This window comes from Xanthomonas arboricola (genome assembly GCF_003353015.1).
Taxonomy (GTDB): domain Bacteria; phylum Pseudomonadota; class Gammaproteobacteria; order Xanthomonadales; family Xanthomonadaceae; genus Xanthomonas; species Xanthomonas arboricola_E.
Genome location: NZ_QREM01000001.1, coordinates 428,095 through 658,780 on the forward strand (window position 1 = coordinate 428,095; position 230,686 = coordinate 658,780).

The 230,686-nt window shown below is 67.4% G+C and carries 186 protein-coding genes, 2 other RNA genes and 1 riboswitch (2 of these 189 running past the window's edge); of the genes, 126 read left to right on the forward strand and 62 right to left on the reverse strand.

All coding sequences use genetic code 11. The features are described from left to right. Positions 1-438 carry the final stretch of a hypothetical protein gene (locus C0541_RS01955; protein ID WP_161959833.1) on the forward strand. The gene continues 573 nt to the left of window position 1, outside the view, so only the last 438 of its 1,011 coding nucleotides appear in the window; its start codon lies off the left edge, out of view; it ends in the stop codon at positions 436-438. Positions 439-952: 514 nt separating this feature from the next. Here the strand turns inward: C0541_RS01955 and C0541_RS01965 are convergent. Together C0541_RS01965 and C0541_RS01970 are read right to left on the reverse strand one after the other, a co-directional pair. Beyond that, positions 953-1,882: a GAF domain-containing protein gene (locus tag C0541_RS01965; protein WP_161959834.1), complete on the reverse strand. Its 930-nt coding sequence runs from the start codon at positions 1,880-1,882 to the stop codon at positions 953-955. 404 nt (positions 1,883-2,286) lie between these two features. Beyond that, entirely contained in the window at positions 2,287-5,166 is a 2,880-nt protein-coding gene (locus C0541_RS01970) for a M16 family metallopeptidase (RefSeq protein ID WP_115045448.1), read from the reverse strand. A gap of 381 nt (positions 5,167-5,547) precedes the next feature. Between C0541_RS01970 and C0541_RS01975 the strand changes: the two genes are divergently transcribed. Continuing rightward, the gene (locus C0541_RS01975) at positions 5,548-8,211 is read left to right on the forward strand and encodes a PAS domain S-box protein (RefSeq protein ID WP_161959835.1); all 2,664 of its coding nucleotides are present in this window, start codon (positions 5,548-5,550) and stop codon (positions 8,209-8,211) included. Between the two features lie 597 nt (positions 8,212-8,808). Here C0541_RS01975 and C0541_RS01985 read toward each other — a convergent pair. Beyond that, on the reverse strand, positions 8,809-10,941 hold the full coding sequence (locus tag C0541_RS01985) for a methyl-accepting chemotaxis protein (protein WP_193725845.1): 2,133 nt from the start codon (positions 10,939-10,941) through the stop codon (positions 8,809-8,811). 271 nt (positions 10,942-11,212) lie between these two features. Then, entirely contained in the window at positions 11,213-12,703 is a 1,491-nt protein-coding gene (locus tag C0541_RS01990; protein WP_115045450.1) for a glycoside hydrolase family 5 protein, read from the reverse strand. 210 nt (positions 12,704-12,913) lie between these two features. Between C0541_RS01990 and C0541_RS01995 the strand changes: the two genes are divergently transcribed. The 8 genes from C0541_RS01995 (at position 12,914) to hemC (ending at position 24,588) form a co-directional block, all read left to right on the forward strand. Further along, positions 12,914-14,401, forward strand: coding sequence for a SulP family inorganic anion transporter (locus C0541_RS01995; protein ID WP_115045451.1), 1,488 nt, complete (start codon positions 12,914-12,916; stop codon positions 14,399-14,401). A 229-nt stretch (positions 14,402-14,630) separates the two neighbouring features. Continuing rightward, positions 14,631-15,611, forward strand: a complete 981-nt coding sequence (locus tag C0541_RS02000) for a GGDEF domain-containing protein (protein WP_161959836.1) — start codon at positions 14,631-14,633, stop codon at positions 15,609-15,611. A gap of 301 nt (positions 15,612-15,912) precedes the next feature. After that, positions 15,913-17,547: a M28 family metallopeptidase gene (locus tag C0541_RS02010; RefSeq protein WP_429001327.1), complete on the forward strand. Its 1,635-nt coding sequence runs from the start codon at positions 15,913-15,915 to the stop codon at positions 17,545-17,547. Between the two features lie 1,406 nt (positions 17,548-18,953). Then, the gene (gene mdoH, locus C0541_RS02025) at positions 18,954-20,891 is read left to right on the forward strand and encodes a glucans biosynthesis glucosyltransferase MdoH (RefSeq protein ID WP_115045455.1); all 1,938 of its coding nucleotides are present in this window, start codon (positions 18,954-18,956) and stop codon (positions 20,889-20,891) included. A 185-nt stretch (positions 20,892-21,076) separates the two neighbouring features. Continuing rightward, the gene (locus C0541_RS02030) at positions 21,077-21,745 is read left to right on the forward strand and encodes an alpha/beta hydrolase (protein ID WP_115045456.1); all 669 of its coding nucleotides are present in this window, start codon (positions 21,077-21,079) and stop codon (positions 21,743-21,745) included. Positions 21,746-21,749: 4 nt separating this feature from the next. Beyond that, on the forward strand, positions 21,750-22,802 hold the full coding sequence (locus tag C0541_RS02035) for a sensor histidine kinase (protein WP_115045457.1): 1,053 nt from the start codon (positions 21,750-21,752) through the stop codon (positions 22,800-22,802). Between the two features lie 31 nt (positions 22,803-22,833). Further along, positions 22,834-23,565: a LytR/AlgR family response regulator transcription factor gene (locus C0541_RS02040; RefSeq protein ID WP_161959837.1), complete on the forward strand. Its 732-nt coding sequence runs from the start codon at positions 22,834-22,836 to the stop codon at positions 23,563-23,565. 108 nt (positions 23,566-23,673) lie between these two features. Continuing rightward, complete coding sequence (hemC, locus tag C0541_RS02045; RefSeq protein ID WP_115045459.1) at positions 23,674-24,588, forward strand: hydroxymethylbilane synthase; 915 nt, start codon at positions 23,674-23,676, stop codon at positions 24,586-24,588. A gap of 788 nt (positions 24,589-25,376) precedes the next feature. On the opposite strand, the gene C0541_RS02050 is transcribed toward hemC, so the two are convergent. After that, a complete protein-coding gene (locus C0541_RS02050) occupies positions 25,377-26,177 on the reverse strand; it encodes a DUF481 domain-containing protein (RefSeq protein WP_115045460.1) in 801 nt (266 codons plus the stop codon). A gap of 293 nt (positions 26,178-26,470) precedes the next feature. Here C0541_RS02050 and C0541_RS02055 point away from each other — a divergent pair, with 293 nt between their 5' ends. Next, positions 26,471-27,436, forward strand: a complete 966-nt coding sequence (locus C0541_RS02055) for a helix-turn-helix transcriptional regulator (protein ID WP_024940221.1) — start codon at positions 26,471-26,473, stop codon at positions 27,434-27,436. A 7-nt stretch (positions 27,437-27,443) separates the two neighbouring features. Here C0541_RS02055 and C0541_RS02060 read toward each other — a convergent pair whose 3' ends face one another. Beyond that, positions 27,444-28,013, reverse strand: a complete 570-nt coding sequence (locus C0541_RS02060; RefSeq protein WP_115045461.1) for a lipocalin family protein — start codon at positions 28,011-28,013, stop codon at positions 27,444-27,446. A 306-nt stretch (positions 28,014-28,319) separates the two neighbouring features. Here C0541_RS02060 and C0541_RS02065 point away from each other — a divergent pair, with 306 nt between their 5' ends. Together C0541_RS02065 and C0541_RS02070 are read left to right on the forward strand one after the other, a co-directional pair. Then, entirely contained in the window at positions 28,320-28,631 is a 312-nt protein-coding gene (locus C0541_RS02065; protein ID WP_115045668.1) for a hypothetical protein, read from the forward strand. 68 nt (positions 28,632-28,699) lie between these two features. After that, the gene (locus C0541_RS02070) at positions 28,700-30,793 is read left to right on the forward strand and encodes a prolyl oligopeptidase family serine peptidase (protein ID WP_115045462.1); all 2,094 of its coding nucleotides are present in this window, start codon (positions 28,700-28,702) and stop codon (positions 30,791-30,793) included. 350 nt (positions 30,794-31,143) lie between these two features. Here C0541_RS02070 and C0541_RS02075 read toward each other — a convergent pair whose 3' ends face one another. Then, entirely contained in the window at positions 31,144-32,328 is a 1,185-nt protein-coding gene (locus C0541_RS02075) for a pyridoxal phosphate-dependent aminotransferase (RefSeq protein ID WP_115045463.1), read from the reverse strand. A gap of 197 nt (positions 32,329-32,525) precedes the next feature. Between C0541_RS02075 and C0541_RS02080 the strand changes: the two genes are divergently transcribed. From C0541_RS02080 to hslU, 9 genes are all read left to right on the forward strand, one after another. Next, complete coding sequence (locus tag C0541_RS02080) at positions 32,526-34,640, forward strand: S9 family peptidase (protein ID WP_161959838.1); 2,115 nt, start codon at positions 32,526-32,528, stop codon at positions 34,638-34,640. 109 nt (positions 34,641-34,749) lie between these two features. Further along, positions 34,750-35,148: a YbaN family protein gene (locus tag C0541_RS02085; RefSeq protein ID WP_104583749.1), complete on the forward strand. Its 399-nt coding sequence runs from the start codon at positions 34,750-34,752 to the stop codon at positions 35,146-35,148. A gap of 39 nt (positions 35,149-35,187) precedes the next feature. Beyond that, positions 35,188-35,442, forward strand: coding sequence for an LPS translocon maturation chaperone LptM (gene lptM, locus C0541_RS02090; RefSeq protein ID WP_115045464.1), 255 nt, complete (start codon positions 35,188-35,190; stop codon positions 35,440-35,442). Further along, positions 35,432-36,283, forward strand: coding sequence for a diaminopimelate epimerase (gene dapF, locus C0541_RS02095; RefSeq protein WP_115045465.1), 852 nt, complete (start codon positions 35,432-35,434; stop codon positions 36,281-36,283). The genes lptM and dapF overlap by 11 nt, the downstream gene beginning before the upstream one ends. Further along, positions 36,283-36,954, forward strand: coding sequence for a DUF484 family protein (locus C0541_RS02100; protein WP_161959839.1), 672 nt, complete (start codon positions 36,283-36,285; stop codon positions 36,952-36,954). The genes dapF and C0541_RS02100 overlap by 1 nt, the downstream gene beginning before the upstream one ends. A 78-nt stretch (positions 36,955-37,032) precedes the next feature. Then, positions 37,033-37,920: a tyrosine recombinase XerC gene (gene xerC, locus C0541_RS02105; protein ID WP_115045467.1), complete on the forward strand. Its 888-nt coding sequence runs from the start codon at positions 37,033-37,035 to the stop codon at positions 37,918-37,920. 243 nt (positions 37,921-38,163) lie between these two features. Then, complete coding sequence (locus C0541_RS02110; RefSeq protein WP_115045670.1) at positions 38,164-38,670, forward strand: DUF1203 domain-containing protein; 507 nt, start codon at positions 38,164-38,166, stop codon at positions 38,668-38,670. 255 nt (positions 38,671-38,925) lie between these two features. Continuing rightward, the gene (gene hslV / locus C0541_RS02115; protein WP_005997221.1) at positions 38,926-39,477 is read left to right on the forward strand and encodes an ATP-dependent protease subunit HslV; all 552 of its coding nucleotides are present in this window, start codon (positions 38,926-38,928) and stop codon (positions 39,475-39,477) included. A gap of 100 nt (positions 39,478-39,577) precedes the next feature. Next, entirely contained in the window at positions 39,578-40,945 is a 1,368-nt protein-coding gene (hslU, locus tag C0541_RS02120) for an ATP-dependent protease ATPase subunit HslU (protein ID WP_115045468.1), read from the forward strand. Between the two features lie 1,080 nt (positions 40,946-42,025). On the opposite strand, the gene C0541_RS02130 is transcribed toward hslU, so the two are convergent. Genes C0541_RS02130 through C0541_RS02145 form a run of 4 tightly spaced genes read right to left on the reverse strand, consistent with a single transcriptional unit; the run spans position 42,026 to position 45,739 of the window. Continuing rightward, a complete protein-coding gene (locus C0541_RS02130; protein WP_047126085.1) occupies positions 42,026-42,481 on the reverse strand; it encodes a nucleoside deaminase in 456 nt (151 codons plus the stop codon). Next, positions 42,478-42,978 carry a GNAT family N-acetyltransferase gene (locus C0541_RS02135; RefSeq protein ID WP_115045469.1) on the reverse strand — a complete coding sequence of 167 codons (501 nt, stop codon included), beginning with the start codon at positions 42,976-42,978 and terminating at the stop codon, positions 42,478-42,480. The genes C0541_RS02130 and C0541_RS02135 overlap by 4 nt, the downstream gene beginning before the upstream one ends. 26 nt (positions 42,979-43,004) lie before the next feature. Further along, positions 43,005-44,093, reverse strand: coding sequence for an HlyD family secretion protein (locus C0541_RS02140; protein WP_115045470.1), 1,089 nt, complete (start codon positions 44,091-44,093; stop codon positions 43,005-43,007). Continuing rightward, positions 44,090-45,739, reverse strand: coding sequence for an MFS transporter (locus C0541_RS02145; protein ID WP_115045471.1), 1,650 nt, complete (start codon positions 45,737-45,739; stop codon positions 44,090-44,092). The genes C0541_RS02140 and C0541_RS02145 overlap by 4 nt, the downstream gene beginning before the upstream one ends. An 86-nt stretch (positions 45,740-45,825) precedes the next feature. On the opposite strand from C0541_RS02145, the gene ubiE reads away from it, so the two are divergent. The 11 genes from ubiE to C0541_RS02200 all read left to right on the forward strand — a co-directional run bounded on the left by ubiE (position 45,826) and on the right by C0541_RS02200 (position 61,940). Further along, positions 45,826-46,587, forward strand: coding sequence for a bifunctional demethylmenaquinone methyltransferase/2-methoxy-6-polyprenyl-1,4-benzoquinol methylase UbiE (gene ubiE / locus C0541_RS02150; RefSeq protein ID WP_016903622.1), 762 nt, complete (start codon positions 45,826-45,828; stop codon positions 46,585-46,587). Between the two features lie 203 nt (positions 46,588-46,790). Beyond that, complete coding sequence (locus C0541_RS02155) at positions 46,791-47,681, forward strand: GGDEF domain-containing protein (protein ID WP_161959840.1); 891 nt, start codon at positions 46,791-46,793, stop codon at positions 47,679-47,681. 239 nt (positions 47,682-47,920) lie between these two features. Next, positions 47,921-49,870, forward strand: a complete 1,950-nt coding sequence (locus tag C0541_RS02160) for a M1 family metallopeptidase (RefSeq protein ID WP_193725846.1) — start codon at positions 47,921-47,923, stop codon at positions 49,868-49,870. Positions 49,871-50,709: 839 nt separating this feature from the next. After that, positions 50,710-51,429 (forward strand): hypothetical protein, encoded by a 720-nt coding sequence (locus tag C0541_RS02165; protein ID WP_115045474.1) that lies wholly within the window; start codon positions 50,710-50,712, stop codon positions 51,427-51,429. Positions 51,430-51,575: 146 nt separating this feature from the next. Further along, positions 51,576-52,199: an HAD family hydrolase gene (locus C0541_RS02170; protein ID WP_161959841.1), complete on the forward strand. Its 624-nt coding sequence runs from the start codon at positions 51,576-51,578 to the stop codon at positions 52,197-52,199. Positions 52,200-52,847: 648 nt separating this feature from the next. After that, positions 52,848-54,863: a methanol/ethanol family PQQ-dependent dehydrogenase gene (locus C0541_RS02175; RefSeq protein ID WP_338016116.1), complete on the forward strand. Its 2,016-nt coding sequence runs from the start codon at positions 52,848-52,850 to the stop codon at positions 54,861-54,863. Further along, positions 54,860-56,647 carry a quinoprotein dehydrogenase-associated putative ABC transporter substrate-binding protein gene (locus tag C0541_RS02180; RefSeq protein ID WP_115045475.1) on the forward strand — a complete coding sequence of 596 codons (1,788 nt, stop codon included), beginning with the start codon at positions 54,860-54,862 and terminating at the stop codon, positions 56,645-56,647. Before C0541_RS02175 ends, C0541_RS02180 begins: the two co-directional genes overlap by 4 nt. Positions 56,648-56,672: 25 nt before the next feature. Further along, on the forward strand, positions 56,673-57,335 hold the full coding sequence (locus C0541_RS02185; RefSeq protein ID WP_193725840.1) for a c-type cytochrome: 663 nt from the start codon (positions 56,673-56,675) through the stop codon (positions 57,333-57,335). Continuing rightward, positions 57,332-58,396: a beta-propeller fold lactonase family protein gene (locus tag C0541_RS02190; RefSeq protein WP_115045477.1), complete on the forward strand. Its 1,065-nt coding sequence runs from the start codon at positions 57,332-57,334 to the stop codon at positions 58,394-58,396. Before C0541_RS02185 ends, C0541_RS02190 begins: the two co-directional genes overlap by 4 nt. 35 nt (positions 58,397-58,431) lie before the next feature. Beyond that, complete coding sequence (locus C0541_RS02195) at positions 58,432-59,538, forward strand: S-(hydroxymethyl)glutathione dehydrogenase/class III alcohol dehydrogenase (RefSeq protein WP_115045673.1); 1,107 nt, start codon at positions 58,432-58,434, stop codon at positions 59,536-59,538. Positions 59,539-59,549: 11 nt separating this feature from the next. Beyond that, positions 59,550-61,940 (forward strand): TonB-dependent receptor, encoded by a 2,391-nt coding sequence (locus C0541_RS02200; protein WP_115045478.1) that lies wholly within the window; start codon positions 59,550-59,552, stop codon positions 61,938-61,940. Between the two features lie 187 nt (positions 61,941-62,127). Here the strand turns inward: C0541_RS02200 and C0541_RS02205 are convergent, their stop codons facing one another. Further along, entirely contained in the window at positions 62,128-64,101 is a 1,974-nt protein-coding gene (locus C0541_RS02205; protein WP_115045479.1) for a sigma-54-dependent Fis family transcriptional regulator, read from the reverse strand. A 647-nt stretch (positions 64,102-64,748) separates the two neighbouring features. Then, positions 64,749-65,681, reverse strand: a complete 933-nt coding sequence (locus C0541_RS02210; RefSeq protein ID WP_115045480.1) for a carbohydrate kinase family protein — start codon at positions 65,679-65,681, stop codon at positions 64,749-64,751. Positions 65,682-65,968: 287 nt separating this feature from the next. Here C0541_RS02210 and C0541_RS02215 point away from each other — a divergent pair, with 287 nt between their 5' ends. From C0541_RS02215 to C0541_RS02255, 9 genes are all read left to right on the forward strand, one after another. Beyond that, complete coding sequence (locus tag C0541_RS02215; RefSeq protein ID WP_006452025.1) at positions 65,969-67,015, forward strand: rod shape-determining protein; 1,047 nt, start codon at positions 65,969-65,971, stop codon at positions 67,013-67,015. Positions 67,016-67,187: 172 nt separating this feature from the next. Next, positions 67,188-68,426, forward strand: coding sequence for a rod shape-determining protein MreC (mreC, locus tag C0541_RS02220; RefSeq protein ID WP_115045481.1), 1,239 nt, complete (start codon positions 67,188-67,190; stop codon positions 68,424-68,426). Next, positions 68,423-68,908 (forward strand): rod shape-determining protein MreD, encoded by a 486-nt coding sequence (gene mreD, locus C0541_RS02225; RefSeq protein ID WP_016900812.1) that lies wholly within the window; start codon positions 68,423-68,425, stop codon positions 68,906-68,908. The genes mreC and mreD overlap by 4 nt, the downstream gene beginning before the upstream one ends. A 3-nt stretch (positions 68,909-68,911) precedes the next feature. Continuing rightward, positions 68,912-70,972 carry a penicillin-binding protein 2 gene (mrdA, locus tag C0541_RS02230; RefSeq protein WP_115045482.1) on the forward strand — a complete coding sequence of 687 codons (2,061 nt, stop codon included), beginning with the start codon at positions 68,912-68,914 and terminating at the stop codon, positions 70,970-70,972. Continuing rightward, on the forward strand, positions 70,969-72,087 hold the full coding sequence (gene rodA / locus C0541_RS02235; protein WP_115045483.1) for a rod shape-determining protein RodA: 1,119 nt from the start codon (positions 70,969-70,971) through the stop codon (positions 72,085-72,087). Before mrdA ends, rodA begins: the two co-directional genes overlap by 4 nt. A 321-nt stretch (positions 72,088-72,408) precedes the next feature. After that, positions 72,409-73,809: a glycoside hydrolase family 28 protein gene (locus tag C0541_RS02240; protein WP_115045484.1), complete on the forward strand. Its 1,401-nt coding sequence runs from the start codon at positions 72,409-72,411 to the stop codon at positions 73,807-73,809. A gap of 327 nt (positions 73,810-74,136) precedes the next feature. Then, a complete protein-coding gene (mltB, locus tag C0541_RS02245; RefSeq protein WP_115045485.1) occupies positions 74,137-75,276 on the forward strand; it encodes a lytic murein transglycosylase B in 1,140 nt (379 codons plus the stop codon). Further along, entirely contained in the window at positions 75,273-76,697 is a 1,425-nt protein-coding gene (locus tag C0541_RS02250; protein ID WP_115045486.1) for a septal ring lytic transglycosylase RlpA family protein, read from the forward strand. Before mltB ends, C0541_RS02250 begins: the two co-directional genes overlap by 4 nt. A gap of 254 nt (positions 76,698-76,951) precedes the next feature. Next, a complete protein-coding gene (locus C0541_RS02255) occupies positions 76,952-78,157 on the forward strand; it encodes a D-alanyl-D-alanine carboxypeptidase family protein (RefSeq protein ID WP_115045487.1) in 1,206 nt (401 codons plus the stop codon). Positions 78,158-78,309: 152 nt separating this feature from the next. On the opposite strand, the gene C0541_RS02260 is transcribed toward C0541_RS02255, so the two are convergent. Next, the gene (locus C0541_RS02260; protein WP_115045488.1) at positions 78,310-79,371 is read right to left on the reverse strand and encodes a lipid A deacylase LpxR family protein; all 1,062 of its coding nucleotides are present in this window, start codon (positions 79,369-79,371) and stop codon (positions 78,310-78,312) included. A gap of 286 nt (positions 79,372-79,657) precedes the next feature. Between C0541_RS02260 and C0541_RS02265 the strand changes: the two genes are divergently transcribed. The 5 genes from C0541_RS02265 (at position 79,658) to C0541_RS02285 (ending at position 85,308) form a co-directional block, all read left to right on the forward strand. Continuing rightward, a complete protein-coding gene (locus C0541_RS02265) occupies positions 79,658-80,641 on the forward strand; it encodes a CsgG/HfaB family protein (RefSeq protein ID WP_115045489.1) in 984 nt (327 codons plus the stop codon). A 127-nt stretch (positions 80,642-80,768) separates the two neighbouring features. Beyond that, positions 80,769-81,047, forward strand: coding sequence for a YbeD family protein (locus tag C0541_RS02270; protein ID WP_104583778.1), 279 nt, complete (start codon positions 80,769-80,771; stop codon positions 81,045-81,047). Next, entirely contained in the window at positions 81,035-81,733 is a 699-nt protein-coding gene (gene lipB / locus C0541_RS02275; RefSeq protein ID WP_115045490.1) for a lipoyl(octanoyl) transferase LipB, read from the forward strand. Before C0541_RS02270 ends, lipB begins: the two co-directional genes overlap by 13 nt. A gap of 15 nt (positions 81,734-81,748) precedes the next feature. Continuing rightward, positions 81,749-82,759 (forward strand): lipoyl synthase, encoded by a 1,011-nt coding sequence (gene lipA / locus C0541_RS02280; protein ID WP_115045491.1) that lies wholly within the window; start codon positions 81,749-81,751, stop codon positions 82,757-82,759. Between the two features lie 389 nt (positions 82,760-83,148). After that, entirely contained in the window at positions 83,149-85,308 is a 2,160-nt protein-coding gene (locus tag C0541_RS02285; protein ID WP_193725847.1) for a carboxy terminal-processing peptidase, read from the forward strand. 181 nt (positions 85,309-85,489) lie between these two features. On the opposite strand, the gene C0541_RS02290 is transcribed toward C0541_RS02285, so the two are convergent. Beyond that, complete coding sequence (locus C0541_RS02290) at positions 85,490-86,233, reverse strand: sulfite exporter TauE/SafE family protein (protein ID WP_115045493.1); 744 nt, start codon at positions 86,231-86,233, stop codon at positions 85,490-85,492. 202 nt (positions 86,234-86,435) lie between these two features. On the opposite strand from C0541_RS02290, the gene C0541_RS02295 reads away from it, so the two are divergent. Beyond that, positions 86,436-87,320: a LysR substrate-binding domain-containing protein gene (locus C0541_RS02295; protein ID WP_115045494.1), complete on the forward strand. Its 885-nt coding sequence runs from the start codon at positions 86,436-86,438 to the stop codon at positions 87,318-87,320. 53 nt (positions 87,321-87,373) lie between these two features. Here C0541_RS02295 and C0541_RS02300 read toward each other — a convergent pair whose 3' ends face one another. Next, positions 87,374-88,240 (reverse strand): endonuclease/exonuclease/phosphatase family protein, encoded by an 867-nt coding sequence (locus C0541_RS02300; RefSeq protein ID WP_115045495.1) that lies wholly within the window; start codon positions 88,238-88,240, stop codon positions 87,374-87,376. Between the two features lie 162 nt (positions 88,241-88,402). Here C0541_RS02300 and C0541_RS02305 point away from each other — a divergent pair, with 162 nt between their 5' ends. From C0541_RS02305 to gnd, 8 genes are all read left to right on the forward strand, one after another. Continuing rightward, a complete protein-coding gene (locus C0541_RS02305; protein ID WP_115045496.1) occupies positions 88,403-89,458 on the forward strand; it encodes a bifunctional nicotinamide-nucleotide adenylyltransferase/Nudix hydroxylase in 1,056 nt (351 codons plus the stop codon). Positions 89,459-89,583: 125 nt separating this feature from the next. After that, positions 89,584-90,987 carry a nicotinate phosphoribosyltransferase gene (locus tag C0541_RS02310; protein WP_115045497.1) on the forward strand — a complete coding sequence of 468 codons (1,404 nt, stop codon included), beginning with the start codon at positions 89,584-89,586 and terminating at the stop codon, positions 90,985-90,987. A 46-nt stretch (positions 90,988-91,033) separates the two neighbouring features. After that, on the forward strand, positions 91,034-92,107 hold the full coding sequence (locus C0541_RS02315) for a hypothetical protein (protein ID WP_115045674.1): 1,074 nt from the start codon (positions 91,034-91,036) through the stop codon (positions 92,105-92,107). Next, positions 92,100-93,164, forward strand: a complete 1,065-nt coding sequence (locus tag C0541_RS02320; RefSeq protein WP_115045498.1) for a DNA methyltransferase — start codon at positions 92,100-92,102, stop codon at positions 93,162-93,164. Before C0541_RS02315 ends, C0541_RS02320 begins: the two co-directional genes overlap by 8 nt. A gap of 74 nt (positions 93,165-93,238) precedes the next feature. After that, entirely contained in the window at positions 93,239-94,030 is a 792-nt protein-coding gene (locus C0541_RS02325; protein ID WP_161959842.1) for a DUF2242 domain-containing protein, read from the forward strand. Between the two features lie 45 nt (positions 94,031-94,075). Next, positions 94,076-94,456, forward strand: a complete 381-nt coding sequence (locus C0541_RS02330; protein ID WP_115045500.1) for a glycine zipper 2TM domain-containing protein — start codon at positions 94,076-94,078, stop codon at positions 94,454-94,456. Between the two features lie 141 nt (positions 94,457-94,597). Then, positions 94,598-95,968, forward strand: coding sequence for a hypothetical protein (locus tag C0541_RS02335; protein WP_115045501.1), 1,371 nt, complete (start codon positions 94,598-94,600; stop codon positions 95,966-95,968). Positions 95,969-95,988: 20 nt separating this feature from the next. After that, on the forward strand, positions 95,989-96,930 hold the full coding sequence (gene gnd, locus C0541_RS02340) for a phosphogluconate dehydrogenase (NAD(+)-dependent, decarboxylating) (protein WP_115045502.1): 942 nt from the start codon (positions 95,989-95,991) through the stop codon (positions 96,928-96,930). A 208-nt stretch (positions 96,931-97,138) separates the two neighbouring features. Here the strand turns inward: gnd and C0541_RS02345 are convergent, their stop codons facing one another. Beyond that, positions 97,139-98,206: an oxidoreductase gene (locus tag C0541_RS02345; protein ID WP_115045503.1), complete on the reverse strand. Its 1,068-nt coding sequence runs from the start codon at positions 98,204-98,206 to the stop codon at positions 97,139-97,141. A gap of 151 nt (positions 98,207-98,357) precedes the next feature. Between C0541_RS02345 and C0541_RS02350 the strand changes: the two genes are divergently transcribed. From C0541_RS02350 to folK, 5 genes are all read left to right on the forward strand, one after another. Continuing rightward, on the forward strand, positions 98,358-98,729 hold the full coding sequence (locus C0541_RS02350; protein WP_161959843.1) for a BON domain-containing protein: 372 nt from the start codon (positions 98,358-98,360) through the stop codon (positions 98,727-98,729). Positions 98,730-99,013: 284 nt separating this feature from the next. Continuing rightward, on the forward strand, positions 99,014-100,825 hold the full coding sequence (locus C0541_RS02355; protein WP_115045504.1) for a sensor histidine kinase: 1,812 nt from the start codon (positions 99,014-99,016) through the stop codon (positions 100,823-100,825). Beyond that, on the forward strand, positions 100,822-101,262 hold the full coding sequence (locus tag C0541_RS02360; protein WP_115045505.1) for a response regulator: 441 nt from the start codon (positions 100,822-100,824) through the stop codon (positions 101,260-101,262). Before C0541_RS02355 ends, C0541_RS02360 begins: the two co-directional genes overlap by 4 nt. Positions 101,263-101,265: 3 nt before the next feature. Then, complete coding sequence (locus C0541_RS02365; RefSeq protein ID WP_115045506.1) at positions 101,266-102,768, forward strand: hybrid sensor histidine kinase/response regulator; 1,503 nt, start codon at positions 101,266-101,268, stop codon at positions 102,766-102,768. A 91-nt stretch (positions 102,769-102,859) separates the two neighbouring features. Beyond that, positions 102,860-103,372, forward strand: a complete 513-nt coding sequence (folK, locus tag C0541_RS02370; protein WP_115045507.1) for a 2-amino-4-hydroxy-6-hydroxymethyldihydropteridine diphosphokinase — start codon at positions 102,860-102,862, stop codon at positions 103,370-103,372. A 12-nt stretch (positions 103,373-103,384) separates the two neighbouring features. Here the strand turns inward: folK and C0541_RS02375 are convergent, their stop codons facing one another. Further along, entirely contained in the window at positions 103,385-104,122 is a 738-nt protein-coding gene (locus tag C0541_RS02375) for a pteridine reductase (RefSeq protein WP_115045508.1), read from the reverse strand. Between C0541_RS02375 and C0541_RS02380 the strand changes: the two genes are divergently transcribed. The 8 genes from C0541_RS02380 (at position 104,121) to C0541_RS02420 (ending at position 114,887) form a co-directional block, all read left to right on the forward strand. Further along, complete coding sequence (locus C0541_RS02380; RefSeq protein WP_024939666.1) at positions 104,121-105,374, forward strand: class I SAM-dependent methyltransferase; 1,254 nt, start codon at positions 104,121-104,123, stop codon at positions 105,372-105,374. The two genes, C0541_RS02375 and C0541_RS02380, sit on opposite strands and share 2 nt — an antisense overlap. Beyond that, positions 105,362-105,778 (forward strand): VanZ family protein, encoded by a 417-nt coding sequence (locus C0541_RS02385; RefSeq protein ID WP_115045509.1) that lies wholly within the window; start codon positions 105,362-105,364, stop codon positions 105,776-105,778. Before C0541_RS02380 ends, C0541_RS02385 begins: the two co-directional genes overlap by 13 nt. Positions 105,779-106,819: 1,041 nt before the next feature. Beyond that, positions 106,820-106,912 carry a potassium-transporting ATPase subunit F gene (locus tag C0541_RS02395; protein WP_006452907.1) on the forward strand — a complete coding sequence of 31 codons (93 nt, stop codon included), beginning with the start codon at positions 106,820-106,822 and terminating at the stop codon, positions 106,910-106,912. Positions 106,913-106,927: 15 nt separating this feature from the next. Then, entirely contained in the window at positions 106,928-108,742 is a 1,815-nt protein-coding gene (gene kdpA / locus C0541_RS02400) for a potassium-transporting ATPase subunit KdpA (protein WP_115045511.1), read from the forward strand. Positions 108,743-108,753: 11 nt separating this feature from the next. Then, a complete protein-coding gene (gene kdpB / locus C0541_RS02405) occupies positions 108,754-110,802 on the forward strand; it encodes a potassium-transporting ATPase subunit KdpB (protein WP_115045512.1) in 2,049 nt (682 codons plus the stop codon). A 27-nt stretch (positions 110,803-110,829) separates the two neighbouring features. Then, positions 110,830-111,459 (forward strand): potassium-transporting ATPase subunit KdpC, encoded by a 630-nt coding sequence (gene kdpC, locus C0541_RS02410; protein WP_115045513.1) that lies wholly within the window; start codon positions 110,830-110,832, stop codon positions 111,457-111,459. A gap of 61 nt (positions 111,460-111,520) precedes the next feature. After that, entirely contained in the window at positions 111,521-114,181 is a 2,661-nt protein-coding gene (locus tag C0541_RS02415; protein ID WP_115045514.1) for a sensor histidine kinase, read from the forward strand. Beyond that, a complete protein-coding gene (locus C0541_RS02420; protein ID WP_115045515.1) occupies positions 114,171-114,887 on the forward strand; it encodes a response regulator in 717 nt (238 codons plus the stop codon). Before C0541_RS02415 ends, C0541_RS02420 begins: the two co-directional genes overlap by 11 nt. A 10-nt stretch (positions 114,888-114,897) precedes the next feature. On the opposite strand, the gene C0541_RS02425 is transcribed toward C0541_RS02420, so the two are convergent. From C0541_RS02425 to C0541_RS02440, 4 genes are read right to left on the reverse strand one after another with little or no spacing between them, the layout of a single operon-like run. Then, on the reverse strand, positions 114,898-116,286 hold the full coding sequence (locus C0541_RS02425) for an FAD-binding oxidoreductase (protein WP_115045516.1): 1,389 nt from the start codon (positions 116,284-116,286) through the stop codon (positions 114,898-114,900). Further along, positions 116,283-116,822 carry a metal-dependent hydrolase gene (locus C0541_RS02430; RefSeq protein ID WP_115045517.1) on the reverse strand — a complete coding sequence of 180 codons (540 nt, stop codon included), beginning with the start codon at positions 116,820-116,822 and terminating at the stop codon, positions 116,283-116,285. The genes C0541_RS02425 and C0541_RS02430 overlap by 4 nt, the downstream gene beginning before the upstream one ends. 16 nt (positions 116,823-116,838) lie before the next feature. Then, a complete protein-coding gene (locus tag C0541_RS02435) occupies positions 116,839-117,207 on the reverse strand; it encodes a YraN family protein (protein ID WP_115045518.1) in 369 nt (122 codons plus the stop codon). Between the two features lie 4 nt (positions 117,208-117,211). Continuing rightward, on the reverse strand, positions 117,212-118,942 hold the full coding sequence (locus tag C0541_RS02440; RefSeq protein WP_115045519.1) for a penicillin-binding protein activator: 1,731 nt from the start codon (positions 118,940-118,942) through the stop codon (positions 117,212-117,214). Positions 118,943-119,024: 82 nt separating this feature from the next. Here C0541_RS02440 and rsmI point away from each other — a divergent pair, with 82 nt between their 5' ends. Together rsmI and rnpB are read left to right on the forward strand one after the other, a co-directional pair. Beyond that, positions 119,025-119,846 carry a 16S rRNA (cytidine(1402)-2'-O)-methyltransferase gene (rsmI, locus tag C0541_RS02445; protein WP_115045520.1) on the forward strand — a complete coding sequence of 274 codons (822 nt, stop codon included), beginning with the start codon at positions 119,025-119,027 and terminating at the stop codon, positions 119,844-119,846. A 162-nt stretch (positions 119,847-120,008) separates the two neighbouring features. Next, an RNA gene (gene rnpB / locus C0541_RS02450) (RNase P RNA component class A) lies at positions 120,009-120,445 on the forward strand. Between the two features lie 296 nt (positions 120,446-120,741). Here the strand turns inward: rnpB and C0541_RS02455 are convergent. Genes C0541_RS02455 through C0541_RS02465 form a run of 3 tightly spaced genes read right to left on the reverse strand, consistent with a single transcriptional unit; the run spans position 120,742 to position 122,125 of the window. Beyond that, positions 120,742-121,059 carry a CcdB family protein gene (locus C0541_RS02455; RefSeq protein ID WP_115045521.1) on the reverse strand — a complete coding sequence of 106 codons (318 nt, stop codon included), beginning with the start codon at positions 121,057-121,059 and terminating at the stop codon, positions 120,742-120,744. Continuing rightward, on the reverse strand, positions 121,056-121,307 hold the full coding sequence (locus C0541_RS02460) for a type II toxin-antitoxin system CcdA family antitoxin (protein ID WP_104598393.1): 252 nt from the start codon (positions 121,305-121,307) through the stop codon (positions 121,056-121,058). The genes C0541_RS02455 and C0541_RS02460 overlap by 4 nt, the downstream gene beginning before the upstream one ends. 50 nt (positions 121,308-121,357) lie before the next feature. After that, positions 121,358-122,125, reverse strand: coding sequence for an NRDE family protein (locus tag C0541_RS02465; protein ID WP_115045523.1), 768 nt, complete (start codon positions 122,123-122,125; stop codon positions 121,358-121,360). Between the two features lie 314 nt (positions 122,126-122,439). On the opposite strand from C0541_RS02465, the gene mraZ reads away from it, so the two are divergent. The 15 genes from mraZ (at position 122,440) to lpxC (ending at position 140,176) form a co-directional block, all read left to right on the forward strand. Beyond that, the gene (gene mraZ, locus C0541_RS02470; RefSeq protein ID WP_016903087.1) at positions 122,440-122,895 is read left to right on the forward strand and encodes a division/cell wall cluster transcriptional repressor MraZ; all 456 of its coding nucleotides are present in this window, start codon (positions 122,440-122,442) and stop codon (positions 122,893-122,895) included. A gap of 14 nt (positions 122,896-122,909) precedes the next feature. Then, positions 122,910-123,953, forward strand: a complete 1,044-nt coding sequence (rsmH, locus tag C0541_RS02475; protein ID WP_161959844.1) for a 16S rRNA (cytosine(1402)-N(4))-methyltransferase RsmH — start codon at positions 122,910-122,912, stop codon at positions 123,951-123,953. Further along, entirely contained in the window at positions 123,950-124,213 is a 264-nt protein-coding gene (gene ftsL / locus C0541_RS02480) for a cell division protein FtsL (protein ID WP_005991913.1), read from the forward strand. The genes rsmH and ftsL overlap by 4 nt, the downstream gene beginning before the upstream one ends. Before the next feature lie 79 nt (positions 124,214-124,292). Further along, positions 124,293-126,155 carry a peptidoglycan D,D-transpeptidase FtsI family protein gene (locus C0541_RS02485; protein WP_115045524.1) on the forward strand — a complete coding sequence of 621 codons (1,863 nt, stop codon included), beginning with the start codon at positions 124,293-124,295 and terminating at the stop codon, positions 126,153-126,155. A gap of 8 nt (positions 126,156-126,163) precedes the next feature. Next, positions 126,164-127,639, forward strand: coding sequence for a UDP-N-acetylmuramoyl-L-alanyl-D-glutamate--2,6-diaminopimelate ligase (locus tag C0541_RS02490; protein ID WP_193725849.1), 1,476 nt, complete (start codon positions 126,164-126,166; stop codon positions 127,637-127,639). After that, positions 127,636-129,129 (forward strand): UDP-N-acetylmuramoyl-tripeptide--D-alanyl-D-alanine ligase, encoded by a 1,494-nt coding sequence (locus C0541_RS02495; protein WP_115045526.1) that lies wholly within the window; start codon positions 127,636-127,638, stop codon positions 129,127-129,129. The genes C0541_RS02490 and C0541_RS02495 overlap by 4 nt, the downstream gene beginning before the upstream one ends. Next, positions 129,119-130,204, forward strand: a complete 1,086-nt coding sequence (mraY, locus tag C0541_RS02500) for a phospho-N-acetylmuramoyl-pentapeptide-transferase (RefSeq protein WP_115045527.1) — start codon at positions 129,119-129,121, stop codon at positions 130,202-130,204. The genes C0541_RS02495 and mraY overlap by 11 nt, the downstream gene beginning before the upstream one ends. Further along, the gene (gene ftsW / locus C0541_RS02505; RefSeq protein ID WP_115045528.1) at positions 130,204-131,583 is read left to right on the forward strand and encodes a putative lipid II flippase FtsW; all 1,380 of its coding nucleotides are present in this window, start codon (positions 130,204-130,206) and stop codon (positions 131,581-131,583) included. The genes mraY and ftsW overlap by 1 nt, the downstream gene beginning before the upstream one ends. Beyond that, complete coding sequence (murG, locus tag C0541_RS02510) at positions 131,580-132,875, forward strand: undecaprenyldiphospho-muramoylpentapeptide beta-N-acetylglucosaminyltransferase (RefSeq protein WP_115045529.1); 1,296 nt, start codon at positions 131,580-131,582, stop codon at positions 132,873-132,875. Before ftsW ends, murG begins: the two co-directional genes overlap by 4 nt. Then, positions 132,872-134,305, forward strand: coding sequence for a UDP-N-acetylmuramate--L-alanine ligase (murC, locus tag C0541_RS02515; RefSeq protein ID WP_115045530.1), 1,434 nt, complete (start codon positions 132,872-132,874; stop codon positions 134,303-134,305). The genes murG and murC overlap by 4 nt, the downstream gene beginning before the upstream one ends. After that, positions 134,302-135,258, forward strand: a complete 957-nt coding sequence (locus C0541_RS02520; protein WP_115045531.1) for a D-alanine--D-alanine ligase — start codon at positions 134,302-134,304, stop codon at positions 135,256-135,258. Before murC ends, C0541_RS02520 begins: the two co-directional genes overlap by 4 nt. A 169-nt stretch (positions 135,259-135,427) precedes the next feature. Beyond that, the gene (locus tag C0541_RS02525; protein ID WP_115045532.1) at positions 135,428-136,264 is read left to right on the forward strand and encodes a cell division protein FtsQ/DivIB; all 837 of its coding nucleotides are present in this window, start codon (positions 135,428-135,430) and stop codon (positions 136,262-136,264) included. Then, positions 136,261-137,496, forward strand: coding sequence for a cell division protein FtsA (gene ftsA / locus C0541_RS02530; RefSeq protein ID WP_003485272.1), 1,236 nt, complete (start codon positions 136,261-136,263; stop codon positions 137,494-137,496). The genes C0541_RS02525 and ftsA overlap by 4 nt, the downstream gene beginning before the upstream one ends. Positions 137,497-137,788: 292 nt before the next feature. After that, positions 137,789-139,033, forward strand: coding sequence for a cell division protein FtsZ (gene ftsZ, locus C0541_RS02535; protein ID WP_115045533.1), 1,245 nt, complete (start codon positions 137,789-137,791; stop codon positions 139,031-139,033). Between the two features lie 231 nt (positions 139,034-139,264). Then, complete coding sequence (gene lpxC / locus C0541_RS02540) at positions 139,265-140,176, forward strand: UDP-3-O-acyl-N-acetylglucosamine deacetylase (protein ID WP_115045534.1); 912 nt, start codon at positions 139,265-139,267, stop codon at positions 140,174-140,176. A 187-nt stretch (positions 140,177-140,363) separates the two neighbouring features. Here lpxC and C0541_RS02545 read toward each other — a convergent pair whose 3' ends face one another. After that, entirely contained in the window at positions 140,364-140,810 is a 447-nt protein-coding gene (locus C0541_RS02545) for a DUF721 domain-containing protein (RefSeq protein ID WP_115045535.1), read from the reverse strand. Here C0541_RS02545 and C0541_RS02550 point away from each other — a divergent pair, their 5' ends adjacent. Next, entirely contained in the window at positions 140,811-141,755 is a 945-nt protein-coding gene (locus C0541_RS02550) for a M23 family metallopeptidase (protein ID WP_115045536.1), read from the forward strand. Between the two features lie 155 nt (positions 141,756-141,910). Continuing rightward, on the forward strand, positions 141,911-144,649 hold the full coding sequence (secA, locus tag C0541_RS02555; RefSeq protein WP_115045537.1) for a preprotein translocase subunit SecA: 2,739 nt from the start codon (positions 141,911-141,913) through the stop codon (positions 144,647-144,649). A gap of 175 nt (positions 144,650-144,824) precedes the next feature. On the opposite strand, the gene C0541_RS20980 is transcribed toward secA, so the two are convergent. Next, positions 144,825-145,004: a hypothetical protein gene (locus C0541_RS20980; protein ID WP_193725854.1), complete on the reverse strand. Its 180-nt coding sequence runs from the start codon at positions 145,002-145,004 to the stop codon at positions 144,825-144,827. Between C0541_RS20980 and C0541_RS02560 the strand changes: the two genes are divergently transcribed. From C0541_RS02560 to C0541_RS02575, 4 genes are all read left to right on the forward strand, one after another. Next, positions 145,003-148,719, forward strand: coding sequence for an autotransporter domain-containing protein (locus C0541_RS02560; RefSeq protein ID WP_238601239.1), 3,717 nt, complete (start codon positions 145,003-145,005; stop codon positions 148,717-148,719). The genes C0541_RS20980 and C0541_RS02560 overlap by 2 nt on opposite strands. 345 nt (positions 148,720-149,064) lie before the next feature. Next, on the forward strand, positions 149,065-149,433 hold the full coding sequence (locus C0541_RS02565) for a VOC family protein (RefSeq protein WP_115045538.1): 369 nt from the start codon (positions 149,065-149,067) through the stop codon (positions 149,431-149,433). Positions 149,434-149,681: 248 nt separating this feature from the next. Next, a complete protein-coding gene (locus C0541_RS02570) occupies positions 149,682-150,629 on the forward strand; it encodes a Nudix family hydrolase (protein WP_115045678.1) in 948 nt (315 codons plus the stop codon). Beyond that, positions 150,626-151,144 (forward strand): AAA family ATPase, encoded by a 519-nt coding sequence (locus tag C0541_RS02575; RefSeq protein ID WP_115045679.1) that lies wholly within the window; start codon positions 150,626-150,628, stop codon positions 151,142-151,144. Before C0541_RS02570 ends, C0541_RS02575 begins: the two co-directional genes overlap by 4 nt. A 119-nt stretch (positions 151,145-151,263) precedes the next feature. On the opposite strand, the gene C0541_RS02580 is transcribed toward C0541_RS02575, so the two are convergent. Continuing rightward, a complete protein-coding gene (locus C0541_RS02580) occupies positions 151,264-151,860 on the reverse strand; it encodes a hypothetical protein (protein WP_161959845.1) in 597 nt (198 codons plus the stop codon). Between the two features lie 151 nt (positions 151,861-152,011). Beyond that, positions 152,012-152,839 carry a methylenetetrahydrofolate reductase [NAD(P)H] gene (gene metF / locus C0541_RS02585; RefSeq protein WP_115045540.1) on the reverse strand — a complete coding sequence of 276 codons (828 nt, stop codon included), beginning with the start codon at positions 152,837-152,839 and terminating at the stop codon, positions 152,012-152,014. Positions 152,840-153,080: 241 nt separating this feature from the next. Between metF and C0541_RS02590 the strand changes: the two genes are divergently transcribed. Beyond that, positions 153,081-154,058 (forward strand): NAD(P)H-quinone oxidoreductase, encoded by a 978-nt coding sequence (locus C0541_RS02590; RefSeq protein WP_115045541.1) that lies wholly within the window; start codon positions 153,081-153,083, stop codon positions 154,056-154,058. Between the two features lie 141 nt (positions 154,059-154,199). Here C0541_RS02590 and C0541_RS02595 read toward each other — a convergent pair whose 3' ends face one another. Further along, positions 154,200-154,598, reverse strand: coding sequence for a VOC family protein (locus tag C0541_RS02595; RefSeq protein WP_115045542.1), 399 nt, complete (start codon positions 154,596-154,598; stop codon positions 154,200-154,202). A gap of 389 nt (positions 154,599-154,987) precedes the next feature. Here C0541_RS02595 and C0541_RS02600 point away from each other — a divergent pair, with 389 nt between their 5' ends. Beyond that, positions 154,988-155,923 carry a Gfo/Idh/MocA family protein gene (locus C0541_RS02600; protein ID WP_115045543.1) on the forward strand — a complete coding sequence of 312 codons (936 nt, stop codon included), beginning with the start codon at positions 154,988-154,990 and terminating at the stop codon, positions 155,921-155,923. 135 nt (positions 155,924-156,058) lie between these two features. Here the strand turns inward: C0541_RS02600 and C0541_RS21240 are convergent, their stop codons facing one another. After that, positions 156,059-157,729: a histidine phosphatase family protein gene (locus tag C0541_RS21240; RefSeq protein WP_238601240.1), complete on the reverse strand. Its 1,671-nt coding sequence runs from the start codon at positions 157,727-157,729 to the stop codon at positions 156,059-156,061. Positions 157,730-158,144: 415 nt separating this feature from the next. Beyond that, a complete protein-coding gene (locus C0541_RS02615) occupies positions 158,145-159,515 on the reverse strand; it encodes an alpha-amylase family protein (RefSeq protein ID WP_193725850.1) in 1,371 nt (456 codons plus the stop codon). 711 nt (positions 159,516-160,226) lie between these two features. On the opposite strand from C0541_RS02615, the gene C0541_RS02620 reads away from it, so the two are divergent. From C0541_RS02620 to C0541_RS02645, 5 genes are all read left to right on the forward strand, one after another. Continuing rightward, entirely contained in the window at positions 160,227-160,772 is a 546-nt protein-coding gene (locus C0541_RS02620) for a DUF2058 domain-containing protein (protein ID WP_115045545.1), read from the forward strand. 235 nt (positions 160,773-161,007) lie between these two features. Next, positions 161,008-161,565: a DUF3228 family protein gene (locus tag C0541_RS02625; RefSeq protein ID WP_115045546.1), complete on the forward strand. Its 558-nt coding sequence runs from the start codon at positions 161,008-161,010 to the stop codon at positions 161,563-161,565. A 150-nt stretch (positions 161,566-161,715) separates the two neighbouring features. Further along, a complete protein-coding gene (locus C0541_RS02630; RefSeq protein WP_115045547.1) occupies positions 161,716-162,402 on the forward strand; it encodes a sulfotransferase family protein in 687 nt (228 codons plus the stop codon). Positions 162,403-162,891: 489 nt separating this feature from the next. Beyond that, entirely contained in the window at positions 162,892-163,824 is a 933-nt protein-coding gene (locus C0541_RS02640) for a sulfotransferase domain-containing protein (protein WP_115045548.1), read from the forward strand. A 31-nt stretch (positions 163,825-163,855) separates the two neighbouring features. Next, positions 163,856-164,638, forward strand: a complete 783-nt coding sequence (locus C0541_RS02645; RefSeq protein ID WP_115045549.1) for a class I SAM-dependent DNA methyltransferase — start codon at positions 163,856-163,858, stop codon at positions 164,636-164,638. A 238-nt stretch (positions 164,639-164,876) separates the two neighbouring features. On the opposite strand, the gene ahcY is transcribed toward C0541_RS02645, so the two are convergent. Next, complete coding sequence (gene ahcY / locus C0541_RS02650; RefSeq protein WP_115045550.1) at positions 164,877-166,319, reverse strand: adenosylhomocysteinase; 1,443 nt, start codon at positions 166,317-166,319, stop codon at positions 164,877-164,879. Positions 166,320-166,350: 31 nt separating this feature from the next. Further along, positions 166,351-166,464: riboswitch (S-adenosyl-L-homocysteine riboswitch) on the reverse strand. 122 nt (positions 166,465-166,586) lie between these two features. On the opposite strand from ahcY, the gene C0541_RS02655 reads away from it, so the two are divergent. From C0541_RS02655 to C0541_RS02690, 8 genes are all read left to right on the forward strand, one after another. After that, positions 166,587-169,121, forward strand: a complete 2,535-nt coding sequence (locus C0541_RS02655; protein WP_115045551.1) for a S9 family peptidase — start codon at positions 166,587-166,589, stop codon at positions 169,119-169,121. Positions 169,122-169,935: 814 nt separating this feature from the next. Further along, positions 169,936-172,650 (forward strand): phosphoenolpyruvate carboxylase, encoded by a 2,715-nt coding sequence (ppc, locus tag C0541_RS02660; protein ID WP_115045552.1) that lies wholly within the window; start codon positions 169,936-169,938, stop codon positions 172,648-172,650. Between the two features lie 211 nt (positions 172,651-172,861). Continuing rightward, the gene (locus tag C0541_RS02665; RefSeq protein ID WP_161959846.1) at positions 172,862-173,434 is read left to right on the forward strand and encodes a TetR/AcrR family transcriptional regulator; all 573 of its coding nucleotides are present in this window, start codon (positions 172,862-172,864) and stop codon (positions 173,432-173,434) included. Next, positions 173,431-174,474, forward strand: a complete 1,044-nt coding sequence (locus C0541_RS02670; protein WP_115045553.1) for a DUF4105 domain-containing protein — start codon at positions 173,431-173,433, stop codon at positions 174,472-174,474. Before C0541_RS02665 ends, C0541_RS02670 begins: the two co-directional genes overlap by 4 nt. Then, the gene (locus C0541_RS02675; RefSeq protein WP_115045554.1) at positions 174,471-176,492 is read left to right on the forward strand and encodes an esterase/lipase family protein; all 2,022 of its coding nucleotides are present in this window, start codon (positions 174,471-174,473) and stop codon (positions 176,490-176,492) included. The genes C0541_RS02670 and C0541_RS02675 overlap by 4 nt, the downstream gene beginning before the upstream one ends. A gap of 321 nt (positions 176,493-176,813) precedes the next feature. Next, on the forward strand, positions 176,814-178,016 hold the full coding sequence (locus tag C0541_RS02680) for an OmpA family protein (RefSeq protein ID WP_115045555.1): 1,203 nt from the start codon (positions 176,814-176,816) through the stop codon (positions 178,014-178,016). A 294-nt stretch (positions 178,017-178,310) separates the two neighbouring features. Then, positions 178,311-178,388: non-coding RNA, sX9 sRNA (locus tag C0541_RS02685), on the forward strand. Positions 178,389-178,538: 150 nt separating this feature from the next. Beyond that, a complete protein-coding gene (locus C0541_RS02690) occupies positions 178,539-179,945 on the forward strand; it encodes a histidine-type phosphatase (protein WP_115045556.1) in 1,407 nt (468 codons plus the stop codon). Positions 179,946-180,429: 484 nt separating this feature from the next. Here C0541_RS02690 and metK read toward each other — a convergent pair whose 3' ends face one another. Further along, on the reverse strand, positions 180,430-181,641 hold the full coding sequence (gene metK, locus C0541_RS02695) for a methionine adenosyltransferase (RefSeq protein ID WP_115045557.1): 1,212 nt from the start codon (positions 181,639-181,641) through the stop codon (positions 180,430-180,432). A 415-nt stretch (positions 181,642-182,056) separates the two neighbouring features. Between metK and C0541_RS02700 the strand changes: the two genes are divergently transcribed. Beyond that, positions 182,057-183,145 (forward strand): metal-dependent hydrolase, encoded by a 1,089-nt coding sequence (locus C0541_RS02700; protein WP_115045558.1) that lies wholly within the window; start codon positions 182,057-182,059, stop codon positions 183,143-183,145. Between the two features lie 59 nt (positions 183,146-183,204). Here C0541_RS02700 and C0541_RS02705 read toward each other — a convergent pair whose 3' ends face one another. From C0541_RS02705 to C0541_RS02720, 4 genes are all read right to left on the reverse strand, one after another. Then, positions 183,205-184,050 (reverse strand): methyltransferase domain-containing protein, encoded by an 846-nt coding sequence (locus C0541_RS02705; protein ID WP_115045559.1) that lies wholly within the window; start codon positions 184,048-184,050, stop codon positions 183,205-183,207. Between the two features lie 28 nt (positions 184,051-184,078). Next, positions 184,079-185,077 (reverse strand): tRNA dihydrouridine synthase DusB, encoded by a 999-nt coding sequence (gene dusB / locus C0541_RS02710; protein ID WP_115045560.1) that lies wholly within the window; start codon positions 185,075-185,077, stop codon positions 184,079-184,081. A gap of 598 nt (positions 185,078-185,675) precedes the next feature. After that, positions 185,676-186,632: a ribokinase gene (locus C0541_RS02715; protein ID WP_115045561.1), complete on the reverse strand. Its 957-nt coding sequence runs from the start codon at positions 186,630-186,632 to the stop codon at positions 185,676-185,678. 78 nt (positions 186,633-186,710) lie between these two features. After that, positions 186,711-188,009: a NupC/NupG family nucleoside CNT transporter gene (locus C0541_RS02720; protein ID WP_115045562.1), complete on the reverse strand. Its 1,299-nt coding sequence runs from the start codon at positions 188,007-188,009 to the stop codon at positions 186,711-186,713. 409 nt (positions 188,010-188,418) lie between these two features. On the opposite strand from C0541_RS02720, the gene C0541_RS02725 reads away from it, so the two are divergent. The 5 genes from C0541_RS02725 (at position 188,419) to C0541_RS02745 (ending at position 193,928) form a co-directional block, all read left to right on the forward strand. After that, on the forward strand, positions 188,419-189,387 hold the full coding sequence (locus C0541_RS02725; protein ID WP_115045563.1) for a potassium channel beta subunit family protein: 969 nt from the start codon (positions 188,419-188,421) through the stop codon (positions 189,385-189,387). A gap of 328 nt (positions 189,388-189,715) precedes the next feature. Beyond that, positions 189,716-189,955 (forward strand): hemin uptake protein HemP, encoded by a 240-nt coding sequence (gene hemP, locus C0541_RS02730; protein ID WP_024938306.1) that lies wholly within the window; start codon positions 189,716-189,718, stop codon positions 189,953-189,955. 152 nt (positions 189,956-190,107) lie between these two features. Next, entirely contained in the window at positions 190,108-192,339 is a 2,232-nt protein-coding gene (locus C0541_RS02735; protein WP_115045564.1) for a TonB-dependent hemoglobin/transferrin/lactoferrin family receptor, read from the forward strand. Positions 192,340-192,344: 5 nt separating this feature from the next. After that, entirely contained in the window at positions 192,345-192,977 is a 633-nt protein-coding gene (locus C0541_RS02740) for a Hemin transport protein (protein ID WP_115045565.1), read from the forward strand. 27 nt (positions 192,978-193,004) lie between these two features. After that, positions 193,005-193,928 (forward strand): DUF6607 family protein, encoded by a 924-nt coding sequence (locus tag C0541_RS02745; RefSeq protein ID WP_115045566.1) that lies wholly within the window; start codon positions 193,005-193,007, stop codon positions 193,926-193,928. 690 nt (positions 193,929-194,618) lie between these two features. Here the strand turns inward: C0541_RS02745 and C0541_RS02750 are convergent. The 7 genes from C0541_RS02750 to C0541_RS02780 form a co-directional block, all read right to left on the reverse strand. Beyond that, a complete protein-coding gene (locus C0541_RS02750) occupies positions 194,619-194,972 on the reverse strand; it encodes a DMT family protein (protein WP_115045567.1) in 354 nt (117 codons plus the stop codon). A gap of 193 nt (positions 194,973-195,165) precedes the next feature. Continuing rightward, positions 195,166-196,050 carry an ABC transporter permease gene (locus tag C0541_RS02755; protein WP_115045568.1) on the reverse strand — a complete coding sequence of 295 codons (885 nt, stop codon included), beginning with the start codon at positions 196,048-196,050 and terminating at the stop codon, positions 195,166-195,168. Then, the gene (locus C0541_RS02760; RefSeq protein ID WP_115045569.1) at positions 196,047-196,886 is read right to left on the reverse strand and encodes an ABC transporter ATP-binding protein; all 840 of its coding nucleotides are present in this window, start codon (positions 196,884-196,886) and stop codon (positions 196,047-196,049) included. The genes C0541_RS02755 and C0541_RS02760 overlap by 4 nt, the downstream gene beginning before the upstream one ends. Positions 196,887-196,889: 3 nt before the next feature. Continuing rightward, complete coding sequence (locus C0541_RS02765) at positions 196,890-197,936, reverse strand: ABC transporter substrate-binding protein (RefSeq protein WP_115045570.1); 1,047 nt, start codon at positions 197,934-197,936, stop codon at positions 196,890-196,892. Between the two features lie 86 nt (positions 197,937-198,022). Further along, on the reverse strand, positions 198,023-198,940 hold the full coding sequence (locus tag C0541_RS02770) for a TauD/TfdA dioxygenase family protein (protein ID WP_115045571.1): 918 nt from the start codon (positions 198,938-198,940) through the stop codon (positions 198,023-198,025). Between the two features lie 193 nt (positions 198,941-199,133). Further along, positions 199,134-201,617 (reverse strand): ABC transporter permease, encoded by a 2,484-nt coding sequence (locus tag C0541_RS02775; RefSeq protein WP_115045572.1) that lies wholly within the window; start codon positions 201,615-201,617, stop codon positions 199,134-199,136. Next, the gene (locus C0541_RS02780) at positions 201,614-202,219 is read right to left on the reverse strand and encodes an ABC transporter ATP-binding protein (RefSeq protein WP_274519085.1); all 606 of its coding nucleotides are present in this window, start codon (positions 202,217-202,219) and stop codon (positions 201,614-201,616) included. Before C0541_RS02780 ends, C0541_RS02775 begins: the two co-directional genes overlap by 4 nt. Positions 202,220-202,322: 103 nt before the next feature. Between C0541_RS02780 and C0541_RS02785 the strand changes: the two genes are divergently transcribed. The 3 genes from C0541_RS02785 to C0541_RS02795 all read left to right on the forward strand — a co-directional run bounded on the left by C0541_RS02785 (position 202,323) and on the right by C0541_RS02795 (position 205,225). After that, positions 202,323-202,991, forward strand: coding sequence for an arylesterase (locus C0541_RS02785; protein WP_193725851.1), 669 nt, complete (start codon positions 202,323-202,325; stop codon positions 202,989-202,991). Positions 202,992-203,095: 104 nt separating this feature from the next. After that, positions 203,096-203,809, forward strand: coding sequence for a response regulator transcription factor (locus tag C0541_RS02790; RefSeq protein ID WP_002811889.1), 714 nt, complete (start codon positions 203,096-203,098; stop codon positions 203,807-203,809). 144 nt (positions 203,810-203,953) lie between these two features. Further along, positions 203,954-205,225 (forward strand): sensor histidine kinase, encoded by a 1,272-nt coding sequence (locus C0541_RS02795; RefSeq protein WP_115045574.1) that lies wholly within the window; start codon positions 203,954-203,956, stop codon positions 205,223-205,225. Positions 205,226-205,455: 230 nt separating this feature from the next. On the opposite strand, the gene C0541_RS02800 is transcribed toward C0541_RS02795, so the two are convergent. After that, positions 205,456-206,157, reverse strand: coding sequence for an SGNH/GDSL hydrolase family protein (locus C0541_RS02800; protein WP_115045575.1), 702 nt, complete (start codon positions 206,155-206,157; stop codon positions 205,456-205,458). Between the two features lie 319 nt (positions 206,158-206,476). On the opposite strand from C0541_RS02800, the gene C0541_RS02805 reads away from it, so the two are divergent. The 8 genes from C0541_RS02805 (at position 206,477) to C0541_RS02840 (ending at position 211,723) form a co-directional block, all read left to right on the forward strand. Next, the gene (locus C0541_RS02805) at positions 206,477-206,857 is read left to right on the forward strand and encodes a diacylglycerol kinase (protein ID WP_115045576.1); all 381 of its coding nucleotides are present in this window, start codon (positions 206,477-206,479) and stop codon (positions 206,855-206,857) included. Positions 206,858-207,119: 262 nt separating this feature from the next. Beyond that, complete coding sequence (locus tag C0541_RS02810; RefSeq protein WP_115045577.1) at positions 207,120-207,752, forward strand: LemA family protein; 633 nt, start codon at positions 207,120-207,122, stop codon at positions 207,750-207,752. A gap of 27 nt (positions 207,753-207,779) precedes the next feature. Then, positions 207,780-208,676, forward strand: a complete 897-nt coding sequence (locus C0541_RS02815; RefSeq protein ID WP_115045578.1) for a TPM domain-containing protein — start codon at positions 207,780-207,782, stop codon at positions 208,674-208,676. After that, complete coding sequence (locus tag C0541_RS02820; protein WP_115045579.1) at positions 208,676-209,167, forward strand: TPM domain-containing protein; 492 nt, start codon at positions 208,676-208,678, stop codon at positions 209,165-209,167. The genes C0541_RS02815 and C0541_RS02820 overlap by 1 nt, the downstream gene beginning before the upstream one ends. 54 nt (positions 209,168-209,221) lie before the next feature. Beyond that, positions 209,222-210,112, forward strand: a complete 891-nt coding sequence (gene lgt / locus C0541_RS02825) for a prolipoprotein diacylglyceryl transferase (RefSeq protein ID WP_115045580.1) — start codon at positions 209,222-209,224, stop codon at positions 210,110-210,112. Then, the gene (locus tag C0541_RS02830) at positions 210,109-210,903 is read left to right on the forward strand and encodes a thymidylate synthase (protein WP_115045581.1); all 795 of its coding nucleotides are present in this window, start codon (positions 210,109-210,111) and stop codon (positions 210,901-210,903) included. Before lgt ends, C0541_RS02830 begins: the two co-directional genes overlap by 4 nt. Positions 210,904-210,944: 41 nt before the next feature. Beyond that, complete coding sequence (locus tag C0541_RS02835) at positions 210,945-211,232, forward strand: hypothetical protein (protein ID WP_115045683.1); 288 nt, start codon at positions 210,945-210,947, stop codon at positions 211,230-211,232. Beyond that, positions 211,229-211,723 (forward strand): dihydrofolate reductase, encoded by a 495-nt coding sequence (locus C0541_RS02840; protein ID WP_115045582.1) that lies wholly within the window; start codon positions 211,229-211,231, stop codon positions 211,721-211,723. The genes C0541_RS02835 and C0541_RS02840 overlap by 4 nt, the downstream gene beginning before the upstream one ends. A gap of 113 nt (positions 211,724-211,836) precedes the next feature. Here the strand turns inward: C0541_RS02840 and C0541_RS02845 are convergent, their stop codons facing one another. The 7 genes from C0541_RS02845 to msuE all read right to left on the reverse strand — a co-directional run bounded on the left by C0541_RS02845 (position 211,837) and on the right by msuE (position 218,791). Beyond that, entirely contained in the window at positions 211,837-212,910 is a 1,074-nt protein-coding gene (locus C0541_RS02845) for a sigma-54 interaction domain-containing protein (protein ID WP_115045583.1), read from the reverse strand. Positions 212,911-213,013: 103 nt separating this feature from the next. Next, entirely contained in the window at positions 213,014-214,201 is a 1,188-nt protein-coding gene (locus C0541_RS02850; protein WP_115045584.1) for an acyl-CoA dehydrogenase family protein, read from the reverse strand. 126 nt (positions 214,202-214,327) lie between these two features. Continuing rightward, positions 214,328-215,086 carry an ABC transporter ATP-binding protein gene (locus tag C0541_RS02855; protein WP_115045585.1) on the reverse strand — a complete coding sequence of 253 codons (759 nt, stop codon included), beginning with the start codon at positions 215,084-215,086 and terminating at the stop codon, positions 214,328-214,330. Next, entirely contained in the window at positions 215,083-215,934 is an 852-nt protein-coding gene (locus C0541_RS02860; protein WP_115045586.1) for an ABC transporter permease, read from the reverse strand. Before C0541_RS02860 ends, C0541_RS02855 begins: the two co-directional genes overlap by 4 nt. An 8-nt stretch (positions 215,935-215,942) precedes the next feature. Beyond that, complete coding sequence (locus tag C0541_RS02865; protein WP_115045587.1) at positions 215,943-216,947, reverse strand: aliphatic sulfonate ABC transporter substrate-binding protein; 1,005 nt, start codon at positions 216,945-216,947, stop codon at positions 215,943-215,945. Between the two features lie 11 nt (positions 216,948-216,958). Then, positions 216,959-218,122 carry an FMNH2-dependent alkanesulfonate monooxygenase gene (ssuD, locus tag C0541_RS02870; RefSeq protein ID WP_115045588.1) on the reverse strand — a complete coding sequence of 388 codons (1,164 nt, stop codon included), beginning with the start codon at positions 218,120-218,122 and terminating at the stop codon, positions 216,959-216,961. Positions 218,123-218,227: 105 nt separating this feature from the next. Next, positions 218,228-218,791, reverse strand: coding sequence for an FMN reductase (gene msuE / locus C0541_RS02875; RefSeq protein ID WP_115045589.1), 564 nt, complete (start codon positions 218,789-218,791; stop codon positions 218,228-218,230). A gap of 618 nt (positions 218,792-219,409) precedes the next feature. Between msuE and sfnG the strand changes: the two genes are divergently transcribed. Then, the gene (gene sfnG, locus C0541_RS02880) at positions 219,410-220,513 is read left to right on the forward strand and encodes a dimethylsulfone monooxygenase SfnG (RefSeq protein ID WP_115045590.1); all 1,104 of its coding nucleotides are present in this window, start codon (positions 219,410-219,412) and stop codon (positions 220,511-220,513) included. Positions 220,514-220,583: 70 nt separating this feature from the next. On the opposite strand, the gene C0541_RS02885 is transcribed toward sfnG, so the two are convergent. The 9 genes from C0541_RS02885 to C0541_RS02925 all read right to left on the reverse strand — a co-directional run bounded on the left by C0541_RS02885 (position 220,584) and on the right by C0541_RS02925 (position 229,902). After that, positions 220,584-221,537 carry a symmetrical bis(5'-nucleosyl)-tetraphosphatase gene (locus C0541_RS02885; RefSeq protein ID WP_115045591.1) on the reverse strand — a complete coding sequence of 318 codons (954 nt, stop codon included), beginning with the start codon at positions 221,535-221,537 and terminating at the stop codon, positions 220,584-220,586. Positions 221,538-221,565: 28 nt separating this feature from the next. Then, the gene (gene apaG, locus C0541_RS02890; protein ID WP_039523655.1) at positions 221,566-221,949 is read right to left on the reverse strand and encodes a Co2+/Mg2+ efflux protein ApaG; all 384 of its coding nucleotides are present in this window, start codon (positions 221,947-221,949) and stop codon (positions 221,566-221,568) included. A 36-nt stretch (positions 221,950-221,985) separates the two neighbouring features. Next, positions 221,986-222,774, reverse strand: coding sequence for a 16S rRNA (adenine(1518)-N(6)/adenine(1519)-N(6))-dimethyltransferase RsmA (gene rsmA, locus C0541_RS02895; RefSeq protein ID WP_115045592.1), 789 nt, complete (start codon positions 222,772-222,774; stop codon positions 221,986-221,988). 115 nt (positions 222,775-222,889) lie between these two features. Next, positions 222,890-223,858 (reverse strand): 4-hydroxythreonine-4-phosphate dehydrogenase PdxA, encoded by a 969-nt coding sequence (gene pdxA / locus C0541_RS02900; RefSeq protein WP_115045593.1) that lies wholly within the window; start codon positions 223,856-223,858, stop codon positions 222,890-222,892. A gap of 4 nt (positions 223,859-223,862) precedes the next feature. Continuing rightward, complete coding sequence (locus tag C0541_RS02905) at positions 223,863-225,254, reverse strand: peptidylprolyl isomerase (protein WP_115045594.1); 1,392 nt, start codon at positions 225,252-225,254, stop codon at positions 223,863-223,865. Next, positions 225,251-227,692 carry an LPS-assembly protein LptD gene (gene lptD, locus C0541_RS02910; protein ID WP_115045595.1) on the reverse strand — a complete coding sequence of 814 codons (2,442 nt, stop codon included), beginning with the start codon at positions 227,690-227,692 and terminating at the stop codon, positions 225,251-225,253. The genes C0541_RS02905 and lptD overlap by 4 nt, the downstream gene beginning before the upstream one ends. A gap of 126 nt (positions 227,693-227,818) precedes the next feature. Beyond that, positions 227,819-228,727 (reverse strand): histone deacetylase family protein, encoded by a 909-nt coding sequence (locus C0541_RS02915; protein ID WP_115045596.1) that lies wholly within the window; start codon positions 228,725-228,727, stop codon positions 227,819-227,821. 37 nt (positions 228,728-228,764) lie between these two features. After that, complete coding sequence (locus C0541_RS02920) at positions 228,765-229,322, reverse strand: cob(I)yrinic acid a,c-diamide adenosyltransferase (protein ID WP_115045597.1); 558 nt, start codon at positions 229,320-229,322, stop codon at positions 228,765-228,767. A gap of 1 nt (position 229,323) precedes the next feature. Continuing rightward, entirely contained in the window at positions 229,324-229,902 is a 579-nt protein-coding gene (locus C0541_RS02925) for a hypothetical protein (RefSeq protein ID WP_115045598.1), read from the reverse strand. 286 nt (positions 229,903-230,188) lie between these two features. Between C0541_RS02925 and ubiH the strand changes: the two genes are divergently transcribed. Then, positions 230,189-230,686, forward strand: the 5' portion of a protein-coding gene (ubiH, locus tag C0541_RS02935) for a 2-octaprenyl-6-methoxyphenyl hydroxylase (protein ID WP_115045600.1). 711 nt of this gene lie beyond the right edge of the window; only the first 498 of its 1,209 coding nucleotides appear in the window; its start codon is at positions 230,189-230,191; the stop codon falls past the right edge of the window.

Consider the following 230,686-nt stretch of genomic DNA (forward strand, 5'->3'; position numbering starts at 1 on the left):
TTCAACAACATGCTCAACGGGCCGCAGACGCAGGTGGCCAAGGCGCGGCCACCGCCGGACGTGCGCTTCAACCCTGCGTTGGCCGGCAACCAGGCCGAGATGGGCAGCGAAGCGACCGGCGATGCCTACAAGGCCGCGCCGATCGCGCACGAGACGCCGCCGGACCTCAAGGGCGAAGCCAGCCGCCGTATCCGCGAGGCGCTGGCAGCGCTGGAACAACGCAGCGCGCGCTGCGATGCGTCCAAGCGCAAATCCCTGTTGTCGCCGGTGCGTACGCATCTGGGCGACCTGGAACGCGCCGAACACGCCTTGAACAACGGCGCCGACCCGGTAATGGCCGCGCAGATGCTGCCGCGCCAGGCCGACAGCGCCTACGACCTGGCCCGTCGCGCGCTGTGGTACGCCGATCGCCAGTTGAAGCAGTGTGCGATCGGGTGAGCCGAAACCCATAAAGCAGGCGAGACCTGGAGCGGTGGGATTGTCCGGTCGCGATCGGATGCGTGAATCAACAGCTCGGTGCGTCGAGGACGCAGCGCCCTCACCGCTTGCGGGACACGCCGTGAATCCGTCCCCGGAGGCTCGGCGGCGGCATCCATGCCGCCACCCGCTTGCAGCGTGTCCCGCGATGGTGGGCGGGCAAGGGCCCTGCAGCCAGGCAGCAGATCGACCGCTCCACCGCACGCAGATCCGCCGCGCCACGACCGATACGTCCGCACACCTTTCAAGGCGAGCGAGTCTCAAGCTTCCATGTCGTTTGAACGTCCCTAAACTGAGATCGTTCAGGACTTGGGCCTCTCCCGGCAGGAGAGGCAAAACCGTCCTTCCGCCACGCACCCAGGCACCAGGCGTTGTTGGTCGCGGTGAGTCGAATCACCAGCAACGCTGCCCCCGACGCAGTCCCAAGGCATCCCGGTCCCGATCCGGGCGCAACGTCAGGTGCTGACCGGAAGCGTCACGCCAGGCTCTGGCGGTAACGGTCCTTTTCCGCACTCAGCGCAGCCTCCGCACGCAGGAACACCTGGCCGATCGGCTCGTCGCCGCGGGTTGCCTGTGCCTGGCCGATCAGCACCGTCAGGCCGTGCGCATGCTGCTGGTGGGCGATGGCGCGCAGGCCCTGCAGTTTCTGTTCGGCATCGGGGCCGCGCAGCACGGCGATGAATTCGGCGCTGTCGGTCACGCGGTCCACGCTGTCGCCGTTGGCCTGCGCCTGCGCGGCCAAGGCCTGGTCGAGCTGTTGCAACGCGCGGCCCAGCAGCCGCTCGCTTTGTTTTTCGGCCAGCGCGGCCAGTTCCTGCACTTCCAGGATCACCAGGTGATAACCGGTATCGGCGGCGGCCTGGATGGCAACCGGCGCCACCGGCTGCAGGATCGCCTCGCGTTCGAGCTGCAACTCGCGCTTGCGCTCGTCCAGCAGGCGCATGGTGACCCGCGCCAGTGCCTGCAGCCCGGTACGTTGCATGTCGGTGAGCGTGCGCGGCTCGGTGTCGAGCACGCACACGGTGCCCAGTGCCACGCCGTCGGAGGTCACCAGCGGCATGCCGGCATAGAAGCGCGCACCGGTGTCGCCGGTGACGACCGAAACATCGGCAAAGCGGCTGTCACGGGTGAGGTCGGGCACTTCCATCAATTGCTCGGGGCTGCGGATGGCGTGATCGCACACCGCCTGGCTGCGGTCGGTCTGCTGCATGCCCAGGCCGAGCTGGGCCTTGAACCACTGGCGGTCGCGATCGACCAGCGACATCAGCGCGATCGGCGTGTCGCACAGCGAGGCCGCCACCTGCACGATGTCCTGGTAGGTGTCCTCGGGCAGGCTGTCGACGATGCGATAGCCGTCCAGGACCTGTTGGCGGGAGGCTTCGTCAGCCTTCGGCATCTCTTTCATCGGATCAGCCAAGCACCTGCAAGGGAGAGTGCCCAAGCTTAACCGGGCCGGCCGATAACGTAGCGTCGACAAGGATTTCCCCGCCGCTGAAACCGTTCGTGCCCGGCGGCGAGGCGCAGCGCGGCTCAGGCCGGCTGCTGTTTGCGGCCGGCGCGGTCGATGGCCCGCAGCCGTTCGCCCGCAGTCCTGGGGCTGGCGCGTTGCACGGCGCGGCTGCGGCGACCGGGTGGCAGTCACTGCCGGTGGACCAGGCCGACGCCGTGCCAGGTGCCGTCCGATTCCCGCCGGCAGGCTGCGCCCGCACCGGAAGGCATCGGCAGGGCCGGTCACAACGCCGGCATCGCGCGGTGCCGGTGGCCTGCACACCCCGCCTGCGCGACGCGGCAGGCGGGGCCTTGCTGCAGTCAGCGCTTGACCGGCTTGCCGTCCACGTCCAGCACCTGCACCTCGCCGAGCTTGAGCGCCCGCACCGGGGCCTCGATCTTCTTCAGGTCGCCCACGATCACCCAGGTCATTGCGTCGGGCTTGATGATCTGTGCGATGGCCTTCTGCGCGGCCGGCTGGTCGATCGCTTCCAGGCGCGGCTTGAGCGTCTGCACGTAGTCGTCAGGGCGGTCGAACTGCACGATGCCTTCGATCGCACCGAGCACGGCGGTGGTGGTTTCGTAGCTGCCGGGCAGGGCGCGGATGCTCTGGTTCTTGATCTTTTCGATCTCCTCGCCGGTCAGTGGCTTGTCGCCGACGACGGCGCGGGCCTCCTTGAGGATCTCGTTGGCCGACTCGGCGGTCTTGTCGGTCTGTACCGGCGCGGAGAACATGTACGGCCGCTGGCCCTGCGCATCCAGCATGCGGGTGCCGGCGCCGTAGGCCCAGCGCTTGTTCTCGCGCAGGTTCATGTTCAACCGCGAGGTGAAGGTGCCGCCGAAGGCATCGTCGGCCACGCCGATGGCCAGGTTGTCCTGCGTTTTGGTCGACGGTGCGAGCAGGCCCGCCAGGATCACCGACTGCGGCGCATCCGGCCGGTTGATCAGGTACACGCGCGGCTTGGGCTGGGCGGCCACATCGACCAGGTTCTTCTTCGGCAGCGGGCTGGCCGGGGCCTTCCAGTCGCCGAAGGCCGCATCCAGCTGCGGGATGATCTGCGACAGGGTGGTGTCGCCGGCGACCAGGATGCGCAGGTTGTCCGGGCGCAGCCACTGGCTGTGGAAGGCCTGCAGGTCCTTGGCATCGAGGCTCTTGATCGCCGCCTCGGTGCCGCTGCCGGTGAGCGGGATGCCGTACGGATGCTTGTCGCCGTACAGCAGCGGCGGCAGCGCACGCAGACCCAGGCTGGTGGGCTTGGTCTTTTCCTGCGCGATGCCGGCCAGCCACTGACCACGGATGCGTTCGATGTCCGACGCGTTGAACGCCGGGTTGCGCACGATGTCGGAGAACAAGTGCAGCGACGGCTGCAACTGGTCGTTGAGGGCATTGAGCGAGGCGCTGCAGCTATCCAGATCGCAGCCGACGCCGGTGATCGCCCCCAGGCGCTGCTTGCGCTGGGCCACCTCCACCGAATCCAGCGAGGCGGTGCTCTCGTTCATCAGTGCGGCGCTGAAGCTGGCGGTGCCGAGCTTCTTGCCCTGGTCGGCGGCGTAACCGGCGTCGAACAGCAGCTCGACCTGGGTGACCGGGATGGTGTGGCGCTCGGCCAGGATCACCTCGATGCCGTTCTTCAACTTGCCGCGCTGCAGTTTGGGGAAGCTCAGGTCGGGGAACTGGGTGGTCTTGGGCACGCCCTCGCTGCGGTCCACCTTGGAGGCGGCGACGGTGTACTTGCCGGCGGCCGGCAGCTTGGGTGCGGGCTTGCCGGGTTCGGCGGCGCGTGCGACCACCGCCTTGTCCTCGGCCGCCGGGTCGAAGTCCTTGCCGGCCGGCAGCACGGTGAGCAGGTAGTCGCCCTTGCCGAACCAGGTGGCGGCGGCGTGCCTGACGCTGTCCACGGTGGCGGCCTGGCCGCGCTGCAGGTCCTGCTGGTAGGCGCCCGGGTCGCCGCGATAGACCTGGCCCTCGGCCAGGATCACCGCCTTGCCACCGAAGCCGCCGACCTTTTCCAGCCCGCGCACGAAGCCGGCGCGGTAGGCCACCTGCGCGCGCTGCAGTTCGTCGGCGGTCGGGCCCTGGGCGATGAACTTCCTGAGTTCCTCGTCGATGATCGCCTCGACCCTGGCCGGGTCCACGCCGTCCTTCACGTCGGCCTGGATCTGCACCTGGCTGGACAGCGCGAACGGCTGGATCGCCGCCGACACGTCATCGACCAGCTTGTCCTGGTAGACCAGGCGCTGATACAGCCGCGAGGTCTTGCCGCCGCCCAGCACGGTGGTGGCCAGGTCCAGCTGCACCACGTCGTCGGTGCCCAGCTGCGGCGCGGCCCAGGTGCGGTAGATGCGCGGCTGCGACACGTGGTCGTGCTGCACGCCGCGCTTCTGCGCGGCCAGCGGGGTCACCCAGGGCTGCTGGCGCGCCACCGGCTTGCCGGACGGGATATCGCCGAAGTACTGCGCGGCCTTGGCACGCGCCTGCGCCACGGTGATGTCGCCGGCCAGCACCAGGGTGGTGTTGGCGGCGCCGTAGTTGTCGTTGAACCACTGTTTGACGTCGGCCAGCGAGGCCGCGTCCAGGTCTTCCATCGAGCCGATGGTGTCGTGCTGGTACGGATGGTTGGCCGGGAACAGGTTGGACAGGATGTTCTGGTCCACGCGGCCGTAGGGACGGTTCTCGCGCTGGCGCTTCTCGTTCTGCACCACGCCGCGCTGGGTGTCGAGTTCTTGCTGGCCGATCGCGCCGAGCAGGTGGCCCATGCGGTCCGATTCCAGCCACAGCGCGGTGTCCAGCGCAGTGGTCGGCACGGTCTCGAAGTAGTTGGTGCGGTCGAACCAGGTGGTGCCGTTCATGTCGGTGGTGCCGACCTGCTCCAGCGGCGCGAAGAAGCTGCCCTTGTTGTTTTCCGAGCCGGAGAACATCAGGTGCTCGAACAGGTGCGCAAAGCCGGTCTTGCCGGCCGGCTCGTCGCCGGACCCGATGTGGTACCAGATGCTCACCGCCACCACCGGCGCCTTGTGGTCTTCGTGCACCACCACGGTCAGGCCGTTGGGCAGGGTGAAGCGGGTGTAGCCGATCTCGGGAATGGCATTGCTGCCCGCGGGCTTGGACAGGCTGGCCGGCGCGGCCGCGACGGCGGGGGCAACGGGACCGGCAGCGACGCCGAGCACACCGGCGATCAACAGGGACAGCGGACGCAGCATGTGACACTCCAGAAGGCGAGACAATCGGCCGAGGGTAGTGGCTGGCTGGCGGCGTCGCAAATGCTGTCCGGCAGGGGGGCGTCATGTGCGGCTGCCGGAAGAAGCGCGCGTGGCGGGACGCCGGATCCGGCAGCGGCCGGGCGCGGCAACGGCACCACGCGCCTGGCGCCGCACCGCGTGCGTGAACCGTCCAGCCCCCGGCCTGACCGCAAGGCGGATGCAGGGGGACGGCGTCCTGCGGGCGTGGCGCCGGCGGGAGCGAACGATTGCGCTGGCGCGGCACGTCCGGCAGGTCGCCTCCCACTGCCAGCGGATCGGCCGGCGGACACCGCGGCCGCAGGCTGACCCTCCAGCAAGCAGGCCCGGCCGCACCGGCTCAAGTTGATCATCGCCTCGCCGTTACCTGGGGCGACCTACCTTGCCCAGACGCTACCCGCCGATCACCTCATGACCGTCCTGTTGCCGCCCGTGCCCATTCCCGCCGACGACGCCTTGCGCGTGGAGGCGGTGCGTCGTCTGGGGGTGCTGGATACCGAACCGGAGGCCGAATTCGACGATATCGCCTGGCTGGCCGCACACATCACCGGTGCACCGATGGCGCTGGTGTCGCTGCTGGACGCCGACCGCCAGTGGTTCAAGGCGCGTTGCGGCACCGATCTGGAAGGTACCCCGCGCAGCGCCTCGTTCTGTTCCTACACGGTGATGGGAACCGAGCTGCTGGAAGTGCCCGACGCCGAGGCCGATCCACGTTTCGCGCGCAACCCGCTGGTCACCGCCGCGCCCGGGGTTCGCTCATACGTGGGCGTGCCGTTGGTCGGCCGCGAAGGCTATGCCTACGGCACCCTGTGCACGCTCAGCACCCGATCGCGCCTGCTCGACGAAGACCAGAAGCAAGGTCTGATCCGTCTGGCGCGCCAGGCCGCCAGTCAACTGGAGGCACGCCGCGACCGGCTGGCCGCGCAAGCCCAGCGGCAGACCCTGAGCCGCCTGCTGGAAGCCATGCCCGACGGCGTGGTGTCCTGCGACAGCGACGGCCTGCTGCATGAATTCAACCACGCGGCCCGGCAATGGCACGGCACCGATCCGCGCCTGTTGCCGCCGGCGCAATGGGCCCAGCACTTCGATCTCTACAGTGCCGACGGCAGTACGCTGCTGCCCACCGAGGCCATACCGCTGGTACGCGCCTGGGCCGGCGAGCACGTGCGCAATGCCGAGATGGTGATCCGTGCCACCGGGCAGCCTGCACGCAGCGTGCTGTGCAATGCAGACCCGGTGGTCAGCGACCAGGGCGCCGCGCTGGGCGCGGTGTGCGTGATGCATGACATCACCCAGCTGCGCGATGCCTCGGCTGCGCTGGCGGGCGAGCGCGCCCGCCTGCAGTCGCTGGTGGATGCCTCGCAGGATGTGGCGATCATCGCGTTCGATCCGCACGGCCGCATCGACTTGTTCAATCCCGGTGCCGAGCGCCTGCTGGGCTACGCGGCCGACGAGGTACTGGGCCGTTGCCCGGCGCAGTTCCATCTGCCGGCCGAGCTGGAGCGGCACATGGCCACGCTGGCGTTGTCGCCGCCGTCGTACCTGAAGCTGGCCGCCGCTGCCGCAGGCGATCGGCTCGAGGAAGAAATCTGGACGCTGGTGCGCAAGGACGGCGGACTGCGGCGCGTGCGGCTGTGCTTCAACATCATCCACGACGCCCAGCAGGGGCTGTCCGGCTACCTGGCCATGGCCATCGACGTCACCGCCGAGCTGCAGGCGCAGGCCGCCGCGCAGCTGGCGGCGGAACACTTCAGGGGCGCGTTCGAAACCGCCCCGCAGGGCATGGCGATCGTCTCGCTGGACGGCGCCTGGCGCGACGTCAACCCGTCGCTGTGCAGCATCCTGGGATATCCGCGCGAGCAGTTGTTGCGCACCACCTTCCAGACCATCACGCATCCGGACGACCTGGATGTGGACCTGCGCCTGGTGGAAGAGCTGATCGACGGCAAACGCGACAACTACAGCCTGGCCAAGCGCTACATCAGCCAGCAGGGCGCGCTGATCTGGGCGCAACTGTCGGTGTCGCTGGTGCGCGACAGCAGCGGCGCGCCGGTGCATTTCGTCTCGCAGATCCAGGACGTCACCGAACGCCATGTCGCCGCCGAACGCCTGGCCGAAAGCGAAGCGCGGCTGCGTGCAATCAGCGATGCCACGCCCACCCTGGTAGGCCATTACGACGCCGCGCAGCGCTGCCTGTTCGCCAACCAGGCGCATCGCGACTGGCTCGGCGTGGAGCCGGCCAGCCTGGTCGGCTGCACGATCACCGATGTGCTGGGCGAGGACCTCGGTGCGGACGCGCGCGCTGCGCTGGCGCAGGTGCGCACCGGGCAACGGGCCAGCTTCGAACACGTCCTGCGTGGCGGTGCGACACCGCGCGATGTGGAAATCACCCTGGTGCCGGAAATGCAGGGCAGCGCGACGCAGGCGCAGGGATTCTTCCTGATGGCGCACGATGTCACCGCACACAAGACCCTGCACCGGCTGATGCACGAGCGCGCCACCCGCGATGCCCTGACCGGCCTGCCGAATCGCCACGCCTGGTCCGAAGCGCTGCAGACTGCGGTGAGCCGCGCGCAACGGCAGCAGTGCGCGGTCGCAGTGATGTTCCTGGACCTGGACGGCTTCAAACGCATCAACGACGTGCACGGCCACCGCGCCGGCGACGCGGTGCTGGTCGCCTTTGGCCGCTGCCTGCAGCAAGCCGCGGGCGGCCGCTATCTGGTGGCACGCCTGGCCGGCGACGAATTCGTGGTGCTGCTGGACGACCTGCAGGATCCGCAGGCCGAATGCGCCGCAGTGGCAGAACGGATTCGTGCCGCGGCCGCAGCGGGCGCCGTGTTCGGGGAGCAGCAGCTTCCGATCCACCCCAGCATCGGCGTCGCCTGGCAACACGGCGACCACGCCGACGCTGCCAGCCTGATGCATGCGGCAGACGAAGCGATGTACGCGGCCAAACGCGCCCGTTGCGGCAACGGCAGCGCCCCCACCGGACGCGACGCCTCGCGCTGACGCAATGCGTCCCGCAGCACTCCCTTCTCCCCCCCGGGAGAAGGTGCCCGCAGGGCGGATGAGGACAAGGCCGACTCGCAAAGCTGCATCAACCACGAACACTCCCTTCTCCCTCTGGGAGAAGGTGCCCGAAGGGCGGATGAGGGCATGCCCTGCCCATAAAGTCGCGTCAGCCAGAAGTGCGCGTTGCACGGATCGATGTGGCGCTGGCGATGCAATCGCATCGATCGATGGTCACTGTCCGCGGCGTTGAAGCTCTAGATCCCTGTCGTGTTTAGAGGCGATAACCGTATGGAAGCGTCGCTTGCAAGGCGGCTGATCTGCGGCCTGGCTGCAGGTCCCTTGCCCGCCCACCATCGGGGGACACGCTGCAAGTACGTCCCTGTAAGCGCTTACGCGGCATCCATGCCGCCTAAGGTCCTGCGACGGCGGGCAGGCAAGGACCAGTCACGAGGGTCGGTGGGCATGGGGACGGGCAGGACAGGGCGTGCGGTGTCCGATCACCGCACCCCCGACCCGCTGCTCCCAGGCAGGCGCACCCGCGGCGTGCCTGCCGTCTCTTCCCGCCGCGCAGGGACGCGGGCGATCACCTCATCGTCAAGCCGCCTGCACGACCGGGCGCCGTTGCGGCAGCGCCGCCTGCTGCGGCACCAGGCGGAACACCGCCACGGCACGCGTCAGATCCGCCGCCTGATCTTCCATGCTGCGTGCCGCGGCAGTGGCTTCTTCCACCAGCGCCGCGTTCTGCTGGGTCATTTCATCCAGCTGCATCACCGTGGTGCTGACCTGCTCGATGCCGGCGCTTTGCTCGGTGCTGGCGGCGGTGATCTCGGCCATGATGTCGGTCACCCGCTGCACCGAGCTGACCACCTCGGTCATCGTGCTGCCGGCCTGTTGCACCAGGTCCGAGCCCTGCGTCACCTTTTCCACCGAATCGGAAATCAGCTGCTTGATTTCCTTGGCGGCGCCGGCCGAGCGCTGCGCCAGCGCGCGCACTTCGGTGGCCACCACCGCAAATCCGCGGCCCTGTTCGCCAGCGCGTGCCGCTTCCACCGCGGCGTTCAAGGCCAGGATATTGGTCTGGAACGCGATGCCGTCGATCACCCCGATGATGTCGGAGATGCGCGCCGACGATTGGGTGATCGCCTGCATGGTGGTGACCACTTCCTGCACCACGCGTCCACCGCTTTCGGCCACCTCGCCGGTGCCCTTGACCAGCTGATTGGCCTGGCGCGCGTTGTCGGCGTTCTGGCGCACGGTGGAGGTGAGTTCTTCCATCGACGCGGCGGTTTCTTCCAGGTTCGCGGCCTGATGCTCGGTACGCGTGGACAGGTCGGCATTGCCGCTGGCGATCTCGCCGGCGGCGGTGTTGATCATCTCGGCCGAGTGCTGGATGCCCTGCACGATGGTGGTCAGCTGGATCGCGGTGCGGTTGGCCGCATTGGCCAGGCGGCCGAATGCGCCCTCGTAATGCGATTGCACCCGCTGCGACAGGTCGCCATCGGCAATCGCGGCCATGATGCGTCCGACATCGTCCAGGCCTGCATCGGCCTGCTGCATCAGCCGGTTCAAGGCCTGCACCATCTCGGCGAACGCGAACTGGTAGCGCGCCTGCTCGCCGCGTGCGGAGAAGTCGCCGCGCGCGGCCGCATCGGCCAGGCGGGCGATGTCGCTGTTGATCGCCGACAGGTTGCCCTTCACCGTATCCAGCGCCTCATGCAGCGCCGCGCGCTGGCCGGGCAGGCGGCGCATGTCGCGGCGCAGATCGCCACGGCCATACTCGCCCATCAGGTCCATCGCCTCGTTGATGGCATCCAGATGCTCGAACACCACCGTGTTCACGCCGTGCGCCAGGGTGCCGTAATCGCCGGGGAAATCCTCCGGGATGCGGTGCGCGATGTTCTCGCCCTGCTGCAGCCGGATCATGGTCTGCATCTCGCCGTTGAAGCGCTGCAACTGGGTCTGCATCTGCTGCATGCTGTGCATCAGCTGGCCGGTTTCGTCGCGCGACTCGACCCGGATGGCGTTGTCGAAGCGGCCCGAGGCAATCGCCTCTGCGGTGCGCGATGCGGCGCGCAGCGGCGCCGCCATCGCCGAGGCGATCAACCAGCACAGGCCGATCACCATCGCCACCAGCGCGCCGCCGATCAAGGTCAGGGTGCGGGTGAAGCCCCAGGCCTGCACCTGGATGTCTTCGGCGTACACGCCCATCACCAACACCCAGTTCCAGGCCGGGAAGGTCTTGGCATAGCTGATCTTGGGCAGCTGTTCCTGCTTGCCCGGCTTGGGCGCGTTGTAGTAGCTGAAGCCGTCGCCGTGCTCGATCGCGGTCTTGATGTCGCGATACACGTACTGCCCGGCATCGCTCTTGTAGTCGCTCATGTCGGTGCCGACGGCGCGCTTGGGATGCATCAGGATGCGCATCTGCGGGTCGACGATGAAGAAGTAATCCACGCCGTCGTTGGTACGCATGTCGGCAAGCGTCTTACTCGCCGCTGTCTTGGCCTGTTCGACAGTCAACTCGCCGGCGTTGACCTTGTCGGCGTAGTGCTGCATCACGGTCAGGCCCATCTCGACCTCGGTCTTGACGCTGAGCTTGCGCGCCTCGATCAGGTCCAGATACTGCAAGCGAGCTGCGGCCACTGCCAGCAGGATCACGCCCACCGTCAACAGGCTGCACAACAGGACGAACTTGCGGGTGAGCGGGAGATTGGCGACGTGACGACGCAACAGGGACACAACAGGCATGGCAACGACATCCAGAACGCGCGCAAGGCGCCATGTCATGGATAGCGGCTGATTCACAAGCGGGTTGAACATTAATTGCGGCAGCGTCCGCTTGGGCAACGCAGCAACGCGCCATCGCAATGTAGGCGCGCACCCGGGCGCGACGCGGGGTTATCGGTAACGCCCGGTCGCGCCCGGGTGCGCTCCTACGAGGTCATGGGCATTGATCCATCAATGCAATGGCGGACACGCATTGCGTGCCCGCCGCAGTGCATCAGCCTGCCGCGCAGAAGCCGAATTCGGCCGTCGCACCAGCCGCCAGGGTGCGATTGAAGTCCACGCCGCTGGCCTTGAGCGTGCTGCCGCTCTGCGACCAGGTGACGTTCCAGGCATTGTTGACGGTGCCGGTGACCGGCAGCGAGATCGACCAGGTGCCGCTGGCGGTGCCGGTGTTGGTGACCCGCACGCGATTGCAGTAGCCGCCGTTCCACTGGCTGTCCACGCTCACCTTGGTGCTGAAGCTGCCGCTGGGCGTCGGTGTCGGTGTCGGCGTGGGTGTCGGAGTCGGTGTCGGTGTCGGTGTCGGTGTGGGAGTCGGTGTGGGAGTCGGTGTGGGGGTCGGCGTCGGCGTCGGCGTCGGCGTGGTGGTGCCGACGCTGCCCCACAGGGTGCGCAGCAACGTCATCTTGTCCTGCCGCACCGTGGTCCAGTCATCGCGCAGGATGCCGCCGGTGTCGCCGCTGTTGGGATTCCACGACCAATAGAATCCCTCGTTGATGCCCTTGCTGCGCAGGTACTTCACCAGCGCATCCTGCCAGACCTTGTCGCGGGCATCGCCTTCGCCGTACTTGCCGCCGAATTCGCCCAGCAGCAACGCATGCGTGCCGGCGAACTGGCCGAAGTGACGGTCCCAGATCGCCGGCATGTTGTTGGGGAAATTGCTGTCGTTGAAGTACGACTGCACGAACACGTCCGGCCCATACACATGCGGCGCCAGCAGCAGCCGGTTGGCCGGGATGTTCAGCGGGGTGCAGGCCAGCGGCTGCAGGTTGCCGCCCCAGAAGATGCCGCCGTTGGTCGAGCAGACCGGATTGTCGGTGATGCCTTCCACCGCGATGATCCACTTCGGCGCCACCGCCAGCACCGCGGCCGAGCCGCGCTCGGCGGCCTTGTTCCAGTCGGTGGCGGCGTTGCCGGTGCCCCAGGTCGCGGCACCGTGCGGCTCGTTCTTCAGATCCAGGCCAAGCACGGACGGCACGTTCTTGTAGCGGTTGGCCACAAAGCGCAGATCGTCCAGCCACTGCGCTTCGGAATACGAGCCGGTGTACCAGAGCTCGGAGATGGCAGCGCAGTCCGGGGTGTGGTGATCCAGCAGCACGTACATGCCGCGCGCGTTGAACTCGTTGATCACCTTGTCCAGGATCTGCAGCGAGCTCAGGCCCTGCAGGTCGGCATTGAGGCTGTAGTTGATGCTGGTCGGCATCGTGCTGCTGCGCAGGGTGGCCGGGCAGAACGGCAGACGCACGGCATTGAAGCCCAGGCCCTGCATCTGGTTGATCATGTCCTTCCAGTTGCGTGCCCACAGACCGTGCATGACGTGGTTGCCGGTCTCGAAGCCGAACACGTTGACGCCCTTGAGCTGGACCGCCTTGCCGCTGTCGTCGACGATCTTGTTGTTGCTGATGGAGTAGCTGAAGGCCGGTGTGGCGGCGAGGGCCAGCGCCGTGGCCAGTGCGAGCGTGCTTGCGGTCCTGAAAATGGACATGGTGGTCTCCTAGCGTACCCGGCTCGACGCCCGAACCCGGTGAGGGGGGCATCTTGGTCTTCAGCTGCGTTGTTTGGCGTGATCCGGGCCACAGAAAGGCGCTTTGCCGTCTCGATCACGCGCTGGCTGCGGGCCGGTTCGCTTTCGCGCACACTATCGCCGCTGTGGCCTGTCCGCAGGCTGTCCTTTCTGTCCCCGGAGTGTCTTGCAATGTCTTTCCTGCGTGCCGAACTGGCGCAATGGCGCGCCTCGCCCGCGCGCGAACTGATGGCCGGTGCGGTCGCCACCTTTGCGCTGATTCCCGAAGTGATCGCCTTTGCGTTCGTGGCCGGCGTCGATCCGCAGGTGGGGCTGTTCGCGTCGTTCGTGATCGGGATCGTCATCGCGTTCTGCGGCGGCCGCCCGGCGATGATTTCCGCCGCGGCCGGGTCGGTGGCCCTGGTGGCCGCACCGCTGGTGGCCGCACATGGGTTGCCCTATCTGCTGGCAGCCGGGCTGCTGGCCGGTGCGGTGCAGATCCTGTTCGGCCTGTTGCGGCTGGGCGTGCTGATGCGTTTTGTCAGCAGCTCGGTGCGTACCGGCTTCGTCAATGCGCTGGCGGTGCTGATCTTCGCCGCGCAGCTGCCACACCTGCAGCATGCCAACCTGGCCACCTGGGGCATGCTGGCGTTGGGCCTGCTCATCATCTACGGCCTGCCGCGGCTGCCGCTGCCGGGCGTGTCGGCGATTCCTTCGCCGCTGCTGTGCATCCTGGTGCTGACGCTGCTGGGCTCGGCCCTGCACCTGCCGCTGGAAACGGTGGCCGACCTGGGCAAGCTGCCCGACGCGCTGCCTTTCCTGCAGTGGCCGGCGGTGCCGTTGACGCTGGAGACCTTGCGCATCATCGCCTTGCCGGCGCTGGCCATCGCGATGGTGGGGCTGCTCGAATCGCTGATGACCGCACGCGTGGTCGACGAACTCACCGACACCCCGAGCAACAAGAACCGCGAGTGCACCGGGCTGGGCCTGGCCAACACCGCTGCCAGCCTGTTCGGCGGCATCGCCGGCTGCGGCATGATCGGGCAGACCGTGGGCAACGTGAAGTACGGCGGGCGTGGCCGTCTTTCGACCCTGTTCGCCGGGGTGTTCCTGCTGATCCTGATGGTGCTGCTCAAGCCGTGGGTCTCGCAGGTACCGGTGATCGCCTTGGTGGCGATCATGGTGATGGTCTCGGCCGAGACCTTCGACTGGCGTTCGCTGCGCACCGTGGTCACCCATCCACGCACCTCCAGCGTGGTGATGCTGGCCACCGTGGCGGTGACCCTGCTCACCCGCAACCTGGCCGCCGGCGTGGCGGTGGGCGTGGTGCTGAGCGGTGTGTTCTTCACCTTCAAGGTGGCCGGGCTGCTGCAGATCACGCATGGCGACGGCGACGATGGCGTGCGCATCTACCAGGTGCGCGGGCAGGTGTTCTTCGCCTCGGCCGACGTGTTCATCGACGCCTTCGACGCGCGCCAGGTGCCCGGCCGCGCGGTGGTGATCGATGTCAGCCGCGCGCATTTCTGGGACATCACCGCGGTGGCGGCGCTGGACAAGGTGGTGCAGCGGCTGCGCCACCATGGGCTGGAGGTCCAGGTCAAAGGCCTGAATGCCGGCAGCCGGCGGCTGATGCAGGCACACGCGCTGGGCGACGATGCGCTGGAGTCCGCGCTGCCCTAAGCGCCGCAGGGACGCAGGCCTGTTGCGTGCCTGCACATCCGTGTACGCCGGCTGGCCGTGCGTGGCGCCGGCCGGCGGGCGGACTCAAGTTCGCGCGCGCAGCGCCGATGAACCGGCATCGAGATTGCCGGTAACCCGTCGTGATGCCAGTGCGTTCCAGCCCGAGAGGTGTGCCCGCGTGCCGTGACCGGCGCTGCGGGCCTGCGTCTGCCCACGGGATGGTGCGCCAATGACCACGGCACCGTTGCTGGAACGCATGGTGGACCTGACCGCCATCCGCGACGCCGATCTGCTCGATCTGAGCCTGTTGCGCACCATGCGCGAGGTCTGCGCGTCCGAGGAGCTGTCGTTGCTGCGCATCGCCGCGGATGGACGCACCATGGCCGAGACGCGGCTGCGCGAGGATGGCCGGCTGTCGCTGACGGTGGCCGACATCCACGACGCGCACCTGCGCACGCAACTGGCCGACCTGCACGGGCCGGGCGATGTGGTGCAGGTGCAGCAGGACGGCCGTGCGCTGCTGGTGTATCCGATGATGGAAGCGCGCGGGATCCGCACCTGCCTGCGGGTGGGCGGCACGCGCACGCCCGGCGCCGCCGAGCAGGTGATGCTGCAGGGCTTCGCACGCTTCTTCCAGAATTACCGCAGCCTGCTCGACGATGCCCAGCGCGATGCGTTGACCGGCCTGCGCAATCGCAAGACCTTCGACGATGTGATCCTGCGCCTGTTTGCCGGCGGCGCCGATGCTGCGGCCAGCGCGGGCGTGTGGCTGGGGATCGTGGACATCGATCACTTCAAGCGCGTCAACGACAGCTTCGGCCACCTGTATGGCGACGAGGTGCTGTTGCTGGTGGCCCAGTTGATGCAGCGTTGCTTCCGTCAGGATGATCTGCTGTTCCGCTTCGGTGGCGAAGAGTTCGTGATCGTGTTGCGCGGAGTGGATCGCGACACTGCGGTGGCGCTGTTCGAGCGCTTCCGCGTGGCGGTGGCCGAACATGCGTTTCCGCAGGTCGGCAAGGTCACGCTCAGCACCGGCATCGTCGAGCTGACCGACGGCCAGTTGATCAGCCAGCTGCTCGACGAGGCCGACAAGGCGCTGTACTGGGCAAAGCAGCACGGCCGCAATCGCACCGAGGTCTACGCCGAACTGGTGGCCAGCGGGCAGATGCGCCAGGTTGCCCAGCAGGTCGGCAGCGTCGACCTGTTCTGAGACGCATCGGCGTTCGCTGGCGGCAGCGCTGCAGTGTTGGCCGCCGCGGCATGCAGCGGGACGCCGTCGGGCGCCATGACGCGCGTGCACGGCGCAGGCGGCGCGCCGCGTGCTGCGCGCATCGCCTCCTGGCCATGTCGCTCAACGCTGCGTTGCTGCCGATGCATGTCGCGCCCGCGCGCCGGCTGGCGTCGCGCGCCGCCGTGCACACCCGATCGCACGCCGCAGTGGCTACACTCCAGGGCTGTTCGGACACTACCTGGGTGCTGCAGTGAAGCGAGTTGTTACCAAACGCGTTGCAATGGGAATGCTGGCGATGGCGGTCTCGACCGCACTGATGGCCGCGACGCCGAGCTTCGATGGCGCGCGCATCTCGCGCGACGTCAAGGAGCTGGCCTCCGATGCCTACGAAGGCCGCGGCCCGGCCACTGCCGGCGAAGAAAAGACCATCGCCTACCTGAGCAAGCAGTTCGCTGCTGCAGGTCTGCAGCCGGGCGGCGATCTGACCGACGGCAAGCGCGCCTGGACCCAGGCGGTGCCGCTGCGCCGCGCCGATATCGTCGGCACGCCGACCATCGCCCTGCAGCACGCCGGCAAGCCGCAGGCGCTGACCCAGGGCAAGCAGATCGCCATCCGCGCTGCGCTGGACGGCGCGTCCAAGGTCGACATCGCCAACGCACCGCTGGTGTTCGTCGGCTACGGCGTCAAGGCGCCGGAGCGCGACTGGGACGACTTCAAGGGCGTGGACCTGAAGGGCAAGATCGCGGTGGTGCTGATCAACGACCCGGATTTCGAAACCGGCAAGGGCGCCTTCGACGGCGCCGGCATGACCTACTACGGCCGCTGGACCTACAAGTACGAAGAAGGCGCGCGCCAGGGCGCGCTCGGCGTGCTGGCGGTGCACGAAACCGCACCGGCCTCCTACGGCTGGGACACCGTGGCCAGCTCCAACACCAACACCATGTTCGATGTGGTGCGCGACAACCCGCGCGCCGCGCATCCCACCCTGGAAGGCTGGATCCAGCGCGACCTGGCCGCCGACCTGTTCAAGCAGGCCGGGCTGGATTTCGATGCCTTGAAGAAGCAGGCGCAGACGCGCGGCTTCAAGCCGGTGGAACTCAAGGGCCAGGGGCTGAGCGCCAGCTACCAGGTCAAATCCGACGTGATCACCTCGCACAACGTGGTGGCGCGGCTGGACGGCAGCACGCATCCGGATGAAACGCTGATCTACAGCGCGCATTGGGACCACATCGGCGTGGGCAAGCCGGACGCACGCGGCGACACCATCTTCAACGGCGCGCTGGACAACGCCAGCGGCACGGCCGCGCTGCTGGAACTGGCACGCGGCTTTGCCGCCGGCCCCAAGCCACAGCGCTCGGTGGTGTTCCTGGCCGTCACCGCCGAAGAAAAGGGCCTGCTGGGCTCTGAGTTCTACGCCTCCAAGCCGCTGTACCCGCTGGACACCACGGTGGCGGTGATCAACATGGACGGCATGAACCCGTTCGTGCCGTCGCGCGACTTCGGCATCTACGGCACCGCAAAACTCCAGTTGCTCGATCAGCTCAAGACCGTCGCCGGCCAGTGGAAGCTGCGCTACACGCCCGATCCCAAGCCGCAGGCGGGGTACTTCTTCCGCTCGGATCATTTTTCCTTCGCCAAGCGTGGCGTGCCGGCGCTGTCGTATGCGGCCGGGCAGGATTGGGAAGTGGGCGGCGTGGCCGCGGGCAAGGCCGCCTCCGACGACTACACCGCCAAGCGCTATCACCAGCAGGGCGATGAGTGGAAGCCGGACTGGACCTTCGCCGGTGCGGCGCGCGATCTGGGCGTGCTGTACGCGCTGGGCCAGCAGCTGGTCGATTCGCGCCAGTGGCCGAACTGGAGCAACGATTCGGAGTTCCGCGCCACCCGCGACGCCAGCGAGGCGGCGCGCAAGTAGGACCGGCTGACACGGCGACGGCGCTTCCGTCAGCGGCGTTGCTGGTGCCCGATGCGGCATGTGCCCCGTGTGCATGCCGCCTCCGGCTCAGGCCACGTGCCCGGTGCTCGCCAGGTCTTGTCGGCTGCTTCAAGGCCGTGAGATCGCGGTTGTCCTGGCAGGCTCGGTGCCACGCATGCGTCGTTGCAGGGCGGTTGATGAGAGGCCCGGCTCTCAAGCCAATTCCAGCGCACCGGCGTGCTGCGAGGGCGCCAGATCGGCGGTTCGCGGGTTGGCTGCAGGGCCCTTGCCCGCCCACCATCGCGGGACACGCCGCAAGTACGTCCATGTAGGCTCTTACGCGGCATCCATGCCGCGTAAGGTCCCGCGACGGTGGGCGGGCAAGGACCCGTCGAGATGGCGGTGTGCGTGGTGCAAGCAGGGCATGGCGTGCCTTGTTCGAATCACGTTGCGTCCGATCGGTTCCTCGCGCAAGCCGAGCGGCAGACAGGCCTCCAACACGCAACCTGCAAACGTCTCGTCTGCGCACCGCACGCCGGGCAACACGCTTTCAAGAAAACAGCCGACCAAGTGCCTGGTGCGGTGCCCTTGCCGTTTGCGGGACCGTGTGGCGGCATGGATGCCGCCACCGAGCCCCCGGGATGGGTTCACGGCGTGTCCCGCGAGCGGTGAGGGCACCGCGCCCTCGACNTTGCGGGACCGTGTGGCGGCATGGATGCCGCCACCGAGCCCCCGGGATGGGTTCACGGCGTGTCCCGCGAGCGGTGAGGGCACCGCGCCCTCGACTCGCCAGGCGTTTGAGCTGAGCTTCTGACTGCCTCAAAGCGTGGCACCGACCCGAAAAGCCTGGTTATCGTGAAGCGATCAGTGAGTGCGGAACGCACCGCCCGTGGCCAGAACAAGGTCGGCGCGGGCCTAGAGCGCTGATTTCGAGACCCCATGGCGCGCGCCTGCCGTCGCAATCCGGTCAGCGACATGGCCGCGATCGCCAGCGCCGGCAGGCTGTCGCTACAACCGATTGCGTCTCTCCTGGCACATCAATTGCATTTGTCTGACACGACAGCGTGGTTTGGCGCCCGTGACAGCACGCGTGCCAGACTGCAATCTGTTGGGGTAGCGTTCGGTCGCTGCGGCGTAGTCTGCCGCGCGGTCCTCGTCGGGTGGGCGAAGACTGCGGCGTGGCCTTCGTTTCCTTTAACGGTCGATTCTTTAAGATGAGCCGCGATGTCATCGTCGCAGCCAGGAGAGCTTGTGCATCGGAGTCTGAGAGCTGCCAATTCTGCGACGTGGTCCCGCACTGACGGGCTCGCCCGCACCGCGGTGCATGCGGCGACGTCGCCACGCGTAGCGGGGAGGGATCTCCCGCTGCAGCCCACACTGCCGCGATCGTGCGGCGGGCAGCCTTGATGGACGGTACTGTGACTCTTCCCCCTGCACCAACCGATCTTCCCCCCGTCTCCGACCTCGACGCCGGTCAGCCCACGCTGCCGCCGGAAGCGCCGTTGGACATGCCCGAACAATCCTTGCGCGAAGGCCGTCTGCAGGTGCCGCATCAGCGCACCGCGCCGACCGGCATCGGCCTGCGGCGCTTCTATCTCATCGGCGGCACCTTCGCCACCACCGCGGTAGCGGTGTGGGTGATGCTCAGCGTGCTGTGGCCGGATGGCGTCAGCGTGCTGGAGGGCTGCCTGCTTGGCCTGTTCGTGCTGCTGTTCGCCTGGATCGCGATGTCCTTTGCCAGCGCGGTGGCCGGCTTCGTCACCGTGGTCGCGCGCGCCGGGCGCAAGCTGGGCATCGATCCGGAGGCTCCGCTGCCGGCCCTGCACACCCGCACCGCGCTGTTGATGCCCACCTATAACGAAGATCCGCGCCGGCTGCTGGCCGGCCTGCAGGCCATCTACGAATCGGTGGCCGAGACCGGCCAGCTGGAGCAGTTCGACTTCTTCGTGCTCAGCGACACCACCCGCGACCACATCGGCGCTGCCGAGGAACTGGTCTACAACGAGCTGTGCGATCGCGTCGACGGGCACGGGCGCATCTTCTACCGCCGCCGCGCCGACAATGCCGCGCGCAAGGCCGGCAATGTCGCCGACTGGGTGCGCCGTTTCGGCGGCAACTATCCGCAGATGCTGATCCTGGACGCCGACAGCGTGATGACCGGCGACACCATCGTGCGGCTGGTCGCCGGCATGGAAAACAACCCGGACGTGGGCCTGATCCAGACCCTGCCGGCGGTGGTCAACGGGCAGACCCTGTTTGCCCGCATGCAGCAGTTCGGCGGGCGCGTGTACGGGCCGATCATCGCCTTCGGCGTGGCCTGGTGGCACGGTGCCGAGAGCAATTACTGGGGCCACAACGCCATCATCCGCACCCAGGCCTTTGCCGATCACGCCGGCCTGCCGTCGCTGCGCGGGCGCAAGCCGTTCGGCGGCCACGTGCTCAGCCACGATTTCGTCGAAGCGGCGCTGATGCGGCGCGGCGGCTGGGCCATGCACATGGTGCCCTACCTGCAGGGCAGCTACGAGGAAGGCCCGCCCACGCTGACCGACCTGCTGATCCGCGACCGCCGCTGGTGCCAGGGCAACCTGCAGCACGCCAAGGTGGTCGGTGCCAAGGGCCTGCACTGGATCAGCCGCATGCACATGCTGATCGGCATCGGGCATTACTTCACCGCGCCGATGTGGGGCCTGCTGATGCTGATCGGCATCGGCATTCCGCTGGCCGGCGGCGGCATCGACCTTTCCGGCAACCTGCCGTTCTCGCCCGCCCGCTACTGGCATGGCAACAGCCAGGGCAATGCGATCTGGATCTTCGTCTGCACCATGTTCGTGCTGCTGGCGCCCAAGTTGCTCGGCTATATCGCCCTGCTGCTCAACCCGCGCGAACTGCGCGCCTGCGGTGGCGCGATCCGTGCGCTGCTGAGCATCCTGCTGGAAACCGTGCTGGCAGCCCTGATGGCGCCGGTGGTGATGTACCTGCAGTCGCGCGGCGTGTTCGAAGTGCTGGCCGGCAAGGATTCGGGCTGGGATGCGCAGGTGCGCGACGACGGCAAGCTGTCGTGGCCGGCGCTGTTGCGCAGCTACGGCGGATTGACCGTGTTCGGCCTGTTCATGGGCGCGGTGGCCTATACGGTGTCGCCGTCGCTGGCGGCCTGGATGGCGCCGGTGATCGTGGGCATGGCGGTATCGATCCCGGTGGTGGCGTTGACCTCGTTGCGCCGCACCGGCCTGGGCCTGCGCCGCGCCGGCATCTTCTGCATCCCCGAAGAGCTCGATCCGCCCAAGGTGCTGGTGCGAGCGGCCGAGCTGCGCCGCGCCGCCGCGCTGGAGCCGTCGCTGATCTAAGCGCCTGCCAGGCGCATGGCGGGTAGCGGCGCAGCAGGATCCCTGCGCCTGTCGCCCCAGGCGCTGCGCTCGCGCCGGGCGTACGGAGCCGGGCGCATGGACTGGTCGGCACCTGTAGCCCGCCGGTCCGTGAGCGGCCCGGCCGATGGCGCAAGGCATAATGCCCAGCCCGCAAGCGGAGCTGGATGATGCTGGAAGTGATCGAACGCGAGACCGGACCGAACCCGCAATGGACCGTGCTGTGGCTGCACGGCCTGGGCGCCGATGGCAGCGACTTCGCCCCGATGGTGCCGGAACTGGTGCGGCCGCAATGGCCGGCGCTGCGCTTCGTGTTCCCGCATGCGCCGATCCGCCCGATCACCATCAACAACGGCGTGCGCATGCGCGGCTGGTACGACATCGTCGGCATGGATTTCGCCACGCGTGCCGACCAGGCCGGCATCGCCGAATCGGTGGCCCAGGTCGAGGCGCTGATCGCCCATGAGCAGGGCCGCGGCATCGCGCCCGAGCGGATCCTGCTGGCCGGGTTCTCGCAGGGCGGCGCGGTGACCCTGGCGGTCGGCCTGCAGCGCAGCGTGCCGCTGGCCGGCTTGATTGCCCTGTCCACCTATCTGCCCGATCCGGCGGCAGCCGCCAGCCAGCTGCAGCCGGCTGCCTCCCGCCAACCGGTGTTCATGGCCCACGGCACGGCCGATCCGGTGGTGCCGTTCGGCGCCGGCCAGGCCAGCATGCAGACTTTGCGCACGCTCGGGTTCGACCTGGACTGGCACACCTACCCGATGGGCCACCAGGTCTGCCTGGAAGAGATCGAGGCCTTGCGCAACTGGATGCAGGCGCGCTTCACCGCCGCCTGAGGCCATGGCCCAGCACGCGCCCCAGCTCGCCTGGATGCCGGACCTGTGCCGGCTGCCACGGTTGGGCGCCATGCTGGGCCTGGCCGAACTGGTGGTGCTGGTGGTGACCCTGGTCCCCAACGCCGGCGCGGCGCGCGATATCACCGTGTCGCAGGTCGTCTCGGCCAGTGGCCTGGCGCTGTGGCTGGCGCTGGCGGTCAGCGTGCTGCTGTGCGTGCTGCGGCCGGCGTTGTCGCGGCTACCGCCACGCGTGGGCGGGCTGGCCGCGCTGTTGCTCGCCGCGGTGGTGGCCATGCTCGGCGCCGGCATCGTGCACGCCCTGTATGCGGCGCTCGACCAGGCCCCGCTCGGGCCGCTGGTCGGCTTCTGGCGTTTCACCCTGGGCAGTGCGGCGACGGTGGTGCTGATCACCGCGTTGGCGCTGCGCTACTTCTACGTCAGCGACCGCTGGGAAGCGCAGGTGCAGGCCAATGCGCGCGCCCAGGCCGATGCCTTGCAGGCGCGCATCCGTCCGCATTTCCTGTTCAACAGCATGAATCTCATCGCCAGCCTGTTGCGCCGTGATCCGGTGGTGGCCGAGCAGGCGGTGCTGGATCTGTCGGATCTGTTCCGCGCCGCGCTCGGCGCCGGCGAAGGCGTGTCCAGCTTGCGCGCCGAATGCGAACTGGCCGAGCGCTATCTGGCGATCGAATCGCTGCGCCTGGGCGAGCGCCTGCAGGTGCGCTGGCACCGGCAGGAGCCGTTGCCGTGGGACCTGCCGATGCCGCGCCTGGTGCTGCAGCCGCTGGTGGAAAACGCGGTGCTGCATGGCATTTCGCGCATGCCCGAGGGCGGCACGCTGTACCTGTCGCTGCGTCAGCGCGGCAACCAGTTGCAGATCCGCATCGTCAATCCCGCCCCGCAGCCTGGCACCCAGCTGCCGCTGGTGGCCGGGGCCGGGCATGCCCAGGCCAGCATCTCGCACCGGTTGGCATTCCAGTTCGGTGCCGGGGCACGGATGGCGGCCAGCTGGGCCGACGGCTACTATGCCTGTGAGATCACATTGCCGCTGCCGTGACGGGGGAGTCGCTGCAGCGAGGGGGATGTCCATGACGGCCACGCAAGTGCGGGTGCTGATCGCCGATGACGAGCCACTGGCGCGCGAGCGCCTGCGCATGCTGCTGGGCGAACATCCGCAGGTCGAGGTGATCGGCGAGGCCGAAAACGGCCAGCAGGTGCTGCAGCAGTGCCACCACCTGCATCCGGATCTGGTGCTGCTGGACATCGCCATGCCCGGCATCGACGGCCTGGAAACCGCGCGCCTGCTGCGCCAGAGCCAGCCGCAGCCGGCGGTGGTGTTCTGCACCGCCTACGACCAGCATGCGCTGTCGGCCTTCGATGCCGCCGCGCTGGACTACCTGATGAAACCGGTGCGCCCCGAACGCCTGGCCGCCGCGCTGGAAAAGGTGGTCACCTTCCTGGCCGGGCGCGCGCCCGGTGCCGCGCCGCCGCCGCTGCGCACCCACCTGTGCGCACGCCTGCGCGGCAGCCTGCGGCTGATCGCCATCGACGACATCCGCTACCTGCAGGCCGAGGAAAAATACGTCATCGTCCACCACAGCCGTGGCGAGGACCTGATCGAAGAGTCGCTCAAATCGCTGGAAGACGAGTTTGCCGACCGCCTGGTGCGCATCCACCGCAACTGCCTGGTCGCGCGCGCCGAGCTGGTGGAACTGCGCCGCAGCGGCGATGGCCAGGTGCATGCGGTGCTGCGCAACGTGCCGCACCCCCTGGAAGTGAGCCGCCGTTGCGTAGCCAGCCTGCGCGAGCAGTTGCGCTAGCGCGCGGCATGCCGGGTGCGGCGGGTTGGTCGGCGACGACGCGGGGTGCGGCGGGCGCGGGCACGCGCTCCGGTAGGCGTTACGCGCCGGCTCCGTGATAATGGCCTGATGACCACGCTCCGCATCGCTACCCGTAAGAGCCCGCTTGCCCTCTGGCAGAGCGAACACGTCGCCGCTGCGCTACGCCAGCACCACCCCGGGCTGGAGGTCGCGCTGGTGCCGATGAGCACCCGCGGCGACGAGGTGCTGGACCGCTCGCTGGCCGCGATCGGCGGCAAGGGCCTGTTCCTGAAGGAGCTGGAGCTGGCGATGCTGCGCGGCGAGGCCGATTGCGCGGTGCATTCGCTCAAGGACGTGCCGATGGAACTGGACGACCCGTTCGTGCTGCCGGCAATCATGGAGCGCGGCGATGCCGCCGATGCGCTGGTCTCCAACCTCTACGCCAGCCTGCAGGCGCTGCCGCTGGGCGCACGCGTGGGCACCTCTTCGTTGCGTCGCCAGGCGCAGCTGCGCGCCGCGCGCCCGGATCTGGAATTGATCGACCTGCGCGGCAACGTCAACACCCGCCTGGCCAAACTCGACAATGGTGGCTACGACGCCATCGTGCTGGCCTGCGCCGGCCTGCAGCGGCTGGGCCTGGATGCGCGCATCACCGCGCGCCTGGATGTGCCCGATTGGCTGCCGGCGCCGGCTCAGGGCGCGGTGGCGGTGGAATGCCGTGGCGACGATGCGCGCATCCACGGCCTGCTGGCGGTGCTGGATGCTGGCCGCACGCGCGCCTGCGTCGAAGCGGAGCGGGCGATGAATCGCGCGCTGCACGGCAGCTGCCATGTGCCGGTGGCGGCGTTCGCGCGTTGGGAAGGGCAGGGCCTGTTCCTGCAGGGCATGGTCGGCAGCGCCAGCGATGGGCGCCTGATCCACGCCGAGGCGCACGGCAGCGCCGACGACACCGAGGCACTCGGCCGCCTGGTCGCGCAAGGCCTGTTCGACAAGGGCGCCGCGCAGCTGCTGGCCGAGCTGTAACGCGCCACTGCGTCGCCCGTAACGCGCCCGGCATCGCCGCAGCGGCAAGTGCAGCCCAGCTCCTCGTAGGAGCGGCCTAGGCCGCGATGGGGCGTTANTAACGCGCCACTGCGTCGCCCGTAACGCGCCCGGCATCGCCGCAGCGGCAAGTGCAGCCCAGCTCCTCGTAGGAGCGGCCTAGGCCGCGATGGGGCGTTACCGGGAAAGCCCGTCGCGGCCAGGGCCGCTCCTACAGAGTGCGGTTGCGTGTTCGGGGGGGAGGGGCAATGGACCGCCGCGCGCATAGGCCCAATCCGCCAAAGACGCCGCCCTTCGTAGGAGCGGCCCTGGCCGCGATGGGGCGTTATCNGTCCGCTCCTACAGATTGCGGTTGCGTGTTCGGGGTAGGCGATGGACCGCCGCGCCGCATAGGCCCAATCCGCCAAAGACACCGCTCTTTGTAGGAGCGGCCTTGGCCGCGATGGGGCGCTACCGGGAAAGCCCGTCGCGGCCAGGTCCGCTCCTACAGAGCGCGGTTGCGTGTTCGGGGGGGGAGGGGCAATGGACCGCCGCGCGCATAGGCCCAATCCGCCAAAGACGCCGCCCTTCGTAGGAGCGGCCCTGGCCGCGATGGGGNAGGTCCGCTCCTACAGATTGCGGTTGCGTGTTCGGGGTAGGCGATGGACCGCCGCGCCGCATAGGCCCAATCCGCCAAAGACACCGCTCTTCGTAGGAGCGGCCCTGGCCGCGATGGGGCGTTCCCGGGAAAGCCCCTCGCGGCCAGGTCCGCTCCTACCGAGCGCGGTTGCTTACTTGAAGGTGTAGACCAGGTTGACCGTGGTCAGGGTGTCGGTCTTCTTGTCGCCGTCGCTGACCTCGCTGTTGTGGCGCATTTGCCAGGCGGCCTTCAGCGCGAAGTGCGAGTTCATGCTGACCTGCACGCCGAAATCGTTCTGCGCGTAGGTGTTGTACTCGCCCGATTCCACCAGCAGCGTGTTGATCAGGTCGGTGTTGTCGGTGACGGTGTACTTGAGGTCGAACAGCCCGCGCCCGATCAGGCCGGTCTCGTTGCGGTCCTCGTCGCTGTTGTGCGCACGCCGGACACCCGGGCCGATCTGCGCATCCAGGTAGAAACGCTCGGCGTCGATCAGGCGCGTGCCGTAACCGATACCGAAGGTGGCCAGGCGGTCGTAGGTGGCAAAGTCGTCGTGTTCGTAACGGCCGGTGGCGGTGAGCTGGCGATGCTCGCCCAACTGCAGTGCGCTGCCGACGCTGCCGGTATAGCGCTCGGCCGTGGTCTGGCGCTCGCGCGAGGTGCTGCCGTCGTCGTTGGTATTGGTGTATTCGGAGCTGGAACGCAGCGCGGTGGCATCCAGGCTGTGGATCCAGTCGCCGTCGGTGTAGCGCAAGCGAACCCGGCCATTGAGGCTGTCGGTGGTGCTGTTGCCATGGGCGGCGGCATAGCCGAGCTCGCCGCTGCTCCCGCCCCACGGCGAGGGCATCACGGCGGCAGCCGGGTCCACCGGGGCCGGTGCGACTGCCTGGGCCCAGACGGTGGGCGTGATCAACAACAGCGGCAGCAGGGCAGACAACGGGGCACGGCGGGACATGGGCAGCTCGCTTTGGAGGTCAGGGGCAAAGAAGATGGAAGCGATTTCATGATAACGGACTGAGCGGCTGCGTCATGGGCAAGTGAATGCTGCGCTTCAGAAGGGGTTCGGATGGCGGCTGCGCAACAGCGGCGACCGGCGCGGTCACGCACCGCAGGCAGGCACGGCCCACGTGCGTCGCGGGCCAGCGGCCGGGCCGGAGCTGCCCGGTCGCGGTGGCGCCGGTCCAGGCATCATTGCCGGTGTACGGTGACGCTCACCCTGCCACGCAAAGACTCGGACATAATCGACGCATGGACCGCTACGAACGCATCAATTCCCTGCATCGCTTGCTCAAGTCGGCACGCTACCCGGTCACGGTGGCGCGGCTGCAGGATGAGCTGAGCTGTTCCCGCGCAACCGTGTACCGCGATCTGGCATTTCTGCGCGATGCGCTGATGGCGCCGGTCGAAGGCGACGGCGAATCCGGGTTCCGCTATCTCTCCGGCGAGAGCGACCGCTTCGAACTGCCCGGCCTGTGGCTGAGTTCGGAAGAGCTGCACGCGCTGCTGGCCTCGCAGCAACTGCTCGCGCGTACCGGCGGCGGAGTGCTGTCCTCGATGCTGGCGCCGTTGCAGCAGCGCATCGAAGGACTGCTGGCCGCACAGGCCGGGGTGTCGCAATGGCCGGTGGACCGGGTGCGGGTGATTCCGCACCGCGGCCGCAAGCTGGACGAAGCCAGCTTCCGCACCGTGGCCTCCGGCGTGCTGGAGCGCAAGCAGCTGAGCTTCGACTACCGCGCCCGTTCCACCGACGAATCGACCAAGCGCACGGTGTCTCCGCAGCGCATTACCCACTACCGCGACAACTGGTACCTGGACGCCTGGGACCACGGCCGCGACGGCGTGCGCAGCTTTGCGGTGGACCGGATCAACCACGCGCGGCTGCTCGAGAGCGTGCCGCGCGATGTGCCCGACAGCGAGCTGGACGAGCAGCTGGCGGCCAGCTACGGCATCTTTTCCGGCGCGCCCAAGGGCTGGGCCACCATCGTGTTCAGTGCCAAGGCCGCGCGCTGGGTCGCCGACGAGCATTGGCACTCCAAGCAGCAGGGCCGCTTTCTGGCCGACGGCCGGTACGAGCTCAAGGTGCCGTACAGCAACTCGCGCGAGCTGCTGATGGACGTGCTGCATTACGGCTCGGATGCGGAGATCGTCGAGCCGGTCTCGCTGCGCGAGCAGGCCAAGGCGCTGCTGTCGCTGGCGTTGAGCAATTACGACTGAGCGTGCGTCAGCGCTTGTTGGGCACTTCAAAGCCCAGGCGGTCCACCTGCTCGCGCAACTGCGGCACGCGCTTGAGCTTGTCGGTGTAGATGGAATAGTCGTCGCGCATCTTGTCGACCAGCTTGCGGTACTGGTCGCGGCTCATGTCCGGCTTGCGCGCGAAGATCCAGGCCAGGTCGCGGCCGGGGTAGGAAATCAGCATCCACGAACCGTCCGGTGCGATCTCCAGGATGCGTTGCTTGGCAGGAATGATCTTGTAGAACCACACCCGCCAGTCGCGGTTGCCGCTCTCGGCGTCCACCGAGGCGCGCGCGTTGACCTCTTTCTCCGGCTCGCCGAAGCCGTCGCGGTACAGATAGCGCACCGCCACCTTGCCGTCTTCGACCAGGGTGTACTCGTCGCGGCTGGTGACATGGCCGCGCTCGACCGGATTGGGCATGCGTGCGATCACATACCAGGTGCCCATGATCTTGGACAGATCGACCGCCGGCTCGCTGGCAGGCGCGTCCTTGGCAGATGCCACGGGCAGGCCGAGGACGAACAGAAAAGCGAGGGCGATCGTAACGGTCAGGCGCATCGCAACATCACAAAGGGGCAGTTGGAGCAGCACACTACCGCATGCAGGGGGCAAGTTCGCGTCAACGGTCGGGTCTGGCGTACCGGACTGTTTCAGACCGGGCAACCGGGGGCCTGGGTCTTGGGTGCGGAAGCGCGCGCCCTCGGCGGCTGGCGGTGCTGGTCGCGTGACCGGGGGAGCGCCGCTGTTGCCGTGCCGTCTTGGCGCCGCAGCTTTTGCTGGCTTGGCCGCCAGGTCGCAGCCGGTGAGATGGGCGCGGGCAATCCTGCCGGCCTGTTCCGATCCATCCTGCCACGGAGTGCCGCCATGTCGATTCGTCCTTCCCGTCGTTCCGAACGTCCCGACCCGCGCGTGCTGCGCCCGGTCCGGCAGATCGCCCTGGCCGGCCTGGCGCTGGTGCTGGTGTGGCCGGCCGCGCGCGGCCACAGCCAATGGATCGGCTGGCTGCCGCTGTGGCTGGTCGGCATGCCGATGCTGGCCTGGTGGAGCCTGCACCGGTTCGCGTTGCCGACCCTGGCGCGGCCCGGTGCGCGACGCGGCGCGCCACGTCGGCGCGGGCCGCAGGCGCAACGCCGACGCAGCGCTTCGCGTGCGGCGACACCGGCGCGCGCGGCCTGACCTTCGGCAGGGTCGGGCGGGCGGAGGGCTATGCTACGTTCCCGGCGTTCGTTCTCCCGGAAACATTCATGTCCAAACTCGCCTCGATCTGCCTGGTTGCCGGTCTGATCACCGCTGGCGCCGTCTCTGCAGAGGAAACCGCCGTGTCCAACGATCCCTACGCCTGGCTGGAAGATGTCTCCGGTGCCAAGTCGCTGGACTGGGTCAAGGCCCAGAACGCCAGGACCGAGGCGCGCCTGGCCGCCACGCCGGCCTTCAAGCAGATGGAAACCAGCATCCGCGAGGTGCTGGATTCGGATGCCAAGATCCCGGGCGTGCAGAAGATCGGCGCGTACTACTACAACTTCTGGAAGGACAAGCAGCACGAGCGCGGCCTGTGGCGGCGCACCACGCTGGACGAATACCGCAAGCCGGCGCCCAAGTGGGAAACGGTGCTGGACCTGGATGCGCTCAACAAGGCTGAAGGCGAGAACTGGGTCTGGCACGGCGCCGACTGCCTGCGCCCGGACTACCAGCGCTGCCTGATCGCGCTGTCGCGCGGCGGCGCCGATGCCGATGTCACCCGCGAGTTCGACCTGGCCGGCAAGCAGTGGGTCAAGGACGGCTTCTTCCGTCCCGAATCCAAGGGCGGGCTGGGCTGGATCGACCAGGACACCGTCTACGTGTTCACCGATTTCGGTGCCGGCACGATGACCAGCTCCGGCTATCCGCGCATCGCCAAGCAATGGAAGCGCGGCACCCCGCTCAGTGCCGCAACGGTGGTGTACGAGGGCAAGCCCACCGACATGTACATCGCGGCGATGCACGACGACACGCCCGGCTTCGAGCGCGATTTCGTCAGCCGCACGCTGGCCTTCTACAACGAGGAGCTGTACCTCAAGGGTGCCGACGGCAAGCTGGTCAAGGTGGACGCACCCAACTCGGCCAGCAAGTCGGTCAAGCGGCAATGGCTGACCCTGGAACTGCGCGACCCGTGGACCGTGGGCGGCAAGACCTACAAGGCCGGCTCGTTGCTGGCGACGCGGTTTGACGACTTCATGGCCGGCAAGCGCAGCTTCGATGTGCTGTTCGAGCCCACCGACAGCACGTCGCTGGCCGGCACGGCGTGGACGAAGTCGCACCTGGTAGTGAACGTGCTGGAAGACGTCAAGAACCGCCTGAGCGTGATCACGCCCACGCAGGATGGCTGGAAGAAGAGTGCCTTCGTCGGTGCGCCGGCATTCGGTACCGTCGATGTCGGCGCGGTGGACAGCGACGACAGCGACGCGCTGTGGTTGACCGTCACCGACTACCTGACCCCGACCACCTTGTCGTGGGTGGAGGTGGGCAGCGCGCCGCAGCCGCTCAAGTCCATGCCGGCGTTCTTCGATGCCGGCAAGGACAGCATCGAGCAGCACTTTGCCACCAGCAAGGACGGCACCCGCGTGCCGTATTTCCTGGTGCGGCCCAAGGCATTGAAGCTCGATGGCAGCGCGCCGACCCTGCTGTACGGCTACGGCGGTTTCGAGATCTCGATGACGCCGAATTATTCCGGCGGACTGGGCCGCGCCTGGCTGGAAAAGGGCGGCGTCTACGTGGTGGCCAACATCCGCGGCGGCGGCGAATACGGTCCGCGCTGGCACCAGGCCGCGCTCAAGCAGAACCGCCACAAGGCCTATGAAGACATGGCCGCGGTGGCCAGGGACCTGGTCGCGCGCAAGATCACCTCGACCAGGCACCTGGGCGTGCAGGGTGGCAGCAATGGCGGCCTGATGACCGGCAACATGCTGACCCAGTATCCGGAGCTGTTCGGCGCGGTGGTGGTGCAGGTGCCGCTGCTGGACATGAAGCGCTACAGCCATCTGCTGGCCGGTGCCTCGTGGATGGCCGAATACGGCAACCCGGATACCGACGACTGGAAGTTCATCCAGACCTTCTCGCCGTATCACCTGTTCGATCCGAAGAAAACCTATCCGCCGGTGATCTTCCTCACCTCCACCCGCGACGACCGCGTGCATCCGGGCCACGCGCGCAAGATGGCCGCCAAGATGATCGAGGCAGGCAAGGACGTGACCTACTACGAAAACATCGAAGGCGGCCACGGCGGCGCGGCCAACAACGCGCAGGCAGCGCACATGGCGGCGCTGGCCTACAGCTTCCTGTGGGAGCGGTTGGCGGATTGACGAGGTATTGACCAACGCAATCGGTAACTCGATTGCGCTGGTCACGCGGTGGCTTGAAGAAGCCCTGGGTCAAATGGTCCAGGGCTTTTTGTTATCCCCTTCTCCCCTCGGGAGAAGGGGCCCGAAGGGCGGAGGAGGGTCCGTGGGCACGCCACTCGCTGCGCCCAGGCACGGCGCCTGTGCGGCCATGCGTGGCTGCGGTGCTCGGCCTGCTTCATGGCGAGGCAAGCCCACAAACAGTAGCGCGAAGGGAGCAGCAAACAGCAGTCATGGCTGCTGATGTGGATGCAGTGACCCTACGGCTATATGCAGCTCGAAGATATGAAATGTGCGAGCTGCCGGGCGTCTGCTCAAAAATGTCGCAACCCACGTGCAATCCGCGCCACCGCCTGTTCCAGCCGCGGCAGGCTCTGCGTATAGGCGATGCGCACGTGCTGGTTGGCGCGGTGGACGCCGAAGTCGATGCCGGGGGTGAAGGCGACATGCTCGGTTTCCAGGAAGTGCGCGCAGAAGGCCTGGGCATCGTCCGAAAATGCGCTGATGTCGGCGTAGAGGTAGAACGCGCCCTGCGGTGCGACGGCAATGTTGAAGCCGAGCTGGCGTAGCGCCGGCAGCAGATAGTCGCGGCGTTGCTGGAACTGCGCGCGGCGCGCTTCGAAGATGGCGATGCTCTCGGGCGTGAAGCAGGCAAGCGCGGCGTGCTGGGCGATGGTGGAGGCGCTGATGTAGAGGTTCTGCGCCAGTTTTTCCAGCTCGGGCACCGCCGCCGGAGGGGCGATCAACCAGCCCAGGCGCCAGCCGGTCATGCCGAAGTACTTGGAGAAACTGTTCAGCACGAAGGCGCTGTCGTCCACTTCCAGCACGCTGTGCGCGTCCATGCCATAGGTCAGGCCGTGGTAGATCTCGTCCACCACCAGATGCCCGCCGCGTGCATGCAGCGCCTGCGACAGGCCGGCCAGTTGCGCGCGCGAGAGCACGCTGCCGGTGGGATTTGCCGGCGAGGCGACCAGTGCGCCGACGCTGCCGGCGTTCCAGCACGCGCCCACCAGGGCCGGGGTGAGCTGGTAGTCGCTATCGGGCCCCACCGGCACCAGCTGCGCGGCGCCTTCGACCAGGCGCAGGAAGTGCCGGTTGCACGGATAGCCGGGGTCGGCGAGCAGCCAGTGTTTGCCCGGGTCGACCAGCAGGCTGCTGGCCAGCAGCAATGCACCGGAGCCGCCCGGCGTGACCAGGATCCGTTCCGGGTCGAGATCGCAGCCATAACGCTGCGCATAGAAGCCGGCGATGGCGGCACGCAGCGCGGGCAGGCCGCGTGCAGCGGTGTAGCGGGTGTGTCCCGCCGCCAGTGCGGCCTGCCCGGCCGCGACGATCGGGGCGGCGGTGGTGAAATCCGGCTCGCCGATCTCCAGGTGGATCACATCGTGGCCGGCCTGTTCCAGCGCATTGGCGCGCGCCAGCAGCGCCATTACATGAAACGGGGCGATGTCCTGGCTGCGGCGGCTGTAGCCGGAGGAGTGCGGAGGCGTGGTATCCATCGACACGATGGTAGACCAGCGGCGGCACGGGTTTTGTTATTGCCGCGGTGGCAAACACGATCATCTGCAGAGCGGGCCTCGGGACTTCGCGATCGCGCGCGCGACCAGCCCCCCCCTGGCACATGACGCTGCGCGCCGGTCTCTTCTACACTCGGGCGCTCGGATGGCATTGCGTTCATCCAACGGACCCCAATCTGATGAAGCCTGTCCTCTCTTTTCTGATCGCCAGCCTGATGACCACCTCTGTTCCTTCCGCCTTCGCAGCTCTGCCATCGCCGCCGGACGTGGCCAAGCGTCCGCATGTGGTCAAGGCCCCGTTCGGTGCCACCCGTGATGACGACTACTACTGGTTGCGCGACGACAAGCGTGAGGACAAGGCGATGCTGGCCTATCTCAATGCCGAGAACGCCTACACCGACACGGTGATGGCGCCGCTCAAGCCGCTGGAAGACACGCTTTACACCGAGATCGTCGGGCGCATCAAGCAGGACGACGCCAGCGTGCCGTATCGCGAGCGTGGCTACTGGTATTACACGCGCTTCGAGGCCGGCAAGGACTACCCGATCCAGGCGCGCCGCAAGGGCAGCATGGAGGCGCCGGAACAGATCCTGCTCGACGTCAACCAGATGGCGCAGGGCAAGGGCTACTTCAGCGTCGGCGATGCGGAAGTCAGCCAGGACAATCGCATCCTGGCCTGGGCCGACGATGCGGTGGGCCGCCGCCAGTACACGATCCGCTTCAAGAACCTGGACACCGGCGAGATCTATCCGGACACGGTGGAAGGCGTGTCGGCCAACGTGGTCTGGGCCGACGACAACAAGACCCTGTTCTACGTCGAAAACGACCCGGAAACGCTGCTCACCGTGCGCGTGAAGAAACACGTGCTCGGCACGCCCGCCAAGGACGACGTGCTGGTCTACGAGGAGAAGGACGACAGCTTCTACATGGGCATCGGCCGTACCCGCGACGACAAGTACATCACCATCGGCGTGGAAAGCACGGTGTCGTCGGAGACGCGTTATGCACCGGCCGACAATCCGGAGCAGTTCACGCTGCTGGCCAAGCGCCAGCGCGATGTCGAGTACCACCCCGAACATTTCGACGGTCGCTGGGTGATCCGCACCAACGCCGATGGCGCCAAGAACTTCAAGCTGGTGACCGCACCCACCGATGCGACCACGCGCAAGCAATGGACCGACTGGGTGGCGCACGATGACAAGGTCTACATCGAGAATTTCGAGCTGTTCGACGGCTTTACCGCGATCGAGGAGCGCTCCGGCGGCCTGGAACGCGTGCGCCTGCTCAAGCGCGACGGCAGCCAGGAGTACGTCAAGGCCGATGAGCCTGCGTATTCGATGGGGTTGTCGGTCAACCCCGAGCCGGACACCGCGTGGTTGCGCTACAGCTACACCTCGCTGACCACGCCGGTGACCACCTACGAGCTCAACACCCAGACGGGCGAGCGCAAGCAGCTCAAGCAGCAGCCGGTGATCGGCTACGACCCGAGCAAGTACGTGACCGAGCGCGTCTGGGTCACCGCGCGCGACGGTGTCAAGGTGCCGGTGTCGCTGGTCTACAAGCAGGGCTTCAAGAAGGACGGCACTGCGGCGTTGTTCCAGTACGCCTACGGCAGCTACGGCGCGTCGATGGACCCGGCATTCAACCTGCCGGCGATCAGCCTGCTGGACCGGGGCGTGGTGTATGCCATCGCGCACATCCGCGGCGGCCAGGAAATGGGTCGCCAGTGGTACGACGACGGCAAGCTGCTGCGCAAGAAGAACACCTTCACCGATTTCATCGACGTCACCCGCGGCCTGGTGGCACAGGGCTACGCCGCCAAGGAGCGCGTCGCCGCCTCCGGCGGCAGCGCCGGTGGATTGCTGATGGGCGCGGTGGCCAACATGGCCCCGCAGGACTACCGCGTGATGGTGGCGCAGGTGCCGTTCGTCGACGTGGTCACCACCATGCTCGATGCCAGCATCCCGTTGACCACCAACGAGTACGACGAGTGGGGTAACCCGGAAAAGAAGGCCTATTACGACTACATGCTGTCCTACTCCCCGTACGACAACGTGACCAGGCAGGCCTATCCGGCCCTGTTCGTCGGCACCGGCCTGTGGGATTCGCAGGTGCAGTACTGGGAGCCGGCCAAGTGGGTGGCCAAGCTGCGCGACGACAACACCGGCACCCAGCCGATCGTCTTCCGCACCAACATGGAAGCCGGCCACGGCGGCAAGTCCGGCCGTTTCCGCAGCTACCGCGAGCTCGCCGAGTCGTATGCATTTGTCCTGGAGCAGCTTGGGGTCAGGTAGCTGGGGGGGCGGGGATCGGGGAGTCGGGATTGGGGATTGGTAGGAGCAGGTGGCCGGGTCCAACGCCGACGCCAGTCACCTCAACGCCGGCTGGTCGTATCATTTACCCATGACGCGACCGACTCGATTCCGCTGGGCCTGGTGGTTGCTGGCCTACGCCAGCCTGGCGACCGGCATCGTCGGTATCTTCGTGCCCGGTCTGCCGACGACCGTGTTCATCCTGATTTCCGCCTGGGCCGCCTCGCATGGTTCCGAGCGGCTGCACACCTGGCTGCTCTCGCACCCGCGCTTCGGCCCGGCGATCGTCGAATGGCAGACCTATCGCGCAGTCAGCCGCAAGGCCAAGTGGATGGCCACGCTCACCATGAGCGTGTGCGCCGCCATCATGCTGTGGTGCGTGCCGGTGTTCTGGGTCAAGTGCGTGTCGATCGGGAGCATGGCGGTGGTGGCGATCTGGTTGTGGCTGCGCCCCGAGCCGCCGCCGCGTGCGATCTCCGCGCCGCGCTGAGCACACGTCAGTCAGCGTGTTCTGGCTATACTTCGGCGCATGAGCCTTCTGTCCCGACCATCCGTTCGCCTCGCACTGGTTGGTGCGACCTTTGTCCTGCTTGCCGCCTGCGGCAACAAGGGCCCGCTGGTGATGCCGCAGAAGCCGGTGCCGGTGGAAGCCCAGCCCGTGCCGCAGCCGCCGGACGCGCCGCAACCGCTGAATGAGTCCTCGCCTGCGCCTGCGCCGGTGAACACCGATCCGCAGCCCGCGCCCACCACCGACCAGCCCGCTAGCAGCGGCAATGAGCGCTGACGGTCGCAGCGGGCGCCTGCGTTTCACCAAGATGCATGGCGCCGGCAACGATTTCGTGGTGCTGGACCTGCGCGACGGCACGCCGCCGCCGGATGCCGCGCTGGCCGCACATCTGGCCGACCGCCATTTCGGCGTGGGCTGCGACCAGATCCTGACCATCGAACCTCCGCGCAGCAGCGAGGCGGTGGCCGCGTACGGCATCTGGAATTCCGACGGCACGGCCGCGCGCCAATGCGGCAACGGCGCGCGCTGTGTGGCGGCCTGGCTGGTGCGCGACGGCACCGCGCAGGGCGATGATTTCGTCATCGATAGCCCGTTCACCTCCCACCGCGTGCAACGTCTGGACGCCGGCACCTACGCGGTGGCGATGGGCGTGCCGCAGTTCGAGCCCACGCAGATCCCGCTGGCCGGCTTTGCGCGTGCGCGCGAGGAATATGCGCTGCCGGTGCATGGCGAAACCGTGCGCTTTGGCGCGGTGTCGATGGGCAACCCGCATGCGGTACTGGAAGTGGGGCGCGTGGATGCGGCGCCAGTGGAGCGCGTCGGCGCCTTGCTGCAGCAGAACGCCGCGTTCCCCGATTCGGTCAACGTCGGCTTCGTGCAGGTCGTCGACCCCACGCACGTGCGCCTGCGCGTGTTCGAGCGCGGCGTCGGCGAAACCCTGGCCTGCGGCAGCGGTGCCTGCGCGGCGGCGGTGGTGCTGATGCAGCGTGGCCGTGTCGAGCGCGACGTGCAGGTGTCCTTGCCCGGTGGCGAACTGCGCATCCGCTGGGATGGCGATCAACAGCAGGTGGTGATGTCCGGTCCGGCCGTGTTCGTCTTCGATGGAGAGTGGAACTGATGAGCGAGAGCACGGACAAATTCGGCGCGCACGACGTGGCAACCTGGTTGCGGCGCCATCCGACCTTCCTCAAGCAGTTCCCGGACCTGGCGGTGAGCCTGCTGGTGCCGCGCGACGACGGCCCGACTGCGTCGCTGGCCACCTACCAGCTGGAAGTGCTGCGCGACAAGAATCGCGAGCTGTCGCGGCGCCTGCACGAGCTTGGCCACAATGCGCAGGACAACGAGCGCCTGGCCGTGCGCACGCATCAACTGACCCTGGCGCTGATGCGCCAGACCAGCGCGGCCGACACGCTCAAGGCGATGGCCGCCTCGCTGGCGGAGGATTTCAACGGCGAACTGGTGCGGCTGGTGTTGCTCAGGCCGGTCGCCGGCCTGGAGGCCGACTGGCTGCAGGTCATTGCCGCCGATGATGCGCGGCTTGCGCCGTTCCGCGATTGCCTGGGCGACGGCGAGCCGATCTGCGGCCGCCTGCAGGCGGAAAAACATGCGCTGCTGTATGCCGGCCAGGTCGCCGACGTGCAATCCACCGCGCTGCTGCCGTTGCCCGGCATCGGCTTGATTGCGGTCGGCAGCAGCGACGCCAACCGCTTCTATCCCGGCATGGGCACCTTGTTCCTGCGCATGATGGGCGAGTCCTTGAGCGTGGCATTGCAGCGCTTCGATCCATGATGCGCAGCGCGGGCTGCACCGATGCGTGCCGCCTGCGCCAGATGGCCGCGCCGATGACGTGGCAACGAGGAGTCTGAGGTGGCGTCGGTCGACGATTTCCTGGCGTATCTGCAGGTCGAGCGGCAGGTGTCTGCGCATACGCTGGATGCCTATCGGCGCGATCTCGCCGCGTTGGTGGGGTGGGCCGGCGAACAGGCCATCGACGACGTTGCGCAGCTGGAAAGCGCGCAGTTGCGGCAATTCGTCGCGGCCGAGCACCGGCGCGGCCTGTCGCCCAAGAGCCTGCAGCGTCGCCTGTCGGCATGCCGCAGTTACTACGCCTGGTTGCTCAGGCATGGCCGCATCGCCGCCAGTCCGGCCGCGGCGATGCGTGCGCCCAAGGCGCCACGCAAGTTGCCGCAGGTGCTGGATGCCGACGAGGCGGTGCGTCTGGTCGAGGTGCCCACCGATGCACCGCTGGGCTTGCGCGATCGCGCCTTGCTGGAGCTGTTCTATTCGTCCGGGCTGCGCCTGAGCGAGCTGTGCGCGCTGCGCTGGCGCGATCTGGATCTGGACAGCGGGTTGGTGATGGTGCTCGGCAAGGGCGGCAAGCAGCGCCTGGTGCCGGTAGGCTCGCATGCGATCGGCGCCTTGCGTCACTGGCTGCGCGACAGCGGCGGGCGTGCCGACACGCATGTGTTCCCCGGCCGCGCCGGTGGAGCCATTTCGCAACGTGCAGTGCAGATCCGCATCAAGCAACTGGCGGTACGCCAGGGCATGTTCAAGGACGTGCATCCGCATATGCTGCGGCACAGTTTTGCCAGCCACATCCTCGAATCCTCCGGTGACCTGCGTGGCGTGCAGGAGTTGCTTGGGCATTCGGATATCGCCACCACGCAGATCTACACGCATCTGGATTTCCAGCATCTGGCCAAGGTCTACGACGCCGCGCATCCGCGGGCAAAGCGCAAGAAAGCCGCCGGGTAAGCGGGATGCAGCGCCTGACGCTGCGATGACTGGTGCGCAGCGCAAGGATCTGCCGATTGCGTGATGGACAGTCACAGGCAGCTGATGCACGTCGCCGACCGGCCACCGCAGCCATCGCCGCGCTCACGCCGCTCTGCCGGTGGGAGAGGGGCTTGATGGCACTCATGCGCTGCCATGTCCGAAGACGGCGAGCAGGGCCGGCACGCGTGCGTCACGCTGCGCTTCCGCCTCTGGAAGATCGTCATGACCTCGTTTCGTTTGACCGGACTCGATCCGGCCTTGTTCGCCCATCTGCACGGACTCGATGACGTTGCGTTGAGCAGTCGCCAAGCACTGCGCGTGATCGCCGATGTCGATCACGGATTTCCGTGTCGTGTCAGCCTGCAGGATGCGCGCGCGGGCGAGCAGTTGCTGCTGCTGCCGTATCTGCATCAGGCTGCCGATTCCCCGTACCGCGCGAGCGGGCCGATCTTTGTGCGTGCCGCAGCAGCGCTCGCACGGCTGGAGCCAGATGCAGTGCCGGCCGCGATCCGATCGCGGCTGATCTCGCTGCGGGCCTACGATCATCGCCATCATCTGGTGACCGCCGAGGTGTGCGCAGGCGAATACGTCGCAGCGTGGTTGCACGCATGCCTGGACGATGCGCAGATCGCCTACGTGCACCTGCATCACGCCCGTCAGGGCTGTTACGCGTGTCGCGCCGATCGCGCCGATCGCGCCGATCGCGCTGCAGGCGCTGAGCGTGATTGAACTTCCCACCTAGGGCCCAGGCGTGTGGCGTGAGCGCGGGCACGCGCGATGGCAGCGCCGATGCCATGCAGGAACCTGCGTCCATCGATTCAAGGCAAGCCTGCGAGCGCTGATGCGCCGCCAACGTGCCGGCAGCGGTCACGGGCGCACGCTGCCGCGCGTGGGCGCACTTGCCCCCTCGATGCGGCGCTTGGTCGCAGCGTGCTTGAACCCGGCAGGGGCGTCCCCACCTCATGGGAAACCCCCGGAGGACCCATGGACCCCAGCCAGAATCCCAACATCGTTCACGCCACCACCATCATCTCGGTTCGGCGTGGCGGGCATGTCGCCGTCGCCGGCGATGGCCAGGTCACCCTCGGCCACACCGTCATGAAGGGCAATGCGCGCAAGGTGCGCCGGCTCGGCCGCGAAGGGCAGGTGCTGGCCGGTTTTGCCGGTGCCGCCGCCGATGCGTTCACCTTGTTCGAGCTGTTCGAAGCCAAGCTCGACAAGCATGGGCAGCTGACCCGTGCCGCCGTGGAGCTGGCCAAGGACTGGCGCACCGAGCGCCGCCTGGGCAAGCTCGAAGCGCTGCTCGCGGTCGCCGATAAAGAAACCTCGTTGATCATCAGCGGCACCGGCGATGTGATCGAACCGGAAGACGGCATCATCGCCATCGGTTCGGGTGGCTCGTACGCCCTGTCGGCCGCCCGCGCGCTGCTGGCGCACACCGAGCTCGATGCCAAGACCATCGCCACCGAAGCGATCAATATCGCTGGCGATATCTGCATCTATACCAATCGCAACGTGGTGGTCGAGGAGCTGTGAGTCGGGATTTGGGATTGGGGATTCGCAAAAGCACTCCTTTCCCTGCGCCCGGACACGCATCGATCGTTCCTACTCCGCTTTTACGAATCCCCAATCCCCAATGCCAAATTCCGATACTTCAACCATGACTCCGCGCGAAATCGTGCAGGAGCTCGACCGTCATATCGTCGGCCAGCACGATGCCAAGCGTGCGGTTGCCATCGCGCTGCGTAATCGCTGGCGCCGCATGCAGCTGCCCGAAGAGCTGCGCAACGAGGTGATGCCCAAGAACATCCTGATGATCGGCCCGACCGGCGTCGGCAAGACCGAGATCGCACGCCGCCTGGCCACGTTGGCCAATGCGCCGTTCGTCAAGGTCGAAGCCACGCGCTTTACCGAGGTCGGTTATGTCGGCAAGGATGTGGAGCAGATCATCCGCGATCTGGCCGACACCTCGGTCAAGCTGTATCGCGAACAGGCCAAGGTGCGCGTGCGCAACCAGGCCGAAGAGCGCGCCGAAGATCGCATCCTGGATGCGCTGCTGCCGCGCCGCGCGGCCGGGATCGGCTTCGATCCGGAAGCGGCACGCAACGAGCCCTCGTCGCAGGACAACGACACCCGCATCAAGTTCCGCCGCATGCTGCGCAGTGGCGAACTGGACGAGCGCGAGATCGAGCTGGAAGTGGCGGTCAATGCCAGCATGGACATCATGACCCCGCCGGGCATGGAAGAAATGGGCCAGCAGCTGCGGCAGATGTTCTCCAACCTGGGCAGCGGCAAGTCGCAGAAGCGCAAGCTCACCATCAAGGCCGCGCGTCCGCTGCTGATCGAAGAGGAAGCCGGCAAGCTGGTCAACGAAGACGATGTGCGCACGGCGGCGATCGAGGCCTGCGAGCAGCACGGCATCGTGTTCATCGACGAGATCGACAAGGTGGCCAAGCGCGGCGAAGCCGGCTCCAACGGCGGCGACGTCAGCCGCGAAGGCGTGCAGCGCGATCTGCTGCCGCTGGTGGAAGGCTCCAACGTGTCGACCAAGTACGGCACGGTCAAGACCGACCATATCCTGTTCATCGCCTCCGGCGCGTTCCACCTGGCCAAGCCCAGCGATCTGATTCCCGAATTGCAGGGCCGGTTCCCGATCCGTGTCGAATTGACCGCGCTGACCAAGGCCGATTTCGTGCGCATCCTCACCGAGCCCAAGGCCGCGTTGATCAAGCAGTACGAAGCCTTGCTGCAGACCGAGGGCGTGCGCCTGAGCTTCGGCGCCGATGCGGTGGAGCGCCTGGCCGAGATCGCCGCACAGGTCAACGAGCGGCAGGAAAACATCGGCGCGCGCCGCCTGCACACGGTGCTGGAGCGTCTGCTCGATGTGCTGAGCTACGAGGCACCGGATCGCGATGGGCAGAGCGTCACCGTCGATGCGGCCTATGTCGATGCGCAGCTCGGCGAGCTGGTGCAGGATCCGGACCTGAGCCGCTACATCCTCTGATCGCAGCGCACCTGCGCGCAGATGCCGAATGCACTGCATGGATGGCACATGGCATCCATGCAGTGCAAGCACGGCACGACGCATCACAGGACGATGCAAGCGGTGGCTTTGTTAGCCGTATCTTGTCGGATGCAATCAAAGGCCGAGTCGGTCGAGGGCGCGGTGCCCTCACCGCTTGCGGGACATGCCGTGAACCCTCCCCGTGGGTTCGATGGCGGCATCCATGCCGCCACACGGTCCCGCAACCGTCGAGGACACCGCACCAGACAGTTGGTCGGCGCTTGTTTGAAAAGCTGTCTGTCGTGCGGTGTGCATCAGACGTGGAGCCGATGCTTCACGATCGAACAAGGTGCATCCAGCACTGCTCTTCCATGCACACCGACCAACTCGATAGGTCCTTGCCCGCTCACCGTCGCGGGACCTTACGCGGCATGGATGCCGCGTAAGAGCTTACAGGGACGTACTTGCAGCGTGTCCCGCGATGGTGGGCGGGCAAGGGCCCTGCAGCCAACGCGCAGCGTCGAGGGCGCGGTGCCCTCACCGCTTGCGGGACACGCCGTGAATCCATCCGTGGAGGCTCGGTGGCGGCATCCATGCCGCCACACGGTCCCGCAAGCGGCGAGGGCACCGCACCAGACAATTGGTCGGCGCTCATCTAAAAAAGCTGTCTGTCGTGTGGTGTGCATCAGACCTGTAGCCGATGCTTCAATGATCGAACAAGGCGCATCCAGCACCGCTCTACCATGCACACCGACCATCTCGACTGGCCCTTGCCCGCTCACCGTCGCGGGACCTTACGCGGCATGGATGCCACGCAAGCGCTTACAAGAACGTGCTTGCAGCGTGTCCCGCGCGGGTGGGTGGGCAANCGTCGCGGGACCTTACGCGGCATGGATGCCGCGTAAGAGCCTACAAGGACGTACTTGCGGCGTGTCCCGCGAGGGTGGGCGGGCAAGGCCCCTGCAGCCAGGTTGCAGATCACTCCCTGCAACGAAGGCGCAGATCATCGGCTCTGCAATGGACCTTCATCTTGGCAACCACCTGCACTGCACAGCCAACCTGCTAAATCCGGCAAACCGCTCAGTCCTCGCCGATATCCTCGTTCCATACGTCGGGGTTGGCGGCGATATAGCCGCCCAGCAGGTCGATGCATTCCTGGCTCTGCAGGTCGATGACAGTGACGCCATGCTCGCGCAGCCAGGACACACCGCCCTGGAAGGTGACCGACTCGCCGACCACCACGGTGCCGATGTTGAACTGGCGCACCAGGCCGCTGCAGTACCAGCACGGCGCCAGCGTGGTGACCATGATGGTGTCCTTGTAGCGGCGCTGACGGCCGGCCTTGCGGAAGGCATCGGTCTCGCCGTGCACGGAGGGATCGTTTTCCTGCACGCGGCGGTTGTGGCCGCAACCGAGCAGGCGTCCGTCGTTGTGATACAGCGCCGCGCCGATCGGGATGCCGCCCTCGGCAAGGCCCTGGCGGGCTTCGGCAATGGCGGTGTCGAGCAGGGCGCGGTAGTCCGGGGTGGTGATCATGCAGGCTCCTGGGTGGCGGCGTCGGCGCGACGCAGCATGTCGATGTGGGGAATGCCGTCTTCCAGATACGGTGCGGACGAGGGCGTGAAACCATGTGCGGCGTAGAACGCCTGCAGCTGCGCTTGCGCGCCGAGTTGCACGGCGCTGTCGGGCCAGTGTTGGTGCACCAGACGCAGCCCTTCCTGCAGCAAAGTGTGTGCGAACCCGTGGCCGCGCTGTGCTGCGGCGATCACCACCCGGCCGAGACTGGGCTCGGGATAACTCACGCCGGGCGGCAGGACGCGCAGATAGGCGGCCAACGCACCGTCGTCGGTGCTGCCGAGCAGATGCAGCACACCCGGCAGGCTGTCCCTGCCATCCAGCTCCGGATACGCGCACTGCTGCTCCACCACGAACACGTCCGAGCGCAGCCGCAGCAGCGCGTACAGCTGCGTGGTGCTCAGTTGGTCGAAGCGCAGGCACTGCCAGTGCAGCGAGGGTGGGGGCAGGGACGACATCAACGCATGATAGCGGCTGTGCCGCTTCAGTCGACCGCGCTGCCGGTATCGACCGCCACCACCACCGACATGCCCGGGCGCAGCCGCGGTGCCAGCGGTTGATTGGGATCGACGCCGATGCGCAGCGGAATGCGCTGGGCGATCTTGACGAAGTTACCGGTGGCGTTGTCGGCCGGCAGTACGCTGAATTCCGAGCCGGCGGCCGGGGAGATTTCCTGCACACGGCCGTGCAGACGCGCGTTGTCCAGCGCATCGACGGTGAAGCTGGCGCGCTGCCCGATGCGGATCTTGGCCATCTGGGTTTCCTTGAAATTGGCCACGATCCACAGCGTGTCCGGTACCAGCGCCATCAGCTGCGTGCCATTGGTGACGTAGGCGCCCTGGCGCACGCCGAGCTGGCCCAGCTGGCCATCGCGCGGGGCGAGGATGCGTGTGTTGTCCAGGTTGATCTGCGCCAGTTGCACGGCTGCCTGCGCGTTGGCCACCGCCGCTTCCAGGGCGGCGCGATTGACGGTGACGCTGCGTGCGTTTTCCTCGGCGGCCTGTACGGCGGCACGCGCCTGTGCCACGCCGGCATCGGCCTGCGCCCGTGCGGCGAAGGCGGTGTCGCGGTCCTGCTCGGACACCAGTTTTTGCTCGGCCAGCTGCTGCGCGCGCGCGTATGCCGAACGGGTGCGGTCGCGCTGGGCCTGGTTGCTGCTCAGTGCGGCGCGTTGTTCGGCGATGGTGGCAGCGGCGCTATGCCGCTGCTGGTCCCAGTTGGACAGGTTGGCCTGCGCGGTCTGCAGTTGCGCCCTGGCCTGTTCGAGCTGCTGGGCGTAGATGCGGTCGTCGATTCTGGCCAGCAACTGGCCGTGCTTGACGTGGGCGAAGTCCTGCACCGGCACCTCGGTGACGTAGCCGCTGACCTGCGGCGCGATCACCGTGATCTGGCCATGCACCATCGCGTTCTCGGTGCGCTCGACGGCGCTGACGAATGGCGGCAACCGCCATGCATACAGCACCAGTGCAACGCCGAGCAGGGCCAGCCCGCCAAAGCCGATCACGCCACCGATGCGACGACGTCTGCGACGTTGCCGATCGGCAGCAGGGGGTGAATCTGCAGGTGTATTCATGGGCGTGGACTGGAAGCAGGAGAGGGGGGCGAGGCGGGTGGGCGCAGATAGCGCCGCCACACCAGCACGGACAGGATCCACAGCCCGGTGGCGATGGCGATGCAGCCGATCAGCAAAAACACGTCGTTATAGGCGAGCACGTTGGCCTCGCGCGTGGCCACGCTGCCCAGGGCGCGCACACCCTGGGCCTGGCGCAGGGCCGGGTCGCCGATGCTGCGGCCATACAGGGCCGCATAGGCTTGCACGCGCGCGGCCACTTGCGGGTCGGTCAATGCCAGATGCTCGACCAGCTGGCTGGAATGGTACTTCTCGCGCACGACCTGCACGGTACCGAGCAGTGCGCTGCCGAGCAGGCCGCCCATGTTCTGCGCCATGCCGAACAGCACGATGAAGCTGATCAGATTGGCCGGCTGCGCAATGACCCGGCCCAGCCCGGCCACCATCGCCGGGCCGATGAAGAAGGTGCTGCCGAAGGCGAGCAGGAACTGGCTGAGATACATCTGTTCCGGGCGGGTGAGGCTGGTGGCATGGGCATCCATGAAGCAGCCGATGCAGATCGCCGCCACCGCGATGATCAGGTGCTCGGCCACGCGTGCCGGGTTGATCAGCCACGCGCTGGCGGCCACGCCGACCACCGCGCCCAGCAACATCAGCACAAACAGGGTCTGCAACTGGGTATTGGCCAGCCCGAGGGTCTGGAAGAAGCCGATCGCCCCGGTGCTCTGCTCGGACAGCACCAGCCGGATCAGCAGGATCGCCAGGCCCAGCCGCAGCATGTCGCCGCTGGCCAGCCAGCGCGTGTTGATCATCGGGTTGCGGCGGTTGTGCTCGATCCAGGCCGCCGTGCACAGCAGCACGATGGAGGCCGCCAGCACCACGCCCAGCCACGGCGTACTGGTCCACCACAGCAGCCGCCCCAGCGACAGCACCGTCGCCAGGCCGGCCGCACCGGCCGCGAACAGGCTGAAGGTGAGGAAGTCCAGCGGCTCGAAGACGCGATAGCGATCGCTCGGCGGCAGCTTGAGCGCCAGCACGCAGGCCAGCGCGAACACCGCCAGGCCCAGTTCGAACAGGTACAGGCCCTGCCACTGGGCAAATTCCAGCAGGTCGGTGGAGAACACCCGCGCCAATGGCAGCGCCAGCTGGGTCACCCCCAGCCCGGTCACCACGGCCTTGAGCCGGTACCGGGCCGGAAACGCCTGGATCACGTAGTACAGCCCCAGCGAGCTGAGCGCCGCGCCCACCAGCCCGTGCGCGGCACGCACGGTGATCGCCGAGCTCAGGCTGTGCACGAACAGGTGCGCGAAGGCGATGAGTGCATACAGCGCCAGGAAGATCTCGGTGAAGCGCCGCAGCCCGAACTGCTGGCGGAACTTCACCAGCAGCAGGTTGGCCGACATGTTGGTCATCACGTAGGCGGCCGGCAGCCAGGCCATTTCGGTGGCGTAGGCGCCCAGCGTGCCCTGCAGATAGGTCAGGTTGGCGGTGACCAGCGCATTGCTCAGCCCACCGGTCAGCGCCACCACCACGCCCACCAGCCCGTACTGGATGCGGCGCCGGGTGGAGTGCAGGGGGGTGGAGGCCGACCCGGGCAGGGTGGGCTTCTCGTGGGGCTGCCAGTCGCGCTGGACGTACTTGTCGTGCACGCAAGGCTCGCAGGGCCGGTCGCAGGGAGACGGCGATTGTGGTCCGGTTGCGGTCATGGCGGCGTCAGCAGTGCGATAATCCGCCCATGAGCGAATCCCCTTATACCTCCGGTACCACCCATTTCGGCTTCCGCGATGTCGCTGCCAAGGACAAGCAGAAGCTGGTCGGCGAAGTGTTCACCTCGGTCGCGCGCAATTACGACCTGATGAACGATCTGATGAGTCTGGGCGTGCATCGCGCATGGAAACGCTACTTCGTGGCGACCGCGCAGGTGAAGCCGGGCGACCGTGTGCTGGATCTGGCCGGCGGCACCGGCGACATCGCCGTGCTGCTCAAGGAGCGCGTCGGCAACGAAGGTGCGGTGGTGCTGGGCGACATCAACGCCGGCATGTTGTCGGTGGGCCGCGACCGCCTGACCAATCGCGGCCTGGTGGCCGGCTTCGATTACGTGCAATGCAATGCCGAGGCGCTGCCGTTCCCGGATCAGAGCTTCGATCTGGTGACCATCTCCTTCGGCCTGCGCAATGTCACCGACAAGGACGCCGCGCTGCGCGAGATGTACCGCGTGTTGAAGGTGGGCGGGCAGGCGCGCGTGCTGGAGTTTTCCGAAGTCACCGCCGACTGGTTCAAGCCGATCTACGACTTCCACTCGTTCAAGATCCTGCCCAGGCTGGGCCAGCTGTTCGCACGCGATGCCGACAGCTACCAGTACCTGGCCGAGAGCATCCGCAAGCATCCGCCGCAGGAATCGCTCAAGGGCATGATGGGCGAGGCCGGATTCGCACGCTGCCATTACAAGAATCTGACCGGCGGCATCGTGGCGATCCATTCCGGCTACAAGATCTGAACCGGATCGGACGCGTGGTTGTCTGAGCCTTCCGTCCGGCGCGCATGGCGCGCCGGACATCGCGCGAGCAGGCCATGCTCGTGTCCGCTTGCCGCACGCGTGCAGCCTGCACGTGTGCGTTTGCCGACAAACTTTTGAGACTCCCGTCGCGTCGGCTCCACCAACGGTCGGCGACACTAGGCGCTCTTTTGCCGGAGACGTGGATGCGCTTGTACGCAGGGCTGTCGCGCGTGTTTCCCCGCTCCTTCAGCGCCAAGCTGCTGGCGGTGACCTTTGTCGGCATCCACCTGCCGCTGCTGTTGTTGATCGCCTGGCTGGCGTCGCAGAGCGAGTTGAGCGGACACCCGCTGTGGTCGGTGGTGATCGTGGCGCTGCTGGCCACGCTGGCCGGCACCGCGGCGACCCTGTCGGCGCTGTATCGCCTGCTCGCACCGCTGCGCGTCGCTGCCGACGCCCTGGATGCGTATTACGCCGACCAACGCCTGCCCAGCCTGCCCGAACATGGCGACGACGAGTTGGGACGGTTGCTGCGCGGCATCAATCGCAGCCTGCGCGGCATCGACGCCGGCATGCGCGATCTCAAGAAGCATGCCTTGTTCGATCCGTTGACCGAAGCGCTGAACCGGCGCGGCTGCGAGCAGGCGATGCGCGATTCGGTCACCGCCGCGCAACGCGAAGGCTGGCCATTCGTGTTGTTCGTGCTGGACATGGACAACCTCAAGCCGATCAACGACCGTTTCGGCCACCTGGCCGGCGATCGCGTGCTGGTGCGGCTGGTGGAATCGGCCTATGGCTGGCTGGGCGCGCAGGACTGGATCGGGCGCTGGGGCGGCGATGAATTCCTGATCGGCGTGCATGCCAGCGAAGACGAGGCCACGCTCAAGCTCAATCAATGGCTGTCGATGCTCGAACGCGAGGATGCCGACGAAGCGCCGCTGCACGTGAGCGCCGGCAGCGCGATGTGCGAGCGTGGCCTGGATGCCACCGAGCTGTATCGCCGCGCCGATGCGGCGATGTACCGCGCCAAGTTCTCCGGCGGCCGGCGGCTGGTGCGCGACGGGCATGACAGCCCGCGCAGCCATCCGGTGGTCTAGGCGCGATCCGGCAATCACCTGGCGGCCGGGCCGCAGGCGAGTCCACGCTGCGCGCGGGTGGCATGCGTCACGCCAGCGCTGCGGTTGCTGCGCCAGGCCCGCGCCGATCCGGCCAGCGACATGCACGGTGTCCTCTGCCGGCGCGGGTTGACCGGCCCGCAAGTGCTCGCCATCAGCCGCACGGGCAGGCAGCGGCCCGGGGCGTTAAAATGCCCGATTCCCTCGCTGCGGTGCCGTCGATGCGCTTCCCGATCCTGTCGCTGTCCCTGGCCGTGTCCATCGCGCTGGCCGGCTGTTCCAATGAGTCCACGCCGCCGGCCGCCAGCACCGCCGCGCCGGCCACCACTGCCAAGGCCCCCGTGAAAGCAGACGCCCGCAACCACGACGAAAGCTCCTACGCCCAGCCGCAGCTGGTGGTCATCAAGGATCTGGCGCTGGACCTGAAGCTGGACTTCGACAGCAAGCAGATCGGCGGCACGGCCACCTATACGCTGCAGTGGAAGGACAAGGCCGCCAAGCAACTGGTGCTGGACACGCGCGAGCTGAGCATCGCGCAGGTGCAGGCCGACGATGGCAAGGGTGGCCTGTCGCCGCTGCAGTTCGCGCTGGCGCCGGCCGACAAGACCTTCGGCAGCAAGCTCACCATCGAGGCGCCGAACCAGCCGGCCAAGGTCGTGATCAGCTATCACACCGCACCGACTGCCTCGGGCCTGCAGTGGCTGGAGCCGTCGATGACCGAAGGCAAGCAACTGCCCTTCATGTTCAGCCAGTCGCAGGCGATCCATGCACGCAGCTGGGTGCCGTTGCAGGACACCCCGAGCGTGCGCTTCACCTATAGCGCGCATGTGACCTCGCGCCCGGACGTGATGGTGCTGATGAGCGCCGACAACGACCCCAAGGCCGCGCGCGACGGCGATTACAGCTTCAAGATGCCCGAGCCGATTCCGTCCTATCTGCTGGCGATCGCCGCCGGCGATGTGGTGTTCAAGCCGATTTCCGCACGCTCGGGCGTGTGGGCCGAGCCGGCCATGGCCGACAAGGCCGCCAAGGAATTCGAAGACACCGAAAAGATGATCGGTGCCGCCGAAAAGCTCTATGGCCCGTATCGCTGGGGCCGTTACGACATGCTGGTGCTGCCGCCGTCGTTCCCGTTCGGCGGCATGGAGAATCCGCGCCTGACCTTCGCCACGCCCACCGTGATCGTCGGCGACAAGTCGCTGGTGTCGCTGGTCGCGCACGAACTGGCGCATAGCTGGTCGGGCAACCTGGTGACCAATGCCAGCTGGAAGGACATCTGGCTCAACGAAGGCTTCACCACCTACGTGCAGGCACGCATCACCGAGGCGCTGTATGGCGCCGAGATGGCCGAAATGGAGCGCGAGATCGACCAGGGCGACCTGCTGGCCGAAGTGAAGGACATGGCGCCGGCCGACCAGGCGCTGGCCTTGCCGCCGCTGGCCGAGCGCGACCCCGACGAGGCCCTGAGCCAGGTGGCCTACGTCAAGGGTGCGTGGTTCCTGCAGTTCCTGGAGCAGCGTTTTGGCCGTGAGGTGTTCGACCCGTTCCTGCGCGGCTGGTTCGACGATCATGCGTTCCAGAGCGCCACCACCGACCAGTTCGTCGACTACCTCAGGAAGAACCTGCTGGACAAGCATCCCAACACGGTCAGCGCGGCCGAGGTGGATGCGTGGCTGCAGCAGCCGGGCATCCCGGCCTTCGCCACCAAGGCGCGCTCGCGCAGCTTCTCGATCGTGGACACCGCGCGCATTGCCTGGAGCGGCAGCGGCACGCTGCCGAGCAAGCAGGTCACCGGCGACTGGGGCACGCAGGAGTGGGTGCACTTCCTCAGCGGCATGGGCGCGACCTTGAAGCCGGAACAGCTCAAGCACCTGGATGACGCCTACCACTTCACCGGCACCCCGAACGGCGAAATCGCCATGCGCTGGTACCCGCTGGCGATCCGCAGCGGCTACACCGACGCGCGCCCCGCTGCAGGCGCCTTCATCGAACGTGTCGGTCGCCGCAAGCTGGTGCTGCCGATCTACGCCGAGTTGTTGAAGACCCCGGACGGCATCGCCTTCGCCGAGCAGGCCTTCGACAAGGCCAAGCCGAGCTACCACCCGATCACCACCGCATCGGTGGCCGAGATGATCGCCAAGGCCAAGGCGGCACCCCCAACGCAGCCGTAAAGGCAGCGGAGGGCAGTGCAGACGCCCTCCCGCCGCCTGCATCGCTGCAATCACCACCGTAGGAGCGCACCCGGGCGCGACGGGGCTTTCCCGGTAGAGCCCCATCGCGCCCAGGTGCGCTCCTACGGTGCGGCTGGCTGATTGCGGGTGTCGGGCAGGCCGGCATCGGCGCTGCCGTCCATGTCTTCGGAATCGACGACGCAGTCGCACCGGAATGCACGCCCTCGGCCGCCTGCATCGCCGCATCGTGCCCGCAATCACTGCCGTCGCCCTCCCGCTGCCTCCATCGCCGCAATCACCACCGTAGGAGCGCACCCGGGCGCGACGGGGCTTTCCCGGTAGAGCCCCGTCGCGCCCAGGTGCGCTCCTACGGTGTGCGGCTGGCTGATTGCGGGTGTCGGGCAGGCCGGCATCGGCGCTGCCGTCCATGTCTTCCGGAATCGACGATGCAGTCGCGCCGGAATGCACGCCCTCGGCCGCCTGCATCGCCGCAATCACCACCGTAGGAGCGCACCCGGGCGCGATGGGGCTTCACCTGGAAAGCCCCATCGCGCCCAGGTGCGCTCCTACGGTGCGGCTGGCTGATCGCGGGTGTCGGGCAGGCCGGCATCGGCGCTGCCGTCCATGTCTTCCGGAATCGACGATGCAGTCGCACCGGAATGCACGCCCTCCGCCGCCTGCATCGCCGCAATCACCACCGTAGGAGCGCACCCGGGCGCGACGGGGCTTCACCGGGAAAGCCCCGTCGCGCCCGGGTGCGCTCCTACGGTGTGTGGCTGGCTGATCGCGGGTGCGGGCAGGCTGGTATCGTTGGCAGTGAATTTGTCCCGGAGTCGACGATGAAGTATCTGCTGAGCGCGGCCTTGTGCGTCGCTGCAGTGAGTGGCTGTACTGATCGCGAGGCGCAACGCCAGGCGCAGGAAACCGCGCAGGCGCAAGCCAAGGAACACGAGGCCGATGCACTCGCCAAGCAATACGACGAGGCAGTGAAGGCCGGAAACTGGGACATGGCACGTGCGCATGGCGCGGCACTGCTGGAAGGCTACGCCGGCACCGCGGCGGCCACACGCATCGAACCCGGCTATGCCGACATCAAGGCCAAGGGCGAACAGGCGCGCGAACTGCGCCGCATGCAGGCGTTGTGGCAGTACTCGCAAGTGCCGGCCAAGGGCGGCACGCAGCGCTCGGCGATGATCGATGCCAAGAGCCGCGTGGATGTCGACGGCAGCGGTCCCAAGCCGGTGAGCCTGGTGTTCCGCGATCATCCGCAGTGGAAGCGGCACAGCTATCTCGTGCTCAAGGCCGGCGACTTCAACTGCTATGGCGGCTGCAAGGTGCAGGTCTCGGCCGATGGGGGCGCACCACGCGCGATGGCCGCGCACCGCCCCGACACCGATGAGGCGATCGCGATGTTCATCGACGACGACAAGGCGCTGTGGAAGCTGGTGCGCAATGCCAAGCGCATCAGCATCGCGTTCCCGGTGAAAGCCGGCGGCACGCGCACGGCCGAGTTCGACGTGGGTGGCCTGGACACCACCCAGATGCCGGGCTGGAAGTAGGCGCACCGCCGCGACGTGGCACGGAGCGCGCGCAGTGGACTGCAGCCGCAGGGCGTACCGGTCCATCCCGCTGGACGCGCCAGGTGTGCGTTCACCTGGCGAGGGCTTGCGGTATCGCGTCAACCATCTCTCGAGTGTTAGCACGTATGGACGGCATGACCACCCCACAGAGACCTCCCGCCCTGTCCGCCTACCGCCATTGGGTGTTCGACATGGACGGTACCTTGACCGAAGCCGTCCATGATTTCGGGTTGATCCGGCGCGCGCTGGAGATCCCGCCCGAGGCGGACATCCTGCATCACCTGGCAGCGCTGCCGGCCGAGCAGGCCGCAGCCAAGCACGCCTGGTTGCTCGCGCACGAGCGTGACCTCGCGCAGGCCGCACAGCCCGCTCCCGGTGCAGTGGCACTGGTGCGCGCGTTGCAGGCCGCCGGCTGCCGGTTGGGCATGCTGACCCGCAACGCGCGCGAACTGGCGCAGGTGACATTGCAGGCGATCGGGCTACACGATGCGTTCGCCTGGGACGACATCGTCGGCCGTGACGAAGCCGCCCCCAAGCCCGCGCCCGACGGCCTGCAGTACTTCGCACGGCGCTGGTCGGTGGAGGGAACGGCCCTGGTCATGGTCGGCGACCACCACAACGACCTGGCCTGCGGTCGGGCCGCCGGTGCCTGCACCGTGCTGGTCAACACGCCGGGTGATCCCTGGCCGGGCCTTGCCGACTGGCGGCTGCACGATTGCACCCAGCTGCTGGCGCAATGGAACCGCTAGCGTGAGGGTTGGCGAGTAGGCCGGGCGCGCGGAAGGATGGATCGCGACGTGTGACTGGCCGCGTGTCGCTGGAGGTTGCTGGCGATCAGGACATCGTCATCGCATTGGACCCCGTCATCGCATTGGAAGAGTGGCATGCGCCCGAGAGGCGTGGACGCTGCTGAATCCTGCAACGCGTCACCGGCAAGCCGGACATCACGCGGCTGTCTGCGCCGTCAACGCATCCACCCGTCGGGCAGCGTCTGCCGATGGGAGAAGGGAGTGCGGCGGCACCTTGGTCAACCCTGTCGTACGGTCTCTGGATGATCTGCGGCATCGAGTTGCACGAACCAGGGACAAGCATGCCGCCTCGCGCGAGCTGAGTTCATGGCACCGGCTGACCGGCCGTTCCACATCCGCTGCGCCACCACTGTCACAGCACGCCCGGCGCAAACTGTGCCAGAACCGTGACAGTGCGCCCGGCGCAAGCCACTGCCATCGCTGCAGATGCCTGCTGCTACGACATGGTGCGTCGCACCAGTACGCTGGCATGGCGTTTGCTCTTTCCCTCTCGACGTTTCCGACGTCCGCGACGCGACTGGCGGGTGCAACGCCGGCGCCGCGGATGTTTCAACCGACTGGTTGTTCAATCGAGAGGGGTAGACGCACATGCACCAATCTTCCTGTCGCAGCCTGCGCAGCAGTGCGCTGCTCCTGCTTGCGCTGAGCGCTGCGTTGGCCGGCTGCAAGAAAGACGCCGCCACCGAGACGACAACGCCTGCGCCGGCCGCCACGCCCGCCGCCGCACCGGCCGCCACCGTGGTCGATACCGATAGCGAGTTCACCACCAACGCCAGCAATCCGGACAACTGGGGCGGCATCGGGCGCGACTTCGCGCTCACCCGGCACAGCCCGCTGGCCGAGATCAATCGCGACAACGTCAAGAACCTGAAGATGTCGTGGGAAATGAAGACCGATGCCACGCGCGGCCACGAAGGCCAGCCGCTGGTGATCGGCAGCATCATGTACATGGTCAGCGCGTATCCGAACAATGTGTTCGCCATCGACCTGGCGGCGCAGGACGACGGCGGCAAGGTGCTGTGGAAGTACACCCCGCAGCAGGACGAGCGCTCGGTGGCGGTGGCGTGCTGCGATACGGTCAACCGTGGCGCCTCGTATGCCGATGGCAAGCTGGTGTTCGGCAGCCTGAGCGGCGATGTGATCGCACTCGATGCCAAGACCGGCAAGGAAGTGTGGAAGCAGAAACTCGCGCACCCGGACAAGGGCGAGACCATCACCATGGCGCCGATCATCGCCGACGGCAAGGTGATCGCCGGCATCAGCGGCAACGAGTTCGGCGTGCTCGGGCGCGTGGCCGCCTACAACCTGGCCGATGGCAAGCAGTCCTGGTCCTGCGATGCGGCCGGCACCGACAAGGCGATCTGCCTGGGTGCGGATTTCAACAAGGCCAATCCGCAGCACGGGCAGCTCGGCGACCTGGGCGTCAAGACCTTTCCCAACGACGAATGGAAGCGTGGCGGCGGTGCGGCCTGGGGCTGGTACAGCTACGACCCGAAATTGAAGCTGCTGTATTACGGCACCGGCAATCCCGGCCTGTGGAGCCCGTCGTATCGCTGCGGCAAGACCTCGCAGGAGGAATGCAACAACGGCGAGCACGACAACAAGTGGTCGATGACGCTGTTCGCGCGCAAGATCGATACCGGCGAAGCGGTGTGGGGCTATCAAAAGACGCCGTTCGACCAGTGGGATTACGACGGCATCAACGAGCCGATCCTGGTGGACCTGACCATCGACGGCAAGCAGGTGCCGTCGGTGGTGCAGTTCGATCGCAACGGCTTTGCCTACGTGCTCGATCGCCGCGATGGCACGCTGCTGCGCGCGCACAAGTTCGTGCCGGCCAACTGGGCCGAGCGCATCGACATGAAGACCGGCCGCCCGGTCAAGGTGGCCGCGCATTCGCCGCTGGAACGTGGCAGGAAGGTGCAGGCGTTTCCGTCGGCGATGGGCGGCAAGGACCAGCAGCCGTGCTCGGTGGATCCGGCCAACTCCGCGGTGTTCTTCTGCGGCACCAACAACTGGCATATGGAGCTGGAACCGCAGGAGCGCGGCAACACCATGATGGGCCTGCCCTATGTGTTCGCCAACGTGATGATGAAGCCCAACGAGCCGGGTGCGCTGGGCATCGTCAAGGCCTTCGATGTGGTGGAAGGCAAATCCAAGTGGGAGATCAAGGAGAAGTTCCCGGTGTGGAGCGGCACCCTGGTCACCGATGGCGGGCTGGTGTTCTACGGCACGCTGGACGGCTGGTTCCGTGCGGTGGACAAGGACACCGGCAAGAAGCTGTGGGAGATGAAACTGCCCTCCGGCATCATCGGCAACCCGATCGCCTACAAGGCCAACGGGCACCAGTACGTGGCGGTGTTCTCCGGCATCGGCGGCTGGATCGGCCTGCCGGTGGCCGCAGGTCTGGATCCGTCCGATCCGTATGGCGCGCTGGGGGCTGCGGGGCTGGCGTTCGGTGCCGGCTTCGACAAGATCCCGCTCGGCGGCATGGTGCACACCTTCCGGATCGATGGTGCGGGCAAGACCGTGACCGCCGGTACCACCGCCACCGCAGCGGCAGGCGGTGGCGCCGCCAATGCCGTCGCGAAGACCGCGCGATGAGATCCAGGCCTGCCGTTGCCGGCGCGCACCGGTGGTTCGCTGCCGGTGCGCGCGGCATGCCCCGGCAGCTGCGCAAGATGCTGGTGGTTTGCAGCCTCGGACTCGTCGCCGCAGGCTGCACGCGCGAGCCGTCCTCACCGACGGCTCGCGTTTCTGATTCTGCTGCGGCGCCCGCAGCGATGCCTGCATCCACGCCTGCATCCACTGCAAAGCCAGCTTCCGTGCAATCGCCGGCAAGCACGCCAGCGCCTGCGCCCGATCCCACGGTGCTGCGCGTGTGTGCCGATCCCGGCAACATGCCGTTGTCCAACAAGGCCGGCGACGGCTTCCAGAACAAGATCGCGCAGGTGCTGGCCGAGGCCATGGGCCGTCGCCTGGAATACGAGTGGCGCACCTATTACCAGCGCGGGTTGGCGCGCAGCACCATCACTGCCGGTCGCTGCGATGTGTTGATGGACCTCAACAGCGATTTCGAGCAGGGCCTGACCACGCGCCCGCTGTATCGCTCGGCCTACGTGCTGGTGACGCGCAAGGGCCTGGATCTGGTGCCAGCATCGCTGGACGATGCGGCGCTGAAAAAAGTGCGGTTGGGCGTGTTCCAGAGCTCGCCCGCACGCCAGGCCCTGTACGAGCACGGCATCAGCGGCCAGGTGCAGTACCTGTTCTACGACTCGGCCACCGCGCCGGAAGACCATCCGGGCAAGCTGGTCGAACGCGTCGCCGCCAATGAACTGGATGCAGCCGAATCCTGGGGCCCGGTGGCCGGCTACTACGCCCAGCGCAACGGCCTGGGCGTGGTGCCGCTCAATACCATCGACGATGCGGTACTGGAGTATTCGATGGCATGGGTGGTGTCGCGCAAGAACACGGACCTGCGCGATGCGTTGAACACGGCCATGCAACAGCGTTCAGCAAAGATCGCCGGGATCCTGCGCAGCTATCACGTGCCGCTGGTGCGCTGCAGCGACTGCGTGGTGGCCGGCGACCTGGCCTCGCACGGGCCGTACGCGACACCGACGCCGGCGTCGGCAGCGCCAAGCCCGGCTGCGTCTTCGCAGCAACTGGCGCAGCTGCAGCTGCGCATCGCCGACGGTGCCGACCCGAACCAGGAACTGGCGCATGCGCTGGATGCCGGCGATGGCGTGCGCGTGGCGTGGTTGTTGCGCCACGGCGCCGATGCCAATCGGCCCAACCTGCTCGGCGAGCCGCCGCTGCATCAGGCCATCCGCAATCAGGAACCGGACCTGGTGGGTCTGTTGCTCGATGCCGGCGCAGCCCTGGAGGCGCGCGATGCCGGTGGCTGGACCGCGCTGATGAAGGCGGCCTGGGCCAACGATGCCGACAGCGTGGGCAGGCTGCTGGCGCGGCGTGCGCCGGTGGACACCGTCTCCGGCGATGGCTGGAGTGCGCTGGAGCTGGCGGTGGCCTACGCCGATGTCGGCGTGGTGCAGGCAGTGCTGAAGGCGGGAGCGAACGTGCGGCGGGCCAACCCCGCCGGCTTCACCCCGGTGATGTTTGCGGTGGCGCGCGAGGACCCGGCGATTCTCGACGCGCTACTGGCGCGCGGCGCCGAGGTCGGTCATGCCAACCAGGCCGGCGTCACCGCCTTGATGCTGGCCGCAGCGGCCGGGCGCGAGGCGGTGGCCAGGCGCTTGCTGGCGGCCGGCGCCGACCCTTCCGCACGCAATCGCGACGGCAAGACTGCCGCCGCGTTGGCGCAGGCGCGCGGCGATGGCGCGCTGGCCACGCTGCTCACCCAGGCCAGGCGCCCGTCCCGGCAATGACTGCGTCACCCGCCGCGCGCACGGGGTGCGCGGTGTTCCCTCCGACCAGAAAGGTTCGTTCATGCGCAAGTCCACCGTGGGTCGTTTCGATCGTTCCGTGCGCGCACCGCTGTGCGCGGTGATGCTCAGCATGCTGCTGGCCGCCTGCGGCAAGGAGGCACCGCCACCAGCGCCCGCGTCCGGGTCCGGGTCCGCCGCTCCGCCGGTTGCCAGCATGCCTGCGCCGGCCACCGGCGGCGCCGCGCCGGCGCCCGCAGCGGCGACCGCCGGGGTGCCCAACCCGGCCGCCGGGCCTGCACCGGATCCGGCCACCCCGCCGGCAGCGCCTGCCACGGTCGTGCCGATCCCGAAGGGCCCGGAGGTCAAGGTCACTCCCGAACTGATCGCCGACGGCAAGAAGCTCTATTTCTCGGCCGGCTGCAATGCCTGCCATGGCGGCACCGGTGGCGGCGGCATGTGCCCGCCGTTGACCAACGAGATCTGGGTGTATGGCAGCGACGACGACACCTTGCGTGCGCTGATCAGCGAGGGCACCGCCGCGATGATCACCCACGGCAAGACCCGCATCGGGCACGAGAAAGTGGTCGGGCAGATGCCGCCGTTCGCGCCGGTGCTCAAGCCGGGCGACACCGAGAAACTGCTCGCCTTCATCCATTCGATCAACAAGACCGCGGGCAAGGCGCAATGAGGCCAGCGCCGATCCGCTGGCAGCGCGTCCTGGCGACCACCGCGCTAGGCGTACTGCTGAGCCTGGCCGGTTGCCGGCCCGATACCGAGCCGTCCGCGTCCAACGCCGCGCCCGCGACAACGACGACGGCGGCGGCTCCCGCAGCGACGCCAATACCGGCGACGTCGCCGGTATTGGCCTACGTGCCCAACCAACGCAGCGGCACGGTGTCGGTGATCGATACACACAGCGATACGGTGGTGCGCACGCTCGGCGCGCAGGGGCAGCTGGGCAAGCGCCTGCAGCAGGTGTTGCCCGGCCCGCACGGGCATCTGTATCTGATCGATGCCGAGCATCATCGCCTGATCGAGCTGGATACCGAAACAGACGCGGTGCTGCGCAGCGTGCAGATCGGCGAGAACGCCGAAGGCATCGCCTTGTCGCCGGATGGCAGGCAGTTCGCGGTGTGCGTGGAAGGGCAGAACCAGGTGATGTTGATCGATGCGGCGCAGTTCCGCGTGCAGCAGGTGATCGCCACGCGCGGGCAGGCGCCGGAGCATTGCGCCTACACGCCGGACGGACAGTGGTTGCTCACCAGCAACGAGGGCTCCAACGACATGGACATGATCGAGCTGGCCACCCATCGCTCGCGCGGCGTGGTCGCCACCAGCGGCCATCCGCGCGGCATGGCGTTCGCGCCGGACGGGCACAGCGTCTACATCGCGCAGGAAACCGCCAACGTGGTGGACGTGATCGACCTGCAGACCCGCACGCGCCGCGCCAGCCTGCCGGCCGGCGTGCGTACCGCCGGCGTGGCGTTGTCGGCCGATGGCACGCGGCTGTATGCGTCCAATGGCGGTGCCGGCACGGTCAGCGTGATCGATACCGGCACCGCGCGCAGCCTGGCCGAGATCGCGGTCGGATTACGGCCCTGGAATCCGGCGCTGACCCCGGCCGGCGACAAGCTGTACGTCGCCAACGGGCGCTCGAACACGGTGAGCGTGATCGACACCGTCGCGTTGCGCCAGATCAAACAGATCCCCGTCGGCGAGTTGCCGTGGGGCGTGGTCATCGCGCGCTGAGCGGCGGCCATGCCGATGCGCGCCAGGGAGGCCGGATGAAGACACGCGCCGCGGTGGCCTGGGGTCCGCACCAGCCGCTGACCATCGAAGAGGTGGACCTGCAGCCGCCGCGACCCGGCGAGGTGCTGGTACGCCTGGTGGCCACCGGTATCTGCCATGGCGATGCGCATGCGTTGGCGCACGGCCAGGCGGGCAGCTTTCCGGTGATCCTGGGGCAGGAGGGCGCGGGCATCGTCGAGGCGGTCGGCATCGGCGTCACCAGCGTGCGGGCCGGCGATCACGTGATCCCGCTGTACATGCCCGAATGCGGCGTGTGCAAGTTCTGCCGCTCCGGTCGCACCAACCTGTGCCAGGCGATCCGCAGCAGCCAGGAGCGCGGGCTGATGCCCGATGGCAGCAGCCGGTTCTCGTTGCACGGGCGGCCGATCCTGCACCACATGGGCACCAGCACGTTTTCCGAGTACACCGTGGTGCCGGAGATCGCGGTCGCGCGGATCCCGCAGGATGCCCCGCTGGCCCAGCTCTGCCTGCTCGGCTGCACGGTCACCACCGGCGTCGGTGCGGTGCTCAACAGCACCCATGTGCGGCCCGGCGACTGCGTGGCGGTGTTCGGCCTGGGCGGCATCGGCTTGTCGGTGGTGCAGGGCGCGGTGCTGGCGCAGGCCGGGCGCATCATCGCGGTGGATATCGATCCGGCCAAGTTCGCGCTGGCGCGTGCCCTGGGCGTCACCGACTGCCTGGATCCGCGCGACTACGGTGCGCCGATCCAGCAGGTGATCGTGGACCTCACCGATGGCGGCGCCGACCACAGTTTCGAATGCGTGGGCGATGTCGGCGCGATGCGCGCGGCGCTGGAGTGCTGCCACAAGGGCTGGGGCGAGAGCGTCATCCTCGGCGTGGCCGACGATGCGCAGGAAATCAGCACGCGCCCCTTCCAGCTGGTGACCGGGCGGGTGTGGCGCGGCAGCGCGTTCGGCGGAGTGAAAGGGCGCAGCGAGTTGCCCGGCTATGTGGAGCGTTACCTGCACGGCGACATCCAGCTGGCGCCGTTGATCACCCGCACGCTGGCGCTGGACGACATCAATCAGGCGCTGGCGGACCTGCGCGCGGCGCGCGGCATCAAATCGATCGTGCTCTATTGAGGGAGACGCACATGGCAGCAGGCACGCGCAGCACAGCGACGTTGCAGTCGCACCACCACGCACTGGCAGGCGCCATTGCCAGCGCCCTGCTCGCGGGCAGCGCGCTGGCAATGGCGGCCGAGGCGCCGCAGGTGACCTGGCTGGACCGCATCGAGGTCACCGCCACGCCGATTCCCGGCACCACCATCGACGCGGCGCAACTGCCGTACATGGTGCAGTCGTCCACTCGCGCCGCGTTGTCGCGCGGGCGCAGCAACAACCTCAGCGACCTGCTGCAGCGGCGCTTCGTCGGCGTGGATGGCAACGACGTGCAGGGCAGCGCGTTCCAGAACGATCTCACCTTCCACGGCTTTCGCGCCTCCGCCTTGCCGGGCGCCTCGCAAGGCGTGTCGGTGTATCTGGATGGGGTGCGTTTCAACGAACCGTTCGCCGACATCGTCAGCTGGGACATGCTGCCCGAGTCGGCCATCAATGCGGTGACCCTGATGCCCGGCTCCAATCCCTTGTTCGGGCCGAACACGCTCGGTGGCGCGGTGGTGCTGTCCACCGCATCGGGCCTCACCGCACCGGGATTGCAGGGCGAAGTGAGCATCGGCAGCGGTGCGCGCAAGCGCCTGGACGCCAGTTACGGCCTTGCCGGTCAGGACGGCTGGCATGGGCTTGTCGCGGTCACCGGTTTCGACGAGAACGGCTGGCGCGATGCCTCCGAGGGCCGCCTGGGAACGGTGTTCGGCAAGCTCGGCAAGCAAGGCGAACAGACCGACTGGAGCCTGTCGCTGCTGCACGGGCGCAGCCGCCTGATCGGCAATGGCCTGCTGCCGGAGACGCGTTACACCGACGATGGCCCCGAGCCCGGTCTGTATCGCGCCGACCGCCGCGCGGTGTACACCTCGCCCGATCTGACCCGCAATCGCACTACGCTGTTCACCGCGCAACTGGACCATCGTTTCGATGCGGACACCGCATTGCACGCAGTGGCTTACTCGCGCGTGGGCCGCCGCGACACCGTCAATGGCGATATCGGCGAGGACTACGAGGAATTCGTCGAGGAATGCGCCTCCGGTTACGCTGCCGGCGGCAGCGCGCTGGACGCCGAGTGCGATGTCGCACGCGCCGATGCCGATGCATTGCCCACCGGCGCGCTCAACACCACCCAGATGCGCCAGGACGCGCAAGGCCTGGCAGTCAACCTGAGCAGGCAATGGGGGGCGCATGCGCTCAGCACCGGCGTGACCTTCGATCGTGGCCACGTGCGCTATCGGCAATTCGCGCGCGATGGCTGGGTGCAGCCGGACCGCTCGGTCGCTGCCGATCCGGATGCCGGGCGTGCGTTCTTTTCCGGCGTGCGCGGCAGTACCAAGACGCTGGGCGTGTTCGTCGCCGACACCTGGGCGCTGGACGCTGCCACCCATCTCAGTGCTGCGGTGCGCTGGAATCGTGTGGTGGTGGACAACATTCTCTCCACTGCCGACGACGGCGACCGCCCACGCGAGCGCTTCGTCTACGCCAAGGCCAACCCGTCGTTGGGGCTGACCCACCGGCTCGCTTCGGGGCTGACGCTGTACGGCTCGGTCGCACAGAACAGCCGTGCGCCCACCGCGATCGAACTGGGCTGCGCAGATCCCACCCAGCCGTGCCGCCTGCCGACCGGCCTGCAGGCCGACCCGCGCCTGGAGCAGATCGTTTCGCGCACCTACGAACTGGGCGCGCGCTGGACACCGTCGACCGACAGCAGCGCGAGCGTGTCGGTGTACCGCGCCGACAATCGCGACGACATCCTGTTCCTGCGCGCACCGGACACGCAGCTGGGGTACTTCGACAATGTCGGCCGCACCCGCTACCAGGGCGCGGACCTGGCGCTGCAGCTGCGCAGCGGCGCCTGGCAGTGGTCGGCCGGCTACAGCTTTCTGGATGCGACCTACCGCAGCGACGGCGAGCTGCTGTCCGGCGAGCGCGTGATCGCCTTGCGGCCGGGCCTGCGCATCGCCGCGTTGCCGCGCCACAACCTCAAGCTCGGCGTGGAATGGCAGCGCGAGGCGCTGACGCTGGGCGCCGGGGTGCGTGCGGTGTCCGGGCGCGTGGCCAGCGGCAACGAGGATGGCCAGGTCGACAACGCCGAAGACGGCGAGCCCGCACCCGCGCGCATCGACATCGGCACCGCCGGCTATGCGCTGGTGGACCTGCAGGCGCGTTGGCAAGTCAGTGCGCGGCTGTCGCTGTTCGCCCGCGTGGACAACGTCTTCAACCGCCGCTATGCCACCTACGCGGCCGTGGCCGAGGACGTGTTTCCCGATGGCGAGCTGGCGCGCCCGCAGGATGCGCCGGTGGAAACCGGCCCGGCGCGGTTTCTCGCACCGGGCGTGCCGCGGCAGTATCTGATCGGGGTGCGCTGGGCGCTTTGAAGCCGGGATTGGGGAGTGGACGTTGGGGATTCGTAAACGCCAGCGTAGCGGCTGTGCGGGCATTTGATGTTGCCAATCCCCACTCCCCACTCCCCACTCCCCACTCCCCACTCCCCACTCCCCACTCCCTAATCCCCACTCCCTAATCCCTAATCCCTAATCCCTAATCCCTAATCCCCGCCTCCACTCATCCGGTATCCAGGCCGTGCTTGCGCAGCTTGCGATACAGCGTATTGCGGCTGATGCCCAGCGCGTCGGCGGTGCGGCTGACGTTCCAGCGGTGGCGTTCGAGTTGCTGCTGCAGCACCAGGCGTTCGGCCTGGTCGAGGGCGACGCGGCCGGGCATGTCGTCGGCGGCCACCGCGCGGCCATCGACCAGGCATGGGGCGCTGCCGGCATCGACGATTTCCTGCGGCAGATTCGGCAGGCGGATCACCCCGTCGCTGCACAACACCGCCGCGGTGCGCAGCACATTGCGCAACTGGCGCAGGTTGCCCGGCCAGGCGTAGCTCAGCAGCTTGTGCATCGCCTCTTCGCTGATGCGCACGCTGTGCTCGCTGTTTTCCTCGCGCAGCAGGGTGCGGATCAGCTCGGCCTTGTCGCTGCGCTCGCGCAGCGGTGGCAGATGCAGCACCACGCCATTGAGGCGGTAGTACAGGTCTTCGCGAAACTCGCCGGCCGCTACCCGTTGCCCCAGATCGCGATGGCTGGCGCTGATCACGTGCAGCTCCAGCGGCACCGCGCGTTCGCTGCCTAGCGGGGTGACGCATTGTTCTTCCAGGACGCGCAGCAGGCGGCTCTGCAACGGCAGCGGCATGTCGCCGATTTCGTCCAGGAACAGCGTGCCGCCGCTGGCCTGCAGCAACTTGCCGTGGCGGCCTTCGCGCGCGGCATCGGTGAATGCGCCGCGCGCATACCCGAACAACTCGCTCTCGATCAACGCCTCGGGAATCGCCGCGCAGTTGATCGCCACGAAGGCGCCGCCGGCCCATGGCGAGCCGCGGTGCACCGCCTTGGCAAATTCCTCCTTGCCGGTGCCGGTGTCGCCACGCAGCAGGATCGACACGCGATGCGCAGCCAGCTTCAGTGCATTGGCCAGGTTGTGGCGCATGCGCGGATCCGAGCCGACATGCTCGCCGGGTTGCAGCTCGGCATCCGGCGCCAGCTGCGCCGGCCCGCCCACTGCCGGCAGCGCGGGACGTGCACGCGGCGGGCGCACCAGCGCGTAGAAACGCCGCCCGTGGCAGGCGCAGCGGATCGACCACAAGGTGCCGGCATCGCTGCCGGCGCGGTGTTCGAGGGTGTCGAAATCCAGCTGCATCACCTGTGCGATGTTGCGGCCCACCAGCTGGCTGCGATCGAGCTTGCCCAGTTGCTCCAGCACCGCTTCGTTGACTGCCAGCACGCGACCGTCGGTATCGATCGCAATCAGTGCCTCGTGCAGCAGGCCGGCGAACTCGGGCCGGCTATGGAAGCGCAGGATGAAGGCATGGCCGAACTGGTTGAGGAAATGCGAGCGCGAGATCTGCGCCGCCGACATGCTCACCAGCGCCACGGTATGGCGCTGGGTCTGCTTGCCGTCCTGCGCATTGGGGGTGGAGGCATCCAGCACCGCCAGCAGGCCGCCGTGCGGGTCCAGGATCGGCGCGCCGCTGCACGACAGCGGCAGGTGGCGGGTCAGGTAATGTTCGCCGCGATGCACGCTCACCGCAGTGCGCTCGGCTGCGCAGGTGCCCAGGCCGTTGGTGCCCTGATGGCACTCGGCCCAGCTGGCGCCGCTGAACAGGCCGGCCTGGCGGAATTCGCGCAGCAGGGTCGGGTCGTGCACGCTGTGCAGCACGGTCGCCTCGGCGTCGGCGAAGATCACCGCATAGCCGCTGCCGGCGATCTGCTCGTAGAGGTTTTCCATCTCCACCTTGGCAATGCGCAGCACATCACCCAGGCGTTGCTGGCGTTCGCGCACGTGCAGCGCATCGTGCACCAGCGGTGCGGGGGCCGCCTCGGGCAGCAACGCGTAATCGTCCAGGCAGCGCCGCCACGAGCGCGACAGTGGGGCGGCAAGCGGCGCAATGTCGCGCAGCCGGCGGATCTGCCGGAGCGCATCCGGTTCGATCTCGGGCTGGGCGATGGACGTGGCGGCGACAACGCTTGGCTCTGACATGGGCCAGCGTTCCTCAGTGGGCGCGAAGCGTCAGTAGAGGCACAGATCGGGGCCATGCTCAAACTGCATTGCAGCAAATTGTGGTGCAGACGAGCCCCTCTCCTGCGGGAGAGGGGGTGGGGTGAGGGTACGGTGCGAAGCCCGGTGTTGTTCAACCTGCACGAGGCTTCGCTCGTACCCTCATCCGCCCCTGCGGGGCACCTTCTCCCGCGGGGAGAAGGGCAAAGCGCTGATCAGCGGCGGTGCCGCGTCAGAGCGCGTAGCNCGTACCCTCATCCGCCCCTGCGGGGCACCTTCTCCCGCGGGGAGAAGGGCAAAGCGCTGATCAGCGGCGGTGCCGCGTCAGAGCGCGTAGCCGAACTGCTGTGTGAGCTGATAGTTGAACTGCCGAGCCCCTCTCCTGCGGGAGAGGGGTTGGGGTGAGGGTACGGTGCGAAGCCCGGTGTTGTTCAACCTGCACGAGGCTTCGCCCGTACCCTCATCCGCCCCTGCGGGGCACCTTCTCCCGNTGGGGTGAGGGTACGGTGCGAAGCCCGGTGTTGTTCAACCTGCACGAGGCTTCGCCCGTACCCTCATCCGCCCCTGCGGGGCACCTTCTCCCGATGGGAGAAGGGTGTGTGAGCTCGACGCTGCGGATCAGGCCAGCGTCAGAGTGCGTAGCCGAACTGCTGCTTGAACTGGTCGTTGAACTCGCTGAAATCGAACCGCTGATTCTGCGTGCCCGGATGCTCCACCTTCAGCGCGCCCATCAGGTTGCCCATCCGCCCGATCGTCAGCCAGTCGTAGCCGCCCTGGATGCCGTAGATCAGCCCGGCGCGGAAGGCGTCGCCGCAGCCGGTCGGATCGACCACGCGGCGCTCGTGCGCCGGCGGGATGTCGTAGGTCTTTTCCGGCGTATGCACCAGCGCGCCCTTCGGGCCCTGCGTGGTGATGTAGGCCTGCACGCGCGAGACGATGTCCTTCTCGTTCCAGCCGGTGCGCTCCTGCAGCAGGTTGGACTCGTAGTCGTTGACCACCACGTAGTCGGCCTGTTCGATGAATTCGCGCAGTTCCGGGCCGTTGAACAACGGCATCGCCTGGCCGGGATCGAAGATGAAGGGGGTGCCGGCGGCAGCGAACTCTTCGGCGTTCTGGATCATGCCCTCGCGCCCGTCCGGGCCGACCAGGCCCAGGGTCACGCCCGGCACGTCCTTCACGTGGTTCTCGTAGCTGCGCATCATCGCGCCCGGATGGAACGCGGTGATCTGGTTGTTGTCGTGGTCGGTGGTGATGAACGCCTGCGGGGTGAACAGCTCGTCGATGATCTTCACCCGCGACAGGTCGATGCCCAGCGCCTCGAAGTGTTCGCGATACGGGCCGAAGTCCTGGCCCACGGTGCCCATCGGGATCGGCGCGCCGCCGAGCAGGTGCAGGTTGTAGGCGATGTTGCCGGCGCAACCGCCGAACTCGCGGCGCATGCGCGGGACCAGGAACGACACATTCAGGATGTGCACCTTGTCCGGCAGGATGTGGTTCTTGAACTGGTCCGGAAACACCATGATGGTGTCGTAGGCGAGGGAACCACAGATCAGTGCGGACATCGAGTCAGGCCTTTGCGTTGGGAAATACCCGCCAGTTGCCGGGCATGGCAGCGGGACGGCGCGCGCGCCGCGGCGCAAAGGGTAACGGCTGCGACCGATCAGGGCCACAACCGCATGCCATGCCCGGCGTGACCGGCACATGAAAACGACGCCGCAACGGCCGATTTTTCCTTGCCCGCACCTGGGGGGATTGCTAGGCTAGTGGACTTCGTTTTCTGCCCGCTTATCGACCAGTTGTTTCCGCATTGGCGACAGGGCAAGCGACTCTTTCAGGAACGGCTCCCTCGATGTTCAAGAAACTCCGCGGCATGTTCTCCAACGACCTGTCCATCGACCTGGGCACGGCCAATACGCTGATTTACGTGCGCGGGCAGGGCATCGTACTGAACGAACCTTCGGTGGTGGCGGTGCGCCAGGACCGCGCCATCGGCGGCACGCGCTCGGTGGCTGCCGTCGGCGCCGAGGCCAAGCAGATGCTCGGCCGCACCCCGGGCCACATCACCACGATCCGCCCGATGAAGGACGGCGTCATCGCCGATTTCACCTACACCGAGGCAATGCTGAAGCACTTCATCAAGAAGGTGCACAAGTCGCGCTTCCTGCGCCCGAGCCCGCGCGTGCTGGTGTGCGTGCCGGCCGGTTCCACCCAGGTCGAGCGCCGCGCCATCAAGGAATCGGCGGAAGAAGCCGGCGCGCGCGATGTGTACCTGATCGAGGAACCCATGGCCGCGGCGATCGGGGCCGGCATGCCGGTGACCGAGGCGCGCGGTTCGATGGTCATCGACATCGGCGGCGGCACCACCGAGGTGGCGGTGATCTCGCTCAACGGCATCGTCTACTCGCAGTCGGTGCGCGTGGGCGGCGACCGCTTCGACGAGTCGATCACCAACTACGTGCGCCGCAACCACGGCATGCTGATCGGTGAAGCCACCGCCGAGCGCATCAAGCTGCAGATCGGCTGCGCCTACCCGCAGGACGAGGTGCAGGAGATGGAAATCTCCGGCCGCAACCTGGCCGAAGGCGTGCCGAAGATGATCAAGATCAACTCCAACGAGGTGCTCGAGGCCTTGCACGAGCCGCTGTCGGGCATCATCTCGGCGGTCAAGCTGGCGCTGGAGCAGACCCCGCCGGAACTGTGTGCCGACGTGGCCGAGCGCGGCATCGTGCTCACCGGTGGCGGCGCGCTGCTGCGTGACCTGGACCGCCTGATCTCCGAGGAAACCGGCCTGCACGTGCAGGTCGCCGACGACCCGCTCACCTGCGTGGCCCGCGGCGGCGGCCGCGCGCTGGAGCTGGTGGACATGCATGGCAACGAGTTCTTCGCGCCGGAGTGAGGCGTTCGGGATTCGGGAGTCGGCATTGGGGATTCGCAACGGCGGTTCCTGCCTACGGCCCGGTGGGATTGCCGCGCAGTCCCGCTGATTCACGTGTTAGCCGCATCCGTCTCGGGGGCAGCCAAGCGCTCCTCGAATCCCCAATCCCGACTCCCCAATCCCGGCCCTGACAGTGCCCTCCTACGCCGGTCCTCCCGTCGCCTCCCGTCCGGGCGAAGTCACCTCCACGCTGCGGCTGCTGGTCTATCTGGTGCTGGCGATCGTGCTGATCGCGCTCGATAGCCGGGGTGGCTGGCTGAGCCAGGCACGCCGGCAGGCCAACCTGCTGATCCAGCCGATCTGGGCGGTGGCCGGGTTGCCGGGGCGGATCGGCTCGCAGGTGCGCGACAACGCCGCCACCCATGCGCAACTGGTGGAAGAGACCCGCGACCTGCGCAACCAGCTGCTGGTGGCCAATGCGCGCCTGACCCGCCTGCAGACCGCCGCGCTGGACAATGCGCAGCTGCGCGAACTGCTCAACGTGGCCGAGCGCCGCGGCCTGGACGTGCAGCTGGCGCCGATCCTGGATATCGACCTGGACCCGACCCGGCAGCGCCTGCTGCTGGATGCCGGCAGCCGCGATGGCGTGCTGATGGGCCAGGCGGTGATCGATGCCGGCGGGCTGATGGGCCAGGTGATCGAGGTGACCCCGCTGCATTCGACCGTGCTGCTGCTGACCGACCCCGACCACGCGGTACCGGTCAGCGTGGCGCGCAACGGCGTGCGCCTGATCGTCTACGGCCGCGGCGACCGGCTGGAACTGCGCGACATCCCGCTCAGTGCCGGCGTGCAGGTGGGCGACGAGATCGTCACCTCCGGCCTCGGTGGCCGCTTCCCGGCCGGCTTCCCGGTCGGCAAGGTGTCCGAACTGCACCCGGACGACACCCACGCCTTCCTGGTCGGCGAACTGACCCCGGCCGCCAAGCTCGATCGCGGCCGCGATGTGCTGCTGCTGCGCGCCGGCAAGCCGTTGCGGGTGGTGCCTGGGGCCGGGATTGGGGATTCGGGAGTTGGGATTGGTAACGGCAACAGCAACGGCGTCGCGGCGGCGGCCGGCGCGCCGGTGACTGCAACACCGCGCACGCCTGCGGGCGGTGTTTCCAACGCAGCGACTGATACCGCGCGCCCGACGGCCGCCGGTACCTCGGCGCCTGCACGGTCCGCAGCGACACCTGCCGCGCCCGGCGCGCAGCCGTCCAGCGCGCCAGCGTCCGGCCGCCCGGCCAGCACGCCCGCCCGCCGTCCCGCATCGAACGCATCCAACGTCCCCAATCCCGATTCCAGTCCGGCCCCGCCTCAGGGCGCAGCTTCCAACCAATCCCCAATCCCCAATCCCCAATCCCGTCCGTCTCCGCAGGAGACGGACCAATGACCCGCATGCGCAACACCTGGATCCTGCCGGCGAGCATCGTCATCGCGCTGGTGCTGGGCCTGCTGCCGCTGCCGGTGGTGGTGCAGCCGCTGCGTCCGTACTGGCTGGCGTTGGTGCTGGCGTACTGGGTGATCGAGGAGCCGGACCGGGTCGGGCTGGGCATCGCCTTCGTGGCCGGGGTGCTGGCCGACCTGCTGTATGGGGGGCTGCTCGGCGAACAGGCGCTGCGGCTGGTAATCATGACCTTCATCCTGCAGCGCTTTCGCGCGCGGATGCGCTTCTTCCCGGTCTCGCAGCAGGCGCTGGCGATCGGCGGGCTGCTGCTCAACGACCGCATCGTCTCTTCGGCCGTGCATCTGGCGGTGGGCGAGCCGACCCTGCCGTGGAGCTACTGGTGGGCCCCGCTGCTGGGCATGGCGCTGTGGCCGCCGCTGTTCGTGTTGCTGGATGCGGTGCGGCTGGGCAAGCGGAGCAAGAAGTAGGCCATGCACGGGCGTCGTCACCCCAAGAACCCGCATGCGGAGGCCGAGCAGTTCCGCCGGCGCGCGGTGCTGGGCTTTGTGATGGTGGTGGTCTGCCTGGTCGGCCTGGGCGGCTGGTACTTCAAGCTGCAGGTGCTCGACCACGAGGTCTACGCCACCCGCTCGGAAGCCAACCGCATCAAGCCCAAGCCGGTGGTGCCCGGGCGCGGCATGATCTACGACCGCACCGGCCGGCTGCTGGCCGAGAACGTGCCGGCCTTCCGCCTGGACGTGACCCCGGACAAGGTCGCCGACATGGACGCCATGCTGGCCGCGCTGGGCAAGGTGATCCCGATCGCGCCGGAGGACCTGGAGCGCTTCCATCGCGAACGGCGCGCACGCCGCAGCTTCCTGCCGGTCACGCTCAAGCTGCGCATGAGCGATGAGGAAATGGCGCGCTTTGCGGTGGAGCGCTGGCGCTTTCCCGGCGTGGAGCTGGAGCCGTACCTGACCCGGCGCTATCCGTACGGGCCGCTGTTCGCGCACATCATCGGCTACGTCGGCCGCATCGATGAAAAAGACCTGGCTGTGCTGGGCGAGGGCAATGCCGCGCTCACCCACATGGGCAAGTCCGGACTGGAGCGCTATTACGAGCAGGACCTGCGCGGCCAGGTGGGTTACGAGCAGGTCGAAACCAATGTGCAGGGGCGGGCGATCCGCACCGTCGGCCGGGTCGCGCCGCAGTCGGGTGCGGACCTGCGGCTGTCGGTGGATGCCGACCTGCAGCGCGCGATGGTGGCCGCGTTCGGCGAGCACGAAGGTGCGGCGATCGCGATGGACCCGCGCACCGGCGAGATCCTGGGCATGGTCAGCCTGCCCAGCTACGACCCCAACCTGTTCGTCAACGGCATCTCGCATGCCGATTTCCGCATGCTCAACGACAACCCGTCGCGGCCGCAGTTCAACCGGCTGGTGCTGGGCGGGGTGGCGCCGGGCTCCACGCTCAAGCCGCTGATCGCGCTGGCCGGCCTGGACAGCGGCCTGCGCCGGCCGGAAGACCGGGTGTTGTCCACCGGCATGTTCTACCTGCCCGGGGTCAGCCGCGGCTGGGGCGACTCGCACCGCGGCGGCCATGGCTGGACCGACCTGCGCAAGTCGATCGCCCAGTCGGTCAATACCTACTACTACCGCCTGGCGGTGGATATGGGCATCGACCGGTTCGACCACTACATGGGCGAGTACGGCTTCGGTCAACCGACCGGGGTGGACCTGCTCGGCGAGATCGGCGGCATCCTGCCGTCGCCGGCCTACAAGTACAAGACCCGCAAGGAGCGCTGGTATCCCGGCGACACCGTCAACATCGCCATCGGCCAGGGCGACTGGAAGGTGACTCCGTTGCAGCTGGTGCGCGGGGTGTCGGCGATCGCCGGCGGGCTGCTGCTGCGCCCCCACCTGGTGCTGGAGCAGCGCACCGGCTTCGACCACCCCTGGCAGCCGATGATCCAGCCGCCGGGCAAGCCGATCAGCCCGAGCGCGGCGCACCTGCAGGTGGTCCGCGAGGGCATGATGGACACCATGCGTCCGGGCGGCACCGGCTATGCGATCACGCCGGGCGCGCCGTACCAGATGGCCGGCAAGACCGGCACCGCGCAGGTTGTCAGCCGCAAGGGCGTGGCCGCGGTGGACCCGCGCAGCCTGCCGCTGCATCTGCGCCATCGCGGCCTGTTCGTCGGCTTCGCCCCGGCCGACAACCCGGTCATCGCGGTGGCGGTGGCGGTGGAGGGCGGCGGGTTCGGCACCAGCTCGGCCGCGCCGATCGCACGCAAGATCTTCGACGCCTGGCTGCTCGGCAAGCTGCCCGCCGGCCTGGAGCCGCTGGACAGCGAGCTCGGCACGACCGCGGTGGGCGTCAACCAGTTCGAAGCCGGCGCCACCGATGCGCGCCAGGCCGGCGATGCGGCCGCCGCCACGCTGGACGAGCTGCCGGTGGTGATCGGCCAGACCGCGGTGGCCCTGGACCCGAATACGCCGGCGCAGCCGGTGGTGCCGGATGTGCCCGATGCGGTGCAGGAGACCGACCATTGAGTGACATCCTGCGCTGGCTGGCGGACATGGTGGCGCGCTTCACGCGCAGCCTGGACTGGGTGCTGTGCCTGGCGCTGGGGGCGCTGATGGTGATCGGGCTGTCGGTGCTCAAGAGCGCCGGCGGCGCCGCCAACGGCGATCACCTGGTGATGGCGCAGGCCGTGCGCTTTGTCATCGGCCTGGCCGCGATGTGGGGAATTTCGCGCATGTCGGTGCTGCGCCTGCGCGCCTGGACGCCATGGGTGTACGGCCTGTCGATGCTGCCGCTGCTGGCGGTGTTCGCGCTGGGCACCGGCAAGTACGGCCGCCAGTGGCTGGACCTGAAACTGTTCTACCTGCAGCCGGCCGAACTGCTCAAGATCAGCCTGCCGATGATGGCGGCCTGGTATCTGCACCGCATGCCGTTGCCGCCGCGCATCTCCACCGTGCTGGTGACCGGCGTGATCATCGGCGTGCCGACTGCCTTGATCATGCTGCAGCCGGACTTCGGCACCGGCGTGCTGATCGCCGCCAGCGGCGTGTTCGTGCTGCTGCTGGCCGGCCTGCCGTGGTGGTGGGTGGCGGTGGGCGTGGGCGGGGTCTCGGCGGCCGCGCCGGTGGCCTGGTTCTGGCTGCTGCGGCCGTACCAGAAGGACCGCATCATGATGTTCCTCAACCCGGAAAACGATGCGCTGGGCGCCGGCTGGAACATCATCCAGTCCAAGATCGCGATCGGCTCGGGCGGCCTCGACGGCAAGGGCTGGGGACTGGGGTCGCAGTCGCACCTGAACTTCATTCCCGAACAGACCACCGACTTTGCGTTCTCGGTCCTCAGCGAGGAATTCGGCTGGATCGGCGTGGCCACCGTGCTGACCCTGTACCTGATCGTGATCGCGCGCTGCCTGTGGATCGCCTCGCAGGCGCGCGACACCTACTCGCGCCTGGTCGCCGGTGCCACCGGCCTGGCCTTCTTCGTCTACGTGCTGGTCAACGGCGGCATGATTTCCGGCCTGCTGCCGGTGGTGGGCGTGCCGATGCCGTTGATGAGTTACGGCGGCACCTCGGCGGTGTCGCTGCTGGCCGGGCTGGGCCTGGTGATGGCGGTCAAGGCGCACCGTCCGGTGCACGGGTACTGAGCCGGCACGTTCTGCAGCCGACGCTGACAGGCACTCACCCGTGTCGAAAGAACCAATCAAACCTGGCCAGGCGCAGCACGCCGCTGGCGACAGGCGCGTGACACGCAGCTGACGCTGCGCAAGGCGCGCGCGGTTCTGCGCGCTGCGTTGCAATGACGACATTCCGGCGCAGGGCCGCTTCGCGCATGCGGCACCGGGTTCGCTCGCCTTCTGTGAATGGGCGCGTCGCTCCGTAGAGTCCGATGCGCCGCCGTCCTGCGCGCGGCCGGGTCGCGTCGCAGCTGCAGGCACGCGCCATTCCTCTTCCAGGTGACCTCTTCCATGAAACTGCTAACCGCCGCGATCGGCGGTGTCTGTCTTACGCTCGCCGCACAAGCCGGCGCCATCAACCTTGCCACCGGCGATACGCGCGCTGTCTCCGAGCCGGCGATTCCCGCCACCTGCCAGCCGGTGAGCGCCAGCTACACGCCAAGCGGGCGGCTGTTCGACGCCGCGCTGGAAAGCGCGCCGCCCGATACCAAAACCATCCAGGCCGCGCTGACGGCCTGCACCGGCAAGAACGGCAGCGTGCTGCTCAAGGCCGGCACCGGCAACGCGTTTCTCAGCGGCCCGCTGACGATTCCCACCGGCGTCACCCTGGTCGTCGATCAGGGCGTGACCCTGTACGGCTCGCGCAATCCGGCCGACTACGGCAGCGGTTGCGGCACTGCCGGTGCCAAGAGCGGTGGGTGTCTGCCGTTGATCAGCGTCAAGGGCCTCAAGTCGGGCGTGATGGGTGTGCGTACCGGCGGGCGTCAGGGCACGATCGATGGGCGCGGCGACCTGACCATGCTCGGCAAGAGCACCACCTGGTGGGAGTTCGGCGAAAACGCCAAGAACGCAGGCCAGGTGCAGAACAGCCCGGACCTGATCAAGGTGCAGAACTCCAATACGTTCACCCTCTACAACGTCAACCTGATCAATGCGGCGTACTTCCATTTCTTCGCGCATATCGTCGATGGCCTGACCATCTGGGGCGTGCGGGTGAAGTCGCCGGCGACCAGCCCCAACACCGATGGCCTGGACCTGGACAGCGTGCTCAACGCCAGCCTGATCGACAACGATGTGATGGGGGGCGACGACTGCGTGGCGATCAAGACCATTGCGTCCAAGTCCGGCAACATCACCGTGCGCGACAACCGCTGCTACGGCACCCACGGCATCTCGATCGGCAGCGAGGTGATGTCCGGGGTCAACAACGTGCTGGTCGACAACAACGCCATCGCCGCCAGCGACGACGCCGGCAACCGCAGCACCGACAACACCGGGCTGCGCATCAAGACCAGCCTCGCCAAGGGCGGCCCGGTCAGCCTGGTCACCTACCGCGCTACCTGCCTGTACGGAGTGACCAGCCCGCTGGTGATCAACCCGTTCTATTCGACCGGCGGCAGCGGCACCAAGCCCAGCTTCAGCGACATCGTCGTCAACGGCCTGCGCACCACCGGCGATGCCGGCCTCAAGGGCAAGGGCTGGATCCTGAGAGGCTTCGATGCGCAGACGCCGCTGGACCTGACCCTGGCCAACGTGGCCACCGGCAACACCGCGGTCACCGCCAGCGACGCGCAGATCGGGCTCAGCAACAGCGCACTCACCCCGACCGGCAGCAACGTCACCACGCCTGCCGTGCAACTCGGCGGCAGCGTACCCACCTGTTCGACCGCACCGCGCTTCCCGGCCCTGTGATCGGACCGGGCGCGGCCACCCGGCCGCGCCCGACGGCTGGAGTGACAGCAAAGAAGCCAACGCCGGCCGATCAGGCCATCAGGTGAAGAAACCAGAGCAGGCACCCTGGTACGGCGCCGAACCCGACAAATCGCCAGCCCCAGCCTGCCGTAACAGACAACTCCGGGGCCGCGCATGCGCAGCACCCCGCATCCCATTCCCCATTCCCCATTCCGCGCGGCACCGACCGATCCCCCAATCCCGAATCCCAAATCCCCGCCACTCAAAGCTCTTTCCTTTCATGGTCTTATTGCCAGAAGTTCATCTGTTCTCTGTTACCCTCGGCCGATGATTCGACGCACCCTGACCTGCCTGCTCACCCTCGGCCTTGTCGCCTGCGCGACCCAGCCCAGCCCTCCGACCCCGCCGCCGGCCGCCAGCGCGCCCCCGGCCAAGCCGCCGAGCACCCCGGTCGCGCCCGTCAGTGCCGCCGCCGAAGCGCCCGCACTGCCGCCGGTGGACCTGACCCCGGTGCCGTTCGAGATCGCCCGTGCCAACTTCGTGCGCGACACCGCCGCCAGGTACGGCATCGATGCCGCACAGATCGAAGCGGTGCTGGCGCAGGCGCAGTTCAAGGACGCCATCGTCACCGCGATGTCGCGCCCGGCCGAGCGGGTCAAGCCGTGGAACGAATACCGCCCGATCTTCATCACCCAGGCGCGCATCGATGGCGGCCGCAAGTTCCTGGCCGAGCATCGTGCCGAGCTGAGCAAGGTCGAGGCGGCCACCGGCGTGCCGGCGCAGGTGATCGTGGCCATCATCGGGGTGGAAACCAGCTACGGCAGCAACGCCGGCAAGTACCGCGTGCTGGACGCGCTGTACACGCTGGCGTTCCGCTATCCGCGCAGCGGCGACCCGGCCAAGCTCGAACGCGAAGTACGCCGCGAGCTGTTCTTCCGCGATGAACTCGGCCAGCTGTTCGCGCTCGGCAAGGAAGAGCAGCTCGATGTCACCACGCTGATCGGCAGCTATGCCGGCGCGATGGGCATGGGCCAGTTCATGCCGTCCAGCTACCGTCAGTTCGCCGTCGATGGCGATGCCGACGGCAAGCGCAACCTGTTTACCGACCACAACGACGTGTTCGCCTCGGTCGCCAACTACTTCGTCAAGAAGGGCGGCTGGGTGCGCGGTGGCCAGGTCGCGGTGCCGGCCACGCTGGCCGCCGGCCACGAGGAATTCAATCCCACCGACTGGTCGCCGGTGCATACGCTGGCCGACCTGTCCGCGCGCGGCTATCACCCCGACGCGCCGGTGGTGGCCGGCAGCACCGCCACGCCGATCAGCCTGGACGATGCCAACGGCAAGCAGTACTGGCTGGGCTTCCAGAACTTCTACGCGATCACCCGTTACAACATTTCCAAGATGTACGCGATGGCCGTGTTCCAGCTGTCCGAGGCCATCGCCGGCAAGGAGTTACCCCCGGCATGAACAGCACGACAGGTCCCAAGTGGCTGATCCCGATGGCACTGATGCTCGGCCTGGCGGCCTGTAGCAGTGCACCGAAGAAAACCGCCGGCACCGGCGGCAGCGGCGCGATCAAGGGCGTCGAGGTCGACGGCAAGGGCCCGGCGTATGTCGCCACCGGCTGCCCGTCGACCTCGCCGTACGCGGCCGCCAAGGAAGACCCGTCCACGCGCGGCGACTACACCGCCGGCGGCCTGTACAAGCCCGGCGTCAAGGACACCACGCCGGACCACGTGCCCAACGTGGCCTGCATCCCCGAACCGCTGGTCACCGACGAGCCGCGCTCGGCGGTGGGCAATCGCTCGCCATACGAGGTGCTGGGCAAGCGCTACGTGGTGATGGACAGCCCCGGCGACTATGTCGAGCGCGGCACCGCCTCGTACTACGGCAGCAAGTTCCATGGCCGGCTGACCTCCAACAAGGAGGTCTACGACATGTACGCCTTCACCGCCGCGCACAAGACCTTGCCGCTGCCCAGCTTCGCCCTGGTGACCAATACCGACACCGGCGACTCGGTGGTGGTGCGGGTCAACGACCGCGGCCCGTTCCACGACGGGCGCGTGATCGACCTGAGCTACGCCGCCGCGGTCAAGCTGGGCATCACCGGCAAGGGCACCGGCAACGTCGAGGTGCGTGGCCTGACCGAGGCCGACAACGGCAACCTGCTGGCCAAGCGCCGCAGCGGCAGCGCACCGGTCGGCACTGCGGTGGCCGCCGCACGGCCGGCCGCGGGCGCCAGCCAGATCGATGGCCTGGTGCAGCGCCTGCCTGCCCGCACGCCGCCGGCGGCCACCCCGCGCGCCGTGGCCGCCGTTACCGCCACTCCGGCGGCCGCCACCGTGGCCAGCGGAGCAGGGGCCAGCGGAGCAGGGGCCACCACGGTTCCCGTCGGCGAGCGCTGGCGCTACCGCGTCGCCGACTCGCGTCAGCCCGGCAATGCCGACAACTTCGATGCCTGGATGAAGTCGCAAGGCGTGCGCGTGGCCACCGGCAAGCCGGCTGCCGCCGCGCCACGGCCGGCTTCGTCCGTCCCGGTCGCGGCCGCTGCGCCGGTCGCGGTTGCGGCAATCAAGCCTGCCGACAGCGTGCCGGCACGTCCGCCCAGGAGTGAACCGGCACCGGCCAGGGCGCCGAGCGTGGCCGAGGCCGCATTGGGCGACATCCTGCTGCAGGTGGCCAGTTTCGCCAGCCGCGAAAACGCCAACCGTGCGCTGTCCCAACTCGCTTCGGCCGGCATTGCCGGCGCCAGCGTCAGCGACATCGTCAGCGGCGGCCGTACCCTGTGGCGGCTGCGCGTGAACGCGCGCGACCACGCCAATGCCTCGGAAATCGCGCAGCGTATCGCCGGCCTGGGCTTCGGGCGTCCGCAGATCGTGGCCAACTAGGCCAGGCCGATCCGTCTGCCAAGGTCGGCGGATGGGTTGGCGCCTGGCATCGGAGGCTCGTCTGGCAGCGGTGAGCATCAGCAACCTTTACGAGCGCCTGGTTGCCCGGTCCGGTCAGCCGCGCTCGGCAAGCCGCTCGCCGCCATCGCTGAACTGCGCAGGCGTGCGCAGCCTCTGGCGCGTCGCCGCGATCGCCGTGGCGCCTTACAATTTCGCATTGCCCAGCCTTCGGGCCCGTCAGGAGTCGTTCTTCAATGAAATTCCGTTTCGCCGCCGCCGCGGTGGCCACGTTTGCCTTTGGCCTGGTCTGCGCCCAGACCCCGGCGCCGCAGCCGACGCCTGCCGTTGCCGCTGCGCCGGCCGCCATCCCGGTTCCGCCCGCGCCCGCACCGGCCGTGTCCAAGTCCTGGATCCTGATGGATTACGCCACCGGGCAGGTGCTGGCCGGCGAGAACATCCACCAGCAGCTGGCGCCGGCCAGCATCACCAAGGTGATGACGTCCTACGTGGTCGCCGCCGAAATCAAGAACGGCAAGGTCAAGCGCGACGACCAGGTCATGATGAGCGAGCGCGCCTGGCGCGAGGGCGGCGCCGGTACCGACGGCAGCTACAGCGGCTTCCCGGTCAACCAGACTGCGCGCCTGGAAGACATGGAAAAGGGCATGGCGATCCAGTCCGGCAACGATGCCGCGATCGCACTGGCCGAGCATGTGGCCGGCAGCGAAGAGGCCTTTGCCTCGCTGATGAACAGCTACGCCGCCAAGATCGGCATGAAGGACTCCTACTTCGTCAACGCGCACGGCCTGAGCGCCGAAGGCCACCATTCCACCGCCTACGACCTGGCCGTGCTGGGGCGCGCGATGGTGCGCGATTACCCGGAGACCTACGCCTACAACAAGATCAAGGAATTCCAGGTCGGCAGCATCAAGCAGAGCAACCGTAACCGGCTGCTGTGGCGCGACCCGGCGGTGGACGGCATCAAGACCGGCCACACCTCCGAAGCCGGCTACTGCCTGCTGAGCTCTGCCAAGCGCGGCGACCAGCGCCTGATCGCCGTGGTCATGGGCGACAGCTCCGAAGAGCAGCGCGCAACCGACAGCCTGGCCCTGCTCAACTGGGGCTTCCGCTTCTTCGAGACCCACAGCCTGTATGCGCCCGGCAAGGTCGTGACCAAGCAGAAGGTGTGGAAGGGTGAGCAGGACGAAGTGCAGCTCGGCGTCGCCCAGCCGCTGCTGGTCAGCCTGCAGCGCGGCCGCTACAACGACCTCAAGCCCAGCATGGACGTGGCCAAGAACCTGCAGGCCCCGATCAAGCAGGGCCAGCAGGTCGGCACGGTCAAGGTCAGCCTGGACGGCAAGCTCATCGCCCAGGCCCCGCTGGTGGCGATCAACGCGGTGGAAGAAGGCGGCTTCTTCAAGCGCCTCTGGGACGCGTTCTGGATGTGGTGGGAATCGGAGTGATCCAAAGAAAAAGCCGGCGAAAGCCGGCTTTTTCTTTGCGGGGATTGGGGATTGGGGATTCGGGATTGGCAGGAGCGAGAGCAGAAGTAAAGCAGCAGCAGCCCGCTGTTGCGAATCCCCAATCCCGAATCCCCAATCCCCAATCCCAACCCTCAAAGCATCCGACTGATCGTGAAACTTCCATACACCGGCGTTTCGCGCTGGGTGTCGAACTCGCGGGTGCGGTGGTAGCGGGCGATGGCGAACTTCCAGCGGCCGTACATCACCGCAAGGCCGTAGCCGACATCGCCCACGAACGGTCGCTTGTCCACGCTGTGGCTGTTGCGGAAGGTGTTGCCGTCCAGGGTGATGTCGCGCAGCACCCAGCGTGCATCGGTGGTCACGAACAGATGGCCCGACCAGCCGCTGGCGCGCCCGAGCCGGCTGGGCGCGGTGTTCTCGCCGGCCGGCCGGGTCGGGGTGCTGCCGAAGTCGTCCGGCAGCTTCCAGCCGAAGCGCGCCTCGCCGCCGGCATTCAGGTGCGTGGCCATGTTGCCGACCGCGCCGCCCCAGTGGGAAATGAAGTCCCAGCCAAAGCCGCCGGCGTTGCCGCTGGCATCGGATGGCCAGCGGTGCATGCGTTCGTGGACCAGGTTGATCACCGGTTCGTTGTGCAGCTGGTTGTCCCAGCCCTGAAATTTCTCGTCGCCCAGGATGTCGTGGATGGCGTCCTGCGCTTCCTGCGCAAAGGCCCACGGCCCGACCACGCCGAGCTGCAGTTGGGTGGTGCGCAGTTGCGCATCGTTGCGTGCGTTGTAGCCGAAGCTGGCCAGCAGGATGCCCGCGTACGGGCGATCGTCGGCGATCACGTCGCGACGGGTGTAGTCGGTCGGGGTGAAGATGCCCTGCCCGATCGAGAACACCATGTTCTGCTGGTCGAACTCGCCCGGGTGCAGGCGTTCCAGATAACTGTTGACCCAGCGCGCGCTGCGCGGCAGGCAGGGGTCGTCGGTGTAGTCGACCAGGTTGGGCGAAACCAGCGTCAGCACCGCGCCGTTGGAGTAGCCCTGATCCTGATCCTCGCCGCCGAACAGGTCGTTGTCGACCCGGAAGTTCACCGCCGGCGGGGTCCGGCTCATTCTGCTGGAGTCGCACTGGTCGGCGGCCAGTGCCGGCATCGACAGTCCGGAAAGGGAGAGCAGCAGGGCAGCGGACAACGCGCGCGGTCGAAGCATGGAGGGCCTGGGAAGGTAGGAAGGACGATGTCCGGCAAAATGCCTGCGGCCACTGCTGCGCCGCGTGAATGTGTGGGAGGGATCATGCCCGAGCTGCTGGATGCAGCGGCGGAGTCTGGAACACCAGTCCGTTCCATTTGCGATATGGCGGCCATGAAAAGCTCGCGCGGATAGCATATGATCCGCCCGCGGGGAAACCAGCCCCCAAGGAACGTCGGCCTTCTCGGGCCGTTTCATCACAACGGATCGCGTTTGCCGACGGCAGCGCAGGTGTCAGGGGAATAATATGAGCAAGATGATTTCTGTGAGCGCAGCGCTGTTGTCCGGCGTGGTGGGTATCGCACTGGCCAGCGTCAGCGCGCCGGCTTCGGCCGGACTGAAGGATGCCTTCAAGGGCTCTGCACAGGATCAGCGCAAGGATGCCGTCGCGCAGATCCCGGTGTGTGCCAAGCCGCTGGGCAGCCTGTCGGTGATCGAGCCGGAGGACGCAGTCAACTGGTGGTCGGGTCAGCAATTGCCGGCGCCATCCAAGTTGATCAAGGTCTTCGTCAACCGTTCGCGCTGCTTCACCCTGGTGGACCGTGGCGCGGGCATGGCGGCATCGCAGCGCGAGCGCGAAATGGCGGCAAACGGCGATCTGCGCGCCCGCTCCAACGTGGGCAAGGGGCAGATCCGCGCAGCCGATTATGTGATGACGCCGGATCTCATTTCGCAGAACCACAATGCCGGCGGCAGTGCCATTGCCGGCATGCTGGGTGGCCTTGTGGGCGGCAATGCCGGCAACCTGGTCGGCGGCCTGAACCTCAACAAGAAGACCGCTGACGTGGTGCTGACCATCACCGATGTGCGCTCCTCCGAGCAGGTCGCGATGGCCGAAGGCAACGCCAAGAAGACCGACCTGGGCTGGGGCGCGCGTGGCAACGTCTTCACCGGCGGCGACTACGGCGCGGCCGGTGCCGGCGGTTATGCCAACACCGAGATCGGCCAGGTGATCACCTTGGCCTACCTGCAGGCTTACACCGACGTCGTCACCCAGCTCGGTGGTCTGTCCGGTAACGCGGCTGCGTCCAATGTGCAGCAGGCTGTGACCGTGACCCGTGCGGGGCGTCTGTTGGGCAATGCCAAGGGCACCGGCGCGGCCGTGCGCACGCTGGAGCCTGGCATGATGCTGTACCCGACCGGCACCAAGGAAGGCGTCATGTGGGAGGTCGAAGACGAAATGGGCAATCGCGGCTGGGTCTCGTCGGCCATGCTGGAACTGTCCAAATAAGCAAGTAGCGAGATCCATGCTGGGCGTGACGCGTCTGGCGTGAAGCAACGGGGCCCCGGTGGCCCCGTTGTTCTTTCCCACGGACTGCGGGCTTGGGTTTGTCGGCCATCGTCCCGATAATGGGCGGATGGAAATCAGCACTGACAACCCCGATCACGGCTTCCAGTTTCCCGGCACCTTCGAGCTCAGCGCGATGGGCGCGGCCGAGCGCGGGCTGGAAAGCGAACTTCCGCGCCTGCTGGCTGCCACCGGCGTGGAGCTGCTGGAGGAAAGCATCAGCTGGAAGCATTCGTCCAGCGGCAAGTATGTCTCGGTCAAGATCGGCTTCCGCGCCGAAAGCCGCGCGCAGTTCGACGCTGCGCACCAGGCGCTGCGCGACCATCCGGAAGTGAAGTGGACGCTGTAGCGGTCCAGGCAGTGGCGAGTCCCGCTGCCGTCCCACCGGCCCAGTTGCGCGATCTCGGTCGGCAGGACTACGCGCCGGTATGGCGCGCGATGCAACGGTTCACCGATGCGCGAGATGAGGCCACGGCCGACGAGGTCTGGGCGGTCGAACATGCGCCGGTGTTTACGCTGGGCCAGGCCGGCAAGCCCGAGCACGTGCTGGCGCCGGGCGAGATTCCGGTGCTGCAGGTCGATCGTGGTGGCCAGGTGACCTACCACGGGCCGGGCCAGCTGGTGGTCTATCCGCTGCTGGACCTGCGCCGGCTCAGGATCGGCGTGCGCGATTACGTGTGCAGGATCGAGCAGGCACTGATCGACACGCTGGAAGAGTGGAACATCATCGCCGAGCGCCGCGAGGGCGCCCCGGGCGTGTATGTGGGCGGGGCGAAGATCGCCGCGCTCGGCATCCGGGTGCGGCGCGGCTGCAGCTTCCATGGCCTGTCGTTCAACGTGGCGATGGACCTGGAGCCGTTTCACCGTATCAACCCCTGCGGCTACCAGGGCCTGCAGGTGACCTCGGTGCTAGACTTGGGCGGCCCCTCCGGGATGGACGCCGTCAAGGCGGTGCTGCTCGATCAGCTGGCGCGCCAGTTCGGTCTCGTCCTGCAGCCTGTCTCCGCGTTGCCCGACCTTTCGCTTCCGGCCTGAGCGCCCGTTATTGCCATGACCCAGCCTATCGCCCGTTCCATTCCCTTGCAGGTCGTTTCCGACTCCGCCGCACCTGCGCCGCTGCAGACCGGCGTCAAGCAGATCGGTGGCGACAAAATCAATCGCTCGCCGGTGCAGTTCGTCGATGCGCCGGTGCTGCGCAAGCCGTCGTGGATCCGGGTGCGGATTCCGTCCGGCAATGCGGTGCAGACCCTCAAGGCCAAGCTGCGCGAGAACCGCCTGGTCACGGTCTGCGAGGAAGCCAGCTGCCCGAACATCCACGAGTGCTTCAGCCACGGCACTGCGACCTTCATGATCCTGGGCGAGGTGTGCACGCGGCGTTGCTCGTTCTGCGATGTGGCGCACGGTCGGCCCAAGCCGCCGGATGCGAACGAGCCGGCCAGCCTGGCCACCACCGTGGCCGACATGGGCCTGAAGTACGTGGTGGTGACCAGCGTGGACCGCGACGACCTGCGCGACGGCGGTGCCCAGCATTTCGTCGACTGCATTGCGGCCATCCGGGTCAGTTCACCCAAGACCCGCATCGAGATCCTGACCCCGGACTTCCGCGGCAAGGGCCGCATGGACCGCGCGCTGGAGATCCTGGCGCTCAGCCCGCCGGACGTGTTCAACCACAACATCGAAACCGTGCCGGACCTGTATCCGAACGTGCGTCCCGGCGCCGACTACCAGTGGTCGCTGACCCTGCTGCAGCGCTTCAAGGCGCAGCATCCGTCCATCGCCACCAAGTCCGGCATCATGCTCGGCCTGGGCGAAACGATGGAACAGGTGCAGGCCACCTTGCGCGACCTGCGCGCGCACGACGTGGACATGATCACCATCGGCCAGTACCTGCAGCCGACGCCGCACCACCATCCGGTGATGCGTTACTGGACACCGGAGGAATACAAGGCGCTGGAGGACTACGGCAATGCGCTGGGCTTCAGCCATGTCGCGTCCGGTCCGATGGTGCGCTCGTCGTATCACGCCGATCGCCAGGCAGCCGGCGCCGGCGTCGCTGCCTGAGATAGCCGCAACCCCGACGCCTGCGCGCCCGGGCGGACGCATCCGCGGTTGCGCGCGGATGCAGCGTCTGGTGTCGCCCCTTCCTGCGCGCCGAGCGCCTTCCATCGAAACGCTGCGCGCGACCGCCTGCGTGCAGCTGCAAGGCTGTCGATAGCGAGAGACCACGCCCCGCATCATGCCGGGGCGTGTCGTCTCTGGTTGCCGCGTCCCGGCCCGCAGGGTACGGCCGCGTTCACAATCCGCTACAGGCCCGGCGCTAGGCTGATTCAGCCAGCGGATGACAACGCCAGCAACTTTCGGCACTGTCATGCTGTCTGATCCGTTCACCGCCTTTCTTTCGTCGGCCCTGTGCCGAGAGCCATTCGATGACCTACAACGTTTCTGCGTCCATGAAGGCCGGCCTGCTGGCGCTGGTGTTGACCACTCCGATGGCATTGCTCGCACGCGCCGATACGGCGTTGCCGGCCGCGGCCACGCCCGACCAGGCCACTGCGACCAAGCTGGTCTACGGTCTGCTTTCCGACAGCCGTTACGCCTACCGTCCGCGCACGCTGGACGAGGCGATGACCAAGGACGTGTTCAAGCGCTACCTGGAGACCCTGGACGGCAGCAAGCAGTTCTTCACCCAGACCGACATCACCGGCTTCGCGCCGCTGGAAGCGGGCGTGGGCGATGCGCTGCGCGGTGGCAAGCTGGACCCGGCGTTCCAGGTGTTTTCGGTCTACAAGAAGCGCGTCGATCAACGCGTCAAGTACGCGCGTGACCTGCTCAAGCAGGACTTCGATTTCACCGGCAGCGACAAGTTCGAGTACGACCGCAAGGACGTGCCGTGGGCTGCCGACGACAAGCAGCTGGACGTGCTGTGGCGCCAGTCGGTGATGAACGACTGGCTGCGCCTGAAGCTGGCCGGCAAGAAGCCCGACGACATCCGCAAGACGCTGGACAAGCGCTATGCCGCGCTGGCCGATTCGGTCAACGAGTTGAAGGCCGAAGATGTGTTCCAGTTCTTCGTCAACGCCTACACCAACGCAGTCGATCCGCATACCGACTACTTCACCCCGCGCACGGCCGAAAACTTCAATCAGCAGATGTCGCTGTCGCTGGAGGGCATCGGTGCGCAGCTGCAGAAGCAGGACGACATGGTGGTGATCCGCGAGGTGATCCCGGGTGGTCCGGCGGCGGTGGATGGCACGCTCAAGCCGGGCGATCGCATCGTCGGCGTGGGCCAGGCCAAGAACGGCGCGATCGAGGATGTGATCGGCTGGCGCATCGACGATGTGGTGGCCAAGATCCGTGGCAGCAAGGACACCCAGGTGCGCCTGGAATACATCCCGGCCGAGTCGGGCATCGACGGCAAGCACCGCACGGTGACGCTGACGCGGCAGAAGGTGCGCCTGGCCGAACAGGCCGCCAAGGGCGAGACCATCACCCTGCCGGCCAAGGGCAGCGAGCCGGAGCGTCGCATCGGCATCATCAAGTTGCCGGGCTTCTACCAGGATTTCGAAGGCCGTCGCCGCAATGCGACCGACTATGCCTCGGCAACGCGCGACGTCGCCAAGTTGCTGGCCGGCTTCAAGACCGACAAGGTCGACGGCGTGGTGCTGGACCTGCGCAACAACGGTGGCGGTTCGCTGGACGAAGCGATCGAGCTCACCGGCCTGTTCATCGAGCAGGGCCCGGTGGTGCAGGTGCGCGAATCCGGCGGCCGGGTCACCGTCAATGGCGACAGCAATCCCAAGGTGGCCTGGGATGGTCCGCTGGGCGTGCTGATCAATCGCGGCTCGGCGTCGGCGTCGGAGATCTTCGCTGGTGCCATCCAGGATTACGGTCGCGGTCTGGTAATCGGCGAAACCAGCTTCGGCAAGGGCACGGTGCAGAACATCGTCGACCTGGACCGCTGGCCGGCTGCGGAAGGCCAGCGCTATGGGCAGGTCAAGCTGACGATCGCGCAGTTCTTCCGCGTCAGCGGCTCCAGTACCCAGCACAAGGGCGTGGTGCCGGACATCGCATTCCCGGCCAGCGTGGATGCCACCGAGTTCGGCGAGAGCACCTACGACAATGCGCTGCCGTGGACGCGCATTGCCGCCGCGCCGCATACCCAGTACGGCAACTTCGCGCCGCTGCTGCCCAAGCTGCAGGGCCTGCACACTGCCCGCATCGCCACCGACAAGGAATTCCAGTGGTGGGAAGAGGACGTCAAGCAGTTCCGCGATGAAAAGGCCAAGAAGTACATCTCGTTGAACGAAGCCGAGCGCGTGGCCGAGCGTCAGAAGCAGGATCAGCAGCGCAAGGATCGCCAGCAGCTGCGCAAGCAACTGGGCCTGCCGCTGGATCCGCTTGCCGAAGACAGCGACGACGGCCTGACCGGCAACGAGCGCGATATCGTCAAGGACACCGCACGCGAAAAGGCCGCGGAAAAGCGCCCGGACCCGTTGCTGCACGAATCGGCCGCCATCCTGGCCGATGCGCTGGGCCTGCTGTCGCAGGACCGGCCGTTGTCGGCGCAGGTGCTGCCGCAGTCCACCGCACCGGGACGTTGGGCCGACTGATCGTCTGCCCAGCGCCTGGCGGCAGGATCGGTTGAAGAAAAACGCCACCGCACTGCGGTGGCGTTTTTGTTGGCCGATCCTTCATCTCGATCTTGCCGGCGCGCGCGGGCGTGATTACCGATCAATTGGCCGGCTGCCATGCCCGTATGCCTTGCAACGCTTCATCGCGTCCGACCTGGCCTTAGGCCAGTGCCTGCCAGACGCCTTGCAGGCCGAGCACCAGCAGCGTGGTGAAAAACAAGCGCCGGAACGTCTCGGCGGAAATGCGATCGCGTACCCAGGCACCCAGCCACATGCCGATGGCGGTAGGCAGCAGCGCCCATAGCGACGGAACGATCGCCGTGCCGGGGAGCGCGCCGTGCCAGGCCAGGGCGATGGCCAGCGCCAGCGTCGCAACGCCGAAACACCAGCCCAGCGACCGGATCAACAGCTCGCGCGGGAGCTGCAATGCGGTGAGGTAAGGCAGTGATGGCAGCACGAACACGCCGGTGGCGCCACTCAACAGGCCGGTGACCAGGCCGGCCAGTGGTCCGGCCCATGGGGCGTGACGCGCCTGCAGCGTCCACTGTCGGCGGGCCAGCCCAAGCAGGGCATACAGCGCCAGCAGCGTACCCAACCCGGCGCGGACCAGGGTGGGATCGGCGCCTGTCATCACTCCTGCGCTCAGCCAGGTGCCGAGCGTCACGGTTGCCAGCAACGGCCACAGGCGCCGCAACAGCGCGAGCGTGTCTGGTCCCCAGGCTTGCTGCACATTCGTCACCAGCGAAGGCAGCGCCAGTAACACCGCTGCCTCGGCAGGTGTCAGCCACAGACCCAGCAGCCCCATTGCCACAGTCGGCAAGCCCATCCCGGCCACGCCCTTGACCCAGCCAGCCAGCAGGAAAATCCCTGCGATCAGATACCAATGGGTGTGCAAGGTCTCCATGCCCGCAAGGATCCGGGCTTGTTCTGCCGCGGACAATGCGGGATTGTTTGATGCAGGCTTCGGTACAGCCGAAGGCCGAGGCATGGGATGCGGAGCGTTGAAGGAGCCATGGCCAGTTGGCTACCCGGGTGGCTGGATGGCCGGGCTGCCTTGGCGGCGGCCGGTGCACCTCGATTGACGTACACGTGCCTGTGGAGCGCTCATGCATCTGGAATTTGTCGATTTACGCTTGTTCATCGCGGTGGTCGAGGCAGGCAGCATCACTGCCGGCGCGCAACGGGCAGCGTTGTCGTTGGCGGCTGCCAGCGCGCGGATCCGTGCGCTGGAGCTGCAAGCGGGCGCCGTCCTGCTGGAACGCGGGCGCCGCGGTGTCAGCCTGACCCCGGCCGGCGGTGTGTTGCTGCGGCACGCACGGCAATTGCAGCGACAGACCGAGGCCTTGCAGCTGGAGCTGGGCGGCTACGGCGGCGGCGGGCAGGTGACGCTGCGGCTGGCGGCCAACACCGCAGCGCTGTCGGCATGGCTGCCCGAACGGCTGGCGGATTTTCTCATCGCCCATCCGCAGCTGGATCTGGCGTTGACCGAGCAGGGCAGCGACGAAGCCGCCGATGCGGTACGCGAGGAACGCGCCGACATCGCCGTGGTCGCAGGCCACGCCGACGTCAGTGGGCTGCAGGTGCTGCCGTTCCGTGAGGATCGGCTGGTGCTGGTGATGGCTGCCACGCATCCACTGGCTGGCGCCTCGACGCTGCGATTGAACGAACTCACCGGAATCGACACGCTGGGGCTGGCCGGCGACAGCGCCCTGCAGCGGCACCTGCGCGTACACCTGAACCGCGCCGGCATGCAGTTGCGCACGCGTGCAAAGGTGCAAGGCATCGACGCGTTGTGCCGCATGCTCGCACAAGGCATGGGCGTGGCGATTCTTCCGCACGCCGCAGTGCAACGTTCATGCGTACGCGATCGGCTGGTGACGGTGTCCCTGGATGAAGCCTGGGCACCTCGGCAACTGTCGATCGTGCTGCGTCACGGGTCTGCGCCATCGACCATGCTGCAAGCGCTGGTCGATTGGCTGCAACGCGACTGAGCTGCGTGCCGTCAGACCGGCCGGCGCGTGACAGTGTCACCGCACCGGCACGATCAATGCGGCCAGGCGAATTCGGCCAGCACCGGGTAATGGTCGGATGGCAACACACCGCCTGGGCGGGTATCCAGCGTGGCCAAGCGTGTTGGTGTCAGGCCACGGAACAGGATCCAGTCGATGCGTCGGGTCGGCTGCGTGGTGAAGTCCTGGAAGGTTTTTTCCGGGCCTTGCGGTTCCGGGACGCGCGCGCGTGCATCGCCAAGCGCGGCGGTGAGGATGCGGTAGGTGCCCTGGTCAGGATCGCTGTTGAAGTCGCCGGTCAGCACTACCGGAATGTCGGCCGGCAGTGTCGCAACGCGCGCCAGAATGACGCGCGCGCTGTGCTCGCGGGCGGCCTCGTCCTGGTCGCGGTGGGCCAAATGCGTGTTGAACAGATAGAAGCGGCGCTTGTCGCTGCGGCGCTCGAACAAGGCCCAGGTCACCATGCGCGGCAGGTCGGTATTCCAGCTGCGGCTGCCGGGCACCTGCGGCGTTTCCGATAGCCAGAAGTCGCCCGATTCCACCACCGACAACGCGCGGCTGTCGTAGAACACGCCCATGCGTTCGCCGTTGCCGTCGGCGTCGCGGCCCTTGCCGAACCAGCGATAATCAGGCAGCTGTGCAGCCAGATACTGCGCCTGTTCCTGCACCAGTTCCTGCGTCCCGAAGACGTCCGGGTGCGCTTGTTCGATCGATGCCAGCATCGCCGTGCGGCGCACGCTCCAACGTTTGTCGCCATCGGTATCCACCGGCACGCGCACGTTGAACGACATCACGCGCAAGGGCGCGGGCGCAGGTGCAGCCATTGCAGGCAGGGCAATCCACAGCAGCGCGAGTGCAGCGAACAAGGAACGTGACATCGCGCGAAAGGACAGGCGTGGCATGCGGGCGGATTCCTCAGGGACCAATCGGTGAGTCTAATCGGCCTGCATGACCGGATGTCGCTGCGTCGCCGCACCGGCTTGACGTCGTTGCGCATCGGCGTAGCATTTGCAGCAAGCCGACGGACAGACCGCTGGCTGCCCAACCAACCGTGAGGGATTCTCATGGCATCGCAGTACGACTATCTGGTGTTTATCGGGCGTTTCGAGCCCTTTCATAACGGCCACGCCGCCGTCGCCCGCCATGCGCTGGGCAAGGCGAACAAGCTCATCGTGTTGATCGGCTCTGCCGACACCCCTCGCACCATTCGCAATCCGTGGACCGTCGCCGAACGCGCGGTGATGATCGAGTCCGCGTTGCCGGGCGAGAGCCAGCGGCTGATCCTGCGCCCGTTGCGCGATCACCTGTACAACGAAAGCCTGTGGATTGCCGAGGTACAGCGGCAGGTTGCCGAGGCCGTGCAGTCGGATGGCGGCACGCTTGATGCCCGCATCGGCCTGATCGGCATGGACAAGGACGCCAGCAGCTATTACCTGCGCGCGTTTCCGCAGTGGCCGCTGGAGGACGTGCAACACACCGCCACGCTGTCGGCCACCGAACTGCGCCGCTACCTGTTCGAGGCCGGCGAGATCGGCTTCCATGGTGGGCTGCTGATGCTGCGCGGCAATGTGCCGGCGCCGGTGTACGACATGCTGGAAGCGTTCCGGCGCAATTCGCCAAGCTACGCACAGCTGGTGGCCGAATACCGTTTCATCGAGCAGTATCGCGCCGCGTGGAAGGACGCGCCGTATCCGCCGACCTTCGTCACCACCGATGCGGTGGTGGTGCATTCGGGCCACGTGCTGCTGGTGCGTCGTCGCGCCGAGCCCGGCAAGGGCCTGTGGGCATTGCCGGGCGGTTTTGTCGGCCAGGACGAAGGCCTGCTGGACGGCTGCCTGCGCGAGCTGCGCGAGGAAACCCGGCTGAAAGTGCCGGTGCCGGTGCTCAAGGGCTCGTTGCGTGGGCGCCAGGTGTTCGATCATCCCGAGCGCAGCTTGCGCGGGCGCACCATCACCCATGCCTTCCATTTCGAGTTTCCGGCCGGCGAGTTGCCGGCGGTGCGCGGGGGCGACGATGCCGACAAGGCGCGCTGGATTCCGCTTGCCGAAGTGATGGCGATGGGGCCGCGCCTGTACGAAGATCACCTGCATATCCTCGAATTCTTCCTGGGTCGCGGCTGAGGGCGATAACGGATGCGTGCCGTCATCCACCCAGCGCGTCCGCGCGCAGTCCACGATCGGCTTGAACCGTAGCCTCCCGCCGGCGGACAGACCGCCGGTTCACCCGACGCGAAGGAGCTTCCGTCATGCATTACCTCGATAACCTGCTGCTCAACACCGACAGCTACAAGGCCAGCCACTGGCTGCAGTATCCACCCGGCACCGATGCGGCGTTTTTCTATGTGGAATCACGCGGTGGCGTCTACGACCAGACCGTGTTCTTCGGCCTGCAGTCGATCCTGAAGGAAGCGATCAACCGGCCGGTCACGCACGCCGACATCGACGATGCGAAGGCGTTGCTGGCCGCGCATGGCGAGCCGTTCAACGAAGCCGGCTGGCGCGACATCGTCGATCGTCTCGGTGGGCAACTGCCGATCCGCATCCGCGCCGTGCCCGAAGGCGCGGTGGTGCCCACGCACAATGTGTTGATGACGATCGAATCCACCGATCCCAAGGCGTTCTGGGTGCCCTCGTATCTGGAAACACTGCTGTTGCGCGTGTGGTACCCGGTGACGGTGGCCACGGTGAGCTGGCAGGTGAAGCAGGTCGTGCGCGATTACCTGCAGCGCACCAGCGACGATCCGGAAGGGCAGTTGCCGTTCAAGCTGCATGACTTCGGCGCGCGTGGCGTCTCCAGTCTTGGCTCGGCCGCGCTGGGCGGTGCCGCGCATCTGGTGAACTTCCTCGGCACCGATACCTTGTCGGCGTTGTTGCTGGCGCGTGCGCACTACCACACGCCGGTGGCGGGGTATTCGATTCCCGCCGCCGAGCACAGCACCATCACCAGCTGGGGCCGCGAGCGCGAGGCCGATGCGTACCGCAACATGCTGACGCAGTTCGCGCGTCCCGGCGCGCTGGTGGCGGTGGTGTCGGACAGCTACGACATCTACCACGCGATCCGCGAGCATTGGGGCACCACCTTGCGCGAGCAGGTGATCGCCTCCGGCGCCACGGTGGTGATCCGACCGGATTCGGGCGAGCCGGTGGACGTGGTCGAGCACTGCCTGCTGCTGCTGGACGAGGCCTTCGGCCATCAGCTCAATAGCAAGGGCTACAAGGTGCTCAACCATGTGCGGGTGATCCAGGGCGATGGCATCAATCCGCAGTCGCTGCGCGCGATCCTCGAACGCATCACCGCTGCCGGATACTCCGCCGACAACGTCGCCTTCGGCATGGGCGGTGCGCTGTTGCAGAAGGTGGATCGCGATACGCAGAAGTTCGCGCTGAAGTGCTCGGCCGTGCGCGTGGACGGGCAATGGATCGATGTCTACAAGGACCCGGTCACCGACAAGGGCAAGCAGAGCAAGCGCGGTCGGCTGACCTTGCTGCGCAATCGTGGCGATGGCCGTTATCGCAGTGCGTTGCTGGACGAGGTCGGCACGCATGCAGACAGCGACGATGCGCTGGTGACGGTGTGGGAAAACGGGGTCATGCAGCAAGAGTGGACCCTGGAGCAGGTGCGCGCACGTGCCGACGCCGCGCGCCGCTGACGTGCGCCACGCAGGCACCGCCCTGCGCGCCATCGATGACGACGCGTTGCTGTCTGCCTCGCCGCTGCTGGCCGGGTTGCGCGCCGCCGCGCCCAGCCTGTGGCGGCGCGTGCCGCAGCAGGGCGAGAGCGGCCGATGGCATGCATTGCGCATCGGCGCGCGCATGTACCGGGCCGCGCTGCCGATCACTTTCACTCCGTATGCGTCGGTACGGCCGTGCTCGGCGCGCTGCGGATTCTGTTCGGAAAACCTGCGCCAACAGCATGGTGGCGCGGCGGCAGCGATGTTGCGGCCAGGGCTTGACTACTTTGCGCAGTTGCGCGCCGCGTTGCAGCTGCTGCACGGGCTGCCGTTGTCGTACTCGCTGTCCGGCCTGGAGATGACCGACGATCCGGACTGGTTGCAGACCCTGCTGCAGACGCTGGCGACGACACCCGACGGCCCGCACGTGGAGCAGCGCGTGCTGTACAGCAACGGCGCCGGCTTTGCGCGCGCGCAGGGCGCGCAGCTGATCGATGCCCTGGTCGAGTTCGGCCTGTCGTGGATCGAGCTGTCGCGCCACCACCCACTGCAGGCCGGCAACGACGCGATCATGCGCTTTCGTCCCGGCGAACCCATTGCCGATGCGGCCACTTTTGCGCGCACGGCGCAACGCCTTGCAGCGCGCCTGCCGGTGCGGCTGGTCTGCATCGTGCAGCGCGGCGGGGTGGACACTGCCGACGCGCTGGCGCAGTACCTGGCATGGGCACGCAGCTGTGGCGCCACGCAGGTGATCTTTCGCGAACTGTCGCGCCTGGACGATGCGTACCGCAGCAACGGCACCTGGCGGTACATCGCGCAGCATCGCATCGGCATGGAGCACCTGCTGGCGGACTGCATGCAGCAGCCGTGGTGGCCGCGCTGGCAGATGGACGGCATGACCGAGGGCTATTATTTCTGGAATCTGCGCATGCGCAGCGAAGACGGCCTGGAGGTGGTGTTCGAAAGTGCCGACTACGCGGCCATGCACGCACGCCACGCCAGCGGCGACCTCTACAAGCTGGTGTTCTTTGCCAACGGCCGCCTGTGCGCGGGATGGGATCCGGACGCCGATGTGCTGTGGGATCCGGCCGATGGATGAGCTCGATCAGCGCAGCTGGTGGACGCCGGAAGAGGATGACCCGCGCTGGGCACTGCCCGAGGCCTTGCGCGCAGCCGATCCGCTTGGCGGGCGCGACTGTGGCTGGGTCAACCAGATGCGCCCGTTCGCGCGGCACTTCAGCGCACCGGGCGCGCAGGTGTTCGACCCGTTCTGCGGATTCGGCAGCACGCTGCTGGCGGCGACGCTGGAAGGGCGTGGCGCGCATGGCATGGAGATCGATGCCGCACGCGCGCAACTGGCACGTACGCGCCTGCAGCGGCACGGCGTGCAGGCGCCGGTGGTGGTCGGCACGCTGGTCGACACCGCGCCCGCCGCAGCGATCGACCTGTGCCTGACCAACGTGCCGTACTTCGGTTGCCACTGGCGCGGTGCGGTGCTGCCCGGGCAGCTGTACGCCAGTGCCGATTACGCGAGCTATCTGTCCGGCATGCGCGCGGTGTTGCATGCGCTGCGCAAGCGGTTGCGACCGGGTGGGTTCGGTGTGGCGATGGTGGAAAACGTCGTCGTCGGCGGGCGGGTGATTCCGCAGGCCTGGGATCTGGGGCGGATCCTTGCCAGCCTGTTCACCCTGCGCGAGGAACGGGTGCTGTGCTACCGGCGGCCGGGCGCAGCGCTGGCGCCTGCAGGCACGCAGAGCAATCGCAGCCACGAGTACGCACTGATCTTCCAGCACTGCCGTGCGCGGCTGGACCTGCAGCAGGCAGCGCAGCTGCTGCACGCGTTGCGGGCCGAAGGCCTGCCGGTGGAGCTGCACGGCAGCTACGCGCGCTGGCTGCAGGCGCCTGAGTCGGTGCCGGAGGGGCCGGCGGATCTGGACCTGATCCTGCAGGCCGAGCAGCCGCTCTGGGACCGCCTCACCGCGTGGCTGCAGGCGCAGGGATTCGCCCTGAGCCTGTGGGGCGAGCCATGCCGGGCGCCGGTCGCGCTGGCGGCGGTGCGTGCGCATCACTATCTGCGCGCCGAGCGCATCGGCGCAGACGGTAGCCGCCTGCAGCTGGACCTGCAACTGCCGGCGGATGAACCGCCGTTGCCCTGAGCCGGCCAGGCGACGCCGCGCGCACATCGGTTGCGGCTATCCTCTGTGCCGGTTTTGGATGCCGGAATGTCTCCATGTCTCGTTCTTCCCTGATTGCGCGCGGCGCCCTGCTTGGCGCGCTGGCAACCCTGGCTGGCTGCGGCGGCAGCAAGGGCGACACGATGCTGATGCGGGAGTCGTTCAATTCCGACGACACCTATTCGCGCAATGTGGCGGCCACCTCGCCGCAGGCCTGCGAGGCTGCGCGCCGGGTGTTGCTGAGCCAGGGCTATGCGGTGACGCGTGCCGATGCCGCCGCGGTGGAAGGCAGCAAGAACTTCCAGCTCAAGGAAGCCGAGCAGAGCGAACAACTCAACCTGCGCATTTCCTGCGCCACGCAGGACGGCGGCAAGGCGCAGGTGTTCGTCAGCGCCTTGCAGGACCGTTACGCGCTGAAGAAGAGTTCGACCTCGGCCAGCGTCGGGGTCGGCGTGCTCGGCTCGCTGTCGCTGCCGGTCGGCAGCAGCGGCGATTCGCTGGTGCGCGTGTCCAGCACCACGGTGCAGGACGCGGCCTTCTACAAGCGGTTCTTCGATCGTCTGAATTCGTATCTGCCCAAGGTCACCGAGGCAGTGCCGGCAGCCGCAGCTGCGGTGCCGCCAGCGCATGCGGCGTCGGTGGCACCGGTGGCGCCCAGGCCTGCGGCAGCCGCGGCCGCTCAGACGGGCGAGGCGACCACCGCGCCCGCCACGGCGCCGCCATCGGATGCAATGCCTGTTACGCAGTCGCCTGTCGCACAGCCACCGGTGGCGCCGTTGCCGGTGGAAGCGCAGGACCCGCCACCGACGCCTGCCGAGCCGCCGCACACCGANCTTATACACATCTAGATGTGTATAAGAGACAGCGCCGAAGGGGCGAGATGGAGACAGACGATGAAGATGCGCAATTCCCTCGTGGGTATGTCCCTGATCGCGTTGATGGCGACAAGCACCTTGGCGCAGGCGCAAACGCGTTCGCATCAGCAGCGTTACACCGAAGCTGATGAAGGCCGCAAGTTCGGCGACGGGACGCGCGTGCGCTGCCGCAATGTCGAAGTGCAGAAGAACTCGACCGATCCCAATCGCATCGGCGGCACCGTCGCCGGCGCTGCCATCGGTGGACTGCTCGGCAACCAGGTCGGCGGCGGCAGTGGCAAGAAGCTGGCCACCGTGGCTGGCGCGGTCGCCGGCGGCGCAGCGGGCCGCACCATCCAGGGCAACCGCCAGCAGACCAACGGCAATCGTCAGGTCGAGCGCGTCTGCGAACGTCGCTGAGACCGATGCATTGAATCCCGCGAGCCCCGGTCCTGCCGGGGCTTTCTACGTCTGAGGGTGCAGCGCCTTGCTGCCGATCCGCATCACTTTGCCTAGATGAGTGTTTTCCGGAGCTCCCGCATGCGATGGCAGGCCGGTCACATGCGGCTTGGGTCCGCAGCAGCACCTGTGGCTGCATCGCATGGGCGGCGCGGCCGCCTGTGCGCGCGCCTGTGCGCAGCTGCGTTGCTCGCCGCGCAGCTGCTGCAGGCCGCCTCGGCCACACCGAGCGAGGCCGCGCGCAAGGCCCCGGTGGACTGCGTCGACACCCTGTTGCGCCAGCTCGGTTGGGAGATCGGCAACGCGGCGGTGAGCGCGCCGGTGGTCCAGCGCGGCGCGCCGTGCACGCGCGCTTCGCTGGCACAGGCGCGCGCGGCCGGCGATCTGCAGCTGACGCTGCCGGCCAGCTGGAACGCGCAACAACGCGCGGCCACGCTCGTGGCCTTGCTGGACGATACCGCCACCCAATGTGCGTATGCGTTCGAAGTCGGTGCGGCCACGCGGCGCGCGGCCACGCAACTGCAGGACAACCCGGGCTATCGGTTTTCGGCGCTGCAACTGGGCTGGATCGGCTTCGGCTGGCGCGGCGCGGCGTCGCAGGGCTGGAGCGGCTTTCGCAGTTTCGGGCGTGGCTATCAACCGCGCGGCAGCAATGCGCAGGCGCTGGATGCGTTCTATCGCGGCCAGGTGCGCTCCGAATGCGGGGTGGGACGGCAGGTGGCCCAACTGGCCACCCAGCGCGAGTTGTATGGCGATGCGGGATTCGATCAGGTGTTCAGCGCTGGCGAGGTATCGATCGGCACGTTCCTGACCCTGCACGACACCGACAGCATCCTGCTGGGTGCACATGCCGGCGAGTTCTTCGCCGACGGCAAGGCGGTAAAGACGGCGCAACTGGGGCGCCAGGCATTTGTCGGCGCGCCGGGGTTCATCGCGCATGTGTTCGACAAGTCCTACCTGGATGACATCCACAACCAGGCCGAAAACTTCGTGGTGGTGGACGTCAGCGATGCAGCCGCGCAGGCGCTGGCGCAGCATGGCGGCTTTGCGTATTACGACGCGCGCAACCGGCAGATCTGGGAGCTGGCCAGGCAGCTGCGCGGGCCGGGCAAGCGGCGCTTCGAGCGGCTGCTGTACGAGCGCGATGCACCACTGCGCGCCACGCTCGATGCGCAACAGCAGGCACGCCTGCAAACGCTGCAAAGCCTGTTGGATGACCCGTTCTATCAGGGCTTTCTGGTGTACGTGCATCCCAAGGGCATCAAGCCGATCGGGTACCACGTGGCACGCCTGCTCGATCGCAACCCGCGCACACCGTATGCCATCGACCTGACCTTGCACAACCTGCGCAGCACCTTGTACTGGCGCTGGATCGACTGGCAGCTGCAACAGTGCGGCGTCGGCACCGAGGCGGAACAATCCATTGAGAATTCCGCCACGCCAGCGTACGCCGGGCGTGGCACCCTGCACTGATCAGAGCATAAGGAGCGATTATGGAACTGGGTATGGTGGGTTTGGGCCGCATGGGCGCCAACATGGCCGAGCGCCTGGTGCATGGCGGACACCGCGTGCATGGCTACGATCCGGGCGAAAGCGCGCGTCGCAGTGCGCAGGCCAAGGGCATTGTCGCTGCCGATGCGCTGGCCGCGCTGGTGTCCGCGCTGCCGAGCCCGCGCGTGGTGTGGTTGATGGTGCCGGCGGGCAAGATCGTCGACGACACCCTGGCGCAGCTGCTGCCGCTGTTGCAGGCCGGCGACATCGTCATCGACGGCGGAAATTCGTACTACAAGGATTCGCAACGCCGCGCCGCGCTGCTGCAGGCCAGCGGTATCGCCTTTGTCGACTGCGGCACCAGCGGCGGCGTCTGGGGACTGCAGGAAGGCTACAGCCTGATGGTCGGCGGCGACGAAGCGGCGGTGACCACGCTGCATCCGGTGCTGGCCACGCTGGCGCCGGCAGCGGACAAGGGCTGGGGCCGGGTCGGGCCGAGCGGTGCCGGCCACTTCACCAAGATGGTCCACAACGGCATCGAGTACGGAATGATGCAGGCCTATGCCGAAGGCTTCGCGCTGATGCAGCACAAGACCGACTTTGCGCTGGACCTGCACCAGGTCGCCGAGATCTGGCGTGACGGCAGCGTGGTGCGTTCGTGGTTGCTGGATCTCACGGCCGACGCGCTGGCGCACAATCCGACCATGGCCGGGATCGCACCGTTCGTGGCCGATTCGGGCGAGGGCCGCTGGACGGTGGCCGAGGCGATCGACCTGGAAGTGTCGGCGCCGATCATCACCCTGTCGCTGATGGAGCGGCTGCGTTCGCGCGACAAGGATTCGTTCACCGACAAATTGCTGGCCGCCATGCGCAACCAGTTCGGTGGCCACGCGGTCAAGACCACCACGGAAGCCGCGCCGACGATCGGCAGCAAGGACGCCTGAGCGGTTGCGCCGACTCCTGCGCGCCCGCAGGGCGGGCGCGCCGTGCAGATCTGTTCCATTGCGTCCGTGTCTGGCGACTGCCGGCGTGCCCGCCGACTGATTGCAGTACGCATTGATGCGGTGTCCGCACGCGGCACCGCAGGACGCGTGCGTGCCGATGCCGATGCCGAATATCGGCCGGGGGCCTACACCGGCGCCCGGCCTTGCATCAACAGCGCGAAGCCGCGCTTGCGCCTTCCAGCCACTGCACCTGGCCGGAGGCGGCGCTGCGTTGCGCCAGCTCCAGCAGTTCCATCACCTGCACCGCGTCGGCGCCACTGACCGGTGCCGGCCCGGCACCGGCCAGCGCGTCGCGAAAGGCGGCATAGCACTGACGGTAGTCGCCCGGCGTGGTGTCGGGTTGGTGGGTGTGCACGCGGCCTTCGTCGTCGACACGGGTGAGCGTGCCGGGGAGCGGGTCCACGCCCCAACCGGCGGTCCCAGGGCGGCGCCCGGCGCGTAGCTGGTCTTCCTGCGTGTCCAGCCCGTGCTTGAGATAGCTGCCACGGGTGCCGTGCACCGCAAAGCGCAGGCGACTGTCGGCCACCAGCGAGCCGGCATGCAGGATCACCCGCAGCCGCGGATAGCGCAGGGTGACGTGGAAATAGTCGTCGCTGCGTGCCTGGTTGCGTTGATGCTGCAGATCCGCGCCGACCGCCTGCGGCGTGCCGAACAACTGAAGCGCCTGGTCGAGCAGATGCGGCCCCAGGTCGTACCAGAGACCGGCGCCAGGAAGGTCGCTTTCGCGCCAGCGGTCGCGCACCTGCGGCCGGAAGCGGTCGAAGTGCGAATGGAATTCCACCACCTCGCCCAGCTGGCCTTCGTCGATGAGCCGGCGCACGGTGAGGAAGTCCGCATCCCAGCGCCGGTTCTGGAACACGCTGACGATGCGCCCGGCCGCATCGGCGGCAGCCACCACCGCGCGCGCCTGCGCGGCGTCCAGCGCAAAGGGCTTGTCGACCAGCACGTGCTTGCCGGCTGCCAGGGCCTGCAACGCGAACGGCGCGTGGGTCTGGTTGGGGGTTGCCAGCACCACTGCATCCAGCGCGGGATCGGCCAGTGCCATCGCCAGGTCGGCCAGCACCGCGACATCGGGAAAGTCGGTCTGGACCTGCTGAGGCTTGGACGACACCACGCTGTACAGGGCCAGGCCCGGAGTGGCGGCGATCAGCGGGGCATGGAAGGTGCGGCCGACATAGCCATAGCCGACGAGGGCCAGATTGAACGGTTTAGGCATTGAAAACGGTTCATCGCAACGACGGAGGAGGCCTGCATGGTATTGCACCCGCCTGTGTGCGCCGGGTTCACGGTCTCTGCATCCGGCAGTCACGTCTGCACGACGAACGCCGCCGCACACTACGGCCACATTCAACAGGAGGGACCATCCGATGAAGAACATGACACAGGTTCGTAAGCTGCTGGCCGTGGCACTGTCGCTCGGCCTGACCCTGGGCGCTTCGCAGGCATTTGCCGCGCCGCAGGAACATGCCGATCACAAGGACCATGCCGCCGGCATGAACGAGTCCAAGAAGCCGGTCACCGACACCTGGATCACCACCAAGGTGAAGGCCGATCTGCTGGCCACCGACAACGTGTCTGGTACCGACGTCAAGGTCGAGACCAAGAACGGCATCGTTACCCTGACCGGCACGGTTGCCACCAAGGCCGAGCACGACAAGGCCGTGGCGGTTGCCAAGGGCATCGAAGGCGTCAAGAGCGTCAAGTCCACCGGCCTGAAGGTCGTCGCTGCGAAGATGTAATTGCAGCGGTAGCGAATGCCGGACCGGCCGAGGCGAGGCGGCCGATCCGAGCACGAGGCGCACTCCATGGGGTGCGCCTTTTTTGTTGCCTGCGCGAGGCGGGCGGACCAACGGGCGCGAGGTGCTCGCGCCATTTTCACGTTTACTGCACTTATGATATGCCCATTCAGCTATGTCACCGTATGGGTGACCAGGCTGAATCGTTAATCTCATCCTGGGCCTGATCGGAGACAATGCCGACTTGCCTTCGGGGCCCCCGGCAGCGAGCGGACACAGACCTAGCAATGCAGACAACGGTCCAAGCAGACAGATGGGATCGCTGGCGCCTGCCGTCACTGGTAGTTGCCGTGTTCCTGATTGTGGTGGTGCCGTCGTTGCTGCTGCAGCAGATGGCGTACAACGCCAATCAGGCCGCAAGGTGGGTGTCGCATAGCCAGGAAGTGCAGGAGACCGCCCAGCGTCTGGAAGCGGCGATGCGCGATACCGAGTCGGCGGCCCTGATGCGTTCGCATGGCGTGCAGCGCCCGGCCTTGCTGGAGCGCATGCGGCGCGGCCGGCGCGAGTCGATGGACGCCGTGCAGCGGTTGATCGTGCTGACCAAGGACAACCCCGCCCAGCAGGTGCGGATGGGGCGGATCCAGAGCACGATCGAGCGACGCCTGTTGCTGGCCGAGCGGATTGCGGTGACCACTGCCCCCGCGCAGATCCGCGCGCTGATCGACGACATGACCTTGAACAACCCGATCCGCGTGCTGGTCGACGAGTTGCAGGAGGCCGAGGGCAAGCTGCTGGAGCTGCGCGATGCGCGCGCAGAGACCGAGCGTTCGCATTACGCGCTGTTGAGCTGGGCCACGTTGGCGGTGCAATTGCTGCTGCTGGGTACGGTGACCTGGTTGCTGCAGCGGCAGATCCTTCGCCGCCTGGCGGCCGAGCAGGAATACCTGCGCGCCAACGGCCGCGCCTCGTCGGTGTTGCAGACCGTGCGCGAGCCGATCGTGCTGCTGGACTCCAGTCAGCGCATCCTGCTGCACAACCCGGCGTTTGCCGAGTTGTACGGCCTGAACGAGCGTGGCAACGAATCGATGGCGCTGGACGATGTGGGCGAGGGGGTGTGGCGCGATGCGCAGATCCACCAGCGGCTGGCCGATGTGCTGCTGCGCGGCCGCGAGTTGTGGGATTACGAACACGAGCAGCGCGCCGCCGATGGCGTGCTGCGCACCATGCTGATCAACGCCCGGCGCATGCCGCTGCCGGACACCAGCGACGAAGACGTGGTGCTGATGACGGTCAGCGACATCAGCCTGCAGAAGGCCTCGCAGCTGCGCATCCAGGAGCTCAACCGGCAGATGGAAGGCAAGGTGGAGCAGGTGTCGGAGGTCAATCGCGAGCTGGAGGCCTTCAGCTATTCGGTCTCGCACGATCTGCGCGCACCGCTGCGCCATGTGGCTGGATTCTCCGACAAGCTGGCACGCCATCTGGGCGATGCGGCGGACGAAAAATCGCGCCACTACATGGAAGTGATCAGCAGCTCGGCGCGGCGCATGGCCTCGCTGATCGACGACCTGCTGGTGTATTCGCGCCTGGGGCGCAGCGCGCTGCGGCTGCAGGCGGTGGACATGCAGTCGCTGGTGTCGGAAACGCGCGCGATCCTGGATTCCAACGTGCAGAGCGAGAACACCGGCCACCGTGTGGACTGGCATATCGCGCCGTTGCCGGTGCTGGTGGCCGACGAGAACATGATGCGCCAGCTGTGGATGAACCTGCTCGGCAACGCGGTGAAATACAGCGGCAAGCGCACGGTGGCCAGGATCGAGATCACCTACACACCGATGGCCGACGGCGGCCATCAGTTCAGCGTGCGCGACAACGGCGCCGGCTTCGACATGGAATACAGCGCCAAGTTGTTCGGCGTGTTCCAGCGCCTGCACAAGGCCAGCGAATACGCCGGCACCGGCATCGGCCTGGCCAGCGTGCGGCGCGTGCTGACGCGTCACGGCGGCCGGATCTGGGCCGAGGGCGCGGTCGACGAAGGCGCCACGTTCTATTTCGTGCTTCCCCCTGCGCTTGAAGCGCCTAACCAAGAGTTCACTGTATGACCGCCATCCGTACCATTCTTCTGGCAGAAGACAGCCCGGCCGATGCGGAAATGGCCGTCGACGCCTTGCGCGAAGCCCGCCTGGCCAATCCCATCGTGCACGTCGAGGACGGCGTGGAGACCATGGACTATCTGTTGCGTCGGGGCATCTTCGCCGATCGCGAGGAAGGCCTGCCGGCGGTGTTGCTGCTGGACATCAAGATGCCGCGCCTGGACGGGCTGGAAGTGCTCAAGCAGATCCGCAGCGACGAAACCCTCAAGCGCCTGCCGGTGGTGATCCTGTCGTCCTCGCGCGAAGAGAGCGACCTGGCGCGCAGCTGGGACCTGGGCGTGAACGCCTACGTGGTCAAGCCGGTGGACGTGGATCAGTTCTTCAACGCGGTCAAGACGCTCGGCACCTTCTGGGCGGTCATCAACCAGGCACCGGAGCTGGACTGAACCATGCCGCATGAGGGGGGGAAACTGGAGCAGCTGAAGATCCTTCTGGTGGAAGATTCGCCGGAAGACGCCGAGCTGTTGTCCGATCAGCTGCTCGATGCCGGGCTGGATGCGGCGTTCGAGCGCGTGGACAGCGAACCGTCGCTGCGCGCCGCGCTGGATGAATTCCAGCCGGACATCGTGTTGTCGGATCTGAGCATGCCTGGATTTTCCGGCCATCAGGCGCTGCGCCTGGTGCGCCAGAGCGGCGCCACGCCCTTCATCTTCGTCTCCGGCACCATGGGCGAGGAAACTGCGGTCAAGGCGCTGCAGGATGGCGCCAACGACTACATCATCAAGCACAACCCGACCCGCCTGCCGAGCGCGGTGATCCGTGCGATCCGCGAGGCGCGTGCCGACCTGGAACGCCAGCGCGTGGAGAGCGAGCTGATGCGTGCGCAGCGGCTGGAAAGCCTGGCGATGCTGGCAGCCGGGTTGAGCCACGACCTGCGCAATATCCTGCAGCCGTTGCTGATCGTGCCCGACCTGCTGGCCGGACGCACCGAAGATCCGCAGCTGCGCCAGCTGGCCAACGTGGTGGCCGAGTGCGGCCGGCGTGGGCATGAGATGGCCGAGTCGATGCTCTCGTTCGTGCGTGGTTCCAACAAGCCGCGCGAGCAGGTGTCGATCGCCAACCTGTTCCAGGCCGTGCAGATGTTGCTCAAGAGCAGCCTGCCCGACGGCGTGCGCCTGCAGATGGACACGATCCCGCTGGATCTGACCATCGAGGCCAACTACACCGAGCTGCAGCAATGCCTGCTCAACCTGGGCCTGAACGCGATCCAGGCGATGCCGGGCGGCGGAATGCTGACCCTGTCGGCCGATCGCCACGACGGCACGCGGGTGCGCATGAGCGTGGCCGACACCGGCGTGGGCATGAGCGAGGACACCCGCGCGCGCCTGTTCAGTCCCTTCTTCACCACCAAGGCCGATGGCACCGGCCTGGGGCTGATTTCCTGCAAGCGCATCGTGGAAAGCTACGGCGGCAGCATCGTGGTCGACAGCCGCCTGGGCGAGGGCACGCGTTTCGACATGATCGTACCGATGCGTGCGGCCACGCTGACGGTTGCCGACACCGAGCCGCCGCTGGCGTTGGGGCGTGGGCAGCGCGTGCTGCTGGTGGATGGCGAGGCCACGCGCCTGTCGCTGCTGGGCAATGCCCTGTCCAGCCAGGGCTACCAGCCGCAGCTGGCCAGCGATGGTGCGGCGGCGCTGCAGCTGGTGCAGCAGCACGCGATGCCGGACCTGGTGATCATCGACAGCGACATCATCCAGCTCTCGGCGGTGAGCGTGCTGTTGAGCATGCAGGAGCTGGGCTATCAAGGTCCGGCGATCGTGCTCGAAGATGTCGGCGCGCCGCTGCAACGTTCGTACTTCCCGCCCGATCTGCCGGTGCATGTACTGCGCAAACCGCTGGAGATGCGCCGGGTGTTCCGCGCCGTTGCGCATGCGCTGGAAGTGGCCTGAGGCCCGGCCCCGGCACGCAGCGGGCGCCAGCCCCGGATGCGGCACGATTGCAACAGTTGACGCTGATGCGGGCCGCATGCGCGAATAACGCATGACCACCGTGCTCCTCAGCCTCGGCAGCAACGTCCAGCCGACCCACTACCTGCGCCTGGCCGTCGACGCCTTGCGCGCGCGCTTCGGCCAGCTTGCCATCTCGCCGGCGTATCGCACGCCGGCAGTGGGCTTCGACGGGCCGGACTTCGTCAACAACGCCGTGGCGCTGGACACGGACATGGACCTGCAGGCACTGGACCATTGGCTGCATGCGCTGGAAGATGCGCACGGCCGCGATCGCAGCGGCCCGCGTTTCAGCGACCGCACCCTGGATGTGGACGTGGTGTTCTTCGGCGACTGCATCGTCGAAGGCCCCGGGCATCTGCGCATCCCGCGGCCCGAGCTCAGGCATGCCTTCGTGTTGAAGCCGCTGGCCGATATCGCGCCGGACTTCGTCGATCCGCTGAGCGGGCAGACCCTGGCCGCATTGTGGCAGGCGCATCCGCAGTACGGCATCGCGTTCACCACGGTGCAGCTGGATCCGGCCCCGGCGCTGGATGTGGCGCGCTAGCGTCGTTGCGGTTCAACTGAGCTGGCGGCCGCCATCCACATGCAGGGTGTGGCCGGTGACGAAGCCGGCATCGTCCAGCAGCCAGCGCACCGCCTCGGCGATTTCCTCGGGCGTGCCGATGCGCGCCAGCGGCGTGCGCGCGAGCAACGCCTGCCTGGCGTCTGCAGGCTTGCCTTCCTCCGGCCACAGGATCGCACCGGGCGCGACCGCGTTGACGCGCACCTCCGGTGCCAGCTCCAGCGCGAGTGAGCGGGTCAGCATCTCCAGCGCGCTCTTGGATGCGCCATACAGCGGATGGTTGCGCATCGGCTGCTGCGCATGCAGGTCGGTGAGGTTGACGATGGCGCCGCGGTGCCGGCGCAGCTGCGCGGCGGCCGCCTGGGCGATGAAGAACGGCGCGCGTGCGTTGACGGCGAACAACTCGTCCCATTGCGCCGCCGTCGCTGTGCCGAGTGCGGTGGGATAGAACGCGGAGGCATTGTTGACCACGCCATCCAGGCGCCCGAACGCGGCGATGCAGTCGGCGACCAGCTGCGCCGGCGCTTCCGGCAGGCGCAGATCGGCGTGCAGGGCCTGCGCACTGCCGGCGCGCAGGGCACACAACTGCGCCACGCGCGTGCCGAGCGCCTCGCCGGAGCGGTGCGCATGCAGGGCAACGCGGTAGCCGGCCGCATGCAGCGTGGTGGCGATCTGCGCGCCGATGCGGCGACCTGCGCCGGTGATCAACACCACCTTGGAACTGTCTGTCATGGCGTACTCGCTCGGCGTTGCAAAGGGCTCGGCTATCCTGTGCATTGTCCCCGCAACCGGTGCCCGCATGCACGCCGACCTTCCTACTCCCGATCCGGACGCCCTGGCGCACAGCGATCGGCTGGCCGCGCATCTGCGCGCCGAGATCGCCGCCGCCGGTGGTGCGATTCCATTTTCGCGTTTCATGGAGCTGGCGTTGTATGCGCCGGGCCTGGGTTACTACAGCGCCGGCTCCAGCAAGTTCGGCGAGGCGGGCGATTTCGTCACCGCACCGGAGCTGGGTCCCTTGTTCGCGGCCACCGTGTCCGGTGCGCTGGCGCCGGTGCTGCAGCAGCTCGGGCCGCAGGCGCGCGTGCTGGAAGTGGGCGGTGGCAGCGGGGCATTCGCCGAAGTCACGCTCAAGCGCCTGCTCGAGCTGGATGCGCTGCCGGAGCGTTACGCGATCCTGGAGCCCAGCGCCGACCTGCGCGAGCGTCAGCGTGAGCGTTTGGGACGTAGCCTGATCCCGCCGGTGTTCGACCTGGTCGAGTGGCTGGACGGTCCGTTCCCGGACGATTGGGATGGGGTGCTGTTCGCCAACGAAGTGATCGACGCATTGCCCACGCCGCGCTTCACGCTGCGCGACGGCGAGGTGTATGAGGAGACCGTGGTGCTGGATGCGCAGCAGCAGTTCGCGCGCGGCGAGCAGCCGGCCGACGCCTTGCTGGGCGCGGCAGTGCGGCATCTGGAACGCTATCTGGAGCAGCCCTTCGCCGATGGCTATCGCTCCGAGTTGCTGCCGCAGTTGCCGTACTGGATCCAGGCCGTGGCCGGCGGCTTGAAGCGCGGTGCAATGCTGTTCGTCGACTACGGTTACCCGCGTGGGGAGTTCTACCGTGCGCAGCGCGAGGATGGCACCTTGCGCGCGTTCTATCGCCACCGCATGCATGAGGATCTGTATCGCTGGCCGGGCCTGCAGGACCTGACCGCATCGGTGGACTTCACCGCGCTGGCCGAGGCCGGTACCGGGGCCGGTTTCGAGCTGGCCGGCTACTGCACGCAAGCGAGCTTCCTGCTCGGCAACGGCCTGGATGCGTTGCTGGCACAGGCCGATACGCGTACCGATGAAGTAGGGCGCATGCGCTTGCGCGAGCAGATCAAGCGGCTGACCTTGCCCAGCGAAATGGGCGAGCGCTTCCAGGTGATGGGGTTTGCGCGCGATGTCGACTTTGCGCCGGCCTTTCTGGCGGGCGATCTCACATGGCGGCTGTGAGCCCGGCGCTGCGGCCGTTCCATCGACCACGGTTGTGGGTAGGCCTGTGGCTCGCGGCCATCCTGGTGGTGATCGCAGTGTGCCTGGGGCCGCCGCCGGAGTTTCCGGAACTGCCGTCCAACAGCGACAAGGGCGAGCACTTCCTGACGTTCGCATTGTTGTGCTGGGGGGCGGTGCAGCTGTTCGCCACCCGGCGCGCGCTGTTGTCTGCGGCATTCGGATTGGTGCTGCTGGGGATCGGCATCGAGATCGCGCAAGGGGCACTGACCACCAACCGCAGCGCGGATCCTTACGATGCGTTGGCCGATACGCTGGGCATCCTCGCCGGCTTGTGCCTGGCACGAACGCCGCTGCGGTGGGTGATGCTACGGATGGACAAGCGCCTGTTCGGGCCGCGCGAATAGGTCTCGTGTACAGCGGTTGATCTGTGGTTTTCCTCCAGGGCTCTTGCCCGCCCACCATGGCGGGACACGCTGCAAGGACGAGTGGCCGATCTTCGGCTCTGCGGATAGATCAGCTGTAGAGCGGGTGATGTGCGGTTTTTCTGCAGGGCCCTTGCCCGCCCACCATCGCGGGACACGCCGCAAGTACGTCCCTGTAGGCTCCGGCGCGGCATCCATGCCGCTCAGGGTCNTCGCGGGACACGCCGCAAGTACGTCCCTGTAGGCTCCGGCGCGGCATCCATGCCGCTCAGGGTCCCGCGACGGTGAGCGGGCAAGGACCAGTCGAGAGGGTCGGTGCGCAAAGTTAAGAGCAGTGCTGGGTGCGCCTCCATCATGAAGCATCGGCTCCATGTCTGATGCGCTCCGTAGTACAGATAGCTTTTTGGATGAGCGCCGACCAACTGTCTGGTGCGGTGTCCTCGCCGGTTGCGGGACCGTGTGGCGGCATGGATGCCGCCACCGCGCCGCCAAGGATGGGNAACTGTCTGGTGCGGTGTCCTCGCCGGTTGCGGGACCGTGTGGCGGCATGGATGCCGCCACCGCGCCGCCAAGGATGGGTTCACGGCGTCTCCCGCAGGCGGTGAGGGCACCGCGCCCTTGACCGGCAGAGCGTCGCTACAGCTTCATAACGCCCTGACTCAAAAGCTGGTCGTCCTGAGTTGGCACCGGTGGGTGTGGATGGGCTAGACGCCGTGGTTGCCTGAAACGGCTGCATGGTCGGGATACCCGACTGCACACCGTCGCTGCGCAGCATTTATGCGGAATTTACGCGGCGGCTGTCGCAGGTCCATAGCGACTTTACGCAGCGCGGGAAGACACTGCGCAGGTTGGCGGAGCGGTTCCGCCCTGGACGATTCCGATGCATCCCTTGACCTGTCTGCTCCATCGCCGCTGCGCGCGCGGTGCGGCAGCGCTTTGCCTCGTCGGCCCGCAGATGCTGCATGCGCCGCCGCACACCGTCTCCATCGCGCCGCGTTGCGCGCGTCTCGGGGAGTAGCCGACATGCCTGCCTGGTTGTCCCTGTTGTGCGGCGTGGCCGTGCTGGTTGCCGCTGCGTACCTGCTGTACGTGGTCCTGCGCCCCGAAGACTTCTGATGCGAGTGCGCTCCAATGATTGAAACTCTCCTTGTCTATGCGCTGGCCATCGTGCTGGCCTGGCCGCTTGGCCGCTATCTGGCGGCGGTGATGCGCGGCGCCCCGATGCGCGGCGATGCGCTGTTCGGCTGGATCGAACGGCCGCTGTATGCACTGCTCGGCACCCGCCCGCAGCAGGGCATGTCGTGGCGCGGCTATGCGGTGGCGTTCTTGCTCAGCAACCTGGTTGTCGGCCTGCTGACCTGGGCAGTGTTCATGACCCAGGCGTGGCTGCCGTTCAACCCGGACGCCGTCCCGAACATGCGCTGGGATACCGCGCTGCACACCATGGTGTCGTTCGTCACCAACACCAACCAGCAGCATTACTCGGGCCCGGCGCAGTTGTCGTATCTGGCGCAGATGAGCGGCATCGTCGGCCTGCAGGTGGTGACGCCGATGATGGGCCTGGCGTTGGCAGTGGCGACCTTGCGCGCCTTGTTCGGTGGGCGAGTTGCCGCAACGCTGTCCGATGCCTCGCTGCTGCCTCATGCGGCGGCGGGCAGCAAGTCACTGGTGGCTGGGCCGGACGCTCCGGAGATGGGCATGCCACGCCAGGGACGGCAGCCGTCGGGTTCCGGCATGGAGGACCTGCCGGACGCGGACGTCGGCAATTATTGGGCCGATGTGATCCGCGCCAGCGTGCGCGTCCTGCTGCCGTTGTGCCTGCTGTGGACGGTGCTGCTTGGCTGGCAGGGCGTGCCCTCCACGTTGCAGGGTGCGGCCACTGCCGCACCGCTGGACAGCAGTGCCGGCATGCCCAGGCAGACCATACCGGTCGGGCCGGTTGCGGCGATGGTCGCGGTCAAGCAGCTCGGCACCAATGGCGGCGGCTGGTACGGCCCCAACAGTTCGGTGGCGCTGGAAAATCCCACGCCGCTGAGCAATCTGCTGGAGACGCTGGCGCTGGTGCTGTTGCCGATGAGCGTGGTGTTCATGGTCGGCTACCTGACCGGGCGCAAACGGCTCACCGCCCTGGTATTGGGCACCATGCTGACGATGTCGGCCGCGTCCACCGCGCTGTTGCTGTGGTCCGAAGCGCATTCGGCCAGTGCCAGCTCGGCTGCCGTGATGGAAGGCAAGGAGGTGCGTATCGGCGCGGATGCGTCCGCGTTATGGGCGGCGTTGACCACGCAGACCTCCAACGGCTCGGTCAATGCGATGCACGATTCGCTGGCGCCGTTGAGCGGCCTGGTCACGCTGGTGGACATGCTGATCAACGCGATCTGGGGCGGCGTCGGCTGCGGTTTGCAGCAGTTCGTGGTGTATCTGCTGCTGAGCGTGTTTCTGGCCGGTCTGATGACCGGGCGCACGCCGGAGTTGTTCGGCCGCAAGATCGAAGCGCGCGAGGTGCAGCTGCTTGCGCTGCTGATCCTGCTGCAGCCGCTGGTGGTGCTGGGCTTCACCGCGGTGGCGCTGGCGGTGCCTGCAGTGACGGCCAATTCCAATCCCGGCTTCCATGGCATCAGCCAGGTGTTCTACGAGTACACCTCGGCCTTCGCCAACAACGGGTCGGGCTTCGAAGGGCTGGGCGATGCGACGTACTGGTGGAACCTGAGTTGCTCGGCGGTGCTGGCATTGGGCCGCTATCCCGCGCTGATCCTGCCGCTGATGGTGGCTGCGCGCATGGCAGTGAAGCGGCGTGCGCCCGAGTCGGCCGGCAGCCTGCAGGTCGAAACGCCAACCTTCGCGCTGACCCTGATGGCGATCGTACTGGTGCTCACCGTGCTGCAGTTCATGCCGGCACTGGTGCTGGGTCCTATCGCTGAACACCTCGCCCTGGCGGCGTCCTGAGAGTTTGAGCAATGTCTACGATCGATACGACTGAAAAACGCGAGCGCGGTGACGCCGCGTTGTTCGACGCCGCCGTGCTGGTGGCGGCGATGCGCGCGGCCTTCCGCAAGTTGGCGCCGCGGCATCTGTTGCGCAGCCCGGTGATGGCGGTGGTGATGGGCGGCACGGTGCTGGCGGCGGTGATCACCGCCAGCGGCCATGGCAATGCCGGTTTCGGCTGCGCGGTGACGGCGATCCTGTTCGTCACCGTGCTGTTCGGCAATTTCGCCGAGGCCATCGCCGAGGCCCGCGGGCGTGGACAGGCCGCCTCGTTGCGCCGTGCGCGCAAGGATCTGGTCGCACGCCGGGTGGAAACCGCACTCGGCGGCCGCGAGACCCGCGTGCCGGCGTCCGAACTGCGCCCGGGCGACTACGTGATGGTGTCCGAAGGCGAATTCGTCCCGGCCGATGGCGAGATCGTGCGCGGTGTTGCAACGATCAACGAAGCGGCGGTGACCGGCGAATCGGCACCGGTGCTGCGCGAGGCCGGCACCGATCGCAGTGGCGTGATCGGCGGTACGCGCGTGCTTTCCGACGAGATCGTGTTCAAGGTCACCGCCGAACCGGGGCAGAGTTTTCTCGATCGCATGATCGCCCTGGTGGAAGGCGCCAACCGGCAGAAGACGCCGAACGAAATCGCACTCACCTTGTTGCTGGCGGCGATGACGCTGACCTTCCTGATCGTGGTCGCCTCGTTGCCGGCAATTGCCGGTTTCGTCGGGGTCACGCTGGATCCGTTGTTGCTGATCGCATTGCTGGTGTGCCTGATCCCGACCACCATCGGCGGGCTATTGCCGGCGATCGGTATTGCCGGCATGAACCGCGCGCTGTCGGCCAATGTGCTGGCCAAGTCCGGCAAGGCGGTGGAAGTGGCCGGTGACGTGGACGTGCTGTTGCTCGACAAGACCGGCACCATCACCTATGGCGACCGCCAGGCTACCGCGTTCCATCCGCTGGCCGGCATCGACCGTGCACAGCTGCGCGATGCGGCAATGCTGGCCTCGCTGGCCGACCCGACGCCGGAAGGCAAGTCCATCGTCAAGCTGGCGCGCCAGCAGGGTGCCGTGGCGGTCGAGCCGGAGGACGCGCATTTCATCGCCTTCACCGCGCAAACCCGCATGTCCGGCGTGGATGTGGCCGGGCGCAGCATCCGCAAGGGTGCCGGCGATGCGATCGTGGCGTACGTGCAGGCGCAGGGCGCCACGGTGTCGCCGGAATTGAACGGGCGCATCGAGGAAGTCGCGCGCGCCGGCGCCACCCCGCTGGTGGTGGCCGAAGGCCGGCATGTGCTGGGCGTGGTCGAGCTGAGCGACGTGGTCAAGCAAGGCATCAAGGAAAAATTCGCGCAGCTGCGTGCGATGGGCATCAAGACGGTGATGATCACCGGCGACAACCCGCTCACTGCTGCCGCGATTGCCGCCGAAGCCGGCGTGGACGACTACATCGCCCAGGCGCGCCCGGAAGACAAGCTGGCCCGCATCCGCGCCGAGCAGGCCGGCGGGCGGCTGGTGGCGATGGTGGGCGACGGCACCAACGATGCGCCGGCGCTGGCCCAGGCCGACGTGGGCCTGGCGATGAACTCCGGCACGCAGGCGGCCAAGGAAGCCGGCAACATGGTCGACCTGGATTCGGATCCGGCCAAGCTGCTGGCGGTGGTCGAAGTGGGCAAGCAGCAGCTGATCACGCGCGGTGCGTTGACCACGTTCTCGCTGGCCAACGACGTGTCCAAGTATTTCGCGATCCTGCCGGCGCTGTTTGCCGCGGCGATTCCGTCGATGGCCGCGCTCAACGTGATGCAGTTGTCCAACCCGCGGCATGCGGTGCTGGCGGCGTTGATCTTCAATGCGCTGATCATTCCCGCATTGATCCCGCTGGCCTTGCGCGGCGTGCGCTTTCGTCCGTCCAGCGCCACGGCCCTGTTGCGCCGGAACATGCTGATGTACGGCGTGGGCGGCGTGTTGCTGCCGTTTGCCGCCATCAAGTTGATCGACCTGGCGCTTGTCGCCGCCCTGGGAAACTGAGTCATGACCACTTCTTCAAACACCCGCATGTCCGCTGCGCTGCCGTTGCGTGACGACGGCGCCCTGCGCGGTTCGGTGATGCTGGCGTTGTTCGTCCTGCTCGGCCTGGGCCTGAGCTATTCGTTGATCGCCACCGGCATCACCGGCGCCTTGTTTCCCGCGCAGGCGCATGGCTCTCTGCTGCGCGATGACGCACGCGTGGTCGGCTCGGCCCTGGTGGCCCAGCCGTTTGCCGATGCGCGCTATTTCCAGCCACGCCCCTCGGCGGCCAAGTACGACCCGACCGCGGCGGCCGGCAGCAACCAGGCGCGCTCCAATCCCGACCTGCAGGCCCGCATCGCCGCCACGCGCGCCGAGGTGGCGGCGCGCGACGGCATCGCGCCGGAGGCAGTTCCCGGCGAATTGCTGACCCAGTCCGGCAGCGGCCTGGACCCGCACCTGAGCCCGGCCGCGGTGCAGGTGCAACTGCGCCGCGTCGCCACCGCGCGCGGCTGGCCGGAACAGCGCGTCGCCGCGCTGGTCCAGGCCGCCACCGAACGGCCACAGTTCGGCCTGCTCGGGCAGGCGCGGGTGAATGTGCTGGCACTGAACCTGGCGCTGGATCGCGCCGGGAATGGGGAGTCCGGAATCGGGAATGGGTCAAAGCCACAACGCTAGATCTGTCAGCTCGCGGTAGGCTCCACACATCCCCAATCCCGACTCCCCAATCCCGGCCTTCATGATCGACGCCCGCACCCAACAAGCCGACGCGCTGATCGGCGAACTGCAGCGCGAACATGGCGGGCGTCTGACGGTCTTCCTGGGCGCCGCGCCGGGGGTGGGCAAGACCTACGCGATGTTGTCGCGCGCGCGCGAGCGCCTGCGCCAGGGCATGGACGTGGTGGCCGGAGTGGTGGAAACCCATGGCCGCAGCGAGACCGCCGCACTGCTGGATGGCCTGCCGTTGCTGGCGCGTACCCGCATCAGCTACCAGGGCCGGCAGCTGGAAGAGCTCGACCTGGACGCCTTGCTCGCGCGCAAGCCCAAGCTGGCCCTGATCGACGAGCTGGCCCACCGCAACGTGCCCGGCAGCCGGCACGAGCGGCGCTGGCAGGACATCGTCGAACTGCTCGATGCCGGCATCGATGTCTACACCACGGTCAACATCCAGCATCTGGAAAGCCTCAACGACATCGTGCTGCGCATCACCGGGGTGCGCGTGTCCGAGACTGTGCCCGATGCGGTGTTCGACCGCCTGCGCGACATCGTGCTGGTGGATCTGCCGCCGCGCGAACTGATCGAACGCCTGCAGCAGGGCAAGGTGTATCTGCCCGAGCAGGCGACCCAGGCCTTGCAGGCGTTCTTCTCGCCCTCCAACCTCACCGCCCTGCGCGAGCTGGCGATGCAGACCGCGGCCGACCGCGTCGACAGCGACCTGCGCGACACCCAGGCCGCGCGCGGACTGCCGGGCACTGCCGCCTTGCGTCGCCGCGTGGTGGTGGCCATCGACGGGCGTGGCGGCTCGGATTATCTGGTGCGGGTGGCGCGGCGGCTGTCCGAGCGGCGCGACGCGCCGTGGACGGTGGTCACCGTGCAGACGCGCACCGTGGCCGATGCCGCCTGGCAGCTGGAGATCGACCGCGCGTTTGCACTGACACGCCGGTTGGGTGGGGATACCGCGCTGCTGCATGGCGCCAACGTCGCACAGGCCTTGCTGGATTTCGCTGCGCAAAACGGCGTGTCCACGCTGGTGCTGGGGCGCACGCGCGAACGCCCGCTGGCGCGCATGTTCAACCGCACGCTGACCCAGCAATTGCTGCAGCGGGGCGCGCATTACGAACTGGTCATCGTCAGCTCCGCCGATGCGCGTGCACGCGCGCGCCAGCGTTGGCGCAATCCGCGCCAGTGGCTGCAGCGCTACGACCTGGCGTTCGCGGCGATTGCCGCCGCTGCAGCGGTCGCGGTGGCGTGGGTGATCCAGCGCTGGACCGACATCGACGACCTGTCGATGGTGTTCATCGTCGCGGTGGTGCTGGTGGCCTCGCGCACACGCATGGCCGCCGCGGTGATCGCCGCGCTGCTGAGTTTTGTCGCCTACAACTTCTTCTTCATCGAACCGCGCTTCACCCTGCACATCAGCGCGCGCCAGGGCGTGGTGACGGTGTGCCTGTTCCTGATCGCCGCCCTGGTGGCCGGCCGCCTGGCCTCGCGCCTGCGCAGCCAGGTGCTGGCCCTGCGCGCCGCCAACGCGCACGCCAACGCGCTGCAGGCGCTGGCCCGCGAGCTCAGCACCGCCGCCGACCTGGGGCAGGTGCTGGAAGCCGGCCGCCGCGCGCTGGCCACGGCACTGGATGCCGAGGCCTGGTTGCGGCTGGAGCAACGCGAGAGCGATGCGCCGGCCAGCTTCGGCGCACTCGATCGCAGCGCGGCGGAGTGGACCCAGCGCCACGGGCAGCCGGCGGGCCACTTCACCGACACGCTGGCCGGCGCGCAGTGGTGGTGCCTGCCGGTGCGGCACGAACGTGGCAGCCTTGGCGTGGCCGCGTTGCGCTTTCGTCAGAGCGTGCAGCGGCCCGGCCTGGAGCAACGCCGGCTGGCCGAAGCGATGGTGGAGGACATCGGCCAGGCCGCACTGCGTACGCGCCTGGTCGCCGATCTGGAGGGCGCGCGCGTCAGTGGCGAAACCGAGCGCCTGCGCTCGGCATTGCTGTCCTCGGTCTCGCATGACCTGCGCTCGCCGCTGGCCTCGATGATCGGCTCGGCCAGCAGCCTGGCCAGCTACGGCGATGCGATGGACGCGCACGACCGCCACAGCCTGCTGGACACCATCCAGCTCGAAGGCGAGCGGCTGGATCGCTACATCCAGAACCTGCTCGACATGACCCGGCTCGGCCACACCGGGCTGACCTTGAAGCGCGACTGGATCGGCGTGGACGAGTTGATCGGCTCGGCCACGCGGCGGCTGCAGCGCTACCAGCCGGCAGTACGGCTGCACCTGGAGCTGGCCGCCGACCTGCCGGCGATCTGGGTGCACCCTGCACTGGTGGAACAGGCGATCTTCAACGTGCTGGAGAATGCGGCGAAATTTTCGCCAGCTGGCGTGGCCGTCACCGTGCAGGCGCGGCTGCAGGCCGGCGCCCTGCAGATTGATATCGGCGACCAGGGCCCCGGCATTCCCGAGGACGAGCGCGCGCGCATCTTCGACATGTTCTACAGCGTGGAGCGTGGCGACCGCGGCCGCCATGGCACCGGGCTGGGCCTGACCATCTGCCAGGGCATGATCGGCGCGCATGGCGGCAGCGTGGAGGCGCTGGCCGGCGCCGATGGTCACGGCACCACGATCCGCATTACGCTGCCGTTGCTCGTTCCTGCCGCGCCACCTCGCCCCGATGCCGACTGACCCCACTGCCATCCCGCCTGCCCGCGTGCTGATCGTCGACGACGAGCCGCAGATCCGCCGCTTTCTCGACATCAGCCTGCGCGCACAGGGGTATCGCGTGCTGCAGGCCGGCACCGGCGAAGAAGGTCTTGCGCTGCTGGCCGGGCAGGGCGCCGAACTGGTGGTGCTGGACATCGGCCTGCCCGACCGCGACGGCCACGAGGTGCTGCGCGAGATCCGCCAGTGGTCCAGCGTGCCGGTGATCATGCTCACCGTGCGCGCCGGCGAAACCGAAAAGGTCGCCGCGCTCGATGCCGGCGCCAACGACTACGTCACCAAGCCGTTCGGCGTACAGGAACTGATGGCGCGCATCCGCGCGCTGCTGCGCCAGGCCGGCGCCGCCAGCACGGTGGAGGAGAGCGTGTTCGACGACGGCCGCCTGCATATCCATCTGGGCCTGCGCGAGGTCACCCTCGATGGCGAGGCGGTGCCCTTGAGTCGCAAGGAATACGCCCTGCTCGCGCTGCTGTTCAAGCACGCCGGCCGCGTGGTCACCCAGCCGCAGCTGCTGCGCGAGGTGTGGGGCCCCACCCATGAAGACGACACCCATTACCTGCGCATCCTGGTCGGCAAGCTACGCCAGAAACTGCACGACGATGCCGCCGCCCCGCATTACATCGTCACCGAACCGGGCGTGGGGCTGCGCTTCATCGGGGTGACGCGCTGAGGCGGTAGCGTCACTCGAGCGGTGGCAGCACCTTGCCCGGATTCAGGATCCCGTCCGGATCCAGCGCGGCCTTGATCGCACGCATCGCCGCCAGCGTCGGTGCGCTGAAGGCCTGGGCCATGAAATCGCGCTTGGCCACGCCGATGCCGTGCTCGCCGGAGAGCGTGCCTTCCAGCGCCAGCACCAGCGTAAACAGGCGCGGCAATGCGGCATGCGCGCGTGCGTCCTCGTCGGCATCGGCCGGGTCGTACATGATGTTGACGTGCAGGTTGCCATTGCCGGCATGGCCGAAAGCCACAATCGGCAGCGCGAACTCCGCAGCCAATGCCTCCACGCCGGCCACCAGGTCGGGAATGCGCGACACCGGCACCACCACGTCTTCGTTGATCTTGCCGGGCTTGATCGTGCGCAGCGCCGGCGACAACGCGCGGCGTGCCGCCCACAGCTTGTCGCGCGCGCTGCCATCGGCGGCCACGTCCAGGCTCACCACGCCCTCGCCATCGGCGGCATCGTGCAAGGCCTGCAAGGCATAGGGCAGGGTGTCGTGATCGCCATCGGCTTCGATCAGCAGCATCGCGCCGGCCTCGGGCACGTCGCTGCCATTGCGGCGCAGTAACGCGATCGCACTGGCGTCCATGAATTCCAGCATCGTCGGCGTGGTCGGTTGTGCCATGATGCGCGACACCGCCGCCGCGGCGCTGGCCGCATCGCGATACAGCGCGCGCAAACCGGCTTGTGCGATCGCACGCGGGGTCAGCTTCAAGGTCGCCTCGACGATGATCGCCAGGGTGCCTTCGCTGCCGATCAAAAGATGTGTGAGGTCGTAGCCGGTGGAGTTTTTGGTATACGCACCACCGCAGCGGATCACCTCGCCGGTGCCGGTCACTGCGACCAGGCCGAGCACGTTGTCGCGGGTGGTGCCGTACTTCACCGCGCGCGGGCCGCCGGCATTGGTGGCCAGGTTGCCGCCGACGCTGCAGATGTCCGCGCTGGACGGATCCGGCGGCCAGAACAGGCCGTGCGGCTGCAGGGCCTGCTGCAACTCGCCATTGAGCAGGCCAGGTTGCACCACGGCGCAGCGGTCCTGCGGACGCAGCGCAAGGATGCGGTTCATGCGCGCCATCGACACCACCACGCCGCCGGCAAACGGCACTGCCGCACCGGTGGTGCCGGTGCCCGCGCCACGCGCCACGATCGGCACGCCATGCGCGCGACAGGCCTGCACGATCGCCACCACCTCCGCGGTATCGCGCGGCAGGGCAACGGCGGCGGGCAAGGCGCAGCGGCGCGAATCGTCCTCGCCATGGCGACGCCGCGCGTCGGCGCCGGTGAGCCAGCCATCGGGGCCAAGCCGCGCGGCCAGCAAGTCGGCCAGGGCAGTGGGGAGTACATCGGTCATGACAGGTGATCCTGTGGTGCCGCGCGCTGGATGCATTTCCATCCCAGCACCGCGACGGTGAGCGGCAGCCAGACCCAGCGCAGCTCGGAGAGCAGCGTGGCCAGGCCGCGCGCATTGAAGAAACCGGTGGCGAACGGCGACACGCGAATCGGGCGCCACGGCGCGAACCAGCGCGCTTCGCTCCATGGCCAGGCCAGCGCAACGCCCAATCCGCCGGAGGTCATCGCATCCAGCAGCGGATGCGAGGCGGTGCAGAGGAACAAGAATGCCGCCGCCTGCAGTGCGTCCGCACGCAACGGGCGATGCGCAGTACCGCCCAGCAGCGCGATCAGCCCGGCGAACAGCAACGAGTGGCTGGCGCCGCGATGGCCGAACGCATCGGCGTACGGGACATGCAACGCGAACGCCAGCACATCGGCATCGGGCACCATCGCCGCGACGATGCCGGCAGCGAGCAGGCGCGGCGACAGGCGGCCGCGTTCACTGGCGCACCAGAGCGCCAGCGGCACCGCGGCGTGGGTAAGGATGGTGGGCATCGCGCGTGGGTCGTTGTCAGCAGTCGTCGGCGCGGAAGGCGTCGCGGATCCAGTTCAGCGCCGGCGGTTCGCCGCTGGCTTCCACCACATCGAAGCGGCACGGCAAGCTCGCCAGTGCCGGGTGATAGGCCAGGAACAATTGCGCGGCCAGCACCAGCTTGCGGCGCTTGCGCGCATCCACCGACGCCGCGCCGCCGCCGAAGCGGTTGTCGCGGCGGTAACGCACTTCCACGAATACCAGCGCCTGGCCGTCGCGCATCACCAGATCCAGTTCGCCGCCGCGGTAGCTGGCATTGCCCACCACCAGCCGCAGCCCGGCCTGCTCCAGCAGCGCGCGGGCGGCCGCTTCCACCGCCGCACCACGTTGCTGACGCGCTGCCGGCATGGCGTCAGCGGCCGTCGGCGATCGGCACCGGGCGGCCACCGTTGAAGGTGGACCAGGCCGGGGTGCGCAGCACGTTGCCGAAGCCGTCCAGATGCAGGGTGCCGGTGGCGCCGCGCAGCCCGCCATCGGTGCCGGTGGCGAGCTTTTCCAGATACGCGCTGATCTTCCAGGCGTCGTAGCCGAACGCGAACAGGCGCGCGCCCGGCCCGCGTGCGCTGGGCAACGTGCTGGCGACCTGGGTGGAGGCCGGCAGCCCGGACACGCCCAGGGCGGTCCAGGTTTCGCTCGGGTAGACGATGCCGTCCAGGGCCAGGTCGTCCTCGATCTTGCCGGTGCCGGCCACCAGCTGCGAGGTGCCCACCCGCGACTTGCCGGCGAATCCGCTCAAGGCCAGTTGCGGCGCCAGTGCGCGCGCGGTGTTGCCACGCACTGCCAGGAACACCGCGTCGGCGCTGCCGTAGTTGCGCAGCTGCGCACCGATGTCGCCTGGCACATCGGCCACGCTGATGCTGCCGGCGATGGTGCCGCCGCGCTCGCTGAAGCGGTCGCGGAAGGCCTTGATGGTGCGCTTGCCGTTGTCGTCGCTGGTGCCGACGATCAGCACGTTGCGGCGCTCGCGCGCGAGCAGGTACTCGGCAGCCATGATGCCGTCGTCTTCCGGCGCCAGCGAAAAGCCGGCGCTGCCGCTGGGCGGCGCCTTGTTGTCGGTGGGGCGGTTGAGCGCCAGCACCGGCACCGCGAGCTGGCCGCGTGCGAACAGCGCGCTGACCTCGTCGCGGCCCAGCGGGCCGACCACGTAGTCGACCCCGGCACCCACGGCCTTGTCGTAGGCGGCATTGGCGCCGGCGGCAGTGCCGGCGGTGTCGAAGAACTGCACCTCCGGGCGGCGGCGGGTTTCGGCGTAATAGCCGGCCAGCAGGCCGTCGCGCACCGGGGCCGAGGCGGTGGCCAGGTTGCCGGTGAGCGGCAGCAGCACGCCCAGCTTGACCGGCGGGCGATACCCATCGCGCTCGGCCGGCGGGCGCTTGCTGGTGTCAAAGCCCCATTGCGCATCGCGCTCGAACGCGCGCGGCAGCGCCAGGCCGCGGCTGATCATGGCCCGCCCGGCGAAGTTGTACAGCGGATCGCCCGCCGGCAGCGCCGCGGTGCGGCTCTTCAGCGTGGCGTCGTCGAGTGCAGCCAGCAGGCGCACGATCGCGCGCTGGTTCTCGCTGCGCGCGGTGCCGCTCAGGCTGGCATCGGCGCGTGCACGTGCGGCGGCCGCGCCGTACAGGTCGCCGGTGGCTTCCAGCGCCGCGGCATGGGCCACCAGCCAGCGCGTCTGCAGCGGCTGGGGCAGGCCATGCGGGCTGTCACCCAGGGCCTGCAGCGCCTGGGCGCCCTGCTTGTCGAGCACTGCCAGTTCGCCGGTCAGCAGGTTGAAGCGGGCGCGGTCGTCGCCGCTCAGGTGGCGCGCATTGACCTGCGCGAGCAGGGTGCGTGCGCGCGCGTCGTCGCCGGCGTCGTGCCAGCCGAACGCCGATGCCGCCAGCAGCCGGCTGCGCTGCGCACCGCTGGCGCCGGCGGCCTCGGCTTCCAGCTGCTGCGCCGCCTCGCGCGGCTTGCCCTGGTCCAGCAATGCCAGCGCCGCGCTCTGGGTCGGCGAGGCGGTCTGGGTGACGCTGCTGGTGGCACAACCGGCGGCCAGCATCACCATCAGCGACAGGGCGGAGATCCTTGCAACACGCTTGTTCATTTCAGATCCATTGGACGGGGCCCGCCGGGGCGGACCGTTAAAAACGCTACGATTCTACCCTTTGCCCTACGGAATACCGTCGATGACCTCCCCCGGAACCCTGCACGTGGTCGCCACGCCGATCGGCAACCTGGCCGACCTGTCGCCGCGTGCGCAGGAGGTGCTGCGTGGCGTGGCCGCGATCTGCGCCGAAGACACCCGCCACACCCGCCAGCTGCTCGGCCACTTCGGCATCGACCGCCCATTGCTGGCCCTGCACGACCACAACGAAGACGCCATGTCCGAGCGCATCGTCGCGCGCCTGCGCGAGGGCGAGTCGCTGGCCATCGTCAGCGACGCCGGCACCCCGCTGGTCAGCGACCCCGGCTTCAAGCTGGTGCGTGCCGCCCGCGCCGCCGGGATCCGGGTCAGCCCGGTGCCGGGCGCCTGCGCGGCGATCGCTGCCCTCAGCGTGGCCGGCCTGCCCAGCGACCGTTTCGGCTTCGAGGGCTTTTTGCCGGCCAAGAGCGCCGCGCGCCGCGAGCGCCTGGCGCACCTGGCCGGCGAGACCCGCACCCTGGTGTTCTACGAATCTTCGCACCGCATCGTCGAGTCGCTGGCCGACCTGCGCGGGGCCTTCGGCGACGAGCGTCCGGCGGTGATCGCCCGCGAGCTGACCAAGCTGTTCGAAACCGTGCTCGACGGCACCCTGGCGCAGTTGCAGGCCAGGGTCGAAGCCGACGACAACCAGCGCAAGGGCGAGTTCGTGGTGATGGTGCAGGGCGCCGCCGACGCCGCCGAAGGCCAACTGGCCGAAGGCCGCCGCGTCTACGCCAAGCTTGCCGAACACCTGCCGCCGTCCACGGCCGCCAAGCTGGCCGCCGAACTGACCGGCGCGCCGCGCAAGGCCTTGTATGGCGGCTAGGTGTGCCGTTGCAGGAGCAGGTATACGTGCATTGGGATTTTTCTCGGTAAGGCCTTTCGCGCCCGGGTGCGCTCCTACGGGCAATTGCGGGCTTGCCGGCAACGGCGGGGGAAATCGCGGCGCCGTTGTGCACGGTGGCGATAGCGTATAGTGCGCCCCGGCGGAGTCGGCCAGACAGTCGCGTCACTCGCAAGGGTGCCGAGGAAAGTCCGGGCTCCATAGGGCAAGGTGCCAGGTAACGCCTGGGCGGCGCGAGCCGACGGAAAGTGCAACAGAGAGATACCGCCGAACGGTCCTGCCACCCCATTGCCGCCTTCTGAACGAGGCGGGCTCGACTTGACGGCGAAGCCGGGCAAGTGCCTTCCGGAGACGGCAATGGGGTGGCAGGGCGCGTGGTAAGGGTGAAATGGTGCGGTAAGAGCGCACCGCGAGTCCGGTAACGGACCGGCACGGCAAACCCCACCTGGAGCAAGACCAAATAGGGATCCATTGGCGTGGCCCGCGCTGGATCCGGGTAGGTTGCTTGAGCGCTGCGGTGACGTAGCGCCTAGACGAATGACTGTCCACGACAGAACCCGGCTTACCGGCCGGCTCCGCCACCTTGCTTTGGGCATCGCCCAAAGCTAAGGCGCCCACGCTTCGTACCGCCGGTGGCGGTACAAAACGCGGGTCCCGCTCCGGGCATGCCAGAACCCCGCGGCGGTCGCCGCGCCCCCTTGACTCGAGGGGGCTTGCACTCGGTGAGTTACCCGGTGCGTTCAGCGGTTTGCGATCAACGTGATTTTGCTGCTTCGATCGTTGTTGCCTGGCTTGGGCTTTGCCCTCGCGGCTGGCATTCGCTTCGCCTGCGTTGACGTTGGCGCTTAAGCCGAACGAGCGGGTGAACAGCTGGCGCTTAGCCGAACGAGCGGGTGAACAGTTCGTCCAGGGCGTCGATGATGGTTTGGCCCTGGTCTTTCAGGGAGCCGGCAGGTGTGCTGAGCACCGCCAGTGGCACCGAGGTCATTTCCAGCGGTTGCAGGATGACGCGTTGGCCGGCGACGGTGAGTTCCGGGGTGAAGCGGGACGGGGTCGGGGAGTGGCTGGACTTGACCACCAGCGGCACCACCACGCGGCGCGGTGAGGCGTCGAAGATTTTCGACTGGACGACGACTACGTAAGGGATGTGCTTGTTCTGGCCGACGTTTGCGTAGACATCGAACTGGTCGGTCATAGCGTGGAGAACTCGTCGGCGAACGAGCCATGCGCGTCGGTGAAGGTCTTCCATTCACTTGCAGCGCGCTGCAATTCCATCGCCCTGGCGCTGTGGCTGTCGCGCTCTTTGGTGACGTAGTCGGCCAGCAGTTCTTCGACCTTCGCCGACAGGTTGCCGGTCATCGCCCGTGCCTGCGCGGCCAGATCCGAGTTGATGGTCAGGTTCAGCGGCTTCTTTTGCGCGGAACTGTCGTAGTAACGGCTCATGATTGGCCTCCCGTCATTAATGCGCACGCTATGCGCATGATTGTACGTTGTCAACGCGTACCGACGATCTCCAGCCGCGTCTGGCCCTGGAAGATCCCGCTCGGGCCGAAGCGGCGTTCGTGGATGAAGCCGCTGCCCTGGTGATCCACCGCGACGATCGTGCTGGCGCGGGTGCCGTAGCTGGGTCCGGTGATGAAGGCGGCCGAGAGCAGGCGTTCGGTGGGCAGGTCCACGCCGGTGTGGGGCAGGGCGGCGTCGGGCGCGACAGCCGGGTTGCCCAGGGCGGTCCACAGCGGTTGCAGGTCCTCGCTGCCTGCAGCGCACCAATCGCGCAAGGCCGCAGTCAATGCAGCGGTCTTGGGCCAGTGCGCATCCAGCGGGCCGTTGGACATGCCGTGGATGCCAGGCGCCAGCGTGCGTGCCAGTGGCGGATGGTTGCTGAGGTGTTCGCAGCGCTCGGCGTCGCACAGCAATAGATTGAAGGGCGGGAACTCGTGCGCGGCCGCGGCCAGGTCGCTGGCGTAGGCGGCCGCGTCCAGGCTGCCGGCCAGGTAATCGGCAATCAGGTGCCCGCGCGAGCGGCCGGACGCAGTGGCGAGCGGGTCGCGCACATTGGTCACCACCGCGGCGCGTCCGCCGCCACCCAGGCCCACCCAGCTGCCGCCGGAACGCAGGTCGCGGCCCGCCAGCACGCCGTCGGCGGGGGCTGGCCAGCGCGCCAGGGCGGCGGTCGGGCGGTCGTGGAATTCATCGCGGTTGCCGGCCAGCAGCAGGCGCCAGCGCGGGTGGGTTTTCCAGGCAAGAGCAACCAGGCACATGCCGCCGATTGTCGCCTGTTTGCGCAGTCACGATGTGCAGCTGGCGCAGTGTGAAGTGAGACTGCGGTCGGGTTTACATGGCCTTCACGCCCCTGAATTTTCGTTCAATCTCAAAATCTGAGATGAAACAGCAACTTGTGGATAACCTTTGAACAAGTCTCTAAAGAGTGCTGCAACTCATTGATGCGACTGGCGATTTAGGACCTCCAAAGTTGTTGACAACCTTTGACGCGCTGCTAAGGTGGGCATCGGAGGGAAAACCAGGTGTTTTGTGGTTTTTCGTGGTTCAATGATCCCCCAGCGGGTATTCGAGGTTGTATTCGGTGTTTCAGGGCGAGACTGCCATCACGGTGGACGACAAGGGGCGCATGGCGGTGCCAACCGCGTATCGCGACCTGGTCACGCGCGTGAGCGGCAATCGCCTGGTACTCACCTACAACCCGTTCGAGGCCGGATGCCTGTGGCTGTATGCGGAAAAGGAGTGGGAGCGGGTGCGTGACGATGTGATGTCCAAACCCAATACCCAGCGCGTGGTCCGCACGCTGCAGCAGAAGCTGGTGGGTTCTTCCGCGGTGCTGGAGCTGGACGCCAATGGCCGTCTGAGCATCCCGGCCAGCCACCGCAACGCGGTCGGCATCGAGAAGAAGGCCGTGCTGCTGGGCATGGGCGACAAATTCGAACTCTGGAGCGAGCAGGCACATCGCGCACTGATCCAGCAGACATTGTCTGACGGGGATCTGGGCGATGAATTGCTCGATCTCAGGTTGTGAGCCGGGGTGCCCGGATGCGCGGTGAAGCGCAGCCCGGTCACCCGGTGTCGCAGCCACCGGCGGCCCATGTGCCGGTGCTGTACACGCAGGTTCTGGACGGCCTGCAGGTGATCGAAAACGGAACCTATCTCGATGGCACCTTCGGGCGTGGCGGACACGCCCGTGGCGTGCTGCAACACCTTGGCCCGGGAGGTCGACTGCTGGTGATGGACAAGGACCCCGACGCGATTGCCGTGGCCGAACAGGCGTTCGGTGGCGATGCGCGCGTGTCCATCCATCGCGGCAGCTTTGCCGGCCTCGGCCAGGTGGTCGCTGCGGCAAGCGTCGACGGCATCCTGCTGGATCTGGGCGTGTCCTCGCCGCAGCTGGACGTGGCCGGGCGCGGTTTCAGTTTCGGCAAGGACGGCCCGCTGGACATGCGCATGGACCCGGACGCCGGCCAGAGCGCGGCCGAGTGGCTGGCGCAGGCCAGCGAGCGCGAGATCGCCGACGTGTTGTGGACCTATGGCGAAGAGCGCCAGAGCCGCCGCATCGCGCGCGCCATCGTGGCGCGTCGCGCCGAACAGCCGCTGCTGCGCACCGCGCAACTGGCCGAGCTGATCGCCTCGGTGATGCCGCGCGGCGACAGCAAGACTCATCCGGCCACGCGCAGCTTCCAGGCGATCCGCATCTACATCAACCGCGAGCTGGACGATCTGGAAGCCGGCCTGGATGCCGCCCTGGGCGCGCTCAAGCCCGGCGGCCGCCTGGCGGTGATCAGCTTCCACTCGCTGGAGGACCGCATCGTCAAGCAGTTCATGGCCCGCTACGCCAAGGCCCCGCCGAGCAACCGCCGCCTGCCCGAAGCCCAGCCCTTCGTGCCGACGCTGCAGCTGATCAGCGGCGCCATCAAGGCCGACGACGCCGAACTGAGCGTCAACCCGCGCGCCCGCAGCGCGGTATTGCGGGTGGCCGAGAAGCTGGGATTCGGGAGTAGGGATTCGGGATTGGAAAAGCGCTCTGAGCGAATCTCGAATCCCGAATTCCCAATCCCGGCGTCTCAAGGAGACGCCCAATGAGCCGCCTGCTGCTGATCGTGCTGCTGGCCTGCAGCATCGCCTCGGCGATCGGGGTGGTGTACATGCGCCACATGCATCGCAAGCTGTTCGTGCAGTTGTCCAAGCTCGAACACACGCGCGATGAATTGAATATCGAATTCGGCCGGCTGCAACTGGAGCAGGCCACCTGGGCGGAAAGCAACCGCGTGGATCAGGTCGCGCGTGCGCGCATCGGGATGAAGTTCCCGGAGACCAACGACATCGTGGTGGTGCGCCCATGACGATGCCGCAGCACAGCCGTTTTGCACGGCGCAGCCGCCCGCAGGGTGGCGCACTGGCTGGTGCACACGGAGGTGCGCCATGAAAGCCGGCCGCAACCGCGCGCGCAGCAACTTCAACCTGCGTGGCCGCCTGACGCTGGTCGGCATCGCGCTGGGCCTGTGCTCGGTGACGCTGATCGGCCGCGCGGCGTTCGTGCAGCTGGTCAACCGCGATTTCTACCAGCGCCAGGGCGAGGCGCGCTACCTGCGCGAGCTGCCGATCGCCACCTCGCGCGGCATGATCACCGACCGCAACGGCGAGCCGCTGGCGGTGTCCACGCCGGTGGAATCGATCTGGGTCAATCCGCAGGAACTGTTGCGCAACCCGGACCGCATTCCCGAGCTGGCCAAGGCGCTCGGCCAGCCGCTGGACGAGTTGAACGCCAAGCTGGCGCAGAAGGCCGGCAAGGAATTCATGTACCTGCAGCGCCGGATCAACCCGGACAAGGCGCATGCGATTGTCGACCTGAAGATTCCCGGCGTGTTCTCGCAGCGCGAGTTCCGGCGCTTCTATCCGCAAGGCGAGGCGATGGCCCACGTGCTGGGCTTCACCAATATCGACGACCGCGGCCAGGAAGGGCTGGAGCTGGCCTTCGACGAATGGCTGCGCGGCAAGCCGGGCTCCAAGAAGGTGGTGCGCGATGCGCGCGGCGCGATCGTGGAGAGCGTGGACCTGGTGCGTCCGGCGCAGCCGGGCAAGGACCTGACGCTGAGCATCGATCGCCGCATCCAGTTCCTGGCCTACAAGGAGCTGCGCAACGCGCTGGTCGAAAACAACGCTGCCGGCGGCTCGATGGTGGTGATGGACGTGGCCACCGGCGAAGTGCTGGCGATGGTCAACCTGCCGACCTACAACCCCAACGCGGTCACCGGCATCAACCCGTCGGCGCGGCGCAACCGTGCGGTCACCGATCTGGTCGAGCCGGGCTCGACGATGAAGCCGCTGACCGTGGCCACCGCGTTGACCGCCGGCGTGGTGACCAAGGACACCGTCATCGACACCAACCCCGGCTACATGTCGGTGGGGCGCTTCACCATCCGCGATGTGCCGCGCAACAACGGCGTGCTCAACGTCACCGGCGTGATCACGCGCAGCTCCAATATCGGCGCGGCCAAGATCGCGGCCAAGGTGCCGGACCAGACCTTCTATCAGTCGATCCGCAACTTCGGTTACGGCGCTGCGCCGCATAGCGGGTTTCCCGGCGAATCGGCCGGTGTGGTGCTGCAGCCGGCGCGCTGGAGCGGCCCGTCCAAGACCACGATGTCCTACGGCTACGGCCTGTCGGTGACGCCGCTGCAGATCGCGCAGGCGTACGCCACGCTGGGCAATGGCGGCAAGCTGACCCCGCCGACCTTCGTGCGCGGCCAGCACAACGAAACCCGCCAGGTGGTCACCCCCGAGGTGGCGCGCCAGGTCATCGACATGATGGAAACCGTGGTCACCCAGGGCGGCGCCAAGGGCGCGGCGATCCTGGGCTACCACGTGGCCGGCAAGACCGGTACCGCGCGCAAGAACGGCGCCAACGGATACGAGCGCGGGCATTACAACGCGCTGTTCGCCGGCCTGGTGCCGGCCACGCGTCCGCGCTTTGCCACCGTCATCGTGATCAACGATCCGCAGGGCAAGGTGTATTACGGCGGCCTGGTGTCGGCGCCGGTGTTCCATCGGGTGATGGAAGGCGCGCTGCGGCTGATGGACGTGCCGCCGGACGACATCCAGTCGTGGCTGGCCGCGCAGGCCGCCGGCAAGACCGGGCAGCCGGTGGTCAAGCCGCAGCCGGCCGACCTGGACCCGGCATTGGTGCCGGATCCGGTGGACGAAGTGTCGGCCGGCATCCCGACCGCGATCGCGCCGCTGCCTGCGCCTGCACAGCCCGCACCGTTGCAGGAGAGCCGCCAGTGAGCCGCGCCATGCCGCTGTCGCAGCTGTTGCCGGACGTGCCGCTTGCGCACGACGTGCAGGTGTCGGGCCTGGTGATGGACAGCCGTGTGGTGCGTGCAGGCGATGCCTTCGTGGCGATCGCCGGTTTCGGCGCGCACGGCCTGGGCTTTGTCGACCAGGCGCGCGCCAATGGCGCGGTGGCGGTGTTGTTCGAGCCGCCGGCGCCGGCCGATCTGCCGGTACCGGTCGATGCGATCGCCGTGCCCGGTCTGCGTGCGCGCCTGGGCGCGATGGCCGATCAGTTCCACGGCCAGCCCTCGCAGGCGATGCGCATGGTCGGCGTCACCGGCACCAACGGCAAGACCTCGACGGTGCAATTGCTGGCACAGGCCCTGACGCTGCTCGGCACGCCCGCCGGCACGCTCGGTACCCTGGGTGTGGGCCTGTACGGCAGCGCGGTGCCGACCGGTTTCACCACGCCGCTGGTGCTGCAAACGCATGCCTTGCTGGCGCAGTTGCGCGACGCGGGCGCGCAGGCCGTGGCGATGGAAGTCAGCTCGCATGCGCTGGACCAGGGCCGCGTGGATGCGGTGCATTTCGACGTGGCGGTGTTCACCAATCTCACCCGCGACCATCTCGATTACCACGGCGACATGGCGCAGTACGGCGCGGCCAAGGCCAGGCTGTTCGCGCGCGCCGGATTGAAAACCGCCGTGGTCAACCTGGACGATGACTTCGGCCGCACGCTGCTGGCCTCGCTCGACCCCGCGCTGCGCGCGATCGGCGTGAGTTCGCGTGCGCAGGCCCAGGCAAGCGTGCGTGCACAGGCGCTGCAGCTGGATCACAACGGGATCAATTTCGCGCTGCATGTCGACGGTCACGTGCATCCGGTGCACTCGCCGCTGCTGGGCCGTTTCAACGTGGACAACCTGCTGGCCGTGGCCGGCGCGTTGTCTGCGCTGGAGATCGCGCCGGCACGGATCGCCGAGGTGCTCGGCCAGCTGCAGCCGATCCATGGCCGCATGAACCGCCTCGGTGGCGCGCATGGCGCACCGCTGGTGGTGGTCGATTACGCCCATACGCCCGACGCGCTGCAACAGGCACTGGCCAGCCTGCGCGCGCATGCGCAGGACCGGCTGATCTGCGTGTTCGGCTGCGGTGGCGAGCGCGATACCGGCAAGCGCCCGCAGATGGCGGCCATTGCCGAGGTCAACGCCGACGTGGCGATCGTCACCGACGACAACCCGCGGGGCGAAGACGGCGATGTGATCGTGGCCGACATCCTGCGCGGCTTCGCGCGTCCGGATGCGGCGATCGTGCAGCGCGACCGCGCCGCGGCGATCCATCAGGCCATCGGCATGGCCGGTGCCTCCGACATCGTGCTGATCGCCGGCAAGGGCCACGAGCCATATCAGGAAGTGGCCGGTGTGCGGCATGCCTTCGACGACGCCATCGTGGCGGCGCAGGCCTTGTTGCCGCGGACCGGGCTGGGAGTGCGCGCATGAAGCTCACTCCATTGTCGTTGATCGCCCACTGGGCCGGTGGCGAGCTGCATGGCGACGACGCCATGATCGACACCGTCGGCAACGACACCCGCACGCTGGCCAACGGCAGCCTGTATGTGGCGCTGCGCGGCGAGCGTTTCGACGGCCACGACTTTGCCGCAGACGCGGTCGCGCAGGGCGCCAGCGGTTTGCTGGTCGATCGCCTGCTGCCGGCGCTGAGCGTGCCGCAGGTGCTGGTGGGCAATACCGAACTGGCGTTGGCGCGCATCGCCGCCGGCATGCAGCGCGACCGGGCCACGCGGGTGATCGCCTTGACCGGTTCCAACGGCAAGACCAGCGTCAAGGCGCTGCTGCTGGCCATCCTCAGCGAGGCTGGGCGTGTCGACGGCACCACCGTCTACGCCACGCCGGGCAACCGCAACAACGAAATCGGCCTGCCGCTGGCGGTGATCGCCGCCCCGGACGATGCGGATCTGGCGATCTACGAAATGGGCGCCGGCAAGCCGGGCGATATCGCCTATCTCACCGAGATCGCGCAGCCGCACGTGGCCCTGGTCAACAACATCGCCCCCGCGCATCTGGAACGCCTGGGCAGCCTGCTCGGCGTCGCCCGCACCAAGGGCGCCATCTACGCCGCCTTGCCGTCCGATGGCGTGGCGGTGATCAATGCCGACGATGCCTTCGGTGCCTGGTTCGCGCAGCAACTGCAGGCGCAGCCGGTGCAGGGCCGCCGCGTGTTGCGTTACGGCCTGCAGGCCAGTGCCGAGATCACCGCGCATGGCCTGCGGCTGCAGGCGGGCGGCGCGCAGTTCACCCTGGTGACCCCGCAAGGCCAGGCGCAGATTGCGCTGCCGTTGCCGGGCCGCCACAACGTGCTCAATGCGCTGGCGGCGGCCGGCCTGGCGTTGGGCGCGGGCATCGCCTTGCCGGTCATCGCCGCCGGCCTGGCGCAGGCGCGCCCGGTGGCCGGTCGCCAGATCACCCACACCCTGCCCGGTGGCGCGGTGTTGATCGACGACAGCTACAACGCCAATCCCGGTTCGCTGGACGCCGCCATCGACGCCCTGGCCGCGGCAGCTGGCGAAGGCTGGCTGGTGCTCGGCGACATGCGTGAACTGGGCGCGGAAGGCGCGGCCCTGCATGCCGCCGCCGGACGTCGCGCGCGCGCGGCCAAGCTGCAGCGCCTGTACGCACTGGGCGAGCTGAGTGCCGCCGCCGCGCAGGCGTTCGGCGAGGGCGGCCGCGTGTTCGCCACCCATGCCGCCTTGATCGCGGCCTTGCAGGCGGATCTGGCGCAGCTCGCCGTTTCGCCGCCTCAAACGCAGGAATCTTCTTCGATGTACGAACACACCGGTGCGGCGGCGCAGACTGCCGCCACCACGGCGCACACCCCGCCCACGCTGCTGGTGAAAGGCTCCCGTGGCAGCGCCATGGACCGCATCGTCGCCGCGCTGCTGGCACCGGCGGAGGACGCATCCCATGCTGCTTGAGCTGGCGCGTTGGCTGCAGCAACTGGAGAGCCTGTTCGGGCTGTTCAACTACCTGACCTTCCGCGGCATCCTGGCGGCGCTGACCGCGCTGTTCCTGTCGTTGTGGATGGGCCCGGCGGTGATCCGCAAGCTGGCCCAGTTCAAGGGTGGCCAGCCGATCCGCCAGGACGGCCCGCAGACGCATTTCTCCAAGGCCGGCACGCCGACCATGGGCGGCTCGCTGATCCTGCTGACGGTGACCTTGTCGGTGCTGCTGTGGGGCGACCTGCGCAACCGCTACGTGTGGCTGGTGCTGGCGGTGATGCTCTGTTTCGGTGCGATCGGCTGGTACGACGACTGGATCAAGATCGTACGCCGCGATCCCAACGGCCTGAAGTCGCGCTGGAAGTACCTGCTGCAGTCGATCTTCGGCCTGGCCGCAGGCTTGTTCCTGTACTACACCGCCGACGTGCCGGCCGCGATCACCTTCTACATCCCGATGTTCAAGTCGATTGCGCTGCCGTTGGCGGGCGTGAGCTTCGTGGTGATCGCCTACTTCTGGATCGTCGGCTTCTCCAATGCGGTGAACCTCACCGACGGCCTGGACGGCCTGGCGATCATGCCGACCGTGCTGGTGGCCTGCGCGCTGGGCGTGTTCGCCTACGCCTCGGGCAACGTGGTGTTTGCCGAATACCTGAAAATCCCGCTGATTCCCGGGGCCGGCGAGCTGATCATCATCTGCTCGGCGATCGCCGGCGCAGGCCTGGGCTTTCTGTGGTTCAACACCTATCCTGCCATGGTGTTCATGGGCGACATCGGCGCGCTGTCGCTGGGCGCGGTGCTCGGCACCATTGCGGTGATCGTGCGCCAGGAACTGGTGCTGGTGATCATGGGCGGGGTGTTCGTGATCGAGACGCTGTCGGTGATGATCCAGGTCGCCAGCTTCAAGCTGACCGGCAAGCGCGTGTTCCGCATGGCGCCAATCCATCACCACTTCGAACTCAAGGGCTGGCCGGAGCCGCGCGTGATCGTGCGCTTCTGGATCATTTCGGTGGTGCTGGTGCTGATCGGCCTTGCCACGTTGAAGGTGCGCTGATGAACGACATGTCCCGCCAGGCCACGCGACTGGACGCCATCGGCGGCCGCTACGACCCGTGGCTGCTCGGGGCCGCGGCCACGCTCGCCTCGCTGGGCGTGGTGATGGTGGCGTCCAGCTCGATCGAGCTGTCCGACAATCCGTTCTATTACCTGACCCGCCACCTGCTGTTCCTGGGCATCGGCGTGGGCCTGGCGTTCTGGGCGATGCGTACCGAGCTCAAGACCATCGAGCAGTACAACCAGGTGCTGTTGCTGGCCTGCTTCGGCCTGCTGATGGTGGTGTTCGTGCCCGGCCTGGGCAGCAGCGTCAACGGCGCCAAACGCTGGATCAACCTGGGCGTGTCGAAGTTCCAGACCGTCGAAGCGGTCAAGGTGCTCTACATCGTGTGGCTGTCCAGCTATCTGGTGCGCTTTCGCGACGAGGTCAACGCGACCTGGCCGGCGATGCTCAAGCCCTTGGGCGTGGCGATCGCCCTGGTCGGCCTGCTGCTGATGCAGCCGGACTTCGGTTCGTCCACGCTGCTGCTGGCGATCACCGCCGGCATGCTGGTGCTGGGCGGGGTGAACCTGCCGCGCATGTCGATGCCGATCGTGTTCGGCCTGCCGGTGTTTGCCTTCATCGCAATCCTGGAACCATACCGCCTGCGCCGCATCACCTCGTTCCTGGACCCGTGGGCCGACCAGCTCGGCTCCGGCTACCAGCTGTCCAATGCCTTGATGGCGGTGGGCCGCGGCCAGTGGACCGGCGTGGGCCTGGGTGCCTCGGTGCAGAAGCTCAACTACCTGCCCGAAGCGCATACCGATTTCATCTTCTCGGTCATTGCCGAGGAACTCGGCTTTGTCGGCGTGTGCGGGGTGATCGCGCTGTACGCGCTGCTGGTCGGCCGCGCGTTCTGGCTGGGCATGCGCTGCGTGGAAATGAAGCGTCACTTCTCCGGCTACATCGCCTTCGGCATCGGCTTGTGGATCAGCCTGCAGAGCTTCGTCTCGGTGGGCGTGAACCTGGGCATCCTGCCGACCAAGGGCCTGACCCTGCCGCTGATTTCCTCCGGCGGTTCGTCGGTGCTGATGACCTGCGTGGCGATGGGCCTGCTGCTGCGCGTGTCCTACGAGATGGATCGTGCCGAGCGCCTGCGCAGCAAGTTGTCGCCGCAGGGTGCGGGCGCGCCATCGGCCGAGCCGGCCGAACCGGTGGTCGAATCGGTCGCGCCGGCCTATGCGCCGGCGCCCAAACCGCAGCGCGAGCCGGTTGCCGCCGCACATGCCGCTGCACCAGTTACTGCAGCATCGGCGACGTCTGCACCTGCGTCGGCGTTCCTGCGTGGCACCAGCCGCATGCAGCAGCGCGTGGAACCGACCTTCGGGAGGATCGCATGAGCGCTCATGCGGATTCCTCGCAAACGCCGGCACATCATGCCGGGATCCAACCGGTGATGATTCTCGCTGGAGGCACCGGCGGGCACATCTTCCCCGGTCTGGCCGTGGCCAGGGTGCTGCGCGCGCGTGGCGTGCCGGTGACCTGGCTGGGTGCCGACGGCGCGATGGAAACCCGGCTGGTGCCGCAGCACGACATCCAGCTCGACACGCTGGCCATCAGCGGCCTGCGCGGCAAGGGCCTGGTGAAACTGCTGGGTGCACCGGTGCGGGTGATGCGCGCAGTGCGCGCCGCCGGCTTCGTGCTGCGCAAGCGCCAGCCGCGCGCGGTGATCAGTTTCGGCGGCTTCGCGGCCGGGCCGGGTGGCCTGGCCGCGCGGCTGCTCGGCGTGCCGCTGCTGGTGCACGAACAGAACCGCGCGCCCGGCATGACCAACAAGGTGCTGTCGCGGTTTGCGCGTCGCGTGCTGACCGGTTTCCCGGGCAGCTTCGCCGGCGAGGAGGCGGTGGGCAATCCGGTGCGCGCGGAAATCGCCGCGCTTCCCGCGCCGGCCACGCGCCTGGTCGGCCGTGGCGGTGCGGTGCGTGTGCTGGTGCTCGGTGGCAGCCAGGGCGCGCGCGCATTGAATCAGGCCGTGCCGGCCGCACTGGCCGCGCTCGGCCACCCGGATGTGGACGTGCGCCACCAGTGCGGCGAAAAGCTGCGCGCCGAAGCCGAGGCCGCTTACGCGCAGGCGGGCGTCAACGCCAGCGTCGAACCGTTCATCGCCGACATGGCCGCCGCTTATGCCTGGGCCGACCTGGTCGTGTGCCGCGCCGGCGCTTCGACGCTGGCCGAACTGTGCGCCGCCGGCATCGGCAGTGTGCTGGTGCCCTTCGCCGCCGCGGTCGATGACCACCAGACCCGCAATGCCGACTACCTGGTCGGCGCCGACGCCGCCGTGCTGCTCAAGCAGGACGACACCCTGGCCGTGCGCCTGCAGCAGGTCTTGCAGACCCTGCTCGCCGACCCCGCACGCCGCCTGTCGATGGCCCAGGCCGCCCGCACCCTGGCCAAACCGGATGCCGCCGAACGCATCGCCGACATCATTCTGCAGGAAGCCGGGAGTGGGGATGGCCGGCCTCCGGCCGTCAAAGAGCGAGCGGGATTGGGGATTTGTAAAGAGCAACAGCACAAGCAGGAAAGCATGCAGAAATCCGTTAATGGTCAATTTTCGGCGCGATCGATCGCCGCCGTTGCCAATCTCCAATCCCTAATCTCCAATCCCGGCACCTCCGCCGGAGGTGCCCAGTGATCCGCCGTCTGCAGGACAGCGGCGACCTGGTGCGTGCATTCCCGCGCGTGCATTTTGTCGGCATCGGCGGCACCGGCATGAGCGGCATTGCCGAAGTGATGCTGACGCTGGGCTACGAAGTCTCCGGTTCGGACAACTCCGATAACGTGGCGACACGGCGGCTGGCCAAGCTGGGTGCGCGGGTGATGCGCGGGCATTCGGCGGCCAACGTGCTTGGCACCGATTGCGTGGTGGTGTCCAGCGCGATCCGCGAGGACAATCCCGAGCTGATGGAGGCGCGCAGCCAGCGCATTCCGATCATGCCGCGTGCGGCGATGCTGGCCGAGCTGATGCGCTTCCGTCGCGGCATCGCGGTGGCCGGCACGCATGGCAAGACCACCACCACCAGCCTGGCGGCGGCCGTGCTGAGCGAAGGCGGGCTGGATCCGACCTTCGTCATCGGCGGGCAGTTGCTGGCCGCCGGTGCCAACGCCAAGCTCGGCGGCGGCCAATGGCTGGTGGCCGAGGCCGACGAAAGCGATGGCAGCTTCCTGCGCCTGAATCCGCTGATGGCGGTGATCACCAACATCGATGCCGATCACCTGGAAAACTACGGCAACGATTTCGCACGCATCCAGGCCGCATTCGCCGAGTTCCTGCAGCGCCTGCCGTTCTACGGGCTGGCGTTGCTGTGCATCGACGACCCGGAAGTGGCCGCGCTGGCCGGCAAGACGCCGCGCCACGTGATGAGCTACGGCATGAGCGAGAACGCCGACGTGCGCGCCGAAGACGTGGTGCAGGATGGCCCGCGCATGCGCTTCACGCTGCGTCTGCCCGAAGGCACCACCACGCCGGTGACGCTGGCATTGCCGGGCCGTCACAACGTGCTCAACGCACTGGCCGCTGCCGCGATCGGCTGGCAGCTGGGCGTGGCACCGGAGACCATTGCGCGCGCGCTGGAAAACTTCGCCGGCATCGGCCGCCGCTTCAACGACCTGGGCGAAGTCACCACCAGCACCGGTGCGCGCGTGCGCGTGGTCGACGATTACGGCCACCATCCGCGCGAGCTGGAAGCGGTGTTCGCCGCCGCCCGCGGTGGCTGGCCGGACAAGCGCCTGGTGGTGGCGTTCCAGCCGCATCGCTACAGCCGTACCCGCGATCAGTTCGACGCCTTTGCTGCAGTGCTGAGCACTGTCGATGCGCTGGTATTGAGCGAGGTCTATCCGGCCGGTGAAGCACCGATTCCGGGTGCCGATGCACGTGCACTGGCGCGCGCGATCCGAGCACGCGGCCGCAGCGAACCGGTGGTGGTCGGGCAGATTTCCGGACTGGCCGAAGTGCTGCCGGACGTGCTGCAGGACGGCGACCTGCTGCTGATGATGGGCGCCGGCGATATCGGTTATGTCGCCCAGCACATCATCAACAACGGTTTCACCGGAGCGAGCGCATGAGCGCGGTGATTGCCAACGCACGCAGCAGCGATCCGGCCGCGTTCGGCCGCGTCGCCGTGCTGCTCGGCGGTACCTCGTCCGAGCGCGAGGTGTCGTTGAATTCCGGCAGCAACGTGCTCGACGCACTGCGCGCGCGCGGTGTCGACGCGCAGCCGGTCGATGGCATTCCGGCCCTGGCGCAGGCGCTGGTCGAAAAACGCTTCGATCGCGTCTTCAATGTGCTGCACGGCCACAACGGCGGCGGCGAAGACGGCATCGTGCAAGGCCTGATGGAAGCCTTCAAGGTGCCGTACACCGGCTCCAACGTGCTGGGTTCGGCGTTGAGCATGGACAAGATCCGCACCAAGCAGGTGTGGCTGTCGCTGGGCCTGTCCACGCCGCGCTATGCGCGCCTGGCCGCCGGTGCCAGCGCCGACGACATCCATGCGGCCGCACGGCAGATCGGCCTGCCGGTGATCGTCAAGCCGGCCAACGAAGGTTCCAGCGTCGGCATCAGCCGCGTGTTCGACCAGGCCCAGCTTGAAGAAGCGGTGGTGCTGGCGGCGCGCTACGACGGCGCGCTGCTGATGGAGCAGCTGATCGAAGGCGATGAGCTCACCGTGGCCGTGCTCGGCGAGGTCGCGTTGCCGTCGATCCGCATCGTGCCCAAGGGCCAGTGGTACGACTACACCGCCAAGTACCTGGCCGACGACACCCAGTACCTGTGCCCGGGCCTGGACGGCGATGCCGAGACACAGATCCGCCAGCTCGCGCTCGATGCCTTCCGCGCCGCCGGCGCCCGCGGCTGGGGCCGCGTGGACGTGATGCGCGACCGCGCCAGCGGCCAGCTGTATCTGCTGGAAGTCAACACCGCCCCGGGCATGACCAGCCATTCGCTGGTGCCCAAGGCCGCGCGCCAGCTCGGCATCGATTTCGAAGAACTGGTCTGGCGCGTGCTGGAGCAGACGCTGTGAGGCCGGGATCGGGGATTCGGGATTCGGGATTGGCATACGGCGACGCCGCGCGCGCCGTTGCCGTTGCTGTGGCCAATTCCCAATCCCCAATCTCCAATCCCGCGAGCGCAGCTCGCGCCGTTGCGAATCCCCAATCCCCAATGCCGAATCCCGTATGCGGAGCACACCAATGAACGCCACCCTGCGCATCCTGGCGTGGTTGCTCGCGGTGGCGCTGGTCGCGTTGCCGGTGGTGGCCGTGCTCAATGGCTGGGTCGGCGCCGAGCGCTGGCCGTTGGCGCGGCTGCGGGTGTCGGGCGACTTCAAGCGGGTGCCGGCCGAGCAGTTGCGTGCGGTGGTGTTGCCGTATGCACACGCGGGCTTTTTCGCGGTGAAGTTGCAGGACGCGCAGGACGCCATTGCGCGCCTGCCATGGGTGGAAAGTGCGCAGGTGCGCAAGCGTTGGCCGGACGTGCTGGAAGTGCACGTCACCGAGCACAAGCCGTTCGCGCGCTGGGGCACCGACCGCATGTTGTCCGAGCAGGGTCGGCTGTTCCGCACCCCGCCGTTGTTGAAGGATTTCAAGCTGCCGCAACTCGGTGGCCCGGACAGCAAGACCCAGGACGTGGTGGCGCTCTACAACGAGGCGCGTGCGCTGTTCGCGCCGACCGGGCTGGATGTGGAACGCCTGGAAATGGACGCACGCGGCAGCTGGTCGCTGGGCCTGAGCAACGGCGTGCAGATCGTGATCGGCCGCGACGATGCCCGCGCCCGCCTGCAACGCTTCGCCCGCGTGCTGCCGCAACTGGCCGACCCGCAACGCCCGATCGCCCGCGCCGACCTGCGCTACACCAACGGCTTCACGGTCCAACGGAATATGGAAAACGCGGCGCCCGAGACCAAGAAAAAACCTCCGCCGGCCACGCCCGCCGCACACCACACGGTCGTCCTGGAACTGCCTCGCAGCCGCGCACCGTTTTTCTCCAATCCCGAATCCCAAATCCCGAATCCCGGCTTTAAGACATGAACCGCAAAGGCGACAAATCCCTCATCGTTGGACTGGACATCGGCACCTCCAAGGTCGTCGCGCTGGTCGGCGAGTACTCGCCCGGCAATCCGATCGAAGTGATCGGCATCGGTTCGCATGAATCGCGCGGCCTCAAGCGCGGCGTGGTGGTGGACATCGAATCCACCGTGCAGTCGATCCAGCGCGCGGTGGAAGAGGCCGAGCTGATGGCCGGCTGCGAGATCCGCTCGGTGTACGCGTCCATTTCCGGCAACCACGTGCAGTGCAAGAACTCGCCCGGCATCGTGCCGATCCGCGACGGCGAAGTGACCTGGAGCGATCTGGAGCGCGTGCTGGATGCGGCCAAGGCCGTGGCCATTCCCGCCGACCAGCGCATCCTGCATGCGATCCCGCGCGAGTACGTGCTGGACGATTCGCAGGAAGGCATCCGCAATCCGGTCGGCATGACCGGCGTGCGCCTGGAGGTGCACGCGCACCTGGTGGTATGCGCGCAGTCGGCCGCGGCCAACATCACCAAGTGCGTGCAGAAGTGCGGCCTGCAGGTGGACGACCTGGTGCTGTCGTCGCTGGCGTCCAGCGTGGCGGTATTGACCGCCGACGAGCGCGAACTGGGCGTGGTGCTGGTGGATATCGGCGCCGGCACCACCGACCTGGCGGTCTACGTGCAGGGCGCGATCTGCCACACCGCCTCGCTGCCGATCGCCGGCGACCACGTCACCAACGACATCGCGCACATGCTGCGCACGCCGACGCCGGAAGCCGAGCAGATCAAGGTGCGCTACGCCTGCGCGCTGGCGCAGCTGGCTACCGCCGAGGAAAGCATCCAGGTGCCGTCGGTGGGTGATCGCCCGCCGCGGCGCATGCCGCGGCATGCGCTGGCGCAGGCCGTGCAGGGCCGTTACGAGGAAATCTTCGAGATGGTGCAGGCCGAATTGCGCCGTTCCGGTTTCGAGGAAATGGTGCGCGCCGGCATGGTGCTCACCGGTGGCGCCTCGAAGATGGAAGGCGTGGTCGAACTGGCCGAAGAGATGTTGCAGATGCCGGTGCGCGTGGGCATTCCCCAGCACGTCACCGGCCTGGGCGAAGTCGTCGGCAACCCGGTGCACGCCTCCGGCGTGGGCCTGTTGCTGATGGGCAGCCAGATCGAACACCCGCGCCGCCCGTCGATCCCGACCGGACGCGCGGGCAGCTTGTTCAAGAAATTGAAGAACTGGTATCGCGGCGAATTCTGAGGAGCCAGGATTCGGGATTCGGGATTTGGGATTGGCAAGAGCGAAGGAAAAGCAGGGCGGCGGCGAAGATAAGTGGAGAGCGGCAAGCGGGTAGGCGGTAAACTTTTTTGCAGGCATTGCGTCGAGGAGTAGGTGCGGTGAGTCGTAGAGCGCAACAGCGCATCCATGACCCAGGCACACGAATCCCGACTTTCAAACAACAACACTCGCCGTGATGCGGAGTGGGCAGGGACCCTCGCTTTTGCGACTCCCCAATCCCTACTCCCCAATCCCGGCTCAAGAGGACACTGACATGGCACATTTCGAACTGATTGAAAAAATGGCTCCCAACGCGGTCATCAAGGTCGTTGGCGTGGGCGGCGGCGGCGGTAACGCGGTCGCGCACATGGTCAACACCAATGTCGATGGCGTGGAGTTCATCACCGCCAACACCGACTCGCAGGCGATCAAGAACTGCGGCGCCAAGCTGCAGCTGCAGCTCGGCACCAATGTCACCAAGGGCCTGGGCGCCGGCGCCAATCCGGAAGTGGGCCGCCAGGCCGCGCTGGAAGATCGCGAGCGCATCATGGACGCGCTGCAGGGCGCGGACATGGTGTTCATCACCGCCGGCATGGGCGGCGGCACCGGCACCGGCGCGGCGCCAGTCGTTGCACAGCTGGCCAAGGAAATGGGCATCCTGACCGTGGCCGTGGTCACCAAGCCGTTCCCGTTCGAAGGCCGTCGCCGCATGCAGGTCGCGCTCAAGGGCATCGAGGAACTGAGCCAGCATTGCGACTCGCTGATCACCATCCCCAATGAAAAGCTGATCACCGTGCTCGGCCGCAACGCCACCATGATCCAGGCCTTCCGCGCTGCCAACGACGTGCTGCAGGGCGCCGTGCAGGGCATCGCCGACCTGATCGTGCGTCCGGGCCTGATCAACGTCGACTTCGCCGACGTGCGCACCGTGATGTCGGAAATGGGCCTGGCCATGATGGGCACCGGGTCGGCACGCGGCGACGATCGTGCGCAGGCCGCTGCCGAAGCCGCCATCCAGAACCCGCTGCTGGACGACGTCAACCTGGCCGGTGCCAACGGCATCCTGGTCAACATCACTGCCGGCCCGGACTTCACCATGTCCGAGTTCGACGAAATCGGCCGCACCATCGAGGCGTTCGCCTCGGAAGATGCCACCGTGGTCGTCGGCACCGTGCTTGACCCGGACATGCAGGACGAAGTGCGCGTCACCGTGGTGGCCACTGGCCTGAACCGTGCGGTTGCCCGCCAGACCCAGCGTCCGGACCAGCGCGCGCCGATCAAGTTGGTGCGCAACGCCACCACCGGCCAGCCGGAGTTCGGCGATTTCGACACCAGCGGCGGCGATGCGGTGTCCAAGGCCGTCGGCGGCAGCATGGGCCTGGGCCTGCGTCGTCCGAGCAGCGACTCGGTCGGCAGCAGCAGCGGTAGCAACAACGGCGGCGGTTCCGCTGCGCCGGCTGCAGACCTGCCCAACGACTACCTGGATATCCCGGCGTTCCTGCGCCGCCAGGCCGACTGAGGAGCGTCGGCCGCGTCGCCACGGTGGCGCGGTCCGTCCCGCCCCGGGGTTCGCCCCGGGATGCTGTGCCATGTCCTTTCTGCCGGATCGGCCACGATCCGGCAGCTTTTGCAGTGGCGTGACCCGGGGATTACAGTTCCCGTCACGCGCGACTTGTTAAAATTCGGATAATCTCCACGGATTAGACAGCCGGTTCAGCGTCTGTCTGCATTGTTCATCCAGACTTCGCATATGACCCAGCAACGCACTCTCAAGAACACCATTCGCGCCACCGGCGTCGGCCTGCACAGTGGCGACAAGGTGTACATGACGCTACGACCGGCCCCGGTCGATCATGGCGTGGTGTTCCGGCGTGTGGACCTGGAGCCGATCGTCGAAGTCCCCGCCGATGCCGAGCTGGTCACCGAGACCACGCTGTGTACCGGCCTGACCTGCAATGGCGCCAAGATCCAGACCGTCGAGCACCTGATGTCGGCGCTGGCCGGCCTGGGTGTGGACAACGTCATCGTCGAACTGTCCTCGGCCGAGTTGCCGATCATGGACGGCTCGTCCGGCCCGTTCGTGTTCCTGCTGCAGTCGGCAGGCATCGTCGAGCAGAACAAGGCCAAGCGCTTCATCCGCATCAAGCAGACGGTGGAAGTGCGCGAGGGCGACAAGGTTGCGCGCTTCGAGCCGTACGACGGCTACAAGCTTGGCTTCACCATCGAATTCAATCACCCGATGATCCCGGCCAAGCAGTCGCGCCAGGAAATCGAGTTCTCCACCTCGGCCTACGTCAAGGAAATCTCGCGCGCCCGCACCTTCGGTTTCATGCGTGATCTCGAGTACATGCGCGAGCGCAATCTGGGCCTGGGCGGGTCGATGGACAATGCCATCGTGCTGGACGAGTTCCGCGTGCTCAACGAGGACGGCCTGCGCTACACCAACGAATTCGTGCGGCACAAGATCCTCGACGCCATCGGCGACCTGTATCTGGCCGGCGGCGCCATCCTGGGCGCCTACGAAGGCTTCAAATCCGGCCACGCGCTCAACAACAAGCTGGTGCGCGCGCTGCTGGCGGATCAGGCCGCCTGGGAATGGGTCAGCTTTCCCGAGGGCAGCGTGCAGCCACCGGTCACCTACGCCAGCCCTGTCTACGCTTGATGTCAGGGAATGCCGTAATCGGCATTCAAAGTGTGAGCTGCATCGGATTTGCGGCCCGTTCTTAACTTTTATTTAAGACTTCTCTAACTCCTGCGTGGCCCAGGCCCGCTAGGATGCGTCGGGTCGTGCGCGGCCTTCGCGATGCTTTCACGCCGCGATGGCCGCTGCGTAACAGACGGCTGCGACCTCACCGCTTGGTGGGTGGAACGTCGTGCAGGGAGGCCAGCGCATCGCGCAGACCTCGGTGCGTGGCCTCCGACACAGGACGTGGACGCTCGCGATTTTGCTGCAGCGGGGAATGCAGCGGGGTGGTGGTGGTCTTGATGGTCACTGCAGTGGCCTTCAGTCCGATGGATCGGGCGGCATCCAGTAATTGGGTCTCGGCAAGCCGCAACTTGGCGTGCCAGACAGGTGAATCAACCAGAAAAACCAGCTGTTCGTCTCTGACATTGGCCAGCCGGCAACGGGTGGCCAGATGAGGCGGTAACAGGGGGCGCAACTGCCGGTCCAGCGCATCGAGCCACAACGCTCGGCGCAAGGGGTCGCCAGCCTTTTCACCCAGCGCGGCCTCGATGGCCGGTTGTGGAGCGGAAGGGTTGCGTGCGTTGGACTTGGGCTTGGACATGACACTCATATGGCGTTGAAGAAAGTCGTAATCAAATCTCGCGAAACCCGGGCGCAACGGTTGGCCCGGCAGTTCCAGGGCTTCGCTGCGGATCGACCGATGGTAGTCCTCGGCGCCGTGCTTGGGTTGGGCATGTTGATCGGCGTCGGCGCCAGCACCGCCACCGGCATGGTGAGCAATTCCGCACTGCAGGCCAAGGTTGCCCGGCAGCAGGTCGAGCTGGCCCAGGCGCAGCGGGCCTCGCAGGCGCAGGTCAACGCACTGGCCGCGCGCATGGGCGAGCTGCAGGCGCAGGCTACCCGTCTCAACGCACTGGGCGAGCGGCTGACCGAAATGGGCAAGCTGAAGGACGGCGAGTTCGACTTCGACGCGCCGGTCGGCGTCGGTGGCGGCGACGAGCCGGTCAGCGACATGCCGGTCGAGTCGCTCAAGCAGACGCTGGGGCAGGTCGAACAGCAGTTCTCCGCCTCCGGCCAGCAACTGAACGTGCTGGCCGCGCTGATGTTCGATCATCAGCTCGAACAGAATTCGGTGCCCTCGCGGATGCCGATCCGCAACACCTACATCACCTCCGGCTTCGGCGGCCGCGCCGATCCGTTCGACGGCGGCTCGGCCTTCCACAAGGGGGTGGACTTCCACGCCAACGTGGGCGACCCGGTGATGTCGGTCGCCGACGGCGTGGTCAGCTATGCCGGCGTGCGCGGCGGCTACGGCAACGTGGTCGAAGTGGACCACGGCAACGGCTATGTGACCCGCTACGCGCACAATTCGCGCCTGGTGGTGAAGGTGGGCGATCTGGTCCGCGCCGGCCAGCAGGTGGCCCGGGCCGGCTCCAGCGGCCGCTCCACCGGCGCGCACGTGCATTTCGAGGTGTGGGCGGACGGGCGGGTGGTCAATCCACGCAAGTTCCTCGGCGATACCAACACGCCGGTGGGCCGCCGCGGGCGCGGTTGACGACGGCGCGGGTGGTGCTTGATTCGTGAAGGCCCGCCCCAAGCTACAATAGGGTGTTGCCATCGACAGGGCGCAGTGCGCCCTGTTTCGTTTACGGCTGCCGGGTCCTGGGGACCGGCGTCGGTCAAACCGTTCCTTTTCAACCGGTTTCTTCAATGATCAACAGTCTGCTTACCCGTGTCTTTGGCAGTCGTAACGAACGCCAGCTGCGCCAGCTCAACCGCCTCGTCGCCCAGATCAATGCGCTGGAGCCGACGATCGAGAAGCTCTCCGACGCCGAGCTGCAAGCCAAGACCCCGGAGTTCAAGCAGCGGCTTGCCGCCGGCGAGTCCCTGGACAAGATCCTTCCCGAAGCCTTTGCGGTGTGCCGCGAGGCCAGCCGCCGCGTGCTCGGCATGCGCCACTACGACGTGCAGCTGATCGGCGGCATGGTGCTGCACCTGGGCAAGATCGCCGAGATGCGCACCGGCGAAGGCAAGACCCTGGTTGCCACGCTGCCGGTATACCTCAACGCGCTGCAGGGCGAGGGCGTGCATGTGGTCACGGTCAACGACTACCTGGCCCGCCGCGACGCCGCGCAGATGGGCAAGCTGTACAACTGGCTGGGCCTGAGCGTGGGCGTGGTGTATCCGGGCATGCCGCACAGCGACAAGCGCGAGGCCTATGGCAGCGACATCACCTACGGCACCAACAACGAGTTCGGTTTCGACTACCTGCGCGACAACATGGCGCTGTCCAGGGCCGACCGCTACCAGCGCAACCTGCATTACGCGATCGTCGACGAAGTCGACTCGATCCTGATCGACGAGGCGCGTACCCCGCTGATCATCTCCGGCCCGGCCGACGAATCACCGGAGCTGTACATCCGCGTCAACCGCATCGTGCCGCAGCTGACCCGACAGGAAAGCGAAGACGGCGAGGGCGACTTCTGGATCGACGAGAAGGGCAAGCAGGTGCATCTGTCCGAGGCGGGCATGGGCCACGCCGAGGAACTGCTGATGCAGGCCGGCATTCTCGAAAATGCCGAAGACGGCCTGTACGCCGCGCAGAACCTGAGCGTGGTGCATCACCTCAACGCCGCGCTGCGCGCGCACGCGATCTACCAGCGCGACGTGGACTACATCGTGCGCGATGGCGAAGTGGTGATCGTCGATGAATTCACCGGTCGCACGTTGAGCGGGCGGCGCTGGTCCGACGGCCTGCACCAGGCGGTCGAGGCCAAGGAAGGCGTGCCGGTGCAGCGCGAGAACCAGACGCTGGCCAGCATCACCTTCCAGAACCTGTTCCGCATGTACAAGAAGCTGTCCGGCATGACCGGTACGGCCGATACCGAAGCCTATGAATTCCAGAGCATCTACGGCCTGGAAGTGGTGGTGATCCCGACCAACCGCCCGACCGTGCGCAAGGACCATCCGGACCAGGTGTTCCTCAACCGCAAGGGCAAGTTCAACGCGGTGCTGGCCGATATCGAAGACTGCGCCAAGCGCGGCCAGCCGGTGCTGGTGGGGACCACCTCGATCGAGACCTCGGAGATGCTGTCCGAGCACCTGCGCAAGGCCGGGGTCAAGCACGAAGTGCTCAACGCCAAGCAGCACGAGCGCGAAGCCACCATCGTGGCCAACGCCGGCCAGCCGGGTGCGGTGACCATCGCCACCAACATGGCCGGTCGCGGTACCGACATCGTGCTGGGCGGTTCGCTGGAAACCGAACTGCATGGCCTGGGCGAGGACATCAGCGACGAGCAGCGCCTTGCGGCCAAGGCCGAATGGCAGCGTCGCCACGACGCGGTCAAGGCGGCCGGCGGCCTGCACATCATCGGCACCGAGCGGCATGAATCGCGGCGTATCGACAACCAGCTGCGCGGCCGTGCCGGTCGTCAGGGCGACCCGGGTTCCTCGCGCTTCTACCTGTCGCTGGAAGACAACCTGATGCGCATCTTTGCCTCGGACTGGGTCCAGAAGGCGATGCGCATGATGGGCATGAAGGAAGACGACGTCATCGAGGATCGCCTGGTCAGCCGGCAGATCGAAAAGGCGCAGCGCAAGGTGGAAGCGCACAACTTCGACATCCGCAAGAACCTGCTGGATTTCGACGACGTCAACAACGATCAGCGCAAGGTGATCTACGCCCAGCGCGACGAACTGCTGGATGCCGAATCGGTCAAGGACAACGTCGACGGCATTCGTGGCGATGTGATCTACGACCTGGTCGCCCGCTTCGTGCCGCCCAATTCGGTCGACGAGCAGTGGGACCTGAAGGGGCTGGAAGCCACGCTGGAATCGGAACTGGGCATGCCGCTGGCGTTGAGCGAGATGGCACGCACGCAGGAAGAACTGGACGCCGAGCAGATCGCGGCCAAGGTGCAGGCGGCGGTGGATGCGCACTTTGCCGAGAAGGAAGTGGCGGTGGGCAACGACACCATGCGTGCGCTGGAGAAGCACGTGATGCTGACCGTGCTGGACCAGGGCTGGAAGGAGCATCTGGCCAAGATGGATTACCTGCGCCAGGGCATCTATCTGCGCGGGTATGCGCAGAAGCAGCCCAAGCAGGAATACAAGAAGGAAGCCTTCGAGCTGTTTTCCGAGATGCTGGAGAACGTCAAGCGCGAAGTGATCAACCTGCTGGCGCGCGTGCGCATCCGCAGCGAGGAGGAAGTGGCCGAGCTGGAAGAGCAGGAACGTCTGCAGGCGCAGGCGCGGCTGATGGCCTCGCAGTTCCAGCATCAGGACGCCGGCGGCTACGGTGCCGACGAGGAAGTGGAACAGATGCAGGGCGGCAATGCCCCGGTGCCGGTGTCGCAGGTGACCCGCGACGAACCCAAGGTGGGCCGTAACGATCCATGCCCCTGCGGCAGTGGCAAGAAGTACAAGCATTGCCACGGTCAGCTCAGCTGAGCTGAGTTGAATTGCGTTGATTCAAAGCCCCGCCTTGTGCGGGGTTTTTTGTTGCTGTCCCTTCGCGTTGCAGCACTTGGGTGTCAGCGAATACGTCGTCAGATGCCGCAATGAGGGAAGGCCTGAGCGCCGTACGGGTGGCGCGAATATCAGGTATGCATTGTTAGGAAAAATCCTACAGTGCCGTCAGGCGCATCCCCACGTTGCGCCAGGCCAGCTGGCCTATGCCGTGCTGTGCCAGCCATCTACCTTTGTGATCCCGCGTTGCCTGCATGACGTCGGGTCTCAGCGCGTCATGACAATCCGTGCAATGCGGCGTCGGCGTGTCCTTGATCAATTTCAAATGGAGCTTCATGAACAGGATCTATCGCTTGGTGCTTAACCGCGCCACCGGTTCGATGCAGGTTGCGTCCGAACTCGCCACATCACACGGTTCGTCCACTCACGTGACCGGAGGACGCATCTGCCATCGGTCGTCGTTGAACACGGCAATGCTGATCGCACTGGGCCTAGTTGCGGCACCCTCTGCATTTGCTGCTGTGGTCGATTTCAACAACGATGACACCATCACCAACTCTGTGGTGTATGACGATGGTTTCCGCATCGGCCCGAATGGCGTCGTGACTGTCGATGTCGCTGGTGGTGCGGTGGTGACATCCAGCGATGACGTCTCTCTGGGCAGTACGACGACCGGTAACGGTACCCTGCGTCTGACCGGGCCTGGCGCAAGTCTGGCGATCAATAGCGGTTTTGCGCAGCTATACGTCGGTGATGCGGGGATTGGTAGCCTCATTTTACAGGGCGGGAGCAGTGCCACAGCAGATGGTCTGATGCTTGTCGGCAATCAGCAAGGCAGCACTGGCAATGTGCTGGTCTCTGGTGCCGGTTCGGCTCTCACGGCCCGCAACATGCGTGTCGGTCGCAGCGGTACAGGAACCTTGGATATTACAGATGGCGGCACGGTCACCACGACTCGACCGTATGCTGTTGTCAATCCCTACGGCATGTCCATCGGGAACGACACCACCGGCGTGGGTACGGTGAATGTCAATAATTCTGGCGTGCTGACCACCACCGATAATTTCCTGGTCATTGGTAACGATGGCAAGGGCACGCTGAATGTCGGCAGCGGCGGCAAGGTCAACGCCGACCGTGGCGTGCTCCTCGGAGCAGACATCAATCTCAGTGACGAGCTCACCAGCAATGGCACCTTGAACGTGACCGACGGCGGTGAGCTCAATACCTTGCAGCTGACCATCGGGGTTCGAAGTGATTCCGTCGGCGCAGTGACCGTGAGCGGTACCGGCAGAATCAATGCCGACGCCGTATGGGTCGGCTCCAATGGCGACGGAAGCCTGACCGTTTCGGGCGGCGCCATCGTCAAAGCGGCGACCGAATTGCGTGCCGAGCGTCCGACCGGTATTACCGACGATTTTGGTCAGGTTGGCCGTATCGCGGTCAGCGGCACGGGCTCGGCGATCGAAGCGCCTCGACTGGATGTCAGCAATGAGCTTCTGGTCGAGAGCGGTGCGGCACTGCGTTCGACCACTGCAGACGTGAGTGATTCGTTCGGTAACACGCGCACCGCCGCCACTCTGACCGGCGCTGGGTCTACGTGGGCGAATAGTGGCGCGATGCGTGTCTTGACCAAGCTGGACGTACTCGACGGCGCAGTGCTCAATACGGATACCTTGTCGATTTCCGGCGGACTTAACTCCTCGACCCTGTCGCCCCGGATCGAGCGCGATCAGGTTCGCGTCAGTGGCGCTGGATCGGCGATCGTTGCCGCCAACGGCGTGACTGTTGGAGGCACTGTGTTTGAACCCTTTGGCGTGCTCAGCGCCAGCAGCGGTGGCCGCATCGATGGCGGTAGCGGGATGACGCTGGGCACTGCAGGTTATCTGGCTTTGGGTGGGGGCATGGACCAGTGGTCGGTCGCCGACATTGCGCCCGCCTGGAGCGCTGCCGAAGCGCCAGGGCAATTATCTGCATCGCCGATCTTGATGCAGGTGAACTCCGGTGGCTTGGTGTTCAACCACACTGGCGATGCCATTTTGTCGAACAACATCAGCAGCGTACCTAACGGAAATTGGTGGGTCAGCGGCCAACTGTTACAGCTATCCGGCAACACGCGCCTGGATGGCAATCTGACTGCATTCGGTGGGGAAATCAACGTCGCCGGCGGCACCCTGGAGATTAACTCTGACCTCTACACTGGCCAGGGCTATACGGATCCCGGCCAGGCATCTGTTCAGGAGATCCGGGTCGCCGGTGGCACACTGGTGTTCAATGGCACGTCCGGTTTCCAGCAGCAGATCACCCTGGGTAACAACACCGTCGAGACCGTCCGTAGCTCGATTGCCGCAGTGGCCGGCGAGGGCATCCTGGCCGGTAATGCCAGGCTCGGAGATACCCTGCTCGGCAATGGCGGTACGTTGTCACCGGGCCGCAATGGGGTCGGCAAGATCAGCATCGATGGCGATCTGTACTTTGCTGCAAACAGCATGATTGGCGGCGCGATTACCGGCACTTCGTTCTACGACGTCGACGTGCTCGGCAATGGCCAGAGCGACCAGATTGCCGTGAGCCGCGTTGCTTACCTGGGCCGTACCTCAGGCTTGAGCAATACTGCCGATGCTGCGCTGCGCGTGACTGCGCTGGACCCGTCTGTCAGTTATCAGAATGGTCAGACATATACGATCCTGGAGGCGGCTGGGGGGGTGCAAGGCCGCTTCGACCAGGTGATTTCGCGCTCTGCCTTTCTCGACCCGAGCGTTGTCTATACCGCCAACCAGGTGCAGTTGACCCTGGCGGTCAAGGACACCGCTCCGCCCGTTACTCCTGCTCCGCCTGTGGATCCGGGTACGCCGGTCACCCCGGTCACCCCGGTCGATCCAGTCACGCCGGTTACACCTGCGCCACCGATCGCCCCTGTCACCCCTGTCACCCCGGTTGCCCCCACTGTCCCCATTACCCCACCTTTGGTGTTCGGTACGGTCGCCATCAGCGGCAACCAGCGCGCTACCGCTGCGGCGTTGGATACGCTGCAGCAGTCAGGCACCGCGCTGGCGCTCTACAACGGCTTGTTGATAATGGATGCCGACACTGCCCGTGCGGCGTTCGATGAGCTCTCCGGCGAAGTCCACGCCAGCAATCGTGCACTGCTACTGGAGGATCGCTTCCTACGCGAAGGGATCAGCCAGCACCTGCGCCAGACCTCAAGCATTGCCGAAGACGGGGGCGCATCGGGTTGGATCGCCGGCAGTGGCGCGTCCAATCGGCAGGATGGTGATGGCTCCGCTGCCCGTGGTCGCCAGAACCGCGACGGCCTGATGGCCGGTGTGGACTGGTCGTTCGGCGAGCGTTGGACAGTCGGGCTTGCCGCCGGTTCGGAGTCGCTGCGTCAGCAGATCCAGGCGCGTAACGCGTCGTCGGATGTCGATGCCGTGCATGCCGGGGTATACGGTCGCTATCGCGGCGAGGCTGCATGGATCAATGGCGGAGCTAGCTATGCGGACTACCAGGTGGACACCGAGCGTACCGTTGGTCTGGGTACCGGTATTGCCCAGCGCTTGGGCGGTCGTTATGACGCCGACGCGGTGTCGGCTTTTGTCGAGGGCGGCTGGGACTTCGAGCTGGGTGCGCTCACGCTTACCCCATACGTCGCAGCGGCTTACACGCGGTTGTCCACTGACGCGGGAGTAGAGGCTGGCGGTAGTGCGGCGCTGGCGATCGATGCCAGCAAGGATGAAGTGTGGACGTCCACCGCTGGCGTGCGAGCCTCTTGGGATATCAGTGGCGGTTCGCAGGATGGTGCACGTCTAGAAGCTGGCCTGGCCTGGCAAAATGCGGCCGGGGAACTACGCGCCGATTCCCGGCAACAATTCGCGGCCGGCAGCAGCGCATTCACCGTTGGCGGCGTACCGTTGGCGCGGAATGTCGGCATCGCCGAGCTCGGTATCTCCCTCAATCCCTCCGCCAACAGCCGCCTGTCGCTGGTCGGGCAGGGACGTGCCGGCGATGGTCAGCGTGAGATCGGCGCGCAGTTGAACTGGAGGGTCGCGTTCTAAGCGACGTGGGTCTGCCTTGAACCAACATCGAAGGGCTCCGCAAGGAGCCCTTCGACATTTCATTTGCGGGACGCCGCACGCACTTCCCGATCAAGATTCGATGGTCCGACGTGACGTATCCCGATAGTTCCAAAGAAGGCGTCCGGCCTACCCTAGGTCTTTCGACTGTGGAACGCCTTCAGAGACCGGGTCTCTGGCCGGAGCCGAAACTCCGATTTTCGGATTATGGCGCCCTTCGCAGCGTTCTACGCCTTGTTGTCCTCGCTACGGTGATCGTCTGTGCGGGAATACCGGACACCTCGCCTGGGCGTATGCTCACCGCCATATCCTGCGTGGAGTGCGGTCATGGCACTGCTGTCCAGCCAGCAACTGAAGGTGTTCGTGCCTGCGCGCGACTACGCGCTGTCGCAGCGGTTCTACCGCGCGCTGGGCTTCGTGCAGGAGGACGAGGTCGGCAATGTCACCTGCTTCCGGCATGGCACGCATTGCGCGTTCCTGCTGCAGGATTTCTACCAGCGCGAGCTGGCCGAAAATCTCATGCTGCATCTGTGGGTGGACGATGCCGATGCCTGGTGGCAGCACATGCATGACATGGGGCTGGACGAGCAGTTCGGCGTGAGCTTCAGCGCGCCGGAAGACCGGCCATGGGGCGCACGCGATTTCACCCTGCACGATCCCAGCGGCGTACTCTGGCGCATCGGGCATCCGCTGTAGGCGTGAATCGGGAATCGGGAATGGTTGAAGCACGCACATGCCCGCCTTGGCAATTCCCGATTCCCCAATCCCCAATCCCGAATCCCGAATCCCGAATCCCGAATCCCNGGAATGGTTGAAGCACGCACATGCCCGCCTTGGCAATTCCCGATTCCCCAATCCCCAATCCCGAATCCCGAATCCCGAATCCCGAATCCCGGCCCTCAGGCGATTGCGCTGAACCGCTCACTCGCGGCACTCTTGTGCCCATGCCTGATTCTCTGAGATCCATCCACGTCGTCGCCGGCGTGATCACCGACGCCCGCGGCCGCATCCTGCTGACCCGCCGCACCGAAACCCGCGACATGCCCGGCCTGTGGGAATTCCCGGGCGGCAAGCGCGAACCTGGCGAAACCTCCGAACAGGCGCTGGTGCGCGAGCTCAACGAAGAGCTCGGTATCGAGGCGCAGGTGGGCGAGTGGCTGATGGACGTGCCGCAGCTGTACCCGGACAAGCGGCTGCGCCTGGAAGTGCGCCACATCACCGCCTGGAAGGGCAGCCCGCGCGGCCGCGAAGGCCAGGCAATGACCTGGGTGGCCGCAGACAAGCTGACCCGGTATTCGATGCCGCCGGCCGACGTGCCGGTGGTCGGCGTGCTGCGCCAGCCGGACCGCTATCTGATCACGCCCGAGCCGGACGATGACGCGTTGTGGCTGGAAGGCCTGGAGCGCGCGCTGCAGGACGGCATCACGCGCATTCAGTTGCGTGCCCGGCAGGCCGAACCGGCACGCTGGCAGGCCCTGCTGCAACAGGTGCTGCGCCTGCGCGGCCGTACACGCGCGCAGCTGCTGCTCAACCGCGACATCGCACTGGCCGGCGAACTCGGCATCGGCGTGCACCTGGGTTCGGAGCAGTTGGCCGGCCTGCAGGAGCGCCCGTTGCCGGCCGAACAGCCGGTTGCCGCCTCGTGCCATGGGCTGGAGGATCTGCGCCACGCCCAGCGTCTTGGCTGCGATTTCGCGGTGCTGGGGCCGGTGCAGGCGACCGCCTCGCATCCGGGTGCGACACCCCTGGGGTGGGAGGGGTTCGAACGCTTGCGCGAGCAGGTCTCCTTGCCGATCTACGCACTCGGGGGCATGCAGGTCGACGACCTGCGCGAGGCACGTGCGCATGGCGCGCAGGGCATCGCGGCGATTCGCGCGCTGTGGCCGCAGTGACTGCGCCGTCAGCGACCTTGGTGGTGTTCGGCGGATTGCCCGGCGTCGGCAAGAGTTCCATCGCCCAGGCGCTGCTGACGCACTGCACTGCGTTTTATTTGCGTATCGATACGATCGAGCAGTCACTGCGCGAAAGTGGTGCACTCGCCAACGACGTCGGACCAGCCGGCTACATGACCGCCTATGCGCTTGCCGCGGCCAATCTGCACCAGGGTCACGTGGTGGTCGCCGATTGCGTGAACCCACTGCCGGTCACCCGTGAGGCGTGGCGTGATGTGGCGCGCCGCACACGCAGCCGCCTGTTGGAGATCGAAGTAGTGTGCAGCGATCGCAAGATGCATCGGCAGCGCGTGGAATCGCGGCAGAGCGAGGTGCCCGGATTGCGCATGCCGGATTGGTCCTCCGTGCTCGCGCATGACTACGTGGCGTGGACCGAGCCGCATTGGATGATCGACAGCGCCGCGCTGAATCCGCAGCAGGCGGCTAGGCAGATCATGGACCGGCTCGCCGCGTAGCCTGCAGATGAGGCATGTGGTCCGAAGGGTTCTCGCAGCCGATGCGCTGCTTACCTTTGCAACCCACGCAGGTACTTCGCCACTGCGATCTGCCGGCGTCCGTCAAGGCGGGCGCTGCGCTAGAACGTCACCCAGAAGCAGTTGTACTGCCGACGCAGCCGCAACACGCTGCGCGCGGGCGTGCCGCTGGCGAGATTCTGCTCCAGGCGCAGGCCCCAGGGGCGTGGGCGGCCCGGGGGTGCCGGGAGTGGGGGGTCGGTCGCACTGCCGTCAAGTGATGGAGCCGCCGCCGACGTGTTCGCATCGGCTTGCCAGGTTGGCGGATCGCGTTGCGGGTACATCGGGACGATATCCAGCAACGGGCGTTGCACGATGGCTTCCAGCCGGCTCAGTACCTGGCTGGCGGCCGCGTCGGACTGGCCGCTCCACAGGTACAGGCTGGAGAGCCGGTTGACGTCGCGGCTGTCCACCGCCAGTTGCAGCAACGACACCAGTTCGCTCAGCCGGCGCGGGCAGCCGTAGCCAGACAGGCCGGTAGTGCCCTGCGTGCGCATGGCCGGCGGCGCGCGCGCCGCGGCGCCGACATCTTCGCAGCGGCGGTCGGTGAACATGGTCTGCCCGTCCGCGGTCACGCAGCGGCGGATCTCCTGCGCCTGCCCGCGCATGGCCGGGCAAAGGCAGGACAGCAGCAGCAACGGCAGCAGGAGGCGGGGCATCGACGCAGCGTAACGGGCCGTGCGTGAGCCGGCGAACAACGCGCCGGGACAGCGGCAACCTGCGCGACGCCTGCGCGTTGCGCGCGTGCTGGCGCATGAGGCGCCCACACCGGCGGGCCTGCCGGCAACGCCAGGGCCTCGCTGGCGTGGCTCAGCGCCCGAGCAGCTGCAGCACCTGTGTGGTCGGCTTGGCCAGGTTGAGCGTGTAGAAGTGCAGTGCAGGCGCGCCACCGGCGATCAGACGCTCGCACACGGTGGCCACCACGTCCGCACCGAAGGCGCGCACCGCATCGGCATCGTCGCCGTAGGACTGCATCTTCTTGCCGATCCAGCGCGGAATTTCCGCGCCGCATTGCTCGGAGAAACGCCGCAGCTGCGAGAAATTGGAGATCGGCATGATGCCGGGGATGATCGGGATCTCCACGCCCATGCGCTGCACGGTGTCGCGGAAATGGAAATACGCATCGGCGTTGTAGAAGTACTGGGTGATCGCGGCATCGGCGCCGGCCTCCACCTTGGCCTTGAAGTAACGCAGGTCGCTCAGTGCGTCGGTCGCCTGCGGATGGGTTTCCGGATACGCACCGACCTCGATCCGGAACGCATTGCCGTGCTCGGCGCGGATGAAGGCGATCAGGTCCGAGGCATAGCGCAGGTCGCCCGGATGGCCCATGCCCGAGGGCAGGTCGCCGCGCAGCGCGACGATGCGGGTACAGCCGATCGCGCGGTACAGCTTGAGCAGCTCGCGGATCTCCTGGCGGCTGCCGCCGACGCAGGACAGGTGCGGGGCGGCCTCGAAACCGTGCTTCTGCTTGAGGTGGCGCACCGTCTCGGAGGTGTAGCTGAGCGTGGAGCCGCCGGCGCCGAAGGTGCACGAGACGTATTCCGGCGCGTAGCCCTTCAACCTGGCCGCCGTGCGGTCCAGCTGTGCGCGCTGGTCGTCGGTCTTGGGCGGGTAGAACTCGAAACTGAGAGGCGTCATCGCGGCGGGTCCGGCGGATCGTGCACGCATAATATCGCTCCATCGCGATGAATGCATATTTGGTTGCGGGCGTCCTGCATTCGGCCGTTGCGGCAGCGGTTCGGTGCCGGAGGCCGGCCATCGCGTGGTTGCTTGTGCGGGTCGGTCGAGTGCGTGCGGCGACGCCATGTGGCGGCCCGGCTTGCGCCATGCGTTGACGCAGGGGCCTCTACACTGGCCGCATCTTCCACGGAGTGCCGGCATGAGCGATACCACGATGACCGCCATCGCGATCCGCGATGGCAAGGGCGATGCGGATGCGCTGTACGCCAGCGAGCAGCCGCGCCCGCGCCCCGCGCCAGGGCAGGTGCTGATCCGCGTGCATGCGGCCGGCATCAATCGTCCCGATCTGCTGCAGCGTGCCGGCCACTATCCGCCGCCGCCCGGCGCGCCACAGACGCTCGGGCTGGAAATCGCCGGCGAGATCGTGGAGCCGGCCGCCCGCTGGAAGGTCGGCGATCGGGTGTGCGCCTTGCTGGGCGGTGGCGGTTACGCACAGTACGCCGCGGTGGACGCGCGGCATGTGCTGCCGGTACCGCCGGGCATGGATCTGGCGCATGCGGCGGCGCTGCCGGAAACCCTGTTCACCGCGTACACCAACCTGTTCGAACATGGTCGGCTTGCGGCCGGGGAATGGCTGCTGCTGCACGGCGCCACCTCCGGGATCGGGGTGACTGCGATCCAGATGGCCAAGGCGGCCGGCGCGCATGTGCTGGCCACCGCGCGTTCGGCGGGCAAGGCGGCGCAGGCACGCGAGCTGGGCGCCGATGTGGCGATCGACTCCACCACCGAGTCGTTTGTCGCCGTGGCCAAGGCGCACGGCGGGGTGGATGTGTCGCTGGACATGGTGGGCGCTGCAGTCTTTGCCGACACCCTGGAAGCGCTCAATCCGCGCGGACGCATCGTCTACATCGCCTCGCAGGCCGGCTCGACCATCGAGGTGCCGATTCCGTTGCTGATGCGCAAGCAGGCCATCCTCACCGGCTCGACGCTGCGCCCGCGCAGTGCCGAGGAGAAGGCGCGCCTGGCTGCGGAAGTGGAGCGCGTGGTGTGGCCGTGGATCGCACAGGGCAAGCTGCGCGTGCTGCTCGACAAGCGCTTCCCGCTCAGCGAGGCCGCTGCGGCGCATCGCTACCTGGAGCAGGGCAGCCACCTGGGCAAGGTCGTGCTGGAGATGTGAGTGCAGTCGTTGCCTGCCTGCCCGGCATGCGCAGGCGTGGCGGGCAGGGGCGACGCCGGTCGCGGCATGATGTTGCCGGATGGCGTATCGCACCGCGTCGCCAGGCCGCCCTGTCCGCAGCCGGCGTCGCTGCACGGCAGGTCAGGCAGTCGTGTCGACCACCGCTTCGAGACGGTGCCCATCGGGATCGATGACGAACGCGGCGTAGTAATCGTCGCCATAATCCGGCCGCAGGCCGGGGGCACCGTTGCAGCTGCCGCCGTGCTGCAGCGCGGCCAGATGGAAGGCCTCCACCGCAGCGGCGTCGGATGCGGCGAATGCCAGATGGAAGCCGTCGCCTGGTGCGCACTGCGCTGCCTGACGCTGCTTCAATGCCAGGCTGTCTCCGCCGCCGGGGCGGCCGTAGCCGATCGCCTGATCGAGCGTGCCCGGCTCCAGGTCGGACCACACCCGCACGTAGCCGAGCGCGCCGAGCACGGCGTCGTAGAAGGCGGCCGATGCCTCGATCGTGCCAACGCCCAGCGAAACGTGATGCAACATCGGTGTGATCCTTCGGGGGAGCGGCATGGTCGCGGGCCGGCGGCGATCGTGGCCTGTGCCGGTGCTTGCGTCAATTGATGGGCCAGCGAGCATCGCAGGGTCTTATGCGTCTTCCGATCCGGCCATGCGCTGCCGCAGGCCAGGGACCGCAAGCGAACGTGCGCCGCCCATCGGCAATGACGCCGCCAGCATCGTCCTTGCGCGGCCGGCGGGTGGTGCAGGTATAGCAAAACAAGCGGGAGCAATGTCTCGCAGCGGGCTGCACCCTGACCTTACACTGCGCCGGCGCGTGCGTTTTGCCGCGTCGTTGCCGCGGTGTCCGTGTACCAGCGCCCGAATCGGGCGGTCGCACGGATCCCGCCACGTCACCATCAGCTCCGAAGGTTTCGATGAAGCATCCAGACGCATTGCGCATTGCCCTTGTCGGCATCGGCAAGATCGCCCGTGACCAGCATGTGCCCACCATCGCCGCGCGCGCCGACGTGCAACTGGTCGCCACGGTGAGCCGGCATGGCACGGTCGATGGCGTGCCGGCTTACCAGACGCTGGACGAGGCGTTTGCCGCGCATCCGGAGCTGGAAGCGGTGGCCCTGTGCACGCCGCCGGTCGGGCGGCACGCGCTGGCGCAGGCCGCACTGAGTGCCGGCCTGCATGTGTTCCTGGAAAAACCGCCGGCCGCCACGCTTGCCGAGATCGACGACCTGCGCCAGGTGGCGCGCACGGCGCAACGTAGCCTGTTCACCAGCTGGCATTCGCGCTGCGCGGCGGGTGTGGAGCCGGCCCGTGCGTGGCTGGCGGACAAGCGCATCCTGCGCGCGCACATCACCTGGAAGGAAGATATTCGCCATTGGCATCCGGGCCAGGACTGGATCCTGGAGCCGGGCGGCATGGGCGTGTTCGATCCCGGCATCAATGCGCTATCCATCGTCACGCATCTGTTGCCGCGCCCCTTCGCGCTGCGCGAGGCGGAGCTGCACACCCCGGAGAACCGTCAGGCGCCGCTGTACGCCAGGCTCGGCTTCGTCGATACCGCAGGTGTGCCGGTGACGGCAGAATTCGACTTCCTGCAGACCGGCCACCAGCGCTGGGATATCGAAGTGGACACCACCGATGGCCTGCTCATGCTCAGCGAGGGCGGTGCCAGGCTGAGCATCGACGGCCAGCCGCAGCCAGTGGAGGCGGCCGGCGAGTACGACGGTTTGTACCGCCGTTTCGTGCAGTTGGTGCGCGCCGGCGAATCGGAGGTGGACGTCACCCCGTTCGTGCATGTGGCCGATGCGTTCATGCTCGGCGCGCGCAAGGTCATCGCGCCGTTTGCCTGGTAGATCGGCGCGGCATCGCCCGCGTTGCGCATTGCATCGGATCGAACCGCGCTGCGCGCAACCTCCTCACCAGTTTCGATGAGCCAGTAAACGCCACCGCACCGGGCGCATCCAGCGATGCGCCTGGTGCAGGTGGTCCTACCTGCCGTCCAGCGCCACGACGCCAGGCGCCACGCTGCCCGCGTCCGGCGGCCCGGCCGGCGTTGCAGCGCGTACCGCGTGCCGGCGCAGTGCGGGTGCGATCTGCGCACGGAAGCGCCGTACCACCCATGTCTCGTCCAGCAGCGCAAAGGCGAAAAAGCCCAGCAGCGTGCCGGCGACCAGCGTGGGCGCATGTGCGAACGTGCCAGGCAGCAACAGGCTCAGCCACAGGAAGATGTTTGGCGAGGTCTGCAGCAGGTGGATGTCCGAGGCGATCGGCGCGGAAATGGCCTTGCCCGTCACACGCTGGTAGACGAACAGGTAGGCCGCACTGCCCAGGCGGCAGGCCAGCAGCAGCGCAAACGGCAGCAGCAAGGCGGCCCAGGCCTGCCAACCCCCATGCCCCAATGCGTCTGCCAGCGGCCGGCCACCCGCTTGCAGCCCCACCAGCAAGGCCATCGGCACCATCGTCAGCGAACCCAGCCAGCCCCAGTTGGTAGCCAGTTTGCCGGCCGCGATCGGGCGCGCGCGTCGCCAGCCCTGCGCCAGCAGGGACGGCAAGGCCAGTGCGATCAGCAACACCACGAAGAAGCGTTCCAGCGCATGCGCGTTGCCCAGCACCTCGTGGTGATCCAGGAACAGCACCAGCAACGCTACCGGCAGCAGGATCGACAGCACCAGGGTGTAGCGCGCCGCAAAGAAGTAATCGCCGCCACGCGCGAGCGAGAAGGTCGGTACCGACAGCGCCGGCGGCACGATCAGCAGCAAGCCCAGGACATGTACCCATTCGTTGTGAAACTGCGTGAGCAGCACCATGGCCAGCCCGGCGCGCGCCACGCTGGCCACGCTCAGTGCGAGGTTGCCCGGTCCTCCGCTCAGGCGCAACGCACCCGCTTCGAGACGGACCGACAGGAAGAACGCATTCACCGCCAGCAGCGCCACGATGGCGGTGGAGGTCAGCCCATGCGGCAGTGCGAGGCCCGCGCACGACAGCGCAAAGCCGGCCACGGTGGCGATCAGCATCCATTGCAGCAGATGGATTTCGGTCTGCTCGCCCAGGTAGTTCAGACGCGAGGAACTGCGCGCGGTCATGCGCTTGAGCTCCTCCCACGACAACGGGCGCGAATTGGGCAGGCGGAAGTCGATGTACTCGGCGGGCGGCAGGCCCGAAGCGATCAAGGCAAACACTTCGACGATGTACTTGTGCGCCACCACCAGCACCTGCTTGCCCTGGCGGTCCAGCGGCGCCAGCACCGTGTCGTAGTACTGCTTGCAGCGCGCGTACATGTCCATCCAGTGCTCGCCGTCGGGCGGTGCGCCACCGGCATCGTGGAAACAGGCATCGAAGAGACGATGGCCGATCGACTTCTTGATCAACGTCTTGTTCTTGCCTGCGAAGATGCCGAAGTCGCGCTCCTTCAATGCATCGCTGTACAGCACCTGCGGTGCATCGGGCACGCCTTCCAGGATGATCGCCGCCGTGGCCCGGGCGCGTTCGAGTGTCGAGACATGCACCTGGTCGAAGCGCAGCGCGCGTTGTCGAACGAAGTCGGCTGCCTGCCGGGCCTGTCGGCGGCCCAGTGGCGTCAGCGGCGAATCCTGCGCACCGGCAAAATAGTTCTGCTCGTTGGCGAGCGATTCGCCATGGCGGACGAAGTACAGAGGCATCAGCTTGCTCCGGTTGCTCGATTGTTTGGCGATCGAGAACGTTGTCCGATGCCCTGGCAACGCCCATCACCGCGCTCGGCACGCCTGCATGCAGACGACAACGGCATGCATCGGGCTGCGACGTAGGTCCGGGGCACAGCTGGATTCGTTGCATCAAAAGACATGGTTCCTGATTTAGTTCAGTGTCTGTCCAAGTTTGTGTTGATGGCCACTGGATACAAAGGCAACAGCCGCGGCGCGACTGCCCGCCATGCCGCATGCAGATGCCTGAAAGCACGCGGCCTGCGCGCGCATGTTGCGGCGCAGGCCACGTATCCACAGGTTGGTGACGCGGTGCTGCACAGGTGTGCAAATACTTGCCTGCCCGGTCAATAGTCACCTGCGTGCGGCCGCTTCACCGACCCGTGGCGATCGCTCAGCGACGCCACATGCGCGCGCCACGCGCCGGCAGCGTAAAGGTGTGGGAGCTGCCGGTGATGCGGACCACGTTGCCGGAGCCCAGCGCATCGGTGTAGTCGGCATTCCAGTACAACACGCTGTTGTTCATGCCCACCGTGGTGGTGACCGGACTGCCGCACTTGTTGATGCCGACGATGCCCAGGCTGCCGCGACGGAACAGGAGATGGCAGTCGCTGGACGACAGCACCTGCATGTCGGTGCCCTGCACGCCGTTGTGGAAGCCGATCATGCGGCGCAGATCGTCGCGCTGGTAGGCGTTGACCCAGCGGGTGTCGCCGCTTTCGTTGTTGTCGGTGTAGATCATCGGCATGCCACCGTTGCGGCCGATCAGATACGCGTATGCCAGCGTCTCGTCGACCGGGTCGAGGATGGCGTAGCGGAAACCGGCATTGTTGGGGATGTCGTGGGTGACGGCGAAGGTCACCGCGCGATTGCCTGGCAAGGCCTGTCCGGTGGACGCGGGATCCACCAACTGCTGCAGGCTCGCGCCGATGGCGAAGGCATTGCGTACCGCGTTGAACAGCGGGAAGTCGTAGGCCGCATGCGGGGTGGATTGCAGGTACGGAGCCAGGAACTGGTCGTAATCGCCATTGCCGGCACCGCCGCCGGTGATGACTTCGCCAAACACGTACACCCCGGTGCGGATGCCGGCATCGAACACGCGGTTGAGGTGGTCGAAGGTCATGTGCTTGGCCGCATCCACACGGAAGCCGGTGACGCCCAGGCCCTTGAGCGCCTGCAGATAGGCACGCTGCTGTTGCACCACCCAGTCGTTGCCGACCAGATCCGGCAGGCCCGGGTCGCTGCCGCCGCCGCAGATGCGGTAATTGCGCACCTGGAAGGCATCGTTGTAGTTGCCGATGCACCGGCCCGGACCGAAATCGCTGGCACCGAGGAAATTGGACTGCACGGTGCCGAACAGCCGCAGCGAATCGTATCGTCCCGGATTGGCGGCGTACTGCGCGAGCACGGCGCTGCCGGGATAGTTGAGGTCCGGGCGGGTGGCCGCTTCGTTGGCCATGTGGTTGAACACGATGTCGGCGTAGGTTTCCACGCCGTTGTTGGCCAAGGCCTGCACCATGCGCCTGAAGGCGATGGTGTCGCCGAGCGGATTGTCGATCAGGCGGATGTCCTGCGGCTGGTAGCGCGCCCACCAGGCGCTGCCTTCGGAGCGGTACGCCGGTGCAACCAGCACCTTGCGATACCCGGCATCGGCAATCTGCCTGGCGCGTGCTTCCACGGTGGCATACGGCCAGTTGAAGGCATGCAGGATCACATCGGCCTGGACGTTGGCTGTCACCAGCAGCAAGGCCAGCGCGGTGAGCAATGCACGAACGCCGCGTCGCAGGCAGGAAGGTGGAGCGTGAGCAAGGGTGGTGCGCATCGGGTGGTTCTCCAGTGGTAGGCGCAGGCCGGCGTATGCATCACGCTGCCCGCAGCAAGGCCTCCGGCCCCTGTTCCGAAAGCGCGCGCACGGCGTGCAGCGCGCGGTGATGCTAAGCGCGCATCGCGGCGCAGCATCGCTGTTGTGCATACGTATTCATTGCAGCGGGCCAGCAAACTGGGCGCGAGGTTGGGCGCCAACGGCGTGATTGGTCGCAAAAAATCAGTGAACCACGCGGCCGTTGCCATCTCGCCCGCACCGGTCGTACCAAATCAAGGCTTAGCGATAGCCTAAGCGCATCGTTAGCATGCGGCGCGTGCAACGTGGCCGGCGCATTTGGCTAGACCGTCGCCGGTGACATAGATCCGCTCCTTGGCGCTGTTTGCCGTTGGCACCGTGTACGTCACCTTTGCACGCCGCGCTGCCTTGCCCGGCAACGCCAAGGTGCCGATTTCGGGCTGCACGCTGCATCCGCATCCCGCCGAGCAGCTACAGCTCACCGCAGCGGCGAGAAGGCCGAGATGCGACTGGTTGCGACGTGCAGCGGCATGGCCGCGATCCTGCACAGGCAATACCAAGGGCTCGGCCCGGCCATGACGATGGGGCGGCGCTGGCCGCGTTAAACTAGCTGCCAGTCCACTGCCCGGCCTTCCGATGCGCAATCCATTGCAAGAACAGCTGCTCAAGGCCGGCCTGGTCAAGAAAGCCCAGGTGGACAAGGTTGCGCGCGAACAGGTCAAACAGCGCCATGCCAAGGGTGCGGCGGTGCAGCCGGCGGCGACGGACAAGGTCGATGCGGCGCGCCTGCAGGCCGAGCGTGCCGAGCGCGATCGCGCACTGGCCGAAGAGCGCAACCTGCAGGTGCGCCGACAGGAAGTGCTCGCGCAGGTGCGGCAGATCGTGGAGACCAACAAGGTCAAGCGCGAAGGCGAGATCGACTACCGCTTCAACGACGGCAGCGTGATCCGCAGCGTGCTGGTGAACACGACGCTGCGCAGCCAGCTCGCCATCGGCGCGCTGGTGATCGTGCGGTACGGCGATGGTTTTGAGCTGATTCCGCGCGCGGCCGCCGACAAGGTTTACAGCCGCGATGCCGATGCCGTGGTGCTGGACCACGGACGCAACAGCGCGCCGGCCGCGCCCGATAGCGATGACGACTACTACAGCCAGTTCAAGGTGCCGGACGATCTGATCTGGTAACGCCGGCAAACTGCCGCATTGGGTGATTGCTGGACGGATCCAGCGCCACCGCAGGCGCGACACCGCTGCATGCTGCGCACCTGCATGCTGTGGGTGCGTGTTCGATGACTGCCGGAAACCAGGCCCGGCACTCGCGCCAGGCCGATCGCCGCGCGGTTGACTGATGGTGATCAACGTGGTCGTGCGAACGCCTGCGCGCTACCCTGGGGCTCTTTGTCGCCGCATACCCCCGCCCATGTCGATCGTCCTGACCCAGTTCGCCCGCACCCGCCTGTTTCCGCGCGATGGGCGTCGCAATGCCATCCAGGACTGCACGCCGGAGCAGTTTATCCAGCGGCTCAACGATGAGCCGCCGCTACGCGTGATCGAGGGCTATGCGCCGTTTTGTCAGTTGCATGTGCACCGCAACTGGACCTCGACCCGCTGCCTCACCATTCCCGTCACCGATGACAACCGGCACCTGCTGCGTGCCGGCTACGAGGCGCGCAGCACGCAGGAATTGGCCGTACTGGTGCGTTGGTTCGAAGGTGTCGAGCCACCGGTGGCCGCGTATCTGCTGCCCATCCTCTACAGCTGCGATCAGTTGGCCAAGGAAGGCACGCCCATCGAGGCAGACTGGGGTGTGGTCGGTTGCCTCTACACCGCGGAGCCGGACGAAATTCCGATGGCACCAATCACCATGTTGCGTAATGCCTTGGGCGTGGAAGAGGGCGGCTCGGGCACGCCGCTGGACCGCGACGCCTATCGGCGTAGCGTCGCGTTCTGGGAGCGCAATGCCAATTGGCGTGGGTGAGCGTGTCGCGCCGGTTCGCGTTGTTGTCCGCCAATTAAATTGCGCGTGGCGTGTGTAGTTGCCGCATCCATCCTGACTGCCCGTGCTGGGACGTACGCCATCTCTGCGTGCTAGGTTGCCGCCCTACGTGTAATAGATCGGAGAATCGCCATGTCGTTACAAGTGCTTGGTGCTGGCCTAGGCAGAACCGGGACGCTGTCGCTGAAGTTCGCGCTGGAACATTTGGGATTTGGACCCTGTTATCACGCCACGGAGGTCGCCGCGAACATGCGTACGGCACTGCCGCTGTGGAATGCCGCCGAACGCGGTGCTGCAGACTGGTCGGCCATCTTCGCCGGCTACCGCTCGAGTACCGACCACCCTGGTTGCTATTACTGGCGGCAATTGATTGAGGTATATCCGCAGGCCAAGGTCGTCCTGACAGTGCGCGATCCCGACAGCTGGTTCGAGTCGGTGACCCAGACCATCCTGATGCCGGGCAGAAAGAGCACCTTCGTCGGCCCCGAAGGCGAAACATTCAGTACGTTCTTGAAGCAGCAGATGGGTGGGCGCAGTCAGGACCGCGCCTTCATGGTCGACTACTTCAATCGCTGGAACCAGGCAGTGATCGATACGGTGCCAGCTGATCGGCTGCTGGTGTTCTCGTCCCGGCAAGGCTGGGCGCCGCTGTGCAGCTTGCTCGGCGTACCGGTGCCGCACAAGCCTTACCCGCACTTGCACGCACGGCCGCGGCTGCGTTGGTTTACGCGCGGCTTGCGTCTGCCGGACGACGTTGCCGCACGCGAGCGGCATGTGCGCGAATACCTGGAGTACCTGCGCGAAGATCTGTTCGGATAAACGCACATTGCGTGTCTTATTCTGCGACACATGCCTGGTAATTTGATTTTAAAAATAAAGTACCAGCCATAATGTTGATTGGCTATATGACTATTGCTAGCCTGAATAAGGCGAATGTCAGAGTTCGCCATTTCTGAAACTTCCAGAAGAGGTGTGCGTGATGAAAATTGCCAAAACCATGCTGTCACTCGTGTTTTCGAAAATTCTAAAGATGTTTGGTCCGCGCAAGGTGGCGTATATCTATACGCAGTAACTGCACTGCCAGGGCCAGCTTGGCCAGATGGCCCGCACGCGCATCGTCGGCGACGGCGATGCGCGCTGCCGCAGGTCAACGGCGGCCTGCAAGTGCAGTGTGCGGACTTGCAGCGGCGCGTGACGCCCTATTGCCCGGCATTTGGACCGGGCGCGCATGCGGATCATGCGGCTGCGAAGTGCTGGTGCGTGCACGTTCGATGAGTCCGATGCGATGACAACCGACAGGACCCCGATGTGGGCATGCCCTCCAAACAGCGCGAATATTCCAATCGCTTTTTCGACTCGACAGTCTGGAACGACTTCGCCTTTCGCGACGGCGATGTCGTCATCGCCAGCTATGCCAAGGCAGGAACGACCTGGGTGCAGCAGATCGTCGCGCAACTGATCTTCAGTGGCGCCGAGGAAGTCGAGGTCTCGCGGCTGTCGCCTTGGTTCGACTCGGTGTATCCGGACAAGGCGACCAAGCAGCGCCTGCTCGCCGAGCAACGCCATCGCCGCTTCGTGAAAACCCATTTGCCTGCCGATGCGCTGGTGCTGTCCGAACGCGCCCGCTATCTCTACGTCGGCCGCGATGCGCGCGACATCGTCTGGAGCCTGTACGACCACCAGCGGGCAGTCAGCGCGGATGCGCAGGCGCGCCTGGATGCGGAGCCGTCAAGCAACGGTAAGTTGAAAGTCATGCCGCCGCCCACGTGCTCGGTCGAGGACTATTTTCAGACCTGGATGGACGCCGATGGTGCGCCGCTGTGGCCGTTCTGGGAGGGCGTGCGTTCCTGGTGGGCGCTGCGCGATTACGACAACGTGCTGCTGGTGCATTACGCCGCGTTGCTGCATGACCTGCCCGCGCAGGTACGGCGCATTGCCGCATTCTTGGATATCCCGCTGGATGCCCAGTGCTGCGAGCGCGTGCTGGCGCACTGCAGTCTGGACTACATGCGCGCGCATGCGGCGCGCTACGTTCCACAGGGCACCGGTTTCTGGCGCGACGGCGGTCGGGCCTTCTTCAATCAAGGTCTCAATGGGCGGTGGCGCGACCGATTGGCCCCGGCAGTCGATGTGGCCTATCGGCAGCGTGTTGTCGCCGAGCTTGGCGCCGAGTGCGCGCATTGGCTCGCCACGGGCGATGTTGCGTCGGCGGCGCATGCGACGACCGGGATGGTTGCCTAGGGTGGCCAGCGAGTCTTTCGCGGAGAACGGTATGGATGGATCGTCGGCGCACGCCTACGATCAGGTGTCGCAGTACTACGATCGCCTGAGGGATCACTGGGCCGCTGCCAGTGCAGCGCAGTGTGCTCAGGCATTGGCGGCACTGGTCGGCAGTGGCACGGCGCTGGAGTTGGGGATCGGCACCGGCCGCATTGCGCTGCCGCTGGCGGCTGGCGGCGCGGCAGTCTGCGGCATCGACAACTCGCCTGGCATGTTGGACATGCTACGTGCCAAGCCCGGTGCCGAGCGACTGACCCTGGTCTGCGCCGATTTCGTCGATGTCCCAGTCTCCGGGCCGTTCGACCTGATCTATTCGGTGTGTTCGCTCGGCTATCTGTTGACGCAGGACGAGCAGTTGCGTTGCCTGCGCGCGGTGCGTGAACGCCTGGCAACCTCCGGCGTGTTCGTCCTGCAGACGATGGTGCCGCAGGCGGAGACGTTGCTGGCGGACGGCAAGGTGAGGTCGTTGGAGGCGCCAGCCCTGGACGATGGCGACGTGCCGGTGATGCTGATGTGCTCCAGCGCCGATCCGGCCCGGCAGCTGATACAGCAGCGCATCGTGATGATCGGGCAGTCGGCGACTCGCGTCTTCAACGATCGCTATCGTTATCTGTGGCCTTCCGAGCTGGATCTGATGGCACGGATCGCCGGCTTGCGCTTGCGGGCCAGATGGGGTGATTGGAGCGGGCAGCCCTATACCGCGCGCAGCCGGAGCCAGATTTCTGTGTATGAGCCTGCTGCGATGGACGCGGACGAGGCGAGCTCACACGGCTGACGGTGCCGTTGGCGAAGATCGACCAACGGCGGCTGCAGCAAGTGTCACGGTGCTGGTGGCCTTAGTCGCCGCGCGGTCCGCTACTTTCGGCCGATCGCAGCGCAAGGGACGACGCGTCGCGCGAAGCGGACGCAGAGTCAGCTTCGCGTCGTGCCGATCAAGGCCTAGACGCACAACGGGCGCCTTGCGGCGCCCGTTGATTCACACTGTCGAGGATGGGCGAACGTGCGCCCACGTCTCAGTAGCGATAATGATCCGGCTTGTACGGGCCAGCCACGTCCACGCCGAGGTAGTCGGCCTGGTCCTTGGTCAGGGTGGTCAGCTTCACGCCGATCTTTTCCAGGTGCAGGCGGGCCACTTCCTCATCCAGGTGCTTGGGCAGGATGTAGACCTTCTTCTCGTAGCTGTCGCGCTTTTCCCACAGGTCGATCTGGGCCAGGGTCTGGTTGGCGAACGAGTTGGACATCACGAAGCTCGGGTGGCCGGTGGCGCAGCCCAGGTTGACCAGGCGGCCGTCGGCCAGCAGGAAGATCGCGTTGCCGTTGGGGAACACGTACTTGTCCACCTGCGGCTTGATGTTGATCTTCTCCACGCCCTTGAGTGCATTCAGCGCATCGACCTGGATCTCGTTGTCGAAGTGGCCGATGTTGCAGACGATGGCCTGGTCCTTCATCGCCTGCAGGTGCTCGACGGTGATGATGTCCTTGTTGCCGGTGGTGGTGACATAGATGTCGCCGCGGCCCAGGGTGGATTCGATGGTGTTGACCTCGAAGCCTTCCATCGATGCCTGCAGGGCGCAGATCGGGTCGATCTCGGTGACGATCACGCGGGCACCGTAGGCACGCAGCGAGGCAGCGCTACCCTTGCCGACGTCGCCGTAGCCGCAGACCACCGCGACCTTGCCGGCCAGCATCACGTCCATCGCGCGCTTGAGGCCATCGGCCAGCGACTCGCGGCAGCCGTAGAGGTTGTCGAACTTGCTCTTGGTGACCGAGTCGTTGACGTTGATGGCCGGGATCAGCAGCTTGCCGGCTTCGGCGATCTGGTACAGGCGGTGCACGCCGGTGGTGGTCTCTTCGGAGACGCCCTTCCAGTCCTTGACCACGCGGGTCCAGTAACCCGGACGCTCGACGGCCACGCGCTTGAGCAGCGCCTTGATCACGCCTTCCTCGTGCGAGGAGGCCGGCTCGTCGACCCAGGTGCTGCCGTTTTCGAGCTCATAACCCTTGTGGATCAGCAGGGTGACGTCGCCGCCGTCGTCCACCACCAGCTCCGGGCCGGTCTGGGTGCCGTCGGGCAGGGTGAAGGTCAGCGCGTCCAGGGTGCAGTCCCAGTACTCTTCCAGCGTCTCGCCCTTCCAGGCGAACACCGGCGTGCCGGAGGCGGCGATCGCGGCGGCCGCGTGGTCCTGGGTCGAGAAGATGTTGCACGAAGCCCAGCGCACGTTGGCACCGATGTCCTTGAGCGTTTCGATCAGCACCGCGGTCTGGATGGTCATGTGCAGCGAGCCGGTGATGCGCACATCCTTCAGCGGCTTGGTCTGCGCATGCTTGCGACGGATCGACATCAGGCCCGGCATCTCGTGCTCGGCGATGTCCAGTTCCTTGCGGCCCCAATCGGCCAGCGAGAGATCGGCGATCTTGTAATCGGTATGTGGGGCAATTTTCGTGACAGCGTTCATGCAATAGCTCCGGTAAGCAGATCAATGTCTGCAATTCGGGGCGCCGTTGAACGATGAATGCTTGTCGAGCCTGGCCGTATGTTCTGCACTTTTCGTGCAGCTGGCGGATTAGTCCGCCATACCGGTCGCAGCGCCCCTCGACGAGAGCATCGATTATATCGGCAGCACCCCCCTCCGGCATGAATTGGCGTGCACCCAACCAACGGCAGGGGAGTCGCCGACGAGCGGCTGCTATGGTCCAGGGTCGATCGAGACCGGGAGCGGACAATGCAGGCGAAACGGAATGCGCAAGGCTGGCGGCGGCACACATGGGCATTGGCGTGGGCAGGCGCAGGAGCGCTGGGGTTGAGCGCGCCGTTGCTGGCATCGGCGGCCAGCTCACCAGCGGCACCGACCGCCGCGGCAGCAAGCAGCGGGTATCAACTGCCCTCCAAGGCGCTGCAGGCAGTGGTCGATGCACCACGCGCGCCGCTGCTGCACTTGTCGCCCAAACGCGATCTGGCTGCGATGCTGCAGCTGCCGGCATTGCCGGACATCGCCGAGGTGGCCCAGCCCGAACTCAAGCTGGCCGGCCTGCGCATCCATCCCAAGACCTTCGCCAGTAGCCGGTTTGCCTTTGCCGGCAAGCTGTGGCTGCTGTCGGTGGCCGACGGCAGCCAGCGGCAGATCGCCGGGCTGCCGTCACCACTGTCGCTGGCCACGTTGAGCTGGTCGCCGGACCAGCGCTATCTGGCGTTCCGTCGCGAGGATGCGGCCAGCGGGTCCAACGAACTGTGGCTGGTGGACGTGGCGGCCGGGCAGGCCAGGCGCCTGGTCGCCGGCCTGAACACCAGCGTCGACGAGGAATTGCACTGGTTGCCCGATGGCAGCGGCCTGTTGCTGCAACAGCAGGTGGCCGGGCAGGGCGCGCCACCGGCGCGCGACGCGACCCCGGACGGCCCGGCGATCCAGCAGACCAGCGCCGCGGCCGGCGTGCGCTCGCTACCGACCTACCAGGACCTGCTGCGCAGCGAGGCCGATGCGCGCCTGTTCGAGTACTACGCCACCGGCCAGCCGATCATCGCCAGCGTGACCGGGCAGGTGCGCCCGATCGCCACGCCCGGCATCTATCTCAACCTGTCGGTATCGCCGGATGGCCGTTATCTCCTGAGCGAGCGCGCTGAACGGCCGTTTTCATACGTGGTGCCGGTAGACAATTTTGCCCGCCGCATCGAGGTGCTGGACCTGCAGGGCAAGCTGGTGCGCCAGATCGCCCAGCTGCCATTGGTCGAAGGCCTGCCGACCGGCAACGACGCGGTGCCCACCGGCGTGCGCGACATCGCCTGGCGCGCCGATGCGCCGGCCACGCTGGTCTGGGCGGAGGCGCAGGACGGCGGTGATCCGGCACGCGCGAGCACGGTCCGCGATGCGGTGCGGATGCAGGCCGCGCCCTTCAAGCGCGCACCGGTGACGCTGGCGCAGCTGGGCAGCCGGTATGAAGGCATCCAGTGGGGCCGTGGCGATCTGGCCATCGTCAGCGAAAGCTGGTGGAAGACCCGCCGTACCAAGCAGTGGCGCATCGCGCCGGACCAGCCGCAGCGTGCGCCCGAATTGCTCTGGGACCGTTCCTCGCAGGACCGCTACAACGATCCCGGCACACTGGCGACCGTGGCCGACGGCAAGGGCCGCGCGCTGCTGCAGACCGGTGCCGACGGCAACAGCCTGTTCCTGCTCGGCAAGGGCGCCTCGCCGGAAGGCGACCGCCCGTTCGTGGATCGCCTCGATCTGCGCAGCAAGCGCGCCACGCGCCTGTTCCATTCGCAGGCACCGACCTATTCCGCGCCGCTGGCAGTGCTGGATGCGCAGGGCACGCAGTTGCTGCTCAGCCGCGAGTCGCCCGAGGAGCCAGCCAATTATTTCGTGCAGTCGCTGGGCGATGCGGCGCCAGCGCCGCGTGCGCTGACGCAGTTCGCGCACCCATTGCCGCAGTTGCGCGGCGTGCAGAAGGAGCAGATCCGCTACAAGCGCGCCGATGGCGTGGACCTCACCGCCACGCTGCTGTTGCCGCCAGGGTACGACCCCAAGCGCGACGGCCCGCGGCCGCTGCTGATGTGGGCCTACCCGGGCGAGTTCAAGAGTGCCGATACCGCCAGCCAGGTCACCGACTCGCCGTACCGTTTCAACGCGATCAGCTACTGGGGCCCGCAGGCGTTCCTGGCGATCGGCTATGTGGTGCTCAACAACCCGACCATGCCGATCGTCGGCGAAGGCGATGCCGAGCCCAACGACACCTACGTGCCGCAGCTGGTCGCCGATGCACAGGCCGCGGTGGACGAAGTGGTGCGGCGCGGGGTCACCGACCGCGCGCACATCGCCATCGGCGGCCATTCCTACGGCGCCTTCATGACCGCCAACCTGCTCGCGCACACGCGCCTGTTCAAGGCCGGCATCGCACGCAGCGGCGCGTACAACCGCACGCTCACCCCGTTCGGCTTCCAGGCCGAGGAGCGCAACTACTGGCAGGCGCAATCGGTGTACCAGGCAATGTCGCCGTTCAACTATGCCGACAGGATCAAGGACCCGCTGCTGCTGATCCACGGCCAGGACGACAACAACACCGGCACCTTCCCGATCCAGAGCGAGCGCATGTTCGCCGCGATCAAGGGCCTGGGCGGTAACGCGCGGCTGGTGCTGCTGCCCAACGAATCGCATGCGTACCGCGCCCGGCAGTCGATCCTGCAGATGCTGGCCGAGAGCGAGCAGTGGTTGAAGAGCAATCTCGGCGAACCGGTAAAGGAGACCGGCGCGACACGCGCGCGTTGATCGATGGTGCGCTGGCACCGGTAGGAGCGCGCTGGCACGCGATGCGGCGTTACCGGTGAAGCTTCGTCGCGCCCGGGTGCGCTCCTACGTGGATGCGGCCCGCGCGTCCCGGGACGAATCGCCGCGCCGCCGACACGATTGCCGCGGTCACCCGTAGGAGCGCACCCGGGCGCGACGGGGCATGGCCAGGACAGCCACCTCTCGTAGGAGCGCACCCAGGCGCGACGGGGCATGCCCAGGACAGCCNGAGCGCACCCGGGCGCGACGGGGCATGGCCAGGACAGCCACCTCTCGTAGGAGCGCACCCAGGCGCGACGGGGCATGCCCAGGACAGCCGCCTCTCGTAGGAGCGCACCCGGGCGCGACGGGGCATGCCCAGGACAGCCACCTCTCGTAGGAGCGCACCCGGGCGCGACGGGGCATGCCCAGGACAGCCACCTCTCGCAGGAGCGCACCCGGGCGCGACGAGGCATGCCCAGGACAGCCACCTCTCGTAGGAGCGCNGGACAGCCACCTCTCGCAGGAGCGCACCCGGGCGCGACGAGGCATGCCCAGGACAGCCACCTCTCGTAGGAGCGCACCCGGGCGCGACGAGGCATGGCCGAGGACAGCCAAGCCGAGCAGGAGCGGGCTTGCCCGCGATGGGGCATCACCGGGAACGCTCCATCGCGCGCCAGCGTGCCCCTACGAGGGTCATCGGCAGGACATGCCAGCACACGATGGTTGATGTTGAAACCGTCGTGCCGGTCGCGATCCTCTAATCCTTTTGGGTTAGTCTTCGACGACTTTGCGCTTGAGAGGGTGTGCGTTTCCGATGAACGAGTACCGCAGCAGTCTTGTGTTCGCTACCCCCGACCTGCCCTTACGCGACGATGTGCGCCGGCTCGGCGCGCTGGTCGGCGACCTGCTCGCCGAGCAGGTCTCTGCGGAATTCCTCGATGAGATCGAACGTGTCCGCACCACGGCGATTGCGCGGCGCGAGGGCGATGCGCCGCCGTCCACGCTGAGCGCGCAACTGGCCGGGCGCGAACCGCGCGAAGCCGAGTCGCTGGTGCGTGCCTTCAGCACCTATTTCCAGGTGGTCAACATCGCCGAGCGCGTGCACCGCATCCGCCGCCGCCGCGAATACCAGCGCAGCGGCACCGACACGCCGCAGCCCGATGGCCTGCACGATGCCTTGCGTCGGCTCAAGGCGCAGGGCGTGAGCCTGGACGAACTCAGCGCGTGGTTGCCGCGCATCGACGTGGAGCCGGTGTTCACCGCCCATCCCACCGAAGCGGTGCGCCGCGCGCTGCTGGAAAAAGAACAGCTGATGGTCGCCAGCCTGGTCGACAACCTGGACGGCATGCGCACGCCCAACGAGCGCGCCACCGACGCGGCGCGCTTCCGCATGGCCCTGACCGCCTCCTGGCAGACCGCCGACTCCTCGCCGGTGCGTCCCACCGTGGAGGACGAGCGCGAGCATGTGGGGTTCTACCTCACCCAGGTGCTCTATCGCGTGGTGCCGGTGATGTACGAAACCCTCGAACACGCCATCGAACAGACCTACGGCAGCGTGCCGACCCTGCCGCGGCTGCTGCGCTTCGGCACCTGGGTCGGCGGCGACATGGACGGCAACCCCAACGTGGATGCCGTCACCATTGCCGGCACGCTGGATGCCCAGCGGCGCGCGGTGCTGGATCGGTACCAGAAGGAACTCTGGCAACTGGCCAGCCTGCTCAGCCAGTCGACCACGCTGGTGGCGGTGAGCCCGGCCTTGAGCGAGCAACTGCAGCGCTACCGCGCGTTGTTGCCGGAAGATGCCGCACGCTCGCGTCCGCGCCATGGCGACATGCCGTACCGGCTGCTCAACGATCTGATGCGCGCACGCCTGCAGGCCACGCTGGACGATGCCGACGGCGCCTATACCAGCCCGTCCGAGCTGGAACACGATCTGCAATTGATCCTGGACAGCCTGCAGGCCAACAAGGGGCTGCACGCCGGTTGGTTCGCAGTGCGCCGCCTGTTGTGGCGCGTGCGCAGCTTTGGCTTCCACCTGGCGCGTCTGGATGTGCGCCAGGAATCGAGCGTGCATGCGCGCGCGGTGGCCGACGCACTGGGCCAGGCGGACTGGGACGAACAGGACGCCACCCAGCGCGCCGCATTGCTCGGCCCGTATGCCTCCGGCGAACAGGCATTGCCGCGCGTGGAGGACGAAGGCAATGCGCGGCTGGATGCGGTGTTCGCCGCGCTCGCCGACGCGCGCAGCCGCCATGGCGCCGATGCGCTGGGCAGCTACATCATCTCGATGGCGCACAACCGCGCCGACGTGCTCACCGTGCTGGCGCTGGCACGGCGCGGCGGTCTGGTCGACGACGCCGGCACGGTGCCGCTGGACATCGTGCCGCTGTTCGAAACCGTGGACGATCTGCGCGGCGGTACCGGCACCGTGCAGGACCTGCTCGCCGACCCGGTCTACCGCCAGCACCTGGCCGCGCGCGGCGATACGCAGATGGTGATGCTGGGGTATTCGGACAGCGGCAAGGACGGCGGCATCACCGCCTCGCGTTGGGGGCTGCAACGCGCGCAGGTCGAACTGCTGGAGGCTGCCGCCGACCTTGGCGTACGGCTGACCTTCTTCCACGGCCGCGGTGGCTCGATCGCGCGGGGCGGCGGCAAGACCAGCCGCGCGCTGGATGCCGCACCGCGCGGCAGTGTCGATGGCCGGCTGCGCGTGACCGAGCAGGGCGAGGTGATCCACCGCAAGTACGGCATCCGTGCACTGGCGCTGCGCTCGCTGGAACAGATGACCGGCGCGGTGCTGCTGTCCAGCCTGCGTCCGCGTGCGCCCGAGCCGCGCGAGGAGCGCTGGCGCCCGGTGATGGACCTGGTCGCCGAGCGCAGCACCGTGGCGTATCGCGCCTTCGTCGGCGCGCCGGATTTCATGCAGTACTTCCGCCTGGCCACGCCGATCGACGTGATCGAACGCATGACGCTGGGTTCGCGTCCGTCGCGCCGGCTCGGCCAGGACGCGGCCCTGTCCAACCTGCGCGCGATTCCGTGGGTGTTTGCCTGGAGCCAGGCGCGTGCGGTGATTCCGGGCTGGTACGGCGTGGGCAGCGGCCTGCAGGCGGCGGTCGACGCCGGGCATGAGGCCACCTTGCGCGAAATGGCGCAGGACTGGCCGTTCTTCCGCACCTTCCTCGACGACGTGGCGATGGTGCTGTCCAAGGGGGACCTCACCATTGCCGAACTCTTTTCGCGCTTGTCGGGCGACCTGCACGCGCGGTTCTTCCCGGGCATCGGCGCCGAGCTGGCGCTGACCAAGGGTTGGGTGAAGGCGTTGACCGGCCAGCAGTCGCTGCTGCAGCACGATCCGCGGCTGGCCTTGTCGATCCGCCTGCGCAACCCCTACATCGATCCGATCAGCGTGTTGCAGGTGGACCTGCTGCAGCGCTGGCGCGCCACCGATGGCGAAGACGAGGAGTTGCTGCGCGCGCTGGTGGCCTGCGTCAACGGCGTCTCGCAAGGCGTGCAGAACACCGGCTGATCCGCCTCGTCGCTGCGACAATCGAATCAGATCGTCGTATCCGGCCATCGAGTCAGACGGCCCCAGTCAGACGGCCCAGTCAGACGGCCCAGTCAGACGGCCCAGTCAGACGGCCCAGTCAGACGGCCCAGTCAGACCGCTGGTCGGAGAGGGCGAGGATGGCTCAAGCAGACTCTGGCGTCACCGGACAAATCTGTCCGATAATGCCGGCATGATGACCTCCCGCCCTGATGCCGCGCTGCGCCGCCGGCAGATACTCGATGCCGCCGACGAAGTGTTCAGCGAACACGGCGTCAACGCCCCGCTGGAACTGGTGGTGGAGCGTGCCGGGCTTGGCCGCGCCACCTTGTACCGGAACTTCCCGGACCGGGTGGCGCTGATGACCGCGCTGATGGCGCGCGGCCTGGATGGCCTGGAGCGGCTCGCCGCCGACCTGGCCCATCGCCCGGACGGGCTGGCGGTGCTGCTGCACGACGTGGCCGAGCACATCGCCCAGTCGGCGCCGCTGGTGGATTTCTGGCGTTCGATCGAACGTGCGCACCCGGCGGTGGATGCCGCCGACCGGCGGGTGGTGAGCATCTTCCTGCCATTCGTGCATCGCGCCCGCGATGCCGGCCTGTGCCGCGCCGATGTCGACGACGAACAGCTGCTGCTGGTGATCGACATGCTGGGCAGCTGCCTGCGCGGCAATGACGAATCCGAACGCAAACGCCTCGCCCATCGTTCGGCCGATCTGTTGATGCATGCACTGGGCATGCAGGTGCCCGAAGGCGGCACCCGATGAAGGCGGCCACGCGTTCGTGCATCGGGCGCTGGGCGCTGCGGGTGGCGCTGGTGCTGGCCGCGCTGTGGGGCGGGCTGGCGCTCTACTTCGCGCTGACCGGCAACGCGTTCGTACGCGCGGCGTGGGTGGGCTCGTGGTGCGCGATGGCGATCGCCGCGATGTGGGGCTTGCGCCGTGGTCGCGAGAACTGGGCCCTGGTGGGCATCTTCAGTGCGGCCTTCGCGGTGCTGGCGGTGTCGTGGTGGATGATGCAGCCCAGCCAGGACCGCGACTGGGCCGACGATGTCGCCCAGCGCCTGCAGCCGGAGGTGCACGGCAACATCGTCACGCTGCACAACGTGCGCAATTTCGACTGGCATGGCGAAACCGACTACCAGCCGCGCTGGGAAACCCGCCAGTACGATCTGGACCGTCTGGTCAGCGCCGATCTGGCGCTGTCGTACTGGATGGGCCCGGCGATCGCGCACACCCTGGTGTCGTTCGGTTTCGACGACGGCTCGCACGTGGTGTTCTCGCTGGAAATCCGCAAGGAGCGCCACGAGTCGTTCTCGGCATTGGGCGGGTTCTTCCGCAGTTTCGAAGAGATCCTGGTCGCCGCCGACGAGCGCGACATCCTGCGCGTGCGCACCAATGTGCGCGGCGAGGACATGTATCTGTACCGGCTGGCGATTCCCAAGGCCGGGCTGCGCCGCATGTTCATGGGCTACGTGGGCCTGGCCGACGACCTGAATCGCGCGCCGGCGTTCTACAACACGCTCACCAGCAACTGCACCACGATCGTGTTTGCGCTGGCGCGGCAACTGCAGCCCACCTTGCCGCTGGACCATCGCCTGCTGCTGTCCGGCTACGCCGACGCATATGCCTACGATCACCATGGGCTGATGCCCGGCTACGACTTTGCCACGCTGAAGCAGCGCGGGCATTTCACCGCACGCGCGATCGCCGCCGACAAGGCAGCGGACTTCTCCACGCGCATCCGTGCCGGCATGCCGCAAGCGCCTGCGCCAGCACCTGCCGTCGCCCGGAGCGCCCCGCGATGACACCGCACCCACGTGGATACCGTGCCGCTGCAATGCTGGCAGGACTGCTGGCAAGCCTGTGGCTGAGCGGCTGCGCCATGGTCACCGTGCAGGCGCGCAGCAGCGGCGACTACATCGCGCGCACCCGTGGCGATGTGCTCAGCACCGGCGCGTTGAGCCAGGCCAGCGGCGAGACGGTGCAGGTGGCCGGCTTGCAACCCAAGACCTGCCGCAGCGACCCGCTGCCCTGCCTGCAGCAACTGGCCACCGTCGCAGGCATCGGTGCCGAGCGCCGGCTGGCAACGCAGGCCGAGCTGTGGACGGCACATGCGATTGCCCTGAGCGGGCGCGACCCGACCACGATGAGCGATGCCGCAGTCGATGCCTGGCTGGAAGCGGCGCGACATGCCTACGCCTACCTGTTCTTCACCGATCGGGCGCCCAGTGCGCGTGCGTTCGAAAATCGCCAGACGCAGGTGCGCGACTACTACAACTACGCCGTGCAGCAGGTGATCGAGCGCCTGTTCGCACGCGCGCAGCAGACCGGGCAGAGCGAGCGCGAACCGACCACCCTGGGCCGCTGGCGGGTGGATATCGACATGTCCGCGTACCGGCTGCCGGGCGGAGGCAACACGCCGCGTGCGATCTTCGCCGCCTCGGCGTTGCGCTTCGATGGACTGCGCAGCACGTATCGACGCGATGGCTTCGGTGCCGAGCTGGTGGCCGAGGTGGACCCGCAAGTGGTCGGCGACCCTGCCGGGCTGGCCCTGCAACCAGCCGCCGCCGTCGCAGCACCGGAGCGCCCGTTGCCCACCTTCAGCGAGATGCCGTACGCACCGGCAACGCTGCTGCTGCGTTTCGATGGACAGACGCTGGATGCGGTGCTGCGCGGCCATGCCGCCACCGTGGTGCCGTACGACCCGTATCGCCAGAACGAGGTGGTGCTGCATGGCCAGCGCGTGCCATTGGCGGCCAATTTCACCGCCGCCTATGGCCTGTGGCTGGCCAGGTCCGGGTTTGCCGCGCAGTCGCTGCGGTCGATGCTGGGCAGCGCACGGGGCATCGACCGCCCGCATCTTTACCTGATGCAGCCCTACGACCCGAACCGGCGCGTGCTGCTGATGCTGCACGGGCTGGCCAGCAGCCCGGAGGCCTGGGTCAATGTCGCCAACGAAGTGATGGGCGATGAAGCGCTGCGCCAGCGCTACCAGATCTGGCAGGTGTACTACCCCACCAATGCGCCGGTGGCGGTCAACCGCGCCGAAATCCAGGCCCTGGTGGAGCGCAGCCTGCAGCACTTCGATCCGGCCGGCGCGGCGATCGCATCGCAGGACATGGTGTTGATCGGCCACAGCATGGGCGGGGTGATCGGGCGCCTGCTGGTGTCCTCGTCCGGCGACCGCCTGTGGAATTCCCTGCTGCAGGACTACCGGCTGGACGGCGAGCGCGGCGCACGCGTGCGTGCGAAGTTGTCGCCGTTGCTGCATTTTTCGCCAATGCCGCAGATCGACCGCGCCATCTTCATCGCCGCGCCACATCGCGGCACGCCCCTGGCCGAGGGCGGGCTGGGGCGTTTCGTCGGTCGCCTGGTGCGCTTGCCGATCGCCCTGCTGGATCGCTTCGGCGATGTGTTCCAGGACCTGGCCAGCAGCGAGCGTGGCGGGCAGGGCGGCGACCCGCGCCGCAAGCGGCGGCTGCTGCCGCCGACCAGCATCGACAACCTGCGCGATACCGACCCGTTCGTGCGCGCCAGCATGGACCTGCCGATCTCCCCGCAGGTGCATTACCACACCATCGTCGGGCGCGAAAAACCGCAGGTGCCGCTGGCCGACTCCGACGATGGCCTGGTGCCGTACCGCAGCGCGCATCTGGACGGCGCCGAGTCCGAACTGGTGGTGACCTCCTGGCACAGCGTGCAGGAAACCCCGCAGGCGATCCTGGAGATCCGCCGCATCCTGCACGAGCAGCTGCAATCGGAAGCGGCAGACACGAACCAGGCGCAGGCCGCGCGCCCGGCTGCGGCGCCTGCGACGTTCTGAGTGTGCTGCACCATCGCTGGCACGCGTGGCCGCCAATCACGCACCGCGGGTATGCAGTGTGCCCGCTGCCAATGCGCACCATTGTCCGGTACGCGTCCCGGCCTTGCGATTGCGCACGCCTAGACCGGCCAACATGGACCGCGCGCGGTCCGGCGAGTGCGGAACGCGCGCAGCAAACGGAGTGCACGAGCATGCCGATACCGGCCACCGATCGCCCTGCCTGACCGCGTGCGGTGGTTGCGTTGGCCACTTTTAGCGCGTTGTTTACCTGGCCCGTGCTATCAGGCGTTTGTCGAACACGCTCGAACCAGGGAAGAGGCAATGCGCAAGACGCTGTCGGCAGTGATCTGGGTGCCCTTGCTGCTGGCCGGTTGCGGCCGCGGCGAAGGTCAACGCGAGGCGGCTGATCCTGCGGGCACCTCGCCGCCGGCAGCGCAGAGCGCAGCGCGTCCGTCCGCAACGCCGCCGGTCGCCGATGAAGCGCTGCCCGAGTTCCCGGCCATCCCATCGATCGTGGTGCCCGACATTGCCGGCGTCACCCCGGCGCAGCGTGCGCTGGAAGCCTCGCTGCAGGACATTCTCGACCCGATCGAAGGCGTCAGCGTGACGCCGGCACGCTGCGGCGATGGCGGCAGCCTGATCAACGACGCCGGCATCACCAGTGTCGATGCCAACGGCAATCTGCTGCGCAACGGCGACGGCGGGCTGTTCGACCTCAAGGCCGATGGCAGCGGGACCGCCAACTTCGACGGCGGCCTGATCCGCGTCAATGCCGACGGCAGCGGCACCATCAATGCCAGCGGCGCCGGTGGCGACGACGCGATCATCCAGGTCCAGGCCAGCGGCGCCGGCAGCTACAACGGCCCGGCCGGCCTGATCAGCCTGGATGGCAAGGGCGCAGGCACCTGGAACAGCGACAAGAGCGGCCTGGTCGACAACCACGGCGATGGCAGCGGTACCTGGAACGGCCCGCGCGGCCTGGTCACCATCAACGCCGACGGCTCGGGAACCTGGAACGGCCCGGACGGGCTGGTGCACAACCGCGGCGATGGCACCGGCACCGTCGGTACCCCGCCGCGCGAAGTGCGCATGCCGCCGCTGCCGAAGGTGCCGCCGGCCGGGCGCTTCCCGTTGCTGCAGAAGTTCGCACCTCCCGGCGCACCGTGCGGCTACCTGATCACCTTGAACGAGCGCATCCTGTTCGACTTCGACAAGGCCGAGATCCGCCCCGATGCCGCGCGCGTGCTCGATGTGCTGGCGGCCGCACTCGGCAAGGTCAGCGCCAGGGACATGGAGGTTCGCGGACATACCGATGCCAAGGGCAGCGACGCCTATAACCAGGCGCTGTCCGAGCGCCGCGCCGATGCGGTGCTGGCCGCATTACGCACCCGCGGTGCCGCGCAGTCGGCCGGCGCGAAGGGCTACGGCGAATCGCAACCGGTGGCACCCAACACGCTGGATGGGCAGGACAATCCCGGCGGTCGACAACTCAACCGACGGGTGGAGATCTTCCTGCGCACCTGAGTGCGGGCCGACCTGCACCGCATCGCCCGCACGCAGGCGCAGCAGCACGATCCCGGACAGCTGGCGCCCCGCACAGGTGGTTGCGGCAGTGGCGTCGATAGGCGAATGCCGGCCCACCTCATGCCAGCACGCCGCCGCCCCGCGCTACGCGTCATGACGGCGGGGTACGGGGAATCTACTCAAGCCGGCCCCCTTGCGACGCGTTGCGGCTGGGCAACACGGATGCCGCACGTCGCGCGGCCAACACACCGACTGCGCCGCCGCATCCGGGCGCGGCCGGTGCGCGGAAGCGGCATGGACCACACGTACGCTCCGATTCTTGGACGCGCCGTCCGCACCCATCTGATGATCGCTCGCTCCCTCGTGTTGTCCGCTCTTCGTACCGCAGCCGTGCGGCGGATGCCGAACATCCATCGCCGCGTGGCGGCCGCCCGAAGATGTTCGGCAAGGTCCGCCAGGTGTCGTCTGCCTTGCACATTGGCCCGGTAGATTCCGCGAAGGCCAACGGGATCACCGACACCTATGCGTTTGAGGCAAGCGAAGAAATCCGGGCAGGGTAGTGAACAGGCGCCCGCAGGCGATGCCGGCAGCGACGCGATGGCGAGCGCGTCGTTGCCGGCGTGTGCGATCGATGCGCCGTTGCACGCAGGCGTCAGGCAACGTGCGACGACAGCGCTGCGGCCGCGATGGCGGATGCCGGCACTCGCACTCGGCGCGCTGCTGCTGATCGGCTGCACGTCGCGTCCGCCCGCGCCGCCCGCAGTCGCCAAGACTGCACAGGCCGCGCAACTGAAACGCGTGGTGGTTGTCTTCCGGCACGGCGTGCGCGCGCCGCTGCAGGGCGAAGCCGCCGCCGCGCACCATGCCGACGCGCCATGGCCGCAATGGTCCACAGCGGCCAGCCTGCTGACGCCGCACGGGCGCATCGGCGTGCAGCTGAGCGGCGACTATCTGCGCCAGTGGCTGGTGCAGCAGGGCGTGCTGCCACCGAGCGGATGCCCGGCGGCAGGCAGCGTGTCGGTCTGGGCCAATACCGACCAACGCACCATCGCCAGCGGCGCCCTGCTGGCCGCCGCGCTGGCACCGGGGTGCGGGATCGTCGCCGGGCATCGCCCGGCCGGCAGCAACGATCCGCTGTTCCGACCGATCGAGGCCGGTGCGGTGCCGTTCGAGGCAGCGGCGGCGGTTGCGGCGATCGATAAAGAAACCGGTGGCCCTGCCACGTTGCTGCGAGGGCACGCAGCCGAGCTGCAGGCGATGCAGCAGATCCTGGGCTGCACGCGCACGCCCTGCGACTTCGCGCAGATGCCGTCCACGCTGGCGCCGTCGGCCAACGGGCGCGGCCTGGCCCTGGGTGGGCCGATCGATCTGACCTCCGGCACCGGCGAGGTGTTGCTGCTGCAGTACGCCGAAGGCCTGCCGCTGGCGCAGGTCGGCTGGGGCCGTGCCACGCCCGAGCGGCTGGCGCAGGTCTCGCGCCTGCATGCATTGCTGTTCGATATCTACGCACGTCCGCATTACATGGCCTCACGCTCAGGCGCACCGCTTGCGCGCGAGGTGCTGCAGCGCTTCGGCAATGTGCAGGCGCCCAAGGTCTCTGTCTTCGTCGGCAGCGATACGCATATCGCCGCGTTGAGCAGTTTGCTGGGCGTGCACTTTCATCTCCCCGGCTACGGCGCCGACGATCCGCCGCCGGGCGGCGCGTTGCTGCTGGGGCTATGGCGCGAACCGAACGGGCAGCAGGTGGTGCGCGCACGCTATCTGGCGCAATCGCTGGATCAACTGCGGACGCTGGCGCCGTTGGATCTGGCGCACCCGCCGTTGCAGCAGGAACTGGCACTTGGCGTCTGCACAGCAGGGCAACGCATGGCGTGCCCGTTGCCGGAGTTTTCCCGGGCGCTTGAGAAACAGCTGCAACTTGATCGCTAACCCTGCAGCAGCGATCCCTATTTCGAAAGACGTGACCCGCGCCTGTTCCTTCTCCCGCCGTGAGAAGGTGCCCCGCAGGGGCGGATGAGGGTGCCTGCGAAGCCTGGTGTCATCGAATATGCAAAGAGGCTCCGCCGCGGACCCTCATCCCAGCCCCTCTCACGCAGGAGAGGGACTTTTCTTCTTTCAGCCGCCGACGATGATCGGTGGTGCCTGCGCGCCTGCCGGTGTGGGAGCTTGAGCGGCATGGATGCCGCGCCAGGGCCGACAAGGACGTACGTGCGGCGTGTCCCGCGCCGGTACGCGCGCAAGCGCCCGCGGCAGACCGACGCGGCACCGCGCTCCGGGCATTGCCACTGCTGATCGGCAGGCGCTGCTTCCCACGCAAGCCTTGATGACGGTACGCACTCGCGCAAAACGCACATGGGCCGCATCAGCGGCCCATGTCCAATTCACTGCATCCACTCCCGCAGGAGCGGCTGGCTTACTTCAGCTTGGCGTCGGCGCGCAGCGCGTCGGCGCGGTCGGTCTTTTCCCACGAGAACGCGGTGGCGGTGTGCTGCGCACCGGTTGCGTCGGTGTAGGAGAAGTCCTTCGGCTTGCGGCCGAAGTGGCCGTAGGACGCGGTCTGCTGATACATCGGGTGGATCAGGTCGAGCATCTGGATGATGCCGAACGGGCGCAGGTCGAAGTGCTTGCGGATCAGCTTTTCGATCTGCTCGTCGGCGATCTTGCCGGTGCCGAAGGTGGTCACCGAGATCGAGGTCGGCTCGGCCACGCCGATGGCGTAGGAGACCTGCACTTCGCAACGATCGGCCAGGCCGGCAGCCACCACGTTCTTGGCCACGTAGCGCGCGGCGTAGGCTGCCGAGCGATCGACCTTGGACGGATCCTTGCCGGAGAACGCGCCGCCACCGTGGCGCGCCCAGCCGCCGTAGGTGTCGACGATGATCTTGCGGCCGGTCAGGCCGCAATCGCCCACCGGCCCGCCGATCACGAACTTGCCGGTCGGGTTGATGTGGAACTTGGTGCCCTTGTGCAGCCACTTGGCCGGCAGCACCGGCTTGAGGATTTCCTCGCGCACGGCCTCGACCAGATCCTTCTGCTTGATGCCCGGATCGTGCTGGGTCGACAACACCACCGCGTCGATCGCGGTCGCAACGCCGTCTTCGTAGCGCAGGGTGACCTGCGACTTGGCGTCCGGACGCAGCCAGGACAGCGCCGAGTTCTTCTTCTTGCGGATCTTGGCCTGCTGCTCGACCAGCCGGTGCGCCAGATGGATCGCGGCCGGCATGTGGCTGTCGGTCTCGTTGGTCGCATAGCCGAACATCAGGCCCTGGTCGCCGGCGCCCTGCTGTTCGGGGTTCTTGCGGTCCACGCCCTGGTTGATGTCCGGCGACTGCTTGCCGATCAGGTTGAGCACGCCGCAGGTCTCGCCGTCGAAGCCGACGTCGGAGCTGTTGTAGCCGATGTCCAGGATGACCTTGCGGGTCAGCGCTTCCAGGTCGATCCAGGCACTGGTGGTCACTTCGCCGGCAACGATCGCCACGCCCGTCTTGACCAGCGTCTCGCATGCCACGCGGGCGCGCTTGTCCTGGGCCAGGATGGCATCCAGCACTGCGTCGGAGATCTGGTCGGCGATCTTGTCCGGATGGCCTTCGGAGACCGATTCGGAGGTGAACAGGTAGCTGGACATCAGGCTTATATCCCTTGATTCGGATGAAAAGATGGGTGCGGATGATACACCGTCCGACAACCCTGTGCATTGTGCGCCTGAACAGCCCGCTGTGGCGTTAAACCCGTGTCGTGGCACGGGTTTGCACGGTCATCGGGGTGTCATCGGCTTGCCATGCCGCGGTCATGGCGAGCGGTCGGCGTGCATGCGCAGCAGCACGTGGCGTGAGGTCGCCATGCCGCCACGCCGCGCTGCCGGAAATTGCCGCCGGACGTGCATCGCCTGCAGCGTCCGCTGGCCTGGTGCGGGGAATGCCGGCGCGGGTTGCAGCGGCGATTCGACCGGCAACCGCAACGCAATGCGGGCAACGTGCCTGGCGGCTGACCGCAATGCACGCGATGGCACTGGACGATGTCCGGCCTGCTAGCATCGGCCGATGGATTCATTGACCCAGATCGTTCTTGGCAGCGCCGTCGCTGCCGCCATCGCACCGGCCGGACAGCGCCGTGCCGCCCTGTTGGCCGGTGCCGCCCTGGGCACCTTGCCCGATCTCGATGCGCTGGTGTTGCTGCCGCTGACCGACGATCCGGTCACGCTGATGACGGTGCATCGCAGCGCCAGCCATTCGTTGCTGGTGCTGCCGTTGCTGGGCTGGCTGATCTGGTGGCTGTTTCGCCGTTACGGCAACGGGCGCGTGGCCGCTGCGCCCAGGCGCTGGTTCTGGGCGATCCAGCTGGCCTTGGTCACCCATCCCTTGCTGGATGCCTTCACCGTCTACGGCACCCAGCTGTGGTGGCCGCTACAGCCGCATCCGGCGATGTGGTCGAGCGTCTTCATCATCGATCCGGCCTACACGCTATGGCTGTTGCTCGCCTGCGCGGTGGCATGGTTTGCACGCGCGCGGCCCATCGCGCAGCACGCGCTGGTGATCGGGCTGGCGCTCAGCTCCGCTTATCTGGGCTGGTCGTTGCTGGCCAAGCACCTGGTCGACCAGGAAGCGGACCGTGCGCTGGCTGCGCTCGGGTTGCAGGATGCGCCGCGCTTCTCGGTGCCGATGCCGCTCAATACCTTGCTGTGGCGCGTGGTGGCGATGACGCCCAACGGCTATGTGATCGGCGAGCGCTCGCTGGTGGCCGACAAGGGCCCGATGCAGTTTCGCGGCTATTCCAGCAATACCCAGGCGCTGGGCGAGGTGGCCCGGTTCGATTCGGTGCGCCGGTTGACCTGGTTCAATCGCGGTTTCATGCGCGCACGCCTGGTCGATGACGAGCTGATGCTCAGCGACCTGCGCATGGGCCTGGAGCCGGACTACAACTTCAACTTCGTGGTGGCCCACCGCCAGGACGGGCAGTGGCAGCCGATCGCGCCGCGACAGGTCCAGGCCGCCTACCGTGCGCCGGTGGCGCGCGACCAGATCGGCCAGGTGCTGGCGCAGATGTGGCGCCGCATCTGGCACGAGCCCGCCGGGACGGTGCTGACCGGCGATCTGGAACATGCCGCCACGCCTGCGCCGGGCACCCGCTAGGCTTGCTGCAGCGGTTTTGCCGGCAACGCGCGCTCAGCACGTCCGTGCAGCACGCCGGCTCAGTACACCGTCGCGCGCGCCTGCACGAACGAGTAGAAGAACACCGCGTCCGGGTCGCTGTGCACCTGCGCCAGTTCGCGGCGCATGCCGTCCACCGTGTCTGCGTTCACCGCACCGGCCGCAAGCAATTGTTCGGCAGCCGACAGCAGTACTTCTTCCCAGAACCCGATCATGGTCTTGCGCCGGCCCGGCTCGCGGTTGTCCAGGTGCAGCGTCTTGATCCCGGTATGCACATCGCGAAAGCCGCCGGCCAGCAGCAGGTTGCCCAGCTTGGCGCCGACGAACGGATCGCCGCCCTGGTCGTGCTGGAAATCGTTGAAGGCCATCCAGTAGCGCCAGAGGTTGGGCGAATACGGATGCAGCAGGAACGAAGCGTTCATCACCTCGGTGACATACACCGGCGAGCCCGGCAGCAGCACGCGCCGCACCTCGTTGAGCACGCGCGCAGGCGAGGGCACATGCTCGAGCACCCAGCACAGGAATGCCGCATCGAACTGCCGCGCCTCGAACGGCAGGTCGCTCGCATCGGCCTGCTGCAGCGTGTAGCGCTCGCGGCACCATGCCAGGCGTTCCAGATTGGCGCGTGCCGCGCCCAACTGCGTCTCGCTCAGGTCCACGCCGGTGACATGCAGGTCGGGAAAGCGGCGCAGCAGGATTTCGGTCTGCGCGCCCACGCCGCTGCCCACTTCCAGCAGCCGGCGTGCACCGCTGTAGTCGATCTGGTTGAACAGCGTGGCTTCCAGCAGGCGCGCCTGTTTGAGCAGGCGTGCCTGTTTGAGCAGGCGTGCCTGTTCGGTGGACGAAAATCCGTGCAGATAGGTCGGGGTGTCGCTCGGTGCGCTCATCGCTGCAGCTCCAACAACGCAGGAAAACTCAGGCGGCAACCGACAGCGCCGGTGGCACGCCAGCGATCAGGGCATCGAAATACGCGCCGGTCAGTTCCAGCTGCGCTTCCGGCGTTTCGGCGCGGTTGACCACCGCGCGGAAGTCGGCGCTCTGCGGGTGATCCTTGGCGTACCAGCCCAGATGCTTGCGCGCGATGCGCACGCCCTGCGGCTGCCCGTAGAACGCATGCAAGGCTTCCAGGTGGCCGAGCAGGGTGTCGCGCACGAATGCCAGCGACGGCGGCGGCAACAGCTCGCCGGTGGCCAGATAGTGCGCCACCTCGCCAAAGATCCACGGACGCCCCTGCGCGGCACGTCCGATCATCACCGCATCCACGCCGGTGGCGCGCAGCACCTGCGCCGCCTTCTGCGGCGAATCGATATCGCCATTGGCGATCACCGGGATCTGCAGCGCGGCCTTGATCTGCGCGATCGTGGCGTACTCGGCAGTGCCGGTGTAGTGCTGGTCGCGGGTCCGCCCGTGCACCGCCAGCGCGGCGATGCCGCAGTCCTGCGCGATGCGGGCGATGGTCGGACCGTTGCGGTGATCGCAATCCCAGCCGGTGCGGATCTTCAGGGTCACCGGCACATCCACCGCCTGCACCACCGCCCGCAGGATGCGGGCCACCAGTTCCTCGTCGCGCATCAGCGCCGAGCCGGCCCAGGCGTTGCAGACCTTCTTGGCCGGGCAGCCCATGTTGATGTCGATCAGCTGCGCACCGTGGTCGACGTTGTAGCGCGCCGCCTCGGCCAGTTGCTGCGGCTCGGTGCCGGCAATCTGCACGCTGACCGGATCCGGCTCGCCGGCATGGTCCATGCGGTGCAGCGATTTGCGCGTGCCCCAGAAGCGCGGATCGGAGATGGTCATCTCCGACACCGCCAGCCCGGCGCCCAGCCGCTTGCACAGCAGCCGGAACGGCTTGTCGGTGACGCCGGCCATCGGGGCCAGGATCACTTTCGGGTCGATGGAGTAGGGGCCGATCTGCATGGCGGCATTGTAGCTGGGTGGGGGAATCGGGAGCCGGGAGCCGGGAATCGGGAATCGGGAATCGGGAGTCGGGAGTCGGGAGCCGGGAGCCGGGAGCCGGGAGTCGGGAATCGGGAGCCGGGAATCGGGAGCCGGGAGCCGGGAGCCGGGAGTCGGGAGTCGGGAATCGGGAATCGGGAATCGGGAATCGGGAGGGCGTTTTCGGCTTTCGGTCTTGTGTGGTTGCTGCGCGGGTCGCGTGAACGGTAGAGCCAGGGCAGCGGGAAGATTGCCGGTTGACCGTCCCCTCACCCCAACCCCTCTTCCGACGGGAGAGAGGGGCTTCTATTCCTTCTCCCGTCGGGAGAAGGTGGCGCGGCAGCGCCGGATGAGGGTACGGGCGCCCGACGCGGCATCACGCCAGGTGCCGCCGCCCAGCCTGCTATCAGATCAAGAGGATCGAAGCACCGGCGCAGCGGGGCTCGCAGCGTCCGTCGATGGACAGGCCTCGACATGCCGTTCGCGGATCAAAACAGTCTCATGCGGATGCCGACGCCCTGAACGCAGAAGGCGACCGCATCGCTGCGGTCGCCTTCGTTGCCTGCCTGGAGCGGCCGGATCACACGGCCGGTTCGGGCACCATGCGCGGCATCGAGGTGGCGGCGCCTTCCACTTCGGTGGAGCGTGCGGCGTAGCGGGTGGCAAAGCGCACGTGGGTGATGAAGCTGGCAGCGGGGGCCTGCGCCAGCGAGGCCACCAGTGCGCCGTTGAAGGCGTCACCGGCGCCGGTGGTGTCCACGGTCTGCGCGCTTTCCGCGCCCACCCGGTAATGCGCGGCCGAGTCGCCGCGCAGCTGTTCTTCGGCATGCGAGATGAAGGCGCCCACCGATCCCAGCGTCACCACCACGGTCCCGCCCGGCAACAGCTTGCGGCACAGCGAATGCAATGTGTTGCCGTCCAGCGCCGCCACATCGTCGGCATTGATGCGTTCGCCGACGTGGCGGCCGAGCAGGGCCGCAAACTCGGTTTCGTTGGGCGTCAGTACGTCCGACAGCTTGAGCAGGCCGATCGAGGTCGGTGCATTGGCCGGTGCGGCGTTGAGCACGGTCAGCACGCCGCACTCGCGTGCCAGTGCCAGCGCCGACTCGATGGTTTCCGCCGGGGACTCCAGCTGCGCCAGCAGCACGCTGGACGAGGCCACCAGTGCGCGCTGGTTGTCCACGAATGCAGCGCTCAGCACCGAATTGGCACCGGCACCGATCACGATGGTGTTGCGGCCGTGCGCGTCGACGTAGATGCCGCCGGTGCCGGTCGGCTCGTTGCTGGGCTCGGCGATCAGTGCGAAGCCGTCGTGCGCCGCCAGCGAGCGCGCCAGCGCCCCGCCGGCATCGTCGCCCAGCGCGCACAGGAAGTGCGTCCTGGCGCCGGCACGTGCAGCCGCGACCGCCTGGTTGAAGCCCTTGCCACCGGGGCCGGTGCTGTAGCGACCGGCGATGGTGGCGCCCGGCGCCGGCAGCACGTCGCAGCGCCACACGTGATCGACATTGAAGGACCCGACAACGACGACCGAACTCATAAATACCCTTGACTTGAATGACTGAATGAAACGTGGCGTGCGGCGATTAGACCGTCACACCGATGAACCCGCGCGCCCTCAACCGAAATGCGAGAGCACGCCGGCAATGGTAGCGGTCATGAACGTGGCGATCGAACCGCCCAGCACCGCGCGCAGCCCGAACTTGGCCAGATCGTGACGGCGTTCCGGTGCCAGCCCGCCGATGCCGCCGATCTGGATCGCAATCGAGCTGAAGTTGGCAAAGCCGCACAGCGCATACGTGGCAATCAGCCGACCCTCCCCGCTCAGGCCCACGCCCGGCACTTCGCCCTTCACGATACGCGACAGTTCGCTGTAGGCGACGAACTCGTTGATCACCACCTTCTGCCCGATCAGCGAACCGACCGTGGTCGCGTCCACCCACGGGGTGCCGATCACCCAGGCGATCGGCGCCAGCACGTAGCCGAAGATCGTCGACAGGTTGGTCGGCCGGCCCAGCAGCGCGGCAGCGCCGGTGACATCGCCCAGCCAGGTCAGCGGCGCGTTGATCAACGCGATCAGCGCGATGAAGGCCAGCAGCATCGCACCGATGTTCAGCGCCAGGCGCAAGCCATCGCCGGCGCCGGCCGCGGCCGCATCGATGACATTGCTGGTGGTCTTTTCCACTTCCATCTTGACCGTGCCACGGGTCAGCGGGGTGCCGGTCTCCGGCACCAGCAGCTTGGCCACCACCAGGGTGGCGGGCGCGGCCATGATGCTGGCGGCCAGCAGATGCTTGGCGTAGAACGCCTGCTGCGCGGGATCGCTGCCGCCGAGCATGCCCACATACGCAGCCAGCACGCCGCCGGCGATATGCGCCATGCCGCCGATCATCATCGTCAGCAGCTCGGACTGGGTCATCTTGGGAATGTACGGGCGCACCGTCAGCGGCGCCTCGGTCTGGCCGATGAACACGCTGGCGCAGACGCTGGTGGTTTCCGCGCCGGACACCCGCATCACCTTGGTGATCGCCCAGGCCATCGCGCGGACCACCACCTGCATCACGCCCAGGTGGTAGAGCACGCCCATCAGCGCCGAGAAGAAGATGATGGTGGGCAGCACCTGGAACGCGAAAATGAAGCCGTAGCTGTCGATGTTCATCAGGTTGCCGAAAATGAAGGTGGACCCTTCATTGACGAAGCTCAGCACCTTGACGAAGCCCTTGCCCAGCGAATCGAACACATCGCGTCCGCCCGGCACCAGCAGCACCAGTGCGGCGAACGAAATCTGCAGCGCCAGACCGGTGGCGACCAGCCTCCAGTCGATCGCGCGGCGGTTGCTCGAAAACAGCCAGGTGATGCCGATCAGCACCGCCAGACCGAACAGGCCGAAACCGATCCTTCCCAAACCTTCGACCATTCCAATCCCCGGGGCTGCTGACGGCAAAACGAGAAGCCTAGAGCAGGGGGTGACCGCGGGCAAGGCGAGCAGCATTCAGGCCCCGCCCGCCGGCCCGCAGCCGAGCCAGGGCGGGCGCGGGATGTTGCCTGCGCGCGGGCGGGCGAGACGCGCTTGCGCAAGCGCATGGCGCGGCAGTCACCGCCGCTGGTGACCTCCCGGGAAATCTTCGCGCTCAAGCGCCAACTGGCGCAGGCGCAGCAGGGCAAGCGCGCAGCGCGCTCCCAGCATTGCGTCGGCGGAGACTTGTGCATGCGGGATCCAGCGGTGTGGTGCGAAAGCGCCGCACCTGTCGCCCCGGCAGCACCCCGTCCTACACTGCGCACGCCGATCCGGGGCAGGGCGCCGCGGAGGTTGCTGGAGTCTGCCAATGCATTACCGTCGTCTGGGGTCCACCGGGCTGCAGCTGTCGGCCCTGTCGTTCGGGGCCTGGGTCACCTTCGGCAAGCAGATCGGGCGCGGCGAAGCGCGCAACCTGATCGCCGCCGCCTGGGACAACGGCGTCACTTTCTTCGACAACGCCGAGGTCTACGCACGCGGCCGCGCCGAAGAGGTGATGGGCGATGTGATCGCCGACCTGCGCCTGCCGCGCGATGGCTACTGCGTGTCGAGCAAGGTATTTTTCGGCGCGGTGGACAGCCCGCGCCCGACCCAGCGCGGGCTCTCGCGCAAGCACGTCACCGACGCCTGCCACGCCGCGCTCAAGCGCCTGCGCGTGGACTACCTGGACCTGTATTTCTGCCACCGGCCCGATCCGGACACGCCGATCCGGGAAACCGTGCGCAGCATGGATGCCCTGATCCGCCAGGGCAAGGTGCTGTACTGGGGCACCTCCGAGTGGAGCGCCGGGCAGCTGCGCGAGGCCATCGGCATCGCCGAGCAGGAACACCTGCACGCGCCGTCGATGGAGCAGCCGCAGTACAACCTGTTGCACCGCGACCGGCTGGAGCGCGAATACGCACCGCTGTGCGAGGGTGGACTGGGCACCACGATCTGGTCGCCGCTGGCCTCGGGCCTGCTGACCGGCAAGTACAACGCCGGTGTAGACGCCGACAGCCGCCTCGGCCAGCCGGACAATCACTGGTTGCAGGACGAGGTACTGGGCGCGCCGGAAGCGCGCCGCCTCGAACGCGCCCGCGCATTCTGTGCAGTGGCCGCCGAGCTGGGCCAGTCGCCCGCACGCCTGGCCATCGCCTGGTGCCTGCGCAACCCGCACGTGTCCACGGTGATCCTGGGGGCCAGCCGGGTGGCGCAGCTGGAAGAAAATCTCGGTGCGCTGGAGACCTTGACCCAGGTCGATGCCACCGGTTGGGCACGGGTGGAGGAGGCGACGCGCTGAAGCCCGCTGCGTGCGGCGGGCCCGGTGCGGCAGGCGGCTGGCTGCGATGTGTCGGCTTGCCGCGCTATCGACCGACCGCGAGCCCGCATCTGCCACGGGCGTGTACGCCAGCCGACGTCTGCACCGCCGTCGCGCCAGCCAGGCTCGCGCTTGCCTGGCGCAGGTCTGGCCGGCGGCGATGCGATCAGCCAGCCCACGATCTGCGGCAGGGAATCGTTGCCGGACGTCCTGGTTGATGCTTATCGATAGCCTTGGTGAATTGAAAGGATTCAATCCATGCAAAGGTTGTGTCACGAAGATGAGAATGGCTCTTGATCATTAAATGAGAATGGTTATTATTTGTCTGGCCAACCGACTGGAGATCCAGATCATGACCGCTCACCCCGTGCTGCTCCGCTCCGAACCGGTCAACCTGCGCGACCGCGCCGCCCCGCGCGCCGTTCCCGCAGAAGACCTCATCAGCAGCGAGGCGCTGCTCAAGGGCCGTCGCGAAGTGCTGATCCAGCATGGCGATCGCGTCTATCGCCTGCGCCATACCAGCAACGACAAGCTCATCCTGACCAAGTAAGCGCCTTGCTCCGATCCGCGCCTTGCGCAGGGTCGGATCGTCTTTCGCGGGCGTTGCCGCCGCCGTCCGCGCACCCACGCTCTTCCCCCGGTGGCCGGCCGCGGCCTTGTCTGCAGCACCCGCTGCCGGGAACTTCCCTTCAAAGGTTCCCGATGAGTCGCCTGCATCCGCTGGTGGTCGCGCTGTCGCTTGCGCTGCCTGCCCTCCCGTTGTGTGCACGCGCTGCCGACCCCGCCGCCGCGGGTGGCGCCGCGCGTGAGGTCCACGACTTCGACCGGTTGCAGGTCACCGCCACGCGTACCCAGCGCGCCCTGGTCGATGTGCCGAGCACGGTGGATGTGATCGATCGCGAACAGCTGGACAACCAACTGGTGCGCGAGCTCAAGGATCTGTTCCGCTACACGCCGGGCGTGTCGGTCACCAGCACCAGCGGCCGCTTCAGCGGCGCCAACGGCATCCGCATCCGCGGGCTGGACGGCAACCGCGTGGCGATCCTGGTCGACAACGTGCCGGTGTCGGACACCTTCAGTTTCGGCAGCTACCTCAACGCCAACCGCAATTTCGTCGACCTGGAAACGCTCAAGCGCGTCGAAGTGGTGCGCGGGCCGGCCAGCTCGCTGTACGGCTCCGATGCGCTGGGCGGCGTGGTGGCCTTCGTCACCAAGGACCCTGCCGATTATCTGAGCGCCGACAGGCACAGCTATGTTGGCCTGAAGTTCGGTTATGAGGGCGACTGGAACGGCCTGTTCGCCGGTGCCACCGGCGCGTTCGGCGGCGAGCGCTGGAGCGGCATGGTGGCGGTCAGCCATCGCCAGGGCCAGGAAGCACAGAACCAGGGCGACAACCGCAGCCGTGATGTCACCCGCACCGCGGCCAACCCGCAGCGCATCGATGGCCGCAGCGTGCTGGCCAAGCTGGTGTACGCGCCCAGTGCGCAGCAGCGCTTCAAGCTCACCGTGGAAGGCAACGAAGATTACGGCAGCATTGATGCGTTGACCGGCATCGACACGCGCTCGCCCACCGCGTCGCTGCGCATCCTGTCGCAGCAGGGCCGCGACCATCAGACGCGTGCGCGCGTCTCGTTCCGGCATGAACTGGATGCGCTGGACTCGGCACTCGCCGACGACCTGCAGTGGCAGCTGTACCGCCAGGACAGCGAGAGCCTGCAGCGCACCGACGAGCTGCGCGGCAACAACACGCGCCGCCACAACGAACACAACTTCGACCAGCGCGTGTACGGACTGCTGGTCAACGCGCACAAGGCCATCGACACCGGCACGCTCCGTCACGCCATCACCTATGGCCTGGACGGCACCTGGACCGACACCCGCGCCAAGCGCGACGGGTATTCGGTAAATCTGGCCAATGGTGTCATCACCAATCGCGTGGGCCAGGACGTGTTCCCGGTGCGCGATTTCCCAAAGAGCGAAACCACCAAGCTCGGATTGTATGCGCAGGACGAGATCGGCCTGTTCGATGGGAGGCTGTCGCTGACGCCCGGCGTGCGCGTGGATTATTTCCGGCTGTCGCCGCAGGTGGATGACATCTTCCGCGAAGACAATCCCGGCGTTGCCGCTGCGACCATCGACGAAACCCAGGTCTCGCCCAAGTTCGGTGCGGTATGGCGGTTTTCGGATGCCTGGTCGGCCTATGCCAACTACGCGCACGGCTTCCGCGCGCCGCCATACAACGACGTCAATATCGGCTTCACCAATCTGCAGGCGCGCTACACCGCCATCGCTAATCCGGACCTGAAATCGGAAACCAGCCGCGGCGGCGAACTGGGGCTGCGCTTTAATGATGCCATTGGCTATCTGGGCGTCAGCGTGTACTACACCGACTACCGCAACTTCATCGAATCGTATGCGCCGGCCGGCTTCAACGCCGATGGGCTGATGCTGTTCCAGTCGCGCAATGTGGACGATGTGGTGATCAAGGGCGCCGAAGCGCGTGGCGGAATCGATCTGGGCGCCCTGGCCGGCTGGCAGGGCTGGTCGCTCAACAGCGCCGTGGCGTACTCGGAAGGCGACAACCTCACCGACGACACCCCGCTCAACTCGGTCGACCCCCTGCGCGGCACGCTCGGCGTGGCCTTCGACAGCGATGGCTGGGGCGCGGAACTGATCGGCACCTTCGTCGCACGCAAGCGTCGCCCGCAGCTGGACAGCTACTACACCCCGGCCGGCTACGCCACGCTGGATCTCATGGGGCATTGGGAGTTCGCGCCCGGTGCCAAGGTCACCGCCGGCATCTTCAACCTCGCCGACCGCCGTTATGTGGACTGGAACGCGCTGCCCAACGGCACGCTGGCCAGCAGCACGGTGCTCGACCGCTTCACCGGCGCCGGGCGCACCGCCTCGGTCAGCCTGGCAGTGAGCTGGTAGCGGCCATGCCCATCGCCCGCCCGCTGCCGTCGCTGTTGCATGCACGTGCCACCCGCGCTGCGTTGCCGCGTCCGCGGCAGCTGGCGGCGCTGGGCACGGTGCTGTGTCTGTACCGGCCCGCCCTGGGCAACGAACTGGATGGCTGGCAGCACGCGGTCGATGCGGCGGCATGCCGGCAGGTCGACAGCGATGGCGTGCGCGAGAGCATCTGGTTCTTCGATGCCGAGGGGCAGTGCTGCTGGCGGATCTGCCTGTTGCCCGACAGCGATTTTCTGGTCTGGGATCGCCTGGTCTCGCGCCTGCCGCCGCTGCCGATGGAAACCCATGAACTGGGCGTCGGCGAGCGGCTGTGGCGTCGTCTGGCCGGGCGTATGCGTGGTGAGGCATGGCGATTGAGCGCGCTGCGGCTGCAGGCCGCCGCCAGCGCCGAGCAGCCGTTTTCCGCCAGCCTGGCGACCGTGTCGGCGCTGGGCGCCGAGGTCGCCGCACGCCTGGCACGCGAAGAGGGCATCGACGGACGCGTGGCGGTGGACGATTGCTGCTGCGCGCGCGCTGCCGCCTTGCGCACGGCCTCCACCACGTCCCGCAGCATCCCCCCATCCGAGATGATGACGTCGCTGGTGCGCTTGCGCCGTTGACGTCTCCACCCGCCACCGAGAGTTCCGATGAGCCGACTGTTTCCCCGTTGTACCGCCGCGGCGCTGAGCCTGTTGCCGTTGATCGCCGCCGCCGACGCCCAGCGCGACCGCCAGAGCATCCTGGCGATGCAGGGCGAATACGCGGTGGACTTCGCCTTCGACGAGACGGTGCTGCTCAAGCCCGGCTACGAGCGCGCGTCGGCCATGCGCAGTGGCGGCAACGAAGTGGTCATCGTGGTGGAGGATTCACCGCGCAAGCTGGTGCTGCAGCATCTGCTGGTCGACGAAAAGAGCAAGCACGTGACCAAGCATTGGCGGCAGGACTGGATCTACGAGGCGCCGCAGCGTTTTGAATTCACCGCCGATCAGACCTGGACGGTGCACGCGCTGCCGCCGGCAGTCACCACCGGCGCCTGGACGCAATGCGTCTACGAGGTCAGCGACGCGCCGCGCTACTGCGGCACCGGTCGCTGGGATTACGCCGATGGCCATCCCACCTGGACCAGCGATGTGAGCTGGCGCCCGTTGCCGCGCCGCGAGTACACCAAGCGCAGCGACTACAACGCGCTATCGGTGATCAACCGCCACACGCTCACGCCCAACGGCTGGACCCACGAACAGTTCAACACCAAGGTGCTGCGCAAGCCCGACGGCAGCCAGGAAGCGATCGCGCGCGAGTTCGGTTTCAACGATTACCGCAAGACCACCGAGGTCGACTTCGCCCCGGCCTATGCGTACTGGAAGGCCACCCAGGGTTACTGGGCCAAGGTACGCACGCGCTGGGCCAGGTTCCTCGACACGCCGCCGGGCGTGCACCTGAAGACCAAGCCGGATGGCATGGCGATGATCATGCCGATGTTCCAGCAGGCCGAAGCGGTGCAGGACGGCAAGCGGGTCAAGGATGCGCAGCTCGACGCGGTGTTCGCGCAATGGGTCGAACCAGCCAATTAACCACCTCGGCATCGTAGGAGCGCACCAGGGCGCGACGCGGCATTCCCGATAACCCCATGCGCGCGCCAGACCGTTCCTGCGAGTTCGCGCCCAGGTGCGCTCCTACGGGCGAGGCGGCGGTTGGTCGCTTAAAANTTCCCGATAACCCCATGCGCGCGCCAGACCGTTCCTGCGAGTTCGCGCCCAGGTGCGCTCCTACGGGCGAGGCGGCGGTTGGTCGCTTAAAAAACGGTCATTCCCTGAACATCAGGAACACCGCGACCAGGATCAACCCGAACGCGGCCCAGTGACTCCACGTCGCAGTGCGTCGAACAGGCCAATTGACCACCCGGCATCGTAGGAGCGCACCAGGGCGCGACGCGGCATTCCCGATAACGCCCATGCGCGCCGGGCGGCTCCTGCGAGGTCGCGCCCAGGTGCGCTCCTACGGGCGAGGTGGCGGTTGGTCGCTCAACAGACGGGCATTCCCTGAACATCAGGAACACCGCGACCAGGATCAACCCGAACGCGGCCAGTGGCTCCACGTCGCAGTGCGTCGAACAGGCCAATTGACCACCCGGCATCGTAGGAGCGCACCTGGGCGCGACGCGGCCTTCCCGATAACCCCATGCGCGCGCCAGGCGGCTCCTGCGAGGTCGCGCCCAGGTGCGCTCCTACGGGCGAGGCGGCGGTTGGTCGCTTAAAAGACGGTCATTCCTTGAACATCAGGAACGCCGCGACCAGGATCAAGCCGAACGCAGCCCAGTGATTCCACTTCAACGACTGGCCCAGGTAGAACGTGGAGAAGCCGGCGAACACCAGCAGCGTGATCACCTCCTGCATGCCCTTGAGCTGCGGCGCCGAATACACCGCGCTGCCCAGACGGTTGCCCGGCACCTGCAGGCAGTACTCGAAAAACGCGATGCCCCAGCTGACCAGGATCGCGATCATCAGCGGCGTGCTCTTGTATTTCAGGTGCCCGTACCAGGCGAAGGTCATGAACACATTGCTGGCGATCAGCAACAGCACCGGGTACACATAGGCAGTGAAGGAAGCGGTAGGCATGACGGCAGGCGGCAGGTGAGGGGGCCGGCAGCATAAGCCAGCCCCGTTAAGCGCACGCGACCGTACCGATGAGCCCGGCACGCAGCCCGGCCCCCTGGGCCCGCGACGTCGAAGGTCGGTGCAAAGCGGTCGCGCCTGCTGCGCGGCCTGGCAGGACGCCCGGCCGTGCGTCGCTGCGCCTGCGGCCAGCTCCCTAGCGCTGCATGCCCCAGCGGCGCACGGTCAGCCGTTCGATGGCCTGGAACACCACGCCCTCCACCAGCAGGCCCAGCACGATCACCATCGCCAGGCCGGCGAACACCCGGTCGGTGTACAGCTCGTTGCGGTTCTGGAAGATGTACCACCCCAGGCCGCCCTGGCCGGAGGTGGCGCCGAACACCAGCTCGGCGGCGATCAGGGTGCGCCAGGCGAAGGCCCAGCCGATCTTCAGCCCGGACAGGATCGCCGGCAGTGCGGCGGGAATCAGCAGTTGCGCCACGTAGCGCGGCCCGCGCAGTCCGTAATTGCGCCCGGCCATGCGCAGGGTCTCCGGCACCGCCTGGAAGCCGGCGTAGGTGGTCAGCGCCAGTGGCCACAGCACCGAATGCACCAGCACGAACACCAGGCTGCCGGTGCCCAGGCCGAACCACAGCAGGGCCAGTGGCAGCAGCGCGATGGCCGGCAGCGGATTGAACATCGCCGTCAGCGTGCCGAGCACGTCGCGGCCCCAGCGCGTGGAGGCAGCCAGCGCGGTCAGCACGAAGGCCAGCACCACGCCCAGCGCGTAGCCTTGCGCCAGCACGCGCAGCGACGCGCCCACGCGGCGCAACAACTCGCCCGACAGCAGCCCGTCGTAGAACGCACGTGCGGTCTGCAGCGCGCTGGGCAGCATCAGGTCGTCGCCAACCACGCGCGCGGCGATCTCCCACACCGCGACCAGCACCACCAGCACCAGCGCCTTGCGCAGCCACGGTGGTGCCTGCCAGCGCGTCGGCGCGGCGGCTGCAACCAGGGCGGGGTCCAGCGGCTGCAGGGCGACTTCGTACTCGGCCCGCACCGGCGGCAATGGCGGCAGTGCGCTGGCGTTGCCGCCGCTCATGGCAGCACCTCGCGCTGGCGCTCGGCAGGGCGACGCAATGGCGCCACCTTGGCGTTGTCCAGGGTGTCGTCGGGCAGGTCGAACAGCAGCCGATGGATCCGCTGCGCGGTCTGCTGGAACGCCACGCTGCCGGCGCTGTGCGGGCCGAACGCATGCGCGTTGAGTTCGGCGCGTACCTGGCCCGGATGTGGCGACAACAGCAGCACGCGGTTACCGACCACCAACGCCTCCTCGATCGAATGGGTGACGAACAACAGGGTGAAGCGCGATTGCTCCCACAGCTCCAGCACCTGCTCCTGCATGCGCGAACGCGTCAACGCATCGAGCGCGGCGAACGGCTCGTCCATCAACAACACGCGCGGCCGCATCGCCAACGCGCGCGCAATCGCCACGCGTTGCTTCATGCCGCCGGACAAGGTGTGCGGGTAGGCATCGGCAAAGGCGCTCAGCCCGACCTGGGCCAGGCTGTCGTCCGCACGTTCGCGGGCTTCGGCACGCGACAGCTTGCGTGCCGCGCGCAGGCCGAACACCACGTTCTCGCGCACGGTCTTCCAGGGCGCCAGCTGGTCGAATTCCTGGAACACCACCACCCGGTCCGGTCCGGGCCCGGTGACCGCGTTGCCATCCAGGCGGATCTGCCCCTCGCGCGGGGTGACGAAGCCGGCCACTGCCTTGAGCAAGGTGGATTTGCCGCAACCCGAGGGCCCCAGCAGCACGAAGCGATCGGCCTCATGCACGTCGAAACGCACGCGGTGGGTGGCACGCACCACGCGCTGCGCGGAGGCGTATTCCAGGCTGACGTGGTCGACCTGCAGCAATGGGGTGGGCGTGGCCATCGCTCAGCTCCCGCCCGCGATCAGCGGATCGTCGAAGAAATAGTCGCCCAGCTTGCCCGGCGTCTGCTTGATCGCGCCGCTGTGCTGCATGAACTTGCCCAGCCCCAGCGTGTTCTGCGGCACCACGGTGAACTGCACCTTCGGGTCCTTGAGGATCTGCAGCACCAGCGCGCGATCGATGCCCGAGCCATTGCGACGCAGGAAGATATCCGCCGCCTGCTCCGGATGGGCGGTGACGAAGCGCGCAGCCTGATCCAGCGCCGCGACGAAGGCGCGGTAGGTCTTGGGATTGTCGCGGCGGAATGTCTCGGTGGCGTACAGCACGGTGGCCGAGGAGGGGCCGCCCTCGATCTCGTAGGAGCTGGTCACGATGTGCGCGGCCGGATTGCGCGCCAGTTCCTGCTCCTGGAATGGCGGGCTGGCGAAGTGGGCGGTGATCTCGGTGCGGCCGCGGATGATCGCCGCGGCCGCGTCCGGATGCGGCAAGGCGACCTGCAGCGGATCCAGCTGATGGGTGCCCTTGTCGCCCCAGCGCTGTTGCGAGGCATGCTGCAGGAAACGCGACTGCACCGACACGCCGGTGGCCGGCACCGCAATGCGGTCCTGCGGGGTGAAATCGCCGATCGACTTGATGCGCGGATTGTTGCTGATCAAGTAGTAGGGGAAGTTGCCCAGCGATGCCACGCCGCGCACGTTCTGGCGGCCATGGGTGCGGTCCCAGATGGTGAACAACGGCCCGACACCGGCACCGGCGATATCGATCGAACCGGTCAGCAGGGCATCGTTGACCGCCGCGCCACCGGACAACTGCAGGAACTGCACGTCGATGTCCACGCCAGCCGCCTTGCCCTGCTGCTCGATCAGCTTCTGATCCTGCGCCACGTCCAGCAGCAGGTAGACGATGCCGAACTGCTTGGCGATGCGCAGCTTTCCTTCGGCCTGCGCCTGTGCGCTGTGCAGCAACGGCAATGCGGCCAGGAGCAGCAGCGCAACATGTCGGGAAACACGTCGGCGCTGCGGACGCGCGTGAGAGGTGACGGTCAAACGCATGCGGCGCTCCAGTCGGGAGGGGGAGGGGGATGGCGCGTTTCACAGCGCATCACGCGCTGTAAACCGTGCGCGAGGCGGCGCCTTGGCTAGAACGGCGCATCGCCTTCGATGGTGGTGCGGTTGAGCCGGCGGCGCCGGTGATCGGGCGTGCCGGCGGCCAGGTGCATCACCGAGCGGTTGTCCCAGAACACCATGTCGTGCGGCTGCCAGCGATGCCGGTACACCAACGCATCGCGGGTGCTGTGCGCGAACAGGGCCTGCAGCAGCGCATCACTCTCGTCGTCGGGCAGGCCGACGATGCGGGTGGTGAAATGCTCGCTGACAAACAGCGCCTTCCGGCCGGTTTCCGGGTGCGTGCGCACGACCGGATGCTGCACCGGTTTCACTTCGGCGATCTGTTCCGGCGTCAGCGCCGGGCGCCACGGATTGCGCGCACGCAGTTCCTCGTACTTGGCCAGGTAGCTGTGCTCGGCACGCAGGTCCTGCACCGTCTGCTTGAGCGCGTCGGGCAGGGTCTGCCAGGCCAGGTGCTGGTTGGCGAACAAGGTGTCGCCGCCTTCGCTGGGCAGTTCCTGCGCGTGCAGCAGCGAGCCCAGGCTCGGGGTGTCCTTGTAGGACAGGTCCGAGTGCCAGTAGTGGCCGGCATCGCCCAGGCCGATCGGCGCGCCGTTTTCCTTGATGTTGGAGACCACCAGCACCTCCGGATGCCCGCGCAACTGGAAATTGCGCAACACATGGATCTGCAGCGGGCCGAAGCGGCGGCTGAAGGCGACCTGCTGCGCCGGGGTGATGCGCTGCTCGCGGAACACCAGCACGTGGTAGTCCAGGTGCGCCTGGTGGATGCGCGCGAAGGTCTGCGCATCCAGCGGCTGCGACAGATCCAGGCCGATCACTTCGGCGCCCAGCGGGGCATCGAACGGCACGATCCGGACACTGGAGGAGTGCTCTGTGGAAACCGCATCGCGCGGCGGCTGCGCACGCGCAGCGGAAGTAACGCTGGCCATGACGGTGGCACCTCGACGGCAACGAATGGCCGCCTGGGCCGGCGGCCGGACACACCACTGTAGGCAGTCCGCTCGCCGCTGCGAACGTACGATTGGCAAGGTGCTTATGCGCTGCCGGTATATGCAGCGGTGTGACGGAACGCGAACGGGCGACGCCTGCGCGCCGCCCGTTCGCGGTTCAACCGACCCGGCCTTAGTCGGTCCGCAGTGCCAACGCCGGCGGCGTCGACAGGATGCGCCGGGTGCCCGACCAGCCGGCCAGCAGGCTCAACGCCAGGCCAAACGCGCCGCCGAGCAGCAGGCGCGGCCAATCCGGCGTCAACGCGATCTCGAAGGCCTTTTGCCCGACCACCGCCCCGATCACCGCGGCGGCGGTCACCGCCAGCGTCGCCGCCAGCAGACCGAGCGCGCCGAACTCCACCAGCACCGCGCCACGCAACTGGCCGCGACGCGCGCCCAGCGTGCGCAGCACCGCGCTGTCATAGCGACGCTCGCCGGCGGTGGCTTGCAAGGCCGCCAGCAGCACCAGCACGCCGGCCAGCAGGCTGAAACCCATCACCAGTTGCACCGCCTGCGCCACCTGGTCGATCACCTCGCGCACGCGGCCCAGGATGGCATCGATATCCAGCACCGAGATGTTGGGGTAGTCGCGGCTCAACGACGCCAGCTTGGGTGCATTGCCGGGCGGCAGGTGGAAGCTGGAAATCAGGTTGTACGGCGCATCGCCGACCGCGCCCTGATTGAGCAGCAGGAAGAAATTGACCCGGAACGAGTCCCAGTCGGCCTTGCGGATGCTGGTGACGGTGAAACTGCGCTGCTGCTCGCCCAGCAACAAGGTGATGCGATCGCCGAGTTTCAGCTGATACCGCTGCGCCCAGCCTTCTTCCACCGAGGCCTCCGGCGCGGTGCTGTCGGCCGCCCAGAACCTGCCTTCCAGCAAGGTGTTTGCCGGCGGGAATGCATGCCGCCAGGAAAAATTGACCGGGCGGTTGTCGCCGTCGCCATCGTCGGCCGGATCGCGGTCGCCGCGCTGCGGTGGCTTGTCGTTGATCGCCACCAGGCGGCCGGTCGAAAACGGCTCCACGGCCGCATCGCCCACGCCCAGGCCGCGCAGTGTCTGCAATACCGGTTCGGTCTGCTCGGGCTGGATGTTCATCAGGAAATAGTTGGGCGTGTCCGCCGGCAGGCGGTCGCGCCATTGCCCGAGCAGGCCCGGGCCGACCACCGCCAGCAGCAACAGCGCGCACAGCGACAGCGACAGGCCGACCAGTTGCACCACGCTCAGCCCGCGACGCCGCGTCAGCGAGGCCAGGCCCAGCTTCCAGGCGCCGCGCAGGCGGTGCTGGATCGGCCGCAGCAAGGCCAGCAGGCCCAGCCCCAGTGCCATCGCCACCAGCGCCAGTGCGGCCAGCCCGCCCAGCACCCAGCCGGCCAGCACCAGGTTGCCGGTCGCATACACGGTCAGCGCCAGCGTGGCCGCCAGTGCCGCGGCGTAGACCAGCAGGGAACTCGGTGGCACCGCGGCAAAGCTGCGGTTGAGCACGCGCATCGGCGGCACGTTGCGCAACCGCAGCAGCGGCGGCAGGCCGAAGCCCAGCAACAGCACCAGGCCAATGCCTGCACCGGCCAGGGCCGGGGTGGCCTGCGGCAACGGCAGCCGGTCCGGGATCAGGCTACCCAGCGCCTGCACCAGGCCTTCCTGCGCCAGCATGCCCAGCCCGATCCCGACCAGGCAGGCCGGAATCGCGGTCAGCAGCAACTGCAGCGACAGCATCGCCAGGATGTCGCGCTGGCGTGCGCCCAGGCAGCGCAGCACCGCCACGGTGTCGATGCGCCGCATCGCGAACCGGTTGGCCGCCAGCGCGGTGGCCACACCGGACAACAGCACCGCCAGCAAGGCCGACAAGGCCAAAAAACGCCCCGCACGATCGAACGCCGCGCGCATGCCGCGCTGGGTGTCCTCGATGCCGACCAGGCGGAATTCGCTGGCGCGCGGTTTCAGCCACGCACGCAGGTCGGCGATGGCATCGGGCGCACCGGAGAACATCAGCCGGTATGACGCGCGGCTGCCGGGCCCCAGCAGGCCGGCACCGGCGATATCGGCACGATTGACCAGCAGCGGCGGCGACAGCTGCATCAGCTCGCCGGACGCATCCGGTTCGGCCCGCAGCACGCCGGTGATGGTGAGGTGCCCGGCGCCGAATTCCAGCTGGTCGCCCACGCGCAGGCCCAGGGCCTCCAGCAGGCGGGGATCGGCATAGGCCTGGCCCGGCGGCGGTGCGCCCGCAGGCGTGCCCTGCATGCCGGCGCCGTCGCTGGACACGAGCAACTGCCCGCGCAGGGGGTAGCCGGCACCGACACCGCGGATATTGGCCATCTGGCTGGCATCGCCGTGAAACAGCACGCTGGGGAAGCTGACCATGCGCGTGCTCTGCAGGCCACGCCGCTGCGCTTCGGCGGCGAAGTCGGCCGGGATCTCCTGGCGGCCGGTCACGCCCAGATCGCCGCCGAGCACTTCGGCCGCGCTGGAGGTCAGTGCCAGGGTCACCCGATCGACCAGCGTGCCGACCGCCGTCATCACCGCCACGCCCAGCACCAGCGCGGCGAACACGGTCAGCAGGTCGCCGGCCAGGAATTCACGGCGCACCGCCCGTGCGGCCTGTCGCAGCACGTTCATGCGGCCGGACCGGTCTGTGCATGCAGGCGGCCGCTGTCGATGCGGTAGATGTGATGGCAGCGCTGCGCCAGCGTCATGTCGTGGGTGACCAGCACCAGGGTGGTATCGCTGGTGGCGTTGAGCGCGAACAGCAGGTCGCTGATCTGCGCGCCGGTGGCCTGGTCCAGGCTGCCGGTGGGTTCGTCGGCGAACAGGATGCGCGGCCTGGCCACGAACGCACGCGCCAGCGCCACGCGCTGCTGCTCGCCACCGGACAGCTGGCGCGGGTAGTGGCGCGCACGCGCGCTCAGGCCGACCGCCTCCAGTACCTCGCGTACCCGCGCCGGGTCCTCACGCCCGGCCAGTTCCAGCGGCAGCGCGATGTTTTCCTCGGCGGTCAGCGCCGGCAGCAGATGGAAGCTCTGGAACACGAAGCCCACCTCGCGCGCGCGCAAGGCGACGCGCGCCTCCTCGTCCAGCTGGCCGAGCTCCTGGCCGGACAGCGCGATGCTGCCGCGGCTGGGCAGGTCCAGCCCGGCCAGCAGGCCGAGCAGGGTGGTCTTGCCCGAGCCGGACGCGCCGACGATGGCGATGCTGTCGCCTTCACTGACCGTCAAGCTGATGTTGTCGAGGATGTGGAGTGTTCCCTCCGGTCCAGTGACGGACTTGCCGACCTCGCGGACGTCGATGGCGGTGCGGGTGCTGGAGTGGGGGGCCAGACTGTCGATGAGGAATCTCCGAATGCGTGAAAGAACACTGCGATATGGCGCGCTGGTCCTGTGGCTGCTGACACTGTCCCTGCTCGCGCCGGGAATTGCCTCTGCCAAAAGTCCGGTGGCGACCGCCCCGATCCTGGTGGTCGGCGACAGCCTGAGCGCTGCGCACAACATCCCGGTGCAGTCCGGCTGGGTCACCCTGCTGGACCAGCGCCTCAAGCGTGACATGGCGACGCCACCGGCGCTCGTCAATGCCAGCATCAGCGGCGAGACCACCTCCGGCGCATTGACGCGGCTGCCCGGCCTGCTGCAGAAGCACCACCCCGGCGTGGTGGTGATCGAACTCGGCGGCAACGATGCGTTGCGCGGCCTGACCCCGGCCCAGCTCAAGGGCAACCTGGAGAAGATGATCCAGCTCAGCCAGCAGGCCGGCGCCAAGGTGCTGCTGCTCGGCATCGATGTGCCGCCGAACTACGGCCCCGCCTACCGCGAGCGGCTGAAGGCGACCTATGCCGACCTGTCCCGGCAGTACAAGACCGCATTGGTGCCGTTCTTCCTTGAGAAGGTCGCGCTGCAGCCAGGCCTGATGCAGGCGGACGGCCTGCATCCCACCGCTGCGGCGCAGCCGCGGGTGCTGGAAACGGTGTGGCCGGCGCTGCAGCCGCTGCTCGGGCGCTGACGGCCTGCGGCGAGCGCCTGTGGGCACAAAACGTGAGGTGGTCTTCACGCCCTTTCCACCGCCGATCCGGCATGTTTCACAAAGCTGAAGACCGAGGAAAGTCCATGCGTCAGACCAAGGAAACGTCCGGCCTCGTGCTGGTCGTCGAAGACAACCGCAATATCTCTGAAATGATCGGCGAGTACCTGGAAGGCCGTGGCTTCGAGGTCGACTATGCGCAGGACGGACTCGACGGCTACCGTCTGGCCGCCGAGAACAGCTACGACGTGGTCGTGCTGGATCTCATGCTGCCACGCCTGGACGGCATCGAAGTGTGCCGCCGCCTGCGTAACGATGCACGCAAGTCCACCCCGGTGCTGATGCTGACCGCCCGCGACACGCTGGACGACAAGCTCACCGGCTTGGGCTTCGGTGCCGACGACTACCTGACCAAGCCGTTCGCCATTCAGGAACTGGAAGCGCGCCTGCGTGCCCTGATCCGGCGCGAGCGTCGCCAGGTGGGTTCGGAAGTGCTCAAGGTCGCCGACCTGGTGCTCGATCCGGTCAGCATGCGCGCCACCCGTGCCGGCACCGAGCTGCAGCTCTCGCCGATCGGCCTGCGCCTGCTGACCATCCTGATGCGCGAGTCGCCGCGGGTGGTGACCCGCCAGGAAATCGAGCGCGAAATCTGGGGCAACGGGTTGCCGGATTCGGACACCCTGCGCAGCCATCTGTACAACCTGCGCAAGATCATCGACAAGCCGTTCGATCGCCCGCTGCTGCACACCGTGCAGAGCGCCGGCTATCGCATTGCCGACATCGCCCAGCCGATGGCCTGATGTCGCCGGCCGGCCGCCGTGCTGGCGGCCGGTCACCTCCTGCAGGCGCCCACGCGCCGCTCGTTTCCGCGCGCTGCCGTCTGGCTGCACGACGGGCTTACGGAAGCGTTGCCTATAATCCGGCGCTCTCCCCTGGATGCAGCAATGCCGCACGGGCTTCCACGAAAAATACGGCTGGCCTTCCTCCTGCAGGTCGCCCTGGCGAGCCTGGCGATCGTGTTGGGCGGCTATCTGCTGTCCTTCGTCATCAAGTACAGCCTGGTGCGTACGGTGCTGGCCGACGAGGCGGTGCATTTCTGGCGCGTGCACAAGAGCGCACCGAACAATCCGCCGCCGAACACCCGCAATATCCAGGGCTATTTTTCACCCGCCGGCCAGGGCCGCGATGCCGCACCAGCGGCGTTGCAGCGGTTGTCGCCGGGCTTCAGCGAAGTGGCTGCCGCCGATGCCCTGGTGTATGTCGATCAGCGCCCGGAAGGGCGCCTGTATCTGGTGTTCCCGCGCTCGCGTGCGGCCCATCTGACGCTCTGGTTCGGGGTGGTGCCGGCGATGCTGGTGCTGCTGGCGATCTATGGGGTGTTCTGGGCGACCTACCGGATTTCCAAACGCCTGGTGTCGCCGATCAGCTGGCTGGCACGGCGCGTCTCGCAGTGGGATCCGCGCAACCCGGATGTCGACGAACTGGCACCGGAGCGGTTGCCCGCCGACCTGCAGGGCGAGACGCGGCAACTGGCCGCTGCCCTGCATACGCTCGGGCAGAAGGTCAGCGACCATGTCGCGCGCGAGCGCAACTTCACCCGCGATGCCAGCCACGAACTGCGCACGCCGTTGACGGTGATCCGGGTGGCCAGCGACATGGCGCTGGCCGATGACGACTTGTCGCAACGCACCCAGCGCAGCCTGCGCCGGATCCAGCGCGCCGGCCGCGACATGGAAGCGGTGATCGACGCCTTCCTGATCCTGGCGCGCGAAGCCGAGATCGACCCGCAGAGCGAAACCTTCGATGCCGCCGAACTGGCCGGCGAAGAAGTCGATAGCGCGCGCCAGCTGCTGGGCGACAAGCCGGTGTCCCTGGCGATGGTCGGTGACCGCAGCCTGCAGATGTTCGCCCCGCCGCGGGTGATGCGCGTGGTGCTCAGCAACCTGCTGCGCAATGCCTGCGCCTATACCGACACCGGCAGCATCGAGGTGGAAGTCACCCAGGACCGCATCATCGTGCGCGACACCGGCATCGGCATGAGCGAGGAAGCGCGCGCGCGCGCCTTCGAGCCGTTCTTCCGCGCCGATCCCACCCGTCCGCAGGGCACCGGCCTGGGCCTGTCGATCGTGCGCCGGCTGTGCGACCGCTTCGGCTGGCGGATCGAACTGCACAGCGAGTCCGGTGTGGGCACCTCGGTTGCAGTGGTGGTGGCCTGAGGGAATAGTGGCCGTAGCGGCATGTGTGTGCCTGCAATCTGCCACGGACGAGGAAGATGCGCCGCATGCGCCCAGGGCGCCGTTTGCGGTTGCCGACGCTGCTGTTTTCCACCACGTGGCAACGAGGCTGCGTGCCGTGCCGATCTGCCGCAGACGCCAGGTGCCTCTGCGGGATCGGTGAGGCAATGGGTTGATCTGGCGAGTGCGACGCCAGGTCAACCCGCCAGGCGTTACTTCTGCTCCAGCACCGGTGCCACCGCCTTGCGCCAGATGGCATAGCCATCGGCGGTCATGTGCAGCATGTCGTCGCGAAACAGCGCGGCACGTGGCTTGCCGGTGGCATCGAGCATCGGCGTGTAGACGTCCACGTAGTCCACGCGTGCCAGTGGCGCGAGTGCGTCCTTGATCAGGCCATTGGCGGTCACGATCGCCGGCAGCAGATGCGCGCGCGAGGGGCTGGGCTTGATCGACAGATAGCTGATGCGCGCGCTGGGCAGGTCGCGGCGGATGCGCGTCACGAATGCCAGCACGTCGTCGCGGACCTGCTGCGGCGTGCGGCCGCTGTTGAGATCGTTGTCGCCGGCGTACAGCACCACCTGGCGTGGCGCATACGGGATCACGATGCGGTCGGCGTACCAGGTGCTGTCGCGCACTTCCGACCCGCCGAAGCCGCGATTGATCACCGGCATGCCGGGGAAATCCTGTGCCAGTGTTTCCCAGAAGCGGATCGACGAACTGCCGACGAAGACGATGCCGTGGCGGGGCGGCGGTTGCTGCGCGTCGCTGTCGGCGAAGCGCCGCATGTCGTCTTCCCAGGCAGCATTGGACACCTGCGCGGGGATCTGCGGCGTGGTGTGCGGAGCGGCGGCGTGGACGTGGCCGGACAACAGCACGAGGGCGCACAGCAGGGTGCGCAAGGGATGTGTGGTCATGCAAAAGAACCTGCGACAGCGAAGCGGACCACCATGGTGCGACAGGCCGGAAGCCCAGGGCAAACCGACCGGCGTCGAGCACCTGCCACCGCCGCGCGCGCCGATCGCGGCGCCGGACCTGCATCGACACGGTGGAAGAGATTGCGCGATGCGGCAGCGTCCGGTTGCCGTGCAGACCCAACGCCACCTGTTCGGGCGCGGAGTTGCGCCCTGGCGGCGCGCTGCACGACGGTGCAAGATTCGCACTTTCCCCAGCAGTGACCACGCCATGCGTTCGAGCCGTCCCCAGACACGCCCTTGCGGCCGGAAGCACTGACGCATGGCCGATCAACTGGGACACGTGCCGCGCGGCCCGCGCCGCATGTTCAAGGCGGCAATCTGGTCGTGGCAGGGCTTGCGTGCGGCATGGCTGCACGAATCCTCGTTTCGGCTGGAGGTCTGCCTGGCCGTGGTGCTGGCGCCGCTGGGACTGTGGCTCGGCCGGTCCGGCCTGGAGCGCATCGCGCTGGTCGCGCCATTGCTGATCGTGCTGGCCGCCGAATTGCTGAATTCGGCGATCGAGGCGGTGATCGAGCGCTACGGCCCCGAGCACCACGTGCTGGCCGGCCGTGCCAAGGACATGGGGTCTGCGGCGGTGTTCCTGCTGCTGATCAATGTGCTGTTGTGCTGGGGACTGATCCTGCTGCCGCGGTTGTCCTGAGGGCAGTGCGTCTGCGCACGCCACAGCCGCCGATCGGCTTCGGCAGGCGATCGGATCGGCGGATGCGTGGACACGGTCGTGGCGATGCGACGCACCGGAGCGCGCCAGCGGTCATGTCGGCCGCCACGTTGCGTGCAGTGACTGCCGCGCGCGCAGGCTTCCTCGTGCCTGGCCGGGGGGCGACTGCCTGGCGGGCGCATGTGCATGCCGGTTTGACCCGCCGCGTGGCATGCTGCGGCTCTCTTTCCACGGAATCGCCTGCATGCCCGTCCTGATTCGCGCCCTGGTGTTGCTGATGCTGACCGTCTCGCTGTCCGGTTGCGGCTACAACGCGATCCAGCAGAAGGAAGAAGGCGTCAAGGCTGGTTGGTCGGAGGTGCTGAACCAGTACCAGCGTCGTGCCGACCTGATTCCCAATCTGGTGCGCACCGTGCAGGGCTATGCCCAGCAGGAGCGCCAGGTGCTGACCGAGGTGACCAATGCGCGCTCGCGGGTCGGACAGATCCAGGTCAATGCCGATGACGAAGCCTCGCTGAAACGGTTCCAGCAGGCGCAGGGCGAGCTCGGCAGTGCGCTGTCGCGCCTGATGGTAGTCAGCGAAAACTATCCGCAGCTGAAATCCGACCAGTCCTTCCGCGATCTGCAGGTGCAACTGGAAGGCACCGAAAACCGCATCACCGTGGCGCGTGGCCGCTATATCCAGACGGTGCAGGACTACAACACCTACATCCGTTCGTTTCCGCAGGTGATCACCGCCAAGATCTTCGGCTACCAGCCCAAGCCCAACTTCAGCGTGGAAAACGAGGCGCAGATTTCGCGCGCGCCGCAGGTGGATTTCGGCAATCAGCAGGCGCCGCAGCAGCCGCCCGCGCAGCAACCGCAACCTGCGCAGTAACGGCGCTCACCAGGCAGGAGTCAGGCAATGCGGCAAACGCACAGCTGGGTGTTCTGGATGTTGGCGTTGCTGCTGCTGCCGGCCTCGCTGCTGGCGCAGGATCTTGCCGCCATTCCGCCGTTGCGCTCGCCGGTGGTCGACACCACCGGCACGTTGGATACCACGCAGACCCGGCAACTCGAGCAACAGGCACTGGCCCTGCAGCAGCGCAAGGGCGCGCAGCTGCAGATCCTGATCGTGCCGACCACCCAGCCGGAGGCGATCGAGCAGTACGCCCAGCGCGTGTTCGACCAGTGGAAGATCGGCCGCAAGGGCGTGGACGACGGCGTGCTGCTGCTGGTGGCCAAGGACGATCGCCGGGTGCGCATCCAGCCCGGTTACGGCCTGGAGGGCGCGATCCCCGATATCGCCGCCAACCGCATCATCCAGGAGTACCTGGCACCGCGTTTCCGTGAGGGCGACTACGCCGGCGGCATCAGCGCGGCGACTGCGACCCTGGCCGGCCTGATCGAGGGCGAGCCCTTGCCGGCGCCGGTCAGCGGGCACGCCGATGCCGGCACGGGCAATGCCGCGGGTGGTGGCGGCTGGATCGTGGCCTTGTTCATCGGGTTCGTGGTCGCGATGGTGGCGCGCGGCATTCTTGGCGCCTTGCCGCGGCCGTTGCGGGCCCTGCTGACCGGCGTCGCCGCCGGTGGCGCCGCCCTGTTGTTTACCTCGCTGCTGTTCGCCAGCGCCGGCGCCGCAGTGATCGGGCTGCTGGCTGGCCTGGCATCCGGTTCGCCGGGGCGCTTTGTCGGCGGCGGTGGCTGGGGCGGGGGTGGCTTCGGGGGCGTTGGAGGCGGTGGCCGCGGCGGCTTCGGTGGCGGCGGCTGGGGCGGCGGCGGCGGATCATCGGGAGGCGGTGGCGCCTCGGGGAGCTGGTAATGCGGTGGCTCAGGCATGTCTTCGCGCCCTCGGCGCAGCGCAGTTTCCCGGCCGCCTGCATGGACGCGATCGCCGCGGCAGTTGCCGCCAGCGAGCGCACCCACACCGGGCAGATCATGGTGGCGGTGGATGCCGACCTGCCGCTGGGCGCGCTATGGCGCGGGCAGACAGCGCGCCAGCGCGCCGAACAGGCCTTCGCACAGCTGCGCACCTGGGACACCGACGCCAACAATGGGGTGTTGCTCTACCTGCTGCTGGCCGACCACGCCATCGAAGTGGTGGCCGACCGCGGCCTGCGCAGCCGGGTGCCGCAGGCGCAGTGGGCCGAAGTGTGCCGGCGCATGCAGCAGTTCCTGCGCGATGGCGACCACGAGGCGGCGGTGCTGGCCGGGATCGAGGCGGTGACCGAGCTGTTGAGCGAGCATTTCCCCGCCGCCCCCGGCTCCCAGCATGAAGACGAGCTGCCCGATCGTCCCCAGTTCTTAGGCTGAGCGCGTGCGAGATGTCAGAATAGACGCCTCGCTTTTTCGTGATCCGCGGTCCGAATGATCTATCTGCACGCCATCGACCCCATCGCCTTCTCGCTTGGACCGGTGCAGGTGCACTGGTACGGGTTGATGTACCTGGCCGCGTTCTTCTCTGCCTGGGCCCTGGGGCGCTCGCGCATCCTGCGCGGCCGCCTGCCGGGTGTGGACATGGACGGATTTTCCGACCTGTTGTTCTACGGCATGCTCGGCGTGGTGCTGGGCGGGCGCATCGGCTACATGCTGTTCTATGCATTCGACAGCCTGCTGGCCAACCCGTTGATCCTGTTCAAGGTGTGGCAAGGTGGCATGAGTTTCCACGGTGGCCTGCTGGGCGTGTTGATCGCCTGCGGGCTGTGGGCGCGCAAGCATCGGCTGCACTTCTTCGACGTGATGGATTTCGTGGCGCCGCTGGTGCCGCTGGGCCTGGGATTCGGGAGGCTCGGCAATTTCGTCGGCGGCGAGTTGTGGGGCAAGTTCACCCAGGCCGGTTGGGGCGTGATCTTTCCGCATGCGCCGGAGCTGGCCGATGTCGCACCTGCGCAAATCCAGGCGCAGTATGCCGCCGGTGCGTTGAACCAGTTCGCGCGGCACCCGTCGCAGCTTTACGAAGCGGCGCTGGAAGGCGTGGTGATGTTCGTGGTGCTGTGGGCGTTCTCGATGCAGCCGCGCGCCCGCTATGCGGTGTCCGGGCTGTTTGCGCTGCTGTACGGCGTGTTCCGCTTCATCGTGGAATTCGTGCGGGTGCCGGATGCGCCGATCGGCTACCTGGCCTTCAACTGGCTGACGATGGGCCAGATCCTGAGCCTGCCGTTGATTGCGGTGGGCCTGGTGCTGCTGGCGATGTCGCGCCGCGCCGCGGTGCTGCAGCCGGTATTGCCGGCGCCCGCCAGCGTGGAGGCGTCCAAGTGAAGCCCTATCTGGACCTGCTGCAGCATGTGCTGGAGCACGGTGCCGAGAAGTCCGATCGCACCGGCACCGGCACGCGCAGCGTGTTCGGCTGGCAGATGCGCTTCGACCTCAATGACGGCTTTCCGCTGGTCACCACCAAGAAGCTGCACCTGCGCTCGATCATCCACGAGCTGCTGTGGTTCCTGCAGGGCGATACCAATATCGGCTATCTCAAGGACCATCAGGTTCGCATCTGGGACGAGTGGGCCGATGCCGACGGCAACCTCGGCCCGGTCTACGGCAAGCAGTGGCGGCGCTGGACCGGCCCGGACGGGGTCGAGATCGACCAGATGCAGTGGCTGGTGGACGAGATCAAGCGCAATCCGGATTCGCGCAGGTTGGTGATCAGCGCCTGGAACGTCGGCGAGCTGCCGCAGATGGCGCTGATGCCCTGCCATAGCCTGTTCCAGTTCTATGTGGTCGACGGCAAACTCAGCTGCCAGCTCTATCAGCGCAGCGGCGACATCTTCCTCGGCGTGCCGTTCAATATCGCCAGCTATGCATTGCTGACGCACATGGTGGCGCAGGCCACCGGGCTGGGCGTGGGCGATTTTGTGCACACCCTCGGCGATGCGCACCTGTATTCGAATCACTTCGAGCAGGCCCGCGAGCAGCTGACGCGCCCTGCGCGCGCGCTGCCGACCTTGCGATTGAATCCGCAGGTCACAGACCTGTTCGCGTTCCGCTTCGACGACATCGCCATCGAGGGGTATGACCCGCACCCGCCAATCAAGGCGCCGGTGGCGGTGTAAGGGTTGATGTAGGTAAACGTTCCTGTTGATTAGGAGGCGTGGTGGCAAAACATTCAAGCAAAGCACGCGAGAAGCTTGCGGATTCCTTGATGAGCATGTCTGGCTCTTTGGCAGTAGCTACCGCCGTGCCTGTTACTGCGGCGCCGCTTGGACTGATTATTGCTGCACTTGTCAGAGGCGATAGGTCCGATAATGCTTGGGCGTTTCTTCACGCATCGCCTCTATTGATCGCTCTATTCATGCTCGTGTTTGCCTTTGGTGCGGGACTGACATTGCTAGCGAGAAAGTCAGCAATGAAGATCTACGACGAGCTGTATCCTGACAAATGAAAATCACCTTGATCGTCGCCTTCGACCGCAACAACGCCATTGGTCGCGATAACGCGTTGCCGTGGAAACTGCCGGACGATCTCAAGCGCTTCAAGGCGCTGACGCTGGGCAAGCCGATCCTGATGGGGCGCAAGACTGCCCGATCGCTGGGGCGTGCGTTGCCGGGGCGTTTGAACCTGGTGCTGACGCGCTCGGGACAGGTGCCGTTCGCGGACATGCAGGCGGTGGCGTCGATCGATGCCGCGATTGCGCTGGCCGAGGCGGCCGGCGCGCAGGAGTTGTGCGTGATCGGCGGTGGCGAGGTGTATCGCCTGACGATGGAGCGGGCGGATGTTCTGGCCGTTACCGATGTGGACACCGCCGTGGAACGGGCCGATACCTACTTTCCGCCGATCGACCCGGCCGTGTGGGAAGCCGTGCAGCGCGAACAGCACGCGGCCGATGCCCGACATGCCTTCGCGTTCGACTACGTGGACTATCTGCGGCGTTGAGGCTGGATTGACCTGCGGTTGCAGCAGGACATGCCGTGCATGCGCTGGCCGGCGGCAGGCGCAGATCGCCTTCAATACAGCTGATGCGCAGGCGACCACGATGTCGGCGACCATCATCCGGTACGTTTGTTCACCACCAGCTCGCCCAGTTCGATCAACCGGGCACGCACGATGTTGCGGCTCAGTCCCAGCAGGGCGGCCGTCCTGACCTGATTGTGGTGGCAGTGGCGATAGGCGGCGCGGAACAGCTGGTCTTCGACCGTTGCATGCAGTGCGCCGCCGGCACGTTCAAAGAGCGTTGCGAAGGCGCGTTCGAGCAAGGCCTGGCCGTCTGCGTGCGCATCGCCGCCTGCCTGCGCCGGCAGGCGCAGTTGCGACAGCCGGATATCGTCGGCGCGCACCACGCCGTCGCGGTGGATCAGCAAGCCATGGTGGATGACGTTTTCCAGTTCGCGGATGTTGCCTGGCCAGGGATGCTCGACCAGCAGGCGTTCGGCGTCGGCGCCGATCGCCACCTGGCCGTGGCCCAGCCGCTGGCTGTACAGATCAACGAAGTGGCGGATCAACGGCGGAATATCGCCGGGCCGTTCACGCAGCGGCTTGAGTTCCACGCCGACCACGTTGAGCCGGTAGAACAGGTCCTGGCGGAAGTGTCCCTGGGCGATGGCCCGATCCAGCGGCACATTGGTGGCGGCCAGTACGCGCACGTCGATCGGTACGCTGCGGCGCGAACCCAGCCGCACCACTTCGCGCTCCTGCAGCACGCGCAGCAGCTTGACCTGGATCGGCATCGGCAGGTCGCCGATCTCGTCGAGAAACAGGGTGCCGCCGTTGGCTTCCTCGAACCAGCCGGCCTTGGCGCTGAGTGCGCCGGTGAAGGCGCCTTTCTCGTGCCCGAACAGTTCCGCATCCACCAGCGACTCGCTGAAGGCGCCGCAGTTGACCGCCACGAATGGATGGCGCGCACGCGCGCTGCGGTGATGGATGTGGCGCGCGACCAGTTCCTTGCCGGTGCCGGATTCGCCGACGATCAGCACGCTGGCTTCGCTGGGCGCCACGCGCTCCAGATGTGTCAGCAATGCCTGCGAGGACGGGTCCTCGAACACCTGCGCGGTGGCGCGGGCGGGGTTGTCGGCAGGCGCGCGCCGATGTGCGGCAGGCAGGCTCAGCAAGCGGAAATCGGACATGGGACGGACTCGTGCATGGGGAGCGGCGGGCGCGAGGCGGCGTCGCGACATCACGGCGGGGCGCGGGATCCGACGTGGCCGTGCAGGCGCAGCATCGGCAGGCTCAGGAGTAGAAACTCGGTGTCGGCGGTTGCTGGCGCAGCGCCCATTCGCCGAGTTCGCGCAGCTTGTAATCGACCGGGTCGTGCAGCGTCTGGGTGCGCAGGTTGCGCCAGTAGCGGTCCAGCCGCAGCGCGGCGTGGGTGGCGCGCGCACCGGTGACCTCGAACAGCTTGCTGCACACCTCCAGGCCCACGCGCGTGGTGGCGACCTTGGCGGCAGCCACCGCCAATGCGACCTGCGCACGTTCGTCGCTGCCAAGGGCGTGCTCCTTGCGCCAGGCCGCGTCGAGCAACTCGGCGGCGCGGCCGGTGAGTAGCCGGGCGCTTTCCAGGCCCAGCCAGAACTCGCCGTAATGGGCCAGGATGTAGGGATCGTCGCTGGCCCGTTCCACCCCGGAGCGGTGCCAGGCACGGGCTTCGGTCAGCGTGTAGCTGCGTGCTTCCTCGAACGCGCCCTCGGCGATGCCCAGGAACAGATGCGCGAACAGCAGCTGCGCGATCAACGGGCGCAGACAGGCGAACGGCGTGCTCAAGGGGCCGGGGTCGAGCAGCAGCTCGCTTTCTTCCACGCGCACGCGTTCGAAGGTGGTGCTGCCGCTGTCGGTCTGGCGTTGGCCGATGTTGTCCCAGTCATGGCCCAGCGTGATGCCGCTGCGTGCGGTGGGGATGGCGCCGATCAGCAGCTTGCCGCTGCGTTCGTCCAGTGCCGAGGCGATCAGCATCTGCGAGTCGAGCGCGCCGGAACAGAAGCTCTTCCTGCCGGAGAATTCGCGCCAGCCCCCGCACTGCACCGCGACGGTGCGGGTATCCAGCGGATTGAGTGCATTGCCCCAGAACCATTGCTTGCGCGCAGTCTGTTCCAGCCACGGCTGCCACTGCGCCGGCTGGCCGAACAGGCGCACGGTGGCCAGCATCAGATGATGGAAGCCGAACACGTGCGCGATGGAGCTGTCGACCCTGGCGAAGACGCGCACGCTCTGCAGCACTTCGCTCCAGCTGGCACCCAGGCCGCCGTACTGCACCGGAATGCTGAGGCCGAGCAGGCCGCTGGCACGCAGCGCGTCGCGCTCGGCCTTGGGCGTGCCGCCGCGTGCATCACGCGCGACGGCGGTGCTGGCGAAGTCGGCAGCCAGACGCTGGGCGGTCTGCAATGGGGTGGGCAGGGACGGTTGCGGTGGGCGGCTGGTCATGCGCGATGGCCTTGTCTGGAAACGAAAGGTGGCGTGCCGGCCGACGGGATCGCCGGCATGCAGGGCAGGCGATCACGGCCGGTGGGGCGCGTCGTCCTTGGCAAGGATCCCGGGCCGGCGCGGCGGTCAGAACACATGGATATCGTGCAGCGCCGCGAGCAGGGTGTGGCGTGCCTGGCGCAGCTCCGGCTGATCGGCCTGGTGATCGCGTGGGCGCGGCGCGTCCAGTGGCAATGCGTACGCAATCGATCCGGGTTGTCCGCCGATGACGATCGCACGATCGCTCAGATAGACCGCTTCGTCGATGTCATGGGTTACCAGCAGCACGCTGAAGCCGTGTTCGTGCGCCAGGCGCAGCAGCAGGTCCTGCAACTTGATGCGGGTGAACGCATCGACGGCGCTGAAGGGTTCGTCGAGCAGCAGCACGCGCGGTTGCCGGTACAGCCCGCGCGCCAGCGCCACCCGCTGGGCCTGGCCGCCGGACAGCTGCCTGGGCAGCGCGGTGGCGTAATCGAGCAGGCCGACCTCGCTGAGCAACTGCTGCACACGTGGAGATTGCCGCGCCGCAGCCGGCGACAGATCGCCTTCGTCGGCAAAGGCGACATTGGCAGCGACGTCGAGCCACGGCAGCAGGCGCGGTTCCTGGAAGATGAAGCCGATGCGCCGGTCGACACCGCGTACGCGCACGCCATCCAGCACTACCTCGCCGGCGTAATCGCGTTCCAGGCCGGCCACGATGCGCAGCAGCGTGCTCTTGCCGCAGCCGCTGGCGCCGATCAGGCTGGCGATCTCGCCCGGCGCCAGCTGCAGGTCGATGTCGCGCAGCACCTGGCGCGTGCCGAACTGCTTGCCGGCGATGCGCAGCTGCAGGCCGGTGCCGCTCATGTGCGGTTTCCAGCGTGGGCGGACACGCTGCGGTTCTGCAGGTTGTCGCGCCAGCGCAAGGTGTGCGATTCGATCGCCTTGAGCACGCCGTCGCTGAGTTTGCCGAGCAGGGCCAGCAGCACGATCGCACCGATCACGATGTCCGGCCGCGAGGTTTCGCGCCCGTCGCTCAGCAGATAGCCCAGCCCGCGGGTGGCCGCAATCAGTTCGGCAGCGACCAGGAACATCCAGGCCAGACTCAGGCTGGTGCGCAGCCCGGTGAAGATGGACGGCAGCGCCGCCGGCAGCAGGATCCGCCGCACCAGCCGCAGTTTGGACAGGCCGTAGCTCTCGCCCAGCTCCACCAGCGTGCGGTCGACCTGGCGCAGGCCGCTGACCCCGCCCAGGTACACCGGGAAGAACGCGCCGATGGCGATCAGGGTGATCTTCGGCGCCTCGTCGATGCCCATCCACAGCAGCAGCAACGGCACCCAGGCCAGGCTGGGCACCGCGCGCAGCGCCTGGAAGCTTGGGTCCAGCAGGCGTTCCAGCCAGCGGCTCAGGCCGACCCCCACGCCCACCAGCAGGCCGAGCCCGGCGCCGATGGCGAAGCCGGCCAGCACCCGCAACACGCTGGCGCCGATATGGCTGGCCAGCCCGCGGCCGGCTTCGTCTGCCAGCGTGGTCAGGATCTGGCTGGGCGGCGGCAGCAGGTAGCGCGGCGTCCAGCCGAGGGCAGAAGCGATTTCGAGTCCGGCGAAGAAGCTCAGCGGCAGCAGCCAACCGAGGCTGCCGGCCGGCAACCTGAGTCGCAGTCGCGGCGGCGCGCCGGCCAGGGAGCGGGACGCGCGCAAGGAGGTCTCGTTCATCGCCGCGCTCAGCCCTGCGCCACGCGTGCGCGTTGGGCGTAGCCAGGATCGATCAGGGCGGCCAGCACCTTGCCCAGGTCGGTGCCGGGCCGGACCAGGCCTTCTTCCAGCAGGATGGGCGCAGCGCCCTGCAGCGCCGCCCGCTCGTCGGCACCAATCACCGGATTGCGCAGGTCGGTGCGCTGCAGTTGCAGCGCGGCGACCTGGGGCGACAGGCGGGCCTCGGTGGCGATCAGTGCGGCAAGTTCGCCGGGGTGCGCGATCGCCCAGGTGCGCGCTTTCTCGTAAGCCTGGATCACCAGTGGAATCTGGTCGGGGTAGGCGGCCGCGAATCTCTCGCTGACATTCAGGAAGCCGCGGGAGTTGAAGGCGGTGTTGCGGTAGATCAGGCGCGTGCCGGCCTCGATCTGGCTGGCGGCCAGATGCGGGTCCAGGCCGGACCAGGCGTCCACATCGCCGCGCTCGAGTGCGGTGCGCCCGTCGGGATGCTGCAGATGCACGATCTCCACCGCGTTCTTGCCCAAGCCGGCCTGCCGCAGCGCGCGCAGCAGGAACAGATGGGCATCGGTGCCCTTGGTCGCGGCGACGCGTTTGCCCCTGAGTTCGCCCAGCTGCCGGATGGGCGAGTTCCTGCCCACCGCCAGCGCGATCCATTCCGGCCGCGAGTAGATGTAGACGGCCTTGATCGGATTGCCGTTGGCACGCGCCAGCAGCGAGGCCAGGCCGGCGGTGCTGCCGAAGTCGATGCTGTTGCCGCCCAGGTATTCAAGCGCCCGATTGCTGCCGGACGACAACACCCACTTGACCTGCGTGCCCTGCGCCTTGAGCGCTTGCTCGAGCCAGCCGAAGTGCTTGAGCACCAGCGAGGTCGGCGAGTAATAGGCGTAGTCCAGTCGCAGCTGTCCGGGGACTGCCGGCCTGGCTTGCGCGAAGGCGGTGCCGGACAGCAGTGGCGGGGCGCCGAGCGCGACCCCGGCGAGGGTTCCGAGTTTGAGCAGGTTGCGGCGCTTCATGAGTGCTCCTGTCAGCGCGCCGAGGCGCGCGGCACGATGGTGTTGGCGATGACCTCGCCGAAGGGGCCGCTCAGGGCCTGCCCGGGCAGCGTCTGTTTGACCGCGCGCGGCAGCAGCGGGAACACCAGCTCGGCGAAGCGGTAGGCCTCCTCCAGATGCGGATAGCCGGAGAAGATGAAGGTGTCGATGCCGAGCGCGGCGTATTCCTCGATGCGCGCGGCCACGGTCTGCGGGTCGCCGACCAGGGCAGTGCCGGCACCGCCGCGCACCAGGCCGACGCCGGCCCACAGGTTGGGGCTGACTTCCAGATCGGCGCGGGTGCGGCGCTGACCGCGGCCGTGCAGTGCGGCCATGCGCCGCTGGCCCACCGAATCCATGCGCGCAAACGCCTGCTGTGCGCGCTCCACCGTGTCGTCGTCCAGGTGACTGATCAGCGACTCGGCCGCCGCCCAGGCCTGCGCATCGGTTTCGCGCACGATCACATGCAGACGGATGCCGAAGGTCAGCGTGCGCCCGAGCGCGGCGGCCTTGCTGCGCACCGCGGCGATTTTTTCGGCCACCGCTTGCGGCGGCTCGCCCCAGGTCAGATAGGTGTCCACCTGTTCGGCCGCCAGCGCGTGCGCAGCATCGGAAGACCCGCCGAACCACACCGGCGGATACGGCTGCTGCACGGTGGGATACAGCAGCTTGGCCGCCTTGACCTGCAGATGTTTGCCGTCGAAGTCGTAGCTGTCGCCGGCGTGGCTGTGGGCGATGATCTCGCGCCAGATGCGGATGAATTCTGCCGAGGCTTCATAGCGCTCGGCATGGTCCAGAAACACGCCATCGCCTTCCAGTTCGCCGCGGTCGCCGCCGGTGACCAGGTTGACCAGCAGGCGGCCGCCGGACAGCCGGTCGAAGCTGGCAGCCATGCGTGCGGCCAGCGCTGGCGCCATCAGGCCAGGACGCAGCGCGACCAGAAACTTCAGCCGGCGGGTGGCGTTGATCAGGCTGGACGCGATCACCCACGGGTCTTCGCAGGAGCGTCCGGTGGGAATCAGCACCCCGTCGTAGCCGAGCGTGTCGGCCGCCACCGCGACCTGGGTGACGTACTCGGCGCTGACCTGGCGTGCGCCCTCGCTGGTGCCCAGATAGCGGCTGTCGCCGTGGGTGGGAATGAACCAGAACATGTCCATGGGAGTTCCTCGCAACGCCCGCATTGCCTCTGCGGTGTTCGGTTGGTGAGTTGGTGGCGGCAGCCCGCACCTGCATGGGCGTGGTTGTACCGGGCGATGCCGCGCTCAGGCGATCCGCCGCAGCGCGTCGGGACGGGCGCCGAGCAGGCCGGCGGCACGCTCGGCAGCCAGCTCGATGCGTTGACGCAGGGCCGGATCGACCACGCGGTAATCCTGGAAATCGGCCTCGGTGGCATAGATGCCGATCGGCAAGGTCAAGGCCTGGAAGAAGGCGAACAGCGGACGCAGTTGGTGATCGATCACCAGTGCGTGCCGTTCGCTGCCGCCGGTGGCCGCGAGCAGGACCGGCGTGTCGATCAGCGCATTGATGTCGATCAGATCGAACAGGTGCTTGAGCAGCCCGGGATAGGAGCCGCGATACACCGGCGCGACCACCAGCAACAGGTCGGCCGACTCGATCTGGCGCAATGCCTGCTCCGCGACCTCATCCAGTTCGCCGCGCCACAGCGCCGCGCCCAGCGGCCGGGCGATGTCGCCGAGCTGCAGGATGCTGGATCTGATCGCCAGTCGTTGCCCCAGTTCGGCAAGTGTTGCCTCAGCCAAGGCAAGGCTTCGAGAAGGGCGCGAGGTGCTGCCGGAGACGGCAACGACATTCAACGGAGTACGCATGCGTCGGTCCTGTGGTGGCGGTATCGGGTGATCGCGCAATGTCCATGCCATGCGGATGGCAACAGTGTTGCTGCACAAACAGCGAAGTGGCGGCCGACACTGTTTGCATGCCGACAGCGATGCATTCCATCTGACTGCACAGCGGCGGACATGGCAATGGTGCGGCGTCTTCAAATGTGCCCGAGGCTTATCAGATTTGAGAATGACTTAATGAAGAAAGCCGGCATTGGCCTTGTTTTCAGCGATTCGGCCGTTGCGGCTCATGGCGTTTACGCAATGACGAAAACGCGTGCGGATATAAGCGCGCGGAAAATGTTGGTGGAGAAACATCGGATCAGCAATTCGCGCGGAAAACTACCGACAAGACACTGGATTCCGCCGACTTTCTCCAGCGCGTCGCAACCTGCAGGTACCGATTCCGCCGATCCGCATCGATGGCACGCAATGTGCGTGCAGTGCTGCGGTGGAACAGCGTCCGGCGGGCGCCGCGTCTGTTGGCAGTGATGGATTGAATGCTGCAACGCGACCGCCGCAACGTGGCCGTCGCAGTTCCGCCATGGCCCACATACCCGCATGTGCGCTGTCCGATCCAGCGTCTCTTGAACGAGGAGTTTGCAAATGCGCCATTCAAAAAAAACCGCGCCGCTGACGTTTGCCTACTGGGTACCCAATGTCAGTGGCGGGCTGGTCGTCAGCACGATCCCGCAGCGCACCGACTGGCGTCTGGACTACAACGTGCGCCTGGCGCAGACGGCCGAACGGGCTGGCTTCGACTATGCGCTTACCCAGATCCGGTTCACCGCCGGCTACGGCGCCGAGCACCAGCACGAGTCGGTGTCCTTCAGTCAGGCCTTGCTGCATGCCACCACGCGGCTGAAGGTGCTGGCCGCGATCCTGCCCGGGCCATGGACGCCGGCAGTGGTGGCCAAGCAGATCGCCACCATCGATCACATCAGCAACGGGCGCATCGCCATCAACGTGGTCAGCGGCTGGTTCAAGGGCGAGTTCGTCGCCATCGGCGAGCCGTGGCTGGAGCACGACGAGCGCTATCGTCGCTCCAGGGAATTCATCCAGGTGCTGAAAGGCATCTGGACGCAGGACAGCTTCAGTTTCCATGGCGATTTCTATCGTTTCAACGACTACACCCTCAGCCCCAAGCCGCTGCAGAAGCCGCATCCGGAGATCTTCCAGGGCGGTAGCTCGCGCGCGGCGCGCGACAACGCGGCCAGTGTGTCGGACTGGTACTTCACCAACGGCAATACACCGGAGCAGTTGCGGCTGCAGATCGACGACATCCAGACCAAGGCCGCAGCCAACGGCCATACCGTCAGGGTCGGCGTCAATGCGTTCGTCATCGCACGCGACACCGAGGCAGAGGCGCAGGCGGTGCTGCAGGAGATCATCGCGCATGCGCATGTCGATGCGGTCAAGGCGTTCGGCGACGCCGCGCGCCAGGCCGGGCAGGCATCGCCGGAAGGGGAGGGCAATTGGGCCACCTCCACGTTCGAGGATCTGGTGCAGTACAACGACGGCTTCCGCACCAACCTGATCGGCACCCCGCAGCAGATCGCCGAACGCATCCTCGCCCTGCAGGACGTGGGCGTGGATCTGGTGCTGTGCGGCTTCCTGCACTTCATCGAGGAAGTCGACTACTTCGGTCGTGAAGTCCTGCCGCGCGTCCGCGCGCTGGAAGCCGAACGTGCGGGCGTGCCGGTCGCGTAGCCGATGCACGACCGTGCCGGCAGGTGCTTGCCGAGGCATGGCCCCGGCATGCACAGACCAGGCCCGCGTGTCAGTCTGCTGCGGGCGGCTGCGGCGCCGCCTGCGGAGACCGCGGGGAGCCGGCGTTCGCGTTGTCGGCGCCACCGCGCTGGCGCTGCCGACGGCGCGGCGGCCGGCTGCGCTGCGCGGTCTGCGGCGGCTGCGTGATCGGGATGCCCGGCACCTGCACCACGCGCAGTTCGTCGGTATCCAGCTGCAGCGCGGTGAGCTTGCCGCCCCACACCGCACCGGTATCGATGGCATGCACGCCCTGGGTGATGGTCAGCCCGAGCGCAGACCAGTGCCCGCAGACGATCTTGAGATCGCGCTCGACCCGGCCCGGCACCTCGAACCACGGATACAGGCCCTGCGCCTGTGTGCCGGGCGTGCCCTTGTCGTCGGTGCCGATGCGCCCGCGTGGGGTGCAATAGCGCATGCGCGTGAACAGGTTGATGATCGCGCGGCTGCGGTCGTAGCCGCTCAGGCCCGGCGACCAGCCGGGCTGGTCGCCGTACATGTTGCGCAGCAGCTTGCGATAGCCGCCACCCTGCAGTTGCTGCTCGACCTCGCGTGCATGCTTCTCGGCCATCTGCGTGGTCCACTTCGGCGCAAGCCCGGCATGGATCATCATCCAGCCCAGGTCGCGGTCCACATGCGCCAGCTTCTGCATCCGCAGCCATTCCAGCAGCAGGTCGCGGTCTTCGGCCAGCACGATGCGCAGCAGGTCCGGATTGACCTTGCGCTGCTCTTCTTCCGAACGCGCGCCGATCGCCAGCAGCGACAGGTCATGGTTGCCCAGCACCACCACGCTATGCGCACGCAGCGAATGCACCAGGCGCAGCGTTTCCAGCGATTGGCCGCCGCGGTTGACCAGGTCTCCGCAGAACCACAAGGTGTCCTGTGCGGGGTCGAAGTTGATTTTTTCCAGCAGGCGCTGGGTGATGTCGTAGCACCCCTGCAGATCGCCAATTGCCCAGACGCTCATCGCGTGCGCTCCATCGTTCCAGCATCCATCAGTGCAGCGTCCTGGGTACGCTCAGCACGAAGGCGGCGATCGGGGCGGTGAATTCGGTGCCATCGTCGGCCACCATGTCGTAGTGACCTTGCATCTGTCCCTGCTCGGTCTCCAGCAGCACGCCGGAGGTGTAACTGAAGGCCTCGCCGGGACGCAGCCAGGGCTGCTCGCCGACCACGCCTTCGCCATCCACCCGCTCGGTGCGTCCGTTGGCGTCGGTGATCTGCCAGTGACGCGCGATCAGGCGCGCGGGCACGGCGCCCGCGTTCTGGATGCGGATGCTGTAGGCGAAGGCATAGCGGCCTTCGTCGGGGGTCGACTGATGGGCGAGGAAGCGGGGCGACACCTCGACCTCGACCCGGTAGCGTGGATCATCGTGCATGCGGAAAGTCTAAAGAAAACCGTGTGGGAGCGGCGCTCAAGCCAGCTCGACATTGGCCAGACGGATGAAATCCGCGACCTCGAGTTGTTCGGCGCGTGCATCCGGGCGCACCTGCGCGGCCTCGAAATGGGCGGGCTCGCAGACGTTGGACAAGGCATTGCGCAGGGTCTTGCGGCGCTGGCCGAAGCCGGCGCGCACCACGTCGGCAAACCGCCGCCGATCCCTGATCAGCACCGTGGCCGGATCGCGCGGCACCAGCCGTACCACCGCCGAGTCCACCTTCGGTGGCGGCCGGAACGCACCCGGCGGCACCACGAACAGCGCGGTCACCTCGCAGTACGCCTGCAGCATCACGCTCAACCGCCCATACACCTTGCTGCCGGGGCCGGCGGCCATGCGGTCGACCACTTCCTTCTGCAGCATGAAGTGCATGTCGGCCACCGCTGCGGCATGGTCCAGCGCATGGAACAGGATCGGCGAGGAGATGTTGTAGGGCAGGTTGCCGACCAAGCGGATCGGCGTGCCATCGGCCAGCGCAGTGAAATCCACGCTGAGCACATCGCGATGGATGATGCTCAGCGCGCCGATCGGTGCGGCGGCGTCGGTCAGTGGTGCGATCAGGTCGCGGTCGAATTCGATCACGGTCAGTGCGCCGTGCCTGCGCAGCAGCGGAAAGGTGATCGCGCCCTGACCGGGGCCGATTTCGACCAGGTGCTGGCCGGCGCGCGGGTCCACCGCCTGCACGATGCGGTCGATGTAATACCGGTCGGCAAGAAAGTGCTGGCCAAGCGACTTCTTGGCCGGTGCGCTGAAGGAATGATTCATGCGTGCAGTTTAACGTGGCAGCGCCTGCACGCGGTGCCGGTTGCGGGCCTGGTTGGCAGGACAGGTGGGCTGCGTACACGCTGCGCATCGTCCGGCGCAGGCAATGGTCCCTCGCTCAGCCGCGTGCCGCCAGCCGTGCGCACAGGGCGGTTGCTGCCAGCAGGCTGGACGGGTCGGCGATCCCGCGCCCGGCCAGCTCCAGTGCGGTGCCGTGATCGACCGCCACGCGCGGATAGGGCAGGCCGAGCGTGATGTTGACCGCCTGCTCGAAGCCGCTGTACTTGAGCACCGGCAGGCCCTGGTCGTGATACATCGCCACCACCGCATCGAAACCGGTGAGTTTCTGCGGCAGGAAGGCGGTATCTGCCGGCAGCGGGCCGATCAGCTGCATGCCGTCGCCGCGTAGCTGCTCCAGCACCGGAATGATCACGTCCAGTTCCTCGCGGCCCAGGTGCCCGTCCTCGCCGGCGTGCGGATTGAGGCCGAGCACGGCAATGCGCGGGCGTTCCAGGCCGAAGTCGCGGCGCATCGCGGCGTCGGTGATGCGCAGGCAGCGCGCGACGGCATCGGCGGTGATCGCATCGGCCACAGCGCGCAGCGGCAGATGGGTGGTCACCAGGGCGACGCGCACGACGGCATTGGCCAGCATCATCACCACCGGGCAGCCCGCCTGGTCGGCCAGCAGCTCGGTGGTGCCGGTGTAGGGGATGCCGCCGGCATTGATCACCGCCTTGTGCACCGGGCCGGTGACGATGCCCTGCAGCGTGCCGGACAGGCAGTCGCCGGCGGCGCCACGCAGGCCGGCGATCACCGCTTCCGCATTGGCGGGATCGGGCGTGCCGAAGCGGGTCGCCACGGCCTGGCGAACCGGATGCAGCGGCAGGTCGCCGGGCGCGCGCGCACGCTGATCCGGGTCGAGCAAGCGCACAGACAAGGACAGCGCCTTCGCGGCGCTGTACAGGGTGTCCGGATCGGCGTAGGCGATCAGGTGGGCGTCCGAGCGCGGCCGCTGGGCAAGCCGGACGCACAGTTCCGGCCCGATCCCGGCCGGCTCGCCTGGCACCAGCGCGAGCGACGGGAGCATCGAATCAGCGCGTCGGCTGTGCCGGCGGCGGGGTCGGTGCGGCAGGGTCGGCCGGCTTGGCCGGTGCGGCGGTGGCATCGCCATCGGCGCGGTCGCCGGTGCGGAAGCTCACGTACGCTTCGCCGCGCAGCTCCTGCAGGTAGCGGTTGTACTCTTCTTCCAGCTTGCGGCGGCCGATCGTTTCACGGATCTGCGCACGCTGGCTCTCGGCACTGACGTCGGTCTGGCGGCTGCCCACGCGCTGCACGATGTGCCAGCCCGCCTGGGTGCGGAACGGTTCGGACACCGCGCCGTCGGCCAGGCCTTCGACCTGCTTGCCGAAGTCCGGGCCGAATGCATCGGCCGGGAACCAGCCCAGATCGCCACCCTGTCCACGGCTGTTGGTGTCTTCGGACGACTCCTTCGCAACGGCCTGGAAGTCGGCGCCGCCGGTGATGCGCGCACGCAATGTGTCGATCTTGGCCTTGGCCTGCGCTTCGGTCTGGTTGTCGCCGATGCGCACCAGGATGTGGCGTGCGTTGTATTCAGTGACCAGCTTCTTCTCGCCGCCGGCATTGGCGTCGCGCATTTCCACCAGCTTGAGCAGCTGGAAACCGCTCGGACCACGCAGCGGTCCGGCGACCTGGCCAGGCTGCATGTCGCGGATCAGCTGGGCGAACGCGTTGGGGATTTCGTCCAGGCTGCGCCAGCCCAGATCGCCGCCTTCCAGTGCATTGGGGCTGTCGGAATAGCGGACCGCGGCGGCCGAGAAATCCAGCTCGCCCTTGTCGATCAAGGCCTTCACGCCATCGACCTTCTTCTGGCCGGTGGCGATCTGATCGGCCGTCGCACCTTCCGGCAAACCGACCAGGATATGCGCCAGGTGATACTGGCTGCCGGTGGTGGCCTGCTGCGCCAGCGCGGTGTCCACTTCGCCTTCGCTCACGCTGATGCGGCTTTGCGCAAAGCTCTGGCGCAGGCGCTGCACGATGATCTCGTCCCGGACCGAGGCACGGAAATCGCCATAGCCCATGCCATCGGCCGCCAGCTTCTGGCGCAGGCCATCGACGGTGGTGCCGTTCTGCTGGGCGATGCTGGCGATGGCGCGGTTGAGTTCCTCGTCGCTGACGCGGATGCCGCTGCCATCGGCGCGGCCGACCTGCAACTTGACCAGGACCAGCCGCTCGAGCACCTGGCGCTGCAGGACATCGTCCGGCGGCAGCTGGTTTTCCCGGCCGGCGTACTGCGACTTGACGTTGCGCACGGCGCGATCGAGCTCGCTCTGCAGCACCACGTCTTCGTCGACGATGGCGGCAATGCGGTCCAGCGGCTGGGATTGCTGTGCCGAGGCCAACGGCGAGAGCGTGCTGGTGATTACCAGCAGCGAGGCGAGAACAACGGAGAAAGGCTTGGTCATGGAATCAAGTTCGGATCGTAATCGTCCGGATTAGTCGTGGTATTGCTGGGCGGGACCAGGTACAGGTCGTCGCGGTAATAGCCGAGAATAGCACGGCGCAAAGTGCGGTCCGTGTTCTGCCCGAACGAGCTCAAGCCCTTCAGCACGAACTCGAACTGGATGGAGTTGTCCATCTCGCCATCGCGGTTGCGCACGAACCGGCGCACCAGCGCGCGCACCGCCAGGCAGCAGCTGTCCCACTGCACGCCACCGATCATTTCCAGCGGTTTGCGGTCCAGCAGCGAGTAGTAGTAACGGCCGACCGCACTCCAGGTGGGGTTGATCGGGTACAGGAACGAGAAATCGGCCTGCTCGAGCTGGTCGGTGTTGTTGGTCGGATTGCGGCGGTAGCGATAGGCCAGATTGACGATGCCGTCGTTGTTGAGCAGATAGCGCGTACGCAGGCTGGCCAGGTCTTCCTTGCGCGAGTTGGGGTTCCACTGGTAGGTGGCGCCCATCGACCAGCGATCGTTGATCATGTAGTTGGCATCGGCCACCCAGGCGGACTTGCCCTGTTCGATGGGTTGTTCGCTGCCGGCGGCCGAATTGGTGCTGTTGTTGATGGTGACCAGCGAGTCGTTGAAGTACAGGATCTGGCCGGCACTCAGCGACAGCTTCTCGCGGCCATCTTCCTGGCGCAGCCAGCGCGAGGTCACCGCCAGGGTCAGCTGGTTGGCGTCGTTCTGGCGGTCGGCGCCGGTGTAGCGCGAGTCGCGGAACAGCTGCCCGTAGCTGAAGGTGAACGGACGGGTGTCGAACACCGGCAGGTCGTCCTGGTCGCGGTACGGCACGTACAGGTAGTACAGGCGCGGTTCCAGCGTATTGAGATAGTTGGTGCCGAACACCGAGGTCTCGCGGTCGAAGTACAGGCCGGCATCCACGGATGCGATCGGCAGGCTGCGCGAGGGGGAACGGTCGCCGGTCAGCGGCGGGGTGTTGGCCAGCGTCGAATCCAGCTGGTACGTGGTGTAGCGCCATGCAACGGTCGGAGTGAAGAACCAGGCCGCACCCGACAGCGGCATCGAGATGTAGGGCTTGATGTCAAAGCGCGAACCGCTGCCGTACTCCTGGTTACGGATGTTTGTGCGGACGTACTCGTCGTCATCGTCGCGGTTGTTTGTTTCGCCTGGAGCGCTGGGGCTCGGAGGCTGGACGAAGTAGGAGTCGTCATGGGTGAAGCGCACGGCTTCGGCGTAGACGCCCGCCTCGAAAATGCCGAACGGTTTCTCCCAGGTGAAATAGGCACGTGGCTGCCGGTTGTAGGGTAGCGATCGCTCGTCCAGGGTGTAGTCGGTCAGCTGCCAGCGGTCGGCCATCAGGCCGGCGGTCCAGGTCTCGCCGGTACCGTAGATGCCGATGGTGCTCTGCAGGCTGGAGGCCGAGCCCATGCCGTTCAGGCGGCTGGTGAAGTCCTCCACATAGCGCGTATCGCTGACCCAGGAGATGCTGCTGCGCGCCTGCCAGTGATCATTGATGTTGTGATAGCCGCTGTAGAAGACGCTGCCGCGGTCTTTTTTCCGCAGGTCGTCGTTGGGCAGGTAGTTGCCGGTGATCTCGCCGCGGCCGCCTTCGTACAGGTAGCGGAACTCGGTGCCGAACATGAAACCGCGCTTGCTCATGTAGCGCGGCAGCAGGGTGGCGTCGTAGTTCGGGGCCAGGTTCAGGTAGATCGGCTGCAGGTAGTCAAAGCCGTTGCGCCCGGACAGGCCGAACTGCGGAAACAGCAGGCCGGTCTGGCGACGGTCGTCGATCGGGAACTTGAACCACGGGAAATACAGCACCGGCACCTTGCCGATCTGCAGCACGGCATTGCGGGCGGTACCGAAGCCTTCCTCGTTGTCCACGTCGATTTCCGGCGCACGCACGCGCCAGATCGGCTGCGAGGGGTCGCAGGTGGTGTAGGTCGAACGGTGCATCTGCCCGACCTGGCCCTGCAGGTCCACCGATTCGGCCGCGCCATTGCCGCGCCGGTCCACCAGCTGGTACTGGATGTTGGTGACCTTGTGGGCGTCGGTGTCCTGGTTGCCTTCGGCACGGTCGGCGACCATGCGGAAGGAGGTGTCCTGGTAGCGGACATGGCCTTCGGCGATGTAGTTGCCGGTTTCGGTGTCCATGCGCAGGCTGTCCGCACCCAGGAACTGGTCGCCGCGCTTGAGCGCCACGTTGCCCTGGTACTGCGGAGTGGTGCTGGTGCCGGACAGCTGGTCGCCTTCGATATCGGTCGGCAACTGCTGGCGGATTTCGGCGGCCTTGGCATCGGCGGCGGGGGCGCCGTCGAAGCCGGGCAACGGGTCCACGGCCGGGCACAGTCCCCAGTTCAGCGGCTTGTCGGCAGCCATGGCCGGAAGGCAGATGGCGATGCTCAAAGGCAGGGGCAGCAGGCGGAGAACTCGGCGCACGCGTGATTTCAACCAATAAAATGGCGACTAGCTTGCCGTATACCCCGCATAGGGGCAATGAAGAGCTCCCTGCTCGGGAGGGCGAGGTTCATCGCGATGGGGGCGCGAGCACCGCGCCATGGGGGGTCAACGCAGCGCGGCCACGTGCGCCACGCTGCTTTCGCGCAAGGCCTGCAGGTCGTAGCCGCCTTCCAGCATGGACACCACCCGGCCACGGGCATGCCGCCCGGCCAGGGTGCGCAGCGCGCCGGTCAGCCAGGCGAAATCGTCGGCGTCGAGCATCAGGTCGGCCAGCGGATCGCGCAGATGCGCATCGAAGCCGGCCGAGATCAGGATCAGCTGCGGGCGGAACGCATCGATCAGCGGCAGCATCTCGTCTTCCCACACATTGCGGAAGCGCAGCCCGTCGCTGCCCGGCTGCAGCAGCAGATTGTGGATGTTGCCGATGCCGCGCTCGTAGACGCTGCCCGAGTGCGGATAGAGCCCGGACTGGTGGGTGCTCAGATACTGCACGGTCGGGTCGCGCTCGAAGATCGCCTGCGTGCCGTTGCCGTGGTGGACGTCGAAATCCACGATGCTGATCCGTTCCAGCCCATGCCGGTCGCGCGCATGCGCTGCCGCCACGGCGACGTTGTTGAACAGGCAGAAGCCCATCGACACTTGCCCGGTGGCGTGATGGCCCGGTGGGCGGACCGCGCAGAACGCCGTGCGGGCGACGTCCTGCATCACCGCATCCACGGCCGCGATGCCGGCACCGGCCGCGCGTAAGGCCGCCGCGCGCGAGCCGGGCGACATCACGGTGTCCACGTCCAGCCGGTGGTGGCCGTCGAAGGCGGTTTCCAGCACCGCGTCCACCTGTTCGCGCTCGTGCACCCGGCACAGGTCGCCGAGCTTGGCCAGCGGCGCCTCGCGCCAGTCCAGGTCGGGGAAGGCATCGCGCAGCGCCTCCACCACCGCTTCCAGGCGGGCAGGACGTTCGGGATGCTCGGGGCCGGCGTCGTGACCGAGGCAGGCGGGATGGGTAAAGACCAACATGGGGCAAATCTAGCCTGTCCGCCGTGCCATGTGCAGGTCAGCTGCGCCGGCGGTCGTGCCGCCACAGCACTTCCTGCTGGCCGTCGGCACGTGCCAGCACGCGGGCGAGCACGAACAGCAGGTCGGACAGGCGATTCAAATAGCCGATCGCCTCGCTGCGCACGCTCTCCCGGCGCGACAGCGCGACGGTCTCGCGCTCGGCCCGGCGCACGATGGTGCGGGCCAGGTGGCAGCGCGCAGCGGCCTCGCCGCCGGCCGGCAGGATGAACTCCTTCAGTGGGGGAAGCGTGTCGTTGAACAGGTCCAGCTGGCGCTCCAGCGCGTCGATATCGGCGCCGTCGATCGCCGCATGGCCGGGGATGCATAGCTCGCCGCCCAGATCGAACAACTGGTGCTGGACGGTGGTCAGCAGCTCGGCGATCGGTGCCGGCACGCCGGGGGCGGCCAGCAGCAGGCCGATGGCCGAATTGGCCTCGTCCACGGTGCCGTACGCGTTGACGCGCAGCGCATCCTTGCCGGTACGGCTGCCGTCGCCCAGGCCGGTGCTGCCGTCGTCGCCGGTGCGGGTATAGATCCGCGAGAGCCGGTTGCCCATCTCAGCCGGCCTGGATCTGGCCGGGTGCGCTGCCCAGGCGCTCGGCGGCCAGCTGGACCGCTGCGGCAGCCGCCACATACAGCGCGGCACTGCGCAGATACGGCCACAGCCAGTCGGTGTAGTTCTCGAACCAGCCGGCCACGGTCGGCGCGGCCACGCTGGCGCTGATCCAGTAGAAGCTGCCCTGGGCGATCAACTGGCACAGCGCCACCGACAGCAATAGCGCCGGCACCAGCCGGGCCAGCGCGCTCCACTGCGCGCCGTGGTACTGCCGACGCAGCCACATGCCGCCGGCCCACAGCGCGAAATACGCCGGGATCAGGCACCAGTACGCCGGCGACACGCAGTAGTGCTGCCAGAAGCTCAGGCCCTGGCGGGTGATCACCAGCCAGTCCACCGCCACCGCCAGCAGCATCAGCAGCGGGAAGGCCAGCCTGGTGCGCGCGGCCAGGTGAAAGCCGCCGATGAAGAACACCGCCCAGGACGCGTCCGGGACCGGCGCGAAGTGATTGATCCGCGTGGCCGCCATCAGCACGGCAAGCAGGCTCAGAATCAGGGTGTCGTGCGAGCGAGGAGTCATGCGCGGAAGGGGCTGGAACACAGGCTGGCGAGTGTAGCGTGGAACCCGGCACGCCCGCGCCCCTGGCGGTCTTGCGGGGCCTGCCTTGGCGCAGCCGACGGGAGCAGCGCTGCGGTGCCTGCCCAGCGCTGCTGCAGACCGGTGGGCGTCCGGGTGCGCCCTGCGCCGGCAAGGGGCGGCAGCGGTCCTTGCGTGAGACGCCGGCCGCGCCACGCCAGCCCGGGCGCGGCAAGCTGTCCCACCCGGACGCGGCAACGGGTCATGGGCGAAGGCTTATCATGTGGCGATGACACATCCACATGACGTTCTGATCGTCGGCGGCGGCCTGGTCGGCTCCAGCCTGGCGATTGCACTGGACCGCATCGGCCTGGATGTCGGGCTGGTGGAAGCCACCCCGGCCGGTACGCCGCCAGCGGTGTTCGACCAGCGCAACCTGAGTTTTGCCGCCGCCACCGTCAATGCGCTGGGCGTGCTGGGGGTGATGGCCAAGCTGCGCAGCGCCCCCGGCCCGATCCGGCGCATCCACGTCAGCCGCGCCGGCGACTTTGGCCGTGTGCAGCTGGACGCGGCCGATTACGGCCGCGACAGCTTCGGCCAGGTGGTGGTGGCGCGCGATTTCGGCGAGGCCTTGCAGGCGCGCCTGGACGAGCTGACCCGGCTGCGCCGCTATCGCCCGGCACGCTGCATCGGGGTCGAGCCGGTCCAGGACGGCATGCGCGCGTTGCGGATCGCCACCGATGACGGCGAGCAGCGCGTGCAGGCACGGCTGGTGGTCGGCGCCGAC

What these genes read in the sequence shown, in the direction of transcription:
- gnd (WP_115045502.1), top strand. Translation starts at nt 95,989, where the DNA reads ATGGAACTGGGTATGGTGGGTTTGGGCCGCATGGGCGCCAACATGGCC.
- C0541_RS02810 (WP_115045577.1), top strand. Translation starts at nt 207,120, where the DNA reads ATGCCCGTCCTGATTCGCGCCCTGGTGTTGCTGATGCTGACCGTCTCG.
- C0541_RS02200 (WP_115045478.1), top strand. Translation starts at nt 59,550, where the DNA reads ATGGCAGCAGGCACGCGCAGCACAGCGACGTTGCAGTCGCACCACCAC.
- C0541_RS02740 (WP_115045565.1), top strand. Translation starts at nt 192,345, where the DNA reads ATGCCCATCGCCCGCCCGCTGCCGTCGCTGTTGCATGCACGTGCCACC.
- C0541_RS02365 (WP_115045506.1), top strand. Translation starts at nt 101,266, where the DNA reads ATGCCGCATGAGGGGGGGAAACTGGAGCAGCTGAAGATCCTTCTGGTG.
- C0541_RS02690 (WP_115045556.1), top strand. Translation starts at nt 178,539, where the DNA reads ATGCGTTTGAGGCAAGCGAAGAAATCCGGGCAGGGTAGTGAACAGGCG.
- C0541_RS02590 (WP_115045541.1), top strand. Translation starts at nt 153,081, where the DNA reads ATGAGCGATACCACGATGACCGCCATCGCGATCCGCGATGGCAAGGGC.
- C0541_RS02295 (WP_115045494.1), top strand. Translation starts at nt 86,436, where the DNA reads ATGCATCTGGAATTTGTCGATTTACGCTTGTTCATCGCGGTGGTCGAG.
- C0541_RS01965 (WP_161959834.1), bottom strand. Translation starts at nt 1,882, where the DNA reads ATGAAAGAGATGCCGAAGGCTGACGAAGCCTCCCGCCAACAGGTCCTG.
- C0541_RS02815 (WP_115045578.1), top strand. Translation starts at nt 207,780, where the DNA reads ATGCGGCAAACGCACAGCTGGGTGTTCTGGATGTTGGCGTTGCTGCTG.
- C0541_RS02300 (WP_115045495.1), bottom strand. Translation starts at nt 88,240, where the DNA reads ATGCCACGCCTGTCCTTTCGCGCGATGTCACGTTCCTTGTTCGCTGCA.
- C0541_RS02035 (WP_115045457.1), top strand. Translation starts at nt 21,750, where the DNA reads ATGGCCCAGCACGCGCCCCAGCTCGCCTGGATGCCGGACCTGTGCCGG.
- C0541_RS02520 (WP_115045531.1), top strand. Translation starts at nt 134,302, where the DNA reads ATGAGCGCGGTGATTGCCAACGCACGCAGCAGCGATCCGGCCGCGTTC.
- C0541_RS02040 (WP_161959837.1), top strand. Translation starts at nt 22,834, where the DNA reads ATGACGGCCACGCAAGTGCGGGTGCTGATCGCCGATGACGAGCCACTG.
- C0541_RS02420 (WP_115045515.1), top strand. Translation starts at nt 114,171, where the DNA reads ATGCCGACTGACCCCACTGCCATCCCGCCTGCCCGCGTGCTGATCGTC.
- C0541_RS02595 (WP_115045542.1), bottom strand. Translation starts at nt 154,598, where the DNA reads ATGTTGCATCACGTTTCGCTGGGCGTTGGCACGATCGAGGCATCGGCC.
- hslV (WP_005997221.1), top strand. Translation starts at nt 38,926, where the DNA reads ATGGACCCCAGCCAGAATCCCAACATCGTTCACGCCACCACCATCATC.
- C0541_RS02545 (WP_115045535.1), bottom strand. Translation starts at nt 140,810, where the DNA reads ATGAGTGTCATGTCCAAGCCCAAGTCCAACGCACGCAACCCTTCCGCT.
- C0541_RS02130 (WP_047126085.1), bottom strand. Translation starts at nt 42,481, where the DNA reads ATGATCACCACCCCGGACTACCGCGCCCTGCTCGACACCGCCATTGCC.
- C0541_RS02250 (WP_115045486.1), top strand. Translation starts at nt 75,273, where the DNA reads ATGAACAGCACGACAGGTCCCAAGTGGCTGATCCCGATGGCACTGATG.
- C0541_RS02425 (WP_115045516.1), bottom strand. Translation starts at nt 116,286, where the DNA reads ATGACCGATGTACTCCCCACTGCCCTGGCCGACTTGCTGGCCGCGCGG.
- C0541_RS02560 (WP_238601239.1), top strand. Translation starts at nt 145,003, where the DNA reads ATGAACAGGATCTATCGCTTGGTGCTTAACCGCGCCACCGGTTCGATG.
- C0541_RS02645 (WP_115045549.1), top strand. Translation starts at nt 163,856, where the DNA reads ATGGATGGATCGTCGGCGCACGCCTACGATCAGGTGTCGCAGTACTAC.
- C0541_RS01995 (WP_115045451.1), top strand. Translation starts at nt 12,914, where the DNA reads ATGTCTTTCCTGCGTGCCGAACTGGCGCAATGGCGCGCCTCGCCCGCG.
- C0541_RS02885 (WP_115045591.1), bottom strand. Translation starts at nt 221,537, where the DNA reads ATGAGCGTCTGGGCAATTGGCGATCTGCAGGGGTGCTACGACATCACC.
- lipA (WP_115045491.1), top strand. Translation starts at nt 81,749, where the DNA reads ATGACCCAGCCTATCGCCCGTTCCATTCCCTTGCAGGTCGTTTCCGAC.
- C0541_RS02495 (WP_115045526.1), top strand. Translation starts at nt 127,636, where the DNA reads ATGAAGCTCACTCCATTGTCGTTGATCGCCCACTGGGCCGGTGGCGAG.
- C0541_RS02550 (WP_115045536.1), top strand. Translation starts at nt 140,811, where the DNA reads ATGGCGTTGAAGAAAGTCGTAATCAAATCTCGCGAAACCCGGGCGCAA.
- C0541_RS02435 (WP_115045518.1), bottom strand. Translation starts at nt 117,207, where the DNA reads ATGCCGGCAGCGCGTCAGCAACGTGGTGCGGCGGTGGAAGCGGCCGCC.
- C0541_RS02305 (WP_115045496.1), top strand. Translation starts at nt 88,403, where the DNA reads ATGGCATCGCAGTACGACTATCTGGTGTTTATCGGGCGTTTCGAGCCC.
- C0541_RS02385 (WP_115045509.1), top strand. Translation starts at nt 105,362, where the DNA reads ATGGCGGCTGTGAGCCCGGCGCTGCGGCCGTTCCATCGACCACGGTTG.
- C0541_RS02285 (WP_193725847.1), top strand. Translation starts at nt 83,149, where the DNA reads ATGAAGGCCGGCCTGCTGGCGCTGGTGTTGACCACTCCGATGGCATTG.
- C0541_RS02455 (WP_115045521.1), bottom strand. Translation starts at nt 121,059, where the DNA reads ATGACCGACCAGTTCGATGTCTACGCAAACGTCGGCCAGAACAAGCAC.
- C0541_RS02800 (WP_115045575.1), bottom strand. Translation starts at nt 206,157, where the DNA reads ATGACCACACATCCCTTGCGCACCCTGCTGTGCGCCCTCGTGCTGTTG.
- C0541_RS02310 (WP_115045497.1), top strand. Translation starts at nt 89,584, where the DNA reads ATGCATTACCTCGATAACCTGCTGCTCAACACCGACAGCTACAAGGCC.
- C0541_RS02850 (WP_115045584.1), bottom strand. Translation starts at nt 214,201, where the DNA reads ATGACCAGCCGCCCACCGCAACCGTCCCTGCCCACCCCATTGCAGACC.
- C0541_RS02135 (WP_115045469.1), bottom strand. Translation starts at nt 42,978, where the DNA reads ATGTCGTCCCTGCCCCCACCCTCGCTGCACTGGCAGTGCCTGCGCTTC.
- C0541_RS02625 (WP_115045546.1), top strand. Translation starts at nt 161,008, where the DNA reads ATGTCGATCGTCCTGACCCAGTTCGCCCGCACCCGCCTGTTTCCGCGC.
- C0541_RS02580 (WP_161959845.1), bottom strand. Translation starts at nt 151,860, where the DNA reads ATGCCCCGCCTCCTGCTGCCGTTGCTGCTGCTGTCCTGCCTTTGCCCG.
- dapF (WP_115045465.1), top strand. Translation starts at nt 35,432, where the DNA reads ATGAGCGCTGACGGTCGCAGCGGGCGCCTGCGTTTCACCAAGATGCAT.
- C0541_RS02165 (WP_115045474.1), top strand. Translation starts at nt 50,710, where the DNA reads ATGAAGTATCTGCTGAGCGCGGCCTTGTGCGTCGCTGCAGTGAGTGGC.
- C0541_RS02750 (WP_115045567.1), bottom strand. Translation starts at nt 194,972, where the DNA reads ATGCCTACCGCTTCCTTCACTGCCTATGTGTACCCGGTGCTGTTGCTG.
- sfnG (WP_115045590.1), top strand. Translation starts at nt 219,410, where the DNA reads ATGCGCCATTCAAAAAAAACCGCGCCGCTGACGTTTGCCTACTGGGTA.
- C0541_RS02700 (WP_115045558.1), top strand. Translation starts at nt 182,057, where the DNA reads ATGGATTCATTGACCCAGATCGTTCTTGGCAGCGCCGTCGCTGCCGCC.
- C0541_RS02820 (WP_115045579.1), top strand. Translation starts at nt 208,676, where the DNA reads ATGCGGTGGCTCAGGCATGTCTTCGCGCCCTCGGCGCAGCGCAGTTTC.
- apaG (WP_039523655.1), bottom strand. Translation starts at nt 221,949, where the DNA reads ATGCACGATGATCCACGCTACCGGGTCGAGGTCGAGGTGTCGCCCCGC.
- C0541_RS02565 (WP_115045538.1), top strand. Translation starts at nt 149,065, where the DNA reads ATGGCACTGCTGTCCAGCCAGCAACTGAAGGTGTTCGTGCCTGCGCGC.
- C0541_RS02465 (WP_115045523.1), bottom strand. Translation starts at nt 122,125, where the DNA reads ATGTGCCTGGTTGCTCTTGCCTGGAAAACCCACCCGCGCTGGCGCCTG.
- C0541_RS02360 (WP_115045505.1), top strand. Translation starts at nt 100,822, where the DNA reads ATGACCGCCATCCGTACCATTCTTCTGGCAGAAGACAGCCCGGCCGAT.
- metF (WP_115045540.1), bottom strand. Translation starts at nt 152,839, where the DNA reads ATGACGCCTCTCAGTTTCGAGTTCTACCCGCCCAAGACCGACGACCAG.
- C0541_RS02350 (WP_161959843.1), top strand. Translation starts at nt 98,358, where the DNA reads ATGAAGAACATGACACAGGTTCGTAAGCTGCTGGCCGTGGCACTGTCG.
- C0541_RS02155 (WP_161959840.1), top strand. Translation starts at nt 46,791, where the DNA reads ATGCGCTTGTACGCAGGGCTGTCGCGCGTGTTTCCCCGCTCCTTCAGC.
- hemC (WP_115045459.1), top strand. Translation starts at nt 23,674, where the DNA reads ATGACCACGCTCCGCATCGCTACCCGTAAGAGCCCGCTTGCCCTCTGG.
- mreD (WP_016900812.1), top strand. Translation starts at nt 68,423, where the DNA reads ATGACCCGCATGCGCAACACCTGGATCCTGCCGGCGAGCATCGTCATC.
- C0541_RS02240 (WP_115045484.1), top strand. Translation starts at nt 72,409, where the DNA reads ATGAAACTGCTAACCGCCGCGATCGGCGGTGTCTGTCTTACGCTCGCC.
- C0541_RS02100 (WP_161959839.1), top strand. Translation starts at nt 36,283, where the DNA reads ATGAGCGAGAGCACGGACAAATTCGGCGCGCACGACGTGGCAACCTGG.
- C0541_RS02320 (WP_115045498.1), top strand. Translation starts at nt 92,100, where the DNA reads ATGGATGAGCTCGATCAGCGCAGCTGGTGGACGCCGGAAGAGGATGAC.
- ppc (WP_115045552.1), top strand. Translation starts at nt 169,936, where the DNA reads ATGAACGAGTACCGCAGCAGTCTTGTGTTCGCTACCCCCGACCTGCCC.
- C0541_RS02160 (WP_193725846.1), top strand. Translation starts at nt 47,921, where the DNA reads ATGCGCTTCCCGATCCTGTCGCTGTCCCTGGCCGTGTCCATCGCGCTG.
- C0541_RS02065 (WP_115045668.1), top strand. Translation starts at nt 28,320, where the DNA reads ATGTCGATTCGTCCTTCCCGTCGTTCCGAACGTCCCGACCCGCGCGTG.
- C0541_RS02440 (WP_115045519.1), bottom strand. Translation starts at nt 118,942, where the DNA reads ATGAACAAGCGTGTTGCAAGGATCTCCGCCCTGTCGCTGATGGTGATG.
- lpxC (WP_115045534.1), top strand. Translation starts at nt 139,265, where the DNA reads ATGACCCAGCAACGCACTCTCAAGAACACCATTCGCGCCACCGGCGTC.
- C0541_RS02215 (WP_006452025.1), top strand. Translation starts at nt 65,969, where the DNA reads ATGTTCAAGAAACTCCGCGGCATGTTCTCCAACGACCTGTCCATCGAC.
- C0541_RS02655 (WP_115045551.1), top strand. Translation starts at nt 166,587, where the DNA reads ATGCAGGCGAAACGGAATGCGCAAGGCTGGCGGCGGCACACATGGGCA.
- C0541_RS02050 (WP_115045460.1), bottom strand. Translation starts at nt 26,177, where the DNA reads ATGTCCCGCCGTGCCCCGTTGTCTGCCCTGCTGCCGCTGTTGTTGATC.
- ftsW (WP_115045528.1), top strand. Translation starts at nt 130,204, where the DNA reads ATGAACGACATGTCCCGCCAGGCCACGCGACTGGACGCCATCGGCGGC.
- C0541_RS02600 (WP_115045543.1), top strand. Translation starts at nt 154,988, where the DNA reads ATGAAGCATCCAGACGCATTGCGCATTGCCCTTGTCGGCATCGGCAAG.
- C0541_RS02260 (WP_115045488.1), bottom strand. Translation starts at nt 79,371, where the DNA reads ATGCTTCGACCGCGCGCGTTGTCCGCTGCCCTGCTGCTCTCCCTTTCC.
- C0541_RS02855 (WP_115045585.1), bottom strand. Translation starts at nt 215,086, where the DNA reads ATGAGCGGCACCGGCCTGCAGCTGCGCATCGCCGGCAAGCAGTTCGGC.
- kdpC (WP_115045513.1), top strand. Translation starts at nt 110,830, where the DNA reads ATGTCCGCTGCGCTGCCGTTGCGTGACGACGGCGCCCTGCGCGGTTCG.
- C0541_RS02725 (WP_115045563.1), top strand. Translation starts at nt 188,419, where the DNA reads ATGCATTACCGTCGTCTGGGGTCCACCGGGCTGCAGCTGTCGGCCCTG.
- rsmH (WP_161959844.1), top strand. Translation starts at nt 122,910, where the DNA reads ATGCGCGGTGAAGCGCAGCCCGGTCACCCGGTGTCGCAGCCACCGGCG.
- C0541_RS02485 (WP_115045524.1), top strand. Translation starts at nt 124,293, where the DNA reads ATGAAAGCCGGCCGCAACCGCGCGCGCAGCAACTTCAACCTGCGTGGC.
- C0541_RS02075 (WP_115045463.1), bottom strand. Translation starts at nt 32,328, where the DNA reads ATGGATACCACGCCTCCGCACTCCTCCGGCTACAGCCGCCGCAGCCAG.
- C0541_RS02060 (WP_115045461.1), bottom strand. Translation starts at nt 28,013, where the DNA reads ATGCGCCTGACCGTTACGATCGCCCTCGCTTTTCTGTTCGTCCTCGGC.
- C0541_RS02915 (WP_115045596.1), bottom strand. Translation starts at nt 228,727, where the DNA reads ATGTTGGTCTTTACCCATCCCGCCTGCCTCGGTCACGACGCCGGCCCC.
- C0541_RS02840 (WP_115045582.1), top strand. Translation starts at nt 211,229, where the DNA reads ATGAAAATCACCTTGATCGTCGCCTTCGACCGCAACAACGCCATTGGT.
- C0541_RS02335 (WP_115045501.1), top strand. Translation starts at nt 94,598, where the DNA reads ATGCGGCTTGGGTCCGCAGCAGCACCTGTGGCTGCATCGCATGGGCGG.
- C0541_RS02745 (WP_115045566.1), top strand. Translation starts at nt 193,005, where the DNA reads ATGAGCCGACTGTTTCCCCGTTGTACCGCCGCGGCGCTGAGCCTGTTG.
- C0541_RS02665 (WP_161959846.1), top strand. Translation starts at nt 172,862, where the DNA reads ATGATGACCTCCCGCCCTGATGCCGCGCTGCGCCGCCGGCAGATACTC.
- C0541_RS02355 (WP_115045504.1), top strand. Translation starts at nt 99,014, where the DNA reads ATGCAGACAACGGTCCAAGCAGACAGATGGGATCGCTGGCGCCTGCCG.
- C0541_RS02415 (WP_115045514.1), top strand. Translation starts at nt 111,521, where the DNA reads ATGATCGACGCCCGCACCCAACAAGCCGACGCGCTGATCGGCGAACTG.
- ssuD (WP_115045588.1), bottom strand. Translation starts at nt 218,122, where the DNA reads ATGGACATGTTCTGGTTCATTCCCACCCACGGCGACAGCCGCTATCTG.
- C0541_RS02715 (WP_115045561.1), bottom strand. Translation starts at nt 186,632, where the DNA reads ATGAGTTCGGTCGTCGTTGTCGGGTCCTTCAATGTCGATCACGTGTGG.
- dusB (WP_115045560.1), bottom strand. Translation starts at nt 185,077, where the DNA reads ATGCAGATCGGCCCCTACTCCATCGACCCGAAAGTGATCCTGGCCCCG.
- C0541_RS02920 (WP_115045597.1), bottom strand. Translation starts at nt 229,322, where the DNA reads ATGGGCAACCGGCTCTCGCGGATCTATACCCGCACCGGCGACGACGGC.
- C0541_RS02205 (WP_115045479.1), bottom strand. Translation starts at nt 64,101, where the DNA reads ATGTCAGAGCCAAGCGTTGTCGCCGCCACGTCCATCGCCCAGCCCGAG.
- C0541_RS02805 (WP_115045576.1), top strand. Translation starts at nt 206,477, where the DNA reads ATGGCCGATCAACTGGGACACGTGCCGCGCGGCCCGCGCCGCATGTTC.
- C0541_RS02630 (WP_115045547.1), top strand. Translation starts at nt 161,716, where the DNA reads ATGTCGTTACAAGTGCTTGGTGCTGGCCTAGGCAGAACCGGGACGCTG.
- C0541_RS02010 (WP_429001327.1), top strand. Translation starts at nt 15,913, where the DNA reads ATGGGAATGCTGGCGATGGCGGTCTCGACCGCACTGATGGCCGCGACG.
- C0541_RS02525 (WP_115045532.1), top strand. Translation starts at nt 135,428, where the DNA reads ATGAACGCCACCCTGCGCATCCTGGCGTGGTTGCTCGCGGTGGCGCTG.
- C0541_RS02620 (WP_115045545.1), top strand. Translation starts at nt 160,227, where the DNA reads ATGCGCAATCCATTGCAAGAACAGCTGCTCAAGGCCGGCCTGGTCAAG.
- C0541_RS02720 (WP_115045562.1), bottom strand. Translation starts at nt 188,009, where the DNA reads ATGGTCGAAGGTTTGGGAAGGATCGGTTTCGGCCTGTTCGGTCTGGCG.
- C0541_RS02755 (WP_115045568.1), bottom strand. Translation starts at nt 196,050, where the DNA reads ATGAGCGGCGGCAACGCCAGCGCACTGCCGCCATTGCCGCCGGTGCGG.
- C0541_RS01970 (WP_115045448.1), bottom strand. Translation starts at nt 5,166, where the DNA reads ATGCTGCGTCCGCTGTCCCTGTTGATCGCCGGTGTGCTCGGCGTCGCT.
- mraY (WP_115045527.1), top strand. Translation starts at nt 129,119, where the DNA reads ATGCTGCTTGAGCTGGCGCGTTGGCTGCAGCAACTGGAGAGCCTGTTC.
- C0541_RS02785 (WP_193725851.1), top strand. Translation starts at nt 202,323, where the DNA reads ATGAGGAATCTCCGAATGCGTGAAAGAACACTGCGATATGGCGCGCTG.
- lptM (WP_115045464.1), top strand. Translation starts at nt 35,188, where the DNA reads ATGAGCCTTCTGTCCCGACCATCCGTTCGCCTCGCACTGGTTGGTGCG.
- C0541_RS02765 (WP_115045570.1), bottom strand. Translation starts at nt 197,936, where the DNA reads ATGCGTTTGACCGTCACCTCTCACGCGCGTCCGCAGCGCCGACGTGTT.
- C0541_RS02265 (WP_115045489.1), top strand. Translation starts at nt 79,658, where the DNA reads ATGAGCAAGATGATTTCTGTGAGCGCAGCGCTGTTGTCCGGCGTGGTG.
- rsmI (WP_115045520.1), top strand. Translation starts at nt 119,025, where the DNA reads ATGACCTCCCCCGGAACCCTGCACGTGGTCGCCACGCCGATCGGCAAC.
- pdxA (WP_115045593.1), bottom strand. Translation starts at nt 223,858, where the DNA reads ATGCTCCCGTCGCTCGCGCTGGTGCCAGGCGAGCCGGCCGGGATCGGG.
- C0541_RS02375 (WP_115045508.1), bottom strand. Translation starts at nt 104,122, where the DNA reads ATGACAGACAGTTCCAAGGTGGTGTTGATCACCGGCGCAGGTCGCCGC.
- C0541_RS02735 (WP_115045564.1), top strand. Translation starts at nt 190,108, where the DNA reads ATGAGTCGCCTGCATCCGCTGGTGGTCGCGCTGTCGCTTGCGCTGCCT.
- C0541_RS02430 (WP_115045517.1), bottom strand. Translation starts at nt 116,822, where the DNA reads ATGCCCACCATCCTTACCCACGCCGCGGTGCCGCTGGCGCTCTGGTGC.
- secA (WP_115045537.1), top strand. Translation starts at nt 141,911, where the DNA reads ATGATCAACAGTCTGCTTACCCGTGTCTTTGGCAGTCGTAACGAACGC.
- C0541_RS02175 (WP_338016116.1), top strand. Translation starts at nt 52,848, where the DNA reads ATGCACCAATCTTCCTGTCGCAGCCTGCGCAGCAGTGCGCTGCTCCTG.
- C0541_RS02925 (WP_115045598.1), bottom strand. Translation starts at nt 229,902, where the DNA reads ATGACTCCTCGCTCGCACGACACCCTGATTCTGAGCCTGCTTGCCGTG.
- C0541_RS02790 (WP_002811889.1), top strand. Translation starts at nt 203,096, where the DNA reads ATGCGTCAGACCAAGGAAACGTCCGGCCTCGTGCTGGTCGTCGAAGAC.
- msuE (WP_115045589.1), bottom strand. Translation starts at nt 218,791, where the DNA reads ATGCGTACTCCGTTGAATGTCGTTGCCGTCTCCGGCAGCACCTCGCGC.
- C0541_RS02000 (WP_161959836.1), top strand. Translation starts at nt 14,631, where the DNA reads ATGACCACGGCACCGTTGCTGGAACGCATGGTGGACCTGACCGCCATC.
- C0541_RS02760 (WP_115045569.1), bottom strand. Translation starts at nt 196,886, where the DNA reads ATGGCCACGCCCACCCCATTGCTGCAGGTCGACCACGTCAGCCTGGAA.
- metK (WP_115045557.1), bottom strand. Translation starts at nt 181,641, where the DNA reads ATGTCCAGCTACCTGTTCACCTCCGAATCGGTCTCCGAAGGCCATCCG.
- C0541_RS02080 (WP_161959838.1), top strand. Translation starts at nt 32,526, where the DNA reads ATGAAGCCTGTCCTCTCTTTTCTGATCGCCAGCCTGATGACCACCTCT.
- ftsL (WP_005991913.1), top strand. Translation starts at nt 123,950, where the DNA reads ATGAGCCGCCTGCTGCTGATCGTGCTGCTGGCCTGCAGCATCGCCTCG.
- C0541_RS02070 (WP_115045462.1), top strand. Translation starts at nt 28,700, where the DNA reads ATGTCCAAACTCGCCTCGATCTGCCTGGTTGCCGGTCTGATCACCGCT.
- mdoH (WP_115045455.1), top strand. Translation starts at nt 18,954, where the DNA reads ATGGACGGTACTGTGACTCTTCCCCCTGCACCAACCGATCTTCCCCCC.
- hslU (WP_115045468.1), top strand. Translation starts at nt 39,578, where the DNA reads ATGCCAAATTCCGATACTTCAACCATGACTCCGCGCGAAATCGTGCAG.
- C0541_RS02190 (WP_115045477.1), top strand. Translation starts at nt 57,332, where the DNA reads ATGAGGCCAGCGCCGATCCGCTGGCAGCGCGTCCTGGCGACCACCGCG.
- C0541_RS02270 (WP_104583778.1), top strand. Translation starts at nt 80,769, where the DNA reads ATGGAAATCAGCACTGACAACCCCGATCACGGCTTCCAGTTTCCCGGC.
- C0541_RS02180 (WP_115045475.1), top strand. Translation starts at nt 54,860, where the DNA reads ATGAGATCCAGGCCTGCCGTTGCCGGCGCGCACCGGTGGTTCGCTGCC.
- C0541_RS02795 (WP_115045574.1), top strand. Translation starts at nt 203,954, where the DNA reads ATGCCGCACGGGCTTCCACGAAAAATACGGCTGGCCTTCCTCCTGCAG.
- C0541_RS02670 (WP_115045553.1), top strand. Translation starts at nt 173,431, where the DNA reads ATGAAGGCGGCCACGCGTTCGTGCATCGGGCGCTGGGCGCTGCGGGTG.
- C0541_RS02140 (WP_115045470.1), bottom strand. Translation starts at nt 44,093, where the DNA reads ATGAATACACCTGCAGATTCACCCCCTGCTGCCGATCGGCAACGTCGC.
- C0541_RS02290 (WP_115045493.1), bottom strand. Translation starts at nt 86,233, where the DNA reads ATGGAGACCTTGCACACCCATTGGTATCTGATCGCAGGGATTTTCCTG.
- rsmA (WP_115045592.1), bottom strand. Translation starts at nt 222,774, where the DNA reads ATGAATCATTCCTTCAGCGCACCGGCCAAGAAGTCGCTTGGCCAGCAC.
- C0541_RS02210 (WP_115045480.1), bottom strand. Translation starts at nt 65,681, where the DNA reads ATGTCCGCACTGATCTGTGGTTCCCTCGCCTACGACACCATCATGGTG.
- ubiE (WP_016903622.1), top strand. Translation starts at nt 45,826, where the DNA reads ATGAGCGAATCCCCTTATACCTCCGGTACCACCCATTTCGGCTTCCGC.
- C0541_RS02110 (WP_115045670.1), top strand. Translation starts at nt 38,164, where the DNA reads ATGACCTCGTTTCGTTTGACCGGACTCGATCCGGCCTTGTTCGCCCAT.
- C0541_RS02345 (WP_115045503.1), bottom strand. Translation starts at nt 98,206, where the DNA reads ATGCCTAAACCGTTCAATCTGGCCCTCGTCGGCTATGGCTATGTCGGC.
- lgt (WP_115045580.1), top strand. Translation starts at nt 209,222, where the DNA reads ATGATCTATCTGCACGCCATCGACCCCATCGCCTTCTCGCTTGGACCG.
- C0541_RS02380 (WP_024939666.1), top strand. Translation starts at nt 104,121, where the DNA reads ATGGCGTACTCGCTCGGCGTTGCAAAGGGCTCGGCTATCCTGTGCATT.
- C0541_RS02860 (WP_115045586.1), bottom strand. Translation starts at nt 215,934, where the DNA reads ATGAACGAGACCTCCTTGCGCGCGTCCCGCTCCCTGGCCGGCGCGCCG.
- C0541_RS02770 (WP_115045571.1), bottom strand. Translation starts at nt 198,940, where the DNA reads ATGGCCAGCGTTACTTCCGCTGCGCGTGCGCAGCCGCCGCGCGATGCG.
- kdpB (WP_115045512.1), top strand. Translation starts at nt 108,754, where the DNA reads ATGTCTACGATCGATACGACTGAAAAACGCGAGCGCGGTGACGCCGCG.
- kdpA (WP_115045511.1), top strand. Translation starts at nt 106,928, where the DNA reads ATGATTGAAACTCTCCTTGTCTATGCGCTGGCCATCGTGCTGGCCTGG.
- C0541_RS02865 (WP_115045587.1), bottom strand. Translation starts at nt 216,947, where the DNA reads ATGAAGCGCCGCAACCTGCTCAAACTCGGAACCCTCGCCGGGGTCGCG.
- ftsA (WP_003485272.1), top strand. Translation starts at nt 136,261, where the DNA reads ATGAACCGCAAAGGCGACAAATCCCTCATCGTTGGACTGGACATCGGC.
- C0541_RS01990 (WP_115045450.1), bottom strand. Translation starts at nt 12,703, where the DNA reads ATGTCCATTTTCAGGACCGCAAGCACGCTCGCACTGGCCACGGCGCTG.
- C0541_RS02775 (WP_115045572.1), bottom strand. Translation starts at nt 201,617, where the DNA reads ATGAACGTGCTGCGACAGGCCGCACGGGCGGTGCGCCGTGAATTCCTG.
- C0541_RS02490 (WP_193725849.1), top strand. Translation starts at nt 126,164, where the DNA reads ATGCCGCTGTCGCAGCTGTTGCCGGACGTGCCGCTTGCGCACGACGTG.
- C0541_RS02170 (WP_161959841.1), top strand. Translation starts at nt 51,576, where the DNA reads ATGGACGGCATGACCACCCCACAGAGACCTCCCGCCCTGTCCGCCTAC.
- mltB (WP_115045485.1), top strand. Translation starts at nt 74,137, where the DNA reads ATGATTCGACGCACCCTGACCTGCCTGCTCACCCTCGGCCTTGTCGCC.
- C0541_RS02255 (WP_115045487.1), top strand. Translation starts at nt 76,952, where the DNA reads ATGAAATTCCGTTTCGCCGCCGCCGCGGTGGCCACGTTTGCCTTTGGC.
- C0541_RS02195 (WP_115045673.1), top strand. Translation starts at nt 58,432, where the DNA reads ATGAAGACACGCGCCGCGGTGGCCTGGGGTCCGCACCAGCCGCTGACC.
- ahcY (WP_115045550.1), bottom strand. Translation starts at nt 166,319, where the DNA reads ATGAACGCTGTCACGAAAATTGCCCCACATACCGATTACAAGATCGCC.
- C0541_RS02030 (WP_115045456.1), top strand. Translation starts at nt 21,077, where the DNA reads ATGATGCTGGAAGTGATCGAACGCGAGACCGGACCGAACCCGCAATGG.
- C0541_RS02460 (WP_104598393.1), bottom strand. Translation starts at nt 121,307, where the DNA reads ATGAGCCGTTACTACGACAGTTCCGCGCAAAAGAAGCCGCTGAACCTG.
- ftsZ (WP_115045533.1), top strand. Translation starts at nt 137,789, where the DNA reads ATGGCACATTTCGAACTGATTGAAAAAATGGCTCCCAACGCGGTCATC.
- folK (WP_115045507.1), top strand. Translation starts at nt 102,860, where the DNA reads ATGACCACCGTGCTCCTCAGCCTCGGCAGCAACGTCCAGCCGACCCAC.
- C0541_RS02680 (WP_115045555.1), top strand. Translation starts at nt 176,814, where the DNA reads ATGCGCAAGACGCTGTCGGCAGTGATCTGGGTGCCCTTGCTGCTGGCC.
- C0541_RS02675 (WP_115045554.1), top strand. Translation starts at nt 174,471, where the DNA reads ATGACACCGCACCCACGTGGATACCGTGCCGCTGCAATGCTGGCAGGA.
- mrdA (WP_115045482.1), top strand. Translation starts at nt 68,912, where the DNA reads ATGCACGGGCGTCGTCACCCCAAGAACCCGCATGCGGAGGCCGAGCAG.
- C0541_RS02905 (WP_115045594.1), bottom strand. Translation starts at nt 225,254, where the DNA reads ATGACCAAGCCTTTCTCCGTTGTTCTCGCCTCGCTGCTGGTAATCACC.
- hemP (WP_024938306.1), top strand. Translation starts at nt 189,716, where the DNA reads ATGGTTATTATTTGTCTGGCCAACCGACTGGAGATCCAGATCATGACC.
- C0541_RS21240 (WP_238601240.1), bottom strand. Translation starts at nt 157,729, where the DNA reads ATGCCTCTGTACTTCGTCCGCCATGGCGAATCGCTCGCCAACGAGCAG.
- C0541_RS20980 (WP_193725854.1), bottom strand. Translation starts at nt 145,004, where the DNA reads ATGAAGCTCCATTTGAAATTGATCAAGGACACGCCGACGCCGCATTGC.
- C0541_RS02395 (WP_006452907.1), top strand. Translation starts at nt 106,820, where the DNA reads ATGCCTGCCTGGTTGTCCCTGTTGTGCGGCGTGGCCGTGCTGGTTGCC.
- C0541_RS02570 (WP_115045678.1), top strand. Translation starts at nt 149,682, where the DNA reads ATGCCTGATTCTCTGAGATCCATCCACGTCGTCGCCGGCGTGATCACC.
- C0541_RS02705 (WP_115045559.1), bottom strand. Translation starts at nt 184,050, where the DNA reads ATGAGCGCACCGAGCGACACCCCGACCTATCTGCACGGATTTTCGTCC.
- C0541_RS02330 (WP_115045500.1), top strand. Translation starts at nt 94,076, where the DNA reads ATGAAGATGCGCAATTCCCTCGTGGGTATGTCCCTGATCGCGTTGATG.
- C0541_RS02085 (WP_104583749.1), top strand. Translation starts at nt 34,750, where the DNA reads ATGACGCGACCGACTCGATTCCGCTGGGCCTGGTGGTTGCTGGCCTAC.
- C0541_RS02845 (WP_115045583.1), bottom strand. Translation starts at nt 212,910, where the DNA reads ATGTCCGATTTCCGCTTGCTGAGCCTGCCTGCCGCACATCGGCGCGCG.
- murG (WP_115045529.1), top strand. Translation starts at nt 131,580, where the DNA reads ATGAGCGCTCATGCGGATTCCTCGCAAACGCCGGCACATCATGCCGGG.
- C0541_RS02055 (WP_024940221.1), top strand. Translation starts at nt 26,471, where the DNA reads ATGGACCGCTACGAACGCATCAATTCCCTGCATCGCTTGCTCAAGTCG.